The organism is Pseudomonas sp. BR20, from assembly GCF_050780135.1.
In the GTDB taxonomy this organism is placed as follows: Bacteria; Pseudomonadota; Gammaproteobacteria; order Pseudomonadales; family Pseudomonadaceae; genus Aquipseudomonas.
This window is the reverse complement of record NZ_CP172012.1, coordinates 6,026,572-6,251,798: the sequence shown is the minus strand read 5'-3', so window position 1 is coordinate 6,251,798 and position 225,227 is coordinate 6,026,572. Positions and strand designations below refer to the sequence as shown.

Below are 225,227 nucleotides of genomic sequence, written 5' to 3'. Positions count from 1 at the left end.
CATGGGCCTGTGGATAACCTGTAGAGACCCGGCGCCAGGCCACGCCGACCGGGCTTCTGCGCGGGCTGAGCAAAAAACGAGCAGTTTCAAGGGCTTGTGCACAAATGGCGGGGATCAGGTTGTGGATAACCTTGGGGTGGATCTCTGCAAGCCAAGCCGGCTGGGGCTTGCAGAGGTTTGTGCGTTATTTGATCAGCGTTTGCGCACGGTCAACCAGGCATCGACGCTGTAGACCACCAGCCCGGCCCAGATAAAGGCAAACGCGATCAGCGTGCTCGACGCCAGGTGCTCGCCGAACAGCAGCACCGCTTCCAGCAACACCAGCGTCGGTGCCACATACTGCAAAAAGCCCAAAGCGGTGTAAGGCAAATGCCGTGCGGCGGCGTTGAAGCACACCAGCGGGATCAACGTTACGGGGCCGGCCGCCACCAGCCACCAGGCTTCGGATGTGCTCCAGAACGCCAGTTGCGCACTGTGGGCCGACGGGTTGAACAACAACCAGGCCACCGCAATCGGCACCAGCATCCAGGTCTCCACCACCAGCCCCGGCAGCGCCTTGACCGGCGCCTGCTTGCGGATCAGGCCGTAGAAACCGAAGGTCAGCGCCAGCACCAAAGACACCCACGGCAAGCTGCCCACCTGCCACACCTGTTGCGCCACACCCACTGCGGCCAGCCCCACGGCCACCCATTGCAGGCGACGCAGGCGCTCGCCAAGCAGCAGCATGCCCAGCAGCACATTCACCAGCGGGTTGATGTAGTAACCCAGGCTCGCTTCGAGCATGCGCCCGCTGTTCACCGACCACACATAGGTCAGCCAGTTACCGGCAATCAACGAACCGCTGAGTGCCAGGATTGCCAGGCGCTTGGGGTTGTCGCGCAGTTCGCGGAACCAGCCCGGGTGCTTCCACACCATCAGCAGCAAACCACCGAACAGCGCCGACCAGAGCACCCGGTGCACGATGATTTCGGCGGCGGGCACACTGGCGATGGCTTTGAAGTAGAGCGGGAACAGACCCCAGATGACATAGGCACTCAGGCCCAGGATGTACCCCTTGCGGGGGTTGGCGGCTTGCATGCGTAATCCTTGCTTAGGCAGCTAACAAAGCGCGATTGTAAGGATATTTGTCAACCAATGGGACTGGCTTGGTAATGCGGTCTGCTTTGTGTGGGAGGGGGCTTGCCCCCGATGGCGGTGTATCAGCTAGCTTATTTGCAGCTGACACACTGCTATCGGGGGCAAGCCCCCCTCCCACACAAAGCAATCAGAAGAGTTTGAGGGGTTCTTCGTTGAGCGCTGAGAGCTGCTCACGCAACGCCAGCACCTGGTCGCCCCAGTACCGCTCGCTGCCGAACCACGGGAAGCTGTGGGGGAACGCCGGGTCATCCCAGCGCCGTGCCAGCCAGGCGCTGTAGTGCATCAGGCGCAACGCGCGCAGCGGTTCGATCAGCGCCAGTTCGCGCGGGTCGAAGTCGTGGAACTCCTGGTAGCCGTCCATCAGTTCCGACAGTTGGCCCAGGCATTCCTGGCGATCACCGGCAAGCATCATCCACAAGTCCTGCACCGCCGGGCCCATGCGGCAGTCGTCGAGGTCGACGATATGGAACATCTCATCGCGGCACATCATGTTGCCGGGGTGGCAATCGCCGTGCATGCGGATGTTCTTGTGCGGCGTGGCTTTGTAGACGTCTTCTACACGCTTGAGCAGGTCGCGGGCCACGGACTCGTAGGCCGGCAGCAGGCTCTTGGGAATGAAATTGCCTTCGAGCAACGTATTGAGAGAGTCATGACCGAAGTTCTTCACACCCAAGGCTTCGCGGTGTTCGAAGGGGCGGGTGGAACCCACGGCGTGCAAGCGGCCGAGCAGCTGCCCAAGGCGATAAAGCTGGTCAAGGTTGCCCGGCTCCGGTGCACGGCCGCCACGGCGCGGGAACAGGGTGAAGCGGAACCCCGCGTGTTCGAACAGGCTTTCGCCGTTATGAATCATCGGCGCGACCACCGGCACGTCGCACTCGGCCAACTCGAAGGTGAAACGGTGTTCTTCGAGGATCGCTTCGTTGGTCCAGCGCTGGGGGCGGTAGAACTTGGCGATCAGCGGTTCGGAGTCTTCGATGCCCACCTGATACACGCGGTTTTCGTAGCTGTTGAGCGCCAGAACGCGAGCATCGCTGAGGAAACCGATGCTTTCGACAGCGTCGAGTACCAGGTCGGGGGTGAGTGTTTCAAACGGATGGGCCATGCGAACTCCTGCGCGCAGCAGGTCGCCGCGTCCGGCCGGGTATGGTAACGCACCAGGCTGGAGATAGGGGGCGCCTGTGCCATTGGCATCGGGGGGCAAGCCCCCTCCCACAGGTGACCGCGTTTATCCTTTAGGAATGTGGTCCTGTGTGGGAGGGGGCTTGCCCCCGATAGCGGTCTATCAGGCGCCGACAATCCCGCCATCGTCCCGCCGAATCGCCATCACCGACGAACGTGGCTTGCCATTCGGCAGGTGTTCCGGCCACGTCGAACCACCGGTTTCGCCTGGGTGCTGAATCCCCACAAACAGGGTTTTCTGATCCGGCGAGAAGCTGATGCCCGTGACCTCACAGGCCACCGGCCCGACCATGAATCGGCGGATTTCCCCGGTGCTCGGGTCGGCGCAGAGCATCTGGTTATTGCCCATGCCAGCGAAGTCGCCGGCGTTGCTGTAGTCGCCATCGGTAAGGATCCACAGGCGCCCGGCCTTGTCGAACCCCAGGCCATCGGGGCTGTTGAACATGTTCTGCGGGTTGATGTTCGACGAGCCGCCTTTTGGCGTGCCGGCATGCGCGCCCGGGTTGCCGGCCACCACAAACAGGTCCCAGCTGAAGTCCGCTGCGCCATGGTCATCGGCGTTGGCCTTCCAGCGCAGGATCTGGCCGTAGACGTTTTTCTCGCGTGGGTTGGGCCCACCCACCGGCTGGCCGTCTTCGCCGCGCTTGGCGTTGTTGGTCAGGGTGCAATAGACCTGGCCGTCGGTAGGGCTGACCACGATCCATTCCGGGCGGTCCATGCGTGTGGCTTTCACCACACTGGCGGCCAGCCGTGCGTGGATCAGCACTTCGGCCTGGCTGGCGAAGCCGGTGCTGGCGTCGATACCGTTTTTGCCATGGGTCAGCTCGACCCATTGACCTTTGCCTTTCGGATGATCGGCGTTGCCATCGCCCGCGTCGAAGATGGCCACGTACAAGGTGCCGTGGTCGAGCAGGTCTTTGTTGGCCTTGGGATTCTTGTGGTTGATCTTGTCGCGGCTGACGAACTTGTAGATGAACTCGCCGCGTTCGTCGTCGCCCATGTACACCACGGCGCGGCCGTCACGAGTTTCCGCGAGGGCGGCGTTCTCGTGCTTGAAACGGCCCAGGGCGGTGCGTTTGGCCGGGGTGGATTGCGGGTCGAACGGGTCGATTTCCACTACCCAGCCGTGGCGGTTGAGTTCGTTGGGGTTCTTGGCCATGTCGAAGCGCGGGTCGTGCAGGTGCCAGTTGATCTCTTTGCTGGCGGCCACCACGCCGTAGCGTTTCTGCCCGGCGTCGAACACTTGCTGCGGGTTACTGCTGCCGAAGCAGTCGGTGAAGTTCTCTTCGCAGGTCAGGTAAGTGCCCCATGGGGTCTTGCCGTTGGCGCAGTTCTGGAAGGTGCCGAGGACTTTTTTGCCGGACGTGTCGGCGCTGGTTTTCAACCATTCGTGGCCGGCGGCGGGGCCGCTCAGGCGGATCGGTGAATTGCCGTGGATGCGGCGGTTGTAGCGCGAGTCCTGGACGAACTGCCAGGTGTCACCTTTGCGCCGCACTTCGATCACCGACACGCCTTCGCTGGCCTGAGCCTTGTGTACGTCTTCGGCCGATTGGGGTGCGCCGCCGTGGGCGTAGAGGTAGCGGTAGTTGGTGTATTCGTTGTTGATCGCCATCAGCGCGCGGTTGTCGTCGCCGGGGAAGGCGAACAGGCTCATGCCGTCGTTGTTGTCGCCAAACTGTTGTTCCTGGGCTTTGGCGGTGCCATTGCCGGATGGGTCGAAGGCCGGGGCGTTCTTGTGCAGCGGCTGGCCCCAGCTGATCAGCACCGAAGCGCTGTAGCCCGGCGGCAGGGTGATGGCGTCGCTGGTGGCTGCGGCGATGCTGGTAAAGCCCAGCAGCGGGCTGGCGGAGGCGGCGTTGACGGCCAGGGCGCTGCGGCTCAGCAGGTTGCCACCGAGGAACATCGCGGCACCGCACAGGGCACCGGCACCGATGAAGCGGCGGCGGGTGAGGCCGACCATGTGTTCGAGGTCGGTGGCTTGGTTTTCTTCTAATAGGCTCATCTCAGGCTCCCTGCGGTTTTTGCAGACACCATAAGGAGCGGGCGTGACGAAATTGTTGCAGTTTGAAGAGCCGCTCGGTTCAGACCGGCGTGCCGAGCAGCACATTGCTGGGGGCAAATTGCACTTGGAGTGTCCGGCCTGCGGCGGCGTCCAGTGTCTTGAGCTCGGCGGGCTGCGCCAAGGCGCATAAAACCTGGCCATTGGGCAGGGCGATGCGCACTTCGCTGGGGCCGTCCTCGGCGTCGAGAATCGCGTCGACGGTTCCACTCACGCAATTGTGTCCAGGTGTTGCAGGCTTGTCGAGCGCCAGCAATTCCAGCCAGCCGGCCTTGATCAACGCAACGACTTCCACGCCGACCTCCAGCTCCAGCCGTTGCGTACTGTCATGGGTGATTTGCGCCGCCAGGGTCAGCCCACCGGCGAGCTGCAAGTGAATCAGGTCGTTGCGGCCATGCTGTTCAATCGCAATGACCTGGCCATGCAACTGGTTACGGGCGCTGGTGCGCAGCATCAAGCGGCCGAGCAGGTTGAAGTCGCTGGCGGCTTCGTCCGAGCCGAGTACTTCGGCCTGTAACACTTGCAGGCGTTGATAGAGGCGCAACACCCGTTCACCTTCGGCCGTGAGTCGGGCCCCGCCGCCGCCCTTGCCGCCGACACTGCGTTCGACCAAGGGTTTTTGCGCCAGGTTGTTCAGCTCATCAATGGCGTCCCAGGCGGCCTTGTAGCTCAAACCCGCACTTTTGGCTGCGCGGGTGATGGAGCCCTGCTCGGCGATATGCCCCAGCAGGGCGATACGCTGGGGGCGGCGGACAATATGTTGGCTGAGCAGAGTCGGTAGAGACATGGGCGCACGCTGTGTTGGGATGAGCGGACGTTGCGGCCGCGAGGCATGAGAGTCAAGTACCAGGCTTTGGCGTGCGGGCCAGGCAGTACACGTCCACCTGTCGCGCTCCGGCGTTGATCAATAACCGCGCCAGGCTGTGGGCGGTGGCACCGGTGGTGAGCACGTCGTCCACCAGCGCGAGGTGGCGGCCGCGCACCTCGGCGCCAGGGGCCAGGGCGAAGGCGTTGAGCAGGTTGCGTTTGCGCGTCCTGGCGTCGAGGGCTTGCTGCGCGACGGTTTCATAAGGGCGTAGCAACAGATGTTCATCGTGGGGAAGGTTCAGGTCGGCACTGAGCCAGCGCGCCAGCATCAGCGCCTGGTTATAGCCCCGTTCACGCAGGCGCCTGCGGGCCATGGGCACTGGCAACAGAATGTCCGGGCGGGTGAGTGGGTGGTTGTCGAAGCGATGTTGCAAGTAGTGCCCCAACAAGCGCCCCAGCATATGCCCGAGGGGCCAGCGTGCCTGGTGCTTGAAGCGACTGATCAGGGTGTCCACGGGAAAGCTGTAGGTCCAGGGCGCGATCACCTGTTTAAAGGCGGGCGGTTGTCGCTGGCATTGGCCGCAGACCAGGCCGTCCATCGCCAAAGGCAAGGCGCAGACTTCACACTGCTCCATCAGCCAGGGCAGCTCGGTTTCGCAGGCGTTGCAGACACAGTCGGCTGTTTCAGTCGTCTCGTCGCAGATTAAGCATTTCTGTATGTTTTTTAACCAGATGTAAACTTCGTGTTTGCGTATTGGTTGACAGTGCATGAGTCTTCCTTAAATATGCCGAGCATCCGTGTCGTGCCTGTGGGTATTGCCCTTCCCGCAGCGCTTGCCAAAGCATAATCAAGGAATCGCCCATGAGCGCCAGCACCACCGCCACCTTGCGTCACGATTGGTCTTTAGCCGAAGTCAAAGCGTTGTTCGTGCAACCGTTCAATGACCTGCTGTTCCAGGCGCAGACCGTGCACCGCGCGCACTTCGATGCCAACCGTGTACAGGTGTCGACGCTGCTGTCGATCAAGACCGGCGCCTGCCCGGAAGATTGCAAATATTGTCCGCAGTCGGGCCACTACAACACTGGCCTGGAAAAAGAAAAGCTGATGGAGGTGCAGAAGGTCCTTGAAGAGGCTGCCCGCGCCAAGGCCATCGGTTCGACCCGTTTCTGCATGGGCGCCGCCTGGAAGCACCCGTCGGCCAAAGACATGCCCTACGTGCTGCAGATGGTCAAAGGCGTAAAGGCCATGGGCCTGGAAACCTGCATGACCCTCGGCCGTCTCGACCAGGACCAGACCGAAGCCCTGGCCCAGGCGGGCCTCGATTACTACAACCACAACCTCGACACGTCGCCGGAGTTCTACGGCAGCATCATCACCACCCGCACCTACAGCGAGCGCCTGCAAACCCTGGCCTACGTGCGTGAGTCGGGAATGAAGATCTGCTCGGGCGGTATCCTCGGCATGGGCGAGTCCCTCGACGACCGCGCCAACCTGCTGATCCAGTTGGCCAACCTGCCGGAGCATCCGGAGTCGGTGCCGATCAACATGCTGGTGAAAGTTGCCGGAACGCCGCTGGAAAACGCCGAGGACATCGACCCGTTCGACTTCATCCGCATGCTGGCCGTGGCGCGCATCCTGATGCCGCAATCCCATGTGCGCCTGTCCGCCGGCCGTGAAGCGATGAACGAGCAGATGCAGGCCCTGGCGTTCTTTGCCGGTGCCAACTCGATCTTCTACGGCGACAAACTGCTGACCACCGCCAACCCGCAGGCCGACAAGGACATGCAACTGTTCTCGCGCCTGGGCATCCTGCCGGAAGCCCGTGAAGAGCATGCGGATGAAGTGCACCAGGCGGCGATTGAACAGGCGTTGGTGGAGCAGAAGAGCAGCGAGCAGTTCTATAACGCCGTTGTTTGATTCCCACCTGTTTTGACCGAGTTGCACCTGCCACCCCGAGGCCTGCATGTCTTTTGATCTTTCCGCGCGCCTCGCTGCCCGCCGTGCCGAACACCTTTACCGTCAACGCCCGCTGCTCCAGAGCCCTCAAGGCCCGGAAGTGGTGGTTGACGGTCAACCCCTCCTGGCATTCTGTAATAACGATTACCTAGGCCTGGCCAATCACCCGCAAGTGATCGAGGCCTGGCGCGCCGGGGCGTCCCGCTGGGGCGTGGGCGGCGGTGCCTCGCACTTGGTGGTGGGCCACGCCACGCCGCACCATGAACTGGAAGAGGCGCTGGCCGACCTCACCGGCCGCCCGCGGGCGCTGTTGTTTACCACCGGCTATATGGCCAACCTCGGTGCGGTCACGGCGTTGGTGGGACAGGGCGATACGGTGCTGGAAGATCGTCTCAACCATGCCTCGCTGCTGGATGCCGGTTTGCTCTCCGGTGCGCGCTTCAATCGCTACCTGCACAACGACGCGACCAGCCTGGCCAAGCGCCTGGAGAAAGCCATCGGCAATACGCTGGTGGTCACCGATGGTGTGTTCAGCATGGACGGCGACTTGGCCGACCTGCCGGCATTGGCCCGTGCAGCCAAGGCCAAAGGCGCCTGGTTGATGGTGGATGATGCCCACGGCTTTGGCCCGCTCGGCGCTAATGGCGGCGGGATCGTCGAGCATTTCGGCTTGAGTCAGGACGACGTGCCGGTACTCGTGGGCACCCTGGGCAAAGCGTTCGGCACGGCCGGGGCGTTTGTCGCGGGCAGTGAGGATTTGATCGAAAGCCTGATCCAGTTTGCCCGGCCGTATATCTACACCACCAGCCAACCGCCGGCGCTGGCCTGCGCCACTCTGAAAAGCCTGGAGCTGCTACGCACCGAGCATTGGCGGCGCGAGCACCTCGACCGCTTGATTCGTCAGTTCCGCCAGGGCGCCGAGCAGCTTGGCCTGGACTTGATGGACAGCTTTACACCGATCCAGCCGATTCTGATCGGCGACAGTGCCAAAGCCATGCGCCTGTCGCAGCTGCTGCGTGAGCGCGGCCTGATGGTCACCGCGATCCGCCCGCCCACCGTACCTGCCGGCAGCGCGCGTTTGCGCGTGACACTGACGGCCGCCCACAGCGAAGCGCAGGTACAGCTATTGTTAAACGCATTGGAAGAGTGTTTCCGCTTGTCTGGTGCCACGGAGCCCGACCATGCGTGATCGACTGATCTTGCTGCCCGGCTGGGGCCTCGGCGTATCGCCGCTGGAGCCATTGGCCGCCGCCTTGCGTGGCCTGGACGAACACCTGCAGGTGCAGATCGAGCCGTTGCCGGCGCTCGATTCCAGCGACCTCGATGAATGGCTCGACGAACTCGACGCCACCCTGCCTGACAACGCCTGGCTCGGCGGTTGGTCCTTGGGCGGCATGCTCGCTGCCGAACTGGCGGCGCGGCGCGGCGAGCGTTGCTGCGGTTTGCTGACCCTGGCGAGCAACCCGTGTTTTGTCGCCCACGAAGGCTGGCCGAATGCGATGCCCGCCGAGACCTTCGATGCGTTCCTGGCCGGTTGTCATGCCGATTCCCAAGTCACCCTCAAGCGCTTCGGCCTGTTGTGCGCCAAAGGCGCCGAAGACCCGCGCGGGCTGTCGCGCCTGCTGGTCAGTGGCGCGCCGAATTCAGCGTCCAGTGTGTTGATGCCCGGACTGGAACTGCTGGCCCAGCTGGATACCCGCGACGCCTTGCTGGCCTATCGTGGCCCACAGTTGCATCTGTTCGCCGGCATGGACGGATTGGTGCCCGCCGAAGCCGCCAGCGACCTGCTGGCGCTGCTGCCTGATGTGGAAATCGGCCTGATTGAACAGGCTGGTCACGCTTTTCTTCTGGAAGACCCCCACGGTGTAGCGGGGGCCATCCAGGCTTTTTTGCATGAGTGCGTTGATGACTGATTTATCCCTTCCCCCACTGCCGGGCGCCTTGCCGGACAAGCGCCAGGTGGCGGCATCGTTTTCCCGTGCGGCGGCCAGTTACGACAGTGTCGCCGAGTTGCAGCGAGCGGTGGGGCATGAGCTGCTGTCCCGTCTGCCATCAGCGTGTGCGCCACGACGTTGGCTGGATATGGGCTGCGGTACGGGTTATTTCAGCCGCGTGCTGGGTGAGTTGTTGCCAGCGAGCCAAGGTGTGGCGCTGGATATTGCCGAAGGCATGCTCGATCACGCACGGCCTTTGGGCGGTGCTGAGTATTTCATCGCGGGCGATGCCGAGCGTCTGCCTTTGAAGGATGGCAGCTGCGGGCTGATCTTCTCCAGCCTGGCGGTGCAATGGTGTGCGAACTTCGAGGCGGTGCTCAGCGAGGTCTATCGCGTGCTGCAACCGGGTGGCGTGCTGGCGTTCGCCAGTTTGTGCGTCGGGACGCTGGATGAGCTGCGCGAAAGCTGGCGGGCGGCGGATGGCCTGGTGCACGTCAACCGATTTCGCACCTTCGAGGCGTACCAGCAGTTGTGCGCGGCAAGTGGTTTGCGCGTGCTCAGCCTGGAGCGGCGTCCCCATGTGCTGCATTACTCGGATGTGCGCAGCCTGACCCATGAACTCAAGGCGCTGGGGGCGCACAATCTCAATCCGGGCCGCCCGGGAGGGTTGACGGGCCGTGCGCGGATTGCTGCACTGGTAGACGCCTACGAGCAGTTCCGTCAGGCCGAGGGACTGCCGGCCACTTATCAAGTGGTGTACGCCGTCCTGGAGAAGCCCCTATGAGCGCCGCTTATTTCATCACCGGCACCGATACGGATGTCGGCAAGACCACCATCGCCGCAGGCCTGTTGCACGCCGCGCGGCTTGCCGGCAAAAGCACCGCGGCTGGAAAACCCGTGGCTTCCGGTTGCGCAGTTACGCCCAAGGGCTTGCGCAACGCCGATGCCCTGGCGTTGCTGGCCGAGTGTTCACTGCCGTTGAGTTATGCCGAGGTCAACCCGGTGGCGTTCGAACCCGCCATCGCCCCGCACCTGGCTGCGCGGGAGGCCGGCGTCGCGCTGACGGTGCAGTCGTTGTTGAAACCCATGCAGCAGATCCTGGCGCGACAAGCGGATTTCACCCTTATCGAAGGCGCAGGCGGCTGGCGCGTACCGCTGGCCGACCAGGACAACCTGTCGGACCTGGCCATAGCGCTGCAACTGCCGGTGATCCTGGTGGTGGGCGTGCGCCTGGGTTGCATCAGCCATGCCTTGCTCACCGCCGAAGCCATCGCACGGGACGGTTTGCCCTTGGTCGGTTGGGTGGCGAATATCATCGACCCCAAGACCTCTCGTCTGGAAGAAAACCTCGCGACCCTGGCCGAACGCTTGCCCGCGCCGTGCCTGGGCCGAGTGCCCAAGCTCAAGCAAGCCAGCGCCGAAGCGGTGGCTGAGCACCTGCAACTGGACCTGCTTGACTGATTCTGGCTATCGGCAAGGCATTATGCCATTAGTGTTTTTGACGGGCTTTTTGCCAGGATGTCTGCTTCAATTCAATTTCACGATTCTCTAAAGGCAGGTTAAAGCCATGGAAATCTCTGGCAGCAGCGCGTTTTACTCGGGGCTGAGCACTATTCAGGCCGGGCAGAGCCGTGTCGACCAGGCCGCCGGCAGAATTGCCAGCACCGCGACCACTCAGCCGTCGGACGCACAGAGCGACCGGCTGCAAGCCAATGACCGCGCCCAGCCGACGAATTCGGCGAGCAATATGGTCGAAATGGCCCAAGGCAAGTTTCAAGTGGAGTTGGGCGCCAAGGTCGCCAAGGCTTCGGACGAAATGCTTGGCACCTTGATCGACACCTTCGCTTAACCCCTCTTGCGTACGACCGGCTTCTTTCTGGGGCTGGTCACTCTTGCGCAATCCTCCATTTTCTTCTGAACACCTTGTGGCATCCCGCCGCAGGCCTCGCCGTGCCTGGCATTGACCCGCGTCATGACAAACGGTGTCTGGACGACGCTTGACATCCCTAGGTCGTAAACGTATGTTTCAAACACCTGTTTGACCGCCACAAGACATCCACGCGGTTGTTCATTCCAGATACATCAGCAGAGGTTTATCGCTATGCCTGACTACAAGGCCCCCTTGCGTGATATTCGCTTCGTTCGTGACGAACTGCTCGGCTATGAAGCGCACTATCAGAGCCTGCCGGCTTGCCAGGACGCTACCCCGGACATGGTTGACGCCATTCTCGAAGAAGGCGCCAAGTTTTGTGAGCAAGTGCTGGCACCGTTGAACCGCGTGGGTGACATCGAAGGGTGCACCTGGAGTGAGTCTGGCGTTAAAACCCCTGCTGGTTTCAAAGAAGCCTACAAACAATTCGTCGAAGGCGGCTGGCCAAGCCTGGCCCACGACGTGGAGCACGGCGGCCAAGGCCTGCCGGAATCCCTGGGCCTGGCCGTGAGCGAAATGGTCGGCGAAGCCAACTGGTCGTGGGGCATGTACCCGGGCCTGTCCCATGGCGCGATGAACACCATCTCCGAGCACGGCACCCCCGAGCAGCAAGAGGCTTACCTGACCAAGCTGGTGTCGGGCGAATGGACCGGCACCATGTGCCTGACCGAGCCACACTGCGGTACCGACCTGGGCATGCTGCGCACCAAGGCCGAGCCTCAGGCCGACGGTTCCTACAAAGTCTCCGGCACCAAGATCTTCATCTCGGCCGGTGAACACGACATGGCCGACAACATCGTCCACATCGTGCTGGCCCGCCTGCCGGACGCACCGGCCGGTACCAAAGGCATCTCGCTGTTTATCGTGCCGAAATTCCTGCCTGAAGCCGATGGTTCGATCGGTGCGCGCAACGCAGTGAGCTGTGGTTCCCTGGAACACAAGATGGGTATCCACGGAAACGCCACGTGCGTGATGAACTTCGACGCGGCCACCGGTTTCCTGATCGGCCCGGCGAACAAAGGCCTGAACTGCATGTTCACCTTTATGAATACCGCTCGCCTGGGCACCGCGCTGCAAGGCCTGGCCCACGCCGAGATCGGCTTCCAGGGTGGCCTGAAATACGCCCGCGATCGCCTGCAAATGCGCTCCCTGACTGGCCCGAAAGCGCCGGAAAAGGCCGCTGACCCGATCATCGTGCACCCCGACGTGCGCCGCATGCTGCTGACCATGAAAGCCTTCGCCGAAGGTAACCGTGCGATGGTGTACTTCACTGCCAAGCAAGTGGACATCGTCAAGTACGGCACCGACGACGAGGCCAAGAAACAGGCCGACGGCCTGCTGGCATTCATGACCCCGATTGCCAAGGCGTTCATGACCGAAGTCGGTTTTGAATCCGCCAACCACGGCGTGCAGATCTATGGCGGCCACGGCTTTATCGCCGAGTGGGGCATGGAGCAGAACGTTCGCGACAGCCGTATCTCCATGCTGTACGAAGGCACCACCGGCATCCAGGCGCTGGACCTGCTCGGCCGTAAAGTGCTGATGACCCAGGGCGAAGCGCTCAAGGGCTTCACCAAGATCGTGCACAAGTTCTGCCAGGCCAACGAAGGCAACGAAGCGGTCAAGGAATTCGTGACGCCGCTGGCTGCACTGAACAAAGAGTGGGGCGAGTTGACCATGAAGGTCGGCATGGCCGCGATGAAGGACCGTGAAGAAGTGGGTGCTGCCTCGGTGGACTACCTGATGTACTCCGGTTACGCGTGCCTGGCTTACTTCTGGGCCGACATGGCACGCCTGGCGGCCGAAAAACTGGCTGCCGGTACCAGCGAAGAAGCGTTCTACACCGCCAAGCTGCAAACCGCGCGCTTCTACTTCCAGCGCATCCTGCCGCGTACCCGTACCCACGTGGCCACCATGCTGTCGGGCGCCAATAACCTGATGGACATGAAAGAAGAAGACTTCGGCCTGGCTTACTAAGCCTTACCGGATTCATCTGAAACCGTCGCTTCCCTTGGGAGCGGCGGTTTTTTCATTGGGGGATAAAAAACACAGTACAGCGCTCAGGGATTGCTTCCGGCTGCCGTTACAGTGATGGCAATGTGATACACGACGGACAGGTTGTGCTTAACTGTTTGCATTAAGGCACAGTGCCACTACTTTTTGCGGGTCGGAGTTTTACCCTTGTCACGCGTGTCTGCTTTACGTTTCAGTCACTTTCTTCCTTCGTTACTGCTGCTGTTGGCCGGGCTCTCGGCTGCGTACGTCAAGGACCTCAGCGTCTTCTTCACTTCACTGTTCAATGTGTTGCCGACCCTGGTGCTGTTGCTGGGCGGTTCGTACTGCGCCGTGTATCGCCGTCAGCGTGAATTGTTCCTGATGATCACGGTGTACATCGCCTATTTCCTGCTCGATACCCAGACTGACTACTACCGCGACAATGGCCGCGTGCGCGAAGACGCGGCCGTGGTGTTTCACCTGTGTTGCCTGTTATTGCCGCTGCTGTTCAGCATCTACGCGCTGTGGCAGGAGAAGACCCATCTGTTCCGCGACTTCGTCGCCCGTTGTGCGGTGCTGCTGGCAATTGGCAGCGTGGCGCTGGCCCTGGAGCAAAGTTATCCCCAGGCACTGCTGAACTGGCTGGCGGAGATCCGCTGGCCCGTCCTGCATGGGACCTGGATGAGCCTGATCCAACTGTCATACCCGATGTTCCTGATCGGCTTCCTCACCCTGGCGGCGCAGTACTGGTACCAGCCGCGCCCGCTGCATGCAGCGCAACTGGTGGGCTTGCTGGGGATGTTCTGGATGTTGCCGCAGACCTTCATCCTGCCGTTCACGCTGAATATCATGTGCAGCCAGGTCATGCTGATGATCGCCGCCGGTGTGGCCCACGAGGCTTATCAAATGGCGTTCCGCGACGAACTGACCGGCCTGCCGGGGCGCCGTGCCCTGAACGAACGCATGCAGCGGCTGGGGCGCAACTATGTGCTGGCGATGACCGACGTCGATCACTTCAAGCGCTTCAATGACACCCATGGTCACGATGTGGGCGACCAGGTGCTGCGCCTGGTGGCGAGCAAGCTGTCCAAGGTCAATGGTGGTGGGCGTGCCTACCGCTACGGCGGTGAAGAATTCGCCGTGGTGTTTGCCGGCAAGACCCTGGATGAGTGCATGCCGCACCTGGAGGAAATCCGCGAGATCGTCGCCAACTACGACATCAAGCTGCGCAACTCGGACCGGCCCCAGGACGATCAACAAGGCCGTCAACGCCGGGCGGGCAGCGGCGCGTCGAGTGTGTCGGTGACGGTCAGCATCGGCGTGGCCGAACGCCAGATCGACCAGCGTACGGCGGAAGAAGTGCTCAAGTCCGCCGATCAGGCGCTGTACGCCGCCAAGGGCGCGGGGCGTAACTGTGTTGTTGCGGCCGGGCAGACCCGCCGTGGCGCGGTGCGCACGCAGAGCGCTGCCGGTTGAGTGATGGCGGTGTATTCAGCGGTTCTACAATGATTGTCCGGGGCGCCGGCCGGCAGTAGGTTGAAAGGATCTGCTGCCGGAGACATCGCCATGCCTGAGTACAAAGCTCCCCTGCGCGACATGCGCTTTCTGATCGACAACGTGTTTGATTTCCACGGCCACTACGCTGCCCTGGGCGCCACGGACGCCAGCCCGGACATGGTCAGTGCAATCCTGGAAGAAGGCGCGAAATTCTGCGAGAACGTGCTTTCGCCACTCAACCGCAGTGGTGATGAAGAGGGCTGCCATTTCGACAATGGCGTGGTGACCACGCCCAAGGGCTTCAAGGAAGCCTTCGCCCAGTACGTCGAGGGCGGCTGGCACGGTGTGGCGGCAGACCCGGCCTACGGTGGCCAGGGCCTGCCGCAATCGTTGGGCCTGGTGCTCAGCGAGATGATCGGCTCCAGCAACACCTCGTGGGGCATGTATCCGGGCCTGACCCACGGCGCCATGTCGGCGATCCACGCCCACGGCACCGAAGAGCAGAAGGCCACGTTCCTGAGCAAACTCACCGCAGGCGAATGGACCGGCACCATGTGCCTGACCGAAGCCCATTGCGGCACCGACCTGGGCCTGATCAAGACCCGCGCCGTGCCCCAGGCGGATGGCAGCTATGCGATCACCGGCAGCAAGATCTTCATCTCGGCCGGTGAGCACGACATGAGCGCCAATATCATCCACCTGGTGCTGGCCAAGCTGCCGGATGCGCCGGCGGGCACCAAAGGTATCTCGCTGTTTATCGTGCCCAAGTTCCATACGGATTCGGCAGAGCGCAACGCAGTGCACTGCGGCTCCATCGAGCACAAGATGGGCATCAAGGCCTCGGCCACCTGCGTGCTCAACTTCGACGGCGCCAAGGGCTTTTTGATTGGCGAGGCGAACAAAGGCCTCAACTGCATGTTCACCATGATGAACCACGCCCGCCTGGGTACCGGCATGCAGGGCCTGTGCAATGGCGAAGCGAGCTTCCAGGGCGCGATCAAGTACGCCAACGATCGCCTGCAGATGCGCGCGCTGACCGGTGCCAAGGCCCCGGAGAAAGCCGCCGACCCGATCATCGTGCACCCCGATGTGCGCCGTATGCTGCTGACCATGAAAGCCTTCAACGAGGGCAACCGCGCACTGACCTATTTCACGGCGCAGTTGCTCGACACCGCGCACCTGAGCAGCGACGCCGACCAGCGCCAGGAGGCCGAAGACCTGTTGGCCTTCCTTACCCCAATCTGCAAAGCCTTTATGACCGACACCGGGCTGGAGGTGACCAACCACGGCATGCAGATATTCGGCGGCCATGGCTACATTCGTGAGTGGGGCATGGAGCAACTGGCACGCGATGCGCGGATTGCGCCGATCTACGAAGGCACCAACGGCATCCAGGCCCTCGACCTGCTGGGGCGCAAGGTACTGGGCAGCCAGGGCAAGCTGCTGCGCGGCTTTACCAGGATTGTGCATAAGTTTTGCGCGGCGAATGCCGACCATGCGCAGCTCAAGGGTTATGTGGTGCAGCTCAATCAACTGAATCAGGAGTGGGGCGAGCTGACCACCCAGGTCGGTATGGCGGCGATGAAAAACCCTGATGAAGTGGGCGCGGCGGCTGTGGATTACTTGATGTACAGCGGTTACATCATCCTCGCCTACCTGTGGCTGCGGATGGCCATTGCAGCGCTGGCGCACGATGACACTGACTTCGCCAAGGCCAAGCTGGCCACCTGCGACTTCTACTTCAAGCGCCTGCTGCCACGTACCGCAACCCATCGCGCCGCCGTGGAAGCGGGCAGCGAATGCCTGATGAGTCTGCCTGCGGAGTCGTTTGCGCTGTGATGACTTAAAAATACCAGCCAGTCACAAGTGGACCCTATGTGTCTGAAAAGTTGTTCGGGTACACTCGGAGCCTGTAAAACCGATCCTATCGAATCACTTTTCACGTTCTCACGAGGTTTGCCATGGCTGATTACAAAGCGCCGCTGCGTGATATGCGCTTCGTCCTCAACGAAGTCTTTGAGGTCGCCACCACTTGGGCCCAATTGCCGGCATTGGCAGACAGCGTTGACGCCGAAACCGTAGAGGCCATCCTCGAAGAAGCCGGCAAGGTCACCGCCAAATCCATCGCCCCGCTCAGCCGCGGTGGCGATGAGCAGGGCTGCCGCTGGGATAATACGGCGGTGTTTACTCCGGATGGTTATCCACAGGCCTACAAAACCTACGCTGAAGGTGGCTGGGTCGGCGTAGGCGGTGACCCCGTGTTTGGCGGCATGGGTATGCCCAAGGCGGTGTCGGCCCAGGTTGAAGAGATGATCAACTCGTCGAGTCTTGCGTTTGGCCTGTACCCGATGCTGACCTCCGGCGCCTGCGTGTCGATCAACACTCACGCCAGTGAAGAGCTCAAGGCCACCTACCTGCCGAAAATGTATTCCGGTGAGTGGGCCGGCTCCATGTGCCTGACGGAAGCACACGCCGGTACCGACCTGGGGATTATCCGCACCAAGGCCGAGCCGCAGGCAGACGGTTCCTACACGATCAGCGGGACCAAGATCTTTATCACTGGCGGTGAACACGACCTCACCGAGAACATCATTCACCTTGTGCTGGCTAAACTGCCGGACGCACCGGCCGGTCCCAAGGGGATTTCGCTGTTCCTGGTGCCGAAGTTCATGGTCAACGCCGACGGCAGCCTGGGCGCGCGTAACCCGGTGAGCTGCGGCTCCATCGAACACAAGATGGGTATCCAGGCGTCCGCCACCTGCGTGATGAACTTCGACGAAGCCGTGGGTTACTTGGTGGGCGAGCCTAACCGTGGGTTGGCGGCGATGTTCACCATGATGAACTACGAGCGTCTTGGCGTGGGTATCCAGGGCCTGGCGTCCGGCGAGCGCTCCTACCAGAACGCGATTGAATATGCGCGCGACCGCCTGCAAAGCCGTTCGCCGACCGGTGCCCAGGCCAAAGACAAGGTGGCCGACCCGATCATCGTCCACCCCGATGTGCGCCGTATGCTGTTGACCATGAAAGCCGCGAACGAAGGCGGTCGCGCGTTCTCCACCTACGTGGCGACGCAGTTGGACATCGCCAAGTTCAGCGAAGATGCCGCTGCCCGCGAGCGGGCCGATAACCTGGTGGCTTTGTTGACGCCGGTGGCCAAGGCGTTCCTCAGCGATCTGGGCCTGGAAACCACCGTGCTCGGCCAGCAAGTGTTTGGTGGCCACGGTTACATTCGCGAATGGGGCCAGGAGCAACTGGTGCGTGATGTACGCATCACCCAGATCTATGAAGGCACCAACGGCATTCAGGCACTGGACTTGATGGGACGCAAGATCGTCGGCAGCGGCGGTGCGTTCTACACCTTGTTCGCCGACGAGGTTCGCCAGTTCATCGCCTCGGCGGGGCCTGAACTGGCTGAGTTCAGCCAACCGCTGAGCGCGGCGGTGGATAACCTGGACGAGTTGACCGCCTGGGTGCTGGATCGCGCCAAGACCAACCCGAACGAGATCGGCGCAGCCTCGGTGGAGTATTTGCATGCATTTGGTTACATGGCCTACGCCTATATGTGGGCGCGTATGGCCAAGGCCGCGTGGGGCAAGGAGACGGAGGAAGACTTCTACGCCAGCAAGCTGGGCACCGCGCGCTTCTACTTTGCGCGTCTGTTGCCACGTATTCACTCGCTGAGTGCGTCGGTAAAAGCTGGTAGCGAATCCCTGTTTTTGCTGGATGAGGCACTGTTCTAAGGGTTAGGAGGGCGTGTAAGCATTCTCTTACATGACGTACTGCTAATCGTCCTCTATCGCCAAATTGGATCCACAGATAATCTACTTCACATGGACGTCGCGCAGGAAGCGCAAAGCAACAACACGGACACGTAGGATTCTGCCAGGATGGCGGAGTGAAATGGATGTCAGGGAAACAGTCTGCAAAGCCCCGCTTCGGCGGGGTTTTCTTTTGCCTGCGAAAAAGTCAGGCGCCGAATTTCACGCCAGGGCTGGCGGCGCATTCATCACGTCTTCCAGCAACGTGCGTAACAGTGCCACCGTCGCCTGTTGGCGCTGCACATCGCGGCAGACCAGCCCGACTTTCAGCGGCACCCTCGGTTCGCTCAAGGGTTTCCACAGCAGCATTTGGCTGTTGTGCTCGTCCTGAGAGCGCCCCGGCAGCACCGTTGCCAATTGGGTGTTAGGCAAGCTGTCGAGAATCCCCACCATGGTATTGAGCTCCGCCTGAACCTGGGGCCGTCGCCCAAGGTTTGCGAGCTGGCCTTGCCAGATCTGCCTGACTTGAAACTCCTCCCCCAACAGCAACATCGGCAACTCGGCCGCCTGTTTCAGCGAGACTTTCTTGAATTCGCGCAGCGGATGATCTTCCGGGATGACCACCTTCAGCTCATCCTCATACAGCAACACGCCGTGCAGCCCCGGCTGGCGTGGCGGCAGGTAGCTGATGCCGATGTCCAGCGAGCCGTTAAGCAATCGCCGTTCAATCTCAAGCCCGGTCAATTCGTAGATCTGCACCACCAGGTGCGGCTGGGCCTTGCGCACGCGCTCGAGCATTTGCGGGACCAGGCTGGTGTGCACGGTTTGCAGCACACCGATGGCCAGGGTGCGCATGGCCTGGCCCTTGAAGTTACGCAAGGCTTCGACGGCTTGCTGCATGCCATCGATCAGCGGCAAGGCATGGTTGTACAGCGTATGGGCGGCCAGGGTGGGCAGCAGGCGTTTGCTGCTGCGTTCGAACAGGCTCACATCGAGGTTGCGCTCCAACTGGCGGATCTGTTGTGAGAGCGCCGGCTGAGAGATCGACAGGCGTTCAGCGGCACGGCCCACATGGCCTTCTTCATACACCGCGACGAAATAACGCAGTTGCTTGAAATCCATAAGACTTACTTATCGAAAAAGCTGGAAAATCGAAATGGCCGATGGCCCCCGAGGCGCCTAGTCTAGCGCCTATTCGCAGGGCTTACAGGGCCGGATCGGGCAATGAACAGTGTTTATGTTGATGACGTTTACATAGGCAAGGCAACACACCCGCAGACAGTGATTGCAGGAGAAACCGACCAAGGCCCGGTTGCCATCGGGGGAAAGCTGTGAATCTCTTCAATATACGTCGTCCCGTGCCCAGCCTGGACGACCTGGTTCTGGAGGCTTCACCCGATACGCTGTCCAGCGAGGCGCTGATGCCCACCGTGGCGAGGCCGCCTCAGGTTTTCGTACGTGGCCAGGGCTCCTGGCTGTGGGACAGCGACGACCGTGCCTACCTGGATTTCAGCCAGGGCAACGCCGCCAACAGCCTCGGCCACAGCCCGCAGGTCTTGATCAAAGCCCTCGCCGAGCAGACCCAGGCCCTGATCAATCCGGGCATGGGTCTGCATAACCGCGCTCAACTCAATCTTGTCGACCGCCTGTGCCATCGTACCGGCAGCGACCAGGCCTACCTGCTCAACAGTGGCGCCGAGGCCTGCGAAGCGGCGATCAAGCTGGCGCGCAAGTGGGGCCAACTGCATCGCGGCGGGGCCCACCGCATTATCAGCGCGAGCAATGGATGCCATGGGCGCAGTTTCGCCGCACTGGCGGCGTCGGCCGGCAATCTGGAAAATCGCTTTGAACCGCAATTGCCCGGCTTCAGCCATGTGCCGTTCAACGATCTGCCGGCCCTGCATGCGGCGGTCGATGCACAGACAGTCGCCATCCTGCTGGAGCCGGTCCAGAGCGAAGCCGGCGTGATCCCCGCGACGGAACATTACCTCAAGGGGGTTGAACGGCTGTGCCGCGAACTGGGGATCCTGCTGATCCTCGATGAGGTACAAACCGGCCTCGGTCGTTGCGGCACCTTGCTTGCCGAACAGCAGTACGGCGTGCGGGCCGACATCATCACCCTCGGCAAAGGCCTGGGCGGCGGCGTGCCGTTGGCAGCCCTGCTGGCGCGCGGCAACGCCTGTTGCTTCGAAGTGGGTGAGTTGGAAGGCACCCATCATGGCAACGCGCTGATGGCGTCGGCCGGGCTGGCGGTGCTCGATACGGTGCTGGAGCATGGCTTCCTGGAACACGTACGTGAATCCGGCCTTTACCTGGGCGAAGGCCTTGCCCGGCTGGGCTACCGCTACGATCAGGGCCCATTGCGCGGCCACGGCCTGATGTGGGGCCTGACGTTGTCGGATGATTCTGCAGATGCAGTGGTAAAAGCCGCCCTGCACGAAGGCCTGATCCTCAACGCCCCCCAACCTGACTGCCTGCGCTTCACCCCGGCGCTTACGGTGAGCAAAAGCAACATCGACGAAATGCTCCTGCGCCTGGCTCGCGCTTTTTCCCGGGTGCGCACCGCCCAGTTGCAGTGCCGCAAGGGCATCGCCGTTTAACCCACATTCCTGAACCGTCTCGCGGTATACGCGGCGCCTCCAGCCTGATTTTTTCGGCTGGGGGCGTTTTTTTGTCTGGCCATTAAAGGATGGCCCGGTGCCAGATCCCACTGAACCCTCACGAACGCCCAAGGTCGATTAGCTACACGGCTCACACGAGCCGATTTTCTGGAGCTGACCCATGGACATCATTCGTATCATCATCGCCATCCTGCTGCCGCCACTGGGTGTGTTCCTGCAAGTGGGTTTCGCCGGCGCGTTCTGGCTGAATATTCTGCTGACCTTGTGCGGTTACTTCCCGGGCATCATTCACGCCGTGTACATCATCGCCAAACGCTGATGGCCTCAGCCTTTTGCGATGAGCCGTGAATTGCGCTCATTGCGAAAGGCCAGTTGCTCGATGGTCTGGGTGGCATGTTCGGCCTCTTCCCGCGCCTTGAGGATGATGCCGTGCTGCTCGGACTTGCTGCACACCGGGTCGGCATTGCTCGCATCCCCCGTGAGCATGAAGGCCTGGCAACGGCAGCCGCCGAAGTCCTTTTCCTTTTCATCGCATGAACGGCACGGCTCGGGCATCCAGTCGTAGCCGCGAAAGCGATTGAAGCCGAAAGAGTCGTACCAGATGTGCTGCATGCTGTGGTCGCGCACATTGGGAAACTGCACCGGCATCTGTCGGGCGCCGTGGCAGGGCAGGGCGGTGCCGTCTGGCGTCACCGTCAGAAAGATACTGCCCCAGCCGTTCATACAGGCCTTCGGGCGCTCCTCGTAGTAATCCGGCGTGACGAATATCAGCTTGCACGGGTGGCCTTCGGCTTCGAGCTTGGCGCGGTATTCGTTGGTGATGCGTTCGGCGCGCACCAGCTGTTCCTTCGTCGGCAATAAACCCACGCGATTGAGTTGCGCCCAGCCATAGAACTGGCAGGTGGCGAGCTCGACAAAGTCCGCCTCCAGCGCGATGCACAGCTCGATGATGCGGTCGATCTTATCGATATTGTGCCGATGGGTGACGAAGTTCAGCACCATCGGGTAGCCGTGTGCCTTCACTGCGCGGGCCATTTCCAGCTTTTGCGCGAAGGCTTTTTTCGAGCCGGCCAGCAGGTTGTTCACCTGTTCGTCGCTGGCCTGAAAGCTGATCTGGATGTGGTCCAGGCCGGCTTTCTTGAAGTCGCTGATTTTCTGCTCGGTGAGGCCGATGCCCGAGGTGATCAGGTTGGTGTAGAACCCCAGCTTGCGCGCCTCGGCGATCAGTTCGGCAAGGTCCTGGCGTACCAGTGGCTCACCGCCGGAAAACCCCAATTGCGCGGCGCCCATCTCACGGGCCTCGCGAAACACCTTGATCCACTGTTCGGTGCTCAGCTCCTTGCCCTGCTCGGCAAAGTCCAGCGGGTTGGAGCAATACGGGCATTGCAACGGGCAGCGGTAGGTCAGCTCGGCGAGCAACCATAGCGGCAGGCCGATGGCTGGTTTTTCAGGCAAGGGTGATCCAGTGCTCAGCACGGGCGACCTCCATGAATTGCTCGATGTCGTCACCCAACTCAGGCACGCCGGGGAACTGTTCTTCGAGCGCGGCAATGATCGCCGCCACGTCGCGCTCACCGTCAATCAAGCCACCAATCAGCGCGGCGCTGTCGTTGAGCTTGATCATGCCTTCGGGGTAGAGCAACACGTGGCCTTTTTGCGCGGGTTCGTACTGGTAGCGGTAGCCCTGGCGCCAGGTCGGTTTTCTGCTGCGATCAAAACTCATAGGGTGATCCCTTTGTGCCAGACCCGCTGCTCGGTCACGCTGTGATACGGCGGGCGTTTCAGTTCGTAGGCCATGCTCATGGCATCCAGCATGCTCCACAGGATGTCGAGTTTGAACTGGAGAATTTCCAGCATGCGCTCCTGGCCTTCACGGGTGGTGTAGTGCTGCAAGGTGATTGCCAGCCCATGCTCCACATCGCGCCGAGCCTGGCCCAGGCGGGTGCGGAAATACTCGTAACCGGTGGGATCGATCCACGGGTAGTGCTGCGGCCAGCTGTCCAGGCGCGACTGGTGGATCTGCGGCGCGAACAGCTCGGTGAGCGAGCTGCTGGCGGCTTCCTGCCAGCTGGCGCGGCGCGCAAAGTTCACGTAGGCGTCTACCGCAAAGCGCACGCCGGGCAGCACCAGTTCCTGGGAGCGCAGCTGGTCGGGGTCGAGGCCGACCGCCTGGCCCAAGCGCAACCAGGCTTCGATGCCGCCGTCTTCACCGGGTGCGCCATCGTGGTCGAGCAGGCGCTGGATCCACTCGCGGCGGATCTCGCGGTCCGGGCAGTTGGCCAGGATCGCGGCGTCTTTCAGCGGGATATTCACTTGGTAATAAAAACGGTTGGCGACCCAGCCCTGGATCTGCTCGCGGGTGGCACGGCCTTCATACATCGCCACATGGTACGGGTGATGAATATGGTAGAAGGCGCCTTTGGCCCGGAGGGCTTTTTCAAATTCGTCGGTGTTCATGGGTCTATCAGTCATAAGAGGTCTCCTGTAGGAGCGAGCTTGCTCGCGAAGGTCGTTAACGATGACGTGGGCGTTCTGAATGAGCACGGTGCCCTTGGGTTTTTCGCGGGCAAGCCCGCTCCTACAATTCAATGCTCATGCCGTCGTAAGCGACTTCGACATTACGCCGCACCAGTTCCGCGCGCTCGGGGGAGTCTTCATCGAGGATCGGGTTGGTGTTGTTGATGTGGATAAGCACCTTGCGCTGCTCGGGCAACTGCTCCAGTACTTCGAGCATGCCGCCGGGGCCGTTCTGCGCAAGGTGGCCCATCTCGCGGCCGGTACGGGTACCGACGCCACGGCGCTGCATTTCGTCGTCGTCCCACATCGTGCCATCCACCAGCAGGCAATCGCTGCCGGCCATGATCTCCAGCAACGGCGCATCGACTTTGCCCAGGCCCGGCGCGTAGAACAGTTTGCCGCCGGTGCGCAGGTCTTCGACGATCAGGCCGATGTTATCGCCTGGGTGCGGGTCGAAGCGGTGCGGCGAGTAGGGCGGGGCGGCACTGCGCAGTGGCAGTGGGGTGAAGCGCAGGTTGGGACAGGCCGGGATGGTGAAGCTGGCGTCCAGCTCGATGCGGTTCCAGGCCAGGCCGTCGTTCCAGTGGGTGAGCATGGTGAACAGCGGGAAGCCGGTGCTCAGGTCTTCGTGGACCATATCGGTGCACCACACCTGGTGTGGGCAGCCTTCGCGCAGGCTCAATAAACCGGTGGTGTGGTCGATCTGGCTGTCCATCAGGATGATGGCACTGATGCCGGTGTCGCGCAGTGCGCGGCCGGGCTGCATCGGCGCAAAACCCTGGAGTTGCGCGCGGATATCCGGCGAGGCATTGCACAGTACCCAGTTCACGCCATCGTCGGAAATGGCGATGGATGACTGGGTCCGCGCCTGCGCCCGCAGGCTGCCGTCACGAAAACCTGCGCAATTCACGCAGTTGCAGTTCCACTGCGGGAAGCCGCCGCCAGCGGCGGAACCTAGAATCTGGACAAACATGGCCGCTCCATCAAGCAAAGCTCAAAACAAAAACGCCCCGGGCGAACCGAGGCGTTGTATTACCCAGCGGCTTAGCGGCTGGCGAAGTACATGGTGACTTCGAAGCCGATGCGCAGATCAGTGTAAGCAGGTTTGGACCAGGTCATATTCTTACTCCTACGAAGGGATGGGACGTTTACTACCAAGTAATACATATAGTCCACCTCCAGTCGGAGATGTTCAGATGTGTGCGTAGGAATGTTACGCAATTCTTTTCAAGTTAGCGCTGTCTTGGTGGAAAAAGCCTGTTGCAGGGTTGGCAATGATCAGCTCGCCGGTTGCCAGGTCTCGTCGACACGTGGGCCGTTGGCGATGCAGCGCCAGCCGCCAGTCGCGTCCTGTAGCTGTTGGGCTGCTCGTTGCAGGTCCTCCTGCGTTCGGGTCTGGATTAACGCTTGAAGCTGGCACAGATAATCCGACGGATGGCCCGCCAGGCACGCGTGCCAAAGCAGTTCGGCACTTTGGGTGATCGGTAGCGTTGCGGCGCAGAACTGCTGTGCCAAGGTGTGATTGCCCAAGTCATCGCTGCCGTCGATCAACAACGGTAGGTGTTCCAAGAAGGTGTGCACGTGATCGACGATACCTTCCAACGAAACGCTGGGTGACTGCACACCCAACAGCAGGCCGGTTTGCCCGTTGATCTGCCGAATGCCACTGAATACGGCGTAACCCAACTGCAACTCGACCCTCAGGCGCTGGTAAAACGGCCCCTGGAGCACGTGCCCAAGCAGTCGCCATGAGGCTTCATCGACCAGGGACTGGCTGGGCGCCGGGCAAAACAGCAGCACGGCGGCTTCGGTTGAGTCAGTTTTAACCGTATGCCACACACGTTGACCGCCGAGGTGTTGAAGAGCCGGTTCGAGGTGTGCAGGTTGCCCAGGCAGACGAGCGGCGGCGGCCTTTATCAACGTTTCACACGCGGCGGGCATATTCAGCCCCAGGCCGTGCCAGCGTGCAGTGGCCCAGGATGCGGGTTGTTCGCTGGAGTCGGCATTGCCGGTGGCGCAGCACGTGGGGAGCGCCTTGAGCAGTTCTCGGATTGCGATCATGGGTGTTGCTGGCGGGGCGGCATCTTGCGGCAGATGCAGGCTCTGCGCCAACGCCTCCAGGACGGCCGGCATGGGGTTGTGCAGCCCGGTCATCTTCACCAGCCAATCATGGCCGGTGGTTTCGAAAGATAATTCGACGCCCGCCTGGCGCGCGTTCTCACGCAATGGCTGCAAGGTGTTTTCCAGCCCCGCAGGCGCTGGCGCGTCGAAGCGCCACTGCAGGTACAGCGCGCCCTCATCGCTGTCATCCGCCAAGGCCTGGCTGAAGGTCAGCGCCGTTACGTCCCTTCGCCCCCGTGAACGATCCTGGGCAAACGTGCGCAAGCCTCGGTGAGCGCTGGTTTGGCCGCGAATCAGGCCGGCGCGTTCTTCTTTGACCGGTGGGCGCAGGAACGGGTTGTTCGGGGGCAACTGCCAACGATGTTCGGCGGGCGGCAAATGCAGTGAATCAAGCAGGGCCTTGAGCGCAGCGACGCCCTGTTCACTGAGGTCTTCGCGATCGTTGCGGGCCAATGCCAGGGCGCCCTGGGTCTGTTGTTGGCGAGCGTTCAGCAGGGCGAACTCTTCGCGCAGTGGCGTCCAGTCGCTGTGTGCGAAAAAACTCAGCCAGTCGTGCAGCAGCGCCTCAATGTGTGTGGTCGGTTCGTCTTCGCTATCGAGCGTAAAGTCGATGTCCAGCACGGCTTGTCCGGCGAAGTGATACAGCACTGACGCCTGCAGTGCGCTGGCCAGGTGTCGGGTTTTCAACTCGGCGAGCAGCCCGCCCGGCGCGGAGGTATTGAGCCAGGTGCAGAGGAAATCCAGGGCTTCACGGGGCGTGTCACAGGTGATGACGTGGTGCAGGTGGCCGCTGTCGATGTGTTGATAACGCCGAGCCTGGCCTTGCATCAAGGCCGGTGGCGAGGCCTGCGGATGCAAGGGGCCAGTGATCAGTTGCGCGCTGAAGCGTTGCGCCAGGGCTTCCAGCTCATCCAGCGTCTGTGGGCCGGCGAGGCTCAAGGTCATCTGCCCGCTTTGATAGCAATGTCCGTGGAATTCCCTGAGTGCTTTTTGAAATTCCTCGCGCTCCACCGGCAGGCTGTCACGGTTGCCCGCGTGAAAGCCGCGTAGCGGATGATCCGCTGCCAAACCTTCGAGCAGCGCCACCTGCTGTTGTGCCTTGGCATCCTGGGACCAGGCGACGTACTCGGCGTGCAGCACTTCGCGCTCGCGCAGTTGATCTTCCAGGTCCAGGCGCGGACGCGCCAGCATGTCAGCCAGTCGCTCCAATCCATTGGCAAAGGTCGACACCGGTAGTTCGAAGAAGAAGTCTGTGGTGCGTTCGCGAGTGCTGGCGTTGACCTGTCCACCGTGACACTGCACGTAGGCCATCAGCCCTTCGCCTGCAGGAAAGCGCTCGGTCCCCAGAAACAACAAATGCTCAAGAAAATGTGCCAGCCCCGGCCAGGCCAACGGCACGTCGTGGCTACCGGCAGCCACCCGCAGCGCCGCCGCGCAACGCTTTAAGCGCGGTGCATGGCGCAGGGAAACCCGCAGGCCATTGGCCAGGGTCAGATGAACGGGATAAAGGTGGGCCGGGGCGGGCATGGGCACTTCCAGAACGGGGCAAGTGCCTATGCTAACAAACCCGTTCAATCAGGGCTTGTGCAGCGGGCCGTAAAGCTCGGGACGCCGGTCTTGCAGGTAATGGTTGGCGGCGCGGGCGTCGAGGATCGATTGCCGATCCACTGTCCCGACGATCAAGGCTTCATCCAGGCCCGCCTGGGCGATTCGCCGGCCATCCGGTGCGGCAATGCTGCTTTGCCCGCAGTATTGAATCTCGCCTTCGTGCCCGCAGTAATTGGCGTAGGCCACGTAGCACTGGTTCTCGAAGGCCCGCGCCCGCACGGTGACGTCGGCGACAAAGTCGAACGGCACCATATTGGCGGTGGGCACCAGGATCAGCTCAGCACCGGCCAGGGCCAGGCGTCGAGTGTTCTCCGGGAATTCGAGGTCATAGCAGATCAGGAACCCCAGCTTCCATCCGTTGAGTTCCACCAGCGGGAAATCATCGTCGCCGGCACTGAACATCGAGTGGTCCAGATCGCCGAACAGATGGGTCTTGCGGTAGTTGCACCGGCGCTGGCCGTGGGCGTCGATCAACTGCACGGCGTTGTAGATCTGCCCATCATCGGCCCGCTCCGGGTAGCCGTACAGAATGGCCCGCCCGGCGTTTTGTGCGATTTCGGCAATAGCTTGCGCAGACTCCCCATCCTGCGCTTCGGCCAACGCACCCACGGCTTCAGCACCGATGTTGTAACCGGTGAGGAACATCTCCGGCAGCACCAGTACATCGGCGTCCGACGCTTCATGCGCCAGTTGGTGCAGACGCTTGAGATTGCCTGCGACATCCAACGGCAGCGGTGGGCATTGGTACAGGGCGACGCGCATGTTCAACTCCTTAGTCAGCCAGGGCAATCGGCCCGATCTCATCGAACACATCACCCGGCCCCGGGTTCTCGGGGTGAGTGCTGCCGCCAAAGTGGGTCATGACGCCCCATACCGCGTTCAGCGAGGTTTGTACCGCACCCTCCACCCACGCTGGGGTCCAGGAAACGTCGTCACCGGCGATAAAAATCCCACGTTGTTCGGCGGGCATGTCCTTCTGCATGAAGTGCGCATACATACGCTGGTTGTAGCGGTAGTGACCAGGCAGCGCGCCTTTGAAGGCCCCGAGGAAATGCGGGTCGGCTTCCCAGGACACGGTGATCGGGTCGCCGATGATGCGCGCCTTGATGTCGACTTTCGGGTAGATCTTGTTCAAGGCGTCCAGCGCCAGTTTCACGCGCTTGTCGATGGGCTGCGGGAGCATTTTCAGCGCGTCGCTCATCCACGAGTACGACAGGCAGATCACCCCTGGTTTGTCGTCGCCGTTGTCGAAAAGGTAAGTGCCGCGAGTGAGGCGATCGGTGAGGGTCATGCTCATCAGGTCGCGGCCGGTCTCCGGGTCTTTGTCTTTCCAGAACGGGCGGTCGACCATCACGAAGGTCTTTGACGATTGCATGTAGCGCGTACGGTCCAGGGCCATCCACATCTTTTGCGAGAACAGGGTTTCATCGCACTCGATCTGGGTGGTCAGCAGCCAGCTTTGGCAGGTGGTGAGCACGGCCGCGTATTCGCGAGTGTCGCCGTAATTGTCGGTCACCGCGAAACGGCCATCGGCAGCATGGGCAATGCGTTTGACCCCGGCCCTCGGTGCACCGCGGTGCAGCGAACTCAGGCTGGTACCGGCCGGCCAATGGGCGCAACGCTCCGGCACATGGCGCCAGATGCCCATCGGCACCTGGGCAACGCCGCCGACGATGAGATGTTGGTGATCGTCGCAGTTGGTCATGACCACGCGGAAGATTTCCAGCATCGAGTTGGGGAAATCCGAGTCCCAGCCGCCGGTGCCGAAACCTACCTGGCCAAACACCTCGCGGTGGTGGAACGATAACTTTGCGAAAGCCTTGGAGGTCGCCACGAAGTCGTAGAAGGTGCGGTCGTCCCACAAGGGCACCAGCTTGTTCCACAGCGCTTTGAGGCGCGGTACATCACGGTCGCGGATGGCTTGCTGGATATCGCCGAACTGCGAGCCGGCCTCCAGGGCGTCGGCCCAGGCGTCAGCCACTTCCTGGAACAGCGCAGGTAGATCGGACAGCTTTTGTGCGTAGTGGGTTTGGCCTTCCAGGTCGATCACCGTACTGCCGGACGCTGGCGTCAGCGGGTTAGGGAAGGGTTTGGTTTCCAGGCCCAGCTTGTCGACGTAGTGATAGAACGCAGTGGACGACACCGGAAAGCGCATGCCGCCCAGCTCGGCGATGATGCCTTCGGCGCCTTCGAAGGCCTGGGAGCGCAAGCGCCCGCCCATCTTCGAGGCCTCATACACCACGGGCTTAAGGCCCAGCTTCATCAGCTCGTAGGCAGCGACCAGCCCGGCGATACCGGCGCCGACGATGGCCACTTCAGCGCCATGGTTGGCGGCGGGGATACTGCCGAGTCCAGCCGGATGTTCGATCCAGTCATCGAAGGCGAACGGGAAATCCGGGCCAAAGATGGTGATGGGTTTTTTACCGTCTGCAGGGTGGCGATTGGTCTTGCTGATGGTGCTGGACGGAATGCTCATGGCGGGCCCTTGCTGACGACTCGGCGGGAAGTGACCCGCTGAGTATAGGAAAAGATGGCAGCCAGTTTAGGGAGCGTTGCGTTCGTTAATAAGACGCAAAGTGTCGTCGGAATGAATTGTTTTTAGTCATAGTGACGAATTTAGTGGTCAGATTGGTTGTCCGCGGTCCAATTTGTTACTGAGGATGATCGATGTGGTGGTTTTCTCCACGCCATCGACACTGCCAATCTGGTCCAGCAGTTGATCGAGCTGTTCCGGCGAATCGGTGCGCAACCAGGCCACGTAATCGAACTCGCCGCTGACCGCGCACAGTTGTTGAACCTGGGCCATGGCGCTCAGCCTGCGGAGCACTTCTTTGCCCGAACGCGGTTGCACGGTGATCCCCACATAGGCCTGCAAGCCGCCATCTGCCATGCGTTGGCCCAGGCGCACACCATAGCCGGTGATCACCTGGGTTTTTTCCAGGCGCGCAAGGCGCGACGTCACCGTGGTGCGCGCGATGCCTAACTGCCGGGCAAGCATGGCCACGCTTTCGCGGGCGTTGATCTGCAGGGCGGCGATCAATTGACGATCGATTTCATCGAGGACGGCCAAGGGTGGCTCCAGTATGGGCGGTGAGGGGAGCCATATTACAATCTTCCAGATACGCAAAAGCCGCGCAATGCGCGGCTTTCTTGTTTGGTGGGCCCACACGGACTTGAACCGTGGACCAAAGGATTATGAGTCCTCTGCTCTGACCAACTGAGCTATAGGCCCTGTAACAGGTCGCGGATTATAACGATGGTTTCTCCACTGTGCTATCCGAAAAATCCTCAATGCTCCTGCGAAGGAAGGTAGCGGCAAAAAGCTCGGGCGGTAGCGGCAGGCTGACGATGTAGCCCTGCATCTGTTCGCAGCCTTCAGCGGCCAGGAAGGCTTGCTGCGCGGGGTTCTCCACGCCTTCTGCGATGATGGTGAATTGCATGCTGTGGCCCAGGGCGATGATGGCGCGCACGATGGCGGCGTCGTGGGGGTCGTCGGGTAGGCCGCGGACGAAGGATTGGTCGATCTTCAGGAAATCCAGCGGCAGGCGCTTGAGATAGCTGAGGGACGAATAGCCGGTGCCGAAATCGTCGATCGCCAGTTGTACGCCCAGGCGCTTGAGTTGGTGCAGGACTGCCAGCGCTTCTTCGGCCTGGCTCATGATGAAGTTTTCAGTGATCTCCAGTTGCAGGCAGCCCGGTTCGAGACTGTAGTCGCGCAATAGCTGTTCGATGCGATCCAGTAAACCAGGGTGGCGCAATTGCGCGCCGGCGAGGTTGACCGATAGCGGGCCGAAGTCATCAAAGCGGGTCTGCCAGGCGTGCATTTGCAGGCAGGCCTGCTCCAGGACCCAGTCGCCAATCTGCAGGATCGTGCCGTTCTCTTCGGCCAGGGCGATAAAGTGTTCGGGCGGGACATCGCCAAAGGTGGGGTGGTGCCAGCGGATCAAGGCTTCGGCGCCGATCAATTCTTGTGTCACCAGGCTCAGTTTTGGTTGGTAATACAGGCTCAACTCATCACGTTCGATCGCACGCCGCAGTTCGTGCTCCAGTGCCACACGCTCGTTGGCCTGGGCCGTCAGGTCGCGGGTGTAGCTTTCGACCCGGTTACGGCCCTTGGCCTTGGAACGGTACATCGCGGCGTCGGCGTTCTTGACCAGGGTGGCAACGTCGGTACCGTCCTGGGGGTACAGGCTGGTGCCGATGCTGGCGCTGATGAAGAATTCGTGTTCGCCGGCCTGGAACGGTGGGGTGAAGCAGGCCAGCAGCTTGTTGGCCAGTTGCTCGGCATCGCTGGCGTGTTGCAGGCCGGGTAGCAGGATAATGAACTCATCGCCGCCCAGGCGCGCGACGGTGTCGATGTCGCGCAATTGCTCCTTGAGGCGTACGGCGATGTCTTTGAGCAGCAGGTCGCCGATCGGGTGGCCGAGGCTGTCGTTGATGTGTTTGAAGCGGTCCAGGTCGAGAAACAGCACCGCGCCTTGTTTACCGGTTTCCTGATGGCCGTTGAGGGCCGCCTGCAACCGACTTTCAAACAGCGTGCGGTTCGGCAGGCCGGTCAGTGGGTCGTGGTGCGCCTGATAGTCGAGGCGCGCCTGGGCCAGCTTGAGGCTGGAGATGTCGGCAAACACCGCGACAAAATGCGTGATCAACTGATCGCGGTTGCGCACGGCGCTGATGGTCAGCCAACTGGGGTACAACTCGCCGCTCTTGCGGCGGTTGGAGATCTCGCCCTGCCAATGACCTTGGGCCGTCAGTTGGTGCCACATTGCGGCGTAGAAGGCGCTGTCATGCAGGCCGGAGGCGAGCAGGCGCGGTGTCTGGCCAAGGGCTTCGGTTTCGCTGTAGCCGGTGATTTCGCTGAAGGCGCGGTTGACGGCGCTGATGTTCTGGCGGGTATCGGTGATCAATACGCCCTCGGCGGTACTCTCGAATACCGTCGCGGCCTGTTGCAGCTTTTCCTGCATCAACTGGCGCTCGGTGATGTCCCGGGCGATGGTGAGCATGCACTCTTCACCGGCGATTGGCAGTGGGCGGCTGGAGACTTCACACAGTCGAATCTGGCCGTCGCTGCGCCGTATATGGCAGATGAAATCACGCACAAACCCGTCTCGCTGCATCAATTCCAGCATGTGTTTGCGTTCGTTGAGGTCGACCCAGATGCCCAGGTCCAGGGTTGATTGGTCGATGGATGTCGCACTGGCGAAGCCGGTGATGCGACTGAAACCATCGTTCACTTCAATCAGCAGGCCATCACTCTGGCGGCTCAACAGCAAGCCGTCGGGAGAGGCATGGAAGGCCTTGGCGAATTTTTCTTCGGAGGTTTGCAGTTGCTGTTGGGTTTCCTTGAGCTGGGTGATGTCACGTACCACCACCACGATGGCTTCCGTGGTGTCGAGTTGAAACGGCTCGGCGGAAACCAGCCCGGTAAAGGCCTGGCCGTTGCTACGCAGAAAAGGCATTTCCAGGTTGCGAATGCTGGTGGTCTGCACCCGTTGCAACAGGTCCGGGCCAATGCCGGGGATGTCCCAGATATTCAGGGCGGTGGCGGTTTTTCCGATCACGTCTGCGGCCTTCAGGCCTACTTGATCCTCAAACGCTTTATTGACCTCCAGCAGGCAGCCATCGGACAGCCGTGCGATCACCAGGATGTCCGGGCATTGTTGAAACACGGAAGCAAACTTTTGCTCGGAAAGCTGCAGCGCCTCTTCAGTGCGTTTGGCTTCGCTGATGTCGATCATCAAGCCCCGCAGCACCGGCTCATGGCCGTGCTCGATCAGGCTGACAATGTCACGCACCCACAGGCAGCGGCCGTCGGCGGTGATCACGCGATAATCAACGCTGTGATCGCGGTTGGCACGGGTTTCGCGGTAGCAGTACGTTTCTGCACGGAGCAGGTCGGCGGGGTGAATGATGTTGCGCCAGAAGCCTGGAATCAGCCAGTGGGCGCGTGGATAGCCGAGTAGTTCCTCTGCATGAGGTGATACATAGCTGTAGGTGAAATCGGTAACGCTGGCTTCCCAGGCGATGGCGGACAGGCTCTCCACCAGGCCGCGATAGTGGTATTCGCTGCTGCGCAGTTCCTGTTCAAGGGCGACACGGCGGGAAATTTCCGAGCTGAGCCGGCGATTGATCCGAATGACGATGGCCAATACGGTGCTCAACAACAGCACAGCGGGCAAGCCGTACATCAGCAGGTCGGTCCAGAACGTACGGTGGTCGGTGAGGCTGCCCACCCAGCGTTGCTGGATGGCTTCGGTTTCGGCCGGGCTGAGGTCAGCAAGAACCTTGTCCAGGATGCCCACCAGTATTTTGTTGTCGCGTGGTACCCCCATCGCCAATTGATAGCGGTACGGCGTTTCGCCACTTACGTACAGGCCATCAAGCTTGAGCTGGCGCAGGCTCCACACGCTCGATGCGAGGTCGCCTACCACGGCGTCGACTTCGTCGGTGGCCAAGGCCTGCAGCGTCGAACTGACATTTGGCATGGCCACCAGGTTGAGATCTGGATGGTGGGTGCGTAGCAGTTCATGGGGCGCATAATTTTCCACCACGGCAATCTTCAACCCATAAAGGTCATTGAGGTTGCGTGGTCGGGCGCCGCCTTCATGGGCAAGGATAACAATGGGGAAGTCCAGGTAAGGCCGTGTGAATGCCATAAAGCCCTGGCGCTCGGGGGTAGACATGATGCCCGGCAGCAGGTCGAGTTGGTTGTGGCGTGCCTGCTCCAGCAAGGCACTCCAATTGACCGGCTCGATCAGTTTGATCCTGGCACCCAGGCGTTCCTGGATCAGGCGAACGTAATCCGCCGCCAAGCCTTGGTAGCGGCCATCTTCATCACGGTATTCGAAGGGTGGCCAGGAGGCGTCCACGCCCACGCGCAACTCCTGATGGTCCGCCAGCCAGCCGCGCTCATCATCGCTAAGAGTCAACGCGCCAGCCGTTGCGGTCCAGGTCAGCAGCGACAGGAGTAACACAGTCGGCAATCTGGGCATAACGGTCTCGTTATGGCACGGGGAATGTTTCGAGTGTAGACGGGCATTGCGGAGGAGGGGCGTAGCGGGGAATTTTATCGATACAAAGCAAAACCCCCGGCCTGGGCCGGGGGTTCTGGTGTCACTCGTCGAGGAAGGAGCGCAGATGCTCGCTTCGCGTCGGGTGGCGCAACTTGCGCAACGCCTTGGCTTCGATCTGACGGATCCGCTCGCGGGTCACGTCAAACTGCTTACCGACTTCCTCAAGGGTGTGGTCGGTATTCATGTCGATGCCGAAACGCATGCGCAGTACCTTGGCTTCACGGGCAGTGAGGCCGGACAGTACGTCGCGGGTCGCTTCTTTAAGGCTCTCAACAGTGGCGACATCGATTGGCGACTGCATGGTCGAGTCTTCGATGAAGTCACCCAGGTGGGAGTCTTCGTCATCACCGATCGGGGTTTCCATGGAGATCGGCTCTTTAGCGATCTTCAATACCTTGCGGATTTTATCCTCAGGCATTTCCATGCGTTCGCCCAGCTCTTCCGGGGTCGGTTCGCGACCCATTTCCTGCAACATCTGCCGGGAAATACGGTTGAGCTTGTTGATCGTCTCGATCATGTGCACCGGAATACGGATGGTGCGGGCCTGGTCGGCGATCGAGCGAGTGATCGCCTGACGGATCCACCAGGTGGCATAAGTCGAGAATTTGTAGCCGCGACGATATTCGAACTTGTCCACAGCCTTCATCAAGCCGATGTTGCCTTCCTGAATCAGATCGAGGAATTGCAGGCCACGGTTGGTGTACTTCTTGGCGATGGAGATCACCAGACGCAAGTTCGCTTCAACCATCTCTTTCTTCGCGCGGCGGGCCTTGGCCTCACCGATCGACATGCGACGGTTGATGTCCTTGATCTCGGCAATCGTCAGACCGGTTTCGGTCTCAAGTGCGGTCAGTTTCTGCTGGCAACGGATGATGTCCGGCTGCAGGCGACCAATGGCTTCAGCGTACTTCGCCTTGCCTTTGGCCAGAGCGTCGCTCCAGCTTTCGTCAACTTCGTGGCCCGGGAACTGGCGCAGGAAGTCGGTACGCGGCATGCGCGCATCACGGACACAGAGCTGCATGATCGCACGCTCTTGTGCACGCAGACGCTCAAGGGCGCTACGAACACGTTCCACCAGGCCTTCGAACTGCTTCGGTACCAGCTTGATCGGCATGAACAGCTCAGCCAGCGCCAACAGCTCGGCAATTGCCAGCTTGTTGGAGCGACCGTGCTTTTTCAGGGCCTTGCGGGTGATTTCCATTTGATCGGAAACCGCGCCGAAACGCTGGGCAGCAATGATCGGGTCTGGGCCGCTTTCGACTTCGTCTTCGTCGTCGGTGCTGGCTTCAGCCTCGTCGTCTTCGGTGTCATCGTCCGCTTTCGCGGCTTTGGCATCGACAGGCGGCGGTACTTCGGCAGCAGGCGGCGCGATGCCGTCGTCCGGGTCGATATAACCGCTCAGGACGTCGGACAGGCGGCCACCTTCGGTGGTGACGCGAGTGTACTCGGAGAGAATGTGGTCAACCGTGCCAGGGAAGTGCGCGATTGCGCCCATCACTTCACGGATACCCTCTTCGATACGCTTGGCGATTTCGATCTCGCCTTCGCGCGTCAGCAACTCGACGGTACCCATTTCACGCATGTACATGCGCACTGGGTCAGTCGTGCGACCGATGTCGGTCTCCACCGCGGCCAACGCGGCAGCGGCTTCTTCAGCGGCTGCCTCGTCGGTATCGGCGTCGGCCAACATAAGGGCGTCCGCATCCGGAGCACTCTCGTGTACGGGGATCCCCATGTCATTAATCATGCGGATGATGTCTTCCACCTGCTCTGGATCTGAAATATCCTCAGGCAGGTGATCGTTGACCTCTGCGTAAGTCAGATACTTCTGCTCACGACCAAGGGTGATCAACTCTTTGATACGAGACTGCTGTTGCGCTTTTCCGGACATAACACCCTATCCACTGAAGGTCTTGGCGGGCAAAAAACAAGCCGAGGATTATACCCGAGCTATGACCTCACACGCCAGCTGAGGTCGGGTTTGATGCGGAAACATTCTGTTTTAAGAGGTCGCGCATCTGTTTTGCTATCTGAATTTGCTCTTCAGCCGATAATCCCGGCTGTCTTGCTCTCTTGATGAGTTCATCGAGGGTCTGCGTGTGCTGACCCGCGGATAACCTAGTAATGGTGTCTAAAAACTGTTGTTCAAGGTTATCGCCGTCAATTAGCCACTCCTTTTCCGCGAGTGCCTTCAACAGACGACCCTGTTCTGTGCCATGCCAGCGAGCCATCAGCTGAATGGAGTTTAGCTTAGGATTTTTCTGCACGGCCTCGATCAGTGCGATGAGCACCTGAGCGTAGGTATTGCTCGCGTTGGCAAAATGGTCAGCGCTTTCGACCTTGCTCGCTAATTGCGGGTGGTGGATAAGCGTGCGCAGGGCAATCAATGTAGGCGCTTCTACAGCGACCGGCGTACGCGGGGCGTAAGCCTCATCGCGATCGCCGCGTTTGCCATTCTTGCTCCAGGGTTTCTTATCCCATTTCTTGCCGCCGGCACCGGGTTTCTTTGGCGTCCATTCCTGTTGGGGCGCGTACGCATCCTGGGGTTGATGGAAGTCGGCATAGTCCGGCATGGCGTCATAATCCATGCCTGGGTCGTAGGCTGGTGGCGCGTCCTGCGGTGCGCTGTGTACCAGCTGGCTGACGGCTTCGCCACTCAGCCCTGTAATTTCCAGCAGGCGTTGGCGCATCAGGGTGCGCAGGTTCGCGCCTGGAACCTTGTCGATCAATGGCGCCGCAAGGGTGGCCATATGCGCCTTGCCTTCGAGGGAGCGTGGGTCGGCTTCCTCGGTCAGTTGCTGGAAGAAATAATCCGCCAGCGGCTGCGCGTGTTGATTGATGCGTGCGCGGAATGCGTCGGTGCCTTCCGAGCGCACCAGGGTATCCGGGTCTTCACCTTCGGGCAGGAACAGGAAGCGCGCGCGGCGCCCGTCCTGCAGGCTCGGCAGCGTGGCTTCGAGTGCGCGCCAGGCGGCGTTGCGGCCGGCCTGGTCACCGTCGAAACAGAACAGCACGCTGGGCACGACGCGAAAAAGGCGCTTCAAGTGTTCTTCGCTGGTGGCGGTACCTAGGGTGGCCACAGCGTTGCGCAGACCTTGCTGGGCCAGGGCGATCACGTCCATATAGCCTTCAACCACGATGATTTCATCGAGGTTTCGATTGTTCTTGCGCGCTTCGAACAGGCCGTAGAGTTCCTGGCCCTTGTGGAATACCGGGGTTTCCGGGGAGTTCAGGTACTTGGGCTTGTCATCCCCCAGCACCCGGCCGCCGAAGGCGATGATGCGGCCACGGCTGTCGCGGATCGGGAACATAACGCGGTCGCGGAAGCGGTCGTAGCGCTTGCCGGTCTCGGCGTTCTCAACCAGGAGGCCGGCGTCGATCATGGCTTTTTGCTGCAGGGTGTCGCTGCTCAGGTGTTTGTACAGATTGTCCCACCCGGGTGGAGCGAAGCCGAGGCCGAAGTCGCGCGCGATTTCGCCGGTCAGGCCGCGCCCCTTCAGGTAGTCGACGGCGGCCTTGCGCTGCGGATGGCTTTTAAGTGCCTGACGGTAAAATTCGGCAGCGGCAGTCAGCAGCGGGTACAGCGGCGAGTCGGTGGGCTGCCGTGGTTTGTGTGGGCGGCCACTTTCTTCGCGGGGGACTTCCATGCCGGCGGCTTTCGCCAGGTCCTCGATCGCCTGGGGGAAGTCCAGGTTGTCGTGATCCATCAGGAAGCCGAGGGCGTTGCCGCCTGCGCCGCAGCCGAAGCAGTAATAGAACTGCTTGTCGGGGCTGACGCTGAATGACGGGGTCTTTTCCTTGTGGAACGGGCAGCAGGCTGTGTAGTTTTTGCCGGCTTTCTTCAATTGCACGCGTGAGCTGACAACATCGACGATGTCGGTGCGGTTCAGAAGGTCGTCAATAAAGCTCTGGGGAATCAGCCCGGCCATGGCGTTCTCGTCATCACTGCGTGTAAATGAGTGCCCGTGAAGTGCTCAAGTGCACGTATCGAATGGCTCGACCATCAATCGTCTGCTTGGGCTGTCAGGAAGTGTATCTGCCGAACATTCACTGACGTTAGTTTCAATCAGTTTTTCGGCGTAGAAATGTTGCCCTCGAGTCCGGCGCTGGCCAATGGTGGCCTCGGATGCTCGTCGGTGGGCACAGCCGATGCAGTTGATCGCCTGCTTATAAATGAGTGTGCTCGTCAGTAGCCTTGTTAGGCTCGTCAGAAGAGACGTGCACCGCTGGCAAAAGAGCCAGTCCTGACGTTTGAAGCAGGTGTATCAGTCGCGTGTGCGGCCTCAACGATGAAGCATCAAGCGATATCCGCAAATGCCAACAGCCCGGCTGAGGGCCGGGCTTGGCAGAAGCTTGCTACGAACGTCTGTGTATTAGTACAGACGAACGGCGCGGCGCTGTTCGCGCTGAACTTTCTTGGCGTGACGCTTAACAGCGGCTGCTGCTTTGCGCTTACGCTCAGAAGTTGGCTTCTCATAAAATTCGCGGCTACGAACTTCAGCCAGAACACCGGCTTTTTCGCAGGAGCGCTTGAAACGACGCAGAGCTACGTCGAAGGGTTCGTTCTCTTTTACTTTGACGGCTGGCATCCAGAGCTACCTTCTTTCATTACCGGGAATCAACGTTCTCGTCGCAAAAAATTCGCGGCTGAGGTCGTCGGTTTTTAAGGGTTGCGGATGTTAACCCCTCATTGGCAGGAATGCAAAGCCTCTGATCGAAAACCGCTAGTCGGGAGGGGGAGTGGCGACTATTATGCGCGCCTTCGAATTCAGCCTCTACAAGGCGCAAACCCATGCTAGTACTGGGACTTGAAACCTCCTGCGACGAAACCGGTGTCGCACTTTACGACAGTGAACGCGGGCTTTTGGCCGATGCACTGTTCAGTCAGATCGACTTGCATCGGGCCTATGGCGGCGTGGTGCCGGAGCTGGCCAGTCGTGATCACGTCAAACGTATGCTGCCGTTGATTCGCCAAGTGTTGGACGAGGCCGGTTGCGTGCCGACCGAGATCGATGCGATTGCCTATACGGCGGGCCCCGGATTGGTCGGAGCCCTTCTGGTTGGCGCCTCTTGCGCCCAGGCGCTGGCTTTTGCCTGGGGTATTCCGGCCCTCGGCGTGCACCATATGGAAGGCCATTTACTGGCGCCGATGCTGGAAGAAAACCCGCCGCAGTTCCCGTTCGTCGCTTTGTTGGTTTCGGGCGGGCATACGCAGCTGGTTCAGGTCGACGGAATCGGTCAATACACGCTTTTGGGCGAGTCCTTGGACGACGCCGCCGGCGAAGCTTTCGACAAGACCGCGAAGATGATGGGCCTCAATTACCCGGGTGGTCCGGAAATCGCCCGCCTCGCCGAAAAGGGCGTGGTCGGCCGCTACACTTTCCCGCGGCCGATGTGTGATCGCCCTGGCCTGATGTTCAGCTTCAGCGGTTTGAAAACCTCCGCGTTGAATACCTGGCAGCACAGCGTCAGCGCCGGGGACGACAGTGATCAAGCCCGTTGCGACATCGCGCTGGCGTTCCAGCAGGCCGTGGTGGAGACTTTGACCATCAAGTGCAAGCGCGCCCTGAAACAGGCAGGCATGAAGCGCCTGGTGATCGCTGGTGGCGTCAGCGCCAACAAGGCGTTGCGCAGCTCATTGGAAAAGATGCTCGGTGATATGAAGGGAGATGTGTTCTACGCCCGCCCTGAGTTCTGCACCGACAATGGCGCGATGATCGCCTATGCCGGGTGTCAGCGCCTGCAGGCCGGGCAGCACGAAAGCCTGGCGATCAGCGTGCAGGCGCGCTGGCCGATGGAGCAGTTGCCGCCCTTGTAAATACGCAACGTGAGCCGTGCTCATTGACGGTATTTAAAAATGCCGTTCGCGCCCGGCAAACAGGTCGCGTAAATTGCCCCGGTGTCGCCAGACGATCAGCAGTGTCAGCACGCTCATCGGCAGCAGCGCCGCCGGTTCCTGCCAGGCCAGCAACGGCAGGGTGAGCGGTGTGGCGATCAGCGCAGCCAGCGAGCTGGTGCGGGTCAGGTAGAACGTCAATAGCCAGGCGAGTACGGCGAGCAACGCCGCTGGCGGGTAGATCCCCAGCAGCATGCCGGCTGCCGTGGCGACACCTTTGCCGCCGCGAAAGCGGAAGTACAGGGGAAACAGATGGCCGAGGACGGCGCACACGCCCACCCAGGCCTGCTGTTGCAGGGTCAGGCCGGCGAGGTTGGCGATCAGTACGGGCAACAGGCCCTTGCACACGTCACCCAGCAGCGTCAGTACGGCGAGCTTCTTGCCGGCCAGGCGCAACATATTGGTGGCGCCGGCATTGCCAGAGCCACTCATTCGCGGGTCGGGATTTCCCGTCAGGCGGCTGAGCAAAATGGCGAAGGACAGCGAGCCGAGCAGGTAGGCGAGAATCGCCAGTGACCAAAACATGCTAACTATTCCGGGCGAGGACGCCCTGATTCTAACGGGGCATCGCGCCCTTGTCGTGCTGCGGAGAAGAGCTTGGACAGAGTGTTTATCGAAGGCCTGGAAGTCGACACCGTGATCGGGGCCTACGACTGGGAGCGCGGGATCCGCCAATGCCTGCGCCTGGACCTGAGCTTCGCGTGGGATAACCGCCCGGCTGCGGCCGGCGACGACCTGACCCTGGCGCTGGATTACGCCAGCGTGTCCGCGCGTATCCAGGCCTTTGCCGAGCAGTCCCAGTACCAACTGGTGGAGACCTTTGCCGAGCGCCTGGCCGAAGTGCTGATGAGCGAGTTCCAGATTCCCTGGCTGCACCTCAAACTGACCAAGCCCGGCGCAGTGCCGGCTGCCAAGGGTGTGGGCGTGGAGATTGAGCGCGGATGTCGCTGACTCAGGTTTACCTTGGCCTCGGTAGCAATATCGAGCGCGAGCTCCATCTGTGCGCCGGGCTCGACGCGTTGGCGAGTTTTCTGACGGATATGCGCTGCTCGGCGGTGTTCGAAAGCCAACCGGTGGGCATCAAAAGCGGGCCGTTCTTTAATCTGGTGGTGTCGGCCTATACCGACCTGCCATTGATGGAGTTGGATCGCCGGTTGAAATTCATCGAGGCCGAAAACGGTCGCTATGCGCCGGACCGCAAAGGCTTGCCGCTGGATATCGACGTGCTGCTGTACGGCGAGTTGGTGGGCAACTTCGATGGTTTGATCCTGCCGCGGGCAGAGATCCTGAAAAATGCCTTTGTGTTGTGGCCGTTGTCGATGATGGCACCGGATCGCTTGCACCCCGAAGCGGGCAAGACGATGGCTGCGCTGTGGCGTGATGCTCAGATTGATCAGGTGCTGGCGCCTGTCGGGTTTGAATGGCAGGGCCAGCAACTCACCCCGGACTCGCTCTTGTAGGGGCGCGCTTGCTCGCGAAAAACTGAGAGCGCTGCGTTATCGTTGACGCTCTTCGCGAGCAAGCTCGGCTCCTACAAGGGTTTGTGTTGTTCCTTGTAGGCTTTAAGTGCATTGAGCCGTTCGCGCTTGAGTGCCTCCCCCAACTCCGGGCCTTTGAAGCCTTTCTCGAGCAGTGGCGCAACAGCAACCTCGCGCGCGGCCTTCGCCGCGCCGCGCAAGTAATCCGCCTGTGGATAACTTCTTTGCTCCAGCCCCTTGCGGCCCCGGGCATCCATTTCGCAGGCGACCACAAACTCCTCAAAGCGCTGTGGCCTGCGGTATACGTCAAAACTTTGCAGCAACTCCAGCAGCGTCGAGGCTTTCAACTCCAGTGCACGATGACCGTGGGTGTGATACTGGCCCACCAACAGCGCCAATTCCTGGCAATCCCTCGGCACCTTGAAGCGTTCATTGACGGCCTTGATCAGCTTCAAGCCTCGATGCTCATGAGCGATGTGCTGCGGTAACTTATCCACAGGCGTCAGGCCCTTGCCCAGGTCGTGCAGCAGGCAGGCCCAGCGCACGGACAGTGGCTGTTTGTGCAAGGCAGCTTGTTCCAGCACGCTCAAGGTGTGCACGCCAGTATCTATCTCGGGGTGATGGGCCTCGGGTTGTGGCACACCAAAGAGTGCGTCCACTTCCGGCATCAAGATCTTCAGCGCATTACAGTCCCGAAGTACCTGGATAAACACCTGGGGCTGATCTTCCATCAGCGCCCGGGAGATTTCTTTCCAGCTGCGCTCCGGTGTCAGGGCTTCCAATTCGCCGGACTCGCCGAGTTGCCGCATCAGCTCCAGCGTTTCCGGTGCCACTGTAAAACCCAGGTGCGCATAGCGTGCAGAAAAGCGCGCAACACGAAGAACTCGCAGGGGATCTTCGGCGAACGCGGGGGAAACGTGACGAAGTATGCGTGCTTTGAGATCGCGCTGACCATTATAAGGATCGGTCAGATTGCCATCGTCGTCTTCGGCCATCGCGTTGATAGTCAGATCACGACGGATCAGGTCTTCTTCCAGCGTAACCTCGGGGCTGGCGTGAAACACAAACCCGCCATAACCCCGACCACTTTTGCGCTCGGTGCGGGCCAGGGCATATTCGTCGCCATTCTTCGGGTCCAGGAACACCGGGAAGTCAGCGCCGACCGGTTTGAAGCCCTTGGCAAGCATCTGCTCGGTAGTGGCGCCGACAACCACACGGTCGATATCAGTGACCTTGATGCCCAGCAAGCGGTCACGCACGGCGCCGCCGACTTTGTAGATTTTCATGAAAAAGCCTCCATTAGCGGCACAGGATACCGCCTGTACCTGACCAATGGAGGCTTTGCTGTTTCAGAGGTGAACGACAGCCAGGTCCAGGCGGCCGTAGTCGTTGTCGTTATGATCGTTGCGCGGTGGCACATGGTGGGTCTTCATCACTTGGTCGCCCTGCAGGGTTTCCAGATGGATGTCGAAACCCCATAGCCGGTGCAGGTGCTTGAGCACTTCCTCGGTGGATTCCCCCAGGGGTTTACGGTCGTGCTGCTGGTGGCGCAGGGTCAGCGAGCGGTCGCCGCGCACATCGATGCTGTAGATCTGCACATTGGGCTCACGGTTGCCCAGGTTGTACTGCGCGGCCAACGTCTCACGAATGATGCGGTAGCCGGGCTCATCATGGATGGCCGGTACAACCAGGTCGTCCTTGAGGTCATCGTCGAGAATACTGAACAGCTTGAGATCCCGAATAACCTGGGGTGAGAGGTACTGCAGGATAAAACTCTCATCCTTGAAACTGCTCATGGCGAACTTGATCGTCGACAGCCAATCGCTGCCGGCGATTTCCGGGAACCAACGGCGGTCCTCATCGGTGGGGTGTTCGCACATGCGCCGGATATCGCGGTACATGGCAAAACCCAGCGCGTAAGGGTTTATCCCGCTGTAATACGGGCTGTCGAAGCCGGGTTGGAACACCACGCTGGTGTGGGACGTCAGGAACTCCATCATGAAGCCGTCGGTGACCAGGCCTTCGTCGTACAGGTCGTTCATCAGCGTGTAGTGCCAGAACGTCGCCCAACCTTCGTTCATCACCTGGGTCTGGCGCTGTGGGTAAAAGTACTGGGCGATCTTGCGCACAATGCGCACGATTTCCCGTTGCCACGGCTCCAGCAGCGGTGCGTGCTTTTCCAGGAAGTACAGGATGTTTTCCTGGGGTTCGGAGGGGAAGCGCGCGTTGTCCTTGTCGCTGTTCTTGCCGGCGCGTTTGGGAATGGTGCGCCACAGGTCGTTGATCTGCTTTTGCAGGTGCTCTTCGCGCTCCTTCTGGCGCAGGCGCTCCTCCTCGGCAGAAATAGGGTACGGGCGCTTGTAGCGGTCGACGCCATAGTTCATCAGGGCGTGGCAGGAGTCGAGTAGGTCTTCCACGGCGTCGATACCGTGGCGCTCCTCGCACTGCATGATGTACTGCTTGGCGAACACCAGGTAATCGATGATCGAGCTGGCGTCTGTCCAGGTGCGGAACAGGTAGTTGCCTTTGAAGAAGCTGTTGTGCCCATAGCAGGCATGAGCCACCACCAATGCCTGCATGCAGATGGTGTTTTCTTCCATCAGGTAGGCGATGCACGGGTCGGAGTTGATCACGATCTCGTAGGCCAGGCCCATCTGGCCCCGGGTGTAGGACTTCTCGGTGCTGAGGAAATGTTTGCCGTAGGACCAATGGTGGTAACCCAATGGCATGCCGACGGAGGCGTAGGCATCCATCATTTGTTCGGCCGTGATCACTTCGATCTGGTTGGGGTAGGTGTCCAGGGCATAACCTGCCGCGATGCGGCTGATTTCCCGGTCATAAGCCTGGATCAGTTCAAAGGTCCACTCGGAGCCGGTGGAAATGGGTTGGCGCTTAGTCTCTTTTTTGGCGGTCATGTCACTAACCTGCGCTGGAAGAGTTCACGGAAGACCGGATAGATATCGCCGGCCGAGACCAGTTGCTGCTGTGCGAACGTGTCGGCAAAGGCTTCGCCGATGCGCTCGTATTCGAACCACAGGGCCTGGTGCTCACGGGGGGTGATTTCGACGTAAGTGTAGTACTGCACAAACGGCATGATCTGGTTGATCAGGATATCGCGGCAGATCGGCGAATCGTCGTTCCAGTTGTCGCCGTCAGAGGCCTGGGCTGCATAGATATTCCACTCGTTGGCCGGGTAGCGTTCGGCCATGATTTCCTGCATCAGCTTCAAGGCGCTGGAGACGATGGTGCCGCCGGTTTCCCGCGAGTAGAAGAACTCTTCTTCGTCGACTTCCCTGGCACTGGTGTGATGGCGGATGAATACCACGTCGATCTTGTCGTAGTTCCGCTTCAGGAACAGGTACAGCAGGATGAAGAATCGCTTGGCGATGTCCTTGGTGGCTTGGGTCATGGAACCGGACACGTCCATCAGGCAGAACATTACCGCCTTGGAGCTGGGATTAGGCTGCTTGACCAGCAGGTTGTACTTCAAGTCGAAAGTATCGAGGAACGGCACGCGGTGGATGCGCGCACTGAGTTTCTCTATTTCCGCCTCGATTTCCTGGATATCGCCGAAGTTATCCGGCTCCTCGCGCTTCAACCGCTCCAACTCTTCCTTCGCCGTCCTCAATTTGGCGCGGCTGCTGCCCGACAGGGCGATACGCCGCGCATGGGCCGAGCGCAGCGTGCGGATGATGTTGATTCGAGAGGGGTTGCCTTCGTTGCTGATCCCCGCCCGTACGGTCTTGAAAGTATCGGTGCCGGTCAGGTTCCGCTTGACCAGGTTGGGCAACTCCAGGTCCTCGAACATGAATTCGAGGAACTCTTCCTGGGTGATCTGGAACACGAATTCGTCCATGCCCTCGCCGGAGTTACCGGCCTTGCCCGGGCCTTTGCCACCGCCGCCGCCCTGCGGGCGCTGGATATGCTCGCCGGTGGTGAATTCCTTGTTGCCGGGGTGCACGACAGTCTGTTTGCCGCCCCGGCCGTGGTGCAGCACCGGTTCGTCGATGTCGCGTCCGGGAATGCTGATTTGTTCGCCATGCTCCATGTCTGTAATGGAGCGGCGGCTGACGGCCTCTTCAACGGCCTTTTTGATGTGGTCACGGTAACGCCGCAGGAAACGCTGGCGGTTTACCGTGCTCTTGTTCTTGCCATTGAGGCGTCGGTCGATCACATAGCTCATGAGGAGCCCTCCGGGCAGCTTCACGTTACAAGCTTCAAGCGGCGAGCTGGAAGCTTAGAGACAAGCGGTCAACTGCCAGGCCCATGACCTGGCAGTGCACGCCTATCGCTGCCTTACTGCGATTTGCGAACCCGCAGGTACCACTCGGAGAGCAGTCGTACCTGTTTGTCGGTGTAGCCGCGCTCGACCATTCGTGTGACGAAGTCGTTGTGTTTTTGCTGGTCCTCCTTGCTGGCCTTGGCGTTGAAGCTGATGACCGGCAGCAGATCCTCGGTGTTGGAGAACATTTTCTTCTCGATGACCACCCGCAGCTTCTCGTAGCTGAGCCAGGTGGGGTTCTTGCCGTTGTTGTTGGCGCGGGCGCGCAGTACGAAGTTGACGATTTCGTTGCGGAAATCCTTCGGATTGCTGATGCCGGCGGGTTTTTCGATCTTCTCCAATTCTTCGTTCAGGGCTACGCGGTTGAGGATTTCGCCGGTTTCCGGGTCGCGGTATTCCTGGTCCTGGATCCAGAAGTCCGCATACAGCACGTAGCGGTCGAAGATGTTCTGGCCGTACTCGCTGTAGGACTCCAGGTACGCGGTCTGGATTTCCTTGCCGATAAACTCGATGTAGCGCGGCGCGAGGTATTCCTTGAGGAAGCGCAGGTAGCGTTCGCGGGTTTCCGCCTGGAATTGTTCCTGTTCGATCTGCTGCTCCAGCACATACAGCAGGTGCACCGGGTTGGCGGCGATCTCGTGGGGGTCGAAGTTGAAGACCTTGGACAGGATCTTGAACGCAAAGCGCGTCGACAGGCCGTTCATGCCTTCATCCACGCCCGCTGTGTCGCGGTATTCCTGGATCGACTTGGCCTTGGGATCGGTGTCCTTGAGGTTTTCGCCGTCGTACACACGCATCTTCGAATAGATATTCGAGTTTTCCGGCTCCTTGAGACGCGACAGCACGGTGAACTGGGCGAGCATCTTCAGGGTGTCGGGTGCGCAGTGGGCCTTGGCCAGTGAGCTATTGAACAGCAGCTTGTCATAGATCTTGATTTCATCGCTGACCCGCAGGCAGTACGGCACCTTGACGATATAGATCCGGTCGATGAAGGCTTCGTTGTTCTTGTTGTTGCGGAAAGTGTGCCATTCCGATTCGTTGGAGTGAGCCAGCAGGATCCCTGTGAACGGAATCGCGCCCAGGCCTTCAGTACTGTTGTAGTTGCCTTCCTGGGTGGCGGTGAGCAGTGGGTGCAGCACCTTGATCGGCGCCTTGAACATTTCCACGAACTCCATCAGGCCCTGGTTGGCCCGGCACAGTGCGCCCGAGTAGCTGTAGGCGTCGGCGTCGTTCTGCGGGAATTCCTCCAGTTTACGGATATCGACCTTGCCCACCAGCGCCGAAATGTCCTGGTTGTTCTCATCGCCAGGTTCGGTCTTGGCCACGCCGATCTGGTTGAGGATCGACGGGTAGAGTTTCACCACGCGGAACTGGCTGATGTCGCCGCCGAACTCGGCCAGGCGCTTGGTGGCCCAGGGCGACATGATGGTGTTGAGGTAACGTCGTGGGATGCCGAAGTCTTCTTCGAGGATCGCGCCATCTTCCGTGGCGTTGAACAGGCCCAAGGGCGACTCGAAGACCGGTGAGCCCTTGATGGCGTAGAAGGGCACCTTCTCGATCAGTTGCTTGAGTTTTTCGGCCAGGGACGATTTACCACCGCCAACGGGGCCGAGCAGATAGAGGATCTGTTTCTTCTCTTCCAGGCCCTGAGCGGCGTGGCGGAAGTAGGAGACGATCTGGTCGATGCATTCTTCCATCCCGTGGAAGTCTTCAAAGGCCGGATAGCGGCGGATCACCTTGTTGGAAAATATTCGCGACAGGCGCGAATTATTGGCGGTTTCCACCAGCTCCGGCTCGCCAATCGCCAATAGCAGGCGTTCGGCGGCAGACGCGTAGGTGCTGCGATCCTGTTTGCACAGCTCGAGATACTCCTGAAGCGTGAGTTCTTCCTGCTGTGTGGATGCGAAGCGTTGTTGGAAGTGGCTAAAAATACTCATGACGTCGTCACCTCGCTCGATACGTGGAGCCGACGCCGGATCTATCAGTCGATGCTGGCAGTCATTGACGAACGCCAATGGCCGTTTTCCCCCCAGAACACCCTAAACGCTACCGATGACCCGCACGCCGGTGTACCGGCTCTCCCCTGATTCGGATGGCCTGCGCTTAAGGATAGTCGGAATCGGAGAGGGCAAGGGACGATGAGCAATTAGTTTGCCTGCGCCGTTCGTCAGAAACGGCGCGAGCCCAAGCGTCACGCGGGGTAGCGGTGTGTGAAAAAAATTATTGCGAATCGCCGGATGAAATTTCTGCAGGATAGGTCGTACGCCATAGCTCAAAGCCGCCGTCCAGGCTATAGACATCGGAGAAGCCCTGGCTGATCAGGTAGGCGGCGGCGCTTTGGCTGGAATTGCCGTGGTAGCAGGCCACGATCACCGGCGCGTCAAGGTCGGCAGCGCGGATGAAATCGGCGATGTTGACGTTGTCCAGGTGCTGGGCGCCGGCGATGTGAGCGGCGGCGTAAGTCGGCTGGTCGCGGATATCGACCACCACCGCGCCTTGCTCGCGCAGGGCTTGGGCTTGTTCGGGAGGGATACGTTTGAATTCGCTCATGGTGGGCTCCTTGTGCATGGCTGCGGGGACTAGCGTTTGGCGGCAGCTGGCAGTGTAACGGGAAGGGGAGATTCGCACTGGCAGCTCAGGCGCTCGCCGGTGTCGATGTTCATCAAGGTCATGGCGCCGCCCCACACGCAGCCGGTGTCGAGGGCAAACACGCCAGGTTCGTCGCACTTGCCTTCAAGGGCTGCCCAGTGACCAAAGATGATCCTGGTGTCGCGGGTCTTGCGTTCCTTGTGGGCAAACCACGGTTTGTAGCCGGGCAGCGCCGTGTCGGCGCCTTCCTTGCTCTTGAGGTCCAGCTTGCCCTCGGCAGTGCAGAAGCGCATGCGTGTGAAATAGTTGGTAATCACCCGTAGGCGGGCCGCGCCAGTGAGGTCGTTGTCCCACTTCACTGGCTCGTTGCCATACATGCCGTCGAGGTAGGCGGTGTACAGGCTGTCATCGGCCAGGGCGTTTTCGACTTCGGCGGCGCACTTGAGGGCTTTTTTCAGCGTCCACTGCGGCGGAATACCGGCATGGACCAAGGCCATATTGCGGCTTTCGTCGTAATGCATGATCTTTTGCCGACGCAGCCAGTCAAGCAGTTGCGCGCGATCTGGCGCTTCGAGGATTTCGCGCAAGGTATCGCCCTTTTTCAGGCGCTCGATGTTACTGCCGGCCGCCAGCAGGTGCAGGTCATGGTTGCCCAGTACGCACACCAGGGAATCGCGCACGCTATACAGGTAACGTAGCGTTTCCAGGGACTCGGGGCCGCGATTGACCAGGTCGCCTACCAGCCACAGGCGATCATTCGCCGGATCGAAGGCCACCCGTTCAAGCAGGCACTTGAGGGGCTCCAGGCAGCCTTGCAGGTCGCCGACCGCGTACGTTGCCATCAGTGCAGGGCCCCTGGTACGGCGAGGCGAAAAGGCTTGATGATGGCGTCGAACAGTTTGCCGTCAGTGGCTTTCATCTGATACGAGCCTTGCATGGTGCCGACCTTGGAGGTCATTACCGTGCCGCTGCTGTAGGTGTGGCTGGCGCCGATGTCGATCAACGGTTGTTGGCCGACAACGCCTGCGCCGCGAACTTCCTCGACCTGACCGTCACCGTCGGTGATCACCCAGTGGCGTGACAGCAGCTTGGCCGGCACCTGGCCGTTGTTTTTCACCGTGATGGTGTAGGCAAAGGCGAAGCGGTTCTGTTCAGGTTGCGATTGGTCCGCCAGGAAGCGGGTGACGACGCTGACGTCGATCTGGTAGCGAGGATCGGACATGCAAGAGGCCTTAAAAGCAAAAGCGGAGGACAGCAGATGCGGATCAGTCTAGGCCAAGAGGTGGGCACTAGGCCAGACATGTGTCTGGCCATGCCTGGGTGCTTCAGTCGGCGGACGGCGCAGGCTGGATGGCAAGCTGGTCGGCCAGACGCACGAACGCGGCCAGGTCCAGTTGCTCGGGGCGCAGGCTGCCGTCGACGCCGGCGGCTTCGATCTCGGCGTTGCTCAGCAGCGCCTTGAGCGTGTTGCGCAGGGTCTTGCGGCGTTGGTTGAACGCTTCACGTACCACGCGTTCCAGCAATTTGTGATCCTTGGCCGGGTGTGGCAATACGGCGTGAGGCACCAGGCGCACGATGGCCGAATCGACCTTCGGCGGTGGGTTGAACGCACCCGGGCCGACATTGAACAGGTGTTCGACGCGGCAGTGGTACTGAACCATGATCGACAGGCGACCCCAATCACCACCACCAGGGCCGGCGGCCAGGCGTTCCACCACTTCTTTCTGCAGCATGAAGTGCATGTCGCGGATGATCCCGGCGTTGTTCAGCAGGTGGAAAATCAGCGGTGTGGAGATGTTGTACGGCAGGTTACCCACCACGCGCAGGCTGTTGGGCGCGGCGTTGAGGGTATTGAAGTCGAACTTCAGTGCATCGCCCTGATGCAGGTTGAAATTGGGCTTGTTGGCGAACTGCTGGTTGAGGATGGGGATCAGGTCCTTGTCCAGTTCAACCACGTCCAGTTGGCCGCCGCTGGCGAGCAAGCCTTGGGTCAGCGCGCCCTGGCCCGGGCCGATTTCCAGCAAACGGTCTTCTGGCTTGGCATGGATGGAGCGCAGGATACGGTCGATCACGCCAGCGTCGTGCAGGAAGTTTTGCCCGAAGCGCTTACGCGCCCGGTGTTGGTAATGCTCGGTCATATACGGGTCTCGGCCATCTGATAGGCGGTTTCCAGGGCCACATGCAGGCTGCCGGTATCGATCTTGCCGCTGCCCGCCAGGTCCAGGGCGGTGCCATGGTCGACGGAGGTGCGGATGATCGGCAGGCCCAGTGTCACGTTGACCGCGGCGCCGAAGCCTTTGTACTTCAGCACCGGCAGCCCCTGGTCATGGTACATCGCCAACACTGCGTCGCAGTGCTCCAGATATTTTGGGGTAAACAGAGTGTCTGCTGGCAGTGGACCGCGTAGGTCCATGCCTTCTTGGCGCAGACGCTCCAGGGTTGGTTCAATGATGTCTATTTCTTCATGGCCCAAGTGTCCGCCTTCGCCGGCGTGGGGGTTGAGCCCGCAGACCAGAATGCGCGGTTGGGCGATGCCGAATTTTTGCTGCAGGTCGGCATGCAGGATGCGCGTAACGCGCTCCACACGCTCGGCGGTGATGGCGTCGGCAATGTCGCGCAATGGCAGGTGCGTGGTCACCAGGGCGACCCGCAGGCCGCGTGTGGCCAGCATCATGACGACTTGAGCGGTGTTGGTCAGCTCGGCCAGGAATTCGGTATGGCCGGAAAACGCAATGCCCGATTCGTTGATCACGCCCTTGTGGACTGGCGCGGTGATCATGCCGGCGAAGTCGCCGTCGATGCAGCCTTGCCCCGCGCGGGTCAAGGTTTCCAGGACAAACGCCGCGTTGGCCTTGTCGAGTTTTCCGGCAACGACCTTGGCGTGCAGCGGGGTGTTCCACACATACAAGCTGCCAGCGGCTGCCGGCAGGTCGGGCCAGTTGCCGGGTGCCACGTCCAGCAGATTGACGACCACACCCAGCTGCGCGGCCCGCTCAAGGAGGAGGTCGCGGCTGGTAATGGCAATCAGGGGGTGAGGCTGGGGCTGCGAGGCGAGCAGCAGGCACAGGTCTGGACCAATGCCGGCCGGCTCGCCGGGTGTCACGGCGAAACGCTGGGGTTTCACGGAGCTGCCTGGTCGGTGCCTGTTTGCTCGGCGCCTGGCAGCTTGTTTTCCACGTAGGCTTCGTCACGGATCTGACGCAGCCAGGTTTGCAGCTCTTCGTCGTATTTGCGGTTACGCAGTACGTTCAGAGCCTGCTGCTCGCGGGCTTGGCTGGTGTTGTCGGTGGCGCGACGGCCAAGGACTTCCAGCACATGCCAGCCATATTGGGTTTTGAACGGCTTGGACAGTACGCCTTGCGGAGTATCGGCCATCACCTGCTGGAACTCGGGCACCAAGGCTTTCGGGTCGATCCAGTTCAGGTCGCCGCCGTTGAGGGCGGAACCCGGGTCTTCCGAGAAGCTCTTGGCCAGGGTGGCAAAGTCTTCACCGCTTTCGATGCGGTCATAGATCTTCTGGGCCAGTTCCTTGGTTTGTGCTTCGGTGCGAATTTCGCTTGGTTTGACCAGAATATGACGAACATGCACTTCGTCTTTCAGCGAGGTCTCGCCACCGCGACGTTCCAGCAACTTCAGGATGATGAAGCCGCCTGGGGTACGGGCTGGCTGGGTGATGCCACCCACTTCCATGGCACTCAGTTCACGGTCGAACGGAGGTGGCAGTTGAGCAGCTTTACGCCAGCCCATATCGCCACCTTCAAGGGCGTTGTCGCTGCCGGACTGGGCAATGGCCATCTGGGCAAAGTCAGCACCAGCTTTCAGGCGATCATAGATAGCCTGGGTTTTCGCCGCTGCCGCATTCAGTTGCTCGGAGTTGGCGCTGTCCGGGGTCGGGATCAGGATATTGGCCAGGTGCAGTTCTTCGGAAAGCTGCATCTTGCCCAAGTCGGAGGCCAGGAAGTTCTTCACTTCCTGCTCGGACACCTGAACTCGCTCGGCAACGCGACGCTGACGCACACGGCTGATGATCATTTCGCGGCGGATCTGGTCACGGGCGTCTTCATATGAAAGACCGTCGTGGGCCAGGGCTGCGCGGAATTGATCAATGCTCATGTTGTTGCGTTGAGCGATGGTGCCGACCGCCTGGTTCAGTTCTTCGTCCGAAATACGGATGCCGGAACGCTCGCCGATCTGCAGTTGCAGGTTTTCGACGATCAGGCGCTCCAGTACCTGTTGGTCCAGCACGCTGGTAGGTGGCACGCCACCGCCACGCTTGGCGATGGTTTGCTGCACTTCCTTGACGCGCTGGTCCAGTTGGCTTTGCATGATCACGTCGTTATCGACGATGGCCACTACTTTATCCAGTTGCTGAACCGCGGCGTGAGCCGATACGGTGCCCAGGAACAGCGCGCCCAGCACTAGCGGGCGCAGACAATCAGAAAGCTTGGTCTTCACGTTCACGATAACCTTCAATGCCTTTGTCGAGGAAGCTCTCTACCTTGGCGCCGGTCAGGCCGCCGAGTCCTTTGAGGACGATCTGCAGGAAGAGCCCGTGGTCACCCTTTTCGTTAAGCGGGGCGATCTGGCTGTATTCGTCGTTGGAAACCCAGTAACGGTTGATGACGCGCAGTTTCCAGCAGCAGTTGTCGTACTCGAAACCACCGAAGGCTTCCAGGGTACGGTTGCGAGCGTAGTCATACTGCCAGCGGGTGATCAGGTTCCACTGGGGAATGATCGGCCACATCATCGAGAAATCGTGTTGTTGGATTTTGTAGTAATCCTTCACGAAGTTCGGATCGCCTGGCTGTCCGTAGTCACCGCCGAACTGCCATTTGCCGGTCAGCTGGTTGTAGACGACCTGGTCGTTACGATAGCGATAACCGACGTTGATGATCTTGTTCGGGTTGTCTTCCGGCTGGTAGTGAAGCATCGCGCTACCGGAACGAGGGCTGTGCTCCTCGGTGTCCCAGTTGTAGTCGGCAGTGGCGCGCCAGTCGCGGTTGAAGCGGAACTCGTAGTCCAAGGCAACGGGCGATACGTCGGACTGTGCATCGGCACGGTCGGCTGCCAGCACGCCCGGCAGTTGAACTTCGCGGTCCTTGAAATACACAGCCTGGCCGACGCTGACGCGTTGACGTTCGAAGCCGTTTTCTTCGATCCAGCGGTTGGTCAGGCCGAGCGACAGTTTGTTCTCATCGCCGATGCGGTCGGAACCACTGAAGCGGTTGTCACGGAAAAGCGAGGCGTAGCTGAACGAGTACTCGCTGGTATCAAAGACAGGAATATCGCTCTGGTCTTTGTTTGGAACGTAAAGGTAGAAAGCACGCGGCTCCAGGGTCTGGCGATATTCCTTGCCGAACCAGTTGGTGTTGCGGTCGAAGTACAGGCCGCTGTCGACGCTGGCAATTGGGACGGCGCGGCTTTGAGAACTTTTGAATTCGTCCCCAGCAGCCAGCGAGTTCTTGCCGATGGTATCGAGATCGAGGTCGTACTTGGTGTAAACGTATTTCAGCTTCGGCGTGATGAAACCGTACGTCGTATTAAGCGGAAGCGAAATGCTCGGTGCCAGGTTCAGGCGCGTGCCGTTTGCGCGGGTCAGGCCCCTCACGTTGGTATCCAGTCGAGCGCTGGTGACACCGTCTTTATCGGTGAAGTTGCCGTTCTCAAGATCCCGATCAAATCTTACAGCTTCGGTTTCATAAGCGAACTGCAAGCCCCCCGGGCTGTAAGGTAGGGCACCATTGAAGGTGATCTGTGGCAGCCGGTCATACGGTGTGATCTGGGAAATCGTCGCCAGCTGATAAGCCTGGACATTCAAGCGCGCCTGGAAGGAGTCGCCGCGATAGGCCACGGAGCCCTGTTGGTTGACGAAGGTCCGGCTCTCAACACCCTCCTGATAGGACTTGAGGTCCTGGAAGTAGTAAGGGTCACTGATCTTGGTGTAGTCGACCTGGGTCAGTACACGCGAATCCAAGCCACCTTTGTGCTGCCAATTGAGCATGTAGCGGGTTTTGTCGTAATCGGTCTGCAGCTTGCGTTCGTCGCTGTCGTCGTTCAGGTACGCGCCGCCGAACTGACCTTCGCTGGACTTGGTGAGGTAGCGGAATTCGCCTTCCATCATCATGCCGCGCTTGGTCATGTATTGCGGGTACAACGTGGCATCGTAGTTTGGCGCCAGGTTGAAGTAGTACGGCGTGACCAGGGTGAAGCCGGTTTCGCTGCCGGTACTGAAGCTCGGTGGCAGGAAGCCGGACTGACGACGGTCGTCGATCGGGAAATAGATGTAAGGGGTGTACAGGATCGGGATGTTCTTGATCCGCAACGTCGCGTTGGTGGCCGTACCGAAACCGGTGGCCGGGTTCAACGTGATGTTGTTGCCCTTGAGCTGCCAGGCGTTGCTGTCCGGCTCGCAGGTGGTGTACGTACCGTCCTTGAGACGGATGATCGCGTTTTCGGCGCGCTTGGCGTACAGCGCGTTACCGCGGATACGCGACTTGTGCAGCACGTATTCGGCGTTGTCGATCTGCGCCGCGCCGGTGTCCAGTTGAACCTGGGCGTGGTCGCCGACGATCAAGGCACCGTTGTCGCGCAGTCGCACGTTACCGTTCAGCTCACCACGGTTCTCGGCCTGATACAGGCTGGCTTCTTCCGACTCCAGCTGCATGCTGCCCTGGCGCATGACGACGTCACCGGCCAGGGTTGCGACTTGTTGTTCCTGCTCGTAACGAGAGGCCTTGGCACCGATGAAGGTGGGCGCATCGCTTTTGTTCGTCTTGTCGTTCATGCCAGGACGAGTTGGCTCGATGTACGCACCGCCGCAGTAAGGACCGGTTTCTGCCAGTTGGGCTGCGGTCAACTTTTCGCGAGGCACCCAGTCCAAGTGGCTGTAGTCGGCGCTGCGCGAACGCAGGCCACGGCCCTTGGACTCGGTGACCAGTGCGGTCTTCGGCTCGGCTTCGGCACTGCCGCCAGCGTCGGCCTGCGCCGTGCTGTTGGCCGAGCTGACGGCTGCGCCGTCATGCACCGGGCGCGGTGGCAATGGGGCTGCGGCTGTCTTTGGCGCGCAGTCCCAGGCACCCGAAGCAGAGACTGAGCAGTCATACTGTTCCGCGGCGACCACGAATGAGGTGGCGAAGGGTTGCATGACCAGCAGACTGCCGGTTACCAGCAACGGAAATTTTCTACGAAACGCGGGGGATTTCAATGCCATCTTATTAGTCCGGGCTTCCTGCGTGCCATCTGCCCGCGGTTTGGGCCGCACGCCTCTCGATGGTCTGAAAGTTGGGTAGGAACAGACCATTTCTGGTCTGCTCCCCCCTAAAAACCGTACGTGCGCCTTTCAGCGCATACGGCTCAAGTCTTTACGAAGCCCCCCTTGGGGGAGCCGGTTTGTACACTGTTAGTCCACGAGCGTGAAGCTGCTGGTGGCAAATGGGATGCAATAGTACCCGGTTGTCCAGCGAGTCACCACCGCCTTGTGAGCGATAAATGATGTGGTGGTCGTGCCACCCAGTCTCCCTAGATATTGGGCTTTTGCATAGTACGCACAGTCCTTTTTGGGATTGAAACAGATGAAGAATTTGTTTGCGGTATTTCAATTTCCCGAGCATCCGGGACATCCGCAATGCCTCTCCCATTTCTTCCATAGAGGGATCAAACGGATTGAAATCCCCGCTGATCTTCCTGTGCCTCTCAATCGGCGTGGCCTCTAGGGCGTATAACCGAATTGCTTCTTTGCCTCCTGACTCCGTTATGACCGTGGTGGAAAACACCCAGCTTCGATTTTCGTAGGTTTGAAAATACTTCTCCCTTACCCAATCGAGACTTTTGTTTGGGTGTCGCCTTTTCGCCCAACGCCAAAGCGCCTGGAATATTTGGTGGTCCATGCGGCTGTACGCCTTCTTGGCGACTACTGGCTGGTGATACAGCGCCCAGCCTCGCAGTATCGGATTAAGCAGGCGGATCAACTCCTCCTGTTTCACCGCTTTGTTAGTGCTGATGACCTCCTTTACCTTCCGGTAGAACGCTTTCACGTTCTTTTTGGCAGGTTTGATCAGGAGTTTCCCGCCGTATTTGCGGAAATTCCAACCAAGGAAGTCGAAACCTTCATCTATGTGGACGACATGGGTTTTCTCGAGCGACAACTGCAATCCTCGAACCGCGAGAAACTGCTCAACCCAAGGCTTGATTTCATTTTCGAGCATTTCTTTCGAGCTGCCTGTAATCACAAAATCATCCGCATATCGCACCACGTTGATTTTTAGCTTCTTCGCCTTCGTCACGCCCAGATGTTGCTTGAGCTGTGATTCCAGTCCATCCAGCGCCAAATTTGCCAAGGTGGGCGAGATAATCCCGCCCTGTGGTGTACCGGCATTCGTTGCCTGTAGCTGGCCTTTATGAATCACTCCAGCCTTCAACCATTTCCGGAGGATTTCTTTGTCCGTTAGGACATTTTCGATCAGCCAGTTATGGTTGATGTGGTCAAAGCAGCCTTTGATGTCCGCTTCCAATACCCATTGGGCCGAGGCCTTCTTGGATAGACAAACGAACAGCTGTCCCATCGCATCAGCCGTGGAGCGCTCGATCCGAAAGCCGTAGCTGTTTGGATCGCCGGTGGTTTCAGCGATAGGCGCCAGGGCTAGCAGGTATAGCGCCTGCATGGCTCTGTCCGTCATGGTTGGAATGCCCAGGGGGCGTTCCTTTCCATTCGACTTAGGGATAAACACACGCCGTAGTGGCCGTGGTTTATACCCGTGGCGCTTCAACCCATTTGCCGCTTTCCATTTGGCATCAGGTGTATCCCAAAGCACGCGGTCGACTCCCGCCGTGCGCTTGCCCTGGTTTTCAGTGACTCGCCGTATGGCCAAGTATCTGGCCGAACGAGAGCGGGTTAGCATCCGTTGCAGGGCTTTCACCCTGCGCCAGTTGCCTTCCCTACAAGCCTTCGCAATCCGAATCTGCATCGCCCGTACGTTCCGCTGCACACGACACCAATCGATGTCATGCCAATGCTGCGGAACGCCGGAAGGTGCAGACTCGGCCAGTTGGCTAGGTACTAACATGCTGCCTTCCTCTCAAGTTTCCCCAAGCAGAAGACGTACGCATCCCCTGACGGGAATGGACGCTCCCGTCAGGAGTGGATGAAAAAGAAGCCCATTACTGCCGGACTTCGAAGATGATTGAGACAGGTCTACTCAGCGTTCATGCGATAAAAGACCACGCAGAAGTCTGCCCGGTTTCCCGTGGGGGAATGTTCCACCCCCTATCCGTGCCATTACAGCCCGGCGTTCGCTTTTTCTGCGATCCCATACCCGCACAGCCAACAGATCCCCTTGCGGTTCACCTGCCCGAAGGCAGCCATACGGGCTTACCACGTTCCCTGCCTGTCACACGATTGGTTTAGGGTCTGCCTTTTCACCGGAGGCCTTGTAGCGACGTATTCCCACATCCCACAGGAATAACTGGCCCCATACCTTTTGGTCCATGCCTGACAGCAGTTTTGGCATGTTTATCATTACGGCGTTTATCAGCAGTTCACTTACGTTACCCATGCCAACCAGCCTAGCGTCTCGACCCGGTACTGCTCCGAGCGTCTGTACCTTGCCTCACGGCAAAAGCACACCCTGATGGGGACTACATTGTCGGAAAAGCTTCACACCCCACCGTTACCAGTGACGCATGTTTTCCTAGGCTATCGTTGGTCGCACAACGAGTCCGCTGCTATCTCAGAGCAAGATAGTTGGACAATGACAGACAGAGTTTTCGCTCGTGTCTCCGGTTTGATGTGAGCGGAGGACTGCAAGGCAGCACGCTCAAAGAGTATTTCCTCCTGTTTTAAGGCAGGAGGAATCCCTGCGGGGATTCATCCCGCAAGGGTAGGCCTAGGGCCTGAGTGGATTCGCTATCTGATGTAGAAGACGGCGCAAATAATGACGACCGTAAAGGCCGATATCATTCCCGCAAATTTCCAAGTCAGTCGATACAAGACGTCATCGAGAGCTTTGGAGATATCTGTCTGACTTGCCGATACATCAGCTTTAAGGGCTAGACGTTTCCGCATAGAGACCTCATCAGTAGTGAAGTGGGCACTCCCAGTCCGAAATTCGGACCATAGCCGCGCTTCTGAGTGCTAAGCGGCTTTGGGGTTCGCTATCGTCGCCGCAGCGACAACGAGTCCTTCTAAGCAGTGGGACTCCTGGGCTGTTTTGTTTCCCGGATTGGCTACCGGGCTATCGGTTTTCTTGCGGAAAACCCTTGACGATGACGTCTCACCGCCAACCTGGAGACACGCTACGCGTGTCGCACAAGATGCGTGATAATAAAGCATGCCCCGCTTGACGGCTAGCGCCGTCGGAGACCCTTGTAATGCCCGAGCAAGATCTACGTTTACAACAGCTGGAAGTCTGGCTGGATGAGCAGTTGCCGATCCTTTTCAACGCTCAAGGCTGGGGTGTCGTACCCCCGGCCACATTGACTGCGGCCAGCAGCGACGCGAGTTTCAGGCGCTATTTCCGTTGGGACGGCGGCGGTCGAACTTTCGTGGTAATGGACGCGCCCCCCCCCCAGGAAAACTGCAAACCTTTCGTCGATATCGCGTATTTGCTATCCACTTCGGGAATAAATGTTCCGAAAATTTATGCGCAAGACTTGCCCCGAGGCTTTCTTTTGCTCAATGACCTGGGCAGAAAAACCTATCTGGACGTGATAAACGACGAAAACGCCCATCAGTTGTTTGCTGATGCCATCGACGCCTTGCTGGCTTATCAGCAGTTGCCGATGGACGCGCCACTGCCCAGCTATGACGTCGCCTTGCTGCGACGCGAGCTCGAATTGTTTCCTGAATGGTACGTGCGCCGACACTTGGGTATCGAGCTGGATACTCAGCAGCGGGCACTTTGGCAGCGTGTCAGCGATCACTTGATCGACAGCGCCCTGGCGCAACCCAAAGTGCTGGTGCACCGCGACTATATGCCACGCAACCTGATGATCAGCGAGCCGAACCCTGGCGTGCTGGATTTCCAGGACGCAGTGTATGGTCCGGTCACCTACGACATCACCTGCCTGTTCAAGGACGCCTTCCTCAGTTGGCCCCAGGCCCGCGTACGGGAATGGCAACGCGGCTATTGGGAGCGTGCGGCCCAGGTCGGCATTCCGGTACAGCCGGATTTCGAAGACTTCCTGCGCGCCAGCGATCTCATGGGCGTGCAGCGCCATCTCAAGGTCATCGGCATCTTTGCGCGCATTTGCCATCGTGACGGCAAGCCACGCTATCTGGCCGATGTACCGCGCTTCTTTGCTTATATAGAAGCGGTGCTGGCTGATCGTCCGGAGTTGAGCGAGCTGGCTGAGTTACTGACCAGCCTGCGCCAACCTGCAGAGGCTAGCGTATGAAGGCCATGATCCTGGCCGCGGGCAAAGGCGAGCGGATGCGTCCGCTCACGTTGCACACCCCCAAGCCGTTGGTGCAGGCCGGCGGCAAGCGCCTGATCGAGTACCACCTGGAGGCGCTGGCCAAGGCCGGTTTCACCGATGTTGTGATCAACCATGCCTGGCTCGGCCAGCAGATCGAGAGCTACCTGGGGGATGGTGCGCAGTTCGGCCTGCGCATTCGCTACTCCCCGGAGGGCGAACCGCTGGAAACCGGTGGCGGGATTTTCCAGGCGCTGCCGTTGCTGGGGGATGAGCCGTTCCTGGTGGTCAACGGCGATATCTGGACCGACTACGACTTCACCCGGCTCAAGCAACCGCTCCAGGGCCTGGCCCATCTGGTGATGGTCGACAACCCGGCACATCATCCCTCGGGTGGTGATTTCTACCTTGATCAGGGCTTGCTTCATGATGCGGTGCCCGGTGCCGATAACCTGACCTTCAGTGGCATTTCAGTGCTAGACCCCCGGCTGTTCGAGGGTTGCAGCGCCGGTGCCTTCAAGCTGGCGCCGCTGCTGCGTGCGGCCATGGCGAAAGGTTTGGTAACGGGGGAACACATGGCGGGACACTGGATTGATGTCGGCACGCTGGAGCGCCTGGCGCACGTCGAAACCCTGCTGACAGCGGGGCAGTAGCATGTTGTGGCCAGGGACGCTGATCGGCGCCGGGGCTGGCTTTGCCATTGCCAGTATTCCGGGGGCCTTGTTGGGTGCGCTGTTGGGGCAGGCGCTGGATCGCCGAATGCAACTGCACAGTTGGGCACAGTTGCGCGAGCGCTTGGGCGGGCGTCCGGCGTTACGCAATGACGAGTTATTGTTTGTGTTGCTCGGGCGCCTGGCTAAAAGCAATGGGCGTGTGGTGGATGGGCATATCCAGCAGGCGCGGCAAGAAATGCGCTCGCTGGACATGACCGACTCGGCCCAGCGCCGTGCGATTGCAGCGTTCAACCGTGGCAAGTCCGGTTCCGACCGGGTGCGCCGCTACCTTCGTGTGCTCAAGTCCCAACCCCATGCGGCGGAAGGTGTGTTGCGTGCGTGTTGGCGGATGGTCTGGGCGGACGGCAAGGCGGATGACGCCGAGCGTGATTTGATCGACCTGTGGGGTAAGTGGTTGGGCTGGACACCGCAACAGCTCCAGGCATTGGCGGCCGACTACACTCCTGAGCGCAAGCCGCTGGTCAATCGCGGTACGACCTATCAGGAAGCGTTGCGCTTGCTCGGTGTGACAGCTACCACAGAGCCCTCGGCCATCAAGCGTGCCTATCGCCGTCTGCTGAGCCGTCACCATCCGGACAAGGTGGCCGGCAGTGGTGCCAGCCCTGCGCAAGTGCGTGAGGCGACCGAGCGCACCCGTGAACTGCACAACGCCTATGCGTTGATTCGCGAGCGCCGGGATTTCCGTTAGAGGCCACTCTTTCACGGATAACCACATTGGTTTTGCGCTGATCCTCAGTCGGCGCTGGCCTGCGGGCTCAACCAGCCGCGAATCCGGCGATACAACTGTTCCTGCTCGGCGGCGCTGTTGCCGGGCAGGGTCTTCAATGACACCTGCTTATAGCCGTCATTCTTCAGACGCTTCGCGGCCTGGGCGCGCGCCAGGGCGTTTTTGCGTGCTTGAGCGTTGTCTTGATAGAAGACGTCGGCCGTCGGCAGCTTCAGCGCCGGCGCCAGTTGCTGCACATCCGGATGACGCCCGGTAGGCGTCTGGGCGGCAACCATCACGAGCTTCTGCACCTGGGACGGTTGTTTTTCACTCAGGTAACGCGCCGCCCACCAGGCGCCGGTGCCATGGCCCACCAGCACCACAGTGCGTGCGCTCTGGGTCTGGGCAAAGGCCACGGCGGCATCGATGCGCGCAAAGATGCGCGAGGCGTCGGTCTTGTCCTGCTCGTCGGCGCCCGTCACCACCGCCGGGTCGGTGCCTTCCGCCTCGGCGCTGGCGGCTTGCTCGATCGGTTTGTCGGCGGTGCTCGCTTCTTTACTGCTGGTGTCGACGGTGGCGTTGGACGCTTCCATGACGCGCGGCGGCAGGGTGTCCATGCTCACATCCGGTAATGACAGGCTGAGGCTGCCCCAATTGGCATCCGGCAATTTCTGTCGCAACGGACCGATTGCTTGCGGCCAGTCAGCATTTTCGCCGGCGCCCGGTACGATAATCACCACACCTTCGGGCTCGGCGCTGTTGGCCGGTTTCCACAGGGCGAGGAATGAATCACTGCCGGCCTGCAACTGTTGTTGTTCCTGCTGCGGAATTTTGCGTTCCAGCGCGCTGGCCTCTTCCTGGCTACGCTCGGGCAGGGGCTGGCGTTCGACAGGTTTTTCGGCGGCCGGCGCGGGGGCCTCAGCCGCCTGCGCAGAAAAGGCACTGGTAAACAGCAGTGACAGGCACAATGCTGGCAGTGCCGAACGGTTTCGATAGGACATCGTTAATTCCCGGCCAGAAGTGATTCCAGCAGCCTAATGGGTTGGTCAGTATTTGTCAGTGATGTGAGACGTGGATCATGGGTTTTCGCTGTCTGCTGGTTATCGGCTGTTTGTGTTTTGCCTTGATGGCAAACGCCGCGCCTGCGCCCATTGGGCCACAGGCGCAGCTCACTGCGCAGCAGCGCGAATGGCTGGGCCAGCACCCGGAGCTGCGGGTGGGCCTGGTGTTGCAGGCGCCTTACGCGCAATACGACCGGCGTCTGCAGCGCTTGTCCGGGGCGAATGTCGAGCTGATGCAATGGCTGGCCAAGGCGCTGAACATCGAGCTGACCTGGCGCAACTTCCCTGATCAGGAACAACTGGAAGCGGCGGTACGCGACGACGAGGTGGACATTGCCCCCGGCCTGCAGCAAACCCCGGCCGGTTTGCGCCTGTGGCAGTTCACCGACCCGTATATGCGTGTGCCTCAACATATTGTCGGCATCCGCGAGGGCGGTGGTGCCGTGGAGCTGGAGAAGCTCGACGATCAATCCCGTGTTGCCGTGCGCATGCCCAGCGCCGTGGCCGATTACCTGCGCAGTACCTACCCCGGCCTCAACCTGCAAGGCGTGCCCATGGAGCGCCAGGCCTTGCAATTGTTGGTCAGCCAGCAGGCGCGTTATGCCGTTGTGGATGAAGCGCAATTAAGCCGCTTGTCCGCAGAGGCGGAGTTCAGCGGGCTGGCGGTGGTGGGGGATATCGGCCTGCCGCAATTGCTGCGGGTGGCTACTCGCCGGGATTGGCCTGAACTGGCCAGCATCATGGAAAGTGCTCTGAACGCCATCCCGGCCCGCGACCTGGATCAACTGCACAGTCGCTGGCTGCAACCCAAATATCCACGTTTATCCGAATCCAAGGGCCTTTGGCAGAACCTCAGCCTGCTGCTCGGCCTGTTGCTGCTCGCCAGCCTGGCCGTGGTGTTCTGGCTGCGCCGCCAGCAACGCGTGCTGGAGCACGACCTGCTGGCTGCCCGCGAAGAAAGCGCGGCCCGTGCCGCCGGTGCCGAAGCGCTGCGCTTGACGCAGTTTTCCATCGACCAAAGCACCGTCGGCATCCTGTGGGTCAATTGGGATAGCCATGTGCGCTACGCCAATCGTGCGGCCGAGAGTATGCTCGGTTACGAGCCCGGCGCACTGATCGAACGACCGCTGGTCGACCTCGACCCGACCCTGGATATGGACCGCTGGCTCAACCTGTGGAAGCGCGCACGGGCCAGCGAAGAGGGGCCGCAGAATTTCGCCACCGATTGTTTGCGCGCCGATGGCAGCATCCTGCCGGCCAACGTGTCCTTGAGCTTTCTGCGATTTGCCGAGGCCGAGTACCTGGTGGTCTACCTGAACGATGTCACCGAACTGCGCCGCACCCTGGCCGCCTTGATGCAAAGTGAAGCGCAACTGCGCGAGTTGTCCGCCCACCTGGAAACCGTGCGCGAAGAAGAAAAGGCTCGCATCGCCCGGGAAGTGCACGACGAACTCGGGCAAATGCTCACGGTGCTCAAGCTGGAAACCTCCATGTGCGAGCTGTCCTATGCGCAACTGGATCCTGGCCTGCACGAGCGCTTGAACAGCATGAAGCGCCTGATCGCCCAACTGTTCCAGTTGGTGCGGGACGTGGCGACGGCGCTGCGCCCACCGATTCTCGATGCCGGTATTGCCTCGGCGATTGAATGGCAAGCACGGCGTTTCGAAGCGCGTACGCAAATCCCCTGCCTGGTGCAGGTACCGGATAACCTGCCGACCTTGAGCGATGCCAAGGCCATCGGCCTGTTCCGTATCCTGCAAGAGGCGCTGACCAATGTGATGCGCCATGCCCAGGCGCATACTGTCGAGCTGACCCTGGCGGTGGAAGGCAACGACCTGCGGCTGACCATCAGCGACGACGGCGTCGGTTTCGTCCAGGCCCAGGGGCGCCCGGTGTCGTTTGGTCTGGTGGGGATGCGCGAGCGTGTGCTGATCATGGGTGGGCAGCTGAGCCTGGACAGTCAATTGGGCGAGGGCACCACCCTGAGTGTCACGGTGCCGTTGGATGCATAACGATAAGAGGAAGCCCTTGTGATCCGTGTACTGGTAGCCGAAGACCACACCATTGTGCGTGAAGGCATCAAGCAATTGATCGGCCTGGCCAAAGACCTGCTGGTGGTGGGCGAGGCGAGTAATGGCGAGCAGTTGCTGGAGACCTTGCGCCATGTGCCTTGCGAGGTGGTGTTGCTGGACATCTCGATGCCCGGCGTCAATGGCCTGGAAGCCATTGCGCGCATTCGCGCCTTGAACAATCCGCCGGCAATCCTGGTGCTGTCGATGCACGATGAGGCGCAAATGGCCGCCCGCGCCCTGAAGGTGGGTGCTGCGGGTTACGCCACCAAGGACAGCGACCCGGCGCTGCTGCTGATGGCGATTCGCAAGGTCGCGGCCGGCGGGCGTTACATCGACCCGGACCTGGCGGACCGCATGGTCTTCGAGGTCGGCCTGACTGACTCGAGGCCCTTGCATTCGCTGCTGTCCGAGCGTGAATTCTCAGTGTTCGAGCGCCTGGCCCAGGGCGCCAACGTCAATGACATCGCCCAGCAACTGGCGTTGAGCAGCAAGACCATCAGCACCCACAAGGCGCGGCTGATGCAAAAGCTCAATATCACGTCCCTGGCGGAGCTGGTGAAGTACGCGATGGAACACAAGCTGTTGTGACGCCATGCCTGTTTGCGACAGGCCTTGAGCCCCGGTAAAGCCATTCTCGGCGTATGCCGCCGTGGCACTGTTCAATCCCCGCCATCCGTGTAGGGCGATCCCTACCCCAAACCTTCCATCCGGCTGATGCGATTCTCTCCTGGCCCCCGATTTCCGGGGGCTCGCGCCTGGACTACGCTTGTGCCACAGCAGTCCAAAACACAAAGGTGCGGGTATGAGCGAGGCGGATTCAAATGATGTGCTGGTCAGCTTTCGTGGCGTGCAGAAGAGCTACGACGGTGAGAACCTGATCGTCAAAGACCTCAACCTGGAGATTCGCAAGGGCGAGTTCCTCACCTTGCTCGGGCCTTCCGGTTCGGGCAAGACCACCAGCCTGATGATGCTGGCTGGCTTCGAAACGCCGACCGCCGGCGAAATCCAACTGGCCGGGCGCTCGATCAACAACGTGCCGCCGCACAAGCGCGACATCGGCATGGTGTTCCAGAACTACGCACTGTTCCCGCACATGACGGTTGCCGAGAACCTCGCGTTCCCGCTCTCGGTGCGGGGCTTGAGCAAGACCGATATCAGCGAGCGGGTCAAACGCGTGCTGAGCATGGTCCAGCTCGACGCCTTCGCCCAGCGCTATCCGGCGCAACTGTCCGGCGGCCAGCAACAGCGCGTGGCCTTGGCCCGGGCGTTGGTGTTTGAACCGCAGCTGGTACTGATGGACGAACCCCTCGGCGCCCTCGACAAGCAATTGCGCGAACACATGCAGATGGAGATCAAGCACCTGCACCAGCGCCTCGGCGTGACCGTGGTGTACGTGACCCACGACCAGGGCGAAGCCTTGACCATGTCCGACCGCGTGGCGGTGTTCCACCAGGGCGAGATCCAGCAGATCGCCGCGCCGCGCACCTTGTATGAAGAGCCGAAAAACACCTTCGTCGCCAACTTCATCGGTGAAAACAACCGCCTCAATGGCCGCCTGCACAGCCATACCGGCGAGCGCTGCGTGGTAGAGCTGGCGCGCGGCGAGAAGGTCGAGGCGCTGGCGGTGAACGTCGGCCAGATTGGCGGCCCGGTGACCCTGTCGGTGCGCCCCGAGCGTGTCAGCCTCAATGGCTCCAGCGAAAGCTGCGTCAACCGTTTCTCCGGGCGTGTGGCGGAATTTATCTACCTGGGCGACCACGTGCGTGTGCGCCTGGAAGTCTGCGGTAAGGCCGATTTTTTTGTGAAACAACCGATCGCCGAGCTGGACCCGGCCCTGGCGGTCGGCGACGTGGTACCGATTGGCTGGCAAGTCGAGCACGTTCGCGCACTCGACCCACTTCTAGAGGCGAATTGATCGCCCCATGGCTTCACCAACCCTGCACGTGGAGAGAACAACAATGTTGAGATCCCTGAAATATTCCGTCCTGGCCCTGAGCTTGATGGGCGCGACACAGGCCATGGCCGGTCCGGACCTGACCGTCGTGTCCTTTGGTGGCGCGAACAAGGCTGCACAGGTCAAGGCTTTCTATGCACCGTGGGAAAGCGCGGGCAACGGCAAGATTGTCGCCGGTGAGTACAACGGTGAGATGGCCAAGGTCAAAGCCATGGTCGACACCAAGAGCGTGTCCTGGGACTTGGTGGAAGTGGAATCGCCGGAATTGTCCCGCGGCTGTGACGAAGACATGTTCGAGCCGCTGGACCCGAAACTGTTCGGTAACAGCGCCGACTATGTGAAGGGTGCGATCCAGCCGTGCGGCGTGGGCTTCTTCGTATGGTCGACCGTTCTGGCCTACAACGCGGACAAACTGGCTTCTGCGCCAACCAGTTGGGCGGATTTCTGGGACACCAAGAAATTCCCGGGCAAGCGCGGCCTGCGCAAGGGCGCCAAGTACACCCTGGAATTCGCGTTGATGGCCGACGGCGTGGCGCCGAAGGACGTGTACAAAGTGCTGGCCGGCAAAGATGGCCAGGACCGTGCGTTCAAGAAGCTCGACGAACTCAAGCCGTCGATCCAATGGTGGGAAGCCGGCGCACAACCGCCGCAATACCTTGCCTCGGGTGACGTGGTGATGAGCTCGGCCTACAACGGCCGCATCGCCGCCGTGCAAAAAGAAAGCAACCTGAAAGTGGTGTGGAACGGCGGCATCTACGACTTCGACGCCTGGGCCATCCCTAAAGGCCTGGCCAAGGACCGTGCCGAAGCGGCGAAGAAATTCATCGCCTTCTCGGTGCAGCCGCAGCAGCAGAAGACCTACTCGGAAAACATCGCCTACGGCCCGGCCAACACCCAAGCCGTGCCGCTGCTGGCCAAGGACATCCTCAAGGATATGCCGACTACGCCAGAGAACATCGCCAATCAGGTGCAGATCGATGTGAGCTTCTGGGCCGATAACGGCGAGCAGCTGGAGCAGCGCTTCAACTCCTGGGCTGCCAAGTAACACCGCATAACCCTGTGGGGGGGCTTGCCCTCTCCCACAAGGGATTTCTTGCGTGTGAAAGATCGCATTCATTTTCAAGTTTCGGAGTCAGCCATGGCCATCGCCGTTCCCTCGAACGAGGTCAACAGCCCCACCCTCAAGCAGCGCCTGGCGCGTGCCGAGCGGCTCAATCGCTGGAAGGCCCAGGCCTTGATTGCGCCGCTGGTGCTGTTTTTGCTGCTGGTGTTCCTGGTGCCGATTGTTGCGCTGCTGTTTAAAAGCGTCGGCAACCCGGAAGTGGTGGGCGGTCTGCCGCGCACCGTGGTGGCGGTGACGGCCTGGGACGGTCGTGGTCTGCCGGGTGAACCGGTGTATCAGGCTCTGAGTGAGGACCTGGGCGAGGCGCGCAAAAACCAGACCCTGGGCGATCTCTCCAAACGCTTGAACATGGAACTGGCCGGCTATCGCAGCCTGCTGACCAAAACCGCGCGGGCGCTGCCGTTTACCGAAGCGCCTGCCTCTTATAAAGCAGCGCTGGAAAACCTCGATGAACGCTGGGGCGACCCGGCGTACTGGCAGGCGATCCGGCGCAATACCAGCAGCCTGACACCGTTCTACCTGCTGGCGGCCGTCGATCACCGCATCGACGACCTTGGCGAAGTGGCCCCGGCCACCCCGGACCAGGCGATCTACCTGGACATCTTCGCCCGCACCTTCTGGATGGGCCTGGTGATCACCGCCATCTGCCTGTTGCTGGCTTATCCGCTGGCGTATTTGCTGGCTAACCTGCCGGCGCGCAAAAGTAACCTGCTGATGATTCTGGTGTTGCTGCCGTTCTGGACCTCGATCCTGGTGCGGGTGGCGGCGTGGATCGTGCTGCTGCAATCCGGCGGGCTGATCAACAGTGCGCTGATGGGCATGGGCCTGATCGACAAACCCCTGGAGCTGGTGTTCAACCGCACCGGCGTCTACATCTCCATGGTGCATATCCTGCTGCCGTTCATGATTTTGCCGATCTACAGCGTGATGAAAGGCATCTCGCCCACCTACATGCGTGCGGCGATCTCCCTGGGCTGTCACCCGTTCGCCAGCTTCTGGCGCGTGTACTTCCCACAGACGTATGCCGGTGTCGGCGCCGGCTGCCTGTTGGTGTTCATCCTGGCCATTGGTTACTACATCACCCCGGCGCTGCTGGGCAGCCCGAACGACCAGATGGTCAGCTACTTCGTGGCCTTCTACACCAACACCAGCATCAACTGGGGCATGGCGACGGCGTTGGGCGGCTTGCTGCTGCTGGCGACCGTGGTGCTGTACCTGATCTACAACCGGCTGGTGGGCGCCAGCCGCCTGCGCCTGAGCTGAGGAGACCTTGCGATGCTGAGCCCTTATATGTCACCAGTGGAACGGGTGTGGTTCTACAGCTTGCGGATCCTCTGCGGCTTGATCCTGTTGTTCCTGATATTGCCTGTGCTGGTCATCATCCCGCTGTCGTTCAACAGCGGCAGTTTCCTGGTGTATCCGCTGCAAGGTTTCTCGCTGCACTGGTACGAGGATTTCTTCGCCTCGGCGGAATGGATGCGCGCGTTGAAGAACAGCATCATCGTCGCCCCGGCGGCCACGGTGCTGGCCATGGTGTTCGGCACCCTGGCGGCGATCGGCCTGACCCGCGGCAATTTCCCCGGCAAGGCGCTGGTGATGGCCCTGGTGATTTCGCCGATGGTGGTGCCGGTGGTGATTATCGGTGTGGCCAGCTACCTGTTTTTTGCGCCGCTGGGCCTGGGCAACAGTTTCTTCTCGCTGATCGTGGTGCACGCCGTGCTCGGGGTGCCGTTTGTGATCATCACCGTGTCGGCGACCTTGCAGGGTTTCAACCATAACCTGGTACGGGCCGCCGCCAGCCTGGGCGCCTCGCCATTGACGGCGTTTCGTCGAGTGACCCTGCCGCTGATTGCACCGGGGGTCATCTCCGGCGCGCTGTTTGCCTTCGCCACCTCGTTCGATGAGGTAGTAGTGACGCTGTTCCTCGCCGGCCCCGAGCAAGCGACCCTGCCGCGCCAGATGTTCAGCGGCATCCGCGAAAACCTCAGCCCGACGATTGCGGCGGCGGCGACCTTGCTGATTGCCTTCTCGGTGTTGCTGTTGCTGACCCTGGAGTGGCTGCGTGGGCGTAGCGAGAAACTGCGCACGGCCCAAGTCTAAAGCCCAGCACGGCCCCCTCCCACAGGGGGGCTGTGACCATTCAGCGCCTGAATGGAAGACAACCCGATCCAGTCAGCTACTCTTGTGCCAGCCCATCACCGATAAGAGGCCGCGCACATGAGTACTTCCTCATTCAAGATCGCCCACAAATTGCTGACTGGCGCTGGCGCCATTGAGCAACTCGCTGCTGAACTGACGCGCCTGGATGTGGATAACCCGTTGATTGTCACCGACGCGGCGCTGGTCAAGTCCGGCACGGTGGCGCTGGCGCTCGAACACCTGGGTGAACGCCCTTACGAGATTTTCGACCGCGTGCTGCCCGACCCGGAAATCTCCATCGTCGAAGACTGCATGCAGGCGTACCGCGACGGTGGCCACGACGGCCTGATCGGCCTGGGTGGCGGCAGTGCCATCGATATTGCCAAAAGCGTCGCCGCCTATGCCGGTTACCACGGCGCCCTGGCGGACTTATTCGGCGTCGACCAGGTGCCGCGCAAAGGCCCGCCGCTGATCGCCATCCCGACCACGGCCGGTACCGGCTCGGAAGTGACCAATGTGGCGATCCTCTCCGACAAGATCGCGCAGTTGAAGAAAGGCATCGTCAGCGACTACCTGCTGCCGGACGTCGCGCTGATCAGCCCGCAAATGACCCTGACCTGCCCGCGCGGTGTCACCGCCGCCAGTGGCGTGGATGCGCTGGTGCATGCCATTGAGTCCTACCTTTCCCTGAACGCCTCGCCGATCACGGATGCCTTGGCCATCGGTGCGATCAAGCTGATCGCCAAGGCGCTGCCCAAGGCCTACGCCAACCCGGCCAACCTGCAGGCCCGCGATGATATGGCCACCGCCAGCCTGATGGCCGGAATGGCCTTCGGCAATGCCGGGGTGGGCGCAGTGCATGCGTTGGCCTACCCACTGGGCGGGCGGTTCAATATCGCCCATGGCGTCAGCAATGCGCTGTTGCTGCCGTACGTGATGCACTGGAACAAACTGGCCTGTGTCGAGCGCATGCAGGACATCGCCCTGGCCATGGGCGTGAATGTCAGCGGCCTGAGTGTCAACGATGCCGCCGATCAGGCCGTCGAGGCGATGACGCGATTGTGTGCCGCCGTGGAGATTCCTTCCGGCCTGCGCAGTTTCGGGGTTCCCGAGGACGCCATCCCGGCCATGGCCACGGAAGCGGCGGGTATCGAGCGCTTGATGCGCAACAACCCGCGCAAGCTCAGCGCGGCCGATATCGAGAAAATCTATCGGGCGGCGTACTAGCCGTTGAGTTAGGTCACGGTGCGCAGGGCAAAGCATGAGGTATACAATGCGCGCCATCGTGATTTAGCTCAAAAAAGGTGCGTCATGCAGCCCTTCGTTATTGCTCCATCGATTCTCTCCGCCGATTTCGCCCGCCTGGGTGAGGAAGTGGACAAGGTGTTGGCCGCCGGTGCCGACTTCGTGCACTTCGATGTCATGGACAACCACTACGTGCCCAACCTGACGATCGGCCCGATGGTCTGCGCGGCGCTGCGCAAGTACGGCGTCACCGCGCCCATCGACGCGCACCTGATGGTCAGCCCGGTGGATCGCATCATCGGTGACTTCGTTGAAGCCGGTGCTACCTACATCACCTTCCACCCGGAAGCCTCGCTGCACGTCGACCGCACCTTGCAACTGATCCGTGAAGGCGGTTGCAAGGCCGGCCTGGTGTTCAACCCGGCCACACCGCTGGACGTGCTGAAGTACGTGATGGACAAGGTCGACATGGTGCTGCTGATGAGCGTCAACCCAGGCTTCGGCGGGCAGAAGTTCATCCCCGGCACTCTCGACAAGCTGCGCGAAGCCCGTGCGCTGATCGATGCGTCGGGCCGCGACATCCGCCTGGAAATCGACGGTGGGGTCAACGTCAACAATATCCGTGAAATCGCTGCTGCCGGCGCCGACACCTTCGTGGCCGGTTCGGCGATCTTCAACGCCCCGGACTATCAGGAAGTCATCGCCAAGATGCGCGCCGAATTGGCGCTGGCGCGTCCATGAGCGGCTTTGAGCAGTTGTTCCCCGGCAAATTGCCACGGCTGGTGATGTTCGATCTGGACGGTACCTTGATCGACTCGGTGCCAGACCTGGCGGCGGCGGTGGACCAGATGCTGCTCAAGCTGGGGCGCAAGCCGGCGGGGCTTGCGTCAGTACGCGAATGGGTCGGCAATGGTGCGCCGATGCTGGTGCGCCGGGCCCTGGCCAATCACATCGATGCCGAAGGTGTCGATGAGGTTGAGGCCGAGCACGCCCTGGAGCTGTTCAACGCAGCCTATGAGCGCAGCCACGAACTGACCGTGGTTTACCCTGGCGTGCGCGACACCCTCAAATGGCTGAGCAAGCAGGGCGTGGAAATGGCCCTGATCACCAACAAGCCGGAGCGCTTCGTCGCGCCGCTGTTGGACCAGATGAAAATTGGCCGTTATTTCCGCTGGATCATCGGGGGCGATACCTTGCCGCAGAAGAAACCCGACCCGGCGGCGCTGTTTTTCGTGATGAAAATGGCCAATATTCCGGCGTCCCAGTCGTTGTTTGTCGGCGATTCGCGCAGTGACGTGCTGGCGGCGAAAGCGGCCGGCGTGCAGTGCGTGGCCCTGAGTTACGGCTACAACCATGGCCGTCCGATCGCCGAAGAGTCGCCGTCGCTGGTGATTGATGACCTGAGACTGCTAATCCCCGGTTGCTTGGGAGCTGGCGCTGAGATAACGTTGCCCGACATCGATCCGTCCCCTTCTGGAAATTCCATCGTGGTGGTCACTCGCAAACTCTGGATGAAAGTCATCAAGGCCCTGGCCCGCTGGCGTTGGCGCGCCTGACTGATCCTGGCCGCACCCTGCGGCACGTTTGCATACCTGACTGTTAGACCCTCACGCCACGAGGCACCTCATGATCCGCGAAGAATTCCTGCGTTTGGCCGCTGCCGGCTATAACCGTATCCCCCTGGCCTGCGAAACCCTGGCCGACTTCGACACGCCGCTGTCGATCTACCTGAAGCTGGCTGACGAGCCCAACTCCTACCTGCTGGAATCGGTACAGGGCGGTGAGAAGTGGGGCCGTTACTCGATCATCGGCCTGCCATGCCGCACTGTGCTGCGGGTGCACGACCATCATGTGAGCATCACCCATGATGGCGTCGAGATCGAAAGTCATGACGTCGAAGACCCGCTTGCCTTCGTCGAAGCCTTCAAGGCGCGCTACAACGTGCCGACCATCCCAGGCCTGCCGCGCTTCAACGGCGGCCTGGTGGGGTACTTCGGCTACGACTGCGTGCGCTATGTGGAAAAACGCCTGGGCAAATGCCCGAACCCGGACCCGCTGGGTGTGCCGGACATTCTGCTGATGGTCTCCGACGCGGTGGTGGTGTTCGACAACCTCGCCGGCAAGATGCACGCGATCGTGCTCGCCGACCCGTCCCAGGCCGACGCCTTCGAGCAAGGCCAGGCCAGCCTCGAAGCGCTGTTGGAAAAACTGCGCCAGCCGATCACCCCGCGTCGCGGCCTGGACCTTACCCGTCCGCCGGCAGCCGACCCGGTGTTCCGCTCCAGCTTTACCCAGGATGACTATGAGCGTGCGGTCGACACCATCAAGGAATACATCCTCGCCGGTGACTGCATGCAGGTGGTGCCGTCGCAACGCATGTCCATCGACTTCAAGGCTGCGCCCATTGACTTGTACCGGGCGCTGCGCTGCTTCAACCCGACGCCGTACATGTACTTCTTCAACTTTGGCGACTTCCATGTAGTGGGCAGCTCGCCGGAAGTGCTGGTGCGTGTCGAGGACAACCTGATCACCGTGCGCCCGATTGCCGGCACACGCCCGCGTGGCGCGACCGAAGAAGCGGATCTGGCGCTCGAAGAAGACCTGCTCAGCGACGACAAGGAAATTGCCGAACACCTGATGCTGATCGACCTGGGCCGTAATGACACCGGGCGTGTCTCGGAAATCGGTTCGGTGAAGTTGACCGAGAAGATGGTGATTGAGCGCTACTCCAACGTGATGCACATCGTGTCCAACGTCACCGGCGAGTTAAAAGCCGGGCTGACTGCGATGGACGCATTGCGGGCGATTCTGCCGGCGGGCACCTTATCGGGCGCGCCGAAGATCCGTGCGATGGAAATCATCGACGAACTGGAACCGGTCAAGCGAGGTGTCTATGGCGGCGCCGTGGGGTATTTCGCCTGGAACGGCAATATGGACACCGCTATTGCGATTCGCACGGCGGTGATCAAGGACGGGGAGCTGCATGTGCAGGCCGGTGGCGGGATTGTCGCTGACTCGGTGCCGGCCCTCGAATGGGAAGAAACCCTGAACAAGCGCCGCGCGATGTTCCGCGCCGTAGCGCTGGCTGAACAGACCCCCAATTCTTGAGGTTTCCCCATGTTGCTGATGATTGATAACTACGATTCCTTTACCTACAACGTTGTGCAGTACCTGGGGGAGCTGGGCGCCGAGGTCAAGGTGGTTCGCAATGACGAACTGACCGTGGCCGAAATCGCTGCCCTGAACCCGGAGCGCATCGTGGTTTCGCCGGGCCCCTGCACGCCGACCGAGGCGGGTATTTCCCTTGAAGCCATCAAGTACTTCGCCGGCAAGCTGCCGATCCTGGGCGTCTGCCTGGGCCACCAATCCATCGGCCAGGCCTTTGGTGGTGACGTGGTACGCGCGCGCCAGGTGATGCACGGCAAGACCAGCCCGGTATTCCATAAGGACCTGGGCGTATTCCATGCGCTCAACAACCCGGTGACCGTGACCCGCTACCACTCGCTGGTGGTCAAGCGCGAAACCTTGCCGGAATGCCTGGAGCTGACCGCCTGGACCCAACTGGAAGACGGCTCCGTCGACGAGATCATGGGCCTGCGTCACAAGACACTGAACATCGAAGGGGTGCAATTTCACCCCGAATCGATCCTGACCGAGCAGGGCTACGAGCTGTTCGCCAACTTTCTCAAGCAGAGCGGCGGCACGCGCTAAGGACTTTCCATGGATATCAAGACTGCCCTGAGCCGTATCGTCGGCCATCTGGACCTGAGCACCGCTGAAATGAGCGATGTGATGCGCGAAATCATGACCGGTCAATGCACCGACGCGCAGATCGGCGCGTTCATGATGGCGATGCGCATGAAGAGCGAAAGCATCGACGAGATCGTCGGCGCCGTCTCGGTGATGCGTGAGCTGGCGGACAAGGTCGAGCTCAAGACCCTCGACGGCGTGGTCGACGTGGTCGGCACCGGCGGTGACGGTGCGAACATCTTCAACGTCTCGACGGCTTCTTCCTTTGTGGTCGCGGCGGCGGGCTGCACCGTGGCCAAGCACGGTAACCGTGCGGTATCCGGCAAGAGCGGCAGTGCCGACCTGCTGGAAGCGGCCGGCATCTACCTGAACCTGACACCGGTACAAGTGGCGCGCTGCATCGACAACGTCGGCATCGGCTTTATGTTTGCCCAGTCCCATCATGGTGCGATGAAGCACGCCGCCGGCCCGCGCAAAGACCTTGGCCTGCGTACCCTGTTCAACATGCTCGGCCCGCTTACGAATCCGGCCGGTGTGAAGCACCAGGTGGTGGGCGTGTTCAGCCAGGCGCTGTGCCGGCCATTGGCTGAAGTGCTGCAACGCATGGGCAGCAAGCATGTGCTGGTGGTGCATTCCAAAGACGGCCTGGACGAGTTCAGCCTGGCGGCGCCAACGTTTGTGGCTGAGCTGAAGAATGACCAGATCACCGAATACTGGGTCGAGCCGGAAGACCTCGGCATGAAGAGCCAGAGCCTGCACGGCCTGGCGGTGGAAAGCCCGGCGGCGTCGCTGGAACTGATTCGCGATGCCCTGGGGCGTCGCAAGACTGAGAACGGTCAAAAAGCTGCAGAAATGATTGTTCTGAATGCTGGCGCGGCACTTTACGCAGCCGATCATGCCTATAGTCTTAAGGAAGGTGTCGAATTGGCCCACGATGCACTGCACACCGGTCTGGCTCGTGAAAAGCTCGAAGAGCTGGGAGCATTCACCGCTGTATTCAAGATGGAGAATGAAGGATGAGTGTGCCGACCGTTCTGGAAAAAATCCTGGCCCGCAAGGCTGAAGAGGTTGCCGAGCGCCGTGCCCGTGTGAGCCTGGCCGAATTGGAAGCCCAGGCGAAAGCCGCTGACGCACCGCGTGGATTTGCCAAGGCACTGATTGCACAGGCTAAGCTCAAGCAGCCGGCCGTGATTGCCGAGATCAAGAAAGCTTCGCCGAGCAAGGGCGTGATTCGCGAAAACTTTGTACCGGCGGAAATCGCTGTCAGTTACGAGAAGGGTGGGGCGACTTGCCTGTCGGTACTCACCGATATCGATTTTTTCCAGGGTTCCGACCTGTTCCTGCAGCAGGCCCGTGCGGCGTGCAAGTTGCCGGTGATCCGCAAGGATTTCATGGTCGATCCGTACCAGATCGTTGAAGCCCGTGCTTTGGGCGCCGATTGTGTGTTGTTGATCGTCTCCGCACTGGATGATGTGAAGATGGCTGAGCTGGCGGCCGTTGCCAAAAGTGTTGGCCTGGATGTGCTGGTGGAGGTGCACGACGGCGATGAACTGGAGCGCGCACTGAAAACCCTCGACACACCGTTGGTGGGGGTCAATAACCGTAACCTGCACACCTTCGAAGTCAGCCTGGAAAACACCCTCGACCTGCTGCCGCGTATTCCGCGTGACCGCCTGGTGATTACCGAAAGTGGCATCGTCAACCGTGCCGATGTGGAACTGATGGAAATCAGTGACGTTTATTCGTTCCTGGTGGGGGAGACCTTCATGCGCGCCGAGAACCCAGGGGCGGAACTGCAGCGTCTGTTCTTCCCGGAGCGTGGCGTGGCGGTCAGCGGTTCGACGCTCGATTGATTTGAAATGCGATCAAAATGTGGGAGGGGGCTTACCCCCGATGGCGGCGGTTCAGTTGGAGCATCCTTGACTGACACACCGCTATCGGGGGCAAGCCCCCTTCCACATTTGGGTTTGTGTTTATTCAGATAGGTAGGTGCCGATTGATCCAGCCAGTGTCGATGCGTGTTGAAGCAGGCCTTGCCGCCGAGCAAGCCTTGTTGGCCGCCGTTTGCGCGGGTGAGCAGGTGTTTGGGTTGTTGTTCTGGCAGCCCAGCGATCAGGCATTGGTGATGCCACGCCGCTTGAGCCGATTGCCTGCTTTCGATGTCGCCAGCCGTGTGTCTGCGGATGCCGGCTGGCCGGTGCTCTTACGCGAAACTGGCGGCGAACCGGTGCCGCAGTCCAGCGCTACGGTCAATATCGCCTTGGTCTACGCACCGCCGCGCAGTGAAGGTGATCACAATCGTATCGAAACTGGCTACTTGCGCTTGTGCCAACCCATCTGCGACTTACTGATCGAGTTGGGCGGCGATGCCTCTGTCGGGGAAATCGAAGGCGCATTCTGCGACGGTCGTTACAACGTCAACCTCAACGGGCGCAAAATGGTCGGCACTGCCCAGCGCTGGCGGCAAAGCGGGGGGCGCCCGGTGGGGTTGGTGCACGGTGCGTTGTTGCTGGATAACGATCGCGAAGAACTGATCGCGGCGGTCAATCGGTTCAACGAAGCCTGCGGCCTGGAGCAGCGGGTTCGTGCCGACAGCCATATCGCGCTGCACGAAGCTTTCCCCGCGCCGGAAGCAATCAGCCGGCTGGACACCTTGTACCGTCAGATGCTGGCCAGCTTCCTGCCGGGTTAACGGGTACCGAACACCACCATCGTCTTGCCTTTGACGTGCACCAGGTTGCGCTCTTCCAGATCCTTGAGCACGCGGCCGACCATCTCCCGTGAACAGCCGACAATGCGCCCGATTTCCTGGCGGGTGATCTTGATCTGCATGCCGTCGGGGTGGGTCATTGCATCGGGCTGCTTGCACAGTTCCAGCAGGCAACGGGCCACACGCCCGGTGACGTCGAAGAACGCCAGGTCGCCGACTTTGCGGGTGGTATCCCGCAGGCGCTGGGCGATTTGACCGCTGAGGGCGTAGAGGATGTCGGGGTCCTGCTGGGCGAGTTCGCGAAATTTTGCGTAACTGATCTCGGCCACTTCGCACTCGACCTTGGTCCGCACCCAGGCGCTGCGCTCCTGCTCCTTCCCTGCTTGTTCAAACAGTCCCAGCTCGCCGAAAAAATCCCCTGTGTTCAGGTAGGCGATGATCATTTCGCGACCGTCTTCATCCTCGATCAGGATGGTGACTGAACCCTTGATAATGAAAAACAGGGTTTCGGAGCGCTCACCGGCACAGATGATGTTGTGCTTGGCGGGATGACGCCGGCGCTGGCAGTGCATCAGCAACTTGTCGAGATTCTTGATCTTGGGTATGGGCGTAAGAGCAACCATGGTTGTATCCCGAAAGGCAGCGCGAGGTGGTTGGATTTGTTGTACTCAGCGGTATCGGCATTGATACACGCTGTATAAAGGGTGGCAATACGCCACTCATTTGGCGCCAGCTTAACAGACACATTCTGACTCGATTAGCGAATTTACCGAGTCAGCCCGGTTATTGATCGCTTTGATGAGAAGCGCGGTTGCGCCCGGGCCCTGTGCTAAGCTGGCGACCCTTTTTTAGCAGTGGAGTCTGGGCGATGAAGGCACGCATCCAATGGGCGGGCGAAGCCATGTTCCTCGGTGAATCGGGCAGCGGCCATGTGGTGGTCATGGATGGCCCGCCGGAAGCCGGTGGCCGTAACCTGGGCGTACGCCCGATGGAAATGCTCCTGCTTGGCGTGGGCGGTTGCAGCAATTTCGACGTGGTCAGCATCCTGAAAAAATCTCGCCAGGCCGTGGAAAGCTGCGAGGCCTTCCTGGAAGCCGAGCGCGCCACTGAAGATCCCAAGGTGTTTACCAAGATCCACATGCATTTCGTGGTGAAGGGCCGGGCGTTGAAAGAAGCTCAGGTCAAGCGGGCTATCGAGTTGTCGGCCGAGAAATACTGCTCGGCGTCCATCATGCTCGGCGCGGCGGGTGTGGCCATCACCCATGACTACGAGATCATCGAGTTGGGTTGACCGCCAATCGGCAAAAGAAAAGGGCGCTTCGATAGCGCCCTTTTTTGCAGTCGCAGGTTTCGTCAGATGCGGTAGGTGCTTTTGGTCATGACCTTGGCCAGCAGGCTCATGCCGAATCGCACTGGCGCCGGGAAGCGGAAACCGCCGGCATCCAATGCACTTTCGGCGTGGTGCGCTTCATCGATACGCATCTGCTCAAGAATTGCCCGGGACTTTTCGTCGTCGGCCGGCAATTGTTCCAGGTGTTCATCCAGGTGCTTGCACACTTGATGTTCAGTCGCGGCGACAAAACCTAGGCTGACCTTGTCGCTGATCAGGCCGGCAGCCGCGCCGATGCCGAATGACAATCCGTAAAATAGAGGATTGAGCACACTGGGATGGCTACCCAGCTGACGGATACGTTGTTCACACCAGGCAAGATGGTCGATTTCTTCTTCGGCCGCGTGCTCCATGGCTGCACGTACCTGTGGCAGCTTGGCGGTCAGGGCCTGGCCCTGGTACAGCGCCTGGGCGCAGACTTCGCCGGTATGGTTGATGCGCATCAGGCCGGCCACATGACGGGTTTCGGTCTCGCTCATCTGCGCATCAGGCTGCACGATGGCGGGTGATGGACGGTAAGGTTGGCCGCTGAAGGGCAGCAACGTGCGCATGGCCGTGTCGGCTTGCAGCAACAGACGGTCTATCGGCGAGTAGTGACGTTGGGTAGTCATGCTGACCTCCGGGAGGAATCTCGGCGGCCAGTTTACCGCAAGAGAGAGGAACGCGTTTGCCCTGAGTCAAGGGCATGGGGTCGCAGCCTCGGACTGCGCCCCTTGTTGCGGGCTGGTTCAGCCCGGTGGCCAATTCATCTGGCGCTGACCCAGTACATGCATATGGATGTGGTAAACAGTCTGCCCGCCGTCTTCATTGCAGTTCATCACCACACGGAAACCTTTCTCACAGCCTTGCTCCACCGCCAAACGCTGGGCGGTGAACAGAATATGGCCGGCCAGGGCCTTATCGTCCTCGGTCAAGTCATTCAATGTGCGGATAGGCTTCTTCGGGATAACCAGAAAATGTACCGGCGCCTGTGGGGCAATATCGTGGAAGGCGAGGACTTGATCATCTTCGTAGATAATCTTCGCGGGTATTTCTCTGTTGATGATCTTGGTGAACAGAGTATCCACAGCTGTTTCTCCATTATGAAAGTGCAAGGTGAGTGTACTCAGGCGATCAGCGTGGGCAATAGGCCTTGTTGATGGCGCCGGCGATCTTGCGGGTCAGCCAGCGCGGGCTGAAACGCGGGCTGAAGGCCAGCCAGCGATTACGTCGTCCAGGAATGATGATGGCTTTGTTTTTTTCCAATGCGCGCACGGTATAGAGCGCCACTTCTTCCGGGCTCATCAATTGCTCGCTGCGGTCGAGTCTGGCGGTGTCCATTTGCGCTGTACCGAAGAATGCGGTGCGCGTAGGGCCGGGACAAAGCACTGAGACCTTGATGCCACAGGTCTTCAGCTCCTCGCGCAAGCCTTCGGAGAAATGCAGCACATAGGCCTTGCTGGCGTAGTAACTGCTCATCCAGGGACCGGGTTGGAACGCGGCGACCGAGGCGACGTTGAGAATCTGCCCGCCGCCGTGCAGCGCCATGCTATTGCCTAGGGCGTGACACATGCGGGTGAGGGCGAGGATGTTGACTTCGATGAGGTCCTGCTCGGTCATCCAGTCCTGGGCCAGGAATGGCCCGCTGGTGCCAATGCCGGCGCAGTTCACCAGTAAATCTATCTGCCGTTCGCCTTCTTCAAGCTCCAGCAGGAACCCGGACAAGCGCAATGGCTCGCCCAGGTCGCACGCTCGAAACAGCACTTCGACGCCGAAGCGCTGGGTCAATTCGATTGCAATGCTTTCCAACTGATCACGCTGGCGGGCCACCAGAATCAAGCTGCGGCCGCGACGTGCCAGGGCTTCGGCCAAAGCCAGGCCGATGCCGCTGGAGGCGCCGGTGATCAGAGCGTAACGGGTCATGCCTTTCTCCATCACTACGCCGCCGGGCCTGTGAAGTAGGCATCACAGGCGGCGGGCGTTTTTTACTGTTCTGGAGAGTCTACAGGTTCGGCCGCTTCGTCAGCACTTTGCGCTTCGTCTTCCTCGACGGTGGCGCCTTGATCCGCGTCTTCGTCAGAGGTGATGGAGCTGCTTTCGTAGCTGCTATCCACATTGGCCTCGAGCTGATCCAGATAGCCGTTCATCCCCAGCGACACCACGATGATGAGCATCAGCGGAATGAATGCCAGCCACAGTGAGGCCAGGACCTTCACCGCGGTGGAGTTGCGCGGTGGCGGTGCGCCGTACTGGTTGGCACCGGTGTTACCTGGCACCACCAACAGCAGCAGCGGGAAAATACTGTTCACCAGCGGGACCAGGTTCAGCAGGTACAACCAGCCGGACCAGCCTAGATCGTGCAGACGCTGCACGCCGATCTGCACGCTCACGACCACAACCGCGACGAACAGCGCGAAGCCCAGCAGCGAGCCGAGGATGATGGCTATCGTCGGCGACGCGGTCGCGATGGCAAAGCCCACAGTACTGAGGATACCTGCTGCGACTAGCATGGCGACGGTCAGTACCAGCGTCCATGCCAGGTACCGCAGACGACCAATACGGCCATTGATGGTGAAGACCTTGAGGGTGGCGTATTCCGGCAGGCTTTCACCTACGGCAGCACGCGGTGGTGCGTACGGTGAAGCGACAGGGCGGGAGAGGTCCGCAGCGTCGGAATCTGTCTCGTGGGTTTCGGCGAGGCTGAAGGCCACGGGTTGTTCTGCTTCGATGCGGGCATCGACCCCGGCGTTTTTCAGCGCGGTGAGGTAGGTTTCGGCGTCGGGGCGCGACAGGTCGCGCTTCAGTGCAACCGGGCGGCCAGTGAAGAGTTTCTCGATGTCCTCGACTGTGCTCTTGAACAGTTCAGCCAGGTTCAGCTTGGCCGTGGTGCTTTCGACACCCGGGAGCAAGGCCCCATCAAACACAATCTTGAAACGGTTGTCGCTCATGCGGGCATCCTTGTCACTGAATCAGTGGGGTTAATGCAGGACTGCTCGATCGGCAGGCCTTGCGGTTGGGTCAACGTGGCCAGCGCAACTGTGTCGCCCGCTCGCGCGCCTTGCGGTATTCGGCATCCAGGCGGGCAACGAGTTCATCGACGCTGGGTAAATCATTAATCTCACCGACACCTTGGCCGGCGGACCATACGGTCTTCCAGGCCTTGGCTTCGTCGCTCAGCGGCTTGAGCTTGGAACCGAAGTTTACTTCGCCTTTGCCTTGCAGGGCAGCGAGGTCGAAACCGGCATTTTCCAGGCTCTGGCGCATAAAGCTTGCTGGTACGCCGGAGACAGCGGGAGTGTGCACGATGTCGGCGGCGCGCGATGTGAGCAGCATCTCTTTATACGCATCCGGGGCGTGGCTTTCAGTGGTACCGATAAAACGTGTGCCGAAATAGGCCAGGTCTGCCCCCAGCAACTGGGCGGCGAGTATCTCATGGCCGTGGTTAAGGCAGCCGGCCAGCAGCAGGGTCTTGTCGAAGAATTGGCGAATCTCTGCGATCAGCGAGAATGGGCTCCAGGTACCGGCATGGCCGCCAGCGCCTGCGGCCACGGCGATCAGGCCATCCACGCCGGCTTCGGCGGCTTTTTCGGCATGGCGCCGGGTAGTGACGTCATGAAATACCAGGCCGCCGTAGCTGTGCACGGCATCCACCAGTTCTTTCACCGCGCCCAGGCTGGTGATCACGATTGGCACCTTGTGCTCGACGCAGATCGCCAGGTCCGCCTGCAGACGAGGGTTGCTGTTGTGCACGATCAGGTTGACGGCGTAGGGCGCGGGATTGTCCAACTGCGCCAGGCCCGCTTCGATTTCCTCCAGCCAGGCCTTGAAGCCACTGCTCTCGCGCTGGTTGAGCGCCGGGAAACTCCCGACTACCCCATTGCGGCAGCAGGCCAGCACCAATTGCGGATTGGAAATCAGGAACATCGGCGCAGCCACCACGGGCAGGCGCAGACGTTGTTCAAGCAGAGCGGGCAGCGACATTGGAGGTACCCCGAGTAATTGAAGTTAGAACGGTTTGACCACGACCAAAATTACGATAGCCAGCAATATCAGAACCGGGACTTCATTGAACCAGCGATAAAAGACATGGCTGCGGGTGTTTTCGCCACGGGCGAAACGTTTTACCTGCGCGCCGCACATGTGGTGGTAACCAATCAGGAACACTACCAGGGTCAACTTGGCGTGGATCCAGGCGCCCGATTGAAAGATGCCGGGGTTTAGGGCGATCAGCCAGATACCGAACACCAGGCTGGCCAGCATTGCCGGGCCCATGATGCCGCGGTACAGCTTGCGCTCCATGACGCTGAAGCGTTCCTTGCTGATGGTGTCCTCGCTTTGAGCGTGGTAGACGAACAGGCGCGGCAGGTAGAACAGCCCGGCAAACCAGCAGACGATGCTGACGATATGGAAGGCTTTGACCCATAGATAAAGCATTTTTAGTTATTCCCAGGTTCACGGTAGCGAAGATAGTAGTGGCTCATGCAGCCATACGTCACGCTGACGGTTGTCGCAGGACGATACGGCCCCTATTATCGACGGCTTTCCAGTGGGTTCGTTGAGGGCAGGTTTATGGTCAAGGTCGGTATCGTCGGCGGCACGGGTTACACCGGTGTCGAATTGCTGCGTCTGTTGGCTCAGCATCCGCAAGCTGAGGTGGTGGTCATTACCTCTCGATCCGAGGCCGGCCTGGCCGTGGCCGATATGTACCCGAACCTGCGAGGCCACTACGACGGCCTCGCGTTCAGCGTTCCGGACATCAACACCCTTGGCGCCTGCGATGTGGTGTTTTTTGCCACCCCGCATGGCGTTGCCCATGCGTTGGCTGGCGAACTGCTGGCGGCTGGCACCAAGGTCATCGACCTGTCGGCTGACTTCCGCCTGCAAGACGCCGACGAATGGGCCAAGTGGTACGGCCAGCCTCACGGTGCACCGGACCTGTTGGAAGAGGCGGTGTACGGCCTGCCGGAAGTCAATCGTGAGCAGATCAAGCAGGCGCGCCTGATCGCGGTGCCGGGTTGCTATCCGACGGCGACGCAGCTGGGCTTTCTGCCGTTGCTCGAAGCCGGGCTGGCGGATGCTTCGCGCCTTATCGCAGACTGCAAGTCGGGTGTCAGCGGCGCGGGCCGTGGTGCAGCGGTAGGTTCGCTGTACTCCGAGACGTCGGAAAGCATGAAGGCCTACGCAGTAAAAGGGCATCGCCACCTGCCGGAAATCCGCCAGGGGCTGCGTCGCGCCGCGGGCAAAGACGTGGGCCTGACCTTCGTGCCACACCTGACGCCGATGATTCGTGGCATTCATTCCACGTTGTATGCCACCGTGGTCGATCGTTCGGTAGATCTGCAGGCGTTGTTTGAAAAACGTTATGCCAACGAGCCGTTCGTCGATGTAATGCCTGCGGGCAGCCATCCGGAAACCCGTAGCGTGCGTGGCGCTAATGTGTGCAGGATTGCTGTGCACCGCCCGCAGGATGGTGATCTGGTGGTGGTGTTGTCGGTGATCGATAACCTCGTCAAGGGCGCGTCGGGCCAGGCTTTGCAGAATATGAACATCCTGTTTGGCCTGGACGAAAAACTCGGCCTGTCCCACGCCGGCATGTTGCCTTAAGAAGATTGGTAGCGTGTGCAAAAGGCCCGTTGATCGGGCCTTTTGTGTTTCTAATGGCGGCGATGCAGATTGATATACCGTAACAATAGTTGACCGCTTTTCTAGGAGAAGCGGATAATGCCCGTCATTACGCATATGGCGGCGCTACGCCGGGAGATTATCAGCATGAGCGTTGAATCCTTCACCCCCACGGCTTTGCAATTCACCCACGGTGCTGCGCACAAGGTGAAGAGCCTGGTCGATGAAGAGGGTAATGATCGTTTGAAGCTGCGCGTATTCGTTACGGGCGGCGGTTGTTCAGGGTTTCAGTACGGTTTCACCTTTGATGAAGATGTGGCCGACGATGACACCATCGTTGAGCGCGAGGGCGTAAGCCTGGTCGTGGACCCGATGAGCTTCCAATACTTGGCAGGCGCCGAGGTGGATTACCAGGAAGGTCTGGAGGGTTCGCGTTTTGTGATCAAGAACCCTAACGCTACCACCACCTGTGGTTGCGGCTCTTCGTTCTCGATCTGATCGACAGCCTGATCCACAACGAATAAAAAACGCCGCTTGGCTTTGATCGGCCAAGCGGCGTTTTGCTGTCTGCGATTCTGGCGAGGTGGTCGTCAGGCGGGGTAGATCGCGCCAAGTACCCTCGGCCCGCGTGCGCCGGTGACACTGGGCCTGTTGGCGGTAATGCCTTCGAGGCAGCAGTGAGCCAGCCAGGCGAAGGCCATGGCTTCGACCCAGTCCGGGTCTACGCCGTGGGTGGCGGTGCTGCTGACTTGAGTGGACGGCAACAACGCTGCCAGACGGTTCATCATTGTGGTGTTATGGGCGCCGCCGCCACAGACGAGTAGCGTTTCTGTCTGGGGTTGTGCGGTTTGCAGGGCCTCGACGATGGTCAGTGCGGTCAGTTCCAGCAGGCTGGCCTGTACGTCCTGGGGGGCAAAGGCGGGCAGGCGGCTAAGGTGCTGGTGCAGCCACCCGAGGTTGAACACCTCACGGCCGGTGCTTTTCGGGCCTTTGGTCAGGAAGAATGGATCGCTGAGTAGTGCCGCGAGTAGTTGAGGCTCGACCTTGCCACTACCCGCCCACTGCCCGTCACGGTCAAAGTGTTCGCCGCGCTGCTGTTGAATCCAGGCGTCCAGCAGCACATTGCCTGGGCCGCAGTCAAAGCCAGCTACGGGCTTGCCGGTTTCGATCAGGCTAAGATTGCTGAAGCCCCCAATATTCAACACCGCACGGTTGCCGGTGCTTTCGCCAAACAACGCTTCATGAAATGCGGGCACCAGAGGCGCGCCCTGGCCGCCAGCGGCAACATCGCGGCTGCGGAAGTCGCTGACTACGGTGATGCTCGTCAGCTCTGCAAGCAATGCCGGGTTGCCGATCTGCACGGTAAACCCGCGGGCGGGTTCATGACGGATGGTCTGGCCATGGCTGCCGATCGCACGTATGTCTCGAGGCTTGAGGTTTTGCTGGTCGAGCAACGTGTGGATGCCGTGGGCGGCGAGGGTGACCCAGTGCTGCTGGGCAATCGCTGAGCGGGCAATCTCATCCGGGCCGCTGGCGCACAGGCTTAACAGCTCTGCACGCAGGGTGTCCGGCATGGGTGTGTAGTGGGTGGCGATCAGATTGACCGCCGAGTCCTGTTCGATCAGGGCGATATCCAGGCCATCGAGACTGGTCCCGGACATCACGCCTATATAGAGCGGCATACCTTAACGCTTCGCGGAAGCAAGCAGGGTGGAGCGCTCCTGGTCCATGCGCGCCATCAGCGGCTGGCTCTGTTGCATAAAGCGCGCGCGCTCGGCCTTGGCGATCGGGTCGGCCATCGGCAGCTTCTGGCCCAATGGGTCAACGTGCACGCCATTGACCTGGAATTCATAGTGCAGATGCGGGCCGGTGGACAGGCCAGTGGTGCCGATATAGCCGATCACCTGGCCCTGCTTCACGTTGCCGCCAGTTTTCACGCCCTTGGCGAAACCTTGCATATGGCCGTATAGGGTGCGATAGGTGTTGCCGTGCTGGATGATCACCGTGTTGCCGTAGCCACCACGGCGCCCTGCGAGCAGGACCTTGCCGTCGCCGGCCGCCTTGATAGGCGTGCCGCGTGGGGCGGCATAGTCGACGCCTTTATGGGCGCGGATTTTGTTCAGAATTGGATGCTTGCGACCCATGGAGAAACGCGAGCTAATACGAGCGAAATCCACCGGGGTGCGGATGAAGGCCTTGCGCATGCTGTTGCCGTCGGCGGTGTAGTAGCTGCTGTTGCCTTGCTTGTTGGTGTAGCGGACGGCAGTGTAGGTCTTGCCGCGGTTGGTAAAGCGTGCGGAGAGAATGTTACCGGTGCCGACCACTTTACCGTTGGCGACTTTCTGCTCGTAGATCACGTCGAATTCATCGCCCTGGCGGATGTCCTGGGCGAAGTCGATGTCGTAACCAAACACACTGGCCATGTCCATGGTCATGCTGTGGGACAAGCCGGCGCGCGCGGCAGATTGTGACAGTGAGCTGTTGATCACGCCGTGAACGTAGGCGGAACGCATGACTGGCTTGGTGGTGATGCGGTTGAAGGCAAAGCCTTTGGCGCCCTTGGTCAGGGAGATGCTTTCGAGATCGCTGAGGTTAGTGTGCAGGTTGTTCAACTGACCGTCTGGTGTCAGTTCGAACTCAAGTTTCTGGCCGTGTTTGAGTTGGGTGAATTGCTTGGCCTGTTTATCGCTGGCCAGCACGTCGTTAACGGTGGCTGCGGGAAGGCCTACCTTCTCGAACAGGGTAGAAAGGGTATCGCCTTTCGCTACGATCACTTCGCGGTGTTGAGGGTTCTTGGCGGTTTCTGCTACGAGCTTTTGCTGCTCTTGAGCGGCTTGCTGGGTATCTTCCGGCGTGTTTTCGATCTGGGCAAACGGCGATTCAGTTGGAGCATTTGTGGCTTGTTGTGCGTCGGAAGCGTCTTGATCTTGTGTCAGTTGTTCAGCCGGACTCTCCAAGTCAAGGCTCAGGGATGTTCGTTTGGCTTCTACGTCACTGGAAGGGAATACCAGGAGTGCCAGGCTGAGAAGGGCGGCGATACCACTTGCAGCGAGCAGGTGGGTCTTCGGGTAAAGCGGCGGCGCTTTAGACGGTTCAGTGGTCATAGGTAATTTTGACTTTGAAGATGAAATGGAAAAGATGAATGACATGATGAAGATGAAATAACTGTATAAAATATAACCAAATCATCTGTGACGCAAGCTCGCGAACGCTGGGCTTGCTGAACGGTGTCCGTGCGCAGGGCAAAACTTGTAATTAGTCCCTGATCTTGTATGGTTGGTTCCCTTTTGAATCTGAGCCTTGCGGGTCTGTTATGAAGTCGGTTGAAGAGCAGCTAGCGCTGATAAAACGTGGTGCGGAAGAACTGTTGGTCGAGGCCGAGCTGATCGAAAAGCTCAAGCGTGGCCAACCCCTGCGTATTAAGGCTGGTTTCGATCCGACCGCGCCGGACCTGCACCTGGGTCATACCGTGCTTATTAATAAGCTGCGTCAGTTCCAGGAGCTGGGGCATCAGGTGATCTTCCTTATCGGTGATTTCACCGGGATGATCGGCGATCCGAGCGGTAAGAGTGCTACGCGCCCGCCGCTGACCCGTGAGCAGGTTCTCGATAATGCCGAGACCTATAAGACCCAGGTATTCAAGATTCTTGATCCGGCCAAGACCGAGGTGGCGTTTAACTCCACCTGGATGGATCAGATGGGGCCGGCGGACTTCATTCGCCTCACTTCCCAGTACACCGTGGCGCGCATGCTTGAGCGTGATGACTTCGACAAGCGCTATTCAACCAATCAACCGATCGCGATTCATGAATTCCTGTATCCGCTGGTTCAGGGTTATGACTCGGTAGCGCTGCGCGCGGATGTTGAGTTGGGTGGTACCGACCAGAAATTCAACCTGCTGATGGGGCGTGAGTTGCAGCGTGCTTATGGTCAGGAAGCTCAGTGCATCCTGACCATGCCGTTGTTGGAAGGATTGGATGGTGTCAAGAAGATGTCCAAGTCCCTCGGCAACTATGTCGGCATTCAGGAAGCTCCGGGGGTGATGTACGGCAAGCTGGTCTCTATCCCGGATGCCCTGATGTGGCGCTACTTCGAGCTGTTGAGCTTTCGCTCGATGGATGAGATCAACGCGCTGCGTGCGGATGTAGAGGCGGGCGCCAATCCGCGGGACGTGAAGATCAAACTGGCGGAAGAGATCGTGGCGCGTTTCCATGGTGAAGAGGCTGCGGCCAGTGCTCACCGTGCGGCGGGTAACCGCATGAAGGATGGCGAGCTACCGGATGATCTTCCCGAGATTGAATTGACTGCTGCTGAAGCCATGCCGATTGCTGCTGTCCTTAATAAGGCGGGCCTAGTGAAGAACTCGGCGGTTGCGCGTGACCTTCTGGGGTCTGGCGGTGTGCGTATAGATGGTGAAGTGGTGGATCGCACCTTTATGTACGAGCTGGGTGCTACCCACGTTTGTCAGGCGGGGAAGAAGGCATTTGCGCGTATTACGCTCAAATCCGAATAAACCTGAAATTAAGTGTTGACGGCGAATTGTATCTGTCTATAATTCGCCCCACTTCCGGCGCAGTCGAAACGTAAAACTCCTTGGTAAACAAAGAGTTATGCAGGATTAGACGGCGAGTTGCTTCAGTTCATCGAAGCCCAGAAGGAGTTGATAGAGTCGTGCTGTTTGGCGCTATTAACGATTCGATCTTCTCGGTCGAAAGCGGAGAAAAAGAGGTGTTGACAGCAGCGTGTAACGCTGTAGAATTCGCCTCCCGCTAACGAGAGATCGCAAGCGCAAGTGGTTGAAGTTGTTGAAGAAATCTTCGAAAGCTTCTGAAAATAATCACTTGACAGCAAATGAGGCTGCTGTAGAATGCGCGCCTCGGTTGAGACGAAAGCTCTTAACCAACCGCTCTTTAACAACTGAATCAAGCAATTCGTGTGGGTGCTTGTGGGGTCAGACTGATAGTCAACAAGATTATCAGCATCACAAGTTACTCCGCGAGAAATCAAAGAATAACCAACGATTGCTGAGCCAAGTTTAGGGTTTCTTAAAAACCCAAAGATGTTTGAACTGAAGAGTTTGATCATGGCTCAGATTGAACGCTGGCGGCAGGCCTAACACATGCAAGTCGAGCGGTAGAGAGAAGCTTGCTTCTCTTGAGAGCGGCGGACGGGTGAGTAATGCCTAGGAATCTGCCTGGTAGTGGGGGATAACGTTCGGAAACGGACGCTAATACCGCATACGTCCTACGGGAGAAAGCAGGGGACCTTCGGGCCTTGCGCTATCAGATGAGCCTAGGTCGGATTAGCTAGTTGGTGGGGTAATGGCTCACCAAGGCGACGATCCGTAACTGGTCTGAGAGGATGATCAGTCACACTGGAACTGAGACACGGTCCAGACTCCTACGGGAGGCAGCAGTGGGGAATATTGGACAATGGGCGAAAGCCTGATCCAGCCATGCCGCGTGTGTGAAGAAGGTCTTCGGATTGTAAAGCACTTTAAGTTGGGAGGAAGGGCCATTACCTAATACGTGATGGTTTTGACGTTACCGACAGAATAAGCACCGGCTAACTCTGTGCCAGCAGCCGCGGTAATACAGAGGGTGCAAGCGTTAATCGGAATTACTGGGCGTAAAGCGCGCGTAGGTGGTTTGTTAAGTTGGATGTGAAATCCCCGGGCTCAACCTGGGAACTGCATTCAAAACTGACTGACTAGAGTATGGTAGAGGGTGGTGGAATTTCCTGTGTAGCGGTGAAATGCGTAGATATAGGAAGGAACACCAGTGGCGAAGGCGACCACCTGGACTGATACTGACACTGAGGTGCGAAAGCGTGGGGAGCAAACAGGATTAGATACCCTGGTAGTCCACGCCGTAAACGATGTCAACTAGCCGTTGGGAGCCTTGAGCTCTTAGTGGCGCAGCTAACGCATTAAGTTGACCGCCTGGGGAGTACGGCCGCAAGGTTAAAACTCAAATGAATTGACGGGGGCCCGCACAAGCGGTGGAGCATGTGGTTTAATTCGAAGCAACGCGAAGAACCTTACCAGGCCTTGACATCCAATGAACTTTCTAGAGATAGATTGGTGCCTTCGGGAACATTGAGACAGGTGCTGCATGGCTGTCGTCAGCTCGTGTCGTGAGATGTTGGGTTAAGTCCCGTAACGAGCGCAACCCTTGTCCTTAGTTACCAGCACGTTATGGTGGGCACTCTAAGGAGACTGCCGGTGACAAACCGGAGGAAGGTGGGGATGACGTCAAGTCATCATGGCCCTTACGGCCTGGGCTACACACGTGCTACAATGGTCGGTACAGAGGGTTGCCAAGCCGCGAGGTGGAGCTAATCCCAGAAAACCGATCGTAGTCCGGATCGCAGTCTGCAACTCGACTGCGTGAAGTCGGAATCGCTAGTAATCGCGAATCAGAATGTCGCGGTGAATACGTTCCCGGGCCTTGTACACACCGCCCGTCACACCATGGGAGTGGGTTGCACCAGAAGTAGCTAGTCTAACCTTCGGGAGGACGGTTACCACGGTGTGATTCATGACTGGGGTGAAGTCGTAACAAGGTAGCCGTAGGGGAACCTGCGGCTGGATCACCTCCTTAATCGACGACATCAGCTGCTCCATAAGTTCCCACACGAATTGCTTGATTCATTGAAGAAGACGATAAAGAAGCAGCCCGAAATTGGGTCTGTAGCTCAGTTGGTTAGAGCGCACCCCTGATAAGGGTGAGGTCGGCAGTTCGAATCTGCCCAGACCCACCAATTTTGTGTGGGAAACGCCTGTAGAAATACGGGGCCATAGCTCAGCTGGGAGAGCGCCTGCCTTGCACGCAGGAGGTCAACGGTTCGATCCCGTTTGGCTCCACCACTACTGCTTCTACGTTATGAAAGCTTAGAAATGAGCATTCCATCCGTGTGATGGTGAATGTTGATTTCTAGTCTTTGATTAGATCGTTCTTTAAAAATTTGGGTATGTGATAGAAAGATAGACTGAACGTTACTTTCACTGGTAACGGATCAGGCTAAGGTAAAATTTGTGAGTTGCTCTTAATTGAGTATTATCGAATTTTCGGCGAATGTCGTCTTCACAGTATAACCAGATTGCTTGGGGTTATATGGTCAAGTGAAGAAGCGCATACGGTGGATGCCTTGGCAGTCAGAGGCGATGAAAGACGTGGTAGCCTGCGAAAAGCTTCGGGGAGTCGGCAAACAGACTTTGATCCGGAGATGTCTGAATGGGGGAACCCAGCCATCATAAGATGGTTATCTTGTACTGAATACATAGGTGCAAGAGGCGAACCAGGGGAACTGAAACATCTAAGTACCCTGAGGAAAAGAAATCAACCGAGATTCCCTTAGTAGTGGCGAGCGAACGGGGACTAGCCCTTAAGTGGCTTTGAGATTAGCGGAACGCTCTGGAAAGTGCGGCCATAGTGGGTGATAGCCCTGTACGCGAAAATCTCTTAGTCATGAAATCGAGTAGGACGGAGCACGAGAAACTTTGTCTGAATATGGGGGGACCATCCTCCAAGGCTAAATACTACTGACTGACCGATAGTGAACTAGTACCGTGAGGGAAAGGCGAAAAGAACCCCGGAGAGGGGAGTGAAATAGATCCTGAAACCGTATGCGTACAAGCAGTGGGAGCCCACTTTGTTGGGTGACTGCGTACCTTTTGTATAATGGGTCAGCGACTTATTTTCAGTGGCGAGCTTAACCGAATAGGGGAGGCGTAGCGAAAGCGAGTCTTAATAGGGCGTCTAGTCGCTGGGAATAGACCCGAAACCGGGCGATCTATCCATGGGCAGGTTGAAGGTTGGGTAACACTAACTGGAGGACCGAACCGACTACCGTTGAAAAGTTAGCGGATGACCTGTGGATCGGAGTGAAAGGCTAATCAAGCTCGGAGATAGCTGGTTCTCCTCGAAAGCTATTTAGGTAGCGCCTCATGTATCACTGTAGGGGGTAGAGCACTGTTTCGGCTAGGGGGTCATCCCGACTTACCAAACCGATGCAAACTCCGAATACCTACAAGTGCCGAGCATGGGAGACACACGGCGGGTGCTAACGTCCGTCGTGAAAAGGGAAACAACCCAGACCGTCAGCTAAGGTCCCAAAGTTATGGTTAAGTGGGAAACGATGTGGGAAGGCTTAGACAGCTAGGAGGTTGGCTTAGAAGCAGCCACCCTTTAAAGAAAGCGTAATAGCTCACTAGTCGAGTCGGCCTGCGCGGAAGATGTAACGGGGCTCAAACCATACACCGAAGCTACGGGTATCACGTAAGTGATGCGGTAGAGGAGCGTTCTGTAAGCCTGTGAAGGTGAGTTGAGAAGCTTGCTGGAGGTATCAGAAGTGCGAATGCTGACATGAGTAACGATAATGGGTGTGAAAAACACCCACGCCGAAAGACCAAGGTTTCCTGCGCAACGTTAATCGACGCAGGGTTAGTCGGTCCCTAAGGCGAGGCTGAAAAGCGTAGTCGATGGAAAACAGGTTAATATTCCTGTACTTCTGGTTATTGCGATGGAGGGACGGAGAAGGCTAGGCCAGCTTGGCGTTGGTTGTCCAAGTTTAAGGTGGTAGGCTGGAATCTTAGGTAAATCCGGGATTCTAAGGCCGAGAGCTGATGACGAGTTAACTTTTAGTTAACGAAGTGGTTGATGCCATGCTTCCAAGAAAAGCTTCTAAGCTTCAGGTAACCAGGAACCGTACCCCAAACCGACACAGGTGGTTGGGTAGAGAATACCAAGGCGCTTGAGAGAACTCGGGTGAAGGAACTAGGCAAAATGGCACCGTAACTTCGGGAGAAGGTGCGCCGGTGAGGGTGAAGGACTTGCTCCGTAAGCTCATGCCGGTCGAAGATACCAGGCCGCTGCGACTGTTTATTAAAAACACAGCACTCTGCAAACACGAAAGTGGACGTATAGGGTGTGACGCCTGCCCGGTGCCGGAAGGTTAATTGATGGGGTTAGCTAACGCGAAGCTCTTGATCGAAGCCCCGGTAAACGGCGGCCGTAACTATAACGGTCCTAAGGTAGCGAAATTCCTTGTCGGGTAAGTTCCGACCTGCACGAATGGCGTAACGATGGCGGCGCTGTCTCCACCCGAGACTCAGTGAAATTGAAATCGCTGTGAAGATGCAGTGTATCCGCGGCTAGACGGAAAGACCCCGTGAACCTTTACTATAGCTTTGCACTGGACTTTGAATTTGCTTGTGTAGGATAGGTGGGAGGCTTTGAAGCGTGGACGCCAGTCTGCGTGGAGCCAACCTTGAAATACCACCCTGGCAACTTTGAGGTTCTAACTCAGGTCCGTTATCCGGATCGAGGACAGTGTATGGTGGGTAGTTTGACTGGGGCGGTCTCCTCCTAAAGAGTAACGGAGGAGTACGAAGGTGCGCTCAGACCGGTCGGAAATCGGTCGTAGAGTATAAAGGCAAAAGCGCGCTTGACTGCGAGACAGACACGTCGAGCAGGTACGAAAGTAGGTCTTAGTGATCCGGTGGTTCTGTATGGAAGGGCCATCGCTCAACGGATAAAAGGTACTCCGGGGATAACAGGCTGATACCGCCCAAGAGTTCATATCGACGGCGGTGTTTGGCACCTCGATGTCGGCTCATCACATCCTGGGGCTGAAGCCGGTCCCAAGGGTATGGCTGTTCGCCATTTAAAGTGGTACGCGAGCTGGGTTTAGAACGTCGTGAGACAGTTCGGTCCCTATCTGCCGTGGACGTTTGAGATTTGAGAGGGGCTGCTCCTAGTACGAGAGGACCGGAGTGGACGAACCTCTGGTGTTCCGGTTGTCACGCCAGTGGCATTGCCGGGTAGCTATGTTCGGAATAGATAACCGCTGAAAGCATCTAAGCGGGAAACTAGCCTCAAGATGAGATCTCACTGGGACCTTGAGTCCCCTGAAGGGCCGTCGAAGACTACGACGTTGATAGGTTGGGTGTGTAAGCGCTGTGAGGCGTTGAGCTAACCAATACTAATTGCCCGTGAGGCTTGACCATATAACACCCAAGCAATTTGAATACTCGAAAGAGCATCAGATTGCGGTGTGTGAAGACGCAATGAACCGAAAGTTCGATGCTCACAAAACACCGATAGCTGTCACATACCCAATTTGCTGAAGCGAGGCCAACTGGTCACGACTCAGTACCCGAATTTCTTGACGACCATAGAGCATTGGAACCACCTGATCCCATCCCGAACTCAGCAGTGAAACGATGCATCGCCGATGGTAGTGTGGGGTTTCCCCATGTGAGAGTAGGTCATCGTCAAGATTAAATTCCGAAACCCCATTTGCGAAAGCAGATGGGGTTTTGTTTTGCGCGGTCGAAAAGTGCGAAGAGGCGCCTCGGGGTGGCCTTCAGTGCTAAAGTCCGGCCTTTCTATGCAATGACCCTGCGCATGGCTATCATGCGTGCCTCATTGTGAGGCGATACTTGCATGCTGACGTTGTTAAAACTTCTAAAAGATGGTCGATTCCATTCCGGAGAGGCACTTGGCGCTGCCCTGGGCGTTAGCCGCAGTGCTGTCTGGAAGCAACTCCAGCATCTTGAGGCTGAATTGAATCTACCTGTCCATAAGGTTCGGGGGAGGGGGTATCAATTAGCTTCGCCACTGGTTTTCTTGAGTTCCGAGCAGATTGCACTGCATGCGTCTTCCCTGGCATGGCCTATCCATATCTACGACTCCGTTGACTCGACAAATGCCGAGGCTCTGCGCCTTGTTGAGGTTGAGTGTACGACGCCGTACATGGTGCTTGCGGAGCAGCAAACGGCTGGAAGGGGGCGGCGTGGTCGAAAGTGGGTCAGTCCATTCGCTCAGAATGTGTATTACAGCCTCTTATTGCGTATTGAGGATGGTCCGCGACAGCTGGAAGGCCTGAGCCTTGTGGTTGGCTTGGCGGTCATGCAGGCGCTGCGTGAGTCTGGGGTCCACGGGGCGGCCTTGAAGTGGCCAAATGACGTCTTGGTGGGGCAGAAGAAGATTGCCGGGATCTTGCTGGAGCTCGTAGGGGATCCCGCGGATATCTGCCACGTTGTCCTCGGCATCGGTATTAACGTGAATATGCAGAAGGCTGATGAGGTTGATCAGCAATGGACATCAGTGCAGTTGGAGACGGGGTCTCCTGCTGATCGCAACTCTTTGGTGGCGTGCCTGTGCTTGCAGTTGCAAAGCTACTTGGGTCGGCACAGGGCACTAGGTTTTGCGTCACTTCAGGATGAGTGGGAGAAAGGTCACGCCTGGCAGGGAAAGGCGGTATCACTCATCGCTGGGGCCAACCGTGTCGATGGGGTGGTGCTGGGTATCGACGGTCAGGGTGCATTGCGTTTAAGTGTCGGTGGTGTTGAGAAAATATACAGTGGTGGTGAGTTAAGCCTGAGGTTGCGTGATGATTCTTGAGCTCGACTGTGGGAATAGCTTTATCAAGTGGCGTGTACTTGATTCGGATCGGGCGATCGCATCTGCAGAGGGTGTCGCTAGTTCGGATGTTGCATTGATTGAAAGTCTGTCAGTGCTACCTGGTGTGTCATTGACGCGTTGCCGGTTGGTGAGTGTTCGTGCTCTGGACGAAACAAACAATCTGGTTGAGGCGCTGGTGGCGGCTTTTGGTGTTGCTGTTTCCTGCGCTGTTTCTGCGCGAGAAATGGCCGGGGTGCGCAACGGCTACGAAGATTTCGAGCGTCTCGGCCTTGATCGCTGGTTGGCAATGCTGGGCGGTTTCAAGTTGGCGTCGGGGGCATGCCTGGTGCTCGATTTTGGTACGGCTGCGACTGCAGATTTTATCGCTGGAGACGGTGAGCATTTAGGTGGTTTCATCTGTCCTGGTATGCCTCTCATGCGTAATCAGTTGCGTACACATACACGCAAGATACGTTACGACGATGCTGCTGCCGAAAGAGCCTTGGGGTGCCTGTCACCAGGGCGTACGACCGTAGAGGCTGTAGAGCGTGGCTGTACGTTGATGCTCAGAGGGTTTGTACTGACGCAGCTTGAGCTGGCCCGAAGTTATTGGGGTGATAACTTTACTGTATTCCTGACAGGTGGCGATGCTGATTTGGTGAGGGATGCCGTGCCTCAGGCTCGACTCGTGCCTGATTTGATTTTCGTAGGTCTGGCGATGGCGTGCCCTTTATCTTGAGGTGTTTATGCGTTGGCTGTTTTTGCTTTTAGTGGTCCTCAACGCCTTCTACTACATATGGCATCAGCAAGAAGCGCCGTTGCGCGCTAAAGATGTTACCCCTTTGAGTCTCTATCGGAATACTCAGCAGGATATTCGTCTGCTGAGTGAGTCCTCCGATGCTGTGGTCCGCAGGGATCGAGCTAAGGCATCTGATGCGCAAAGTACTTGCCTGTACATTGGTGGCTTTGCCGACCAGCGACAGGCGCAATTCGTTGAGCAGCGTCTCACTAGCCTGGATATAAAGGTTAAGGTTCAGTTGCTGAGCACTCCTGATGCGCAGGGTTACTGGCTCCGGGTTGCCCCAGAAAGCCGACGTCTGGCTGACGATCTGCCCTTTGAAAACCTTGCTAAGGAATTCAATGAGTTAAAACATAAAATAATGCTGTGCGAAGGCATTGCAACTCTCGAATAGTTTGCATAGAATGGCGCCCGCTTCGCAGTGAAGACCTTTAAAGTGTACGGTGCGAAGCTAAGGTCAATGCAGCTAACCTCATATTTTTAATGAGAAAATGCTTGACAGAAGGCTGGCATGATGTAGAATGCCGGCTCGCTTAGGAGGGGTTCCCGAGCGGCCAAAGGGATCAGACTGTAAATCTGACGTCTACGACTTCGAAGGTTCGAATCCTTCCCCCTCCACCATTTTAGCGTGAGCTGCAAGCTCCGCGGGTATAGTTTAGTGGTAGAACCTCAGCCTTCCAAGCTGATGATGCGGGTTCGATTCCCGCTACCCGCTCCAAGTTTGCAGGTTGTGCATAGTGTTTCGCTCTTGTAGCTCAGTTGGTAGAGCACACCCTTGGTAAGGGTGAGGTCAGCGGTTCAAATCCGCTCAAGAGCTCCATATAACAAGGCAGATATGAAAATATCTGCCTTTGTTTTAACGGCTGACTCGGCTTGATGGTGTTTCAGATCGCTTGTGGTTGAGTGATTTCAAGTCTCTGGGGGTTGGCTGTTGTAAAGTCTTTTTCAGGTCTGCATAATGGTCGGCCTGATTTTGTTTTAGGTCAGTAGCTCAATTGGCAGAGCGACGGTCTCCAAAACCGTAGGTTGGGGGTTCGATTCCCTCCTGACCTGCCAGATTCACGTGGTGTATCTGGCTTTCTTTTCACAGGATCTTCATAGATGACTCCTAAGGCTGAAGCTCAAAGCTCTCGTTTCGATCTGGTCAAGTGGCTCGCTGTAGTCGCTTTGGTGGTCGTAGGCGTTGTTGGCAATCAGTACTACTCTGCTTCGCCGATCCTGTACCGGGTGCTCGTTTTGCTGGCCCTTGCTGCTGTAGCTGCCTTTGTAGGCCTGCAGACTGCCAAAGGCAAGTCTTTCGCGGTCCTGGTGAAGGAAGCTCGCACCGAAATTCGTAAAGTCGTTTGGCCGACTCGCCAAGAAACCACGCAGACCACATTGATTGTCGTGGCTGTTGTTCTGGTTATGGCGTTGCTGTTGTGGGGGCTCGATTCCCTGCTCGGCTGGCTTGTTTCCTTGATTGTTGGCTAAGGGTGTCCCGTGGCTAAGCGTTGGTACGTTGTGCATGCTTACTCGGGTTACGAGAAGCATGTTATGCGCTCTTTGCTGGAGCGCGTAAAGCTGGCAGGCATGGAAGATGGCTTCGGCGAAATTCTGGTTCCCACTGAAGAAGTGGTTGAAATGCGGAATGGTCAGAAGCGCAAGAGTGAACGCAAGTTCTTCCCTGGCTATGTGCTGGTGCAGATGGACATGAACGAAGGTACTTGGCACTTGGTCAAGGATACTCCTCGTGTTATGGGTTTTATCGGTGGTACTGCTGATAAGCCTGCTCCGATCACTGACAAAGAGGCAGAAGCAATTCTGCGCCGCGTCGCCGACGGTAGCGACAAGCCTAAGCCGAAGACGTTGTTTGAGCCGGGTGAGGTTGTTCGTGTCACTGATGGTCCGTTTGCTGATTTCAACGGTACCGTCGAAGAGGTTAACTACGAAAAGAGCCGGATCCAGGTCGCGGTGCTCATTTTCGGTCGCTCTACTCCGGTGGAGTTGGAATTCAGCCAGGTCGAGAAGGTCTAGCTGAGTAAGCATCCCAACCCCGCAGCCTTAGGCTGTGGGGTTTTGTCGTCACTGGGATAAACGCGCAAGTAACCGGGGAGCCTTTCGAGGCGTTTGAACCCGTAATTGGAGTGCCTCATGGCCAAGAAGATTACCGCTTACATCAAGCTGCAAGTGAAGGCCGCTCAGGCCAATCCAAGCCCACCTGTTGGTCCAGCTCTGGGTCAGCACGGCGTGAACATTATGGAGTTCTGCAAGGCCTTCAACGCCCGTACTCAGGGTCTTGAGCCAGGTCTGCCGACTCCAGTGATCATCACTGTATACAGCGACCGTAGCTTCACTTTCGAAACCAAGTCGACCCCGGCTTCGGTTTTGCTGAAGAAAGCTGCTGGTCTGACTAGCGGTTCCGCTCGTCCTAACACCGTTAAGGTTGGCACCGTAACTCGTGCTCAGCTGGAAGAAATCGCGAAAACCAAAAACGCGGATCTGACTGCAGCTGATATGGATGCAGCCGTGCGTACCATCGCCGGTTCTGCTCGTAGCATGGGCCTTAACGTGGAGGGTGTGTAATGGCTAAGCTGACCAAGCGCCAAAAGGCTATCGCCGGCAAAATCGAAGCGGGCAAGTCCTACAGCTTTGTAGACGCTGCTGCTCTGCTGACCGAGCTGTCGACTGTCAAGTTCAGCGAGTCCGTTGACGTTGCTGTAAACCTGGGTGTTGACCCACGTAAATCTGACCAGGTCGTTCGTAGCGCTACTGTGCTGCCACACGGTACTGGTAAGACTGTTCGTGTAGCTGTCTTCACTCAAGGCCCGGCAGCTGAAGCTGCTCTGGCCGCCGGCGCCGACCGCGTTGGTATGGACGACCTGGCTGCCGAAATGAAAGGCGGCGACCTGAACTACGACGTAGTTATTGCTTCCCCGGATGCAATGCGTGTTGTAGGTCAATTGGGTCAGATCCTGGGCCCGCGTGGCCTGATGCCTAACCCTAAAGTCGGCACCGTAACACCAGACGTAGCTACCGCGGTTAAAAACGCCAAGGCTGGTCAGGTTCGTTATCGCACCGACAAAAATGGCATCATTCACACCTCCGTTGGCAAAGTCGGCTTCGACGCCGTCAAGCTGAAGGAAAACGTTGAAGCCCTGATCGCTGATCTGAAGCGTATCAAGCCAGCTTCCTCGAAAGGTATCTACGTCAAGCGCGTTACCCTGAGCACCACTATGGGCCCAGGTCTGGTCATCGACCAAGGCTCGCTGGACGTATAAGACACAGATTGGCGCAAGCAATTGCGCCAATTGGAAAAATTGGGGTCCCTGCCTGGCGGGGGCTATCCAAGACCGTAGGCGGCGCAAGTCTTAAACCACAAGCCTACGCAGATGGTGCTCCCGGTTCCTTACCGAATCAGACACCAAAACGACATCCGGCCTCGGCCAGATGAAACGGTAACAAGCAGGAGTTAAACCCGTGGCAATTAATCTCGAAGACAAGAAGGCCATCGTCGCTGAAGTCAACGAGGCTGCCAAAGCTGCTCTGTCCGCTGTCGTGGCTGATGCCCGTGGTGTGACAGTAGGCGCTATGACCGGACTCCGTAAAGAGGCTCGTGAAGCTGGCGTGTACGTACGTGTTGTACGTAACACCCTGCTCAAGCGCGCTGTTGCTGACACTGAATACAGTGTCCTCAACGACGTGTTCACTGGCCCGACTCTGATTGCTTTCTCCAAGGATCATCCAGGCGCTGCTGCCCGTTTGTTCAAAGAGTTCGCTAAGAGTCAGGATAAGTTCGAGATCAAGGCAGCTGCGTTCGAGGGCAAGTTCCTCGCAGCTAACCAAATCGACGTACTGGCAACACTGCCGACCCGTAACGAAGCCATTTCGCAGCTGATGAGCGTGATTCAAGGCGCTACCAGCAAGCTGGCTCGTACTCTGGCTGCAGTTCGCGAGCAAAAAGAAGCTGCCGCAGCCTAAGGCTGAGCAACTTCTCTCGCGTATTTTTGTTTATTTCGATGGCCGCGTAGGCCGTCCCCCAATTCAGGAAATACAGCAATGTCTATCTCCCAAGACGATATCCTCAACGCCGTAGCTGAAATGTCGGTTCTGCAGGTTGTTGAGCTGATCAAAGCTTTCGAAGAAAAATTCGGCGTTTCCGCTGCCGCTGCTTCCGCTGGCCCAGCTGCTGCTGCTGCCGTTGTTGAAGAGCAAACCGAATTCAACGTCATGCTGCTGGAAGCTGGCGAGAAGAAAGTTAACGTGATCAAGGCAGTACGTGAACTGACCGGTCTGGGCCTGAAAGAAGCCAAGGCTGTAGTTGACGGCGCTCCTGCTATGGTTCTGGAAGCAGTGACCAAAGATGCAGGCGACAAAGCCAAAGCAACTCTGGAAGAAGCAGGCGCTAAAGTCGAGCTGAAGTAAGCATCGACCTTGCGTCTCCAGCCCAAGCGTTAAGCTGAAGGCTGATGGCTGGTGGCTCTTGCCACCGGCCTTTTTCCGTTCTTGGCTGTCGACTCGGTCGCCGCCATTAACGCGCTGTAGCCACCCGATGCGGTGGTGCAAACCATGGGGTTTGCAAGATTTTCTGGCTGCTCCCGTCGGGAGGGCCAAACAAGCAGGTGACCAAGCTGGGGAACGCTGATGGCTTACTCATATACTGAGAAAAAACGTATCCGCAAGGACTTTAGCAAGTTGCCGGACGTCATGGATGTCCCGTACCTTCTGGCTATCCAGCTGGATTCGTATCGTGAATTCTTGCAGGCGGGAGCGACCAAAGATCAGTTCCGCGACGTGGGCCTGCATGCGGCCTTCAAATCCGTTTTCCCGATCATCAGCTACTCCGGCAATGCTGCGCTGGAGTACGTCGGTTATCGCCTGGGCGAACCGGCATTTGATGTCAAAGAATGCGTGTTGCGCGGTGTTACGTACGCCGTACCTTTGCGGGTAAAAGTCCGTCTGATCATTTTCGACAAAGAGTCGTCGAACAAAGCGATCAAGGACATCAAAGAGCAAGAAGTCTACATGGGCGAAATCCCATTGATGACTGAGAACGGTACCTTCGTTATCAACGGTACCGAGCGTGTTATCGTTTCCCAGCTGCACCGTTCTCCGGGCGTGTTCTTCGACCACGACCGCGGTAAGACGCACAGCTCCGGCAAGCTCCTGTACTCCGCGCGGATCATTCCGTACCGCGGTTCGTGGTTGGACTTTGAGTTCGATCCGAAAGACTGCGTGTTCGTGCGTATCGACCGTCGTCGTAAGCTGCCGGCCTCGGTATTGCTGCGCGCGCTTGGCTACACCACTGAGCAAGTCCTGGATGCGTTCTACACCACCAACGTATTCAGCCTGAAGGATGAAACCCTCAGCCTGGAACTGATTGCATCTCGCCTGCGTGGTGAAATTGCCGTCTTGGACATCCAGGATGAAAAGGGCAAGGTCATTGTTGAGGCGGGTCGTCGTATTACTGCGCGCCACATCAACCAGATCGAAAAAGCAGGTATCAAGTCGCTGGACGTGCCTTTGGACTACGTCCTGGGTCGCACGACCGCCAAGGTCATTGTTCACCCGGCTACAGGCGAAATCCTGGCTGAGTGCAACACCGAGCTGAACACCGAGATCCTGGCGAAAATCGCCAAGGCTCAAGTTGTTCGTATCGAGACCCTGTACACCAACGATATCGACTGTGGTCCATTCGTCTCCGACACACTGAAGATCGACTCCACCAGCAACCAATTGGAAGCGCTGGTAGAAATCTATCGCATGATGCGTCCTGGCGAGCCACCAACCAAAGACGCTGCAGAAACCCTGTTCAACAACCTGTTCTTCAGCCCTGAGCGCTACGACCTGTCTGCGGTCGGCCGGATGAAGTTCAACCGTCGTATCGGTCGCACCGAGATCGAAGGTTCGGGCGTGCTGTGCAAGGAAGACATCGTTGCGGTCCTGAAGACTCTGGTCGACATCCGTAACGGCAAAGGCATCGTCGATGACATCGACCACCTGGGTAACCGTCGTGTTCGCTGCGTAGGCGAGATGGCCGAGAACCAGTTCCGCGTTGGCCTGGTGCGTGTTGAGCGTGCGGTCAAAGAGCGTCTGTCGATGGCTGAAAGCGAAGGCCTGATGCCGCAGGACCTAATCAACGCCAAGCCAGTGGCTGCAGCGGTGAAAGAGTTCTTCGGTTCCAGCCAGCTCTCGCAGTTCATGGACCAGAACAACCCGCTCTCAGAGATCACCCACAAGCGCCGTGTTTCCGCACTGGGCCCGGGCGGTCTGACCCGTGAGCGTGCTGGCTTTGAAGTGCGTGACGTACACCCGACGCACTACGGTCGTGTATGCCCGATCGAAACGCCGGAAGGCCCGAACATCGGTCTGATCAACTCCCTGGCCGCCTATGCGCGCACCAACCAGTACGGCTTCCTCGAGAGCCCGTACCGTGTGGTGAAAGACGCTCTGGTCACCGATGAGATCGTGTTCCTGTCCGCCATCGAAGAAGCTGATCACGTGATCGCTCAGGCTTCGGCCACGATGAACGACAAGAAAGTCCTGATCGACGAGCTGGTAGCTGTTCGTCACCTGAACGAGTTCACCGTCAAGGCGCCGGAAGACGTCACCTTGATGGACGTGTCGCCGAAGCAGGTAGTTTCGGTTGCTGCGTCGCTGATCCCGTTCCTGGAACACGATGACGCCAACCGTGCGTTGATGGGTTCCAACATGCAGCGTCAGGCTGTACCGACCCTGCGTGCTGACAAGCCGCTGGTAGGTACCGGCATGGAGCGTAACGTAGCTCGTGACTCCGGCGTTTGCGTCGTGGCTCGTCGTGGCGGCGTGATCGACTCCGTTGATGCCAGCCGTATCGTGGTTCGTGTTGCTGATGATGAAGTTGAAACGGGTGAAGCCGGTGTCGACATCTACAACCTGACCAAATACACCCGCTCGAACCAGAATACTTGCATCAACCAGCGTCCGCTGGTGCGTAAGGGTGATCGCGTTCAGCGCAGCGACATCATGGCTGACGGTCCGTCCACCGATATGGGTGAACTGGCTTTGGGTCAGAACATGCGCATCGCGTTCATGGCATGGAACGGCTTCAACTTCGAAGACTCCATCTGCCTGTCCGAGCGTGTGGTTCAAGAAGATCGCTTCACCACGATCCACATTCAGGAACTGACCTGTGTGGCACGTGACACCAAGCTTGGGCCAGAGGAAATCACTGCAGACATCCCGAACGTGGGTGAAGCTGCACTGAACAAGCTGGACGAAGCCGGTATCGTTTATGTAGGTGCTGAAGTTGGTGCAGGCGACATTCTGGTTGGTAAGGTCACTCCGAAAGGCGAGACCCAACTGACTCCAGAAGAGAAGCTGTTGCGTGCCATCTTCGGTGAAAAAGCCAGCGACGTTAAAGATACTTCCCTGCGTGTACCTACCGGTACCAAGGGTACTGTCATCGACGTACAGGTCTTCACCCGTGACGGCGTAGAGCGTGATGCTCGTGCACTGTCCATCGAGAAGACCCAGCTCGACGAGATCCGCAAGGACCTGAACGAAGAGTTCCGTATCGTTGAAGGCGCGACCTTCGAACGTCTGCGCTCCGCTCTGGTAGGCCACAAGGCTGAAGGCGGCGCAGGCCTGAAGAAAGGTCAGGACATCACCGATGAAGTCCTCGATGGTCTTGAACATGGTCAGTGGTTCAAGCTGCGCATGGCTGAAGATGCTCTGAACGAGCAACTTGAGAAGGCCCAGGCCTACATCGTTGATCGCCGCCGTCTGCTGGACGACAAGTTCGAAGACAAGAAGCGCAAACTGCAGCAGGGCGATGACCTTGCTCCAGGCGTGCTGAAAATCGTCAAGGTTTACCTGGCAATCCGTCGTCGCATCCAACCGGGCGACAAGATGGCCGGTCGTCACGGTAACAAAGGTGTGGTCTCCGTGATCATGCCGGTTGAAGACATGCCGCACGATGCCAATGGCACCCCGGTCGACGTCGTCCTCAACCCGTTGGGCGTACCTTCGCGTATGAACGTTGGTCAGATCCTTGAAACCCACCTGGGCCTCGCGGCTAAAGGTCTGGGCGAGAAGATCAATCGTATGATCGAAGAGCAGCGCAAGGTTGCTGACCTGCGCAAGTTCCTGCACGAGATCTACAACGAGATCGGCGGTCGTAAGGAAGAGCTGGATACCTTCTCCGACCAGGAAATCCTGGATCTGGCGAAGAACCTGCGCGGCGGCGTTCCAATGGCTACCCCGGTGTTCGACGGTGCCAAGGAAAGCGAAATCAAGGCCATGCTGAAACTGGCAGACCTGCCAGAAAGCGGCCAGATGCAGCTGTTCGATGGCCGTACCGGTAACAAGTTCGAGCGCCCGGTTACTGTTGGCTACATGTACATGCTGAAGCTGAACCACTTGGTAGACGACAAGATGCACGCTCGTTCTACCGGTTCGTACAGCCTGGTTACCCAGCAGCCGCTGGGTGGTAAGGCTCAGTTCGGTGGTCAGCGTTTCGGGGAGATGGAGGTCTGGGCACTGGAAGCATACGGTGCTGCTTACACTCTGCAAGAAATGCTCACAGTGAAGTCGGACGATGTGAACGGTCGGACCAAGATGTACAAAAATATCGTGGACGGCGATCACCGTATGGAGCCGGGCATGCCCGAGTCCTTCAACGTGTTGATCAAAGAAATTCGTTCCCTCGGCATCGATATCGATCTGGAAACCGAATAACACGTGACGCGAATCGAGAGCGGGGCCGTTTGGCCCGCTCTCTGCTCCGCCAGGAGGAAAGGCCTTGAAAGACCTACTGAATTTGCTGAAAAACCAGGGTCAAGTCGAAGAGTTCGACGCCATCCGTATTGGATTGGCATCGCCTGAGATGATCCGTTCGTGGTCGTTCGGTGAAGTTAAAAAGCCGGAAACCATCAACTACCGTACGTTCAAACCTGAACGTGACGGCCTGTTCTGCGCCAAAATTTTTGGCCCGGTAAAGGATTACGAGTGCCTGTGCGGTAAGTACAAGCGCTTGAAGCACCGTGGTGTGATCTGCGAGAAGTGTGGCGTTGAAGTTGCACTCGCCAAGGTTCGTCGTGAGCGCATGGCGCACATCGAGCTGGCTTCGCCGGTTGCCCACATCTGGTTCCTGAAATCGTTGCCGTCCCGTATCGGCTTGCTGATGGACATGACCCTGCGTGATATCGAGCGCGTTCTCTACTTCGAGAGCTATGTCGTTATCGATCCAGGCATGACCACCCTTGAAAAGGGGCAGCTGCTGAATGACGAGCAGTATTTCGAAGCGCTGGAAGAGTTCGGTGATGATTTCGATGCCCGCATGGGTGCCGAAGCTGTCCGCGAACTGCTGCACGCTATCGACCTGGAACACGAGATTGGCCGTCTGCGCGAAGAAATTCCGCAAACCAACTCCGAAACCAAGATCAAGAAGCTGTCCAAGCGTCTGAAGTTGATGGAAGCCTTCCAGGGTTCCGGCAACCTGCCAGAGTGGATGGTGCTGACCGTTCTGCCGGTTCTGCCGCCAGATCTGCGTCCGCTGGTACCGTTGGATGGTGGTCGTTTCGCGACTTCCGACCTCAACGACCTGTACCGCCGTGTGATCAACCGTAACAATCGCTTGAAGCGCCTGCTCGATCTGTCCGCTCCGGACATCATCGTGCGCAACGAAAAGCGTATGTTGCAGGAAGCTGTCGATGCCTTGCTCGACAACGGTCGTCGTGGCCGCGCTATCACCGGTTCCAACAAGCGTCCTCTGAAATCCTTGGCTGACATGATCAAGGGTAAGCAAGGTCGTTTCCGTCAGAACTTGCTCGGTAAGCGTGTTGACTACTCTGGTCGTTCGGTAATTACCGTAGGCCCGACCCTGCGTCTGCACCAGTGCGGTCTGCCTAAGAAGATGGCACTTGAGTTGTTCAAGCCATTCATCTTCGGCAAGCTGGAAATGCGCGGTCTCGCGACCACCATCAAAGCGGCCAAGAAAATGGTCGAGCGCGAGCTGCCAGAGGTTTGGGACGTTCTCGCTGAAGTGATTCGCGAACACCCGGTTCTCCTCAACCGTGCACCGACCCTTCACCGTCTGGGTATCCAGGCGTTTGAACCGGTACTGATCGAAGGTAAGGCTATCCAGCTGCACCCTCTGGTCTGTGCTGCGTACAACGCCGACTTCGACGGCGACCAAATGGCCGTGCACGTACCGCTGACACTGGAAGCCCAGTTGGAAGCGCGTGCGTTGATGATGTCGACCAACAACATTCTGTCGCCAGCCAACGGTGAGCCAATCATCGTTCCGTCGCAGGACGTTGTATTGGGTCTGTACTACATGACCCGTGAGGCGATCAACGCCAAAGGCGAAGGTCGTGTGTTCGCTGACCTGCAGGAAGTTGACCGTGTGTTCCGTGCCGGCGAAGCCGCACTGCACGCCAAGGTCAAGGTGCGCATCAACGAAACGGTCAACGACCGTGACGGCGGCAGCGTGAGCGGCACTCGTATTGTAGACACCACCGTTGGCCGTGCGCTGTTGTACCAGGTTGTGCCAAAAGGCCTGTCGTACGACGTCGTCAACCTGCCGATGAAGAAAAAGGCGATCTCCAAGCTGATCAACCAATGCTATCGCGTGGTTGGTCTGAAAGAGACCGTGATCTTCGCTGACCAATTGATGTACACCGGTTTTGCCTATTCGACTATTTCCGGCGTTTCCATTGGCGTTAACGACTTCGTTATCCCTGATGAAAAAGCCCGCATCATCAGTGCTGCTACTGATGAAGTGAAAGAGATCGAAAGCCAGTACGCCTCGGGCCTGGTAACACAGGGCGAGAAGTACAACAAAGTGATCGACCTTTGGTCCAAGGCCAACGACGAAGTATCCAAGGCAATGATGGCCAACCTCTCGAAAGAGAAAGTCATCGACCGTCATGGCGTCGAAGTCGACCAGGAGTCTTTCAACTCGATGTACATGATGGCCGACTCGGGCGCCCGGGGTTCTGCTGCGCAGATCCGTCAGCTCGCCGGTATGCGTGGCCTGATGGCCAAGCCGGACGGTTCCATCATTGAAACGCCGATTACTGCGAACTTCCGTGAAGGGTTGAGCGTACTCCAGTACTTCATCTCCACTCACGGTGCTCGTAAAGGTCTGGCGGATACCGCGTTGAAAACCGCTAACTCCGGTTACCTGACTCGTCGTCTGGTAGACGTTGCGCAAGATCTGGTTGTAACCGAGATCGATTGCGGCACCGAGCACGGCTTGCTGATGACTCCGCACATTGAAGGCGGTGACGTTGTAGAGCCACTGGGTGAGCGCGTATTGGGTCGTGTTATTGCCCGTGACGTATTCAAGCCAGGTACCGAGGAAATTATCGTTCCTGCCGGCACACTGGTTGATGAGAAGTGGGTCGAGTTCATCGAGCTCAACAGCATCGACGAAGTGATCGTTCGCTCGCCGATCAGCTGCGAAACCCGCTACGGCATTTGCGCCAAGTGCTACGGCCGTGACTTGGCTCGTGGTCACCAGGTGAACATCGGTGAAGCGGTCGGCGTTATTGCTGCCCAGTCCATCGGTGAGCCGGGTACCCAGCTGACCATGCGTACGTTCCACATTGGTGGTGCGGCAAGCCGGACCTCCGCAGCCGACAGCGTTCAGGTGAAGAATGGCGGTACTGTCCGCCTGCACAACCTGAAGCACGTTGAGCGAGTGGATGGTCACCTGGTGGCTGTGTCCCGTTCCGGTGAGCTGGCAATCGCTGATGACTACGGTCGTGAGCGTGAGCGCTACAAGCTGCCGTACGGTGCTGTGATTTCGGTTAAAGAGGGTGACAAGGTCGACGCTGGCGCAATCGTGGCCAAGTGGGATCCGCACACTCACCCAATCGTTACCGAAATGAAAGGTACCGTGACCTACGTGGGCATGGAAGAAGGCATCACGATCAAGCGTCAGACTGACGAATTGACCGGTATGACCAACATTGAAGTACTCGACGCGAAAGATCGTCCAGCTGCCGGTAAAGACATCCGTCCTGCCGTGAAGATGGTCGATGACAACGGCAAGGATCTGTTGCTGCCAGGCACTGACGTAATTGCTCAGTACTTCCTGCCAGCCAACGCATTGGTCGGTGTAGCGGATGGTGCGAAGATCGCGATCGGTGATGTTATCGCGCGTATCCCGCAAGAAACTTCGAAGACCCGTGACATCACCGGTGGTTTGCCGCGTGTTGCCGACTTGTTCGAAGCTCGTCGTCCGAAAGAAGCGTCGATTCTGGCAGAAGTCAGCGGCACCATCGCGTTCGGTAAAGAAACCAAGGGCAAGCGCCGTCTGGTCATTACCCCGAACGACGGTACCGATCCGTACGAAGAGCTGATTCCAAAGTGGCGTCACCTGAACGTGTTCGAAGGCGAACAGGTAAACCGCGGCGAAGTTATCTCCGACGGCCCGAGCGATCCACACGATATCCTGCGTCTGCTGGGTGTGAGTGCGCTGGCCAAGTACATCGTTAACGAGATCCAGGACGTTTACCGCCTGCAAGGCGTGAAGATCAACGATAAGCACATCGAGACCATCCTGCGTCAGATGCTGCGTAAAGTTGAGATCGCTGAATCCGGCGATTCCAGTTTCATCAAGGGCGACCAGATGGAACTGACTCACGTGCTGGTGGAAAACGAGCGTCTGGCTGGCGACGAGAAATTCGTTTCCAAGTTCACTCGCGTATTGCTGGGTATTACCAAGGCGTCGTTGTCCACTGAGTCGTTCATCTCGGCGGCCTCCTTCCAGGAGACCACTCGCGTACTGACCGAAGCAGCGGTAACCGGCAAGCGCGATTACCTGCGCGGCCTGAAAGAGAACGTGGTCGTGGGTCGTCTGATCCCGGCTGGTACCGGTTTGGCTTACCACAGCGAGCGTAAGCGTCGCCGTGATGCTGACAAGCCGTTGCGCGTAAGCGCCAGTGAAGTGGAAGCTGCACTGACCGAAGCGCTGAACTCAAGCGGTAACTGAGTTCTGCGATAAATAAGTCTGGGCCCTGGCAGCCCCATTCGTCGGATCAAGGCAATTTTGCCTGGGTTCGACGAGAGGGGAGGTCGGGGCCTTGCCTTGACTGGGGGCAAGATCCTCTTTAGACTCTTGTACCCCTAAATTTGGCGGGAATTCGTTCCTGCCATTTTGCTTTTCTTGCAAGACAATAGCGTCGCAAGACAACAGTGGAGCTAGTAGATGGCAACTATCAACCAGCTGGTACGTCAGCCGCGTAAGCGTATCGTCGAGAAATCCGACGTGCCTGCGCTGCAGAACTGCCCGCAACGTCGTGGCGTATGCACTCGTGTGTATACCACCACGCCGAAAAAACCTAACTCGGCACTGCGTAAAGTATGCCGTGTGCGCCTGACCAACGGTTTCGAGGTTTCCTCGTACATCGGCGGTGAAGGCCACAACCTGCAAGAGCACAGCGTGGTACTGATCCGCGGCGGTCGTGTAAAAGACTTGCCAGGTGTTCGTTATCACACCGTACGCGGCTCCTTGGATACTTCCGGCGTTAAAGGTCGTAACCAGGGTCGTTCGAAGTACGGTACCAAGAAGCCTAAGTAGTAGCGGCTTTTTGTAAAACTGAATCATCTTATTTTCTGAGTCGATAAGAGTAAGGTCGGAGGCGTCCCGAAAGGGCACCGATTCCGAGCGAACCTGAAGACCGTTTGAGGGCTTATCCATGCCAAGAAGACGCGTAGCAGCCAAGCGCGAAGTGCTTGACGATCCAAAATACGGAAGCCAAATTCTGGCCAAGTTCATGAACCACGTGATGGAAAGCGGCAAGAAAGCCGTTGCCGAGCGTATCGTTTATGGCGCGCTGGAAAAGGTTAAAGAACGCAAGAACAGCGACCCCCTGGAAATCTTCGAGAAAGCTCTCGACGCCATCGCTCCGCTGGTCGAAGTGAAGTCGCGCCGTGTAGGCGGTGCTACTTACCAGGTTCCGGTCGAAGTTCGTCCGTCCCGTCGTAACGCTCTGGCAATGCGCTGGTTGGTAGACTTCGCCCGTAAGCGCGGCGAGAAGTCTATGGCTCTGCGTTTGGCCGGCGAACTGTTGGACGCTGCTGAAGGTAAAGGTGCTGCTGTTAAGAAGCGTGAAGACGTGCACCGTATGGCTGAAGCTAACAAAGCTTTCTCGCACTACCGCTTCTAATCTTAGCTTCACTAATTTTGCGAGGGCTTTATGGCTCGTACTACTCCGATTAGCCGCTACCGTAACATCGGTATCGTTGCTCACGTGGATGCTGGTAAAACCACCACCACTGAGCGCGTACTGTTTTACACCGGCAAAAGTCACAAAATGGGCGAGGTGCATGACGGCGCCGCGACCACAGACTGGATGGTTCAGGAGCAGGAGCGTGGTATTACCATTACTTCTGCTGCTATTACCGCCTTCTGGAAAGGTTCCGAGAAGCAGTACAAAGACGAGCACCGCTTCAACGTTATCGATACCCCAGGCCACGTAGACTTCACTATTGAAGTTGAGCGTTCCCTGCGCGTACTCGACGGCGCTGTCGTTGTGTTCTGCGGTACCTCGGGCGTCGAGCCTCAGTCGGAAACCGTATGGCGTCAAGCCAACAAGTACGGCGTTCCACGTCTTGTTTACGTAAACAAGATGGACCGTGCTGGTGCCAACTTCCTGCGCGTGATCGGTCAGATCAAGCAGCGTCTGGGTCATACACCGGTGCCAATCCAATTGGCTATCGGTTCCGAAGACAACTTCCAGGGTCAGATCGATCTGCTCAACATGGAAGCGGTCTACTGGAATGACGCTGACAAAGGTATGGTTCCTGTTCGCAAGCCTATCCCTGCAGAGTTGCAGGAACTGGCTGACGAGTGGCGCAACAACATGGTTGAGGCTGCTGCCGAAGCCAGCGAAGAGCTGATGAACAAGTACCTCGAAGGTGAAGAACTCACCAACGCGGAAATCAAGGCCGCTCTGCGTCAGCGTACTATCGCTGGTGAGATCGTCTTGGCTGTTTGCGGTTCTTCCTTCAAGAACAAGGGTGTTCCCCTGGTTCTCGACGCCGTGATCGACTACTTGCCTGCCCCAACCGACATTCCTGCTATCAAGGGTACCAACCCTGATAACGAGGAAGAAGAGATGGAGCGTCATGCTGACGACAGCGAGCCGTTCTCGGCTCTGGCGTTCAAGATCGCTACCGACCCATTCGTGGGTACTCTGACCTTCGTCCGCGTTTACTCGGGCGTGTTGGCCTCCGGCGACGGCGTGATCAACTCGGTCAAAGGCAAGAAAGAGCGTGTGGGTCGTATGGTGCAAATGCACGCAAACGCCCGTGAAGAGATCAAGGAAGTGCGCGCTGGTGACATCGCGGCCTTGATCGGCATGAAGGACGTCACCACTGGTGAGACTTTGTGCGACGCTGCCAAGCCAATCATCCTGGTTCGCATGGACTTCCCGGAGCCGGTTATTTCGGTTGCCGTAGAGCCTAAGACTAAGGATGACCAGGAAAAAATGGGTATCGCTCTGGGCAAGCTTGCTCAGGAAGATCCATCTTTCCGCGTCAAAACTGATGAAGAGACTGGTCAAACGATCATCTCTGGCATGGGCGAGTTGCACCTGGACATCCTGGTTGACCGGATGCGCCGTGAGTTCAACGTCGAAGCCAACATCGGTAAGCCTCAGGTTTCCTATCGTGAGCGCATCACGAAGAACTGTGAAATCGAAGGCAAGTTCGTTCGTCAGTCCGGCGGTCGTGGTCAGTTCGGTCACTGCTGGATCCGTTTTGCCCCTGCTGACGAAGGTCAGGAAGGTCTGCAATTCGTGAACGAAGTAGTAGGTGGTGTTGTTCCTAAGGAATACATCCCTGCTATCCAGAAGGGTATCGAAGAGCAGATGAAGAACGGTGTTGTTGCCGGCTATCCGCTGATCGGCCTGAAAGCAACCGTTTTTGACGGTTCTTACCACGACGTCGACTCCAACGAGATGGCGTTTAAGGTGGCTGCTTCCATGGCAACCAAGCAACTGGCCCAGAAGGGCGGTGGTGAGTTGCTTGAGCCAATCATGGCGGTAGAAGTTGTTACACCTGAAGACTATATGGGTGATGTCATGGGCGACCTTAACCGTCGTCGCGGCATGATCTTGGGTATGGAAGACACGGTTTCCGGCAAAGTGATTCGCGCCGAGGTTCCGTTGGGTGAGATGTTCGGTTATGCGACCGACGTTCGCTCCATGTCCCAGGGTCGCGCAAGCTACTCTATGGAATTCAAAAAATACAACACAGCTCCGGCGCACATCGCTGAAACTGTATCCAAAAAACAAGGCTGATTCAGTCCTTTAGGCAAGGAGTTAATTGTCGTGGCTAAAGAAAAATTTGATCGTTCCCTACCGCACGTCAACGTTGGCACTATCGGTCACGTTGACCACGGTAAAACCACTCTGACCGCAGCTCTGACTCGCGTCTGCTCCGAGGTTTTCGGTTCTGCAGTCGTTGATTTCGATAAGATCGACAGCGCTCCAGAAGAAAAAGCTCGTGGTATCACCATCAACACCGCGCACGTCGAGTACAACTCGAAGATCCGTCACTACGCTCACGTTGACTGCCCAGGTCACGCTGACTATGTGAAGAACATGATCACCGGTGCTGCCCAGATGGACGGCGCGATCCTGGTTTGCTCGGCCGCTGATGGTCCGATGCCACAAACCCGTGAGCACATCCTGCTGTCCCGTCAGGTAGGCGTTCCGTACATCGTGGTTTTCCTGAACAAGGCTGACCTGGTAGACGACGCTGAGCTGCTGGAACTGGTTGAGATGGAAGTGCGCGATCTGCTGAGCACTTACGACTTCCCAGGTGACGACACTCCGATCATCATCGGTTCTGCTCGTATGGCGCTGGAAGGCAAAGACGATAACGAAATGGGCACCACTGCCGTTCGTAAACTGGTTGAAACTCTGGACAGCTACATCCCAGAACCAGTTCGTCTGACCGACAAGCCGTTCCTGATGCCAATCGAAGACGTATTCTCGATCTCCGGTCGTGGTACTGTTGTTACTGGTCGTATCGAGCGCGGTATCGTTCGCGTTCAAGATGCACTGGAAATCGTTGGTCTGCGTGATACCACCAACACCGTCTGCACTGGTGTTGAAATGTTCCGCAAGCTGCTCGACGAAGGTCGTGCTGGCGAGAACTGCGGCGTTCTGCTGCGTGGTACCAAGCGTGACGACGTTGAGCGTGGCCAGGTTCTGGTTAAGCCGGGTTCGGTTAAGCCGCACACCAAGTTCACCGCAGAAGTTTACGTTCTGAGCAAGGAAGAAGGCGGTCGTCACACTCCGTTCTTCAAAGGCTACCGTCCACAGTTCTACTTCCGTACTACTGACGTGACTGGTAACTGCCAGCTGCCAGAAGGCGTTGAAATGGTAATGCCAGGCGATAACATCCAAATGGAAGTTACCCTGATCAAGACCATCGCAATGGAAGACGGTCTGCGCTTCGCTATCCGTGAAGGCGGCCGTACCGTTGGTGCTGGTGTTGTAGCTAAAATCATCGAGTAAGCGTCTCTTTTGAGATAGCTTCGATGCTTTGAAAAGCCCCCGCTCAGCGGGGGCTTTTTTATTGGGTTGACACCTATCTAGGGCGTCTATAGAATTGCGCCTCCTTTTAACGGGCGTATTGCGCTCGCTGGGAATAGCAGCCGGAGTCTGAAATCCAATGCAAAATCAGCAAATCCGTATCAGGTTGAAGGCTTTTGACCATCGCCTGATCGACCAATCCACCCAGGAAATCGTGGAAACCGCGAAACGTACTGGTGCTCAAGTGCGTGGTCCAATTCCACTGCCTACCCGTAAAGAGCGGTTCACCGTTCTGGTCTCCCCGCACGTCAACAAAGACGCGCGTGACCAGTACGAGATCCGTACTCATAAGCGCGTACTGGACATCGTCCAGCCAACGGATAAAACCGTTGATGCACTTATGAAGCTCGATCTGGCGGCCGGTGTGGAAGTACAGATCAGCCTCGGCTAAGACTTGGGTCTTAGTCGTGTAACGCTCTGAAATGGGCGGCCATAGCGGGTGAAAGCCCCGTACACTCATGAGGTTTACAACATGACTATTGGTGTAGTCGGTCGTAAATGCGGTATGACCCGTATTTTCACCGAAGAAGGTGTCTCCATTCCGGTTACGGTCATTGAGATCGAGCCGAATCGCGTCACCCAGTTCAAAACTGAAGAAACCGATGGCTATCGTGCAGTGCAAGTCACTGTCGGCGAGCGTCGTGCTTCGCGTGTGACTGCTGCTCAAGCAGGCCACTTCGCTAAAGCAAACGTTGCAGCTGGTCGTACTGTCATGGAGTTCCGTCTTGAAGAAGGCGACTACCAGGCTGGCGATCTGATCAACGCTGAAATCTTCGCCGCTGGTCAACTGGTTGATGTAACCGGTCAGTCCAAGGGTAAAGGCTTCCAGGGTACGATCAAGCGTTGGAATTTCCGTGGTCAAGACAACACTCACGGTAACTCCGTCTCCCACCGCGTCCCGGGCTCTATTGGCCAGTGCCAGACTCCTGGTCGTGTATTCAAGGGCAAAAAAATGTCCGGTCATATGGGCGCTGAGCGCGTGACCGTGCAGTCCCTCGAAGTAGTGCGCGTCGACGCTGAACGCAATCTGTTGTTGGTCAAGGGTGCTGTTCCTGGCGCTACTGGCGGCAACCTGGTTGTACGTCCAGCGGCCAAGGCTCGCGGTTAAGGGGAAGCTGACATGCAATTAAATGTAAATGACGCTCAAGCGATCGAAGTTTCCGAACTGACATTTGGCGGCGAATTCAACGAGACGCTGGTTCACCAAGCAGTCGTGGCCTACATGGCCGGCGGCCGTCAAGGTAGCAAGCAGCAAAAGACCCGTTCCGACGTTCGTGGTGGCGGTAAGCGCCCGTGGCGTCAGAAAGGTACTGGCCGTGCTCGTGCCGGTACTATCCGTAGCCCAATCTGGCGCGGCGGCGGTACCACTTTCGCAGCTCGTCCGCAGGATCACTCTCAGAAGCTCAACAAGAAGATGTATCGCGCAGCACTGCGCTCCATCCTTGCTGAACTCGTGCGTACTGATCGCCTGGTCGTGGTTCAGGACTTCGCTGTTGAAAGTCCAAAAACCAAAGATCTGCTGGGCAAACTGAACAACATGAGCCTGACCGACGTTTTGATCGTGTCTGAAGCTGTTGATCAGAACCTGTACCTGGCTGCTCGTAACCTGCCACACGTTGATGTACGTGACGTGCAAGGTTCCGATCCAGTTAGTCTGATCGCATACGACAAGGTGTTGATCACCGTGTCGGCCGTGAAGAAATTCGAGGAGCTGCTGGGATGAACCAGGAACGCGTATTTAAAGTTCTGCTTGGCCCGCACGTTTCCGAAAAGGCTACGGTTCTGGCTGACAAGAAAGGCCAGTTCGTTTTCAAGGTTGCAACTGACGCAACCAAGCTGGAAATCAAGAAGGCCGTCGAAAGCCTGTTCAGCGTGAAAGTTGAGCGTGTTACTACCCTGAATGTTCTGGGTAAGAGCAAGCGCACTGCTCGCGGTCTGGGCAAGCGTAATGACTGGAAGAAGGCAGTTATCTCCCTTCAGCCAGGCCAAGATCTCGATTTCAGCAGCAGTGCTGAGTAAGGAAGGGGTGCATCATGGCAATCGTTAAATGCAAACCGACTTCCCCTGGCCGCCGTTTTGTGGTCAAGGTGGTCAACCAGGAGCTGCATAAAGGCGCTCCTCACGCACCGCTGCTCGAGAAGAAATCGAAGACTGGTGGTCGTAACAACAATGGTCGTATTACCACTCGTCACATTGGTGGTGGCCATAAGCAGCATTATCGTCTGGTCGATTTCCGTCGCAACGACAAAGATGGCATCGCTGCCACTGTCGAGCGTATCGAATACGATCCAAACCGTACTGCTCACATCGCTCTGCTGCTGTACGCAGATGGCGAGCGTCGCTACATCATCGCGCCTAAGGGCGTGAGTGCTGGCGACCAGCTGATCGCAGGTGCCTTGGCGCCGATCAAGCCGGGCAACGCTCTGCAACTGCGTAACATTCCAGTTGGTAGCACCGTACACGGCATCGAATTGAAGCCAGGTAAAGGCGCGCAAATCGCTCGTTCCGCTGGTGCTTCGGCTCAGCTGATCGCTCGTGAAGGTGTCTACGTGACCCTGCGTCTGCGTTCTGGTGAGATGCGTAAAGTGCTGGCTGAATGCCGCGCGACCCTGGGTGAAGTCTCGAACTCCGAGCACAGCCTGCGTTCGCTGGGTAAAGCTGGTGCCAAACGCTGGCGTGGCGTTCGCCCAACCGTTCGTGGTGTTGCCATGAACCCGGTTGACCACCCACACGGTGGTGGTGAAGGTCGTACCTCTGGTGGTCGTCATCCGGTATCGCCATGGGGCTTCCCGACTAAGGGCGCGAAGACTCGTGGTAATAAGCGTACCGACAAAATGATCGTCCGTCGTCGCAAGTAAATAGAGGGATACGACAGTGCCACGTTCTCTGAAAAAAGGTCCTTTTATTGATCTTCACCTACTGAAGAAGATCGAAGTGGCGGCGGAAAAGAACGATCGCAAACCAGTTAAGACCTGGTCGCGTCGTTCGATGATCCTGCCACAAATGGTCGGTCTGACCATCGCTGTACACAACGGTCGTCTGCACGTCCCAGTTCTCGTTAACGAAGACATGGTCGGCCACAAACTAGGCGAGTTTGCCGGTACCCGCACTTATCGTGGGCACGTGGCAGACAAGAAAGCCAAGCGTTAAGGGGTAAGGAAATGGAAGTAGCCGCTAAGTTGTCGGGCGCTCGAATCTCCGCCCAGAAAGCCCGCTTGGTCGCCGACCAGATCCGCGGGAAGAAGGTGGGCGAAGCGCTCAACCTGTTGGCTTTCAGCAGTAAGAAAGCCGCCGAGATCATGAAGAAAGTGCTGGAGTCGGCCGTAGCCAACGCCGAGCATAACGAAGGCGCAGACGTTGATGACCTGAAGGTCAGCACCGTTTTCGTCAACGAAGGGCGTTCGCTGAAGCGCATCATGCCACGTGCCAAAGGCCGTGCTGATCGCATCGTCAAGCGGTCTTGCCATATCACTGTCAAGGTTGCTGACAAGTAACGGAGTCGAAGAGATGGGTCAGAAAGTACATCCCATTGGCATTCGCCTGGGAATCGTCAAGGAGCACACCTCCGTCTGGTACGCAGACGGTCGGACTTATGCGGACTATTTGTTCGCTGATCTGAAGGTGCGTGAGTATCTCCAAGACAAACTAAAAAGCGCGTCCGTAAGCCGTATCGATATCCATCGTCCGGCGCAAACTGCACGTATCACCATCCACACCGCTCGTCCAGGTATCGTTATCGGGAAGAAAGGTGAAGATGTTGAGAAACTGCGTCAGGACCTGACCAAGCAAATGGGTGTGCCTGTGCACATCAATATCGAAGAGATCCGCAAGCCGGAGCTCGACGGTATGCTGGTTGCGCAGAGCGTAGCTCAGCAGCTGGAGCGTCGCGTAATGTTCCGTCGCGCTATGAAGCGCGCCGTACAGAACGCCATGCGCATTGGTGCCAAAGGCATCAAAATCCAAGTGAGCGGTCGTCTCGGCGGTGCTGAAATCGCACGTACTGAATGGTATCGCGAAGGTCGTGTGCCACTGCACACCCTGCGTGCCGACATCGACTATGCCAACTACGAAGCTCACACCACTTACGGTGTGATCGGTGTAAAGGTTTGGATCTTCAAAGGCGAAGTAATTGGTGGTCGCCAAGAAGAACTGAAACCACAAGCACCAGCGCCTCGTAAAAAAGCTGCTAAGTAAGGGGTACGCCAAATGTTGCAACCAAAGCGTACGAAGTTCCGCAAGCAGATGACAGGCCACAACCGTGGTCTGGCTCAGCGCGGTAGCAAAGTCAGCTTCGGCGAGTTCGCGCTGAAGTCTGTAGCTCGTGGTCGTCTCACCGCTCGTCAGATCGAGTCAGCGCGTCGTGCACTGACCCGTCACGTAAAACGTGGCGGCAAGATCTGGATCCGTGTATTCCCGGACAAGCCGATCTCCAAAAAGCCTCTCGAGGTTCGGATGGGTAAAGGTAAGGGTAACGTGGAATACTGGGTAGCCCAGATTCAGCCAGGCAAAGTCCTGTATGAAATCGAGGGTGTAACTGAAGAGCTGGCGCGTGAGGCTTTTGCCCTGGCTGCTGCAAAGCTGCCGCTCGCCACCGCCTTTGTTAAACGGACGGTGATGTGATGAAAGCGAATGAACTTCGTGAAAAATCCGCACAGCAGCTGAACGAGCAACTGCTCGGCCTGCTGCGCGACCAGTTCAATCTGCGCATGCAGAAAGCAACTGGCCAGTTGGGGCAGTCTCATCTGCTCTCGCAAGTTAAGCGTGACATTGCTCGCGTGAAGACTGTGCTCAACCAGCAGGCAGGTAAGTGATCATGGCTGAAGCCGAAAAGACTGTCCGTACGCTGACTGGCCGTGTTGTCAGCGACAAGATGGACAAAACCATCACCGTTTTGATCGAGCGTCGCGTTAAGCACCCGATCTACGGTAAATATGTTAAGCGTTCGACTAAGCTGCACGCGCACGACGAAACCAACCAGTGCCACATCGGCGACAAAGTCACTATTCGTGAAACTCGTCCGCTGGCCAAGACTAAGTCTTGGGCATTGGTTGATGTTCTCGAACGCGCTGTGGAAGTCTAAGGACTAGGGGTCGGAGAAATTATATGATTCAGACTCAATCCATGCTCGATGTGGCCGATAACAGCGGCGCTCGCCGTGTTATGTGCATCAAGGTGCTGGGTGGCTCCCATCGTCGTTACGCTGGTATCGGTGACATCATCAAAGTTACCGTGAAGGAAGCAATTCCTCGCGGTAAGGTGAAAAAAGGCCAAGTGATGACTGCTGTTGTAGTCCGCACTCGTCACGGCGTACGCCGTGCAGATGGCTCCATTATCCGCTTTGATGGCAACGCTGCTGTTCTTCTGAACAACAAGCAAGAGCCGATCGGCACCCGTATCTTTGGGCCAGTGACCCGTGAACTTCGTACTGAGAAGTTCATGAAGATCGTCTCGCTCGCCCCAGAAGTGCTGTAAGGAGATCCGACATGCAAAAGATTCGTCGTGACGACGAGATCATCGTGATCGCCGGCAAAGACAAAGGTAAGCGCGGTAAGGTGCTGAAGGTTCTCGCTGACGACCGTCTGGTTGTTGGTGGTCTGAACCTGGTCAAGCGTCATACCAAGCCTAACCCGATGTCGGGCGTACAAGGCGGTATCGTCGAGAAAGAAGCGCCACTGCACGCTTCTAACGTCGCCATCTTCAATGGCGAAACCAACAAGGCTGACCGCGTTGGTTTCAAAGTAGAAGACGGTAAGAAAATTCGTGTCTTCAAGTCGACCCAAAAAGCGGTTGATGCTTGAACACTGCTAGGTAGATAAGACCATGGCACGACTACAAGAGATTTACCGGAAGGAAATCGCCCCCAAGCTTAAGGAAGAACTTAAGCTCGGGAACGTGATGGAAGTTCCGCGCGTTACCAAAATCACCCTGAACATGGGTCTGGGCGAAGCGATCGGCGACAAAAAAGTCATCGAGCACGCTGTTGCTGACCTGGAAAAGATCACCGGTCAAAAAGTCGTTGTGACTTACGCTCGGAAATCCATCGCTGGCTTTAAAGTCCGTGAAGGTTGGCCGATCGGCGTCAAAGTGACTCTGCGCCGTGAGCGTATGTACGAATTCCTGGATCGTCTGCTGTCGATCTCCCTGCCTCGGGTTCGCGACTTCCGCGGCCTGAATGCCAAGTCCTTCGATGGTCGTGGTAACTACAGCATGGGCGTGAAAGAGCAGATCATCTTCCCGGAAATCGACTACGACAAGATCGATGCTCTCCGCGGTCTGGACATCACCCTGACCACCACTGCCAAGAACGATGATGAAGGTCGCGCCCTGTTGCGTGCTTTCAAATTCCCGTTCCGCAACTGATTGGAGTAGGACCATGGCCAAGATGAGCATGAAAAACCGCGAGCTGAAGCGTCAGCTCACGGTTGCCAAGTACGCCAAGAAGCGTGCAGCACTGAAAGCAATCATCGTTGATCTGAACGCAAGTCCAGAAGCGCGTTGGGAAGCTACAGTTGCCCTGCAGAAGCAGCCACGTGACGCAAGCGCTTCGCGCATGCGTAACCGCTGCCGCCTGACCGGTCGTCCACACGGCGTTTACCGCAAGTTCGGCCTCGGCCGTAACAAATTGCGTGAAGCGGCAATGCGTGGTGACGTACCAGGTTTGGTTAAAGCCAGCTGGTAAGTACTTTCAGCGCCTAGGTGGTCTGAATCGAAAGATACTGACCGCCGGTGGCCCTGAATCTGGAACAAGCCCCTTTTGGGGCTTGTTTCATTTCCGGAGTGTGTCTAAAATACGCGGCTCGCCTGAGCCCGTGTTTTTTACCCGGAGATTCTCAGCGACATATGTAGCCGCAAGGCTAATTTTTTTGTATTAGGAGCGTCTAGCCCATGAGTATGCAGGACCCGTTAGCGGACATGCTAACTCGTATCCGTAATGCCCAGATGGCTGAAAAGTCCGTCGTAAGCATGCCATCTTCCAAGTTGAAGGTTGCTGTTGCCAAAGTCCTGAAAGACGAAGGCTACATTGCGGGTTATCAGATCAGCAGCGAAATCAAACCACTGCTGTCCATCGAGCTGAAGTACTTCGAAGGCCGTTCGGTCATCGAGGAAGTGAAGCGCGTTAGCCGTCCAGGCCTGCGTCAGTACAAGTCCGCTGAAGATCTGCCGAAAGTTCGTGGCGGTCTGGGCGTGTCTATCGTCTCCACCAACAAAGGTGTGATGACGGATCGTGCTGCGCGCGCTGCCGGTGTCGGCGGCGAAGTTCTTTGCACTGTGTTCTAAGGGGGGATAAGCATGTCTCGCGTCGCTAAGAACCCCGTTAAGCTGCCAGCCGGTGTCGAAGTCAAATTCGCAGGCCAACAGCTTTCGGTGAAGGGTGCCAAGGGCACTCTTGAACTGAATATCCATTCGTCCGTTGAGATCGTTGAAGAAGCTGGTGAGCTGCGTTTCGCTGCTCGCAATGGCGATCAACAAACTCGCGCAATGGCTGGTACCACGCGTGCGTTGGTAAACAACATGGTCCAAGGCGTAAGCCAAGGCTTCGAGCGTAAGCTCCAGCTGGTCGGTGTTGGTTACAAAGCGCAAGCAAAAGGCACGGTTTTGAACCTGGCCCTTGGCTTCTCGCACCCAGTGGATTACGAACTGCCGGAAGGCATCACCGCTGAGACTCCTAGCCAGACCGATATCCTGATCAAGGGCATCGATAAGCAACTGGTAGGTCAAGTGGCTGCTGAGATCCGCGACTTCCGTCCACCAGAGCCGTACAAAGGCAAAGGTGTGCGCTACGCGGACGAAGTCGTCCGTCGTAAAGAAGCCAAGAAGAAGTAGGGCATAGCAAATGACCGACAAAAAAGTTACTCGACTGCGTCGCGCTCGCAAAGCACGCCTGAAAATGCACGAACTCGAAGTCGTGCGTCTCTGCGTGTTCCGCTCGTCGCAGCACATCTACGCCCAGGTCATCTCGGCCGACGGCAACAAAGTCTTGGCCAGCGCCTCGACTTTGGATAAAGAACTGCGTGATGGTGCCACTGGCAACATCGACGCGGCCACAAAGGTTGGCCAGCTGGTCGCTACGCGTGCTAAGGCCGCTGGCGTCTCGCAAGTGGCTTTCGACCGCTCTGGCTTCAAGTACCACGGCCGCGTTAAAGCGCTGGCTGATGCTGCTCGTGAAGCTGGGCTGGAGTTCTAAGTTATGTCAAATAACGACCAAAAGCGCGACGAAGGCTACATTGAGAAGCTGGTTCAAGTTAACCGCGTAGCCAAAACCGTTAAAGGCGGCCGTATCTTCACTTTCACCGCGTTGACCGTGGTTGGTGATGGTAAAGGGCGCGTTGGCTTCGGCCGTGGTAAGTCACGTGAAGTGCCTGCTGCGATCCAGAAGGCAATGGAAGCTGCTCGTCGCAACATGATCCAAGTTGATCTGAACGGCACCACGCTGCAGTACGCAATGAAGTCCGCTCACGGCGCTTCGAAGGTGTACATGCAGCCTGCTTCTGAAGGTACCGGTATCATCGCTGGCGGCGCTATGCGTGCTGTCCTCGAGGTTGCTGGCGTTCAGAACGTTCTGGCCAAGTGCTATGGCTCGACTAACCCGGTAAACGTGGTTCACGCCACTTTCAAAGGTTTGAAAGCTATGCAATCTCCTGAATCCATTGCCGCCAAGCGTGGCAAAAGCGTCAAGGAGATCTTCTGATCATGGCTACCGTTAAAGTAACGCTGATCAAAAGCATGACCGGCCGCATCCCTAACCACAAATTGTGCGTTAAGGGTTTGGGTCTGCGTCGCATCGGTCACACTGTAGAAGTCCAGGATACTCCCGAGAATCGCGGGATGATCAACAAGGCTTACTACATGCTGCGTGTCGAGGGTTAATCGATGAAACTCAATGATCTGAGTCCAGCGCCGGGTTCCCGTCGCGAAAAGCATCGTCCGGGCCGTGGTATCGGTAGCGGTTTGGGTAAGACTGGTGGCCGTGGCCACAAAGGTCAAACCTCCCGCTCCGGTGGCACCATTGCTCCAGGCTTTGAAGGCGGTCAACAGCCGCTGCATCGTCGCCTGCCTAAGTTCGGTTTCGTTTCCCTGAAGGCCATGGACCGCGCAGAAGTGCGTCTGTCCGAGCTGGCTAAAGTGGAAGGCGACATCGTTACTGTGCAGACCCTGAAAGATGCCAACGTGATCAACGTCAACGTACAGCGTGTGAAAATCATGCTGTCCGGTGAAGTGACTCGCGCTGTCACTATCGGCAAGGGAATCGGCGCCACCAAAGGTGCGCGTTCGGCTATCGAAGCAGCTGGCGGCAAGTTCGAGGAATAAATGGCTAAGCAAGGTGCTCTCTCAGCGCTCGGCAAAGGCGGTATGTCTGAACTTTGGGCTCGTCTGCGTTTTCTGTTCCTGGCGATTATCGTCTACCGAATAGGCGCACACATCCCGGTTCCAGGTATCAACCCGGACCGACTCGCAGACCTGTTTCGACAGAATGAGGGGACCATTCTTAGCTTGTTCAACATGTTTTCTGGCGGCGCGCTGGAACGGATGAGCATTTTTGCACTGGGGATCATGCCGTACATCTCGGCATCGATCATCATGCAACTGATGACCGCCGTCAGCCCGCAGCTGGAGCAGTTGAAGAAGGAAGGTGAAGCTGGCCGTCGCAAGATTAGCCAGTACACCCGCTACGGCACTGTCATCCTCGCCCTGGTTCAAGCTATCGGCATGTCCGTTGGCTTGGCGGGGCAGGGTGTTGCGTTCACTGGTGACTTTGGCTTCCATTTCGTCGCGGTATCCACTTTTGTGGCTGGTGCGATGTTCATGATGTGGCTGGGTGAGCAGATTACTGAGCGTGGTGTTGGTAACGGTATCTCGATGTTGATTTTCGCAGGTATCGTCGCCGGTCTTCCGAGAGCAATCGGGCAGTCTTTCGAGTCTGCGCGTCAGGGTGATATCAATATCTTTGCCCTGGTTGCCATCGGTTTGCTGGCAGTAGCGATTATCGGTTTTGTGGTGTTCATTGAGCGTGGCCAGCGTCGTATTGCTGTTCACTACGCCAAGCGTCAGCAGGGCCGTAAGGTTTTTGCTGCGCAGACCAGCCACTTGCCGCTGAAAGTGAATATGGCCGGTGTTATTCCGGCAATTTTCGCGAGCAGCATTTTGCTGTTTCCGGCTTCGTTGGGTACCTGGTTTGGTCAGTCTGAAAATATGGGCTGGCTGCAGGACCTCTCTCAGTCGATCGCTCCTGGTCAGCCGTTGAATATTCTGCTGTTTAGTGCAGGGATTATTTTCTTCTGCTTCTTCTATACGGCGTTGATGTTCAATCCGAAAGACGTAGCGGAAAACCTGAAGAAGTCCGGTGCCTTTATTCCGGGTATTCGTCCAGGTGAGCAGTCTGCACGCTACATTGATGGCGTTCTGACTCGTTTGACCCTGTTCGGTGCTCTATATATGACGGCCGTGTGCTTGTTGCCCCAGTTCCTGGTGGTTGCAGCAAACGTTCCGTTCTACCTTGGCGGGACCTCGTTGCTGATCGTGGTCGTGGTTGTGATGGACTTCATGTCCCAAGTACAATCGCACCTCGTTTCGCACCAGTACGAATCCCTGATGAAGAAAGCCAACCTGAAGGGTTACGGCAGCGGCATGTTGCGCTGAGTACCCATAAGGTTCGAGGAGTTGGTGATGAAAGTTCGTGCATCGGTGAAAAAGCTGTGCCGTAACTGCAAGATTATTCGCCGCGAAGGTGTTGTTCGAGTAATTTGCAGCGCGGAACCGCGTCACAAACAGCGCCAAGGCTGAGTGTGATCCGCTTGAAGCCCGGCAGCTAGTGCGCTGCCGGGTTGATTATTTGTTATTACAGCGATATTATCTCGCGCCCTATTTCTTGGCTTCCGGGGCGTAGGTAGCTGTCAATTGGAGTCCCACTGAATGGCCCGTATTGCAGGCGTTAACATTCCAGATAACAAGCACACTGTTATCTCGCTGACCTACATCTATGGTGTTGGTCGCACTACTGCGCAGAAAATTTGCGCGGTTGCTGGGGTAAACCCAGCCGCTAAGATCAAGGATCTGAGCGACGAGCAGATTGAATTGCTGCGTGGCGAAGTGGCGAAGTTCACCACTGAAGGTGACCTGCGTCGCGAAATCAACATGAAAATCAAGCGTTTGATGGACCTCGGTTGCTATCGCGGTCTGCGTCATCGTCGTGGTCTTCCAGTACGCGGTCAGCGTACCAAGACTAACGCGCGTACCCGTAAAGGTCCGCGTAAGCCGATCCGCAAGTAATCGCCCCAGCGAATCGACAGGAAAATTATCATGGCAAAACCTGCTGCTCGTCCTCGTAAAAAAGTTAAAAAGACAGTGGTTGATGGCATCGCCCACATCCATGCATCTTTTAACAACACCATCGTGACCATCACCGACCGTCAAGGTAACGCGCTTTCTTGGGCTACCTCCGGTGGTTCGGGTTTCCGCGGTTCCCGCAAGTCCACCCCGTTTGCTGCTCAAGTAGCTGCTGAACGTGCTGGTCAAGCTGCGCTGGAATATGGCCTGAAAAACCTCGACGTTAACGTCAAAGGTCCAGGTCCAGGTCGTGAGTCTGCTGTCCGTGCTTTGAACGGCTGTGGCTATAAGATCGCCAGCATCACCGACGTGACGCCAATCCCGCACAACGGGTGCCGTCCGCCGAAGAAGCGCCGCGTGTAATCCAGGAGATTGTAAAGAATGGCTCGTTACATTGGTCCAAAATGCAAACTCGCTCGTCGCGAAGGCACCGATCTCTTCCTGAAGAGCGGCGTGCGCGCGATCGAATCGAAGTGCAACATTGAAGCAGCACCTGGTATCCACGGCCAACGCCGCGGTCGCCAGTCCGATTACGGCACCCAGCTGCGTGAAAAGCAGAAGGTCCGTCGTATCTACGGCGTTCTCGAGCGTCAGTTCAGCGGCTACTACAAAGAAGCTGCTGGCAAGAAAGGTGCAACCGGTGAAAACCTGCTGCAACTGCTCGAATGCCGTCTGGACAACGTTGTATACCGTATGGGCTTTGGTTCGACTCGTGCCGAATCCCGTCAGCTGGTATCGCACAAGTCGATCAGCGTTAACGGTCAGACCGTAAACGTTCCGTCCTACCAGGTTCGTGCTGGTGACGTGGTCGCAGTTCGCGAGAAAGCAAAAAACCAACTTCGCATTGTCCAAGCTCTCGATCTGTGTGCCCAACGTGGCCGCGTAGAATGGGTAGAAGTAGACACTGAGAAGAAGTCGGGCGTTTTCAAGAACGTTCCTGCTCGCAGTGATCTGTCCGCCGACATCAACGAAAGCCTGATTGTCGAGCTCTACTCCAAGTAAGGGCTAGAAAATAGGTGCATCCATGCAGATTTCGGTAAATGAGTTCCTGACACCCCGCCACATTGATGTGCAGGTTGTCAGTCCAACCCGCGCCAAGATCACTCTCGAGCCTCTCGAGCGTGGTTTTGGCCACACCCTGGGCAACGCGCTGCGCCGCATCCTGTTGTCCTCAATGCCCGGCTGTGCAGTAGTCGAGGCCGAGATTGACGGTGTGCTCCACGAGTACAGCGCCATCGAAGGTGTACAGGAAGACGTAATTGAAATCCTGTTGAACCTTAAAGGTCTGGCTATCAAGCTGCACGGCCGTGACGAAGTTACGCTGACCTTGTCGAAGAAGGGTTCGGGGGTGGTTACCGCTGCCGATATTCAGCTGGATCATGATGTCGAGATCGTTAACCCCGATCACGTAATCGCTAACCTGGCGTCTAACGGCGCCCTGAACATGAAGCTCACCGTAGCTCGTGGTCGTGGTTATGAACCGGCCGACTCGCGTCAGAGCGATGAAGACGAAAGCCGCAGCATTGGTCGCTTGCAGCTTGACTCTTCGTTCAGCCCGGTTCGCCGTATCGCATACGTGGTGGAAAACGCCCGTGTCGAGCAGCGTACTAACCTGGACAAGCTGGTTATTGATCTGGAAACCAACGGTACTCTGGATCCTGAAGAGGCTATTCGCCGCGCTGCAACCATTCTGCAACAGCAGTTGGCTGCGTTCGTCGACCTCAAAGGTGACAGCGAACCAGTGGTAATCGAGCAGGAAGACGAGATCGATCCGATCCTGCTTCGCCCGGTTGACGATCTGGAACTGACTGTACGTTCGGCTAACTGCCTTAAGGCGGAAAACATTTACTACATCGGCGACCTGATTCAGCGTACCGAAGTAGAACTGTTGAAGACTCCGAACCTGGGCAAGAAATCCTTGACTGAAATCAAGGACGTTCTGGCCTCCCGCGGTCTGTCCCTCGGCATGCGCCTCGACAACTGGCCGCCTGCAAGTCTTAAGAAGGACGACAAGGCGACTGCCTGATCGTCGTAATCACCGAACGTGAGTTTGGTAAGGAATGAACCATGCGTCATCGTAAAAGTGGTCGTCACCTGAGCCGTACCAGCTCGCACCGCAAGGCCATGTTTCAAAACATGGCGGTGTCGCTGTTCGAGCACGAGCTGATCAAAACTACACTGCCGAAAGCTAAAGAACTGCGTCGCGTTGCTGAGCCGCTGATCACTTTGGCTAAGACAGACAGCCTGGCTAACCGCCGTCTGGCATTCGACCGTACTCGTTCGAAAGCTATCGTTGGTAAGCTCTTCAACGACCTGGGCAAGCGTTACGCTACCCGTGAGGGTGGCTACCTGCGCATCCTCAAGTGCGGTTTCCGCGCTGGCGACAACGCGCCTATGGCGTACGTCGAGTTGGTTGATCGTGCTACTGCCGGCGAAGCTGTAAGCGCCGAGTAAGACGACAAGCTGTAACGAAGAACCGGGCCGAGTGCCCGGTTTTTTGTGCGCGTAACAAAAGCGCGATTTGTACAAGCTTCCACAGGCAGCGCTCGGCAACTATGAGCTTGGGGTGTTGTTAGTTATTCTCTATTGATGCTTACGATTTAATGAATTTGTAGGTGTCATGTTGATAGTCAATACTCCCTCCAAGCCGATTAGCCGGCAGTTCCAAGTCCGACCTGAGGAAAATTGAGCATGAGCCAGAATAAAGTCCTTACCACCGCCAGCGGCGCTCCCGTTGCGGACAACCAGAATTCCCGTTCAGCCGGCCCGCGCGGCCCGCTGCTTCTCGACGATTTTCACCTGATCGAGAAGCTTGCCCATTTCAACCGTGAAAATATCCCTGAGCGTCGCGTGCACGCCAAGGGATCGGGTGCCTACGGTACCTTCACGGTCACCCGAGACATTACCCAGTACACCAGCGCCAAATTGTTCGAGTCCGTTGGTAAGCAAACTCCAACGTTCCTGCGCTTCTCCACTGTGGGTGGTGAGCGTGGTTCGGCAGACACTGAGCGCGATCCCCGTGGTTTTGCCTTGAAGTTCTACACCGAAGAAGGCAATTGGGACATCGTGGGTAACAACACGCCGGTGTTCTTCATACGCGATCCGCTGAAATTCCCAGATTTCATCCATACTCAGAAGCGCTTGCCGCAAAGCAACCTGAAAAGCGCCCAAATGATGTGGGACTTCTGGTCGCACTCTCCAGAGGCGCTGCACCAGGTCACCATTCTGTTTTCGGACCGTGGTATTCCCGATGGCTACCGTCATATGCACGGCTTTGGTAGCCACACCTACAGCTTGATTAACGCCAACGGCGAGCGACACTGGGTGAAGTGGCACTACAAGACCAAGCAAGGCATCAAGAACCTGGCGCCGGCTGAGGCTGCACGCTTGGCCGGTACCGATCCTGATTATGCCCAGCGTGATCTGTTTGGTGCGATTGAGCGTGGTGACTTCCCGAAATGGCGGGTTTGCATCCAGATCATGACCGAGGCCCAGGCGAACGCTCATTACGAGAATCCGTTTGATGTGACCAAAACCTGGTCGCAGAAAGAGTTTCCGTTGATTGAAGTGGGCGAGTTGGAGCTTAACCGTAACCCGCAGAACTACTTCGCTGAAGTGGAGCAGGCAGCATTCGGTCCAAGCAACATGGTTCCAGGTGTTGGCTTGTCGCCAGACCGCATGCTGCAGGGTCGCGTTTTCGCTTATGCGGATGCTCACCGCTACCGCGTGGGCACCAACCATCAGCAGTTGCCGGTGAATGCTCCACGCAGCCCGGTGAATAGCTACCAGCGTGATGGTTCGATGGCATTTGGCAGCAATGGTGGTGCAACTCCGAACTACGAGCCGAACAGCTACGCCGAAGCACCCAAGCAAGCGCCTCAATACGCCGAGCCAGCATTAGCTTTGAGCGGTGCAGCTGATCGTTACGATCACCGTGAAGACACCGACTACTACAGCCACGCCGGTGCGCTGTTCCGCCTGATGAGCGATGAGCAGAAGACATTGCTCACCAGCAACATCGCGGGGGCAATGGGCGGAGTTTCCAGTGATGTGGTCCAGCGTCAATTGCAGCACTTCTACAAGGCAGATCCTGCTTATGGAGAAGCAATCGCAAAGGCACTGGGTGTATCGCTTAACTGACTCTAAACGATAAGCAGAACCGCCCTCATTTGGGCGGTTTTTGCGTTATTTCAGCTACTTTTCTCCGGAAATCTTCACTTTTCTGCCGTTAGTCCCGTGACCTCCGCGTCATCATGGTTCAAACTACAGACTTTCAAGCAGGGAGATGTAGGGCGATGCAAGGTCACCCCGACGTAATCGATTACCTCAACACGTTGCTGACGGGCGAACTGGCAGCTCGTGACCAATATTTCATCCACTCGCGCATGTACGAAGACTGGGGTTTTACCGAACTCTACGAACGTATCAACCACGAAATGGAAGAAGAGGCGCAGCACGCCGACGCACTCATGCGCCGTATCCTGATGCTCGAAGGTACGCCACGTATGCGTCCCGACGACCTGGACGTGGGCACCAGCGTACCTGATATGCTCGCAGCCGATCTTCGCCTTGAATACAAAGTGCGTGCCGCGCTCTGCAAGGGCATCGAGCTCTGCGAGCAGCACAGCGACTTCGTCACGCGGGAAATCCTGCGCGTGCAGTTGAACGATACCGAAGAAGATCACACTTACTGGCTGGAAAAGCAGTTGGGCCTGATCAAGTTGGTGGGGCTGGAGAATTACCTGCAATCGCAGTTCTGATTTCCGGCTACAAAAAAGCCCCTGTCACCTCAGCAGTGACAGGGGCTTTTTATTGAGCCTTGATATCAGGCCCGGTCGCGCTCCAGCAATGGTTTCAAGTAGTAACCAGTATGCGATTGCGGCATCTCGGAGACCTGCTCCGGAGTACCTACGGCAATGATCTGGCCACCCTTGGATCCGCCTTCCGGCCCTAGATCAACCAGCCAGTCGGCGGTCTTGATCACATCGAGGTTATGCTCGATCACCACCACGGTGTTGCCGTGGTCTCGCAAGCGGTGCAACACGTCCAGCAGCTGCTGAATATCCGCGAAGTGCAGGCCGGTTGTTGGTTCATCCAGGATATAAAGGGTCTTGCCCGTATCGCGTTTGGACAGCTCGCGAGACAGCTTCACCCGCTGCGCCTCACCACCGGACAACGTAGTCGCCGACTGTCCCAGCTTGATATACGACAGACCCACATCCATCAATGTCTGCAGCTTGCGCGCCAACGCCGGGACTGCGTCGAAGAACACTCGAGCTTCCTCGATGGTCATCTCAAGGGTTTCATGGATGCTCTTGCCCTTGTACTTGATCTCCAGGGTTTCGCGGTTATAACGCTTGCTCTTGCACACATCGCACGGTACGTAGATGTCCGGCAGGAAGTGCATCTCCACCTTGATCAAGCCATCGCCTTGGCATGCTTCGCAACGCCCGCCCTTGACGTTGAACGAGAACCGGCCAGGACCGTAGCCCCGAGAACGGGATTCCGGCACGCCAGCGAACAGTTCCCTAATTGGTGTGAACAGCCCGGTATAGGTAGCCGGGTTGGAGCGCGGTGTGCGGCCAATCGGGCTCTGGTCAATATCGACCACCTTGTCCAGGTGTTCCAGGCCCTTAATGCTGTCGTGCGCGGCTGCTTCCAGGGTGGTCGCGCCGTTCAAGGCGGTGGCACTCAGGGGGAACAAGGTGTTGTTGATCAGCGTCGACTTGCCTGAGCCGGAAACACCGGTCACGCAGGTCAGCAGGCCCAGGGGAATTTCCAGGTCTACATTGCGCAAATTGTTGCCGCGCGCGCCCTTGAGGTGCAATGCCATCTTCTTGTTGCGCGGTGTGCGCTTGGCTGGCACTGCGATTTTCACGCGGCCAGACAGGTACTTGCCGGTCAACGAGTCGGGGTGTGCCATTACCTCGGCAGGCGTGCCCTCGGCGACAATATGTCCACCATGCACGCCGGCGCCTGGGCCAATGTCAACCACGTAGTCCGCCAGGCGAATCGCGTCTTCATCGTGCTCGACCACGATCACTGTGTTGCCGATGTCCCGCAGGTGTTTCAACGTGCCCAACAGGCGATCGTTATCGCGCTGGTGCAAACCAATCGATGGTTCATCGAGGATGTACAACACCCCCACCAGGCCGGCACCAATCTGGCTGGCCAGGCGAATCCGCTGCGCTTCACCGCCGGACAAGGTATCGGCGCTGCGGTCCAGGGATAGATAGTCCAAGCCGACGTTAACCAGGAACTGCAAGCGCTCGCGAATTTCCTTGAGGATCTTGTCGGCAATTTCCCCACGGCGTCCGGTCAGCTTCAGTACACCAAAGTATTCGCAGGCATCGCCGATCGGCAGGTTGGTCACCGCGGGCAAGGTTTTTTCGCCGACCCACACATGCCGCGCTTCACGACGCAGGCGAGTGCCCCGGCAATCCGGGCAAGGTTGAGTGCTGAGGAATTTCGCCAGCTCTTCGCGCACGCTCGCCGATTCAGTCTCACGGTAGCGCCGCTCCAGGTTCGGCACGATACCTTCGAACGGGTGGGAGCGCTTGACGATGTCGCCACGGTCGTTCAGGTACTTGAAGTCGACGTTCTGCGAACCGCTGCCATTGAGGATGACCTTCTGCTGGTCTGCCGGCAGTTGGTTGAATGGCACTTCAAGGCTGAACTTGTAGTGAGACGCCAACGATCCCAGCATCTGGAAATAGTAGACGTTACGCCTGTCCCAGCCGCGTATCGCTCCCTCCGCCAACGTCAGGTCGCCGTTGACCAGACGCTTGATGTCGAAGAATTGCTTCACGCCCAGGCCATCGCAGGTCGGACAGGCGCCGGCCGGGTTGTTGAAGGAGAACAGCTTGGGTTCCAGCTCGCTGATCGCGTGGCCACAGATCGGGCAGGCAAAGCGTGCGGAGAAGATGATCTCCTCGCCCGGCTCGTCATCCATCGGCGCCACCAGGGCTATACCGTCTGCCAGCTTCAACGCGGTCTCGAACGATTCCGCCAGACGCTGCTGCAGGTCGGCTCGTACCTTGAAGCGATCGACCACTACATCAATCGAGTGCTTCTTCTGCTTGTCGAGTTTCGGCGCTTCGTCCAGCTCATACAGCTTGCCGTTGATGCGCGCACGTACAAAGCCCTGTGCACGCAGCTCTTCGAATACAGAGAGATGTTCGCCCTTACGCTCGCGAATCACCGGCGCCAGCAGCATCAGCTTGGCGCCTTCCGGCTGGGCCAGCACCAGGTCGACCATCTGGCTGACGGTCTGGGCCTCCAGCGGAATGTCGTGGTCCGGGCAGCGAGGGATGCCTACCCGCGCGTACAGCAGGCGCAGGTAGTCGTAGATTTCGGTGATGGTGCCCACGGTAGAACGCGGGTTATGGGAGGTCGACTTCTGTTCGATGGAAATCGCCGGCGACAGGCCTTCAATGGTGTCGACGTCTGGCTTTTCCATCATCGACAGGAACTGACGGGCATAGGCCGACAGCGATTCCACATAACGACGCTGACCTTCGGCATACAGCGTATCGAACGCCAGGGACGATTTGCCGGAGCCGGACAAGCCGGTGATGACGATCAGTTTGTCCCGGGGCAGGGTCAGGTCGATGTTCTTCAGGTTGTGGGTTCTAGCCCCACGAATCAGGATCTTGTCCAAGATGGCCTCGCACGGCGGGCGTAAATAATGCCGGAGTATACGGCTAAAGACTGGATGAATATACACTGTCAAAAGGCCGCTTGCAGCCTTACATGAAAGCTGCGCGGCAAACCGCCGCATATACCCTCTCAATCGATGGGACTGGTAGAATCGCCGCCGGTTCACACGAGGTTTTTCCATGCACGATCCCCACAGCGAACGCATGAGTAGCGGCGAGACCCGAGCAGCAAGCGGTCTGGCCCTGGTGTTCGCGTTCCGTATGCTTGGCATGTTCATGGTGTTGCCGGTACTGGCGACCTATGGAATGGATCTGGCAGGCGCGACTCCCGCACTCATCGGCCTGGCGATTGGCGCCTATGGCCTGACCCAGGCGATTTTTCAGATCCCGTTCGGAATCATTTCCGACCGTATTGGCCGGCGTCCGGTGATTTACCTCGGGCTGATCGTCTTCGCCCTCGGCAGCGTGCTGGCGGCACAATCCGATTCGATCTGGGGCGTGATCGCCGGACGCATCCTGCAAGGTGCAGGGGCGATTTCCGCTGCCGTCATGGCGCTGCTGTCCGACCTGACCCGCGAGCAACACCGCACCAAGGCCATGGCCATGATCGGCATGACCATCGGCCTGTCGTTCGCCGTGGCCATGGTCGTCGGCCCGTTGCTGACACGTGCCTTTGGCTTGCACGGCTTGTTTCTTGCCACCGGCGGCATGGCATTGTTCGGGATCGTGATCGTGGCCTTCATGGTGCCGCGCTCCACTGGCACGTTGCAGCACCGTGAGTCGGGCGTTGCACGCAAGGCACTATTGCCGACGCTCAAGCACCCGGACCTGTTGCGCCTGGACTTAGGTATCTTCGTATTACACGCAATGCTGATGTGCAGCTTCGTCGCCTTGCCCCTGGCGCTGGTGGAAAAAGCCGGGCTGCCCAAGGAACAGCACTGGTGGGTCTACCTCACCGCACTGCTGATTTCGTTCTTCGCCATGATCCCGTTCATCATCTATGGCGAGAAGAAACGCAAAATGAAACGAGTTCTGCTCGGCGCCGTCGCGACATTGATGCTCACTGAACTATTCTTCTGGCAGTTCGGCGACAGCCTACGGGCGCTGGTTATCGGCACGGTGGTGTTCTTCACCGCGTTCAACCTGCTGGAGGCTTCATTGCCTTCGCTGATCAGTAAAGTTTCACCGGCGGGTGGCAAGGGCACGGCGATGGGGGTGTATTCCACCAGCCAGTTCCTTGGCTCGGCGTTGGGCGGCATCATGGGCGGCTGGATGTTCCAGCATGGCGGTTTGTCGGTTGTGTTCCTCGGATGCGCCGGGCTGGCTGCACTTTGGTTGGCCTTTGCTGTTACCATGCGCGAACCTCCCTACGTCACAAGTCTGCGTTTGCCGCTATCGCCCGAGGCGATCCGTGAAAGCGGTCTGGTAGAGCGCCTGAAGGCTGTCGTAGGGGTAACAGATGCAGTCGTGGTCGCTGAAGAGGCGGCCATTTACATCAAATTGGACACCGAATTATTGGATCGCGCGACGCTCGAGCAACTGGTCAACCCAGTGCCGACAGCGCGCCCAGCATAGGAGAACGTTATGGCCCGTGGGGTTAACAAAGTCATATTGGTCGGTACATGCGGCCAGGATCCCGAAGTTCGCTACTTGCCTAACGGTAACGCCGTGACCAACCTGAGTCTGGCGACCAGCGAACAGTGGACCGACAAGCAAACCGGCCAGAAGGTCGAGAAGACCGAGTGGCACCGTGTGTCGATGTTCGGCAAGGTGGCAGAGATCGCCGGTGAGTACCTGCGCAAAGGTTCGCAGGTCTACATCGAAGGCAAGCTGCAAACCCGCGAGTGGGAAAAAGACGGCATCAAGCGTTACACCACTGAAATCGTGGTCGACATGCAGGGCACCATGCAACTGCTGGGCGGCCGTCCGCAGGGCGACCAACAGGGCCAGGGCGGCATGTCCAACTCGGCACCGCGTCCACAACAGTCGCGCCCGCAGCCAAGCCAGCAGCCACAGCGTGAGTCGCGTCCAGCACCGCAACAGGCCGCTCCGCAACCGGCTCCGGATTTCGACAGCTTTGATGACGATATTCCGTTCTAGGATATATCTCGGAGCAATCCGTATAGCTTTCCCGAAAAGCCCCGTGAGCCCTGCTCTCGGGGCTTTTTTGCAGGTTTGCATTCAGAACCGCTGATCAACACACTCATGGATGAACACCGTGTCGAACAAACTGCTCCGCTGCCTGCTGGCCCTTGTTTTCGCGTCCGGCTGCACCTCGCTACACGCTGATTCAAACACTTACGCGACGCTCGCCAGCGACAAACGCCTGATTGTCGGGATCTGGGCCATGCAGGCATTGAACGAAGGTCAAACGACGGTGGCTGAGTTCAGGCCCGATGGTCAATTGTTGATGCACGCGTTCGATTGCGTGAAATCAACCCGGGCGCCGACGAATGTGGTCGCGTATTCGGTGGCCGACGATGGCCAGGTGATCAACATGATATTGCCGACAAAAACCATTGAGCTGAAGGTGCTGACATTCTCGCCCGAGGCGATGCAGTTCACCTCCCGAACGGATGGCATGGAGATCAGGTATGACTTGGAAAAGGTCGACAAGGTCGACTCCGTGTGCGAACGGTACCCTCAGCTCAAGGCCGAACAGGCTCGAATCACGCCCTATAATCCCAGTGATTTCGTCGCAGCCCCAGCCATTCCCGAACATCCGAATATGGACCGCTACGTCGGTAAATGGAGCTCCAGTAATTTTGTGATGTATGAAATTGCCCGAGATGTGAACGGAGTTTTTTACCTGAGTACGCCCAGTGACAAAAACTGGCATTACCTCTACAACAACGTTCACTGGATAGGCAATGCACTGCATTTCCAACGGTATACCTACTCGGACCATGAAGAGGCGTTTCGTTTCCCCAAGCACAAATTACTCACCCCCACCAGTCTTGAGCCCATGCTTGACGGCCGGATGCGCGAAGACTTCATCATGAATGACGATCCGTACATGAGTTTTCTGCAACGGATGAAATGACGGCGTGGAAGATCGCCAGCCCTGGCATTTGTCCTCATGGAGCACACGATTTAGGCTGTAGCCCACTTCAACAGAACAAGGAGAGCCGCGATGACCTGGTCAGCCAAGCAGTACAGGATGTTTGAACAACAACGCACTCGTCCGGTCCGTGACCTGGTCGCGGCCATCCCGAATACCGATGTGCGCACAGCGGTCGACCTGGGTTGCGGCCCTGGCAACTCCACTGAAGTGCTGGCTGAGCGTTTCCCTCAAGCACACGTCATCGGCATGGACAGCTCCGACGATATGTTGATCGACGCCCGCAAACGCCTGCCGGAATTGAGCTTTGAACTGGCCGATATCGGCGTCTGGAGTCCCGCGCAAAAATTCGACGTGATCCTCGCCAACGCCTCGCTGCAATGGCTGCCCAGCCACGGCACGCTTTACCCTCATCTGGTCAACCAGCTGACGCCCGGCGGCACGCTGGCGGTGCAAACCCCGGACAACCTCGATGAGCCTGCACACCGGCTTGCGCGTGAAGTCGCGGCCGAGGGCTCGTGGTCTGCAAAGCTTGGTGCGGTCAAACACAATGAACGGCACGCCGCGAGTTACTACTACGAACTGCTGAGCAAACACTGCAGTACCGTCGATGTTTGGCGTACCACCTATCTGCACCCTTTGGCGGATCATGCGGCCGTGGTGGAGTGGTTTAAGGCCTCGGCTTTGCGACCCTTTCTCGCGCCGCTGACCGATAGCGAAAAAGCCGCCTTCCTACAGGAATACCAGACGCGGATTGCCCAGGCTTATCCAGCTCTAGGCGATGGCACCGTATTACTGCCCTTCCCGCGCCTGTTTATCATCGCGACCCGCTGACGGCACAGAAGCAAGCAGCGCTTAAGCCGCTGCTGCTTGTGCCTTCAAATACTCATCCGCCGACACTACGCCCGCGTAGCCAAACGCCAACGATGCCATATACGCGCCATGCACCTGCGCCGCCGGAATCACCTGACCATTGAATTCCAGGTCGCGGGTGGCACACGCGTCATGAATCACCGTGACCTTGTAGCCAAGGTCCGCTGCCGCCCGCACCACAGCATCGACGCACATATGGCTCATGCTGCCGACTATCACCAGTTCGGTGATGCTGCGCTGCTCCAGCAGGGCGCGTAGATGGGTTTCGCGGAACGCATTCACGAAGTGTTTAAGCACCACCGGCTCGCTGCCCTCGTTCAGCACCTTGGGGTGCAAATAAGCGCCTTCGGAGCCAGGCGTGAAGAACGGCGCATCCTCGGACGTGAATTCATGGCGCACATGAATCACCGCATCGCCCGCTTGGCGAAAGGCCTTGAGTACCTGCGCCGCCTTGTCCGCTGCAGCTTCGACACCATCGAGTGGCCACTTGCCTTGGGGGAAGTAGTCGTTCTGGATATCGATTAGGATGAGCGCTTGCTTGGCCATGGGTATTGCCTCGTGATGGGTTGATAGGGCCAGTATGTTAGCTGGCGACGGGGCGCGGGATTGGCTGCACCGACAATAACAGGGGGAAAACTGACAATGGCGGTTGTTGAGCTGGGCGTATTGATCTACCAGGGGGCGCAGTTGGCAGCGGTGCACGGTTTGACCGACCTGTTCGGCGTCGCCAACCGGATCGCCGCCGAGCATCACTCTGCGCAGTTGCCTCTATTGCGGGTCAGCCATTGGCAGGTGGACGCGAGTGGCAGACCCACAAGGGGATTCGCCAGCCACCCCGGCCCTGACCAACCGATGATGGCCGTGCTGGTGCCACCGTCGATTGGCGAATTCACCGAAGAACAGGCGCCCTCTGCGTTGCTGGAGTGGATTCGCCAGCAACACGCGGCGGGCACCGTACTCGGGGGCGTGTGCATTGGCTCGATCCTGCTGGCGCGCAGTGGGTTGCTGGATGGGCGCAGCGCCACCACCCATTGGTCTTCCGCAAAGTCCTTTGCCGCGCGTTACCCGGCCGTGCGCCTGGAAGCGGATAAACCCATCGTCGATGACGGCGATCTGATCACGACGGCCGGGCTGATGGCCTGGTCCGAGCTGGGCCTGCGCCTGGTCGACCGCCTGATGGGCCCGAGCATTGCCGCCGACACCGCGCGTTTCCTGGTGATCGAACACAGCGACAGCGCCAGCCAATGCGGCAGTAACTTCGCGCCGATCCTCAGCCATGGCGACGCGGCCATCCTCAAGGTTCAGCATGGGTTGCAAGCCAGTGGCGCGGTGGACGTGTCTGTCGCCAGCATGGCGCAAGAGGCTGGGCTGGAGGAGCGCACCTTCCTGCGACGCTTCCGCAATGCTACCGGCTTGAAACCCACTGAATACTGCCAGCACCTGCGCGTGGGCAAGGCGCGGCAGATGCTGGAGTTTACCAACGGCACCATCGACCATATTGCCTGGACCGTGGGCTATCAGGACCCCAGCGCTTTTCGCGCCATTTTCAAAAAAATTACCGGGTTGGCCCCCAGTGACTACCGCAGCCGTTTTGGCGTGTGAATCGTGCAGAACACCGTACGTTCAAGGTGTCGTCGTGCAGAATCAGGCAGGCCAACTGCCATCGCTTTTTCGACAACGGCTTGATTTTAAAAGCATCCTCTTTGAAACAACCTTGGCGTGATACCTGCAGCCTTCCCCCCACACACATGGCAGGATGGCCAAGGGGGATGCATGACCCCGATTCAACGCAAAAAATGGATCGTCGCTCACTCCACGCGAGCGGGCGCGCCCCAGCATGAAGTCGAAACCAACCGCGCGTTGGCCCGATGGCTGGCGCAGATACTGGGGCTCAAATTCGGCGGCAGTTATGACCCACAAAAGCATGCCGGCTGTGAACTTTACCTGCTGCCCACGCAGACTCTGGTAGGTCCTGCCCAGGCACGCGAACTTCACGTCAGCGGTCCGGCGGACCTGTGGGGCGGTTATGTCGATCACGACTTTATCTGCACCAAGGCCATCAGCCATGGGCTGCTATGCCCCCAAGCGAAAGCCCCCGAAGGCTGGTCGCCGTTATTCTGCGAGCGTGTACGCGATGTTGTGCTGGCGGGTCTCAGCGTATTTGCCTTGGAGGATGCACGACCTGCCGCCGAACGCCTGCTGTACAACGGGCCGATCCGCCTGAAACCGGTGCATGCCTGCGCCGGGCGCGGCCAGGAAGTTATCCACAGCCTGGATGAGTTCGAGGCTGTGCTGGCGCGCCCCGAAGCGGTCCGAATGTTCAGCGAAGGCGTCGTGCTGGAACAAGACCTGCACGATGTGGTCACCCATAGTGTGGGCCAGAGTTTTATCGGCGATCACGTCATCAGCTACTGCGGCGAGCAATACCTGACCCAGGACGGACAGGGCGAGGAGGTCTACGGTGGCTCCAACCTGCTGGTGGTGCCTGGCGGTTATGACGATTTGCTCGAGCTCGAGCTGCCCGACGACGTGCGCCAAGCCATCGAGCAAGCCCAGGTCTTCGACGCGGCCGCCGATGAGGCCTACCCGGGTTTCTACGCGTCTCGGCGCAACTACGACATCGCCCAGGGCCTGGACAGCGACGGCCAGCGCCGCAGCGGCGTGCTCGAGCAATCCTGGCGCATGGGCGGCGCCAGCAGCGCGGAAGTCGCGGCGTTGCAGAGTTTTATCAACCACCCGGGCCTGAAGGCGATTCATGTGTCCTCGGTAGAAACCTACGTGGACCAGGCGTTGCCCGCGGATGCCATCGAGGTGTACCGAGGCCCGGCCGAAAACAGCGACTTTCTTCTCAAGTATGTGACGGTTGAATCTTATGACGGCTAGAAGCGAAAGCATTGCAATCGACATCGACGACGAACAGATGAGCGGCACGTTCCTGAGTCCCAAATCCAAAGTGCCGGGTGTGTTGTTTGTGCACGGCTGGGGCGGTAGCCAGGAGCGTGACCTGGAACGCGCCAAAGGTATCGCCGGCCTGGGATGTGTGTGCCTGACGTTCGATCTGCGTGGCCACGCCGGCACGGGTATCCCGCTGTCCCGCGTCACCCGTGAAGACAACCTGCGCGATCTGCTGGCGGCCTACGACCGACTGCTCTCGCACCCGGCCATCGACACCTCGGCGGTGGCGGTGGTGGGCACCAGCTACGGGGGTTACCTGGCGGCGATCCTGACATCGTTGCGCCCTGTGCGCTGGCTGGCACTGCGTGTGCCGGCGCTGTACCGCGACGATGAATGGCTCAAGCCCAAGCGTGACTTGGACAAAATGGACTTGATGGACTATCGCAGCACGCTGGTGCGCGCCGAGACCAATCGCGCCTTGCACGCCTGCTCGGCATTCACTGGCGATGTGCTGATCGTCGAATCGGAAACCGACGACCATGTGCCCCACGCCACCATCATGAGCTACCGCGCGGCCTGCCAGCAGACCCATTCCCTGACTCACCGCATCATCGACGGTGCCGACCATTCCCTTAGCGACCCCGTGTCCCAGCAGGCTTACACCTCGATCCTGGTGGACTGGATCACCGAGATGGTGGTGGGCGAGCGGTTGAGCATCATCCAATCTCAGTAACGCGATCATGCCGGTGTTTTCTTCACCCGTAATGCCTTGGCTTTGGCCTCGACACCCAGGTACATCACCAACGCGATCAGCAGCGGCAGGATAAAGTAGATGGCCCTATAGGCGATCAGCCCGGCCAGCAAACTGCCGCGCGACGCTTCATGTTGCAGCAGGGCGATAAACACCGCTTCCAGTACCCCGAGCCCGGCCGGGATATGGGTGATAACACCGGCGATCGCGCTGATCAGCAGCACGCCCAGCACCAGCGGGTAGTCCAGTTTGGCGGGCAACAATGTAAAAATCACCGCAGCCATCAGCGACCAGTTCAACGCACCCAATGCTAACTGCAGGCACGCCATGCGCAGTGATGGCAGGTTGATCTCGATCCCCCGAATCGACCACGCACGCTTTTTCGAAAACTGGCACGCCGCCAGGTAACCCAGGCTGGCCAGTACCAACAACACGCCAACCCCCTGCAGGGCGCCGCTGCTCAGTTTCCAGCCTGGCGGCATGGTCACCAGGCCGCTGCTGAACACCACCCCGGCCAAGGCCATATAGCCAAACCAATTGGTGGCCAGGCTCAGGCCGAGGATCTTGGCGATATTGCCGGTGCTCACCCCCAGCCGCGAATACAGCCGGTAACGCATGGCGATCCCGCCGACCCAGGCGCTGAGGTTGAGATTGAACGCATAGCTGATGATCCCGACCGGCAGAATCTGCTTCCAGCGCAGCGGTTGGCGAATGTAGGTGCGGCCGATCAAGTCGAAGCAGGCGTAGACGATAAAGCTGCACAACGTCAGCGTGCCCGCGATCAGCAGGGTGCGCAGCTTGAAATCGCCCAGGGTCTGGAATACTTCGCTCCAGTCGATACGCCTTGCAAGCAGGGTGAACAGCACGATCAGCAGCAGGAAGAACGCCACGGTCAGCGGTTTCTTCCAACGCTTGAAGCGTGAACCGTTGGCTTCAGATGTCATGGGCTCGAGCCTCAAAGGGTTTCAACCGTGGCTTGTGCGCCGGCAACCAGCCCGTCAGCGCGGGGAAGTGGCGCATCACATGGAACACCAGGAAACCGACGGTCAATCGCCATAGCCACAGGCGCGGCTTGCGGTTTTCCGGCATGGTCTGGCAATGCTCCTTGGCGAGTACCTCCAGGCGTTCGTACAGCTGCTGATTGAACGCCCGGTCACGAATCAGCACGTTGGCCTCCAGGTTCAGCGACAGGCTCAACGGGTCGAGGTTGCTCGAACCCACCGTGCTCCACTCGTCATCCACCAGCGCGACCTTGCCGTGCAGCGGGCGCTGGCAATACTCATGAATCACCACGCCATCCTTAAGCAGATAGTCGTAGAGCATGCGCGCGGCCAGCTTGGCCAGCAGCACATCGGGCTGGCCCTGCATGATCAACTGCACTTTCACGCCACGGCGCGCCGCATTGCGGATCTCGCGCAGCAGGCGGTAACCGGGGAAAAAGTAGGCGTTGGCAATCACCGCGCGTTGTTGGGCTTTGCTCAAGGCATGGATATACGCCTCTTCAATGTCGTCGCGGTGTTGCAGATTGTCGCGGTAAATCAGGCGCACCAGGCCGTCGCCTGTATCGGTCGGCCAAGGCGATGGCCGTTGCTGGCGCCGTCGCCACCCGCGTCGCGTGCGCACCTGGCGCCCGCTTTGGGCGAGGGCAAAATGATGCAGGTCGCCCACCGCCGGGCCTATCACCTGCACCGCGTAATCCTGTTTGGCTTCTGGGCCAAAATCCCCCAAGTGGTCGGCAGAAAAATTGATCCCGCCGATAAACGCCACCTTGGCGTCCACCACCACGATCTTGCGGTGCAGTCGCCGAAACCAGTTGGTACGAACCCCCAGGGTCTTTGACGCGGGATCAAACATTTGCACCATGACGCCGGCGTCAGCCAGTTCGCTCAGGAACAACGGGCTCAGCTCGCCGCAACCAAAACCGTCGAGGCTGACCACTACCTTCACGCCACGTTGCGCAGCCTCGATCAGGATGCCTTGCAGCTCATGGCCGACCTTGTCCTCGAAAAGGATAAAGGTCTCCAACAGGATCTCGCGCTGGGCCTGGCGCATGGCGTCGAACACTTGGGGGAAATAGGCTTCGCCGTTCTCCAGCAATTCGATCTGGTTGCCGCTCTGCCAGCCGTAATCGAGGTCACGAGCCTTGGCATCATCCGGCGGCTGGTCGGTGGAAATATGCTCGACCGCAACGTTCATAGCTCAATCTCCACCGACAGGGGTACGTGGTCGGACAAATGGGACCAGGGCCGGGTGGTCAGCACCTTGGGGTTATGAATCTTTAGATTGCGTACGTAGATGCGGTCCAGCGGCAGCAGCGGCAGGCGGGCCGGGAAAGTGCGCGCGGGTTTGCCCAAGGCGTGCACGAACACTTCCGTGAGGCCGCTTTGGCTCAAGTCGGCGCGCTGGCGCCAGTCATTGAAATCCCCGGCAACCACCAACGGCGCATCGGCAGGAATTTCGCTGATGCGCTGCTCCAGCAAACGTAATTGCTGCTGGCGATGCACCTCGCGCAAGCCCAGATGAATACAGATCGCATGCACGTCCTGCCCGGTGCCTGGCAGGCGCAGCACGCAATGCAACAGGCCACGGTTTTCATGGCCGCTTTGGGAAATGTCGAGGTTGTCATAGCGCACGATCTGGAATTTCGACAGCAACGCATTGCCGTGGTCGCCATGGGGGTAGACCGCGTTGCGCCCGTAGGCGAACTGCGGCCAGATGCTGTCGGCGAGGAATTCGTACTGCGGCATGTTCGGCCAGTCGCTGTAGCGCTGGGGATGGCGTTCGTGGGTGCCGTGGATTTCCTGCAGGAACACGATGTCGGCTCCCACACTGCGCACCGCTTCGCGCAACTCGGGCAGGATGAAACGTCGGTTCAGGGCGGTGAAACCCTTGTGGATATTGACCGTCAGCACCGTGAACTGTGTGATGGCGACGGTGGGCGTAATGGAGACCCATTCCGGATGCGTCATGGCAACACCCCCGGTTCAGGCAACTTGCCGGGCTCGGTGGAAAGCTGCCTGTCCAGCCCGAAACGCTGCAGCAAGTGGCGTGCATCGAAGGGCGCACGCACTTTGATGTCATTGTCGAAAAAGCAAAACACATCCCGCTGTTTGCGGGCGCGAGGTTTGTGCTGCGGGGCGGCCAGGTGCGCATCGGCCGGTTGCTTGCCGTGGGCCCAACGTTCGATGCGATCGCCCCAGCGCTTGAGGGCTTCATCGGTATAACCGCTGGCGTACAGCTGCTTGTCGCCGTGCAAACGCAAGTACATGAAGTTAGCGGTAACATCTTCGAGATACGGCCACTTGCCGGCGGTGTCTGCCACCACCAGCGCCACGCCGTGCTTATCCAGCATCTGCACAAACTCCGGCACCGCAAAACTGTTATGACGAACCTCCACCGCGTGGCGCAGGGCGCGCTTGCCGTGGGCCTGCAGGCTGGCCTTGCCGTTCAGGCGCGGCTCATGCTGGTGGGCGAGGGTGGCGGCCTGCCGGGTGTCGGTGGGCAATTCGGCGAGGAAGGCTTCGAACAGCGGCGGATCGAATTTAAAGCTGGGCGGAAACTGCCACAGGATCGGGCCGAGTTTGTCTTTTAGCTCCAGCACTCCGGAGGCGAAGAAATTCGCCATCGGCTTGTGCACATCCTGCAGGCGCAGGATATGCGTGATGTAGCGAGGTGCCTTGACACTGAACATGAAGTCTTCAGGCGTTTGGGCATACCACTCGGCGTAACGCTTGGGAGTTTGCAGCGCGTAGAACGAACCGTTGATCTCGATGCTGTTGACGGCGCGTGACGCAAACTGCAGCTCGCGTTTCTGGGTCAGCCCCTCGGGGTAGAAATCCCCCCGCCAAGGCGTGTAGCGCCAGCCGGAAATGCCGATATGAATCGCCGCCATGGTTACTCCCGTCGATGTGGGTCGATTGACCTCCGTTTTGGGATGACCGTGCAATTTGCGCGAAAGTTTCCACCGTCCTACAGACGGTGCAGGTTCAAAACTGTGCCGAAGGCCATTACGCCTCACCTCGGCATTCAGGCCGCATGTGATATTTGCCCCAGCGGCAAAGATGCCGAAACCGGGGAACGATCAAGGCTCAAACCCGTCAGTTCCTTACAGACCCTTCTGAAGGAGCCCGGTGTTTTGCTGAATTTCAAGACTGCATTACTGCTCGGCGCGCTGCTTTTCTGCGGCAGCGACGCACTGCAAGCCGCGGCCACCGCGCCGGAAGCCGAAGCGCCGGCCAAACCCGAGTTGCTGGTGGAGGGCGGACTGCTCGGTGCCATCAGTTCCAGCATCGATGATGTGCAGAACAAGCTCGACCTCAATCAGAACCTCGTTGATGCCTGGCGCCTGCGCGCGGACCGCGCGGCAGATGAGGTCGGCCGGTTGGTTGACCAGACGTCGGAGCGTTCGCCGTGGAGCGTGGCCGGCGACTTTCTGCTGCTGTCCGGGGTGTGGGTCGGTGCCTTCGCGGGGTTGACGCTGCTGGGGCGGTTTATCGTGCTGCGCCTGAGTCGCCGTCCTTTCATCGAACGACGGGGGCGCCTGCAAGGCGTGCTGGGTTATGTGGTGCCCTACACGATCCCGGCGCTGATCTGCCTGCCGTTGACACTCTACGTCAGCCACTTTTTACCCACCTCGATAGGCCGTGCGCTGGCGCTGTGTTTTGCCTACGCCACCAGCAGCGGCATCTTTTCCACCTCCATGCTGCTGTGCGTCATCGTCATGTTCAATGTCGGCCACAAGCGGCCGGCGGTGCAGATCATTCGCGACTACTGCCCCAAGCCGCTGTTCCTGATCGGCTTCCTCGCGGCCCTCAGCGACGCCCTGACCAGCCCGCAGATTGCGCGTCAGCTCGGCGGTAATATCACCAGCAGTATCGCGGTGTTTACCGGCCTGTTCGCCGCGGTGATCTTTGGCGTGCTGGTGGTGCGCCTGCGCCGTCCGGTGGCTCACCTGATCCGCAATCGACCGCTGGCCCAGCGCCTGAAACATCCGGCGTTACAGCAGTCGCTGCGGGTATTCTCCGGGCTGTGGTACTGGCCGATCTTATTGATGGTCCTGGTCTCGGCGATCAACCTGATCGGCGCCGGCGACGACAACCAGAAGGCCCTGCGCTGCGCGTTGTTTACGACGATCCTGTTGATCGGTACGGTGTTTCTCAGCACGGTGCTGCAACACTTGTTCAAGTCCCGCAGCCAGGTGGCGATCCAACGCAGCAGTGCCTACAAGGAGCGCTTTCTCAGCCTGTTGCACGCGATCTTGCGCATCGTCATGGCCATCGCCTTTATCGAAATTCTCGGGCGGATCTGGGGCGTGTCGCTGTTCGAATTTGCCCAGCGCAACTCGGTGGGCCGTGCGATCAGCGACTCCCTCAGCAGCATCGGCCTGATCCTGCTGATGACCTGGTTGTTCTGGGTGGTGCTCGACACGGCGATCCAGGAAGCGCTGAAACCGCCGGTGAACAAACGCTCCAGCCGCCAGCCCAGCACCCGGGTGAAAACCATCCTGCCGCTGCTGCGCAATGCGATCAAAATCATCCTGGTGGTGATTTGCGCAATCACCACCATGGCCAACCTCGGCATCAACGTCGCGCCGCTGCTGGCGGGTGCCGGTGTGGTCGGGCTGGCGATTGGTTTCGGTTCCCAGCAACTGGTGCAGGACGTGATCACCGGCCTGTTCATCATCATCGAAGACACGCTGTCCATCGGCGACTGGGTGGTGCTCGACTCCGGCCACGCCGGCACCGTCGAAGGCCTGACCATCCGCACCCTGCGCCTGCGTGACGGCAAAGGCTTTGTGCATTCGGTGCCGTTCGGGCAGATCAAGGCGGTCACCAACCAGTCGCGGCAATTTGCCTATGCGTTCTTCTCGGTGCAGTTCACCTACGACACCGATGTGGACAAGGCCGTGGAGCTGATCCGCGAGGCCGGGCAGTCGATTCGCGACGATGTGTTCCTCAAGTACAACCTGCAAGGGCCGCTGGAGGTGTTTGGTGTCGACAAGATGGACCTGAATGGCGTGGTGCTCACGGCGCAGTTCCGTACCGTGTCCGGCGGGCAATATGCGGTGAGCCGTGCGTTTAACCAGCGTTTGAAAAAGCTTGTGGATAACTGTGATGAAGTGCACTTCGCGCAGACTTATCCACAGCAGGTTTTGCTGCCAAAGCGCACAACCCAGGTGGATGAGCCGGCTGAAGAGATGCCGGCGTCGGTGGTGTTGACGGATCAGCCCAGGCCTCAATGAGGCCTTCAAACTCAGTGCCTGATCAACTTCTCCTGCACCGCCTGCTGATCCACATCCAGCAGTATCTGCTGCTTGCCGGCGACCCTCACCGCCGCCGGCAACCCATCCCGATACACAATTCGATTCCCACTCACCGCCGGCACCTTGCTGCCCGGCAACAGTGTGCCCACCAGGTTCAGCGGGTCAGCCCCGCACACCGCAATCAAACTCCCGTCATGGGGCCTGCGCCGCACTTCGCGCAGCAACGGGATCGCTTCGGGCAAGGCAAACTGCTCACCCGCCAACCCGCTGACAAACCGCCCGCCACGAATCTCACCCCGCGCCTCCAGCCGATGGAACGTACGCAGCAATTCGCGCCAACTCGGCAACCAATCCGCCTCGCGCTCCAGCAAGCGCCAGAACACCACGCCATAACGGCGCAGCAAAGTCATCGCCACATGTTCCAGGGTTTCGGCCGAGTGCGGGCCGGCGGCGGCCGATGGGCGGCGAATCAGCGCCCAGCGCCCGGCATCGTCCATGCCGCCGATAAACGCCCCACGCCCGCGCCGACTGCTGCGCGCCTGGCGCTTGCTGGCCGGGGTGGTCAGTGCACGCAACCCGGCAAAGCTGTCGGCATTCACCAGGCCGGCGCCGACCAGTTCCTGCAAGGCGGTTTCCAGTTCGCTGCGCAGCAGATGGGCTTCGTGCACCAGCTCATCGAAAAACAGCGCGCCGTGTTCACGCAGGGCCAGGTGGACCTTTTGCGCCTTGAGCGACAGGGTCGTGCTGTCGGTGGGGTCGGTCAGCCCGCTCCACAATGCCACCTGGCTGCGCGGTAACAGCACCACCGGCGTGCTGCGCAGGGCGATGGCGCCGGACTTGTTGCTCAAGCGCGTCCATACCAGCTTGCCGCTGCGGCACAGGTCGTCGAGCCAGGTTGATGAGTAATCCTTGAGCCGTGCACTGAGCAGGTCACTGTCCCAGGCCGACGTGGCGGCGGCATACCCTTCGAACTGGCCGACAATCTGCGGCAACACGGCGCTGCCCTGGCCGCGCGTGCTCTCGGACAGGTGCTGCCAATCGAACAGGAAGCGCATGAAATCCTGCAGCGCCACCGGCTCGATTTCCCGGCGCAGGCGCTTGACCGTGTAGCGATGAATGCGCGCGAGCAGATGCCGTTCGCACCATTGTTCCTCAAGTGCGCCGGGGCTGAAGCGACCGCGCAGCACGTAGCCTTCCTGCTCCAGGCGGGCCAGCGCCTGGGTGACATCGCCCAGCGGCAAGGTCAGCGGCGCAGTGATCTCGATCAGGCGCTGCGGGCCGAAGCCACCAAGGCGCGCGCGCAGCAGTTCCACCAGTGCGTCGTCAAAGGTCCAGGACTCATCGAAGCCGGGGAGCAGTGGCAAATTGTGGGGATAGATCGCCTGCAAACACCCCAGGCGTTCCACTGCGACCCACAGGCCGTTGGGCAATTGATAGGCGCGGCCACCTTTAGCCAGGGCCTGCAACCACTCGGCCCATTGCGGGGTGACCTCGTTGCTGGCGATGCACGCCAGGCTCATCAATGCCTCATGCATTTCATCCACGCCATGGGGCGCCGGCCAGGCCTCTTCGCACACGCCGGCGATGGCGTCCGCGTCCAGTGCGCCGAGGTCGTCGGTGCTCTGCGGGTCGCTCCAACGGCGGTTGAGCACGGCCTGGGTGCGGCGTTCTTCCAGCGGTGCATCGTCGAGAAAGGTGTAGGGGCGCGCGCTGAGGATTTCGGCAGCCATGGGCGAGGGCGCCGGCAGGTCGCGGCTGATCAACCGCACTTCGCCGCGCTCCATGCGCCGCAGCAAGGCAAGCCACGCGTCGCTGTCCATGGCTTCGTGCAGGCAGTCGTCGAGGGTTTGCTCCACCAGCGGGTGCTCGGGCACTTCGCGTTCGCCGGCGAGGTTTTCCAGGCAGGCGATCTGGTCGGGGAACACGCTGGCGATCAGGTCTTCGCTCTTCATGCGCTGGATCTGCGGCGCCACTTTGCGCCCGGCGGTAAAGCGCGGCAGCGCCAGGGCCACGCCGGCGTTCCAGCGCCAGCGCACACCGAACAGCGGTGCATCCAGTACGGCCTGGATCAGCAGGTGTTCGGCACTGTTGCTGTTGAGGTAACGCCATACCTCATCGAGCTCGAAACTGTGGCTGGTGGACAGCGACAGCACGATCGCATTTTCACTGGCTGCCGCTTGCAGTTCAAAGTTGAAGGTGCGGCAAAAACGCTTGCGCAAGGCCAGGCCCCAGGCCCGGTTGACGCGGCTGCCGAACGGCGTGTGGATGATCAGTTGGGTACCGCCGGACTCGTCGAAAAACCGCTCCATGATCAACGTGTCCTGGGACGGCAACGCGCCGAGGGCCAGGCGCGCGCGGGCCAGGTAATCGAGGATCTGTTCGGCGCTGGCGCGGTTCAGGCCGAGGGTGCCGGTGAGCCAGTCATGCGCCGGTTGCAGGTCGCCGGGGCTGGCGCTGAGCAGGCTGTCGAGTTGCCCCTGCAAACGTGCGACCGCGGCGGATAACTCATTGCTGCGCCCCGGCGCTTCACCGAGCCAGAACGGAATGGTCGGCGGTTGGCCGTGAGCGTCTTCGACCCGCACTTTGCCGGCTTCGACCCGCAAGATCCTGTAGGACGTATTACCGAGCTGGAAGATGTCCCCGGCGATACTTTCCACCGCGAAGTCTTCGTTGACGCTGCCGATATTCAGGCCCTGGGGCTCCAGCAACACGCTGTAGTCGGCGTTGTCGGGGATGGTGCCGCCGCTGGTCACGGCGGTCAGCTTGGCGCCACGGCGACCGCGCAGGGTGCGGGTCAGGGCGTCGCGGTGCAGGTACGCGCTGCGGATGCCCTGGCGGCCGTTGTAACCGTCGGCGAGCATCTGCAGCAGCGCCTGGTAGTGGCGTTCATCCAGGGTGGCATAGGGCGCGGCGCGGTGGATCAGGTCGAGCAGGGCCTGTTCCGGCCACACCTGGGCACTGACCTCGGCGATGATCTGCTGGGCCAGCACGTCCAGCGGCGCCACCGGGACCTGCAAGGTGTCCAACTCGCCCCGGCGTACACAATCGAGCAGGGCGGCGCATTCGATCAAATCGTCGCGGGTCGTGGCAAACAGGCGTCCCTTGGGCGTGCCGCCGACCTGGTGCCCGGAGCGGCCCACCCGCTGCAGAAAACCGTTGATGGAGCCTGGCGAAGCGATCTGGCACACCAGGTCGACATCGCCGATATCAATCCCCAGTTCCAGGGACGCGGTGGCGATCAGCACTTGCAGCTCGCCGGCCTTGAGGCGTTGCTCGGCGTCCAGGCGCATTTCCTTGGCCAGGCTGCCGTGGTGGGCAGCGACGGCGCTCTTGCCCAGGCGCTCGCTCAAATGCCGGGCCAGGCGTTCGGCCAGGCGCCGGGTGTTGACGAAGATCAGCGTGGTGCGATGCTCACGGGCAAGGGCGGCGAGACGGTCGTAGACCAACTCCCAGACATCGTTGGCCATCACCGCCGACAGCGGCACCGGCGGCACTTCGATATCCAGGTCGCGGGCACGGGCATGGCCGATGTCGACGATGTCGCACCCCCGGTCGGTACCCACCAGAAAACGCGACACCGCCTCGACAGGTTTTTGCGTGGCCGACAAACCGATGCGGGTCAACGGCTCGGCACACAAGCCTTGCAGGCGTTCCAGGCTCAGGGCCAGGTGGCTGCCGCGTTTGCTGGCGGCGATGGCGTGGATTTCATCGACGATGACCGTGCGCGTGCTGCCCAGCATTTGCCGGCCGGAGTCCGAGCCCAGCAGCACGTAGAGCGATTCCGGCGTGGTCACCAGGATATGCGGCGGGCGCTTGCGCATCTGTGCGCGGTCTTTCTGCGGGGTGTCGCCAGTGCGTACGGCGGTGCGAATCACCAGCGGCGGCAGGCCCAGGCGCTGCAAATGCTCGGTGATCCCGGCCAGCGGGGTTTGCAGGTTGATCTGGATGTCGTTGGACAGCGCCTTGAGCGGCGACACATACACCACCAGCGTCTCGTCCGGCAGTTGCCCGCCATTGGCCAAGCCCTGGTGAACCAAGTCATCCAGCACCGCGAGGAACGCCGTCAGCGTCTTGCCGGAGCCGGTCGGCGCCGCGATCAGCGTTGAACGGCGCGCGCGGATCAGCGGCCACGCCTGGGCCTGGGCTCTGGTCACCGAGGGGAAGGTGTGGCGGAACCAGGTGCTGACGGCGGGGTGAAAGCCGTTCAATACCGGGTCGGTTGAATCAGGAAGGTTCATGCCTAAGTTATGCAGCCCACTCCAACAAGTTGCAACCCCGCACTTTATCCGTGACGGTTGCGCTACAAACCCGCAAAATGCAACGATTCTGGAATAACCCTACGGCATGCCTCACCCGCCTGCCGACAATAACCATCGTTCCAAACAGACCGGGCCTGCTCAATCTATGCGAATGCGCCTTATGTTACTGGGCGGCGGGAATGCCCTCGGGCAGGCGCTGATTCGCCTCGGTGCAGAGGAAGACATCGGTTTCCTCGCCCCCAAACCGCCCAAAGACGGCTGGGATGCCGCGAGCCTCACCCAATTGCTCGACGACACCCGTCCCGATGCGTTGATCAACCTCGCCTACTACTTCGACTGGTTCCAGGCCGAAGCCGTCAGCGAAACCCGCCTGGCCGCCCAGGAGTTCGCCATCGAACGCCTGGCCGAACTGTGCCAGCACCACAATATTACCTTGCTACAACCGTCCAGCTACCGCGTGTTCGATGGCTCCCGCGCCACCGCCTACAGCGAAAAGGACGAGCCGGTACCCCTGGGCCTGCGTGGCCAGGCGTTGTGGCGTATCGAGCAAAGCGTGCGCGCCACTTGCCCGCAGCATGTGCTGTTACGTTTTGGCTGGCTGCTGGATGACAGCGTCGACGGCACCCTTGGGCGCTTCCTGGCCCGGGCGGAAAAACCGGATGAATTGTTGATGGCGGACGATCGTCGCGGCAACCCGACGCCGGTGGACGATGCGGCGCGGGTGATCATCTCGGTGCTCAAGCAACTTGATTGCGCGGCGCCGCTGTGGGGCACTTACCACTATGCCGGGCATGAGGCGACCACGCCGCTGGCGCTGGGCCAGGCGATCCTCACCGAGGCGCGCACCTTTCACCCGCTGGCCATTGAAGCCCCTACCGCCCAGGCCCACGCGGCACGGCCGGATGCGGCAGACGAACCGCAGCATGCGGTGCTGGCCTGCAAGAAAATCCTCCACACCTTCGGCATCAAGCCTCGGGCGTGGCGCGCAGGGCTACCGGCGTTGCTCGATCGGTTCTATCGCCACAGCTGATACAACACAAAGTAAATGTGGGAGGGGGCTTGCTCCCGATAGCAGCGTGTCAGTCAACAGGTTCATGACTGATCCACCGCTATCGGGAGCAAGCCCCCTCCCACATTGGTTATGCAGTGTTGCTTAGAACTTGTAACCGATACCCACCATGTAAACCATCGGGTCCACGTCCACATTGACCTTGGCACGGGTGCCCGGCGCCACGGCATTGTTTTCCACGGTAGCCTTGGTGCTGATGTCGATGTAGCGCGCCTGGGCGTTGATCATCCACTTGTCGTTGATCATGTAGTCCGCGCCGATCTGCGCAGCCCAGCCCCAGGAGTTCTCGGCCTTGAAGTTGCTGAAACCGGCTTCGGAGGCGCGGCTGCCGACGTGTTCGTCGTAGATCCAGGTGTAGTTGATACCGGCGCCTACGTAGGGTTGGAACGGGGATTTGTTGTCCAGTGGGTAGTACACGACGCTCAGGGTTGGCGGCAGGTGTTTCAGCGTACCGAGCTTGCCGTTGGCGGCGCCGAGGGCGGTGCCCTTGATCTTCACGTCGTGCTCGAACGGCGTGGCGGCCAGCAGTTCGATACCGACGTGGCTGGTCAGCATGTAGGCGAAGTTCAAGCCCAATTGGGTGTCGCTGCTCATGGTCGCCTTGCCGCCCAGGTTGGCACCGGCCAATGGGCCCTGGTCAACTTTGACGGTGCCGCTGTCTGCCTTCGGGTTAACGGTGATTGCACCGGCACGAATCAGAATGTCGCCCGCTTCGTGAGCGTGGACGGCAGGGGCGGCGAGGGCGAGCGCGAAGAGCGATGCGCCGAGCAGAGACTTGTTCATAGGAGCTCCAGAGGACGTTTAGAAGTTGTACGTCCAATGGTAAAGATCGTTCCGTTCGGTCTGTTGACTCAGCTCAATGAAAGGACGATCAGCGTTATTCCGGCAGTTCGTAGATATAAATTTTCTCGGCATCCATCTGGTAGCCGGCGTCGGCCAGTTCACTGGTGGACGGTTTGACCTGCATCGCACCCTCGATCCAGTACGGCTGGTAGAGCTCATCGAGCTTCACGCCGAGTTCGCTTTTCACGTGCACGATCTGGTTCGATGGCGGTGGCGGTACGTGGATGCACGCGCCGAAATACGGCACCAGCAAGAACTCGGTGGTGCGGCCTTCTTCGCTGACTTCCAGCGGCACGATATACCCCGGCAGGCGAATATGCTGGCCATCAAGGCTCTGCACTACCGGCGCGTTGGGCAGATCCTGCTTGGCCGCTGGCGCCGCTTCGACGGACAAGGCATCGGCCATGTTCGACAGGTTGTGCAGCGGTTTCATGTTGGGGATTTCCGGCGGCGCGTCCGGCGGGATCATCTCCTGCCAGGACAGGTCCTTGGGCTGGTCCTCCGCCCAGGCGGGCACGGTCACCAGCAGCAATAACGCAAACAGAGCGCGACGCATCGAAGCCTTCCTCATAAACGTATGGACAGGCCATCGGCCAGGGATTGTCGGTAGGCGCGCCAGGCGGGCACGCTGCCCATTAACAGCGCTGCCGCCAGGATACCGGCGAGCAAGGTCCATTCATATTCGCTGGGCCACGACATCGGCAGGTCCAGGCCGTAATTGGCCTGCAAATACCCGCGCGATGCGGCGATGCACACATACAGCAAACCCACGCCTGCGATCACGCCGGACAGGGCCAGGGCGAAGGCTTCGAAGATCAGCAGCGTCGCGATATGCCACGGTCGTGCACCCACCGAACGCAGGATCGCCATTTCGCGGCGGCGTTCGTTGAGGCTGGTGAGGATTGCGGTGAGCATGCCGATCAAGCCGGTCAGCACCACGAACAGCGAGATCACGAACAGGGCCTTTTCGGCGGTGCCCATCATGCTCCATAGCTCTTGCAGCGCCACGCCGGGCAGGATCGCCAGCATTGGCTCGCCACGGAACTCGTTGATCTCCCGCTGCAGGGCGAAGGTGGAGATCTTGTTGTTCAGGCCGAGCATAAAGGCCGTGATGGCTTGCGGGGTGAGGTCCATGTTGCGCGCCTGGTCGGCACTGATGCGGCCTTTGCCCTGGGCCGGTACGCCGTTGTGCCAGTCGATATGGATCGCCTCCATGCCGCCGAGGCTGATATGCAGCGTACGGTCCACCGGCGTGCCGGTGCGCTTGAGGATGCCGACCACGGTGAATGGTTTGTCATCGTGCTTGACCAGGCTGACCACCGCCACACCGTGGGCCAGCACCAGCTTGTCGCCGAGCTTGTAGTGCAGGGCATCGGCGACTTCGGCGCCGAGTACCACTTCGAACGGGTCGGTGGCGAAGGCGCGGCCGCTGGCCAGTTCCAGGTTCTGTTTGCGCCCGTACTGGTAGTGCTCGAAGTACGATTCGTTGGTGCCCATTACGCGGTAGCCGCGATGGGAGTCGCCGAGGGAAATCGGGATCGCCCATTTCACCTGGGGGCTGGCGGCGAAGTGCTCGTAGCTGTCCCAACGAATGTTGTTGGTGGCGTTGCCGATGCGGAACACCGAGTACAGCAGCAGGTTGACCGAACCTGAGCGCGCGCCGACGATCAGGTCGGTGCCGCTGATGGTGCTGGCGAAACTGTTGCGCGCCTCAACGCGCACGCGCTCCACCGCCAGCAGCAGGCACACCGACAGGGCGATGGCGAAGGCGGTGAGGATCGCGGTAAAGCGGCGGTTAGCCAGGCTGGCCATGGCTAGACGAAACAGATACATCTCAAACCTCTGCGGGCGTGGCGGCGCGATTGAGTTCGGCCAGCGACAGGTTGCGGTCGAACAGCGGCGCCAGGCTCTGGTCATGGCTGACAAACAACAGGCTGGCGCCGGCTTCGCGGCATTCGGCGAACAGCAGCCGAATGAAGGCTTCGCGGGCGTCGTAGTCCAGGGCCGAGGTGGGCTCGTCGGCGATCACCAACTCCGGTTGGCCGATCAGCGCACGGGCGGCGGCCACCCGTTGCTGTTGGCCGATGGACAACGAGTCGGCACGGCGCTCCAGCAGGTCTTTGTCCTTCAAGCCCAAGTGCGCCAGCAAGGTCGCGGCGGCCTGGTCGACGCTGCCGTGGCGTTGGATCGCCCGTTGCGCGCGCAGCTTGGAAAAGTGACAGGGCAGCTCGACGTTCTCGCGCACCGACAGGAACGGCAGCAGGTTGAACTGCTGGAAGATATAGCCGGTGTGGTCAACGCGAAAGCGGTCCCGCGCACCGGCCGAGAGTTCGGTCAGCTCCTGGCCGAGCAGGCTGATGCTGCCGCGGCTGGGTTTCTGTACGCCGCCGAGCAGGCCGAGCAAGGTGGTTTTGCCACTGCCGCTCGGCCCCTTGAGAAACAGGGTTTCCCCCGCTTCCAGGCGGAACGCGGGGATGTCCAGTAACTGTGGGTGACCGGGCCAGTTAAAGCCCAGGTCAGACAGTTCGATCAATGCGTGGGTCATGGGGGCTCAGAACTTCAGGGTGGCTGCTGTGGCCGTCGCTTCAACGCCCTGCTGGCCGCTCGGACCGATCAGTTGTACCTGAATTTTCTGGGTCGCGGGGAAGGTCTTGAACACCTGGGTCAGGTCCAGGCTGCCCAGGGCGGCCGGCGTAGCACAGGTGAATTGGTAGTGGGCGTGGATCTCACTGTGATCGTGATGATGCTCGTGGGCGCCGTCTTTGGCGTCGTCATCATGATCATCGTCGTCGTGGTCGGCTTCCGGTTTGTCGCCGAACAGCGGGCTGTTGAGTTCCTGGGTGCTGATCACGCAACCGGCGGCCTTGGGCAGGTTGAACAGGGCCAGAGGGTTCTCCAGCTGTTTGCGTGCGGCGGCGACCTTGGCTTTGTCGGCAGCGCTGGTGGCGACGTGTTCGAAGCCCACCAGGTTCATCGCCGGGCTGTCCAGTTCAAGCTCCAGGGCCTGGCCGTCGAGCACCGCGTTGAGGCGACCGACGCCGTGTTCGTGTGCGCCGAGGCTGCCGTGTTCGTGATCGTGGTCATGCTCGTCGGCGGCGTGAGCGATGGCGAGTGGCAACAGGGCAAACGGCAAAGCAAGCAGCAGACGGCGCATGAGAAGGCTCCAGAAAATGAAATTTATGTTATGTGATCTTATAACAATAGTGCTGAGAGTTTGACCGCCCGCTTGGCGTTGCGCAAGCCACATGGGAGCATGCTTGTCAGAAAAATGCAGGAGTAAGGACGATGTTGCGAATTCGTGGAACCGTTGGCGACCTGCCGGTGGACTTGACCCTGGAACTGGATGACGGCGATTGGACGCGACTCGGCGCACAGTTGCAGGCAACGGCAACGGCAGACGCGGCCGCCGCGCCGGCGGCGCCGGTCAAGCACAATGATGATCTGTGGCAAAGCGCCCAGGACCTGTTGCGCAACGCCGGGCAGCTCAGCGGCCTGGAATTGCTTGATCGGCTGGAAGGTTTGGCGGGGGATGCCGCGGCGGGCAAGCGCCTGTTGGTGCGCCTGCGCCATAGTGCCAAGGTGAAAGTGGCCAGCGGCGGAGATACGCCGCTGTACAGTTGGATCGGCGATTAGTACAACGCGGCGAACAACTTGCGGCGGTACACGGTCACCAGCGGGTGATCATTGCCCAGCAGTTCGAACACCTGCAGCAAGGTCTTGTGCGGCAGGCCTTCGCTGTAGCTGCGGTTGCGAATAAACAGCTTGAGCAAGCCTTCCAGCGCCGCGTCGTATTGCTGGCGCGCCAGTTGCTGGATGGCCAGTTGATAGGCGGCTTCGTCGTCCTGCGGGTTTTGTGCCAGGCGGCTTTTTAACTCGGCGGCGTCCGGCAGGTCGGCGGCCTGGCGCAGGAAGGTGATTTGCGCCTTGGCGCCGGCGAGGGCGGCTTTGTGGTCATCGCTCTTCACCGCATCGAGCACGGTTTGGGCTTCACCCAGCTCACCGCGTTCGGCCAGGCAACGCGCGTACAGAATCAATGCGGCGGCGTTGGTGTTGTCTTCACCCAGCAGCGCCACCAGCACGGCCTCGGCATCGCTGATGCGGCCATCGGCAAACAGCGCCTGGGCCTGCTCCAGCGGGTCAGCTGCAGCCGGTGGCGGCATCTGCACATGCGGCTCCAGCATCGCCCGCACCGCCGACTCCGGCTGCGCCCCGGCAAATCCATCCACCGGCTGGCCATCCTTGAACAGCACCACCGTCGGCAGGCTTTGAATGCCAAAGCGCGCGACGATGTCCTGCTCGGCCTCGCAATCGACCTTGGCCAGCAGCAGCTCGCCCTGATAACTCTGGGCAATCTGCGCCAGCATGGGCATCAACGCCTTGCACGGCGCGCACCACTCGGCCCAGAAATCCACGAGTACGGGTTTTTCGAAGGAGTTTTGGATCACGGCCTGGTCGAAATTGGCGCTGGTGACGTCGAAGATGTACGGCGTGGGCTCACTCATGGGGCGTCTCGAATAAAGCGGGAATGGGGCAACTATAAGGGCTGGCGCCGCGAATGGTACAGGCTCACCTTGCGAAACTCCCAAGGCTCGGCCAAGTCCGGCAATGTCAGCGCATCGAGTATCTCCAGCCGCCGATAAGCCGGGTGCTGGAAGTCCCGCACGCGCGAGTCCGCCACCAGCGCTTCGCGGCCTCGGCTGAGGAAGTGGTCGAGCAACGGCAGGTTGGCGCGGTCGTAGAGCACATCGGCGACCAGGATCAGGTCGAAGCGGTCGGCTTCGGCGAAAAAGTCCGCTGAATAGCTCAGCGCCACACCGTTGAGTTCGGCATTCGCCCGGCAGGACGCTAACGCCAGCGGGTCGAGGTCGCAGGCAACCACTTCCAACGCGCCGGCTTTAACCGCCGCAATCCCGGCCACACCGGAGCCGGCGCCGAAATCCAGCACGCGCTTGCCTTTCACCCATTGCGGGTTCGCCGCCAGATACCGCGCCAGCGCCAAACCACTGGCCCAGCAAAAACTCCAGTAGGGCGGTTCATGCAGGATGCGTCGGGTTTCCTCGGGACTGAAGGCGCGGTCCATGTTGTCCGCATCCAGCAGCCACAATGAAAGCTCGGTGCCCGGCAGCGGGCAGGGCACCAGTTGGGCGTCGCCGATCAGCGCGCTCAGGGCGTGCTGCAAGTCCCACGGTGGCGTCATGGTGCCTTGACGAGTTCCAGGGGGCCGGTGGTCTGGGTGATGGCCTGGGTGATGCGTACGGCGGGCAGGTGCAGGATCAACTGGCCGGATTGGCTGGCACGGCCACGCAATTCAACCCGCGCACCGGCTGGGAACGCCTCGGGGTTGTAGCGCAGGCGGAAGGCCAGGGGCTTGCCGTTGCCGGTCAGTACACTGCTCGCCAGCAGTTGTTGCGGCCGCGAACGGTCATCGATCACCAGCAGCGCCATCTCGACTTCGGCACCGGCCGGCACGTTGGTGAGGCTGCCGCTGATTTCGCGTTGATAGGCGGGCAGGGGGCCGAGGTCTTCAATGCCGGGGACTTTTTTCTCTTGTGCGGGCGTCGGTTGAGGTGCGGCCGGCTTGGGGGCTTCGCTGCTGCAGGCGACCAGGACACTGAACACGGTGAGCAAAACAAGTGGTCGTAACTGCATGTACGGCTCCAGAAAAGGACAAAATCCGTGGCTTGAAATATAAGAAACATATAGGCCTGCCTATATACCGTAAAGGCTATGGCTTGTCTTGCCACAGGGATGCGCTACCATGGCCCTCCCTTTTTTTGTTGCCTGCCACCATGCACTGTCCCTTCTGCGGTGCCAACGACACCAAGGTCATTGACTCGCGTCTGGTCGCCGAGGGCGATCAAGTGCGTCGCCGGCGCGAATGCCTGGCCTCTGGCTGCGGTGAACGTTTCACCACCTTCGAAACCGCCGAACTGGTATTGCCGCGTCTGATCAAGTCCGACGGCAGCCGCCAGCCTTTCGACGAAGAAAAACTGCGCGCCGGTATGCAGCGCGCCCTGGAAAAACGCCCGGTGAGTGTCGAGCGGCTGGAGGCGGCGCTGGCGCATATCAAGCACAAGCTGCGCGCCACCGGCGAGCGCGAGGTCAAGAGCCTGGTGGTTGGAGAGCTGGTGATGGGCGAGCTGCAAAAGCTCGACGAAGTCGCCTATATCCGTTTCGCTTCGGTGTATCGACGCTTCCAGGACCTCAACGAGTTCCGCGAAGAGATCGACCGCCTGGCCCGTGAGCCTGCCAAAGAATGACCCCGCCTTCTGCTGAACAGACTGTCCTCGACGCCCATTACATGGCCCGCGCCCTCGAACTGGCGCGCAACGGCCTGTACACCACCCACCCCAACCCGCGCGTGGGCTGCGTGATTGTCCGCGATGGTCAGGTTGTCGGCGAAGGCTGGCACGTGCGCACCGGCGAACCCCATGCCGAAGTGCATGCCTTGCGGGCTGCCGGTGACAAGGCCCGAGGTGCCACGGCGTACGTAACCCTCGAGCCCTGCAGCCATTACGGCCACACCCCGCCGTGCGCCGATGCGCTGGTGAGTGCCGGGCTGGCGCGGGTGGTCGCGGCGATGCAGGACCCCAACCCGGAAGTCGCCGGGCGCGGCATGCAGCGCCTGGCCCAGGTTGGGATCGAGGTGCGCAGCGGCGTGCTCGAAGGTGAAGCGCGGGCCCTGAATAAGGGCTTCCTCAAGCGTATGGAGCATGGCCTGCCGTTTGTGCGGGTCAAGCTGGCGATGAGCCTGGACGGCCGCACCGCCATGGCCAGCGGCGAAAGCCAATGGATCACCGGCCCCGCCGCCCGCGCCGCCGTGCAGCGCCTGCGCGCCGAGGCCAGCGTGGTGCTGACCGGCGCCGACACCGTATTGGCCGACGGCGCACGCCTGACCGTTCGCGCCGCCGAGCTGGGCCTGGATGCCGAAACCACGGCACTGGCCATGTCGCGTCCGCCGCTGCGCGTGCTGATCGACGGCCGTTTGCGCGTGCCGCTCAACGCACCGTTCTTCAAGGCCGGCCCGGCGCTGGTCATCACCTGCGTCACCGCGGAAAAGCAGTTCCCCCGTGGCCCTGAATGCCTGGTGGTACCGGGCGTGGACGGCCAGGTCGACCTGCGCTCGGCGCTGGTGGCGCTGGCCGCCCGTGGCGTCAACGACGTATTGGTGGAAGCCGGCCCAAGCCTGGCAGGTGCATTTGCCCAGCAAGGCCTGGTGGACGAATACGTGATTTTCGTCGCCGGCAAGTTCCTCGGCTCCGCCGCCCGGCCTTTACTCGACTGGCCGCTTGAGAAACTGGCAGACGCCCCCCAACTCAAGATCACTGAAATGCGCGCTGTAGGCGACGACTGGCGAGTCACTGCCATCCCTGTGCCAGCAGCGAGCGTATAATTCTGACCGGGCGCTCAAGTGCCCGCCCCGTTTTCCAGGAGAAGGCCATGTTCACCGGCATTATCGAATCCATCGGCAGCATTCGCGCCATGACCCCCAAGGGTGGCGACGTGCGCCTGCTGGTTGAAACCGGCAAGCTCGACCTCGGCGACGTCAAGCTGGGCGACAGCATCGCCGTCAGCGGCGTGTGCCTGACCGTCATCGAACTGCCGGGCAACGGCTTTGCCGCCGACGTCAGCCGGGAAACCCTGGACTGCACCGCGATGAACGACCTCAAGGCCGGCAGCCCGGTCAACCTGGAAAAAGCCCTCACCCCGACCACCCGTCTGGGCGGCCACCTGGTCAGCGGCCACGTCGACGGTGTCGGCGAAGTGGTTGCCCGCAGCGAAAATGCGCGTGCCGTGGAGTTCCGCATCCGCGCGCCTAAAGAGCTGGCCAAGTACATCGCCCACAAAGGCTCGATCACCGTCGATGGCACCAGCCTGACCGTGAACGCCGTGAACGGCGCCGAATTTGAACTGACCATTATTCCCCACACCCTGAGCGAAACCATCATGGCGTCCTACCAGCCAGGTCGCCGGGTGAACCTGGAAGTCGACTTGCTTGCCCGTTACCTGGAGCGCCTGCTGCTGGGCGATAAGGCCGCAGAGCCTGCCGCCGGTAACATCACCGAAAGTTTTTTGGCCGCTAACGGCTACCTGAAATCCTGACCAAGGGGGTGCCCTGTGGCGCTCAATAGCATCGAAGAACTGGTTGAAGACATCCGCCAAGGCAAGATGGTCATCCTGATGGATGACGAAGACCGTGAAAACGAAGGCGACATCATCATGGCCGCCGAGGCCTGCAAGCCTGAGCACATCAACTTCATGGCCAAGCACGCCCGTGGGCTGATCTGCATGCCCATGAGCCGAGAGCGCTGCGAGTTGCTCAAGCTGCCGTTGATGGCGCCGCGCAACGGTTCGGGTTTCGGCACCAAGTTCACCGTATCGATTGAAGCGACCACCGGTGTCACCACCGGCATTTCCGCCGCCGACCGTGCCCGCACCGTGCAAGCCGCCGCCGCCAAGGACGCCAAGGCCGAAGACATCGTCAGCCCCGGCCACATCTTCCCGTTGATGGCTCAACCGGGCGGCACCCTCGCTCGCGCCGGCCACACCGAAGCCGCCTGCGACCTGGCGCGCATGGCCGGTTTCGAGCCGAGCGGCGTGATCTGCGAAGTGATGAACGACGACGGCACCATGGCCCGTCGCGCCGAACTCGAAGCCTTTGCCGCCGAACACAACATCAAGGTCGGCACCATTGCCGACCTGATTCACTACCGGATGATCCACGAACGTACCGTTCAGCGGATTGCCGAGCAGCCACTGGACAGCGAACTGGGCCAATTCAATTTGGTGACCTACCGTGATTCGGTGGAAGGTGACGTGCACATGGCCCTCACCCTGGGCACCATCTGCGCCGACGAGCCGACTCTGGTGCGCGTACACAACATGGACCCGCTGCGCGACCTGCTGATGGTCAAGCAACCGGGCCGCTGGAGCCTGCGCGCCGCCATGGCTGCGGTGTCCGAGGCGGGCAGCGGTGTGGTGCTGCTGCTGGGTAACCCGGTGGATGGCGACGTGCTACTCGCGCATATTCGCGAAACCGCCGAGCAGACCCAGGTGAAAACGCCGACCACCTACAGCATCGTCGGTGCCGGTTCGCAGATCCTGCGTGACCTCGGTGTGCGCAAAATGCGCTTGATGAGCGCACCGATGAAATTTAATGCGATATCCGGATTCGATCTGGAAGTTGTAGAATACGTGCCCTCCGAATAAAGGCCGGCGCTTTTTGCCCCTTGTTCGCGGTTAAATCATCACTGAGGGACGCACTTTTCGCGTCCCGGCTCTTTAAGAGATTTGTCGAATGACCCTGAAGACCATCGAAGGTACCTTCATCGCCCCCAAAGGCCGCTATGCCCTGGTGGTTGGCCGCTTCAACAGCTTCGTGGTTGAAAGCCTGGTAAGCGGTGCCGTGGATGCCCTGGTTCGCCACGGTGTGAGCGAGAGCGACATCACTATCATCCGCGCCCCTGGCGCCTTCGAAATTCCACTGGTTGCGCAAAAAGTTGCTCAACAGGGTGAATACGCGGCGATCATCGCCCTGGGCGCGGTCATTCGTGGCGGCACGCCGCACTTCGAATACGTGGCCGGCGAATGCACCAAGGGCCTGGCCCAGGTGTCCATGGAGTTCGGCGTGCCAGTCGCTTTCGGCGTACTGACCGTGGATTCCATCGAGCAAGCCATCGAGCGTTCCGGCACCAAGGCCGGTAACAAAGGCGCTGAAGCTGCCCTGTCCGCGCTGGAAATGGTCAGCCTGCTGTCGCAGTTGGAGGCCAAGTGATTTCCGACGAGAGCGATCGTTTCAACCCACGTGACGAGCGTCCAGCGGACGCCGGCAAACCGTCGAAAAGCGAAAAGCGCCGTGCTGCCCGTCAGCTCGCGACCCAGGCGCTGTACCAGCGTCATATGGCCGGCACTTCGCTGAACGAGATCGAAGCGCAATTTCGCGTCGATAACGACTTCACGTTTGCCGACCAGAGCTACTTCCACGACATCCTGCACGGTGTGCCGGCCAACCTGGACGAGATCGATGCTGCGTTGTCGCCGTGCCTGGACCTGACCCTCGAAGAGCTGGACCCGGTTGAACTGGCTGTACTGCGCCTGTCTACCTGGGAGCTGCTCAAGCGCGTCGACGTGCCGTACCGCGTGGTGATCAACGAAGGCATCGAACTGGCGAAAGTCTACGGTTCGACCGACGGTCACAAGTTCGTCAATGGCGTGCTCGACAAGCTGGCCCCGCGCCTGCGTGAAGCCGAAGTGAAGGCGTACAAGCGCTAACCTGCGCTTGAGTCCTGAATGGGCGAGTTCGAGCTGATCCACAAGTATTTCGCCGCTGCAACGTGTGCGCAGGGCGGCGAGGGCATTGCCTTGGGGATCGGCGACGACTGCGCCTTGCTGGCGCTCCCCGCCGGGGAGCAGTTGGCAATTTCCACCGATACCTTGGTGGCCGGCGTGCACTTTGCCGACCCCTGTGACCCGTTCCTGCTCGGTCAGCGCTCGCTGGCCGTGGCGGTCAGCGACCTGGCCGCCATGGGCGCCCACCCCCTCGCGTTTACCCTCGCACTCACCACGCCGACCGTGGATGCCGATTGGCTGCAACGCTATGCCCAGGGGTTGAACGCCATGGCGCAAAGTTGCGGTGTGGGCCTGGTGGGCGGCGATACCACACGCGGCCCGCTGAGCCTGACCCTGACCGTGTTCGGGCGGGTACCGGCCGGCCAGGCGCTGACGCGCAGCGGTGCGCAGCCGGGTGACCTGCTGTGTGTGGGCGGCGAGTTGGGCAACGCCGCCGGTGCCTTGCCGCTGGTATTGGGGCAGCGCAGCGCCGACGCAACGATTGCCGAACCACTGCTGGCCCATTACTGGTCGCCCCAGCCCCAGTTGGCCTTGGGGCTGGCGCTGCGGGGCAGGGCGACGTCTGCGATGGATATCTCCGACGGGCTTCTGGCTGATTGCGGGCATATCGCCAAGGCCTCGGCTGTCAGCCTGTTGATCGAGCGCCAGGCGCTGCCGTTGTCCAAGGCCTTGCTGGCGTTTGTCGGGGATGACGCGGCGCGGGTGGCCGCACTCAGCGGTGGCGACGACTACGTACTGGCGTTCACCCTGCCGCCCCTGGAACTTGCGCCATTGCTGGCCGGCGGCTGGCCGATCCACGTGATCGGCCGGGTCGAGGCGGGGCAGGGTGTCACGTTGCTCGACACCAACGGGCAGGACATCACCCCGGTCGTACGTGGCTATCAGCACTTTCGCGAGACGCCCTGAATAGGCTGCCGCGCTCCTACATAGAATCAACACAAAGGCCAATCAAACCGATTGATCTTTATCAGCGATAATTCAGCTTAAGCGTCTGTAGGAACGTGCTGTTACAATGGCCGCCTTTGTAAAAACTGAAATCAGGAGCACACGGTGCCCGTCGTTTTCGTCGCTGCTTCCAAGCTGCCTACCCCTTTTGCCACGTTCACCATGAGCGGCTTTCTCGAAGAAGCCACCGGGCGCGAACACGTTGTGCTCAGCCTGGGCGACATCGCCGATGGCGCACCGGTTCTCGGTCGTGTGCATTCCGAGTGCCTGACCGGCGACGCGCTGTTCAGCCAGCGCTGTGACTGCGGCTCGCAACTGGAAGCCGCGATGCGCGCCATCGCCCGTGAAGGCCGTGGTGTGCTGCTGTATTTGCGTCAGGAAGGCCGTGGTATTGGCCTGCTGAACAAGATCCGTGCCTACGAGCTGCAAGACGGCGGTGCCGATACCGTCGAGGCCAATGAGCGCCTGGGTTTCGCTGCCGACCAGCGTGACTACGCGATCTGCCTGCCGATGCTGGAGCACCTGGGTGTGAAATCCCTGCGCCTGATGACCAATAACCCGCGCAAGGTCAAAGCCTTGACCGAGATGGGCATCACCGTGGCCGAGCGTGTGCCGCTGCACACCGGGCACAACCCGCACAACAAACTCTACCTGGCGACCAAGGCCAGCAAGCTCGACCACATGATGGGCAACGAGCATCAGGGCGAGGTCGACCGCGCGTGACCCGGGGCCAGGTGAAGCGGCGACTGTCCTTCAGTTGGTGGCAGTACCTGGCCCTGGCGCTGCTCCCGCTGTTCGTGATCAACCTGGTGTTTGGCCAGGCCGAGCCCATGCTGCCGGTGCTGGCCATGCCGTTCTTTATCGCCGGCGTGGCGTCGATGTTCCTCAGCCTGCGCTACTTCCATGGCTATAAACACGCCCTGATCGCCACCTCCAAAGCCCTTGATACTGCGGAAGAACCGGCTGCCTGGATCACCCTGGCGGCCCGTCGGCGTACGGCCTTGATGGTGGCTGCCGTACCGGCGTGGGTGGGTGCCCTGGCGGTGTTCGTTGGCCTGGAAGCGGTGCCGCTTTTCCTGCTGGCGCTGTCGACGATGGTGTTGTTTTACCTCTACCGCATTCCTCGTCAGTTGGGATGATGCGCTGCTGGCTGGCGATTCTGCTGCTGGCATTCAGTGCCCAGGGCCTGGCGGTCGAACGTGTCGTCAGTCTGGCGCCTTCACTTTCTGAAATCGTGGCTGAGCTGGGTGCTGCCGACCTGCTGGTGGGCGTGCTCGATAGCGGTGAGCGGCCAGCGGCGCTGGCGAACGTGCCGTCGGTTGGGCGTTATGGGCAACTGGACATGGAGCGCCTGTTCAGCCTCAGGCCCGACCTGATCCTGCTCTGGCCCGGCAGCGTCGGCCCCGCCCAGCGCGAGCAGCTGCAGCGCCTGAATATCCCGGTGTACGTCGCCGAACCCCATAGCCTTGAACAAATGACCACCCAGGTCCAGGCCATCGCCGAGCAACTGGGCCGTGCCGACGCCGGCCGGCAATTGGCTGCGCAACTGCGCCAGCGCCTGGCGCAGTTGCGTCAGCGTTATCAACGTGCCGAACCGTTGCGGGTGTTCTATCAGGTGTGGAATCAGCCGCTGTACACCGTGGGCGGTGGCCAGATCATCAGCGACGCGCTGAGCGTGTGCGGTGCGCGCAACGTGTTTGACGACCTGAAGCTACCCGCGCCACAGGTCAGCATCGAGTCGGTATTGCAACGTAATCCCGAGATGATTCTGGTAGGCGATCAGGCGCAGAAGGAGGCCTGGAAGGCCTGGCCAACCATGGCGGAGCGGGTGCGGCTGGTTCCGGACAAAGGCCTGGAACGGCCCAGCGGGCAGATGCTGGAAGCGCTGGCGCGGCTATGTCAGGTGATTGCTCCCAGCCGTTGAGAGCGCTATCGGGAGCATAGATATCTACACAACGTTGGTTCAACGTTGAGCGCCCGGCAGATAGGGCTGTTGTGGCGAGCGGGCTTGTCCCGCGTTGGGCTGCGTAGCGGCCCCAGTAAAGAAGAGCGCAGTGTATCAGGCACTCTGTAGAGGCTGGTTTTGGGGCTGCTTCGCAGCCCAACGCGGGACAAGCCCGCTCGCCACAGGGGGATTTGTCAGGGGCTGAAAAGTTGTATAGATACCCATGCCCCGATGAGACATTCCAGGCGACAATCAGATTTCAGGTGTCCACGTCACGCCAAACATCCACACCCGGCCTTCTTCACGGTAATCGTGATTGTTGACGAATGCCGGATCGTCGTAGCTGTAGCGCGCCCGCGCATAGGACTTGTCCAGCAGGTTATCGACCTTCAGCGACAACGCTACTTCCCGCGTCACCGCCCAACTGCCACGCAGCCCGAGCAACCCATAGCCGCCCAGGCGGTGGGTGTTGTCTTCATCGTCATAGCTGTGGCTGATCGCCTGCCAACTGGCGCCCACGCCCACCTGATCGAATTGCCGGTCCAGGTCCAGGCTCAACGTGCGCCGCGCCCGGCGGGCCAGGGTGTGACCACTGTCGCGGTCGCGCGGGTCGATGAGCGACAGCCCGAGGTTTCCTTGCCAGCCGAACAGGTCCTGCTTGAGCGCCGTCTCAAAACCGTTGATGCGTGCCGAGGCCACATTCTGTGGCTTGCCGGTTTGGTCGAGAATGATCGCATCGCTCAAATCGGTGCGGTACAGCGAGGCCTCCAGGCGCGTGCTGTCACTCAACTGGCTGCGCCACTGCAGTTCGTAGCTCTTTGAGGTTTCGGGCTGCAGGTTGGGGTTGCTGTACTTCGTGTCCGGGTAATAGAGGTCGTTGAAGGTCGGCGCGCGGAAGCCTTCGCTGTAGCTCAGCAGCAGGTCATTGTCGGGGTTGACCGGCAAGGTCAGGGTGCCGCTCCAGCTGTTCTGGCTGCCGAACTGCTGGTTCTGGTCGTGACGCAGGCCCAGTTCGGTGGAAAACCACTCGCTGTGAAAACGATGCTGCACAAAGGCGGCGCGGTTCCAGCGGCTGTTTTCGGTAAACGTGGTGGAACCGTGAAAGCGGTCTTCGTACCAGTCGCCGCCCAGGATCAGGCTGTTCTGGTCATCCAGGGTCAGATCGTTCTGCCAGTTGACCGAGTCACGGTAGGTGTTGAATACGCTGAAATCATCGCTGAGGGTGTCGCGCTTGGTATCGCGATTCTCGCTGTGGCCCAGCTCCAGGCGCGATTGCCAGTGCTCATTGAGCGTGGCGTCGACATAGCCGCTGGCGCTACTCACGGCGTAGTCGGTGTAGGGTTTCTGGCCGACGGTTTGCCTGGTGACGGGGTCGTAGCGGCCGAAGCTGTTGTCATACTCCGACTTGCCGCGGTTATCCAACAGATGGAAGCCCACCTCCAGCTCATCGCTGAGGGAATGGCTGAGGTTCAGGCTCACGGACTGGTTGCGATAAGCATCATGGTCGCCGTCGCTGGGGAACGACTGGTGGGTTGAGTTGATGCCGGCGGTTTCATCCAGGCTCGCGCCCAGGTTGAAGCGTGTCTGTTCGTCACCACCCGAAAGGCCGAGGCTGCGCTGCCAGGTGTTATGGCTGCCGAAGCCCAGTTTCACCCGCGGTTGCACGCCCTGCTCGGCATTGCGCCGGGTGAATACCTGGATCACCCCGCCGATCGCGTCACTGCCGTAGATCACCGAGCGCGAGCCGCGCAGTACTTCCACGCGCTCAATCTGGTCGACGTTGAGGTATTGCAGGCCGCTGTCGCCGGATGTGGTGTTGGCGATACGTTGGCCGTCTACCAGCACCAAGCTTTGGGCGGACTTGGTGCCCCGCAGGTAGATGCCCGGCAAACTGCCACGGCCACCGGAGGGTGCGACTTGTACACCGGGCACACGGCTGAGCAGGTCGGTGAGGCTGGTGGGTTGCAGGCGGTCGATGTCGTCGCGGGTGAACACGGTGTTGGCGGCGCTGCTGTCGTTGCGTGCCTGGACCTGGCGGTTGGCGCTGATGACCACGTCGGGGAGTTTCAGGGCGTTGTCGCGGGTGTCGGCGAGCAATTCAGGGGAGGGCAGAAGCAGCAGGGCAAGGTACAGGTGTTTCATGGGCTGTCCACAGCGCTTGAGGATGGCGCAAATCAAATGTGGGAGGGGGCAAGTCGAACCGCCCCTCCCACCTGTTGGTCCCGCTTTCTACAGGCCCAGCAGCGCTAGGCGCTCGCGCACCGAAGCCTCGATCCCCGCTTCATCCAACCCGCACTCAGCCAGCATCTGCGCCGGCTTGGCGTGTTCGACGTACGCATCCGGCAAGCCCAGGTGCAGCACCGACTTGAGGATATTCTCCCGCGCCAGGAACTCACTGACTGCCGCACCGGCACCGCCCATGATGGCGTTTTCTTCAACGGTCACCAGCAGCTCATGACTGGCAGCGATTTCGCGTACCAGGGCTTCATCCAGCGGCTTGACGAAGCGCATGTCGACCACGGTGGCGTCGATCTTCTCGGCCACCTTGAGCGCTTCGGCCAATTGCACGCCAAACACCAGGAATGCAGCCTTGCTGCCCTGGCGACGCACAATGCCCTTGCCGATTTCGATAGGCTCCAGGTCCTTCTCGATCATCGCATTCGGGCCGTTGCCCCGTGGATAACGCACGGCGGCCGGGCCGTTATACAGGTGGCCGGTGCTGAGCATTTTGCGCAGTTCGTTTTCGTCGCTCGGCGTCATCACCAGCATGCCGGGGATGCAACGCAAGTAGGACAAGTCGAAGCTGCCCGCGTGAGTCGGGCCGTCTTCGCCGACTAAGCCGGCGCGGTCGATGGCAAACAGCACGTCGAGGTTCTGCACCGCGACGTCATGCACCAACTGGTCATAACCGCGCTGCAGGAACGTGGAGTAGATCGCCACGACCGGCTTGGCGCCTTCGCAGGCCATACCGGCCGCGAACGTGACAGCGTGCTGCTCGGCAATGGCCACGTCGAAATAGCGCAGCGGGAAACGCTCGCTGAACGCCACCAGGTCGGAGCCTTCCTTCATCGCCGGGGTAATGCCCACCAGGCGCGGGTCGGCGGTGGCCATGTCGCACAGCCATTCGCCGAACACGCCGGAGTACTTCGGCCCGCTGGCTTTTTTCGGCGCAGCGGCGGGAGCGTCCACCGGTTCGAGCTTGGTGATCGCGTGGTAGCCGATCGGGTCGACTTCCGCCGGCGCGAAGCCTTTGCCTTTCTTGGTGACGATATGCAGGAACTGCGGGCCCTTGAGGTCGCGCATGTTACGCAGCGTGGCAATCAGGGTCGGCAGGTCATGGCCGTCGATGGGGCCGATGTAGTTCCAGCCCAGTTCTTCGAACAGCGTGCCGGGGACCAGCATGCCCTTGGCATATTCTTCGGTACGCCGGGCAATTTCCCACGCGCCGGGCAGACGCGAGAGCACCTTCTTGCTGCCTTCGCGCATGCTGGCATAGGTGCGGCTGGAGAGAATCTTGGCCAGGTAATTGGATAGGCCACCGACATTGCGCGAGATCGACATGTCGTTGTCGTTGAGGATCACCAACATGTTGGCGTCCACTTCCGGCGCATGGTTCAGTGCTTCGAAGGCCATGCCGGCGGTCAGCGCGCCATCACCGATCACGGCAATCGCCTTGCGGTCGCTGCCTTGCAGGCGGGCGGCAATTGCCATGCCCAGCGCTGCGCTGATCGAGGTGCTGGAGTGGCCGACGCCAAAGGTGTCGTACTCGCTTTCGGAGCGGCGCGGGAAGGCGGCAACACCGTCCTTCTGACGGAGAGTCGCCATGCGCTCGCGGCGGCCCGTGAGGATCTTGTGCGGATACGCCTGATGGCCCACGTCCCACACCAGCCGGTCATCCGGGGTGTCGAACACGTAGTGCAACGCGATGGTCAGCTCGATGACGCCCAGGCCGGCACCGAAATGCCCACCGGTCTGGCCGACCGTGTAGAGCAATTCCAGGCGCAACTCATCGGCCAGGGTTTCCAGCTCGGCTTCACCCAGACGACGCAGGCCGTCCGGCGTGACAGCACGGTCGAGCAGGGGCGTGGACGGGCGCTTGCGGGGAATCTCTTGAAACGTCGTGGGCATCAGGCGAATCGTTATAGGTATAGAAGAGGCGGCAGTTTACCTCAAGCATCGCAAACTGCCCACGCAGAGCGCCGAACTTGGCCGATATGCGGCTGCAATGGCCGCCGTAATCAGTGGCGGCGTTCGACGATATACCGCGCCAGGTCACGCAGCGGCTCGGCCGCCGCGTCGAAAGGTCGCAGGGCGTCCAGCGCCTGGTCGCGTAGTTCCAGGGCGTAGGCCTTGGCGGTTTGCAGCCCGAGCAGCGCAGGATAAGTCGGTTTGTCTCGTGCGATATCGGCGCCTTGGCGTTTGCCCAGGGTGGCGGTATCGCTTTCCACGTCGAGAATGTCGTCCTGCACCTGGAACGCCAGGCCAATGGCCCGGGAATAGGTCTGCAGCGCCGCCAATTGCGCGGCTTCGGCATGTCCGCTGGCCAGGGCGCCCAAGTGAACGGCGGCTTCGATCAGCGCGCCGGTCTTGTGGCGGTGCATGTGCTCAAGGGCTTTTTGATCCAGCTTGACGCTGACCGAACCCATGTCGATCGCCTGCCCGCCAACCATGCCCGCAGGGCCGGCAGCCAGGGCCAGGGCCGTGACCATGCGCAAGCGGATCTCGGCGTTGACGCTGCTCAAGCGTGGGTCCAGCAACGCGCTGAACGCCAGGCTCTGCAAACCATCACCGGCGAGGATCGCATAGGCTTCATCAAAGGCTTTATGGGTGGTGGGCTGGCCGCGACGCAGATCGTCGTCGTCCATCGCCGGCAAATCGTCGTGTACCAGGGAATACGCGTGAATCAGCTCGACTGCACAGGCTGCACCGTTGGCCTGCTCGGCCGGCGCGCCCAGCGCTTCACAGGCCGCATACGCCAGCAACGGGCGCACACGCTTGCCGCCATTCATCACGCTGTAGCGCATGGCTTCATAGAGGCGCTTCATTTCCGGGCTTGGCGCAACAAACAAGGGCTCCAGCGCCGTATTTACCCGGGCTTGGCTACTGGCCTGATACGCGTCGATCATTCCGGCTGTTCCGCATCGAAAGGTTCTTCGGCCAACTCCCCGTCACGCTCCAGCAACACCTGCACCTTCTGCTCCGCCTGCGCCAGCGCGCTCTGGCAGTCACGGGTCAGGCCGATGCCTTGCTCAAACGCCGTCAGCGAGTCCTCCAGCGACAACTCGCCGTTCTCCAGACGCTCGACCAATGTTTGCAGGTCGGCGAGGGATTGTTCGAAATCGAGTGCAACTTTTTTGCGGGCCATGGCGGCTATTCCGGTAGACGGTAAACCGGCGCGACACTAGCAGACATGGGGGATGGGGGCAAATGAGTGGGGCATTACTCGCCTGCTGTATTGACCTGATAACGCGTGCTGCGGCCGCCTCCGGGGAGACGAACCAAGCAGTTTTTTTCCAGCAGGTCAGCCAGGTGTCGCGTCGCTGTCGCCTTGGATACCTTTGCCTCCGCTTGGTACTGCGCTGCGCTGATGCCGTGTTCGATGCCCTTCTCACCACCGTCGAGCAGGCGATTGAGGACCTTGATCTGTTCAGCAGACAAAGGGAGGTCGCGGTGTTGCTGCCAGAACCGACTCTTTCCCAGCACTCGGTCAATCCGCGCCATGGCCTGCTGCACGCTGCGTAACAGGGTTTTAAGGAACCACTCCAGCCAGTCAGTGATATCCATTGAGGCCTTCTGGCTGGATTCCAGTGCGTTGTAGTAGCCGGTGCGGTCTTCGAGGATGCTGGCTGACATGGCATAGAAACGGATGGCCTGGTGTTCACCCTGGGCCAGTGCCAAATCGGTGATAGCGCGTGTCAGGCGACCATTGCCGTCATCGAAGGGATGCAGTGTGACAAACCAGAAGTGCGCGACGCCGGCGCGTACCAGCGGGTCCAGTTCCGGCTGATCGCGGCTGGTTTCGAACCACTCCAGAAAATCCGCCAGTGCCTGCTCCAGTCCCAGACGTGGCGGGGCCTCGAAATGCACGGTCGGCCGATCAAGCCGGCCCGACACCACCTGCATCGGCTCATCCCCCCTCAATGACCCGATATTGAGCGCTCTGGCGGCATAGCCTGCTTCCGGGGCCGGGAACAATAAGTGATGCCAGTTCAATAAGCGGGCGAGGGTAAACGTCCGGGTGAATTGTTGAGTGGCATCCATCATCAACTCGGCGAGGCCTTCGCTGCGGCGGCTTACCTGACCGTCTGTCATCGCTTCCAGGCCCATCCGCCTTGCCAGGGACGAGCGCACCGAACCGACATTCAACTGCTCGCCCTCAATCGCCGAGGACGTCAGGATATTTTGCAGCAGCGCATCCAGTTCATTCTGTGCGCTGACTGCCTGGCTGACGGAGCCGAGCATGCCCAACAGCTTGCCCTGGGCGTGCCCGCACTCGCGCAGCAACGCCGCGAGGCGACCGGGTTGCCAGTGGAAGTGCGGCCAGTCGGCGTGTTGCCAGATCCAGTGCGGATGAGCCATGGTGGAATGCTTGGGGTGCGTGAGCCGAATAAAGGGGTTATTCGGCTCATTTGGTGAGCCGATCGTGCTGTGGATTTGGCTCAGGGTCTAGTGTGGTGGTGGGTGTTTTCGTAAGTGCGCCATGGAATCCATTTTTTTCAAAGCCGAAATCCATCGACCGCCTGACCGTTCTGCTTGAGTTGGATATCAGAAGTCACGGTGGTCGCACCGGTGCTTTTCGTTTTTCTCAACAAGAACAGTAATCAGGTCAAAGCGCTGTAGTGGCAGCGCAACGGCTTTTGTCTTTAGCTCAAGCGCCTGGAGGCTGAGCGTTCAAACCCTCGCCCGATACGATCGAGGTTCAAGTTTGAATTATTGGTCTGGAAAGGCTGTCGCGTTTTCAGTCATAATTTTTCAACCCTGTATTTGTCTGAAATTACTGTAAAAATAATCTCCTCACCGTTGATTGCCTTGAAGCAGTAATTTTTCTCATTTTGCAGAGGGATAATGCATTTTGCGTCTTGGGAAAGGTTAAGGTTTTCTTCTTTATAAAGGCCACATGTTTCGGATCCAACCGCCCTAACGCATTTTGAATGCGATGGGGTTGGGAAAGGTGATTAGTGAAAATTCATCTTGCTGATTGGTAAAAACCACCAGTAATTCGTTGCGCTTGCAAGTTGTTTGTTGATGGTTCCCTTCGAGATTTCAAGTACTTCTGTTTCAGGTTGTTTTTTATTCAGAGGTTGGTCGGGTTTGCAAAATTTCAAGTCGGAAAAATGTCTTTCTATATCATCCAGCTCATCATCGCCGAGAGAGTCATCAAAGTGTTGGGAGATTATCGTGCGAACCTTTGACAAACGCTGAGTAACGGCACAGTCATCAATGAAGTCAGTGGTTGCTTTGCGGTATTCTTCCAGAGTGCCAGGTTTTTCAGTATAAAAGCTGCCAATTTTGTGTGGGGGTATTAGTGTGAATTCGATTTCTTTAAGAGCGTCAAGTGCTTATTTTCCAGGAGTTAAAATATTTTTGTTTTGCTCTCGAATATATTTCTCTAATAAATCAATGCATTGATTAATACTGTTTTTGGTTGTTTTTCGATGGGATACCAGGTGCTCTTTTGTTTGTGCTGAGATTACGCAATCGTGGTCGTCAAAATGGACCAAAGCGTTAGGTCGCGATCCGTCAACCAAGACGGTTAGCCAGTCGTTTCACCTATAAGAAGCGCAAGATTCTGCGAGTTATTGATTTTCCATGCTCTGTAGGCAGTGTCTAAAACTAATAGTATTAAATGTGTCTTTTTATACTGCTTGTTATTTTTTAGTCAAAAATTCGGGTTGTGTTGCTACTTTTGCTGTTGATGTTTTTACTTGGGCCAGGTAGCTGGTGGTCACGCTTTCTAAAGGTTGTGCTTTTATGATGTTAAATATTTTAAGTGCTTCTAATGAAGTTGTATTGTCTGAAATGAATAAGCCCTTGGGTTTTGGTGTTATGTAGGCTTCCAGAATTTCAAGCTTTGCATGTGGCGCTCTAAGTCATCCATATCGTCGTCGCCCAAAGTTGTGTCGAATCCTGCGGTGATTAGTCCTCTCACCTTGGCGAGTCTCGATGTAATTCGAGCGCTGTCAATAAAGTCGGTAGTCGCTCGCTGATAGTCTTCGCAGGGTTTATCAATATAGTAGGTCCCCATTTTACGCAGTGAAACTAACATGAATTCGATCTCTGCCAGTGCCTCCAAAGCGTCTTCGCCGGAAATTGTTATTTTTTTGTTTGCATCCAACATTTTACTTTCTCCTAACGAAAGTAGGGTTTATTAATTTTAGATTTCCCCAAATTGTAAGCTCTAGCGAGCCGTACCTTGGGTTTTTCTTCTCTTTTAGCATGTGTTTCGGAACGTCAGTTTCTACATAGTCTCGCCCCCGGCTCACATCTACCTGATAGCGTTTTTGTACATCAGCAGCGCTTAGAACCTTACTTTTTGCTCGTTCCACGTAAACTCTGTTGTTGTCAAGCGCTAAAATTTCTCCATCTTGCTCTATTCCATTCAATCCCTTCCTATTGGTGTAGTGTCTAACCCTTACCATCTCTCCTGATACGGATGGCAGGGGAGGCATGTCCAGATTAGAGTTAGCATTTATCTTCGGATTTTTAGCATCGACAGATGGCTTGCATCTGTCTCCACCAGGACAAGTATTCAATCCCAGTGGATCTACCCACCCCGTTGGATTTGGCACGTACTGGTAGGTATTAATCCCACCCGCCAGCTTCACCGGATCAGGCGTCAGATAACGACCGACATCCGGATTGTAGTAGCGATGACGGTTGTAGTGCAGCCCGCTTTCCTGATCAAAGTACTGGCCCTGAAAACGTAGCGGGTTGTCGATTGTGCCTTTGTCGAGACGGCTGATCTGGCCGTAGGCGCGGTAGTGCGCGGACCACACGATGTCGCCGTCTGGAGAGGTGAGTTCCTGCGGCGTGCCGAGGTGGTCGAGTTGGTAGTGGTAGGGCTTGGTATCTTTTGGGCCGAAGCCTTCCAACAGGACCAGCGGCCTGAAACTGTTCGGTTCGTAGAGATAGCTGCGATGGCGGTCCGCGTGGTGCTCAGCAATCAGCTTGTCGCCTTGCCAGAAAAACTCCGTCGTTAGGCCGTCCACGGTTTTGCTGATGCGCCGCCCAAACGGGTCATAGCGATAGCTGGCGGTTTGGCCGTTGGGTTGGGTGAGGCCTATCAGCCGATGCTGGCAGTCGTAGCGGTATTCGGTAATCAACGTGTGCCCACGGCCCCGTCGTTCACGGATGAGGTTGCCGAAGGCGTCATAGTCGTAGTGGCGGTCGCCTTGGATCATCAGGCGGTTGCCGGCGACGATGTCGGGACCGGGGCGGTCTTGCATGAGCAGGTTGCCGGCCGGGGTGTGGCCGAAACGTTCCTGCAGGTCTTGGGAGTGGTCGGCGCAGGTGAGGCGGCCTACGGGGTCATAGTGGTAGTGGTGTTCGCCTTTGCGGGTGTCGAGCAGGCGGGTGAGGTTGCCGGATTTGTCGTAGTCGTATTGACGTTGGTAGAGATGGTCTTGTTGCTGGGTGATTGCGTGGGCATGCAGGCGGTGCTGGTCGTCGTAGTGGTAGTGGCTGAGGAGTTGGCCTTGTTGCCGTTGGTGTTCTTGACCGGCTTTGAACAGGTGAGAGGTCATCAGCGCGCCATTTAATTCGACGGTGGCGAGGTGGCCGCCTTTGGCGTGGTTGAAGGTGAGGCGGTTGTTGTCGGGCAGTCGCAGGTGTTGAAGCTGGCCGCAGGTGTCGTAGCCATAGCGCAAGGTGCCCCAGCCCTGGTGTTCGGCGGTGAGGCGGTTTTGGCTGTCGTATTCGTAGGTCAGCGCCCAGTGGCCGTCGTCGACGCTGAGGAGGTTGCCTTGGCGGTCGTAGGCATATTCAACAAGGCTGCCATCGGGCAGGGTTTTTCGTACGAGGCGGCCGGTGTGATCGCGCTCGTAGCGAGTAATGAGCTGACTGCCGTCGTCACCGTGTTCGGTTTTTTCCTGCAGATTGCCGTTGAGGTCGTAAGCGTAGGCGGTGCGCTGCCCATCAAACCCGACTTCCTGTTGGATCAGCCCGTTGGGGTGGTAAGCCAGTCGGTAGCTCTCGCCGACCTCGTTTTCGATTTCGGTCAGCAACAACCGGGCATTGTCATAGCGGTACTTGACCTGAGTGCCATCAGCGTTGATGCGCCGACTGATCAGGTGCAGGCCGTCTGCGTATTCGTAGCGAGTAACGTGGCCCCGTTCATCGCGTTCGGCGGTGATTTTGCCGTAGGGGTTGTAGCTGTATTCCCGACACGCCCCACCGGGCAGCACCACGCGAACCAACCGACCCACGCTGTCCCACTGATACTGGGTCAGCGCGCCATGCTCATCCTCGCGGGCAACCTGCCGGCCAAGATCGTCATAGCGATAACGCTTGATCCCGCCATTGGGTAGCTGCTCCTCAACCAGTTGCCCCCGCTCATTCCACACCAGCCGCTGACAACTGTGATCCGGATACCAAACCCCAACCAGTTGCCCATATTTGTCGTAGCTGTAATCCGTAACATGACCATCGGGATCGGTCTTGCGGATGACATCGCCCTGGTCATTGCGCTCGTACTTCCAGACCGCCTCACCACGGCGCACCACCCGTACGAACCCGTTGTCATGCTCGTAGGTTGTCGGCTCATCATCCCCAGGAAACAACGCCACCAAGCGTCCGGCTTCGTCGTACTGATACGCCGTCACCGCCCCCAGCGGGTCCTGCTCAACCGTCAGCCGGCCTTTGGCGTCGTAGGATTTGAAGTGCTGCGCACCGTCCGGATCAATCCGCTGCACCAGCCGTGCCCGGTCGTCATGGACATACACTTCCTGACTGCCATCGGCGTTATGCACCGTGACACGGCCGTCGTCCCCCCAGGCATAGCGCGTATCCATCTGGGAAAAACTGGCCCAATGCCGGACACATCGCGCGGCCTTGCCAGCCCGTTCCCATTCCCAGAAGAAACTCGCCCCACCGGCCAAGCTCCGCTCAAGAATCACGTGCTGATCGTCGTAGCGATAAACCTCGCTTTCGCCTACCGCATTGGTCGCCGAAACCAACCGGCCAGCGTCGTCATAGACGTAGGAAACGATGTTCTGTTCGGTCACCCACTCGAAGGGTTCATACCCCTTGGCGCGCTGAACCTGATAATCCACCGCCACGATGCGGCCCGACGTATAGCGCAAGAACAGCGCACAACCCGCACCGTTATCCAGCCGCTCAATCCGCCCCAAATAATCCCGAGAAATCCGCAGCCGGTTGTCGTACGCATCGCTGATCGAGACCAACACACCGTCGCGAAAGTGATAAAGCCGCGACGCCTGAGCCAACACCAACTCATCCGGCGAAGCGCCCAAATAAATCGCCGCTTCGGCCAAGCTATTGGTGATCGCCGGGCGAGCAACGGTCGGCATCGGAAACGAAGTCATGCGATTCTCATGGTCCGTCCACACCACTGAATCGCCGTCGACCACCAGCCGCTGCGCCAGCGAATGACTCCAGCCAAACCCCAGCCCGCAATCCACTTCCACCGCACTGGTGCGGTACACCCTTGTCCACTCAAACGGCAAAATTCCATCCAACGTGCCATCGGTGAGAGTGAGCAATTCCTCCCCGGTAACCATCGACACGGGGCAGCCGTTGGTGACCGTCTTATCCGAAGAAGCCGCCGCATCGCCGTTCAGGTTCTTCCCCGAAACAGGCACATCATCCACAGGCTCTTTTTGCTTCAGCACCGTGTTCTGCCGCGCCCGCCAGCGCATCTGCAGCGTGCCTTGCTTCAGCCCTCCGACCACACCGCGAACCGCCACCGCCTTGTAGCGATCCACCGCCTGCATGAACTTCGTCAGAATCGCCAGCACGCTATGAACAAAACCAACAGCCGCCTTAACAATCTGCGCGCCATACCTGGCCAGCCGCAGGCTCAAATACGCCACAGCCGCCGCCGGCAATGCGATGGTCAGCACCGCGCCAATCACCAGGTCAATCAGCAGCGACACCACAAACCCAGCGGCCACTTGCGCAATCTCACTGGGCGGCAATGCGTCCAACCAGATCATCGCCGTGCGCACCAGCAGGAATAGCGCCGCTTCGTCACTGGCGAGCAACATCGCCTGTTCCATGACCTTGGGCGCATCGGTGGCGATTTTTGCCAGCTTGGCCGCTTCGGCTCCCAGCTGTTCGACGTACTTCAACGGGTTTTCAAGAATCGCCTGCACCAGCTTGATGCTGTCCCACACGTCCCGGATCGCGGCCCAACTGCCCGCCAGCACGCCGCTGCCAATCGCACTGGCCGTGGACTGCTGCCAATGCGGTTTGAAGCCTTGCCACTGTTCGCGAAGCCACCGCTCCAGGTCCGCCATCAGCCCGGCGTAGGAGGTGAACAATGCGTCAACCTGCTCCTGGGAAACACAGCCCTGTACCCGCACCTGATAGCGCCCGCCAGCGGCGCAGTGGTGTGAGCCCTTGCCGTGCTCATCCAGCATGAGCCGCGTGGAACTGCCGTCATCCAGCCCGATCACCTCGACCGGAATGCCGCCGATCGGCACGTCATACACCGAGTCGAATTTGCTCTCTATCTTCAGCTCGCCGCCCAACTGGCACACGGCGACACTGCCGATAAAGTTCGGGTCGCTCATGCTCACGGTTGTCTGCGAGTCACCGACGCGCAACACCCGATCCATCCCCAGCAACGACGGCATATCCGCCGCATGGCTCACCGAATCCAGCGCCCGCGAATACCAGGCGTCCATCTGCTGGCGATAAATCACCAGGCTCTGATGAAAGCCATCCAGCTCATGTTCGATAGAGGCAATGTGGGAGGCGTGGGTCATCCGTGACGTCTCGGCAGAGGGCAAGGCGTCGGAGTCTGCCGCAGTAAAAAGCGGCTGGATGAACGGCGGGGAAAATCAGAAAGGGCTTACGAAGGTCGCGTAATAGTCAGCCCCAAATCACAGTTGGGGGCTACTTTAGATGGCGATCATGCTGATTGAAGAGCAGTGCGCTGTGGTTCTTTAAGTTGGAAGCTCGGTTGAATAACGAAAGCCTGCTTTTCAGGGCAGGCTTATCGCGAATCTCGGCTGGCTTACTTCTGATGAGCCGTCAGCGCCGCATAACCATTCATCAAGTTGCGATAGTTAGGAATGCGCTGGGACAACAGATTGCCCAGGCCTTCGATATCGTTGCGCCAGTCGCGGTGCAGCTCACACGCCACCGAGAACCAGTTCATCAACTGCGCACCGGCCTGGGTCATCCGGCTCCACGCCGCCTGCTGCACGGTGGTGTTGAACGTGCCGGAGGCATCGGTCACCACAAACACCTCAAACCCTTCCGCCAGCGCCGACAGGGTCGGGAACGCTACGCACACATCCGTGACCACGCCGGCAATGATGATCTGCTTGCGGCCGGTGGCCTTGATCGCCTTGACGAAGTCTTCGTTGTCCCAGGCATTGATCTGGCCTGGGCGGGCGATGTAGGGCGCGTCCGGGAACATCTCTTTCAACTCAGGTACCAGCGGGCCGTTGGGGCCTTGTTCGAAGCTGGTGGTGAGGATGGTCGGCAGGTTGAAGAACTTCGCCAGATCGGCCAGGGCCAGCACGTTGTTCTTGAACTCGTTGGGCGAGAAGTCCTGGACCAGGGAGATGAGGCCGGTCTGGTGGTCGACCAGCAGAACTACGGCGTCGTCTTTGTTCAAGCGGTTGTAGGTTGGAGTGCTCATGGTTGAATCCTTTTTTGTTTAGGTTGGTTGGGCGTTGCGTTCAACATGGGCACAGATTAATGGGTGGGTGCTGGGGGATAAATCGGCTGGAATGGGTAATACCGTCAACTCAAAGGCGACAATTCATGAATTGTCAGTAGGACTGATCCTTTTAGCGGTCGGGAAAGTAAGTCAAAAAATCTCACGCGTGAGCTATTGAGTGTGGCAAAAAATGCCTGTAGATTTTCTCACGCGTGAGTTTTTCACAGCGAGGTCAGTACCATGGAAAGCAGCTCTCCATCGAGTCCGCCTAAAGGGCCCGATACCGATTCAGCAAGCCTCAAGGGAGAGCGCTTGAAGCCGTCCGCCAAAAAGCCATCGAGCTTTTACATGAAGCAGATGCGTGCAGGTCTGGCGGCCGCCGGCTACGTGAAACACGAGACTTGGGTGCTTCCCGAAAACCGAAGCCTGCTCAAGCAGATGGAGAAACAGCTTCGCCAGCCGATTCTGGCTGGCTCATTCATGTCGGAGAATTTCATGAGCGCAGGTACCAACTGGAATATCGATCGCCTCTTCACCGCTCTTCAGGCCCTGGACGACGTGGTGTCCAAGGACATTACGCTTTCTCTCGTTCAAGGCTCCGAGTCCAGCATCAAGCTGGAAATGAACGACTTCGGTGGCTTGCCGATTTACATCGCGGTGGTGGGCGAGCAGATCATCGTTGACACCGTCCTGGTCGATGTCGAGTCCATCAACGATGTCGCTAAATTCAATGACGCGGTGTTGCGCAGCCGGGAAATGTTCCCGCTGTCCTCCATCGGTATCGAGTCCATGCCTAACGGGCAAGTTGTCTACAACATGTTCGGTGCGTTGAGCTCCGACTCCAGCCTGACCAATATCGTCACCGAGGTGAAAACCCTGGTCGACAACGTGCAGCGCGCCAGCGAAGCCTTCGAACGTTTCTTCAATTAAGTATTCGGGAGTATCCAATGACTCAGTCCATCTGGAGCAAATTGTTCACCGCGCTGCGTGGCGGTGCCAACGAAGTCGGCGAATCGATCGTCGACCAACAGGCCCTGCGCATCCTCGATCAGGAAATTCGCGATGCCGACACCGCGCTGGCCAACGCCAAGCGTGAACTGGTCAGCATCATGGCCAAGCACAAATTGGCGACTGATCGCGTCAACGAGTACGACGCCAAGATCAAGGACCTGGAGTCCAAGGCAGTGGCTGCCCTGCAGGCCAATCGTGAAGACCTCGCCCTGGAAGTGGCCGAAGCCATTTCGAGCCTGACCAACGAGCGGGATGTCGAGCATAAGCAAGCCACCGAGTTCGGTGGCTATGCGGAAAGCATGCGCAAGGACATCACCAAGGCCGAAAGCCGGATCAAAAGCCTGCGCCAGCAAGTGGATATGGCCAAGGCGCGCGACAGCGTACAGAAGGCCCAGGTCAGCGCCTCCATCGCCAGCGGCGGTGCCAACGGCAAGCTGGAAACCGCCGTCGGTACGCTGAATCGTTTGCAGGCCAAGCAGCAGCAACGCGCTGCTGAACTGCAAGCCCAGGATGAGCTGGTTGAGGCGTCCACGGGGACCGACCTGGAACGCAAGCTGCGCGACGCCGGCATCACGCCGAACGAAGGCAGCGCCAATGCGATTTTGGAGCGTCTGAAGCAAAAGTCGGCGGAGTAAGCAACGTCGCCGCAGGAAGGGCAGTGTCTGCCCTTCTTTTTTTACGTCGAGGTCAGGATGGATGCCCTGAAGGGTTTCAAGACAATCGCAGGTTTGGCCTTCTTCATGGTCGTGCTGCAACTGCTCAATGTGGCGACCGGTTACAGCCTCATGGCGTTCGGCCTGATCCCGAGAACGCTGCAGGGGCTGCCGGGCATCCTCACCTCACCGTTTTTGCACGGCTCGTTCGCCCACCTGAGCGCGAACCTGGTTGCCTTTTTGATCCTGGGCACCCTGGTGATTATCGAAGGGCTCAATCGGTTCGTTACCGTCAGCGCGATCATTATCCTGCTGGGCGGTTCGCTGGTCTGGCTGTTCGGTTTTGCGGGCATACACGTGGGGGCCAGCGGCTGGGTATTCGGGTTATGGGCCTATTTGTTGTCTCGCGCCTGGTTCCACAGGAGCTGGAGCAACCTGATAACGGCCGGTGTCGTGGCGGTACTGTATGGCGGCCTGATCCTTGGCTTCCTGCCTCGTCAGGGTGTTTCCTTCGAGGGGCATCTGTTCGGTGCATTCGCCGGATTTATTGCAGCCAAGGTACTTCTCTCCAAGCCACGCAGCAGGTTTAATGCCGGCTGAACGCACTTGAGCAGCCGGACGTCGATGCGGTGGCGTCATCGGGAATCAAGCACCCAGGGAGTCAGGGACGGAATGTCGATTTTTCTTTTGCTGCGCATGTACGCCTCCTCCCTCTTTCACCGTTTCGGCTGGGCAGGCCTGGTCGTTGCCTTGGGTGTACACCTGAGCACGGCTTATCTGGGCCTGGTGGTTCTGGGCGAACAACACCTCACCGCGCCCGCCACGTTCGTTTACTTCTATCTCACCACCACGTTGACCGTCGGCTATGGCGACCTTGCGCCACAGACCTCGGCGGGGCGCGTGTTCGTGGCAACCTGGGTCATGCTCGGGGGCATTGCGCTGCTCACGGCAGCCATCGGCAAAACCACCAGCACTGTCATCGATGCATGGAGAAAAGGCATGAAGGGCAAAGGCGATTTCACCGGCAAAATCGGCCATACCGTGCTCATTGGCTGGGAGGGCGCGTCCAGTGAACGGGTCATCGAGTTGTTGCTGCAGGACGAAACCTCGAACGACAACCTGATCGTCATCTGCGATTGCACCCTCGAAGAAAACCCGATGCCGGGCAAAGCGGCGTTCATCCGTGGTGAAAGCCTGTCTTCCACAGCGTTATTGCTGCGTGCCGGTGTGCCCGGCGCCGAGCGTGTGCTGGTGCGAACCCCGTCCGACGATCTGACGTTGGCCACCGTGCTGGCGGTGAATCAATTGAGTCCGGTCGGGCATGTGGTCGCCCACTTCAATGAAAGTGAAATTGCCGCACTGGCCAGCTCCTACGCGCCCAGCCTGGAGTGCACGTCAAGCATGGCCATCGAGATGTTGGTGCGCGCCTCTCAGGATCCGGGCTCGTCGGTGGTCATTAATGAGCTGCTGTGCGTGGGGCAGGGTGCCACCCAATACCTGATGAAATTGCCCGAGGCCTTTGAGGCCTCGTTCGGCGATCTGTACACCCAAATGAAAGAGCGCCACAACGCCACCCTCATCGGCTATCGCGCCAAGGGTGCGTCGCAACCGTCGATCAACCCGCCCAGCGCCACGCGCGTTGAAGGCGGCGAACTCTTCTACATCGCCTCCACCCGCCTCAAGGAAATCTCCAATGGGATGGTTTAAACAGTTGATGGGGCTTGAGGCCCCGCAAGCGAATACACACTCGAAAGGCGCCGCCGCCGAATCATTGCCGACCACCGGGCCGCTGGGCCTGGCACCGGGCAAAGGCGTGATATTCGACGCGACCCTGAAGTTGTTGCTCGACGGGAAAACCACGGTGGTTATCCCCGGCTCCCAGGAAATCTGGAGTAACGGCACCGTTGACCTCGGGCAGTCGACCTGGCTGTCGCGCTATTACATGAACGACGAAGATTACTGGCTGCAGGTGCACACCACGGGCGATATCGCCGGGCAGGTCGAGTCTGTGATCCTGTTCAACTACCTCAGTTACGTCACCCTCAGCAGCGAAGCTGAACTGCGTCGGCTGGCGGGGCCGCAGAGTCCGATCGGTTTGCCGACTTATACCCACAATGGCGTTGAATACGCGCGCGTGTGGGGCAGCGAGGAAGGCCAGACAGAATTGGTGGCCATGAGCGAGCACGTGATAAACCCCGAGGATTCCTACAACGTCGAGCACCGTTCGATGCTATATGCCCGTGACACAGGTTTGACCGATCGACGCGAGTTTCTGCTGTTCTCTGTCGAAGAAGACGCTGAAGGCACCGTCAGCCTGAGCACGTCGCTGGGCATTTCGCTGTACACAACCGACTTGAATGCGCTCTAAAAAAGGAAGAAGTCCATGCTAGAAGCTCTCTCCATCTCCCTGAACAAAGCCGCCGTAGTCGGGTTTGTCGCCTACATTCTGGGGGCGGCGGTGCTGTTCGCGCTGTTCCAGTTCATCTACACCCGCGTCACCCCGCACAAGGAGTTCGAACTGATCCGGGCGGGCAACGTTTCCGCGGCAGTCGCCCTGGGCGGCGCCATCGTCGGTTTCGCCATTCCGGCCAGCAACGTGATTGCCTACTCGATCAGCATCCTCGACTTCGTCGTCTGGGCGGTGATCGCAGCCGTCGTCCAACTGTTGGCGTTTCTGCTGACCAGCCTTGTGCTCAAAGGCACTTCCGAGCGCATCAAGAGAGGCGAGCTCGCAGCGGGCATCTACGTGGCCGCCGTGGCCATCAGCGTCGGCATGTTGAATGCCGCCTGCATGACGCCTACCCAGAACTGATTGCGCACGGAGCTCCCGATGAAACGAAGCAAGTACGTCCAGCTTTCGCTGGCAGCGTCGGTCGCCATGGCGATATCCGGCTGCGGGCCGACGGAAAAAACCTACGATTTGCAGAAGAAGTACAACTTCCAGTCGGTGCAGCAATGTGCCGATGAAAAGCTTCCGGTGGACGTCTGTTCGGACGCCTACATGACTGCCATGGCCGAGCATCGCCGCATCGCCCCGGTATACGCCAGCCAGGCCGATTGCGATGCCGACTTTGTCGCCGGCTGGTGCCAGCTGGACTCCAACGGCCAGTTCATTCCCAAGCTGGGCGGTTTCGAACTGACCGCCGAAGGCCAGGTGACGCAATCCCAGGTCGACGCTGCCAACGCTCAGGCGGGTAACGCTCAGGCAAGCGGCGGCTCCGGCTTCTCCACCAGCAGCCTCCTGACCGGTCTGCTGATCGGCAACATGCTGAGCAGCAATCGCAACAGCTACCGCTCTGAGCCGGTGTACCGCTATCGCGATGATCGCGGTGATTACGGCAACTCGACGCTCAATCAGCGTGTCTCCAATGGCGCGACATTTGGCCGCTCGAATCAGGCCCGTTACGGCAGCAGCAATTACACCAACACGCTGCGCTCCTCCAGCCAGTCGAGCTCCGTGGCGTCGGCCACCTCCCGTGGCGGCTTCGGCAGCAAGGCCAGCGCACGCAGCGGCTGGGGCGGCGGCGGGTCGAGCAGTTAAGGAATCCGGGCCATGAAGAAAATCCATTGCGCAGAGCGTGATGACTGGAAACAGACGGCTGAAAACCTCGGCTTTCTGTTCCATACCATCGACGACGAACCCTACTGGGACGAGAGCGCGTATTACCAGTTCACGCTCAAGCAAATCGAGCACGACCTCGAAGACCCGACCACCGAGATCCACGACATGTGCATGGACCTCGTCGCCCGCGTGGTCCAGAGCGAAGAGCTGCTCGAACGCCTGAGCATTCCCGCGCCCTTCTTCGACATGATCAAAACCTCATGGCTCGAAGGCCACCCGCACTTGTACGGGCGCATGGACTTCTCCTACAACGGCACCGGCCCCGCCAAACTGCTGGAACTCAACTACGACACACCGACCAGCCTCTACGAGGCAGCTGCGTTTCAGTGGGGCTGGCTGGAGCAATGCATCGAACGCGGCTTGCTGCCCAAGCATGCCGACCAGTTCAACAGCATCGACACCAAACTGCACCAGGCTTTCGCTCAACTGCAGGTCAACCAGCCCTTCTACTTCGCCTCGATGAAAGACTCGGTCGAAGACAAAGGCACCACCGACTACCTGCGCCTCGTCGCGGAAAAAGTCGGCATCGAATCACGCCACATCGACATCGAAGACATCGGCCTGACCAGCGAAGGCCGCTTCGTCGACCTCCAGGACCGCTGGATTCCCCACCTGTTCAAACTGCACGCCTGGGAATTCATCTTCCACGAACCCTTCGGCGCCGCCATCGCCCAGAGCGACACGCAGTTTTTCGAGCCTGCGTGGAAATCCATCATTTCCAATAAAGGCATCCTGCCGCTGCTGTGGGAATTCAACAAAGGCCACCCGAATTTGCTCGCGGCCCATCTGGATACCGAACCGGGTAAAACTGTGCCGAAGGGCTGGGTGCGCAAGCCGTTTTTCTCGCGGGAAGGGGCGAACATTGAGCTGCAAACGGCTGATGGGCTGATAGTGAAGGAGGACGGTCCCTACACCGATGCGCCGTTTATTCTTCAGGAGTTCGCACCGTTGCCGCGGTTTGGGGACAGTTACACGTTGATTGGGTCCTGGGTGATTGGGGACCAGGCGGCGGGGATTGGGGTGCGGGAGGATAATAGTTTGATTACCAAGGATTCGAGCCGGTTTTTGCCGCATTTGATATTGGATTGAAACAGCCTGCTGGGCTTCTCAGTCAGTACTGGCACGACACGGCTCAACCGATTGGCTAAATGCCCGCGTCAGCGGGCAAATTTCTGATTCTCAGCAGGTAGCCATCTGAGCATTTGAGTGGTTATGCGTAAGTCGTTTGAGTGCGATCTCAAGCGCTTGGTCGTCGAACAGTTTGTTCTTGCGAGCCCCAGCACCGGCTCCGCCCTCCCATTGCTTCAATGCCTCGCGCATAGCAGGGACGCTAGGGGAGATATTTTTCTGGCTCAGCAACCAATCGACTGTCGCCAGCAACTCCATACCAAACGGTGACTCAAAGCCGTCAATCAATTCGGCAGTGCACTCCAGGGCTTCGGAATATTCCTTGGCTTCTGTTTTAAGATAGGTTTGTAGAAAGGCTTTGCGGTCTTGGTCGAACCAGATTACATCACTGTTTTCCGCATCACCGATGCGCTTATCGCAGTGCAGATAACTACCGTCCAGGTTGTTAAGCAGATGTTCCAACCGATTGGCGTACGGCCCGTACTTATGAGCAACGAACTTAAGGTCCAGCGGGTTCTTGAGGTCTGGCCGCTTCTCAATAGCACGCTCCAGGAACCAGGCCAGCTTTTGAATCTCAAGCAGGCTGCATTCCATTCCTAACACCCAGTATCGCCGAACCAGTTCCGCAATAAGTGCGCGGGCTGGTGTGAGCTTCTCCACGCCGCTCCGTTTGGCGACATTCAGGTACTGATTGGAAGGCTCAAACACAAGTACATCAACATCCAGATCACTCAAGACATCAACGATCTGTTCGCGAACGTCTGGCCATTTCAGGCCGCCGTTACCTGCACCTAAGGGGGGGACCGCCACAGACTTCACATGGTTTTCGATCAAAAAACGACGTAGATCGTGTAGACCCTCTGTTATCCATGCCATCTGTGATGGTGATCGCCAGTGACGTTTGGTCGGGAAGTTAACGATCCAGCGAGGACCGTCCAATTCGTTGACCGCAGTCACGTGAACTTTTCCGGTCTCTACCTCGCCAGCCTTACAGGCTGCCGCGTACAAGCGATAGTTTTCTGCAAAGCGCTCTTTGAACATCAGCGCGATGCCCTTGCCCATCACGCCCACAGTATTCACCGTGTTGACGAGGGCTTCGGTGTTGGCTTCCAGAAGGTTGCCTTGGGTGAATCTGATCATTGGAAATACCATCCCGGACGCGCATGTACAGACAACGTCAGGCCTCTGGCGGCAACGTCCTGCTCTATGCGTTCTTTCATCGCATCGGTGTAACACATGATGCCAAGGAGTCCTGTAATCGGTAGGTGGTGGTAAATCAGCGCTTCAGCCTGATAACGCTCCATTTTGCGAGGGTCATCGGGGTCACGTTTGAAGTCACGCCGTTGAAGGATAGACCAATCGATCTCGTGGAGATTCGTCAGATCGCTGTAATAGTCTGTCCAATCCGGGTACGCATGTGCGTTTGTGAAGACGAACGGTAGGCCAAGCTCGGCGACGCGTGGCAGGCTGGAGACCAGAATCACAATCTCGTCATTGCTGCGCTGCTGAACGCTCCATCCCGACTGGATGTTTTTCATCATTACAGAGAAAGGCGTGAAGTAGAAGGGCACGTAGTCGGCCAACACGCCTGCAGGTGCGATAGGAACGCAGCGAGTGCGGCGTTTGTCGATTAAGTCAGCATTGCCGATGTTCACGTACTGCGGTGCCTGCACCTCGGAGCTGGCGCAGTGCAGGCCGTTGTCCAGAATCCAGGGCAGATTGTCGCGATGAACGATCCGCCAGATCAGAGCCTTTTCTGGATTCAGGTTGCTATAAATCATCTAAGAAACATGCCTCGATTCACTCCGATTTGTACATTAACGCCTGCCTCGCGCATTTTAGACTCGCAGAGGGCTTCTACTTCTGCATTAGAAACAAAAACCCTGAAGAAATCGTTAGGGGAAACTACATCGGGCGATAGGCATTCAGCCATGCAGATGCTCTTGCATTGTGGGTCATGGTAGTCCCTGGCATTCATGAGCTCCCAATTGATCGCCTCGAAGCCCTCAGCATAATCGAGCAACTGAATGGCATCGTTAGCCAATGGATGGTGGGGAATGACTTTCCATTGCTTTCTAATTGCCAGGTTTCGATGAACCGTAATCACGACAAATTGAGCGTCAGGCCTTCTGCGTTGAACGCTTCCATCGAACGGGTTTGCGGCAAACCAGTGGAAAGGTACGTACTGCTCTAGTGCGAGACCTTGTCGTTTTTTCAGAATCTCGGCATCAGCCACATCTTCGAACGCCTTGAGCTGCGCTCGCGGTTTAAGTCCGCTCTGAAAAATACTGCTCAGGTTTTCCAGTGAAGTGAGGTGATAGAGGAGTTTTTGTTCCTTGATATCCGGCATATCGGTCTCCTTGACCTGTGTATGAGCTGAAGTCGTTTCATTCCTGCTCGCTCATCAGTTGGCAGGATGAGATAAGCGATTCTATTGTGGCATCACTTTGACATGTAATGGCCGTACGTATCATGGAGGACTGCTGAAAAATCATAGGAGTCAGCAGTCCCACAGCGTTCTCGAATTCGTTGTGCCAGCAGGTTAGATCCCTTTCATTTGCGGGACATTTCCTAGAAAATCCCAGCCGCTTGCGCTAGCGAAAATGCACGACTAGGCTGCGAATCGTCGCTGCACATTCAGCGATCGGGTTTAGTCGCCCGGATTCGATTGGCGCATAAGCAACTCATGAGTCAGGCCCCTTCGCCTGCATCTTATGGTGGCTGTGCGCAGGGCACCTCCGGGTGCGCCGGGTTTCCAATCGACCGGTCGACTAACCTGCGTACAGCTGCCACCTTTCGTTTAGTCGCGGTTAGTGGCAGCTCCAAATTATCGATTGGAGGTTTGCTATGGATAACGTTGTTGCGGATTCGCCGTCATCGGGTGCGACCTACCCTTTTGTTGTCAATGAAGAATTGAGCTTTGAGGATGCCTGGGTGCGTGTGGCTGAGTTGCTGCAGTGTGCGGTGGCTACATCGCAAGTGCTCGGTGAGCCATTGGGTGCGCCGCAGAGAGCGGTGATGCATTTGGTGGAGATGGCAAAGATGGTAGCGGAACGGGCTGTGGAGTGTATGCAGCCCGCGTAAGGCGACTGAGAGAAGGGCAGGGTATAGCAACCCGCTTTTGATTACTCAATTGTCCAATAGCTGTTGGACAATTGAGTAACGATACTTATCAGGCATTAAAAAGCCGGCTTGTGGCCGGCTTCTCTGTGACCGCCTCAGCTTGTTTTTGACAAACCTCAGCAGCCTTCAAATCGCTCAGCCCACATTGCGTCGGGCTGAATAGTAGGGGCATCCGCGGGAAATCCTCCGCATCGCCGAGCAGGGTGGATAGCGCAACGCAACCCCCTGCCAAATGTGCGGCGCATGATACCCACATTCACCTCAGTTGCCCACCTCCGGTTCCGATTTAGAGCCTTCCCAGCCCAAAAGATGCTCATCCAGCGGCACGGGTGGGCGGCGGTTGTTGAGGGTGGACCACCAGAACACCCAGCCCACGATCTGGAAGTTCTGCTCAAACCGTTGCTCGTGTGTCAGGTATTCATCCGGGTGTTCGCCGGCGTTGTGGCTGCGCATGCGCAAACCACCCCCTGGGCGGTTGTAGAGGTATTTGATGCGTAGCATTCCATCGTGTTCGACGGCGTAGATTTCGCCGTCGATGATTTGGGTGCGGCCTTTGTCGATGGCGAGGGTGGCGCCTTGTTGGATGATGTCGATCATGCTGTTGTCGACCATGTACGCGCCCAGCGCGCGGTCGGGGTTGACGTTGAGGGTTTCGAGGGTGTGCAGGGAGACGCGGATGCGTTCGGTTGAGGTGAAGGTGGGGTGGAGGGGGATCTCCACGTCGATTTTTTCCGGGCTGCAGGCGGGGCCTGTGAGGTATTTGCCACTTTCTTCGCGGGTGGGGAGTCCTTTCCTGATGCTCGGGCCTTCCAGCAGGAAGTTGGCCGGTGGGTGTTTGGGGCCTTCGCCGGTGCGTAGCCAACGGCTGGAGATACACAGCAGTTCTGCGATCTCGTTGAGTCGGCCCATGGGTACACCGCGTTTGAACCAGTTGTTCACGTGTTGAGGCGTGACACCACGGTTCTTGGCGAAGTCGGAGGCGGAAAGATGAACTTCCCTTAATAGCGCTTTTAAGCGATCACCTGATGTATTCATAAACGCAGAGTTTACTGGCCGAGAAAACACATCAAATAAACCATGCGTTGAGTTAGGCCTGTAGGTTTTTGCTTAGTTGTAGCTTGTTACTTCGGATTTTAGCGGTGGTTAAACTAAGCTTATAAAGCATTGAACTTGTCGTTTAATTTTTCCCACAAAAAAAGCCCCGAATAATCGGGGCTTTTTCAATTGCCGAGGCAATGAGTAGCGGGTATCAGCCTTTGTAGGCTGCGACCGACTTCATGATTTCGGCGCGGGCGGCGTCTGCGTTGCCCCAACCGTCGATCTTCACCCATTTGCCTTTTTCGAGGTCTTTGTAGTTCTCGAAGAAGTGCTTGATCTGTTCCAGCAGCAGTGGCGGCAGGTCGGTGTATTCCTTCACGTCCACGTACAGCTGGGACAGCTTGTCGTGTGGCACTGCGATCACTTTGGCGTCGCCGCCGCCGTCGTCGGTCATGTTCAGGATGCCGACTGGGCGAGCGCGGATGACCGAGCCTGGGGTAACCGGGTAAGGGGTTACGACCAGCACGTCGAGGGGGTCACCGTCGTCGGCCAGGGTGTTAGGGATAAAACCGTAGTTGGCCGGGTAGAACATCGGGGTGGCCATGAAACGGTCAACGAACAGGCAGTCGCTGTCTTTGTCGATTTCGTATTTGATCGGCGCGTGGTTGGCCGGAATCTCGATGGCGACGTAGATGTCGTTCGGCAGGTCTTTGCCAGCCGGAATCTTGCTGTAGCTCATTGGGCGTTGCCCCCGTAGTTGGCCATATGACATGGCCGGATTGGCCTAAAAGTGGCGGCGATTATAGGCATATTCTGACGGCGATGCCATGCGCCAGACGTCGTACGGTCATTCGCCTTGTGGCTGATAACGCGGGTCGTGCGCTTGCAGTTGGGTCAGGCGGGCCAAGGGATCCTGGCGGTAAAAGCGGCTGAGTTGGGCGTACACCTGTGGATAACGGTTGACGAGTAAATCCGGGGCGCTGAAAAAATATTCGCTGGTGACCGCAAAGAACTCCGCCGGGTTTTCCGCCGCGTAGGGGTCTATCTCCGTCTCGGCGTCGGGGTTGGCGTCCAGTTGGCGATTGAGATCGTCATAAGCGCTCTGCATCACGCTGGCCCATTCCTGCACGCGCATGTCGTGGTGCAGCGGCGGCAGGCCGTTGGCGTCGCCGTTGAGCATGTCGAGCTTGTGGGCCAGTTCGTGGATCACCAGGTTGTAGCCTTCCCACTGACCGCTGGCCAGTACGCCCGGCCAGGCGAGGATCACCGGGCCTTGCTGCCAGGCTTCGCCGCTGTGTTCGCCGTCCCACTCGTGTTCGATGCCGCTGCTGTCGCGATGGCGCTGGGGGCTGAGGAAGTCGTCGGGGTACAGCACGATTTCATGGAAACCCTGGTACCAGTCGAGGTCACCCAGGTTCATCAGCGGCAATTGCGCCTGGGCGGCGAGCAGCAGGCGTTGTTCCTGGTGCAGCTCGACGCCGGGCAGGGCGGTGAGGTGTTTTTCGGCGAGGAACACCACGCAGGCTTCGCGCAGCCACTGGTCCTGCTCGGCGCTGATGCCGTCGAGGAAGGTCAGGTGGTGGCGCACCCGCTGCCAGGTGTCATCGGCAATCGGGTGCTTGGCCAGCAGGCGCCGGCGACGCCAGGCGCTGAGGGACCACATGCCGGGTTACTGCGACTTGGCTTCTGAAGACGTGCGGCCAAAGCGGCTGCGGAACACGCCGATGATCATCGGCACCAGCGACAGCAGGATGATGAACACCACCAGCAGCGAGAGGTTTTTCTTGATAAATGGCACATTGCCGAAGAAGTAGCCCAGGGTCACCAGGCCGCCGACCCAGAGGATGGTGCCCAGCACACTGAAGCCGAAGAAGCGTGGGTAAGGCATTTTTGCGATACCGGCAACGAACGGCGCAAAGGTCCGCAGGATCGGCAGGAAGCGCGCCAGGGTCACGGTTTTGCCGCCGTGCTTGTCGTAGAAATCGTGGGTCTTTTGCAGGTAGTCGCGGCGGAAGATTTTCGAGTTCGGGTTGCTGAACAGGCGTTCTCCCGCCGTTCGCCCGATCACATAATTGGTACTGTCGCCGAGAATCGCCGCCAACATCAACAGCCCGCCCAACAAGACCGGGTCCATGCCGCCGCCCGCAGCGACGGCGCCGGCGATAAACAGCAGCGAATCACCTGGCAGGAACGGCATGACCACCAGGCCGGTTTCGCAAAAGATGACCAGGAACAGAATGGCGTATATCCACGGACCATAGTTGGTTACCAGCATGTCGAGGTACACGTCGAGATGCAGGATAAGGTCGAGCGGGTTGAAATCCATGGATGGCACCTGTGTGAACGGCCCGACTCGGCAGGCCTGTGCGGAAGCTCGGGTAATAAGGCTACACGTGTATGTAGTGTTTCTTACAACCCTGAAAGGTCCGCATTATACGGATTGAGAGGTGAAAAGCGTGTTGGTTTTGTAGCGGGGGATGTCGCAGTACACGGTGCGCTGGGCGCCACATAACCCGCTGTGCGAGGGGCTTGCTACCGATGAGGCCGTGTCAGTTATAAATAGTCTGACTGAAAAGCCGCTATCGGGGGCAGCCCCCTCCCACAGGGTGTCTACGTGTAAGGGAATCAGTCTTCGCTGATCGGCAACGTGTAGTTCTTGAACTCGGTGTCTTCCCGAAACCCGATTGACTCGTACGTCTTTTGCGCCACTTGGTTATTACTGCTGGTCGACACCCGCAGCCGGACCGCATGGGTCTCCTTGGCCATCTTCTTTGCTGTGCGTATCAAATTGTCCGCCACCAGTTGTCGGCGCGCGTCTTCGGCCACATAGATGTCGTTGAGGATCCACACACGTTTAAGCGACAGCGAGGAAAAGCTCGGGTAAAGCTGGCAAAACCCGAGCACGCGTTTGTCATCGTCATCGGCCAGGGCCAGGTAGATCACCGACTCCTTGCGGCGCAGGCGCTTTTCCAGGAAGGCCCGTGACGAATCCGGAAAGGGCAGGGCCCCATAGAACTCGCGGTACTTGACGAACAATGGGGTCAACAGGTCCAGGTGTTCCAGGGTCGCTTGAGTAATCCGCATGCCAGGCCTCAACTTCCAAATGGGGTATGACCACACGAGCGGCCGTGACTTGATGCTGCCTAAAGACGCGAAAAAGCGCAATCGTGCCGGGATCAGTCGGTGGGTGGGCTGAGCAGGAAATTGCCCTTCATCAGGTCCGGGTCGTCGGATTCGATCGTCTGAACCTGGGCCTCGTCCTTCAGGTTGACCCCCGACAGCTGCCGGCGACACGCCTCTCGCATCAAGTACAGCAGGCGATGGGCCGCCATGCCATAGCTCAAGCCTTCCAGGCGTACATTAGAGATGCAGTTGCGATAGGCATCGGTGAGGCCGACCTTGGGGTTGTAGGTGAAATACAGCCCCAAACTGTCCGGCGAACTGAGCCCCGGCCGTTCACCGATGAGGATCACCACCATCCTGGCGCCGAGCAGTTGCCCGATTTCGTCGGCCACCGCCACGCGGCCCTGTTCCACCAGGATCACCGGCGACAAGGACCACCCTTCGGCGTGGGTCTGTTCTTCCATGCGCGTAAGAAACGGCAACGTATGTTTATGCACCGCCAGCGCCGACAAACCATCAGCCACCACGACCGCCAGGTCCATGCCGCCCGGATGCGCAGCCGCGTAATCCCGCAGGCTCTGGGCCGATTCATCACTCAAGCGCCGCCCCAAATCCGGACGTTGCAGGTAGCTATGCCGGTCGGTTGCGGCACTGTGCAGCAACAGGCTGTCACGCCCACGTTCGGCTAACTGACTGCTCAGGCCGGCATGGTCGAAGGGCAGGTGCACCGCGTCCCGCGCCTGGGCGTGGGCGAACTGAAAATCAAGCTGTGCGTTGGTGGGAATGCTGGTGCCGGTGCGGCCCAGCGCAATCCGCGCCGGGGTCAGGCGGCGCAGTTCCAGCCACGGGTTTTCAGGCAGGTCGAGTTGCACAGGCGGCTCCTTCATCCCAATTGCGCCAGGGCGTGGCGAAACGCCGGTGGCAGGCTGTTGCCGAAGCGCACCTTGCCGTCGGCTTGCGTAAAGATGCCCATTTTGGCCAGCCACTGTTCAAACTCCGGCGCCGGCTTTAAACCCAATGTTTGGCGAGCGTACAAGGCGTCGTGGAATGAGGTGGTCTGGTAGTTGAGCATGATGTCGTCGGAGCCGGGGATACCCATGATGAAGTTGATCCCGGCGACACCCAGCAGGGTCAGCAGGGTGTCCATGTCGTCCTGGTCGGCTTCGGCATGGTTGGTGTAGCAGATGTCGCACCCCATGGGCACGCCGAGCAGCTTGCCGCAGAAGTGGTCTTCAAGGCCCGCGCGAATGATCTGCTTGCCGTTGTACAGGTACTCGGGGCCGATAAAACCGACCACGGTATTCACCAGGAACGGCTTGAAATGCCGGGCCACCGCATAGGCGCGGGTTTCGCACGTTTGCTGGTCGACGCCAAAATGCGCGTTGGCCGACAAGGCGCTGCCCTGGCCGGTTTCGAAATACATCAGGTTCTGGCCCAAGGTGCCCCGGTTCAGGCTCAAGCCCGCCTCGTAACCTTCCTGCAGCACGCTCAGACTGATGCCGAAACTGGCATTGGCCGCTTCGGTGCCGGCAATCGACTGGAACACCAGGTCCAGCGGCACGCCGCGGTTGATGGCTTCGATGGAGGTGGTGACGTGGGTCAGCACGCAGGCCTGGGTGGGGATTTCGTAGCGTTGGATGATGGCGTCGAGCATCTCCAGCATGGCGCAGATCGAGGCGATGCTGTCGGTGGCCGGATTGATGCCAATCATGGCGTCGCCGTTACCGTAGAGCAGGCCGTCGAGGATGCTCGCGGCGATGCCCGCCGGCTCGTCGGTCGGGTGGTTGGGTTGCAGGCGGGTCGACAGGCGCCCGCGCAGGCCCATGGTGCCGCGAAACTGAGTGACCACCCGAATCTTCTGCGCTACCAGCACCAGGTCCTGCACGCGCATGATCTTCGACACAGCCGCTGCCATTTCCGGTGTCAGCCCCGGCGCCAATGCGCGTAGGGATTGTTCATCGGCGGCGTCGCTCAGCAGCCAGTCGCGCAGGCCACCGACGGTCAGGTGGCTGACCACGGCGAAAGCCTGCTTGTCATGGGTGTCGATGATCAGCCGGGTGACTTCATCGCTTTCATAGGGGATCAGCGCTTCTTCGAGGAAGTGTTTCAACGGGATATTGGCCAGCGCCATTTGCGCCGCCACCCGCTCACCATCGTTCTGCGCGGCGACGCCGGCGAGAAAGTCCCCGGAACGCGCGGGGCTGGCCTTGGCCATCACGTCCTTGAGGCTGTCGAAGCGGTAGGTCTGTGCACCCACCGCGTGGGAAAAGCTTGCCATACAGTGTCTCCTTGACGACGCGGGCAGGGGAGGAACCCGCGTCGAGGTTTACGGCAGTTAGTGCAAGGCGGCCTCTGCGGCCTGGATCGCGGCGAATTCTTCTTCGGGCGTGCCTGCTACCAAGTGATGCCGGCTGTAGAAAGCAAAGTAAGCAATTAATACTCCATAGATGATTGCGGCGCCAATCACCACCCGTGGATCCACCAAAAAGCCCGCAACGACGGCCACGCAGGCCAGTACCAGGGCGACACCGGACGTGAAGATGCCGCCCGGCGTGCGATAAGGACGGTCCATTTTGGGGCGACGGATGCGTAGCGTGATGTGCGCGGCCATCATCAGCACGTAGGAAATGGTCGCGCCAAACACCGCCACCAGAATCAGCAAATCCCCCTGGCCGGTCAGCGACAGGCCGAAACCGATAATCCCGGGAATCACCAGGGCCAGTACCGGTGCCTTGCTCTTGTTGGTCTGGGACAGTTTGCGCGGCAGGTAGCCGGCACGGGACAAGGCAAAGATCTGCCGTGAATAGGCGTAGATAATCGAGAAAAAGCTGGCGATCAAGCCGGCCAGGCCGACTAGGTTGACGAAGCTGCCCATCCAGGTCGAACCGCCATATGACAGCGCCAGCGCTTCCACCAGCGGGTTACCGGATTTGATCAGCGCGTAGGTGCCCGCGCCGCCCGGTGCGATCACCAGGATCAACAGGGCAAAACTGGTCAGCACTACAATGGCGCCGATCAAGCCCCGGGGCAGGTCGCGCTTGGGATTCTTGGTTTCTTCGGCGGCGAGCGGCACGCCTTCTACGGCAAGGAAAAACCAGATCGCATAGGGGATCGCCGCCCACACGCCGACGTAGCCGAATGGCAGGAAGGTGCTGGCGCCCTTGGCTTCGCTTACCGGGATATCCAGCAAGTTGGCGACATTGAAGTGCGGCACCATCGACACCAGAAACACGCCCAGTGCAATCGCGGCGATGGCGGTGATCACGAACATCAGCTTCAAGGCTTCACCGACGCCGAAGATATGGATGCCGATAAAGATGATGTAGAACGCCAGGTAGATCATCCAGCCGCCGATACCGAATAGCGACTCGCAATAGGCGCCGATAAACACCGCGATGGCGGCGGGGGCGATGGCGTATTCGATCAGGATGGCGGTGCCGGTGAGGAACCCGCCCCAGGGCCCGAAGGCACTGCGGGCAAAACCGTAGCCACCGCCGGCGGTGGGGATCATGGAAGACAGTTCGGCCAGGGAAAAGCACATGCACAGGTACATGGTGGCCATCAGCAATGTGGCGAGGAACATACCGCCCCAGCCACCCTGGGCCAGGCCGAAGTTCCAGCCGGCGTAGTCGCCGGAGATGACGTAGGCAACGCCAAGGCCGACCAGCAGCACCCAGCCGGCGGCACCTTTTTTAAGTTCGCGTTGTTGGAAGTATTGGGAGTCGACTTTTTCGAAGTCGACAGAAGATCCAGTCGGTTCGCTAGGCATGAAGAAGTACCTTTCATTGTTATTGTTTTTAACTCGGCCTCTGTGTGCCGAATGCAATTCGCAAGTACTTGTGGAGAGCAAAGTGTGGGAGAGGGCAAACCCCTCCCACATTTGAGTGCATTTCAACTGTGGGAGGGGAGGGGTTAGTTAGAAGAAGCCCAGCGGATTAATGTCGTAGCTCACCAGCAGGTTCTTGGTCTGCTGGTAGTGATCCAGCATCATCTTGTGTGTCTCACGGCCCACGCCGGACTTCTTGTAACCGCCAAACGCGGCATGCGCCGGGTACAGGTGGTAGCAGTTGGTCCACACGCGGCCAGCTTTGATCGCACGGCCCATGCGGTAGGCGCGGTTGATGTCGCGGGTCCACACGCCGGCGCCCAGGCCGAACTCGGTGTCGTTGGCAATCGCCAGGGCTTCGGCTTCGTCCTTGAAGGTGGTGATGCTCACCACCGGGCCGAAGATTTCCTCCTGGAACACGCGCATTTCATTGGTGCCCTTGAGCAGGGTCGGTTGGATGTAATAGCCGCCGGCCATGTCGCCAGTGAGCTGCTCGACCTTGCCGCCGGTCAGCAGTTGCGCGCCTTCGCCCTTGGCAATTTCCAGGTAGGACAGGATCTTGTCGAACTGCTGCTCGGACGCCTGGGCGCCGACCATGGTGTCGGTGTCCAGCGGGTCGCCGCGTTTGATCTGCTCGACTTTCTTCATCACTACTTTCATGAACTCGTCGTAGATCGACTCTTCCACCAGCGCACGGGATGGGCAGGTGCACACTTCGCCCTGGTTAAAGAACGCCAGCACCAAGCCTTCAGCGGCTTTCTCGATGAACGACGGTTCGGCTTTCATGATGTCGGCGAAGAAGATGTTCGGCGACTTGCCGCCCAGCTCAACAGTGGACGGGATAATGTTCTCGGCCGCCGCGTGCATGATGTGCGAGCCCACCGGCGTGGAGCCGGTGAAGGCGATCTTGGCGATACGCTTGCTGGTGGCCAGGGCTTCGCCGGCTTCGCGGCCGAAACCGTGCACCACGTTCAGCACGCCCGGTGGCAGCAGGTCGCCGATCACTTCCATCAGCACGTTGATGCCCAGCGGCGTTTGCTCGGCGGGCTTGAGTACCACGCAGTTGCCGGCGGCCAGGGCCGGGGCGAGTTTCCAGGCGGCCATCAGCAGCGGGAAGTTCCACGGGATGATCTGGCCGACCACGCCCAGAGGCTCGTGGAAGTGGTAGGACGCGGTGTGTTCGTTGATCTCGGCGCTGGTGCCTTCCTGGGCGCGGATGCAGCCTGCGAAGTAGCGGAAGTGGTCAGCCGCCAGCGGCATGTCGGCGTTGAGGGTTTCACGCACGGCCTTGCCGTTGTCCCAGGTTTCGGTGATGGCCAGCAGTTCGAGGTTCTGTTCGATGCGGTCGGCGATTTTCAGCAGCACCAGCGAGCGGTCCTGGGCCGAGGTCTTGCCCCAGGCGTCAGCGGCAGCGTGGGCGGCGTCCAGCGCCTTGTCGATGTCTTTGGCAGTGGAGCGCGGGAATTCGGCGATAGGCTTGCCGTTGACCGGCGAGGTGTTGGTGAAATAGTTGCCATCGACCGGGGCAACGAATTCGCCACCAATGTAGTTGCCGTACTTGGCCTTGAACGAAACGATCGCGCCTTCAGTACCGGGGTGTGCGTAACGCATGGTGGGTATCTCCTGGCTTTTATGTTTATTGGAGTGCAGCGCGCAAGCGCTTGGTAAAGCGTAGAGCAAAGGTTGGGCCACTGCTTTGCAGGCCAGGGAAATCAAGGGGTTGGGGTTTGTTGCAAAGCGTTGCTGTGACACAGGTGGTACAGGCGCTGTGACAGTTTGTGCCATAAACGGTACACGCCGTGACCGGCGGGTCGGTCCGGGATTGCATTGGCTGGGTGCCTGGGGGATGCTGGTTGCTCTCACGCAGGGAGAATAATAAGAACATGCATAACGATCATTTCAGTCGCCATGCCCAGCAAGTCCTCACCGTGGCGCGCGGGCGCGATCCGTCCAGCGACCCGTCCATCGCCCGTTCCTGGCTGCGCTGTCTGGAGGACTACCATCTCGACCCTGCGCAAACCATCGCCCCTACGGTGCTTGAGCATGGCCGCCTGCTGGAAAGCCGTGAGCGCCTGCAACAGGTGCTGCATATCGCCGGCAGCGAGATGAACAGCCTGCACCAGCAGCTGTCGGGCGCTGGCCATGCGGTGCTGCTGACCGATGCGCGTGGGGTGATCCTCAACTGTGTCACGGCGCCGTCCGAGCGCAAGATTTTCGAACGCGCCGGGTTGTGGCTCGGTGCGGATTGGAGCGAAGCGTGCGAGGGCACCAACGGCATCGGCACCTGCCTGGTGGAACGCCAGTCGTTGACCATTCATCGCGATGAACATTTTCGTGGGCGCCACACTGGACTGACCTGTTCGGCGAGCCCGGTATTCGACCCCCATGGCGACCTGCTGGCGGTGCTGGACGTGTCGTCGGCCCGGGAGGAGGTGTCGCGCCAGAGCCAATTCCACACCATGGCGCTGGTCAACCTGTCGGCGAAGATGATCGAGAGTTGCTACTTCCTGCGTCACTTTGAAAACCATTGGCTGCTGCGCTTTCATCTGCAGGCCGAGTCGGTGGGCCTGTTCAGTGAAGGGCTGCTGGCGTTTGACGGCGAGGGCCGGATTTGTGCCGTCAACCAGAGCGCACTCAACCTGCTGGGTCAGGTTCGGGGCGGCTTGATGGGGCAACCGGTGGAGGCGTTTTTCGAGTGTTCCCTGGACCAACTGCTCGGTCGCGCCAGTGCCAATGCCACCGCCAGTTGGCCATTGCGCACGCGGGATGGCCGGCACTTGTTCGCGGCTTTGCGCGGTCAATCGCGCAGTGTGCCTGTGCCCATCGTCAAGCCTGAGCCCGTGCGCCTGGCCGGTATCTGCCTGGGCGACCCGACACTGCAGAGTGACTTCCGGAAAGCGCTGCGGGTATTCGAGCGTGATGTGCCCTTGCTGATCAACGGCGAAACCGGCTCCGGCAAAGAGGCCTTCGCCAAGGCGGTGCATCACGCCAGCCAGCGCGCCGACAAGGCTTTCGTTGCCCTCAACTGTGCCGCCATCCCGGAAAGTCTGATCGAAAGCGAACTGTTCGGCTATCGCGGCGGCAGCTTTACCGGCGCGCGCAAGGACGGCATGCAGGGCAAGTTGCAACAGGCCGACGGCGGCACGCTGTTCCTCGATGAAATCGGCGATATGCCGTTGGCGCTGCAGACGCGCCTGTTAAGGGTGCTGGAGGACCGCATGGTGGTGCCCATCGGCGGTGAGCCCCAGGCGGTTGATGTCAGAATTATCAGCGCGACTCACCGGAATTTGCTGGAGCGCGTGCAGGACGGAAGTTTTCGGGAAGACTTGTACTACCGGCTCAACGGCCTGGAAGTCGGTTTGCCAGCGTTGCGTGAACGCAGCGATAAGCCTCAGTTGCTGGATTTCCTGCTGGCGCAGGAGGCGAGTGGGCAGAGCGTACAACTCGACCCGGCAGCGCGCTCGGCGCTGCTGACCTACCCCTGGCCGGGCAACGTCCGGCAACTGCGCACGGTGTTGCGTACGCTGGCAGCGCTGTGTGACGACGGGCGGGTCGGTCTTGAGGATTTGCCAGCGTTGATCCGCCAGGCTCGGCCACAGCCGGTCGCCGAGGCCAGGCTTGCAGAGTCGCCCCTGGGGGACGCCGAACGACTCGCCCTGCTCACTGCCCTGGAGCAACAACGCTGGCACATGACCCACACGGCGGAGCAGTTGGGTGTCAGCCGTAACACGCTGTATAGAAAGCTGCGCCGGCACGGCATTGCACGGGCTGCTCCATAGATCGGTCCTACAGCTAAAGAGTGCGATTTTCGCCCCCCTGCGCTAACCTGCCTCGATGTTTACGAGGTCGACTATGCACATTCATATTCTTGGTATCTGCGGCACTTTCATGGGTTCGATGGCGGTTCTGGCCAAAGAGCTGGGCCATCATGTAACGGGCTCCGATGCCAATGTTTACCCGCCCATGAGCACGCAACTGGAGGCTCAGGGCATTGAGTTGACCCAGGGTTACGACCCGGCGCAATTCGACCCGGTGCCGGACCTGGTGGTGATCGGCAATGCCATGTCCCGGGGCAATCCGGCCGTCGAGTACGTACTCAACAAAGGCTTGCCTTACGTGTCCGGCCCGCAATGGCTGGCCGACCATGTGCTCCAAGGTCGCTGGGTCTTGGCCGTTGCCGGCACCCATGGCAAGACCACCACCAGCAGCATGCTGGCCTGGGTGCTGGAGCACGCGGGCATGAGCCCGGGCTTCCTGATCGGCGGCGTGCCACAGAACTTCTCGGTCTCTGCGCGTCTGGGCGATACGCCTTTTTTCGTGATTGAAGCCGACGAATACGACAGCGCCTTTTTCGACAAGCGCTCCAAGTTCGTCCACTACCGTCCGCGCACGGCGATCCTCAACAACCTCGAGTTCGATCACGCCGACATCTTTCCAGACTTGGCGGCTATCGAGCGACAGTTCCACCATTTGGTGCGCACCATTCCCAGCGAAGGTCTGGTCATCCACCCGACCACCGAGCCAGCCTTGCAGCGCGTGATCGAGATGGGCTGCTGGACCCCGGTGCAAACCACCGGGGCGGGCGGGCAATGGCAGGTCAAGTTGCTCAGTGAAGACGGTTCCAGGTTTGAAGTGCTGTTCGAGGGGCAAGCCCAAGGCATTGTCGATTGGGACATGACCGGCCAGCACAACGTTGCCAACGCTCTGGTCACCCTGGCCGCCGCGCGCCATGTGGGCGTGGTGCCGTCCATGGGCATCGCGGCGCTGAGTGCATTCAAGAGTGTGAAGCGGCGCATGGAGAAAGTCGCCGAGGTGAATGGGATTACCATCTACGACGACTTTGCCCACCACCCGACTGCGATTGCTACCACGCTGGACGGCCTGCGCAAGCGTGTCGGTGATGCCCAGGTAATCGCGATTGTCGAGCCGCGCTCCAACTCCATGAAGCTCGGCGCCCACCGCGACGGCCTGCCGGAAAGCGTTAACGATGCCGACCAGGCGGTGTGGTACGCACCGGCCAATCTTGGCTGGGACCTGCCGGCGATTGCGGCGCAGTGCACGGTGCCGTCGAAAGTCTGTGATTCCATCGAGGGCATCATTGAGTTCGTCAAGCACCAGGCCAAGCCTGGCGCCCATGTGGTGGTCATGAGCAACGGCGGCTTCGGCGGCTTGCACGGCAAACTGGCCGAGGCGCTGAAATGAGTGGCCCGGAACGCGTCACCCTGGCGATGACCGGCGCATCCGGCGCGCCGTATGGCTTGCGCCTGCTGGATTGCCTGGTGCGTGAGGATCGTGAGGTGCACTTCCTGATCTCCAAGGCCGCGCAGTTGGTGATGGCCACCGAGACTGATGTCGCGCTGCCACCCAAGGTGCAGATGATGCAAGCCTTTCTCACCGAGTACACCGGTGCGGCGGCGGGGCAGATCAAGGTCTATGGCAAGGAAGACTGGATGTCTCCGGTGGCATCGGGTTCTGGCGCGCCGGCGGCAATGGTGGTGGTGCCGTGCTCCACCGGTACGTTGTCGGCGATTGCCACGGGCGCTTGCAACAACCTGATTGAACGCGCCGCCGACGTGACGCTGAAGGAGCGCCGCCAGTTGATCCTGGTGCCGCGTGAGGCGCCGTACTCGAGCATTCATCTGGAACACATGCTCAAGCTGTCGAACCTGGGGGTGACTATCTTGCCAGCGTCGCCCGGCTTCTATCACCAGCCGCAGACCATCGATGACCTGGTGGATTTCGTGGTGGCACGCATTCTCAACCTGTTGAATATCCCCCAGGACATGCTGCCGCGTTGGGGCGAACACCATTTGAGCAGCGATGAATAAGGCACTGTTGGTGATACTGGCGCTGCAACTGGCCGGCTGCGCCACCGCACGTACCCTGGACGCCGCGCAGCCCGGCGCGCCGGTGGTGTATGCCGGCACGCGGTTGGATTTGTATGCAATGAACGGAGGTTGCTGCGCCAAGGACCGGTTCGGTGCCGAGGCGCCCAGCTATCCCGGCGTCGACCTGCCAGCCAGCGCGTTGCTCGACACGCTGTTATTGCCGCTGTCAGTGTTGACGGTGCTGGGGGTAGGGTTTAACGCGACTGGCGGGCTCTAGCCCGGATTTTAAACGCATCACAAAACCAATGTGGGAGGGGCTTGCCCCCTCCCACATTTTTGCTTTGTGTTCGGCCTTATTTACCGAGCTTGCGCAGTTCGTCCGACTCCACCACCCGCACCCCGTCCTGCTCTTCCAGCGCCAGGCGCCACATGGCCCGGGCCAGTTCGCAGACTTCAATGCCGTGGTATTTCCCCGGAATCAACCGTGACAGCGGCCCGGCCAATTGCTCGGCCAAGCGCGGTTCCAGCCGCTCCCCCAGCAGCAACGAAGGCCGCACGATGGTCAGCTGTGGCCAGTCTTGCGCCTTCAACGCCTGTTCCATTTCGCCTTTGACCCGGTTGTAGAACACCGAGGATTTCGGGTCGGCGCCAATTGCACTGATCACGATCAGGTGCCGCGCGCCCATCTCCCGCGCGCGCTTGGCAAAGGCTACGACCATATCCAGGTCGACGGCACGAAAAGCTTCTTCCGAACCGGCTTTCTTGATGGTGGTGCCCAGGCAGCAGAAAGCAATATCCACCTGGCCGCTCAGTTGCGGCAGAAACACCGCCGGGTCGCCCACCGGGTTTTCCAGGTGCGGGTGCTCGGCCAGCGGTTTGCGGCTGGGTGCAAGTACACGGGTCACGGTGGGTTCGTTGAGCAGGCGATCGAGCAGGTGTTCGCCGGTGAGGCCAGAGGCGCCGGCGAGCAGGATATGCTGAGGTGTCAGGTACATGGTGTTTCCCCCTTGTTACACGTTACAGCTTAGTTGCCTTTGGCTTCCTTGCTATTCATTGAGACGCTTTCCAGCGCCTTTCGTGCCTGCTGCTTGCGTAATAATTGCCAATGGGCGATCACGCCTTTGGGGGCCCAGATCTGCGGTTCGGACGCTTCGAAGTTGTCTGCCTGCTCGCGTTCGCTCACATGCAACTGCGCCAGCTTGAAGGCTTGCTGCAAATCGTCGGTCTGGTTGAAGGCTTGGGCGAAGAGGGCGTCGCCGAAGTAGGTGAAGTCGGCCTCTTCGGAACAACCGAAGGACACGCGGTCGGCGCGCGAGGCGGTCATGATCAGGGTGCGTTCGTCTTTGAGCACGGGGATGAAGCCGCCGGAGTAGCAAGCCGAAATCACGACGATCTTGTCGCGGTTTTTCAGCGGCGCGAGCACGGCGGCCAGCTCGTCGGCGGGCAGATCGGCCAGTTCCATGCGTGGTTGGTCCAGCACCAGCTCGTGTTCGTGGGTGCCGTGGCTGGTCATGTAGATAAACACCAGGTCTTCCGGGCCGGTGCGCTCGGCCAGGGTTTGCACGGCACGGCGCAGGCTTTCGCGGGTGGCCAGCGGCCGGTCGGCGATATGGTCGCGATGGTTGACCAGGCGGATCTGCCCACGTGCGCCGAAGCGGGTGGCGAGCATATTGCTGACGTAATCGGCTTCGCGCAGGAACACGCTCTGTTTGCCGTCGCCGGCCACGGCCAAGGTGTACAGCTCCACGGCCGGGGTAGAGACGGGCACGGCGGCGAGGGCGGCGTCCAACAGGCGACCCTGGGCCAGTACGCCGATTTCCAGCGGATCGGGCAACAGCTTGCCGTCGGCATCACGCACGCGCATGCCGTTGACCCACGTGCCGGCCTGTACGGTGCCGTCGGTGAGTACCAGGGTGCCGCGGCCTTGATAGTTGTCGCTGTCGAAGCCACCAATGTAGAAGCTGCCGTCGGTCAGGTTCAGGCGGCCTTCGCCGGTAAAGCGCCAATCGCTGAACTGGCCGACGTAATGGCTGCCGTCGACGCCGATCAACTCGCCCTTGCCGCTGAGTGCGCCTTCCTTGAACTGGCCGATCCACACGTCGCCATCGGCGTTTTCGTAACGGCCCTTGCCGTTGAGTTGGTTCTGTTTGAACTGGCCGACATAGATGTCGCCGTCCGCGCTGTTGAAGGTACCGTTGCCCTCCAGCTGGCCGTCGACGAAGTGGCCACTGAACTGGTTGCCGCTGTCGTCATTGCGCTGGCCTTCGCCGTTCGGCTTGCCGTGGGCGAACTGGCCCTGATACTGGCTGCCGTCGGCCAGTTCCAGGCGGCCGAGGCCGGAATACTGGTCGTCCTTGAATTCGCCGCGATAGGTCATCTGCCCTTCTTTGAGGGTGCCTTCGCCGTTGCGCCGACCGTTCTTGAAGCCGCCGACATAGTGGCTGCCGGCTGTGGTCAGGCTGCCCTGGCCGTCGAACAGGCCTTGCTGGAACTGGCCTTTATAGATTTCGCCGTTGCTGCCATGCCATTCGCCCTGGCCGTGCCACTGGCCTTTGTCGAACTGCCCGGCGTACCAGCTGCCGTTGGGGTAATCCACGCGCCCCTGGCCTTGCAGCAAGCCATTGACCACATCGCCCCGGTAACGGCCGCCATCGGGCAGGCGCGCATCGGGCGGCAACAGCGATTCGCCGTTTCCGCAAGCGGTGAGCAACAGGGCAAGGGCAAGGGGGGCGAGTGGGCGCATAGCGGGATCCGGATATTTGAGCGCCGAGTATGCCGCAGCTGCGAGTTTCATACATAAATTTACATACCCTGTGGCGAGTTTCAGTGGCTCGCCACAGGGATGGGCTTACACGAAGTAGAGCGACAACGACTCGGCAACGTAAGCGGGTTTTTCCTGGCCATCGATTTCCAGGGTAGCGGTGGCCTTGAGCAACCACTGGCCGGGCTTTTTCTCGGTGACATCGGTGAGGGTCACGTTCAGGCGCACCTTGGAGTTGACCTTCACCGGCTGGATGAAACGCACGCTGTCCAGGCCGTAGTTGACCGCCATCTTCAGGCCTTCGGGCACGATCAGGATGTCTTCCATCAGCTTGGGCATCAGCGACAGCGACAGGAAACCGTGGGCGATGGTGCTGCCGAACGGGGTTTGCGCGGCCTTGACCGGGTCGACGTGGATGAACTGATGATCGCCGGTGGCTTCGGCGAACAGGTTGATACGTGCCTGGTCGATGGTGAGCCATTCGGAACGTCCCAGTTCCTTGCCGACATAATCTTTGAGCTGCGCTACGGGTACATAGGGCATTGCGTCTCTCCTTGGTTCATCGGTTCTGTTTTTTGGGGTTACAGAGAACCAATGTAGATCATCATGGGCATCCAGCCCGGTCAACCCACCATGCTTTTGGCGAATGCCGGGGCATAGGGCGGGCATGCTTATAATGCGGGCGGGTCTTGAGGGGGAGAGAACGGATGCTGTTACGCGGTCTGACATGGCTGGTGCTGTTTCAATTGATCGGCACGGCGATCAATCATTTGCTGGTGCCGGTACTACCGGGGCCGATCATCGGTCTGCTGTTGATGCTCGGTTTCCTGATCTGGCGTGGCGAAGTCGGCGAGCCCCTGAGCCTTGCGGCCAGTAGCTTGTTGCGTTACTTGCCGTTGCTGCTGGTACCGCCGGCGGTGGGGGTGATGGTGTATGCCAAGGATATTGCCGCTGATTTCTGGGCCATCGTCGGTGCACTGGTGTTGTCGCTGGTGATCGCCATGGGCTTTGTCGGGTTGTTGATGGAACGCATGGTCAAGCGCAAGGAGAAGGATCAATGATCTTCGACTGGCACGGCGCGTGGACGGCTGTGATTCATCACCCGCTGTTCGGTATCGGTATCACCCTGGGCGCCTATCAGTTGGTGCTGGCGGGTTTTGAGAAAACCCGCTGGATTTTCCTGCAACCGGTGCTGGTCTCCATGCTGCTGGTGATCGGCGTGTTGCTCACGTGCGGCCTGAGCTACGCCGAGTACCGCAAGAGCACGGAGATCATGGGGATTTTGCTGGGCCCGGCCACCGTCGCGCTGGCCGTGCCGCTTTATCTCAATCTGCGCCGCATTCGCCAATTGTTCTGGCCGATTTTTACTACGCTGGTGATAGGCGGCGTGCTGGCCACCGGCCTGTGCGTACTGCTGGGTTGGTGGTTTGGCGCCGAACACAGGATGTTGATGACCATGGCACCGAAGTCGGTGACATCGCCGATTGCCATGCTGGTGGCCGAGCAGATCGGCGGTGTGGCAGCCTTGGCGGCAGTGTTTGTGCTGATCACCGGGGTGGTGGGCGCGATGGTTGGCCCGGCGTTACTCTCGCGTCTTGGGGTGTACAGTCCCGAGGCGCGCGGCATGGCGCTGGGCATGACTGCCCACGCCGTCGGCACCTCGGTGGCCCTGCAGGAAAGCGAAGAGTGTGGCGCCTTTGCGGCGCTGGCCATGAGTCTGATGGGCGTAGCCACAGCGGTATTCCTGCCGCTGGCCGTGTCAGTGATTGTTTAAACCGGGTTTAAGGATGCCTTTATGAGTCTGGCGCTGTTCCCCCTCAATACCGTGCTGTTCCCTGGCTGCACCCTCGACCTGCAACTGTTCGAGGCGCGCTACCTGGACATGATCAGCCGCTGCATGAAAAAGGGCGAAAGCTTCGGCGTGGTGTGCATCCTCGATGGCAAGGAGGTGGGCATGGCCCCGGATGGCTATGCGCTGATCGGCTGCGAAGCGTTGATTCGCGACTTCAAGCAGCAGGACAACGGCCTGCTGGGGATTCGCGTCGAAGGCGGGCGACGCTTCCGCGTGCGTGACGCCGGTGTGCAGAAGGACCAGTTGCTGATAGCCGAGGTGCAATGGCTGGAAGAACTGCCGGACCAGGCGCTGGAAGAAGAGGATGCCGACCTGCTGGCTTTGCTCCAGGCCCTGGCCGAACATCCGATGGTCGCGTCGCTGGACATGGGCACCCATGCCGATGGCCAGCAAGCCTTGGGCAATCAACTGGCTTATCTGTTGCCGTTCACCGAGGCCGACAAGATCGACCTGCTGCAACTCGACGACCCGCAGCAGCGGCTGGATGCGATCCAGATGCTGCTCGATGAACTTCAGGGTGAGTTGTTCACCTGAGTTTCGGATCAGCCCTGCACCATTTTCAGATGTTTCTTCGTTGCTCCCGGTGCGTGGGCTGAAATAGTCGCCGATCACTCAACAATGATCGGGGATGAACATGATTCGGCTAGTGCAATCGGAGCAGGCAGCCTGGGACGCTTTTTTTGGCAGTATTGCCGCGCAATTGCTGCGGTTGGACGCCAAGCGCGGTCCGGAATACATCGCTGAACGCGCCGCGGAAATAGCTGATGAGATGTTGCTGGAGCGACGCGAGCGGTGTATTGAACGCCGCGCCGCGCCAGTTGATTGGCTCGGCCCGGCCCAGGATCAGTAGGCGTACCTGAGCAGCGCGTGGGGGGTGCCGGTAAAGGCAATGAAACCGAGCACCGCCACCACGGCGGGTAATACCAGCCACCAGGCCTTCTGCGGCATCGGCGGCAATGGGCTGCGGTACTGGCAGACGGTGAGGCTGAATGCACAGACGGTCATTGCCAGCAGCGTGCCGGCCAGGATGTCGGTGGGCCAATGGGCGCCGAGGTAGACCCGTGACAGCGCGATGAAGGCCGCAGGAATACAGCCCAGCAGCATCCAGGTCAGGCGCAGGCGCGTGGGTTGTCCGCGACCGGCCAGCACCGCCAACGCCAGAAAAAACGCAAACGCACCAGAGGCGTGGCCGCTGGGCATGCTGAAGCTGGTCAATGGGTCGGTGAGGATTTCCGGGCGGCCGCGGGCGAAAAACAGTTTGGTCCCGGTATTGATCACCGCCGCCCCGGCCAGGGTTGCACCGACAAACACGGCATGGCGCCATTGCCGCGCCAGTAGCAGCAGACCCGTGAATACGGCGCTGGCGAAGAACATTTTCTTGAACTCGCCCAACTGGGTCACCATCACCATGGTCTGGTCCAGCCAGGGGCTGCGATGCTCCTGCACCAGCGCACTCAGGCCGTGGTCGAAGTCGTCCAGGTGGGTATAGCCGATAAACAGGGCGATCAACAACGTCAGGCTGGCGCAACCTATCCATAAGGTCGCGCGACGATGGCCGCGCACGCTGGTGTTCAGGCTCAGCCCCAGCATGATCGCCAGGCAGGCTGTAACAACCCCCGCCTCAGGCCAGAACCCTTCCGGCAATGGCAAACGGAATGCAGCGCCGGTCGCCCAGCCCGGCAGCAGGTAGGCGACCGACCAACCCGCTGCTGCCAGCAGGCTGACCAGGGCGAAACGCGGGAACGGCATGTCGCACATCCCGGCGACCATCGGCAGCATCGGCCGCAATGGCCCGATGAAGCGGCCCACCAGCAGGCTGGCGATGCCGTATTTGTGGAAGTAGGTTTCCGCGCCGTTCATCCATTCCGGGTGGTGGCGCAGGCCTGGCAGGCGGCGGATGTTCTGATGGAAGTGTCGCCCCAGGAAGTAGGAAACCCCGTCGCCCAACAAGCCTCCCAGGAACCCCATCAGCAGGGTTTCACTCAGGGACAAGGCGCCGCTGCCAGCCAGTGCCGCAATGGCAAACAGCAACACCGTGCCCGGCACGATCAGCCCGGCAATGGCCAGGCATTCCACGCACGCGACGATAAACACCGCCGCCGCCAGCCATTGCGGGTTGAGGGTCAGCCAGCCGGTAATGCTATCGAGCCACTGGCCCATAAATCTTCACTCCATCGCCACAGATTCAAATCAAAAAGTAGTCGCGGCCTTCGACCTGGCCCCGGCGCAGTGGGTTCCGCGTGCAATAGGGCGCATAGCCAGCATCGACGAAGCGGTACATCAAGTGCTCGTCACGGCCGCTGGGGATGCCCAATCGGGTGGTCTGGATGATGTGCGTCGGTGTCTGGCCGACGTCTTCCACATAGAGCAATTCTTGATCAAAGCGCTTGGCATCCCACATCGGCACCTTCAGGCCCAGCGCCTTGCACAGCAACGTCTGGCCGGCACACAGCTTTTGCGACGCGCGCGGGCTGCCATCGGCATTCGGGTTGTTCAGCAGCATCTGCGCCAGGCTGGCGGGCCCGGAGGTTTCATCGACCCATGGATAGGCCGATTTGATCAGCACGGCATTGCCCGGCCCCTGCGCGCTGAAGTTCAGCGAATCCCCGCCACGGGCGTAGTACATATAGATATGCCCACCATCCAGAAACAAAGCCTTACGCTTTTCTGTGTAGCCAAGCGAGGCGTGGCTGCCTTTTTCGGCCACGTAATAGGCTTCGGTTTCAATAATTCGCGCCGAAAGCCAGATATCGCCGACACGATGGCGTATGACTTTTCCGAGCAAGTCTCGCGCGAGTATTTGCGCATCACGGTCGAAGAAGCTGTCGGGCAGGGCGCTGGCGGGGAGTTGGGGCGAAGAACTGGGCATGGTGGTCTGGGGTTAATACGGCTAAATGTGACGGAATAATAACAACTCCCACCTTAATTACGGCTGAACCCCAGGTTTTTACAGTTCATTTCGACCTTCCGCCCCTCACCGCTGTCAGTCGGGCGGCGTCACAGCTATAATCTGCCGCTTTCCTCTTTGCCAAGACTCCCTGACCATGACTGAGTCCGTTCTTGACTACATGACCCGCCTGGGTCGCGCTGCCCGTCAGGCCTCGCGGTTGATCGCCCGTGCGAGCACCGCGCAGAAGAACCGTGCCCTGCTGGCCGCCGCCGATGCTCTGGACGCTTCGCGCTCCGAGCTGACTGCCGCCAACGAACTGGACCTGGCCAACGGCCGCGCCAATGGCCTGGAGCCGGCCCTGCTGGATCGCCTGGCGCTGACCCCGGCCCGTATCGACGACATGATCGAAGGTTTGCGTCAGGTGGCCAAGCTGCCTGACCCCATCGGTGAAATCCGCGATATGCGTTACCTGCCGTCCGGTATCCAGGTCGGCAAGATGCGCGTGCCCCTGGGCGTGATCGGCATCATCTATGAGTCGCGCCCGAACGTGACCATCGACGCCGCGAGCCTGTGCCTCAAGTCGGGTAACGCCACCATCCTGCGTGGCGGTTCCGAGGCGATCAATTCCAACCGCGCCATTGCCGCCTGCATCCAGCAGGGCCTGGCCGTGGCCGAGTTGCCGGCCGACGTGGTGCAAGTGGTCGAAACCACCGACCGTGCCGCTGTCGGCGCGCTGATCACCCTGCCGGAATTCGTCGACGTGATCGTACCGCGCGGTGGCAAGAGCCTGATCGAGCGCGTCAGCCGCGATGCCAAGGTGCCCGTAATCAAGCACCTGGACGGCGTCTGCCACGTGTACATCGACATCGCCGCCGACATCGACAAGGCGATCCGCATCGCCGACAACGCCAAGACCCACCGCTACGCGCCGTGCAACACCATGGAAACCCTGCTGGTGCACGTCGGCATTGCCGAGCGCGTGCTGCCGCCGTTGGCTGCCATCTACCGTGACAAGGGTGTGGAACTGCGCGGTTGCGAACGCACCCGTGCCCTGTTGGGCGCGGACGTGATCGAAGCCACCGAAGAGGATTGGTACACCGAGTACACGGCGCCGATCCTGTCGATCCGCATCGTCGACGACCTGGACCAGGCTATCGAACACATCAACAAGTACGGTTCCAAGCACACCGACGCCATTGTTTCCGAGCATTTCAGCGACGCCCGGCGTTTCCTCACCGAAGTGGATTCCGCTTCGGTGATGATCAACGCCTCGACGCGCTTTGCCGACGGCTTCGAGTATGGCCTGGGGGCGGAGATCGGCATCTCCACCGACAAGCTCCACGCACGCGGCCCGGTTGGCCTGGAAGGCCTGACCAGCGAGAAGTACGTGGTGTTCGGCGACGGTCATGTGCGCACTTGATGGCTAAACGCATCGGGCTGCTCGGCGGTACCTTCGACCCCGTGCACATCGGCCATTTGCGCAGTGCCCTGGAAGTCGCGGATGCCTTGGCGTTGGATGAGCTGCGCCTGATCCCTAATTTCCGGCCGCCCCATCGCGATACCCCGCAGGTGTCGCCGCAGCAGCGCCTGGAAATGGTACGCCTGGCCGTAGAGGGCATACCGCCGCTGGTGGTGGACGATCGTGAGCTCAAACGCGATAAACCGTCCTACACTGTCGACACCCTGGAGCTGATGCGCGCCGAGTTGGCCGCGGATGACCAGTTGTTTCTGCTTTTGGGCTGGGACGCATTTTGCGGCCTGCCCTCTTGGCATCGCTGGGAGGAACTCCTCCAGCACTGCCACATCCTGGTTTTGCAACGCCCGGATGCCGACAGCGAACCGCCGGATGCCTTGCGCAACCTGCTGGCCGCGCGGTCGGTAAGTGACCCCTTGGCCCTGACCGGGCCAAACGGGAATATTGCATTCGTCTGGCAGACCCCGCTTGCGGTGTCCGCCACCCAGATCCGTCAACTGCTGGCCAGCGGGAAGTCGGTACGTTTCCTGGTGCCTGACGCGGTCCTGGCCTACATCGATGCGCACGGGCTTTACCGTGCGTCGAACTGAAAAGGCGCGCTTGAACGCACGAACAGTCGTGCAGCGAGCGCCCGAACATACGAGCAAAACGAGTTTTTTATGACGAACAAAGACGTAAGCAAAGTAAAACGCAAAGGCACGTTCAAAAGCGCCCCGCTGCCGGTTGAAGCCCACGTTGGGCCTGAACTGGCTGGCGAAGAGCTGGTAAAAGTCGCCGTTGCCGCCCTGGAAGACGTGAAGGCCCAGGACATCCAGGTCCTGGACGTGCGCGACAAGCAGAGCATCACCGACTTCATGATCATCGCCACCGGTACCTCCAATCGCCAGATCGGCGCGATGCTGGACAAGGTTCGCGAAGCCGTCAAAGCCCAAGGCGTGAAGCCGCTGGGTGAAGAAGGCAAGGGCGACAGCGACTGGGTGCTGCTGGACATGGACGACGTAATCGTTCACATGATGACTTCCAACGCCCGTCAGTTCTACGACCTGGAGCGTCTGTGGAAAGGCGCCGAGCAGAGCCGTGCCGCCGATGGCAAGCACCACAGCCCGGAAGTGGGGCACGCGCACTTCGACAAGCTCAACAAAGACCAGGAATAAGGAACGGCTGTGCGCCTGCGTCTGATTGCTGTCGGTTCACGCATGCCCAAGTGGGTGGAAGAAGGCTGGCACGAGTATGCCAAGCGTCTGCCCGCCGAGCTGTCGCTGGAACTGGTAGAGATACCGCTCAACACCCGGGGCAAGAATGCCGACGTGGCGCGCTTTATCCGTCAGGAAGGCGAAGCCATGCTGGCCAAGGTCGGTCCCAACGAGCGCATCGTCACCCTCGAAGTGCACGGCAAGCCCTGGAGCACCGAGCAGCTGGCGGTGGAACTGGATCGCTGGCGCCTGGACTCGCGCACCGTCAACTTCATGGTCGGCGGCCCCGAAGGGCTGGCGCCGGAAGTCTGCGCGCGGGCGGACCAGCGCTGGTCGCTGTCGGCGCTGACGCTGCCGCACCCGTTGGTAAGGATCCTGATTGGTGAACAGCTGTATCGCGCCTGGACAGTTCTGTCCGGGCACCCTTACCACAAATAATCTGCGCCCCTCCCGATGACCCAGCCGATCCGCATCAAGGACCACGAGAAAGACGCACGTCTAGTACGCGCGCGTGTGGTGTTTGGCGCTTTTATGGTGGTGGGTTTGATCGGGGTGCTGATTGCGCGCCTGTATTTCCTGCAGGTGATCCAGTACGACTATCACTCCACGCTGTCGGAGAACAACCGGGTGCATGTGCAGCCGATTCCGCCGACCCGTGGGCTGATCTTCGACCGCAATGGCGTGGTGGTGGCGGATAACCGGCCCAGCTTCAGCCTGAGCATGACCCGCGAACGTTCCGGTGATTGGCAGCAGGTCCTCGATGTGATCGTCGAGGTGTTGCAACTGACCCCGGAAGACCGGGTGATCTTCGAGAAACGCATGAAGCAGGGGCGTCGGCCATTCGAGCCGGTGCCGATCCTGTTCGAGCTGACCGAAGAGCAGATCGCGCGGATCGCGGTGAACCAGTTCCGCCTGCCGGGAGTGGAAGTAGTGGCACAGTTGGTGCGCCACTATCCCCAAGGGCCGCACTTTGCCCACTCCGTCGGCTACATGGGACGGATCAACGAGAAAGAGCTGAAAAGCCTCGATCCCGTCAATTACAGTGGCACCCACCATATCGGCAAGACCGGCATCGAGCGTTTCTACGAGCCCGAGCTGCACGGCCAGGTGGGTTACGAAGAAGTCGAGACCAATGCTCGCGGCCGCGTGCTGCGGGTGCTCAAGCGTACCGACCCGGTGCCGGGCAAGGACATTGTGCTGAGCCTGGACATCAAGCTGCAGGAAGCGGCCGAGATGGCGCTGGGCGGCCGGCGTGGCGCGGTGGTGGCGCTGGACCCGAAGACCGGCGAAGTGCTGGCGATGGTCAGCCAGCCGAGTTTCGACCCCAACCTGTTCGTCACCGGGATCAGCTTCAAGGCCTACGCCGAGCTGCGCGATTCCATCGACCGGCCGCTGTTCAACCGCGTACTGCGCGGCCTGTACCCGCCGGGTTCGACCATCAAGCCGGCGGTGGCGATTGCCGGCCTGGACGCCGGTGTGGTGACTGCATCGAGCCGGGTCTACGACCCTGGTTACTACATGCTGCCCAACTACGATCACAAATACCGTAACTGGAACCGCACCGGTGACGGCTATGTCGACCTGGATACGGCGATCATGCGTTCCAACGACACCTATTTTTACGACCTGGCCCACAAGCTGGGGATCGACCGCTTGTCCGCCTACATGGGCAAGTTCGGCCTCGGTCAGAAAGTCTCCCTGGATATGTTCGAAGAATCCCCTGGCCTGATGCCATCGCGGGAGTGGAAGCGTGCGACCCGCCGCCAGGCGTGGTTCCCGGGCGAAACCCTGATCCTCGGCATCGGCCAGGGCTATATGCAGGCCACGCCTTTGCAGCTGGCCCAGGCCACGGCGCTGGTGGCCAACAAAGGCATCTGGAACCGCCCGCACCTGGCCCGGACCATCGAAGGCGAAAAGCCTTTGGATGAAAACCCCATCCCTGACATCGTGCTGCGCGACCCGTCCGACTGGACCAAGGTCAACCACGGCATGCAGCAGGTTATGCATGGCGCACGCGGTACCGCGCGCAAGGCGGCGATCGGTGCGCAATACCGTATCGCCGGCAAAAGTGGTACCGCCCAGGTGGTCGCGATCAAGCAGGGCGAGAAATACGACCGCTCCAAGGTCCAGGAACGCCACCGCGACCACGCCTTGTTTGTGGGTTTTGCCCCGGCCGACGACCCGAAAATCGTGGTGGCGGTGATGGTCGAGAACGGCGAGTCCGGCTCCGGTGTGGCGGCGCCTGTGGTGCGCCAGGTGATGGACGCCTGGTTGCTGGCCGACGACGGCAGGCTCAAGCCCGAATATGGCGGTCCCCCTTCAACCCCAGAGGTTACGGCCAGTGAAGAGTAATTTTGACCGCATCCTCTCCAGCGAGGATGTGATGCGTCGCCGCGCGACGCTGCTGCAGCGCATGCACATTGATGGTCCGTTGCTGATCCTGCTGCTGACCCTGGCGGCGGGCAGCCTGTTCGTGCTGTATTCGGCCAGCGGCAAGAACTGGGACTTGCTGATCAAGCAGGCGTCGTCGTTCGGCCTGGGCCTGCTGTCGATGGTGGTGATCGCCCAACTGGAGCCGCGTTTCATGGCGCGCTGGGTGCCGCTCGGCTATGTCGCCGGCGTATTGCTGCTGGTGGTGGTGGACGTCATGGGCCACAACGCCATGGGCGCGACCCGCTGGATCAACATTCCGGGGGTGATTCGCTTCCAGCCGTCGGAATTCATGAAGATCCTGATGCCGGCGACTATCGCCTGGTACCTGTCCAAGCGCACCTTACCGCCGCAGCTCAAGCACGTGGGTATCAGCCTGATCCTGATCGGGGTTCCGTTTGTGCTGATCGTGCGTCAGCCTGACCTCGGCACCTCGCTGCTGATCCTGGCCGGCGGTGCGTTCGTGCTGTTCATGGGCGGCTTGCGCTGGCGCTGGATCCTCAGCGTGCTGGCGGCGGCAGTACCGGTGGCCGTGGCCATGTGGTTCTTCTTTATGCACGACTACCAGAAGCAGCGAATCCTGACTTTCCTCGATCCCGAAAGCGACCCGCTCGGCACCGGTTGGAACATTATCCAGTCGAAGGCGGCCATCGGTTCCGGCGGGGTCTTTGGCAAGGGCTGGCTGCTGGGCACCCAGTCGCATTTGGACTTTTTGCCCGAGAGCCACACCGACTTCATTATTGCGGTGATGGGCGAAGAGTTCGGCCTGGTAGGCATTTGCGCGTTGTTGCTGATCTATTTGTTATTGATTGGTCGTGGCCTGGTGATTACCGCACAGGCGCAGACGCTGTTCGGCAAATTGCTCGCCGGCAGCCTGACCATGACTTTTTTTGTTTACGTTTTCGTCAACATCGGTATGGTCAGTGGCCTGCTGCCGGTGGTTGGGGTGCCGTTGCCGTTCATTAGCTACGGCGGAACTTCGCTGGTGACATTGCTGTCAGCGTTTGGGGTTTTGATGTCGATTCATACGCATCGCAAGTGGATCGCACAGGTTTGAATAAGGTGAAGATGTCAATGCAAGTAATGCGCGGCTGGGCGACTCGGCATGCGTCCTGGATGGGCCTGATTGGGCTGCTGGGCGCAACGCAGGAGGCGCAGGCCGGTGACTACGATGGCTCACCCCAGGTCGCCGAGTTCGTCGGTGAAATGACCCGCGACTACGGTTTCGCCGGTGAACAGCTGATGGGCGTGTTTCGCGAAGCGCAGCGCAAGCAGGCGATCCTCGATGCTATCTCTCGCCCCGCCGAGCGCGTGAAACAGTGGAGCGAATATCGCCCTATGTTCCTCACCGACGCCCGCGTGGCCCGGGGTGTGGACTTCTGGCGCCAGCACGAGGCCGTGCTGGCCCGCGCCGAGCAGGAATACGGCGTGCCGGCCCAGGTCATCGTTGCGATCATTGGCATTGAAACCTTCTACGGGCGCAATACTGGCAGTTACCGGGTGATCGACGCCCTGTCGACCCTGGGCTTCGATTACCCGCCGCGCGCCGACTTTTTCCGCAAGGAACTGCGTGAATTCCTGCTGTTGGCCCGTGAAGAGCAGGTCGACCCGCTGACCCTCAAAGGCTCCTACGCCGGTGCGATGGGCTTGCCGCAGTTCATGCCGAGCAGCTTTCGCGCCTACGCGGTGGATTTCGACGGCGACGGGCATATCAATATCTGGAGCAACCCGGACGATGCCATCGGCAGTGTGGCCAGCTACTTCAAGCGCCATGGTTGGGTCGGTGGCGAGCCGGTGGTGATCCGCGCCGATGTCACCGGGGAGCACGCCGATGAAGGCCTGACCCAGGGCATTGAGCCGGCCAAGACGGTCGGGGAGTTGCGGGCGCTGGGCTGGTCGAGTCAGAATGCGCCACGCGACGATATGCCGGTGACGGCGTTCCGCCTCGAAGGTGAAAACGGCCCTGAATACTGGATGGGCCTGAAGAATTTCTACGCAATCACGCGTTATAACCGCAGTGTGATGTACGCCATGGCCGTGCATCAGCTGTCAGACATGCTGGTCCAAGCACGGGGCAACAAGTAATGCGGGCATCGCCGTTCAATCAACCGCTCAAGCTGGTGGCGTTCGCCGCGTTGTCCCTGCTCGTCGTCAGTTGTTCCACCAGCCGTGGCCCGGTACAGAAGTCCGGCGGCACGGCTGTGCGTTCCCAGCCAGGACTGGACATCAACCGCGCGCACAAAGACGGCGCGCCGTGGTGGGATGTCGACGTGTCGAAGATCCCGGATGCCACGCCGACCCTGCACACCGGCCCATACAAGGCCAACCCCTACACGGTGCTGGGCAAGTCCTACTTCCCGTTGCAGGACTCCAAGACCTACGTGCAATCGGGCACGGCGTCCTGGTATGGCACCAAGTTCCACGGTCAGAACACCGCTAACGGCGAGGTATACGACCTGTACGGCATGAGCGCGGCCCACAAGACCCTGCCGCTGCCCAGCTATGTCCGCGTGACCAACCTGGACAACAACCGCACGGTGATCCTGCGGGTCAACGACCGTGGACCGTTCTATTCGGATCGCATCATCGACTTGTCCTACGCCGCCGCGAAAAAACTCGGCTATGCCGAAACCGGTACCGCGCGGGTCAAGGTCGAAGGCATCGATCCGGCGCAGTACTGGGCCCAGCGTGGCAAACCCGCGCCGTTGATGCTCAACGAGCCGCAGAGTGCGCAGCCGCAAGTGACGGCATCAACCGGCAAGATCGAACAGTGGACACCGCCACCGCAGCAGCACGCACCCGATACCGTGGTCGTGCCCCATGCGGCGCCAGGCGCCGCGGTCGCGGGCGGGCAATACCTGCAAGTGGGCGCTTTCGCCAACCCGGATGCGGCAGAACTGTTAAGGTCCAAGCTCAGCAGCATGGTCAGCGCGCCAGTGTTTATCAGCTCCATCGTGCGTAACCAGCAAACGTTGCACCGTGTGCGTATGGGCCCGATCGGTTCGCCGAGCGAGGTCGCACAAGTGCAGAACAGCGTGCGTCTGGCCAACCTGGGGCAACCCAGCGTGGTCACCGCTGAATAAAAAAGGATTGATGGCTCAGGTCCGTGCGCGGGTGTGAGCCGTGGTTGTTGGCTCGTTGAACAATAAAAACCCAGGGGCAAGGGGTGAGCGTGCAACCGAACACGTGACAGTCTGGTAGCGGGCTGTCTGAATAAGTTTTGCCCGCGAGGGCAAGTTTCCATAAGCAATTTCGAGAGACGGATGAACATCACCACCTTAGCCAAACGCACGTGCCTGCTTCTTTCGCTGATCATCACCCCGGCCGCCTGGGCGGTTGAAATGGTGCCGGCTTCACCGCAACTGGCTGCCAAGTCCTGGGTCCTCATGGATGCCGCCAGTGGCAACGTGCTGGTCGAGAGCAACGGTGACCAGCGCCTGCCACCGGCCAGCCTGACCAAGCTGATGACCGCCTACATCGCGACCCTGGAAATCCGTCGCGGCCAGATCGGCGAAAACGACCCGGTGACCGTCAGCGAAAACGCCTGGCGTACCGGCGGTTCGCGGATGTTCATCAAGGTGGGCTCGCAAGTCACCGTGAGCGACCTGCTGCACGGCATCATCATCCAGTCCGGTAACGACGCCAGCGTCGCCCTGGCCGAGCACATCGCCGGCAGCGAAGACGCATTCGCTGACATGATGAACAAAACTGTGGCCGACCTGGGCATGACCAACAGCCACTTCATGAACCCCACCGGCCTGCCAAACCCTGAGCACTATTCGTCGGCTCACGACATGGCGATCCTGGCGCGCGCGATCATTCGTGTCGACCCGGTGCACTACGCGATCTACTCCCAGAAGGAGTTCTTCTGGAACAACATCAAGCAGCCTAACCGCAACCTGTTGCTGTGGCGCGACAAGACTGTCGATGGCCTGAAGACCGGCCACACCGACGAAGCCGGCTACTGCATGGTGTCGTCTGCGGTACGTGATGGCCAGCGCCTGATCGCCGTGGTCTTCGGCACCAACAGCGAGCAGGCCCGTGCGGCCGAGACGCAAAAACTGCTGACCTACGGTTTCCGCTTCTTCGAAACCCAGACCTTCTACCAGAAGGGTGCTGAACTGGCGACCGCGCCGGTGTGGAAAGGCGCGACCTCGCAGGTCAAGGCCGGCCTGGCTGAAGACCTGACCCTGACCATGCCTAAAGGCCAGCTGAAAAAGCTCGCTGCCAGCATGACCATGAACCCGCAATTGGTTGCTCCCATCGCCAAGGGTGACGTGATCGGTAAAGTCGAAGTGAAACTGGACGACAAGGTGGTGCACAGCGCCGACCTGATCGCGCTGGACGCCGTCGACGAAGGTGGTATCTTCCGCCGCGTGTGGGATAGCATCCGTCTATTCTTCTACGGCTTGTTCAACTGATTGTGTGCACCTGCAAAGCCCCGCGTTGATCCGACGCGGGGCTTTGCCGTCGCCACGGCTTACCGCTTACGAGGCCGTTCTGCCATGACCGATAAAGAAGTAAAGGCGCCAAAGATCGAATTCCCGGTGACGGATTATCCCGTCAAGGTGATCAGCGATACCGGTGTAGGCAACAAAGACAAGATTCTGGATATCGTGCGTAAACACGCGACGATCAATGACAACCGGGTGGACGAGCGTTCGAGCACCAACGGTAAGTACACCACGATCCAGTTGCACATCGTTGCGACCGGTCAAGACCAGCTCTACGACATCAATAGCGAACTGCGGGCCACCGGCTTCGTGCACATGGTGCTGTGATGTCACAGGTCCTGGGCTTTCGCGAGCTCGGTCGGATGGACTACGAGCCCGTCTGGCATGCCATGCAGCGGTTCACGAATGAACGCGGCACTTCGGCACCCGATGAAATCTGGCTGGTGGAGCACCCGCCGGTGTTCACCCAGGGCCAGGCCGGCAAAGCCGAACATCTGCTGCTGCCGGGGGATATTCCGGTGGTGCAGGTCGACCGAGGTGGCCAAGTGACTTACCATGGGCCCGGTCAACTGGTGGCGTACCTGCTGCTGGACGTGCGCAAGCTGGGTTTTGGCGTGCGCGACCTGGTGAGCCGTATGGAGGCTTGCCTGATCGAGCTGTTGGCCAGTTACGGCGTGAGCGCCGCGGCCAAGCCCGATGCACCCGGTGTGTATGTGGATGGCGCGAAAATCGCGTCCCTCGGTTTGCGCATTCGCCACGGTTGTTCCTTTCATGGCCTGGCCCTGAACGTGGACATGGACCTGGCACCGTTCCGGCGGATCAACCCGTGCGGTTATGCCGGGCTGGCGATGACCCAACTGAGCGACCACGCCACACCGATTAAATTTGCCGAGGTAAGTGCCCGGCTGCGTGCGCAGCTCGTCAAACACCTCGACTATGCTGAGCAGACGACCCTCACGGGCGGAATCGACTGATTATGACTACTGATGCAGTGCAAACCATGATCCCGACGCTGGACATCACCGAGCGTCCGGCCCCGGCCCCGCGTGCCAAGGTGGAAGCCGGCGTCAAGCTGCGCGGCGCCGAGAAGGTTGCACGCATCCCGGTCAAGATCATCCCGACCACCGAATTGCCGAAAAAACCCGACTGGATCCGCGTGCGCATCCCGGTTTCGCCGGAAGTCGACCGTATCAAGGCCTTGCTGCGCAAACACAAGCTGCACAGCGTGTGCGAAGAGGCGTCCTGCCCGAACCTGGGCGAATGCTTCTCCGGCGGCACCGCCACCTTCATGATCATGGGTGACATCTGCACCCGTCGTTGCCCGTTCTGCGACGTTGGCCATGGCCGGCCGAAGCCACTGGACGTCAACGAACCGGAAAGCCTGGCCATCGCCATCGCCGACCTGAAACTCAAATACGTGGTGATCACCTCGGTTGACCGTGACGACCTGCGCGACGGCGGTGCCCAGCACTTTGCCGACTGCATCCGCGAAATCCGCAAACTGTCGCCGAACGTGATGCTCGAGACCCTGGTGCCGGACTACCGTGGCCGTATGGACGTCGCGCTGGAAATCACCGCCGCCGAGCCGCCGGATGTGTTCAACCACAATCTGGAAACCGTGCCACGCCTGTACAAGGCCGCGCGTCCAGGTTCGGACTACCAGTGGTCGCTGACCCTGCTGCAGAAATTCAAGCAGATGATGCCGCACATCCCGACCAAATCCGGCTTGATGCTGGGCCTGGGCGAGACCGATGAAGAAGTGATCGAAGTCATGAAGCGCATGCGCGAACACGATATCGACATGCTGACCCTGGGCCAGTACCTGCAACCGTCGCGCAGCCACTTGCCGGTGCAGCGTTTTGTGCACCCGGACACCTTCGCCTGGTTCGCCGAAGAAGGTTACAAGATGGGCTTCAAGAACGTCGCCTCGGGCCCGTTGGTACGCTCTTCGTACCACGCCGACGAGCAGGCCAAGCTGGTCAAGGCTAGCCTGGTTTCCTGAGAGGGGTTTAGATCCAGTGTGGGAGGGGGCTTGCCCCCGATTGCGGTATGTCAGTCGCTACATGTGCTGGCTGATCCACCGCTATCGGGGGCAAGCTCCCTCCCACATTTCGTTCTGCGTTAGTTAGGGAGAGTTGTGTATGACTGCAGCCGTTCCAGCCCTTCGTTCTGAAGGCACTATCGCCCTGATCGCCCCCGCCGGCCCCGCCGTGCTGGACGTTGAAAAGGCCGGCCAATGGATGCGTACGCGCGGCTACGATCTGCGAATTTCCCCCGGTGTCTATGAACGCGACGGCTACCTCGCCGGCAGCGATGCAGTGCGCCTGCGTGACCTGCACGCGGCTTTTGCCGATCCGCACATCGACGCTATCTTCTGTCTGCGCGGTGGTTACGGCACACCACGGCTGCTCGACGCGCTGGATTTCGACCTGCTGCGGGCCAATCCCAAGCCGTTCGTCGGCTATAGCGACATCACCGCCCTGCACCTGGCAATCAACCGTTACGCCGGTTTCGTGACCTTCCACGGGCCGATGCTCAATGCCGACCTGCTCGGCGGCAAACAACAACCTACCGAGTCATCATTGTTCGGCCTTCTGCGCGGCCAGCTGGGCGCCGGCAGTGTGCTGGCGCACCCGGTGGCGTACCCGCTGACCACGATTGAGCCTGGCATTGCCTGTGGGCGCTTGCTGGGGGGTAACCTGTCGATGATTGCGGCGGTCATGGGGACGCCTTACGAAATAGATGCTGAAGGCATCATCCTGTTTATCGAAGACGTCAATGAGCCGATCTACCGCATTGACCGTCTGCTGACCCACCTGCGTCTGGCGGGCAAGTTGGCGCAGGTCGCGGGTGTGCTGGCAGGGGATGTGGCGGGTGTGGATAACGTTGCGCTGGAGCGCCTGCTGAAGCAGACGTTCGAGCCGTTGCGCATACCGGTACTGGCCGGCTGGCGCAGCGGGCATTGCGATCCGAACCTGACGCTGCCGATGGGCGCATTGGTACGGCTGGATGCGGGGGAGCAGCGGGTGGTGTTGGAGCAGGATGTGGTGGTCAGGTCCTGAATCTGTTGGCGTTTGAGACACCGCAATCGGGGGCAAGCACCCGATTGCGGTAGTCGCCATACGCGGATCTATCGGTTTTGCAGCGACTCCAGCAATTTCACCGTCGGATACCCATCCGCCGGCCAGCCCAGCGCCTGCTGCGCCGCCCGAATCGCCTTGCGCGTGTTGGCGCCGATAATCCCATCCGGGTTGCCGGCGTCGTAGCCATTGGCGCTCAGCGCCGTCTGCAGGTCAATGCGTTGGGAACGGCTCAGCGGCAGTTCATCCTTCGGCCAATCGCCACGAATCACACCGCCGCCGCCAAAGCGCTCCGACAACAGACCCACTGCCAGTGCATAGGACGACGAGTTGTTGTACTTGAGGATCGCGCGGAAGTTATCCAGCACCAGGAACGCCGGGCCACGGTAGCCTGCCGGTAGCAGCAGGGCGGCGGACAGTTGGTCGACGTTCGGCGGCATGCTCGCGCCCGGTGGCAGCTGAATGCCCAGTTTCATCCAATCGGCAATGCTCTTGCGCACGCCGCCGTCAGCCAGGGCGTAGTCGAAGTTCGCCGGCAATTGCTTGACTTCAAAGCCCCACGGCTGGCCTTTCTGCCAACCGGAGCTTTGCAGGTAGTGCGCGGTGGACGCGAGGGCGTCGGCCGGGCTGTTCCAGATGTCGCGGCGACCGTCGCCATCGAAGTCCACCGCGTGGGTGTTGTAAGTGGTCGGAATGAACTGGGTCTGGCCCATGGCCCCGGCCCAGGAGCCCTTCATCTGGTCGGCGGCGATGTCGCCGTGCTGGATGATCTGCAGCGCCGCGAGCAATTGCGCCTGGGCAAAGGCCGGGCGGCGGCCTTCATAGGCCAGGGTCGCCAGGGAACGGATCACCGAGTTGTTGCCCTGGAACTGGCCGAAATTACTCTCCATGCCCCACACCGAGACCAGCGCCTGGCGGTCGACGCCATAACGCTGCTCGATGCTTTGCAGGATGTCGGCGTACTTGACCAGCAACGCCTGGCCATTGCGTACGCGCACGGGCGACAGGGCACCGTCGAGGTATTCCCACACCGGTCGGGAAAACTCCGGCTGGCTGCGGTCGGCGCGAATCACCGCCATATCGGGGGTGACATTGGCGAATGCAGTGTCGAAAACGTCGGCCGTGATGCCGGCCTGCAGGGCTTGCGCGCGAAAGCCAGCCTGCCATTCAGCAAAGGTCTGGGTCGGTTGGATGTCGAGATTGTCCACGGCCAGGGGGGCCACGACGGCAGGTGCTACCACGGGTGCGGTCTGGAGCTTCGGCAAGGGTTGGGCATCGGCGGCGGTGGGTTTTTCCGCGCAGGCGACAAGCAGAATGAGGCTGGAGGCAGCGATCAATTGGCGAAGGTGCCAACGACGGGAAAGACAAGAGGGCATGCACAGGTCCAGGAATTACAAATCAGGCACAGACCTTATCATGCCAGAGGGGCGCTTGCCTTCAGGCAGCCAGAAAGTAAGAAGCCTCCCAGCTATTAGACTGGAAGGCTTCGCGGCGGTAGCTGCCTTTGCCTTTGCCGGCGCGTTCCTGACGGCTGCGGAACA

The 225,227-nt window shown here is 59.4% G+C and carries 215 protein-coding genes, 7 tRNA genes and 3 rRNA genes (1 of these 225 running past the window's edge); 140 read left to right on the top strand and 85 right to left on the bottom strand.

The genetic code is table 11. From position 1 onward, the window contains the following. Positions 1-192: 192 nt before the first annotated feature. The 5 genes from rarD to ACHPFG_RS28845 form a co-directional block, all read right to left on the bottom strand. Positions 193-1,077 (bottom strand): EamA family transporter RarD, encoded by an 885-nt coding sequence (gene rarD, locus ACHPFG_RS28865; RefSeq protein WP_145336851.1) that lies wholly within the window; start codon positions 1,075-1,077, stop codon positions 193-195. A 187-nt stretch (positions 1,078-1,264) separates the two neighbouring features. Then, positions 1,265-2,239 (bottom strand): serine/threonine protein kinase, encoded by a 975-nt coding sequence (locus ACHPFG_RS28860; RefSeq protein WP_431701088.1) that lies wholly within the window; start codon positions 2,237-2,239, stop codon positions 1,265-1,267. A gap of 180 nt (positions 2,240-2,419) precedes the next feature. Further along, positions 2,420-4,318 (bottom strand): alkaline phosphatase PhoX, encoded by a 1,899-nt coding sequence (locus tag ACHPFG_RS28855; RefSeq protein WP_131699097.1) that lies wholly within the window; start codon positions 4,316-4,318, stop codon positions 2,420-2,422. A gap of 79 nt (positions 4,319-4,397) precedes the next feature. Beyond that, complete coding sequence (locus ACHPFG_RS28850) at positions 4,398-5,162, bottom strand: TOBE domain-containing protein (RefSeq protein ID WP_131699098.1); 765 nt, start codon at positions 5,160-5,162, stop codon at positions 4,398-4,400. Between the two features lie 52 nt (positions 5,163-5,214). Next, a complete protein-coding gene (locus ACHPFG_RS28845) occupies positions 5,215-5,952 on the bottom strand; it encodes a ComF family protein (protein WP_431701087.1) in 738 nt (245 codons plus the stop codon). Positions 5,953-6,044: 92 nt separating this feature from the next. Between ACHPFG_RS28845 and bioB the strand changes: the two genes are divergently transcribed. From bioB to ACHPFG_RS28795, 10 genes are all read left to right on the top strand, one after another. Further along, positions 6,045-7,100, top strand: coding sequence for a biotin synthase BioB (gene bioB / locus ACHPFG_RS28840; protein WP_010207025.1), 1,056 nt, complete (start codon positions 6,045-6,047; stop codon positions 7,098-7,100). Positions 7,101-7,146: 46 nt separating this feature from the next. Further along, positions 7,147-8,328: an 8-amino-7-oxononanoate synthase gene (gene bioF, locus ACHPFG_RS28835; RefSeq protein WP_131699100.1), complete on the top strand. Its 1,182-nt coding sequence runs from the start codon at positions 7,147-7,149 to the stop codon at positions 8,326-8,328. Further along, positions 8,321-9,052, top strand: coding sequence for an alpha/beta fold hydrolase (locus tag ACHPFG_RS28830; protein ID WP_431701086.1), 732 nt, complete (start codon positions 8,321-8,323; stop codon positions 9,050-9,052). Before bioF ends, ACHPFG_RS28830 begins: the two co-directional genes overlap by 8 nt. After that, on the top strand, positions 9,045-9,857 hold the full coding sequence (bioC, locus tag ACHPFG_RS28825) for a malonyl-ACP O-methyltransferase BioC (RefSeq protein WP_431701085.1): 813 nt from the start codon (positions 9,045-9,047) through the stop codon (positions 9,855-9,857). Before ACHPFG_RS28830 ends, bioC begins: the two co-directional genes overlap by 8 nt. Next, on the top strand, positions 9,854-10,534 hold the full coding sequence (gene bioD, locus ACHPFG_RS28820; RefSeq protein ID WP_431701084.1) for a dethiobiotin synthase: 681 nt from the start codon (positions 9,854-9,856) through the stop codon (positions 10,532-10,534). Before bioC ends, bioD begins: the two co-directional genes overlap by 4 nt. Before the next feature lie 106 nt (positions 10,535-10,640). Continuing rightward, positions 10,641-10,922, top strand: a complete 282-nt coding sequence (locus tag ACHPFG_RS28815) for a hypothetical protein (RefSeq protein WP_053131056.1) — start codon at positions 10,641-10,643, stop codon at positions 10,920-10,922. 252 nt (positions 10,923-11,174) lie between these two features. Beyond that, the gene (locus tag ACHPFG_RS28810; RefSeq protein WP_131699104.1) at positions 11,175-12,980 is read left to right on the top strand and encodes a phenylacyl-CoA dehydrogenase; all 1,806 of its coding nucleotides are present in this window, start codon (positions 11,175-11,177) and stop codon (positions 12,978-12,980) included. A 204-nt stretch (positions 12,981-13,184) separates the two neighbouring features. Beyond that, the gene (locus tag ACHPFG_RS28805) at positions 13,185-14,474 is read left to right on the top strand and encodes a diguanylate cyclase (RefSeq protein WP_431701083.1); all 1,290 of its coding nucleotides are present in this window, start codon (positions 13,185-13,187) and stop codon (positions 14,472-14,474) included. Positions 14,475-14,564: 90 nt separating this feature from the next. Beyond that, positions 14,565-16,334, top strand: a complete 1,770-nt coding sequence (locus tag ACHPFG_RS28800; RefSeq protein WP_145336846.1) for an acyl-CoA dehydrogenase C-terminal domain-containing protein — start codon at positions 14,565-14,567, stop codon at positions 16,332-16,334. Positions 16,335-16,456: 122 nt separating this feature from the next. Further along, positions 16,457-18,235 carry an acyl-CoA dehydrogenase C-terminal domain-containing protein gene (locus tag ACHPFG_RS28795; protein ID WP_431701082.1) on the top strand — a complete coding sequence of 593 codons (1,779 nt, stop codon included), beginning with the start codon at positions 16,457-16,459 and terminating at the stop codon, positions 18,233-18,235. A 240-nt stretch (positions 18,236-18,475) separates the two neighbouring features. Here ACHPFG_RS28795 and ACHPFG_RS28790 read toward each other — a convergent pair whose 3' ends face one another. Further along, positions 18,476-19,375 (bottom strand): LysR family transcriptional regulator, encoded by a 900-nt coding sequence (locus tag ACHPFG_RS28790; RefSeq protein WP_431701081.1) that lies wholly within the window; start codon positions 19,373-19,375, stop codon positions 18,476-18,478. A 209-nt stretch (positions 19,376-19,584) separates the two neighbouring features. Between ACHPFG_RS28790 and ACHPFG_RS28785 the strand changes: the two genes are divergently transcribed. Together ACHPFG_RS28785 and ACHPFG_RS28780 are read left to right on the top strand one after the other, a co-directional pair. After that, positions 19,585-20,853, top strand: a complete 1,269-nt coding sequence (locus ACHPFG_RS28785) for an aspartate aminotransferase family protein (RefSeq protein WP_431701080.1) — start codon at positions 19,585-19,587, stop codon at positions 20,851-20,853. 181 nt (positions 20,854-21,034) lie between these two features. Beyond that, positions 21,035-21,193, top strand: coding sequence for a YqaE/Pmp3 family membrane protein (locus ACHPFG_RS28780; RefSeq protein WP_010207008.1), 159 nt, complete (start codon positions 21,035-21,037; stop codon positions 21,191-21,193). Between the two features lie 5 nt (positions 21,194-21,198). Here the strand turns inward: ACHPFG_RS28780 and pqqE are convergent, their stop codons facing one another. The 14 genes from pqqE to rpsU form a co-directional block, all read right to left on the bottom strand. Further along, positions 21,199-22,329: a pyrroloquinoline quinone biosynthesis protein PqqE gene (gene pqqE / locus ACHPFG_RS28775; RefSeq protein ID WP_065938222.1), complete on the bottom strand. Its 1,131-nt coding sequence runs from the start codon at positions 22,327-22,329 to the stop codon at positions 21,199-21,201. After that, positions 22,322-22,597: a pyrroloquinoline quinone biosynthesis peptide chaperone PqqD gene (pqqD, locus tag ACHPFG_RS28770; protein WP_027605935.1), complete on the bottom strand. Its 276-nt coding sequence runs from the start codon at positions 22,595-22,597 to the stop codon at positions 22,322-22,324. The genes pqqE and pqqD overlap by 8 nt, the downstream gene beginning before the upstream one ends. Beyond that, positions 22,594-23,346, bottom strand: coding sequence for a pyrroloquinoline-quinone synthase PqqC (gene pqqC, locus ACHPFG_RS28765; protein WP_131699111.1), 753 nt, complete (start codon positions 23,344-23,346; stop codon positions 22,594-22,596). The genes pqqD and pqqC overlap by 4 nt, the downstream gene beginning before the upstream one ends. A gap of 106 nt (positions 23,347-23,452) precedes the next feature. Further along, entirely contained in the window at positions 23,453-24,364 is a 912-nt protein-coding gene (pqqB, locus tag ACHPFG_RS28760; protein WP_431701079.1) for a pyrroloquinoline quinone biosynthesis protein PqqB, read from the bottom strand. Positions 24,365-24,435: 71 nt separating this feature from the next. After that, positions 24,436-24,510 carry a pyrroloquinoline quinone precursor peptide PqqA gene (gene pqqA / locus ACHPFG_RS28755; RefSeq protein ID WP_003194766.1) on the bottom strand — a complete coding sequence of 25 codons (75 nt, stop codon included), beginning with the start codon at positions 24,508-24,510 and terminating at the stop codon, positions 24,436-24,438. Positions 24,511-24,669: 159 nt separating this feature from the next. Continuing rightward, complete coding sequence (gene pqqF / locus ACHPFG_RS28750; RefSeq protein WP_431701078.1) at positions 24,670-27,039, bottom strand: pyrroloquinoline quinone biosynthesis protein PqqF; 2,370 nt, start codon at positions 27,037-27,039, stop codon at positions 24,670-24,672. Positions 27,040-27,087: 48 nt separating this feature from the next. Beyond that, positions 27,088-27,882: a carbon-nitrogen hydrolase family protein gene (locus ACHPFG_RS28745; RefSeq protein WP_167656248.1), complete on the bottom strand. Its 795-nt coding sequence runs from the start codon at positions 27,880-27,882 to the stop codon at positions 27,088-27,090. Between the two features lie 10 nt (positions 27,883-27,892). Further along, complete coding sequence (locus tag ACHPFG_RS28740; protein WP_145336948.1) at positions 27,893-29,575, bottom strand: flavin monoamine oxidase family protein; 1,683 nt, start codon at positions 29,573-29,575, stop codon at positions 27,893-27,895. A 168-nt stretch (positions 29,576-29,743) separates the two neighbouring features. Beyond that, the gene (locus ACHPFG_RS28735) at positions 29,744-30,190 is read right to left on the bottom strand and encodes an Lrp/AsnC family transcriptional regulator (protein ID WP_131699115.1); all 447 of its coding nucleotides are present in this window, start codon (positions 30,188-30,190) and stop codon (positions 29,744-29,746) included. 85 nt (positions 30,191-30,275) lie between these two features. Continuing rightward, positions 30,276-30,352 (bottom strand) — tRNA-Ile (locus ACHPFG_RS28730). A 16-nt stretch (positions 30,353-30,368) separates the two neighbouring features. Further along, positions 30,369-34,112, bottom strand: coding sequence for an EAL domain-containing protein (locus tag ACHPFG_RS28725; protein WP_431701077.1), 3,744 nt, complete (start codon positions 34,110-34,112; stop codon positions 30,369-30,371). Positions 34,113-34,233: 121 nt separating this feature from the next. Further along, entirely contained in the window at positions 34,234-36,084 is a 1,851-nt protein-coding gene (gene rpoD, locus ACHPFG_RS28720; protein ID WP_065925398.1) for an RNA polymerase sigma factor RpoD, read from the bottom strand. Between the two features lie 67 nt (positions 36,085-36,151). Continuing rightward, positions 36,152-38,122, bottom strand: coding sequence for a DNA primase (gene dnaG / locus ACHPFG_RS28715; protein WP_431701076.1), 1,971 nt, complete (start codon positions 38,120-38,122; stop codon positions 36,152-36,154). A gap of 444 nt (positions 38,123-38,566) precedes the next feature. Next, positions 38,567-38,782: a 30S ribosomal protein S21 gene (gene rpsU / locus ACHPFG_RS28710; protein WP_002551877.1), complete on the bottom strand. Its 216-nt coding sequence runs from the start codon at positions 38,780-38,782 to the stop codon at positions 38,567-38,569. Positions 38,783-38,985: 203 nt separating this feature from the next. Between rpsU and tsaD the strand changes: the two genes are divergently transcribed. After that, positions 38,986-40,011 carry a tRNA (adenosine(37)-N6)-threonylcarbamoyltransferase complex transferase subunit TsaD gene (gene tsaD, locus ACHPFG_RS28705; RefSeq protein ID WP_431701075.1) on the top strand — a complete coding sequence of 342 codons (1,026 nt, stop codon included), beginning with the start codon at positions 38,986-38,988 and terminating at the stop codon, positions 40,009-40,011. A 33-nt stretch (positions 40,012-40,044) separates the two neighbouring features. Here the strand turns inward: tsaD and plsY are convergent, their stop codons facing one another. Next, entirely contained in the window at positions 40,045-40,614 is a 570-nt protein-coding gene (plsY, locus tag ACHPFG_RS28700; RefSeq protein WP_053131126.1) for a glycerol-3-phosphate 1-O-acyltransferase PlsY, read from the bottom strand. A 72-nt stretch (positions 40,615-40,686) separates the two neighbouring features. Between plsY and folB the strand changes: the two genes are divergently transcribed. Together folB and folK are read left to right on the top strand one after the other, a co-directional pair. Further along, positions 40,687-41,040 carry a dihydroneopterin aldolase gene (gene folB, locus ACHPFG_RS28695; RefSeq protein WP_015886183.1) on the top strand — a complete coding sequence of 118 codons (354 nt, stop codon included), beginning with the start codon at positions 40,687-40,689 and terminating at the stop codon, positions 41,038-41,040. Next, complete coding sequence (folK, locus tag ACHPFG_RS28690; RefSeq protein ID WP_145336839.1) at positions 41,031-41,549, top strand: 2-amino-4-hydroxy-6-hydroxymethyldihydropteridine diphosphokinase; 519 nt, start codon at positions 41,031-41,033, stop codon at positions 41,547-41,549. The genes folB and folK overlap by 10 nt, the downstream gene beginning before the upstream one ends. Before the next feature lie 71 nt (positions 41,550-41,620). Here folK and ACHPFG_RS28685 read toward each other — a convergent pair whose 3' ends face one another. The 12 genes from ACHPFG_RS28685 to ltrA form a co-directional block, all read right to left on the bottom strand. Beyond that, positions 41,621-42,853, bottom strand: a complete 1,233-nt coding sequence (locus ACHPFG_RS28685; protein WP_431701074.1) for a multifunctional CCA addition/repair protein — start codon at positions 42,851-42,853, stop codon at positions 41,621-41,623. Between the two features lie 63 nt (positions 42,854-42,916). Next, positions 42,917-44,482, bottom strand: coding sequence for a SpoVR family protein (locus ACHPFG_RS28680; protein WP_145336837.1), 1,566 nt, complete (start codon positions 44,480-44,482; stop codon positions 42,917-42,919). Beyond that, positions 44,479-45,750, bottom strand: a complete 1,272-nt coding sequence (locus ACHPFG_RS28675) for a YeaH/YhbH family protein (protein ID WP_145336836.1) — start codon at positions 45,748-45,750, stop codon at positions 44,479-44,481. The genes ACHPFG_RS28680 and ACHPFG_RS28675 overlap by 4 nt, the downstream gene beginning before the upstream one ends. A gap of 113 nt (positions 45,751-45,863) precedes the next feature. Further along, on the bottom strand, positions 45,864-47,786 hold the full coding sequence (locus ACHPFG_RS28670; protein ID WP_003194732.1) for a PrkA family serine protein kinase: 1,923 nt from the start codon (positions 47,784-47,786) through the stop codon (positions 45,864-45,866). Positions 47,787-48,069: 283 nt separating this feature from the next. Beyond that, positions 48,070-48,399, bottom strand: a complete 330-nt coding sequence (glpE, locus tag ACHPFG_RS28665) for a thiosulfate sulfurtransferase GlpE (protein ID WP_131699122.1) — start codon at positions 48,397-48,399, stop codon at positions 48,070-48,072. Positions 48,400-48,428: 29 nt separating this feature from the next. After that, positions 48,429-49,280 carry a symmetrical bis(5'-nucleosyl)-tetraphosphatase gene (locus ACHPFG_RS28660; protein WP_131699123.1) on the bottom strand — a complete coding sequence of 284 codons (852 nt, stop codon included), beginning with the start codon at positions 49,278-49,280 and terminating at the stop codon, positions 48,429-48,431. Then, the gene (apaG, locus tag ACHPFG_RS28655; RefSeq protein ID WP_027605913.1) at positions 49,280-49,660 is read right to left on the bottom strand and encodes a Co2+/Mg2+ efflux protein ApaG; all 381 of its coding nucleotides are present in this window, start codon (positions 49,658-49,660) and stop codon (positions 49,280-49,282) included. Before apaG ends, ACHPFG_RS28660 begins: the two co-directional genes overlap by 1 nt. Positions 49,661-49,763: 103 nt before the next feature. After that, a complete protein-coding gene (gene rsmA, locus ACHPFG_RS28650; protein WP_184744971.1) occupies positions 49,764-50,576 on the bottom strand; it encodes a 16S rRNA (adenine(1518)-N(6)/adenine(1519)-N(6))-dimethyltransferase RsmA in 813 nt (270 codons plus the stop codon). Beyond that, entirely contained in the window at positions 50,573-51,562 is a 990-nt protein-coding gene (pdxA, locus tag ACHPFG_RS28645; protein WP_131699125.1) for a 4-hydroxythreonine-4-phosphate dehydrogenase PdxA, read from the bottom strand. Before pdxA ends, rsmA begins: the two co-directional genes overlap by 4 nt. Further along, positions 51,559-52,899: a peptidylprolyl isomerase gene (locus ACHPFG_RS28640; RefSeq protein WP_027605910.1), complete on the bottom strand. Its 1,341-nt coding sequence runs from the start codon at positions 52,897-52,899 to the stop codon at positions 51,559-51,561. Before ACHPFG_RS28640 ends, pdxA begins: the two co-directional genes overlap by 4 nt. Beyond that, positions 52,874-55,648, bottom strand: coding sequence for an LPS-assembly protein LptD (locus ACHPFG_RS28635; protein WP_431701073.1), 2,775 nt, complete (start codon positions 55,646-55,648; stop codon positions 52,874-52,876). The genes ACHPFG_RS28640 and ACHPFG_RS28635 overlap by 26 nt, the downstream gene beginning before the upstream one ends. A 151-nt stretch (positions 55,649-55,799) precedes the next feature. Next, positions 55,800-57,500, bottom strand: a complete 1,701-nt coding sequence (gene ltrA, locus ACHPFG_RS28630) for a group II intron reverse transcriptase/maturase (protein ID WP_431701072.1) — start codon at positions 57,498-57,500, stop codon at positions 55,800-55,802. Positions 57,501-58,803: 1,303 nt separating this feature from the next. Here ltrA and ACHPFG_RS28625 point away from each other — a divergent pair. Genes ACHPFG_RS28625 through ACHPFG_RS28615 form a run of 3 tightly spaced genes read left to right on the top strand, consistent with a single transcriptional unit; the run spans position 58,804 to position 61,269 of the window. After that, a complete protein-coding gene (locus ACHPFG_RS28625; RefSeq protein ID WP_431701071.1) occupies positions 58,804-59,829 on the top strand; it encodes an aminoglycoside phosphotransferase family protein in 1,026 nt (341 codons plus the stop codon). Then, entirely contained in the window at positions 59,826-60,500 is a 675-nt protein-coding gene (gene murU / locus ACHPFG_RS28620) for an N-acetylmuramate alpha-1-phosphate uridylyltransferase MurU (protein ID WP_431701070.1), read from the top strand. Before ACHPFG_RS28625 ends, murU begins: the two co-directional genes overlap by 4 nt. A 1-nt stretch (position 60,501) precedes the next feature. Beyond that, positions 60,502-61,269: a TerB family tellurite resistance protein gene (locus ACHPFG_RS28615; protein ID WP_431701069.1), complete on the top strand. Its 768-nt coding sequence runs from the start codon at positions 60,502-60,504 to the stop codon at positions 61,267-61,269. Positions 61,270-61,313: 44 nt separating this feature from the next. Here ACHPFG_RS28615 and ACHPFG_RS28610 read toward each other — a convergent pair whose 3' ends face one another. After that, complete coding sequence (locus ACHPFG_RS28610) at positions 61,314-62,288, bottom strand: alpha/beta hydrolase family protein (RefSeq protein WP_431701068.1); 975 nt, start codon at positions 62,286-62,288, stop codon at positions 61,314-61,316. Between the two features lie 77 nt (positions 62,289-62,365). On the opposite strand from ACHPFG_RS28610, the gene ACHPFG_RS28605 reads away from it, so the two are divergent. The 14 genes from ACHPFG_RS28605 to ACHPFG_RS28540 all read left to right on the top strand — a co-directional run bounded on the left by ACHPFG_RS28605 (position 62,366) and on the right by ACHPFG_RS28540 (position 77,323). Further along, positions 62,366-64,360, top strand: coding sequence for a histidine kinase (locus tag ACHPFG_RS28605; protein WP_431701067.1), 1,995 nt, complete (start codon positions 62,366-62,368; stop codon positions 64,358-64,360). Between the two features lie 18 nt (positions 64,361-64,378). After that, positions 64,379-65,008, top strand: coding sequence for a response regulator (locus ACHPFG_RS28600; RefSeq protein WP_024077709.1), 630 nt, complete (start codon positions 64,379-64,381; stop codon positions 65,006-65,008). 214 nt (positions 65,009-65,222) lie between these two features. Then, positions 65,223-66,335, top strand: a complete 1,113-nt coding sequence (locus ACHPFG_RS28595) for an ABC transporter ATP-binding protein (protein WP_053131173.1) — start codon at positions 65,223-65,225, stop codon at positions 66,333-66,335. A gap of 43 nt (positions 66,336-66,378) precedes the next feature. Beyond that, positions 66,379-67,419: an ABC transporter substrate-binding protein gene (locus ACHPFG_RS28590; protein ID WP_053131175.1), complete on the top strand. Its 1,041-nt coding sequence runs from the start codon at positions 66,379-66,381 to the stop codon at positions 67,417-67,419. Positions 67,420-67,512: 93 nt separating this feature from the next. Next, positions 67,513-68,760, top strand: a complete 1,248-nt coding sequence (locus ACHPFG_RS28585) for an ABC transporter permease (RefSeq protein WP_431701066.1) — start codon at positions 67,513-67,515, stop codon at positions 68,758-68,760. A gap of 12 nt (positions 68,761-68,772) precedes the next feature. Further along, a complete protein-coding gene (locus tag ACHPFG_RS28580; RefSeq protein ID WP_431701065.1) occupies positions 68,773-69,597 on the top strand; it encodes an ABC transporter permease in 825 nt (274 codons plus the stop codon). Between the two features lie 117 nt (positions 69,598-69,714). Then, positions 69,715-70,863 carry an iron-containing alcohol dehydrogenase gene (locus ACHPFG_RS28575; protein WP_431701064.1) on the top strand — a complete coding sequence of 383 codons (1,149 nt, stop codon included), beginning with the start codon at positions 69,715-69,717 and terminating at the stop codon, positions 70,861-70,863. 84 nt (positions 70,864-70,947) lie between these two features. Further along, a complete protein-coding gene (gene rpe, locus ACHPFG_RS28570; RefSeq protein WP_131699136.1) occupies positions 70,948-71,622 on the top strand; it encodes a ribulose-phosphate 3-epimerase in 675 nt (224 codons plus the stop codon). Beyond that, on the top strand, positions 71,619-72,437 hold the full coding sequence (locus ACHPFG_RS28565; RefSeq protein WP_090401823.1) for a phosphoglycolate phosphatase: 819 nt from the start codon (positions 71,619-71,621) through the stop codon (positions 72,435-72,437). The genes rpe and ACHPFG_RS28565 overlap by 4 nt, the downstream gene beginning before the upstream one ends. A 70-nt stretch (positions 72,438-72,507) precedes the next feature. Next, complete coding sequence (gene trpE, locus ACHPFG_RS28560; RefSeq protein ID WP_131699138.1) at positions 72,508-73,989, top strand: anthranilate synthase component I; 1,482 nt, start codon at positions 72,508-72,510, stop codon at positions 73,987-73,989. A 9-nt stretch (positions 73,990-73,998) separates the two neighbouring features. Next, a complete protein-coding gene (locus tag ACHPFG_RS28555; protein WP_431701063.1) occupies positions 73,999-74,592 on the top strand; it encodes an aminodeoxychorismate/anthranilate synthase component II in 594 nt (197 codons plus the stop codon). 9 nt (positions 74,593-74,601) lie between these two features. Beyond that, complete coding sequence (trpD, locus tag ACHPFG_RS28550; protein ID WP_065938244.1) at positions 74,602-75,651, top strand: anthranilate phosphoribosyltransferase; 1,050 nt, start codon at positions 74,602-74,604, stop codon at positions 75,649-75,651. Next, positions 75,648-76,484, top strand: coding sequence for an indole-3-glycerol phosphate synthase TrpC (gene trpC, locus ACHPFG_RS28545; RefSeq protein WP_131699139.1), 837 nt, complete (start codon positions 75,648-75,650; stop codon positions 76,482-76,484). Before trpD ends, trpC begins: the two co-directional genes overlap by 4 nt. A 143-nt stretch (positions 76,485-76,627) precedes the next feature. Then, positions 76,628-77,323, top strand: a complete 696-nt coding sequence (locus ACHPFG_RS28540) for a lipoate--protein ligase family protein (RefSeq protein WP_431701062.1) — start codon at positions 76,628-76,630, stop codon at positions 77,321-77,323. Here the strand turns inward: ACHPFG_RS28540 and crp are convergent. Next, positions 77,320-77,964, bottom strand: coding sequence for a cAMP-activated global transcriptional regulator CRP (gene crp, locus ACHPFG_RS28535; protein WP_027605892.1), 645 nt, complete (start codon positions 77,962-77,964; stop codon positions 77,320-77,322). The two genes, ACHPFG_RS28540 and crp, sit on opposite strands and share 4 nt — an antisense overlap. Positions 77,965-78,209: 245 nt before the next feature. Here crp and ACHPFG_RS28530 point away from each other — a divergent pair, with 245 nt between their 5' ends. After that, entirely contained in the window at positions 78,210-78,632 is a 423-nt protein-coding gene (locus tag ACHPFG_RS28530; protein WP_005792019.1) for an OsmC family protein, read from the top strand. 62 nt (positions 78,633-78,694) lie between these two features. Here ACHPFG_RS28530 and coq7 read toward each other — a convergent pair whose 3' ends face one another. The 6 genes from coq7 to hemJ all read right to left on the bottom strand — a co-directional run bounded on the left by coq7 (position 78,695) and on the right by hemJ (position 83,144). After that, positions 78,695-79,342: a 2-polyprenyl-3-methyl-6-methoxy-1,4-benzoquinone monooxygenase gene (gene coq7, locus ACHPFG_RS28525; RefSeq protein ID WP_065925371.1), complete on the bottom strand. Its 648-nt coding sequence runs from the start codon at positions 79,340-79,342 to the stop codon at positions 78,695-78,697. A 117-nt stretch (positions 79,343-79,459) separates the two neighbouring features. After that, positions 79,460-79,798 (bottom strand): histidine triad nucleotide-binding protein, encoded by a 339-nt coding sequence (locus ACHPFG_RS28520; protein WP_003194682.1) that lies wholly within the window; start codon positions 79,796-79,798, stop codon positions 79,460-79,462. Positions 79,799-79,844: 46 nt separating this feature from the next. Then, a complete protein-coding gene (locus tag ACHPFG_RS28515; RefSeq protein WP_315872674.1) occupies positions 79,845-80,633 on the bottom strand; it encodes an SDR family NAD(P)-dependent oxidoreductase in 789 nt (262 codons plus the stop codon). 62 nt (positions 80,634-80,695) lie between these two features. Next, complete coding sequence (locus ACHPFG_RS28510) at positions 80,696-81,658, bottom strand: DUF805 domain-containing protein (protein ID WP_431701061.1); 963 nt, start codon at positions 81,656-81,658, stop codon at positions 80,696-80,698. Positions 81,659-81,728: 70 nt separating this feature from the next. Further along, on the bottom strand, positions 81,729-82,691 hold the full coding sequence (locus ACHPFG_RS28505; protein WP_431701060.1) for an NAD(P)H-dependent flavin oxidoreductase: 963 nt from the start codon (positions 82,689-82,691) through the stop codon (positions 81,729-81,731). Between the two features lie 24 nt (positions 82,692-82,715). Beyond that, complete coding sequence (gene hemJ, locus ACHPFG_RS28500; protein ID WP_431701059.1) at positions 82,716-83,144, bottom strand: protoporphyrinogen oxidase HemJ; 429 nt, start codon at positions 83,142-83,144, stop codon at positions 82,716-82,718. A 135-nt stretch (positions 83,145-83,279) separates the two neighbouring features. On the opposite strand from hemJ, the gene argC reads away from it, so the two are divergent. Together argC and erpA are read left to right on the top strand one after the other, a co-directional pair. Further along, entirely contained in the window at positions 83,280-84,314 is a 1,035-nt protein-coding gene (argC, locus tag ACHPFG_RS28495) for an N-acetyl-gamma-glutamyl-phosphate reductase (RefSeq protein WP_431701058.1), read from the top strand. A gap of 165 nt (positions 84,315-84,479) precedes the next feature. Next, the gene (gene erpA / locus ACHPFG_RS28490; protein ID WP_003176443.1) at positions 84,480-84,830 is read left to right on the top strand and encodes an iron-sulfur cluster insertion protein ErpA; all 351 of its coding nucleotides are present in this window, start codon (positions 84,480-84,482) and stop codon (positions 84,828-84,830) included. Positions 84,831-84,922: 92 nt separating this feature from the next. Here the strand turns inward: erpA and ACHPFG_RS28485 are convergent, their stop codons facing one another. Beyond that, positions 84,923-86,014 carry an anhydro-N-acetylmuramic acid kinase gene (locus ACHPFG_RS28485; RefSeq protein WP_431701057.1) on the bottom strand — a complete coding sequence of 364 codons (1,092 nt, stop codon included), beginning with the start codon at positions 86,012-86,014 and terminating at the stop codon, positions 84,923-84,925. A gap of 3 nt (positions 86,015-86,017) precedes the next feature. Then, positions 86,018-87,436, bottom strand: a complete 1,419-nt coding sequence (locus tag ACHPFG_RS28480; protein ID WP_431701056.1) for a peptidoglycan DD-metalloendopeptidase family protein — start codon at positions 87,434-87,436, stop codon at positions 86,018-86,020. A gap of 209 nt (positions 87,437-87,645) precedes the next feature. On the opposite strand from ACHPFG_RS28480, the gene tyrS reads away from it, so the two are divergent. From tyrS to bfr, 55 genes are all read left to right on the top strand, one after another. Beyond that, the gene (tyrS, locus tag ACHPFG_RS28475; protein WP_431701055.1) at positions 87,646-88,845 is read left to right on the top strand and encodes a tyrosine--tRNA ligase; all 1,200 of its coding nucleotides are present in this window, start codon (positions 87,646-87,648) and stop codon (positions 88,843-88,845) included. Between the two features lie 552 nt (positions 88,846-89,397). After that, positions 89,398-90,934: ribosomal RNA gene (locus tag ACHPFG_RS28470) — 16S ribosomal RNA — on the top strand. A gap of 83 nt (positions 90,935-91,017) precedes the next feature. Beyond that, positions 91,018-91,094: transfer RNA gene (locus ACHPFG_RS28465), tRNA-Ile, on the top strand. A gap of 30 nt (positions 91,095-91,124) precedes the next feature. Then, positions 91,125-91,200 (top strand) — tRNA-Ala (locus ACHPFG_RS28460). Positions 91,201-91,449: 249 nt separating this feature from the next. Continuing rightward, positions 91,450-94,341: ribosomal RNA gene (locus ACHPFG_RS28455) — 23S ribosomal RNA — on the top strand. A gap of 157 nt (positions 94,342-94,498) precedes the next feature. After that, a 5S ribosomal RNA gene (rrf, locus tag ACHPFG_RS28450) occupies positions 94,499-94,614 on the top strand. The 16S, 23S and 5S rRNA genes sit together here with 2 tRNA genes alongside, the layout of an rRNA operon. A 166-nt stretch (positions 94,615-94,780) precedes the next feature. After that, positions 94,781-95,740: a bifunctional biotin--[acetyl-CoA-carboxylase] ligase/biotin operon repressor BirA gene (birA, locus tag ACHPFG_RS28445; RefSeq protein ID WP_431701054.1), complete on the top strand. Its 960-nt coding sequence runs from the start codon at positions 94,781-94,783 to the stop codon at positions 95,738-95,740. After that, positions 95,730-96,479 (top strand): pantothenate kinase, encoded by a 750-nt coding sequence (locus ACHPFG_RS28440; RefSeq protein WP_431701053.1) that lies wholly within the window; start codon positions 95,730-95,732, stop codon positions 96,477-96,479. Before birA ends, ACHPFG_RS28440 begins: the two co-directional genes overlap by 11 nt. 7 nt (positions 96,480-96,486) lie before the next feature. Continuing rightward, on the top strand, positions 96,487-96,933 hold the full coding sequence (locus ACHPFG_RS28435) for a hypothetical protein (RefSeq protein WP_431701052.1): 447 nt from the start codon (positions 96,487-96,489) through the stop codon (positions 96,931-96,933). Positions 96,934-97,075: 142 nt separating this feature from the next. Then, a tRNA-Tyr gene (locus tag ACHPFG_RS28430) sits at positions 97,076-97,160 on the top strand. A gap of 23 nt (positions 97,161-97,183) precedes the next feature. Beyond that, positions 97,184-97,257 (top strand) — tRNA-Gly (locus tag ACHPFG_RS28425). 26 nt (positions 97,258-97,283) lie between these two features. Continuing rightward, positions 97,284-97,359: transfer RNA gene (locus ACHPFG_RS28420), tRNA-Thr, on the top strand. A gap of 160 nt (positions 97,360-97,519) precedes the next feature. Beyond that, positions 97,520-97,595, top strand: a tRNA-Trp gene (locus ACHPFG_RS28415). 45 nt (positions 97,596-97,640) lie between these two features. Then, on the top strand, positions 97,641-98,009 hold the full coding sequence (gene secE / locus ACHPFG_RS28410) for a preprotein translocase subunit SecE (RefSeq protein WP_027605162.1): 369 nt from the start codon (positions 97,641-97,643) through the stop codon (positions 98,007-98,009). A gap of 9 nt (positions 98,010-98,018) precedes the next feature. Then, positions 98,019-98,552, top strand: coding sequence for a transcription termination/antitermination protein NusG (nusG, locus tag ACHPFG_RS28405; protein WP_003176436.1), 534 nt, complete (start codon positions 98,019-98,021; stop codon positions 98,550-98,552). 117 nt (positions 98,553-98,669) lie between these two features. Beyond that, complete coding sequence (gene rplK, locus ACHPFG_RS28400; protein WP_003176435.1) at positions 98,670-99,101, top strand: 50S ribosomal protein L11; 432 nt, start codon at positions 98,670-98,672, stop codon at positions 99,099-99,101. Then, the gene (rplA, locus tag ACHPFG_RS28395) at positions 99,101-99,796 is read left to right on the top strand and encodes a 50S ribosomal protein L1 (RefSeq protein ID WP_028618134.1); all 696 of its coding nucleotides are present in this window, start codon (positions 99,101-99,103) and stop codon (positions 99,794-99,796) included. The genes rplK and rplA overlap by 1 nt, the downstream gene beginning before the upstream one ends. A 199-nt stretch (positions 99,797-99,995) precedes the next feature. Then, a complete protein-coding gene (rplJ, locus tag ACHPFG_RS28390; protein ID WP_003176433.1) occupies positions 99,996-100,496 on the top strand; it encodes a 50S ribosomal protein L10 in 501 nt (166 codons plus the stop codon). A gap of 78 nt (positions 100,497-100,574) precedes the next feature. Continuing rightward, on the top strand, positions 100,575-100,940 hold the full coding sequence (gene rplL / locus ACHPFG_RS28385; RefSeq protein ID WP_053138313.1) for a 50S ribosomal protein L7/L12: 366 nt from the start codon (positions 100,575-100,577) through the stop codon (positions 100,938-100,940). A 219-nt stretch (positions 100,941-101,159) separates the two neighbouring features. Then, entirely contained in the window at positions 101,160-105,233 is a 4,074-nt protein-coding gene (rpoB, locus tag ACHPFG_RS28380; protein ID WP_024077680.1) for a DNA-directed RNA polymerase subunit beta, read from the top strand. 64 nt (positions 105,234-105,297) lie between these two features. Beyond that, entirely contained in the window at positions 105,298-109,497 is a 4,200-nt protein-coding gene (gene rpoC / locus ACHPFG_RS28375; RefSeq protein ID WP_053138307.1) for a DNA-directed RNA polymerase subunit beta', read from the top strand. Positions 109,498-109,713: 216 nt separating this feature from the next. Then, entirely contained in the window at positions 109,714-110,085 is a 372-nt protein-coding gene (rpsL, locus tag ACHPFG_RS28370) for a 30S ribosomal protein S12 (protein WP_002555494.1), read from the top strand. 118 nt (positions 110,086-110,203) lie between these two features. Continuing rightward, positions 110,204-110,674 (top strand): 30S ribosomal protein S7, encoded by a 471-nt coding sequence (gene rpsG, locus ACHPFG_RS28365; protein ID WP_002555493.1) that lies wholly within the window; start codon positions 110,204-110,206, stop codon positions 110,672-110,674. 30 nt (positions 110,675-110,704) lie between these two features. After that, complete coding sequence (gene fusA, locus ACHPFG_RS28360; protein WP_431701051.1) at positions 110,705-112,810, top strand: elongation factor G; 2,106 nt, start codon at positions 110,705-110,707, stop codon at positions 112,808-112,810. Between the two features lie 30 nt (positions 112,811-112,840). Continuing rightward, the gene (gene tuf / locus ACHPFG_RS28355; RefSeq protein WP_027605166.1) at positions 112,841-114,034 is read left to right on the top strand and encodes an elongation factor Tu; all 1,194 of its coding nucleotides are present in this window, start codon (positions 112,841-112,843) and stop codon (positions 114,032-114,034) included. Between the two features lie 157 nt (positions 114,035-114,191). Continuing rightward, a complete protein-coding gene (rpsJ, locus tag ACHPFG_RS28350) occupies positions 114,192-114,503 on the top strand; it encodes a 30S ribosomal protein S10 (protein WP_003186070.1) in 312 nt (103 codons plus the stop codon). A gap of 81 nt (positions 114,504-114,584) precedes the next feature. Next, complete coding sequence (gene rplC / locus ACHPFG_RS28345; protein ID WP_007253310.1) at positions 114,585-115,220, top strand: 50S ribosomal protein L3; 636 nt, start codon at positions 114,585-114,587, stop codon at positions 115,218-115,220. A 12-nt stretch (positions 115,221-115,232) separates the two neighbouring features. Continuing rightward, the gene (rplD, locus tag ACHPFG_RS28340; RefSeq protein WP_003176424.1) at positions 115,233-115,835 is read left to right on the top strand and encodes a 50S ribosomal protein L4; all 603 of its coding nucleotides are present in this window, start codon (positions 115,233-115,235) and stop codon (positions 115,833-115,835) included. Beyond that, entirely contained in the window at positions 115,832-116,131 is a 300-nt protein-coding gene (gene rplW, locus ACHPFG_RS28335) for a 50S ribosomal protein L23 (RefSeq protein WP_002555488.1), read from the top strand. The genes rplD and rplW overlap by 4 nt, the downstream gene beginning before the upstream one ends. Positions 116,132-116,145: 14 nt before the next feature. Then, complete coding sequence (gene rplB, locus ACHPFG_RS28330) at positions 116,146-116,970, top strand: 50S ribosomal protein L2 (RefSeq protein WP_003210080.1); 825 nt, start codon at positions 116,146-116,148, stop codon at positions 116,968-116,970. A gap of 16 nt (positions 116,971-116,986) precedes the next feature. Then, positions 116,987-117,262, top strand: coding sequence for a 30S ribosomal protein S19 (rpsS, locus tag ACHPFG_RS28325; protein ID WP_003232420.1), 276 nt, complete (start codon positions 116,987-116,989; stop codon positions 117,260-117,262). An 11-nt stretch (positions 117,263-117,273) separates the two neighbouring features. Continuing rightward, a complete protein-coding gene (gene rplV, locus ACHPFG_RS28320) occupies positions 117,274-117,606 on the top strand; it encodes a 50S ribosomal protein L22 (RefSeq protein WP_003103908.1) in 333 nt (110 codons plus the stop codon). A gap of 13 nt (positions 117,607-117,619) precedes the next feature. Further along, positions 117,620-118,306 (top strand): 30S ribosomal protein S3, encoded by a 687-nt coding sequence (gene rpsC / locus ACHPFG_RS28315; protein WP_003176422.1) that lies wholly within the window; start codon positions 117,620-117,622, stop codon positions 118,304-118,306. A 12-nt stretch (positions 118,307-118,318) separates the two neighbouring features. Continuing rightward, on the top strand, positions 118,319-118,732 hold the full coding sequence (gene rplP, locus ACHPFG_RS28310) for a 50S ribosomal protein L16 (RefSeq protein WP_003232424.1): 414 nt from the start codon (positions 118,319-118,321) through the stop codon (positions 118,730-118,732). Further along, positions 118,732-118,923, top strand: a complete 192-nt coding sequence (gene rpmC / locus ACHPFG_RS28305) for a 50S ribosomal protein L29 (RefSeq protein WP_002555481.1) — start codon at positions 118,732-118,734, stop codon at positions 118,921-118,923. Before rplP ends, rpmC begins: the two co-directional genes overlap by 1 nt. Positions 118,924-118,925: 2 nt before the next feature. Then, positions 118,926-119,192: a 30S ribosomal protein S17 gene (gene rpsQ, locus ACHPFG_RS28300; RefSeq protein ID WP_003176419.1), complete on the top strand. Its 267-nt coding sequence runs from the start codon at positions 118,926-118,928 to the stop codon at positions 119,190-119,192. Positions 119,193-119,215: 23 nt separating this feature from the next. After that, positions 119,216-119,584 (top strand): 50S ribosomal protein L14, encoded by a 369-nt coding sequence (gene rplN / locus ACHPFG_RS28295; protein ID WP_002555479.1) that lies wholly within the window; start codon positions 119,216-119,218, stop codon positions 119,582-119,584. A gap of 11 nt (positions 119,585-119,595) precedes the next feature. Beyond that, complete coding sequence (gene rplX / locus ACHPFG_RS28290; RefSeq protein ID WP_007896770.1) at positions 119,596-119,910, top strand: 50S ribosomal protein L24; 315 nt, start codon at positions 119,596-119,598, stop codon at positions 119,908-119,910. A gap of 22 nt (positions 119,911-119,932) precedes the next feature. Beyond that, a complete protein-coding gene (gene rplE, locus ACHPFG_RS28285; RefSeq protein ID WP_003194642.1) occupies positions 119,933-120,472 on the top strand; it encodes a 50S ribosomal protein L5 in 540 nt (179 codons plus the stop codon). A 13-nt stretch (positions 120,473-120,485) separates the two neighbouring features. After that, the gene (gene rpsN, locus ACHPFG_RS28280; protein ID WP_003176414.1) at positions 120,486-120,791 is read left to right on the top strand and encodes a 30S ribosomal protein S14; all 306 of its coding nucleotides are present in this window, start codon (positions 120,486-120,488) and stop codon (positions 120,789-120,791) included. A 206-nt stretch (positions 120,792-120,997) separates the two neighbouring features. Next, on the top strand, positions 120,998-121,390 hold the full coding sequence (gene rpsH, locus ACHPFG_RS28275; protein ID WP_003176413.1) for a 30S ribosomal protein S8: 393 nt from the start codon (positions 120,998-121,000) through the stop codon (positions 121,388-121,390). Between the two features lie 12 nt (positions 121,391-121,402). After that, complete coding sequence (gene rplF / locus ACHPFG_RS28270) at positions 121,403-121,936, top strand: 50S ribosomal protein L6 (protein ID WP_003176412.1); 534 nt, start codon at positions 121,403-121,405, stop codon at positions 121,934-121,936. Between the two features lie 10 nt (positions 121,937-121,946). Further along, a complete protein-coding gene (gene rplR / locus ACHPFG_RS28265) occupies positions 121,947-122,297 on the top strand; it encodes a 50S ribosomal protein L18 (RefSeq protein ID WP_003186037.1) in 351 nt (116 codons plus the stop codon). A gap of 3 nt (positions 122,298-122,300) precedes the next feature. Further along, positions 122,301-122,801: a 30S ribosomal protein S5 gene (gene rpsE / locus ACHPFG_RS28260; protein ID WP_003186035.1), complete on the top strand. Its 501-nt coding sequence runs from the start codon at positions 122,301-122,303 to the stop codon at positions 122,799-122,801. Positions 122,802-122,803: 2 nt separating this feature from the next. Continuing rightward, positions 122,804-122,980 (top strand): 50S ribosomal protein L30, encoded by a 177-nt coding sequence (rpmD, locus tag ACHPFG_RS28255; RefSeq protein WP_003176408.1) that lies wholly within the window; start codon positions 122,804-122,806, stop codon positions 122,978-122,980. Between the two features lie 3 nt (positions 122,981-122,983). Then, a complete protein-coding gene (rplO, locus tag ACHPFG_RS28250; protein WP_003176407.1) occupies positions 122,984-123,421 on the top strand; it encodes a 50S ribosomal protein L15 in 438 nt (145 codons plus the stop codon). After that, positions 123,422-124,750 (top strand): preprotein translocase subunit SecY, encoded by a 1,329-nt coding sequence (gene secY, locus ACHPFG_RS28245; protein WP_003176406.1) that lies wholly within the window; start codon positions 123,422-123,424, stop codon positions 124,748-124,750. A 27-nt stretch (positions 124,751-124,777) separates the two neighbouring features. Further along, complete coding sequence (rpmJ, locus tag ACHPFG_RS28240; protein ID WP_002555468.1) at positions 124,778-124,894, top strand: 50S ribosomal protein L36; 117 nt, start codon at positions 124,778-124,780, stop codon at positions 124,892-124,894. A 129-nt stretch (positions 124,895-125,023) separates the two neighbouring features. Continuing rightward, positions 125,024-125,380: a 30S ribosomal protein S13 gene (rpsM, locus tag ACHPFG_RS28235; protein ID WP_024077676.1), complete on the top strand. Its 357-nt coding sequence runs from the start codon at positions 125,024-125,026 to the stop codon at positions 125,378-125,380. A gap of 30 nt (positions 125,381-125,410) precedes the next feature. After that, positions 125,411-125,800, top strand: coding sequence for a 30S ribosomal protein S11 (gene rpsK, locus ACHPFG_RS28230; protein ID WP_002555466.1), 390 nt, complete (start codon positions 125,411-125,413; stop codon positions 125,798-125,800). An 18-nt stretch (positions 125,801-125,818) separates the two neighbouring features. Then, a complete protein-coding gene (gene rpsD, locus ACHPFG_RS28225) occupies positions 125,819-126,439 on the top strand; it encodes a 30S ribosomal protein S4 (RefSeq protein ID WP_003176404.1) in 621 nt (206 codons plus the stop codon). Positions 126,440-126,461: 22 nt separating this feature from the next. After that, a complete protein-coding gene (locus ACHPFG_RS28220) occupies positions 126,462-127,463 on the top strand; it encodes a DNA-directed RNA polymerase subunit alpha (RefSeq protein ID WP_003176403.1) in 1,002 nt (333 codons plus the stop codon). A 41-nt stretch (positions 127,464-127,504) separates the two neighbouring features. After that, positions 127,505-127,891 carry a 50S ribosomal protein L17 gene (rplQ, locus tag ACHPFG_RS28215; protein WP_003176402.1) on the top strand — a complete coding sequence of 129 codons (387 nt, stop codon included), beginning with the start codon at positions 127,505-127,507 and terminating at the stop codon, positions 127,889-127,891. Between the two features lie 237 nt (positions 127,892-128,128). Continuing rightward, a complete protein-coding gene (locus ACHPFG_RS28210) occupies positions 128,129-129,577 on the top strand; it encodes a catalase (protein WP_431701050.1) in 1,449 nt (482 codons plus the stop codon). A gap of 155 nt (positions 129,578-129,732) precedes the next feature. Beyond that, positions 129,733-130,197, top strand: a complete 465-nt coding sequence (bfr, locus tag ACHPFG_RS28205; protein ID WP_032884537.1) for a bacterioferritin — start codon at positions 129,733-129,735, stop codon at positions 130,195-130,197. Positions 130,198-130,262: 65 nt separating this feature from the next. Here bfr and uvrA read toward each other — a convergent pair whose 3' ends face one another. Beyond that, positions 130,263-133,097, bottom strand: a complete 2,835-nt coding sequence (gene uvrA, locus ACHPFG_RS28200) for an excinuclease ABC subunit UvrA (RefSeq protein ID WP_431701049.1) — start codon at positions 133,095-133,097, stop codon at positions 130,263-130,265. Between the two features lie 178 nt (positions 133,098-133,275). Here uvrA and ACHPFG_RS28195 point away from each other — a divergent pair, with 178 nt between their 5' ends. From ACHPFG_RS28195 to tam, 4 genes are all read left to right on the top strand, one after another. After that, the gene (locus tag ACHPFG_RS28195) at positions 133,276-134,670 is read left to right on the top strand and encodes an MFS transporter (RefSeq protein WP_015886131.1); all 1,395 of its coding nucleotides are present in this window, start codon (positions 133,276-133,278) and stop codon (positions 134,668-134,670) included. 9 nt (positions 134,671-134,679) lie between these two features. Further along, positions 134,680-135,195, top strand: a complete 516-nt coding sequence (locus ACHPFG_RS28190; protein ID WP_003232445.1) for a single-stranded DNA-binding protein — start codon at positions 134,680-134,682, stop codon at positions 135,193-135,195. Positions 135,196-135,313: 118 nt separating this feature from the next. Beyond that, positions 135,314-136,138 carry a hypothetical protein gene (locus ACHPFG_RS28185; protein WP_431701048.1) on the top strand — a complete coding sequence of 275 codons (825 nt, stop codon included), beginning with the start codon at positions 135,314-135,316 and terminating at the stop codon, positions 136,136-136,138. A gap of 90 nt (positions 136,139-136,228) precedes the next feature. Then, positions 136,229-136,990 carry a trans-aconitate 2-methyltransferase gene (tam, locus tag ACHPFG_RS28180; RefSeq protein ID WP_431701047.1) on the top strand — a complete coding sequence of 254 codons (762 nt, stop codon included), beginning with the start codon at positions 136,229-136,231 and terminating at the stop codon, positions 136,988-136,990. Positions 136,991-137,011: 21 nt separating this feature from the next. On the opposite strand, the gene ACHPFG_RS28175 is transcribed toward tam, so the two are convergent. After that, positions 137,012-137,575: a cysteine hydrolase family protein gene (locus ACHPFG_RS28175; RefSeq protein WP_431701046.1), complete on the bottom strand. Its 564-nt coding sequence runs from the start codon at positions 137,573-137,575 to the stop codon at positions 137,012-137,014. A 96-nt stretch (positions 137,576-137,671) separates the two neighbouring features. Here ACHPFG_RS28175 and ACHPFG_RS28170 point away from each other — a divergent pair, with 96 nt between their 5' ends. The 3 genes from ACHPFG_RS28170 (at position 137,672) to ACHPFG_RS28160 (ending at position 140,657) form a co-directional block, all read left to right on the top strand. After that, on the top strand, positions 137,672-138,631 hold the full coding sequence (locus ACHPFG_RS28170; protein WP_431701045.1) for a GlxA family transcriptional regulator: 960 nt from the start codon (positions 137,672-137,674) through the stop codon (positions 138,629-138,631). Positions 138,632-138,802: 171 nt separating this feature from the next. Continuing rightward, a complete protein-coding gene (locus tag ACHPFG_RS28165; RefSeq protein WP_431701044.1) occupies positions 138,803-139,912 on the top strand; it encodes a DUF3182 family protein in 1,110 nt (369 codons plus the stop codon). Continuing rightward, positions 139,902-140,657, top strand: coding sequence for an alpha/beta hydrolase family protein (locus ACHPFG_RS28160; protein ID WP_131700334.1), 756 nt, complete (start codon positions 139,902-139,904; stop codon positions 140,655-140,657). The genes ACHPFG_RS28165 and ACHPFG_RS28160 overlap by 11 nt, the downstream gene beginning before the upstream one ends. Before the next feature lie 5 nt (positions 140,658-140,662). On the opposite strand, the gene ACHPFG_RS28155 is transcribed toward ACHPFG_RS28160, so the two are convergent. Genes ACHPFG_RS28155 through ACHPFG_RS28140 form a run of 4 tightly spaced genes read right to left on the bottom strand, consistent with a single transcriptional unit; the run spans position 140,663 to position 144,567 of the window. Beyond that, a complete protein-coding gene (locus ACHPFG_RS28155) occupies positions 140,663-141,619 on the bottom strand; it encodes a lysylphosphatidylglycerol synthase domain-containing protein (protein WP_131700333.1) in 957 nt (318 codons plus the stop codon). Next, on the bottom strand, positions 141,609-142,871 hold the full coding sequence (gene clsB, locus ACHPFG_RS28150) for a cardiolipin synthase ClsB (RefSeq protein ID WP_431701043.1): 1,263 nt from the start codon (positions 142,869-142,871) through the stop codon (positions 141,609-141,611). Before clsB ends, ACHPFG_RS28155 begins: the two co-directional genes overlap by 11 nt. Beyond that, complete coding sequence (locus tag ACHPFG_RS28145; protein WP_431701042.1) at positions 142,868-143,644, bottom strand: endonuclease/exonuclease/phosphatase family protein; 777 nt, start codon at positions 143,642-143,644, stop codon at positions 142,868-142,870. Before ACHPFG_RS28145 ends, clsB begins: the two co-directional genes overlap by 4 nt. Continuing rightward, positions 143,641-144,567, bottom strand: coding sequence for a DUF72 domain-containing protein (locus tag ACHPFG_RS28140; protein ID WP_431701041.1), 927 nt, complete (start codon positions 144,565-144,567; stop codon positions 143,641-143,643). Before ACHPFG_RS28140 ends, ACHPFG_RS28145 begins: the two co-directional genes overlap by 4 nt. A 243-nt stretch (positions 144,568-144,810) precedes the next feature. Between ACHPFG_RS28140 and ACHPFG_RS28135 the strand changes: the two genes are divergently transcribed. Then, on the top strand, positions 144,811-146,916 hold the full coding sequence (locus ACHPFG_RS28135; protein ID WP_431701040.1) for a mechanosensitive ion channel family protein: 2,106 nt from the start codon (positions 144,811-144,813) through the stop codon (positions 146,914-146,916). Positions 146,917-146,927: 11 nt separating this feature from the next. On the opposite strand, the gene ACHPFG_RS28130 is transcribed toward ACHPFG_RS28135, so the two are convergent. Continuing rightward, positions 146,928-151,175: a DEAD/DEAH box helicase gene (locus ACHPFG_RS28130; protein WP_431701039.1), complete on the bottom strand. Its 4,248-nt coding sequence runs from the start codon at positions 151,173-151,175 to the stop codon at positions 146,928-146,930. A 166-nt stretch (positions 151,176-151,341) separates the two neighbouring features. Here ACHPFG_RS28130 and ACHPFG_RS28125 point away from each other — a divergent pair, with 166 nt between their 5' ends. Next, positions 151,342-152,226, top strand: a complete 885-nt coding sequence (locus ACHPFG_RS28125) for a sugar nucleotide-binding protein (RefSeq protein WP_431701038.1) — start codon at positions 151,342-151,344, stop codon at positions 152,224-152,226. A gap of 123 nt (positions 152,227-152,349) precedes the next feature. Here ACHPFG_RS28125 and ACHPFG_RS28120 read toward each other — a convergent pair whose 3' ends face one another. From ACHPFG_RS28120 to ACHPFG_RS28100, 5 genes are all read right to left on the bottom strand, one after another. Beyond that, positions 152,350-153,048: an OmpW/AlkL family protein gene (locus tag ACHPFG_RS28120; protein ID WP_431701037.1), complete on the bottom strand. Its 699-nt coding sequence runs from the start codon at positions 153,046-153,048 to the stop codon at positions 152,350-152,352. 94 nt (positions 153,049-153,142) lie between these two features. Then, positions 153,143-153,664 carry a DUF3299 domain-containing protein gene (locus ACHPFG_RS28115; RefSeq protein WP_431701036.1) on the bottom strand — a complete coding sequence of 174 codons (522 nt, stop codon included), beginning with the start codon at positions 153,662-153,664 and terminating at the stop codon, positions 153,143-153,145. 11 nt (positions 153,665-153,675) lie between these two features. After that, positions 153,676-154,941, bottom strand: coding sequence for an ABC transporter permease (locus ACHPFG_RS28110; protein WP_027605183.1), 1,266 nt, complete (start codon positions 154,939-154,941; stop codon positions 153,676-153,678). A 1-nt stretch (position 154,942) separates the two neighbouring features. Next, positions 154,943-155,653 (bottom strand): ABC transporter ATP-binding protein, encoded by a 711-nt coding sequence (locus ACHPFG_RS28105; RefSeq protein ID WP_431701035.1) that lies wholly within the window; start codon positions 155,651-155,653, stop codon positions 154,943-154,945. 6 nt (positions 155,654-155,659) lie between these two features. Then, a complete protein-coding gene (locus tag ACHPFG_RS28100; protein WP_431701034.1) occupies positions 155,660-156,262 on the bottom strand; it encodes a DUF2796 domain-containing protein in 603 nt (200 codons plus the stop codon). Between the two features lie 131 nt (positions 156,263-156,393). Here ACHPFG_RS28100 and ACHPFG_RS28095 point away from each other — a divergent pair, with 131 nt between their 5' ends. Next, entirely contained in the window at positions 156,394-156,741 is a 348-nt protein-coding gene (locus tag ACHPFG_RS28095; protein WP_431701033.1) for a hypothetical protein, read from the top strand. Here ACHPFG_RS28095 and trxA read toward each other — a convergent pair. From trxA to ACHPFG_RS28080, 3 genes are read right to left on the bottom strand one after another with little or no spacing between them, the layout of a single operon-like run. Continuing rightward, positions 156,738-157,610: a thioredoxin gene (trxA, locus tag ACHPFG_RS28090; RefSeq protein WP_431701032.1), complete on the bottom strand. Its 873-nt coding sequence runs from the start codon at positions 157,608-157,610 to the stop codon at positions 156,738-156,740. The genes ACHPFG_RS28095 and trxA overlap by 4 nt on opposite strands. Positions 157,611-157,642: 32 nt before the next feature. Further along, the gene (locus ACHPFG_RS28085) at positions 157,643-158,305 is read right to left on the bottom strand and encodes a class I SAM-dependent methyltransferase (RefSeq protein WP_259244899.1); all 663 of its coding nucleotides are present in this window, start codon (positions 158,303-158,305) and stop codon (positions 157,643-157,645) included. After that, the gene (locus ACHPFG_RS28080) at positions 158,302-158,757 is read right to left on the bottom strand and encodes a YbaY family lipoprotein (protein WP_027605189.1); all 456 of its coding nucleotides are present in this window, start codon (positions 158,755-158,757) and stop codon (positions 158,302-158,304) included. The genes ACHPFG_RS28085 and ACHPFG_RS28080 overlap by 4 nt, the downstream gene beginning before the upstream one ends. A 140-nt stretch (positions 158,758-158,897) precedes the next feature. Between ACHPFG_RS28080 and nrdR the strand changes: the two genes are divergently transcribed. From nrdR to ACHPFG_RS28030, 10 genes are all read left to right on the top strand, one after another. Next, complete coding sequence (gene nrdR / locus ACHPFG_RS28075; protein WP_167656713.1) at positions 158,898-159,368, top strand: transcriptional regulator NrdR; 471 nt, start codon at positions 158,898-158,900, stop codon at positions 159,366-159,368. Next, the gene (gene ribD / locus ACHPFG_RS28070) at positions 159,365-160,501 is read left to right on the top strand and encodes a bifunctional diaminohydroxyphosphoribosylaminopyrimidine deaminase/5-amino-6-(5-phosphoribosylamino)uracil reductase RibD (RefSeq protein ID WP_431701031.1); all 1,137 of its coding nucleotides are present in this window, start codon (positions 159,365-159,367) and stop codon (positions 160,499-160,501) included. The genes nrdR and ribD overlap by 4 nt, the downstream gene beginning before the upstream one ends. Positions 160,502-160,548: 47 nt before the next feature. Continuing rightward, positions 160,549-161,211, top strand: a complete 663-nt coding sequence (locus ACHPFG_RS28065; RefSeq protein WP_029299435.1) for a riboflavin synthase — start codon at positions 160,549-160,551, stop codon at positions 161,209-161,211. 15 nt (positions 161,212-161,226) lie between these two features. Continuing rightward, positions 161,227-162,318 (top strand): bifunctional 3,4-dihydroxy-2-butanone-4-phosphate synthase/GTP cyclohydrolase II, encoded by a 1,092-nt coding sequence (ribBA, locus tag ACHPFG_RS28060; protein ID WP_003176357.1) that lies wholly within the window; start codon positions 161,227-161,229, stop codon positions 162,316-162,318. Positions 162,319-162,406: 88 nt separating this feature from the next. Then, the gene (ribH, locus tag ACHPFG_RS28055; protein WP_003176356.1) at positions 162,407-162,883 is read left to right on the top strand and encodes a 6,7-dimethyl-8-ribityllumazine synthase; all 477 of its coding nucleotides are present in this window, start codon (positions 162,407-162,409) and stop codon (positions 162,881-162,883) included. Next, on the top strand, positions 162,880-163,380 hold the full coding sequence (gene nusB / locus ACHPFG_RS28050; protein ID WP_053138236.1) for a transcription antitermination factor NusB: 501 nt from the start codon (positions 162,880-162,882) through the stop codon (positions 163,378-163,380). The genes ribH and nusB overlap by 4 nt, the downstream gene beginning before the upstream one ends. An 18-nt stretch (positions 163,381-163,398) precedes the next feature. Next, on the top strand, positions 163,399-164,364 hold the full coding sequence (gene thiL, locus ACHPFG_RS28045; RefSeq protein ID WP_431701030.1) for a thiamine-phosphate kinase: 966 nt from the start codon (positions 163,399-163,401) through the stop codon (positions 164,362-164,364). A 144-nt stretch (positions 164,365-164,508) separates the two neighbouring features. Next, positions 164,509-165,126: a GTP cyclohydrolase II gene (gene ribA, locus ACHPFG_RS28040; protein ID WP_065924905.1), complete on the top strand. Its 618-nt coding sequence runs from the start codon at positions 164,509-164,511 to the stop codon at positions 165,124-165,126. Continuing rightward, positions 165,123-165,542: a nuclear fragile X mental retardation-interacting protein 1 gene (locus tag ACHPFG_RS28035; RefSeq protein ID WP_131700315.1), complete on the top strand. Its 420-nt coding sequence runs from the start codon at positions 165,123-165,125 to the stop codon at positions 165,540-165,542. Before ribA ends, ACHPFG_RS28035 begins: the two co-directional genes overlap by 4 nt. Next, the gene (locus tag ACHPFG_RS28030) at positions 165,539-166,327 is read left to right on the top strand and encodes a cobalamin-binding protein (protein ID WP_431701029.1); all 789 of its coding nucleotides are present in this window, start codon (positions 165,539-165,541) and stop codon (positions 166,325-166,327) included. Before ACHPFG_RS28035 ends, ACHPFG_RS28030 begins: the two co-directional genes overlap by 4 nt. A 273-nt stretch (positions 166,328-166,600) precedes the next feature. Here ACHPFG_RS28030 and ACHPFG_RS28025 read toward each other — a convergent pair whose 3' ends face one another. The 8 genes from ACHPFG_RS28025 to ycaC form a co-directional block, all read right to left on the bottom strand. Beyond that, positions 166,601-168,490, bottom strand: coding sequence for a TonB-dependent receptor domain-containing protein (locus ACHPFG_RS28025; protein WP_431701028.1), 1,890 nt, complete (start codon positions 168,488-168,490; stop codon positions 166,601-166,603). An 87-nt stretch (positions 168,491-168,577) separates the two neighbouring features. Then, entirely contained in the window at positions 168,578-170,476 is a 1,899-nt protein-coding gene (gene dxs, locus ACHPFG_RS28020; RefSeq protein WP_431701027.1) for a 1-deoxy-D-xylulose-5-phosphate synthase, read from the bottom strand. Between the two features lie 110 nt (positions 170,477-170,586). Beyond that, positions 170,587-171,474 carry a (2E,6E)-farnesyl diphosphate synthase gene (gene ispA / locus ACHPFG_RS28015; protein WP_131700311.1) on the bottom strand — a complete coding sequence of 296 codons (888 nt, stop codon included), beginning with the start codon at positions 171,472-171,474 and terminating at the stop codon, positions 170,587-170,589. Beyond that, positions 171,471-171,713 carry an exodeoxyribonuclease VII small subunit gene (locus ACHPFG_RS28010; protein WP_003176346.1) on the bottom strand — a complete coding sequence of 81 codons (243 nt, stop codon included), beginning with the start codon at positions 171,711-171,713 and terminating at the stop codon, positions 171,471-171,473. The genes ispA and ACHPFG_RS28010 overlap by 4 nt, the downstream gene beginning before the upstream one ends. A gap of 74 nt (positions 171,714-171,787) precedes the next feature. Beyond that, complete coding sequence (locus ACHPFG_RS28005; RefSeq protein WP_431701026.1) at positions 171,788-172,927, bottom strand: Fic family protein; 1,140 nt, start codon at positions 172,925-172,927, stop codon at positions 171,788-171,790. A gap of 1,465 nt (positions 172,928-174,392) precedes the next feature. Next, positions 174,393-174,686: a hypothetical protein gene (locus tag ACHPFG_RS28000; protein WP_431701025.1), complete on the bottom strand. Its 294-nt coding sequence runs from the start codon at positions 174,684-174,686 to the stop codon at positions 174,393-174,395. A 1-nt stretch (position 174,687) separates the two neighbouring features. Beyond that, positions 174,688-179,295: an RHS repeat-associated core domain-containing protein gene (locus ACHPFG_RS27995; RefSeq protein ID WP_431701024.1), complete on the bottom strand. Its 4,608-nt coding sequence runs from the start codon at positions 179,293-179,295 to the stop codon at positions 174,688-174,690. Between the two features lie 251 nt (positions 179,296-179,546). Then, a complete protein-coding gene (gene ycaC, locus ACHPFG_RS27990) occupies positions 179,547-180,179 on the bottom strand; it encodes an isochorismate family cysteine hydrolase YcaC (protein WP_027605204.1) in 633 nt (210 codons plus the stop codon). Positions 180,180-180,548: 369 nt separating this feature from the next. Here ycaC and ACHPFG_RS27985 point away from each other — a divergent pair, with 369 nt between their 5' ends. From ACHPFG_RS27985 to ACHPFG_RS27950, 8 genes are all read left to right on the top strand, one after another. Continuing rightward, complete coding sequence (locus ACHPFG_RS27985; RefSeq protein ID WP_027605205.1) at positions 180,549-181,130, top strand: YjfI family protein; 582 nt, start codon at positions 180,549-180,551, stop codon at positions 181,128-181,130. Between the two features lie 17 nt (positions 181,131-181,147). Then, positions 181,148-181,846 carry a PspA/IM30 family protein gene (locus ACHPFG_RS27980; RefSeq protein WP_131700306.1) on the top strand — a complete coding sequence of 233 codons (699 nt, stop codon included), beginning with the start codon at positions 181,148-181,150 and terminating at the stop codon, positions 181,844-181,846. A 57-nt stretch (positions 181,847-181,903) separates the two neighbouring features. After that, the gene (locus ACHPFG_RS27975) at positions 181,904-182,464 is read left to right on the top strand and encodes a rhomboid family intramembrane serine protease (RefSeq protein WP_431701023.1); all 561 of its coding nucleotides are present in this window, start codon (positions 181,904-181,906) and stop codon (positions 182,462-182,464) included. A gap of 72 nt (positions 182,465-182,536) precedes the next feature. After that, the gene (locus tag ACHPFG_RS27970) at positions 182,537-183,571 is read left to right on the top strand and encodes an ion channel (protein WP_431701022.1); all 1,035 of its coding nucleotides are present in this window, start codon (positions 182,537-182,539) and stop codon (positions 183,569-183,571) included. Next, entirely contained in the window at positions 183,558-184,232 is a 675-nt protein-coding gene (locus ACHPFG_RS27965) for a DUF2491 family protein (protein ID WP_431701021.1), read from the top strand. Before ACHPFG_RS27970 ends, ACHPFG_RS27965 begins: the two co-directional genes overlap by 14 nt. A 15-nt stretch (positions 184,233-184,247) precedes the next feature. Further along, positions 184,248-184,676 (top strand): DUF350 domain-containing protein, encoded by a 429-nt coding sequence (locus tag ACHPFG_RS27960; RefSeq protein ID WP_431701020.1) that lies wholly within the window; start codon positions 184,248-184,250, stop codon positions 184,674-184,676. Positions 184,677-184,694: 18 nt separating this feature from the next. Continuing rightward, complete coding sequence (locus ACHPFG_RS27955; RefSeq protein ID WP_431701019.1) at positions 184,695-185,405, top strand: DUF1190 domain-containing protein; 711 nt, start codon at positions 184,695-184,697, stop codon at positions 185,403-185,405. A gap of 12 nt (positions 185,406-185,417) precedes the next feature. Continuing rightward, complete coding sequence (locus ACHPFG_RS27950; protein WP_431701018.1) at positions 185,418-186,575, top strand: glutathionylspermidine synthase family protein; 1,158 nt, start codon at positions 185,418-185,420, stop codon at positions 186,573-186,575. A 90-nt stretch (positions 186,576-186,665) separates the two neighbouring features. Here the strand turns inward: ACHPFG_RS27950 and darG are convergent, their stop codons facing one another. From darG to ACHPFG_RS27935, 3 genes are read right to left on the bottom strand one after another with little or no spacing between them, the layout of a single operon-like run. Next, a complete protein-coding gene (gene darG, locus ACHPFG_RS27945; protein ID WP_184746281.1) occupies positions 186,666-187,754 on the bottom strand; it encodes a type II toxin-antitoxin system antitoxin DNA ADP-ribosyl glycohydrolase DarG in 1,089 nt (362 codons plus the stop codon). Beyond that, entirely contained in the window at positions 187,751-188,395 is a 645-nt protein-coding gene (gene darT / locus ACHPFG_RS27940) for a type II toxin-antitoxin system toxin DNA ADP-ribosyl transferase DarT (RefSeq protein WP_184746283.1), read from the bottom strand. The genes darG and darT overlap by 4 nt, the downstream gene beginning before the upstream one ends. Then, the gene (locus ACHPFG_RS27935) at positions 188,392-188,964 is read right to left on the bottom strand and encodes a DarT ssDNA thymidine ADP-ribosyltransferase family protein (RefSeq protein WP_339542670.1); all 573 of its coding nucleotides are present in this window, start codon (positions 188,962-188,964) and stop codon (positions 188,392-188,394) included. Before ACHPFG_RS27935 ends, darT begins: the two co-directional genes overlap by 4 nt. A gap of 497 nt (positions 188,965-189,461) precedes the next feature. On the opposite strand from ACHPFG_RS27935, the gene ACHPFG_RS27930 reads away from it, so the two are divergent. Beyond that, entirely contained in the window at positions 189,462-189,698 is a 237-nt protein-coding gene (locus tag ACHPFG_RS27930) for a hypothetical protein (RefSeq protein ID WP_184746285.1), read from the top strand. A 300-nt stretch (positions 189,699-189,998) separates the two neighbouring features. On the opposite strand, the gene ACHPFG_RS27925 is transcribed toward ACHPFG_RS27930, so the two are convergent. From ACHPFG_RS27925 to exaC, 9 genes are all read right to left on the bottom strand, one after another. Beyond that, complete coding sequence (locus ACHPFG_RS27925) at positions 189,999-190,772, bottom strand: LexA family transcriptional regulator (RefSeq protein ID WP_131700077.1); 774 nt, start codon at positions 190,770-190,772, stop codon at positions 189,999-190,001. Positions 190,773-190,986: 214 nt separating this feature from the next. After that, positions 190,987-191,514 carry an inorganic diphosphatase gene (ppa, locus tag ACHPFG_RS27920; protein ID WP_003176323.1) on the bottom strand — a complete coding sequence of 176 codons (528 nt, stop codon included), beginning with the start codon at positions 191,512-191,514 and terminating at the stop codon, positions 190,987-190,989. Positions 191,515-191,622: 108 nt separating this feature from the next. Further along, positions 191,623-192,438: a zinc-dependent peptidase gene (locus tag ACHPFG_RS27915; RefSeq protein ID WP_131700078.1), complete on the bottom strand. Its 816-nt coding sequence runs from the start codon at positions 192,436-192,438 to the stop codon at positions 191,623-191,625. Between the two features lie 6 nt (positions 192,439-192,444). Beyond that, positions 192,445-193,101 (bottom strand): DedA family protein, encoded by a 657-nt coding sequence (locus ACHPFG_RS27910; protein WP_131700079.1) that lies wholly within the window; start codon positions 193,099-193,101, stop codon positions 192,445-192,447. Between the two features lie 299 nt (positions 193,102-193,400). Next, entirely contained in the window at positions 193,401-193,859 is a 459-nt protein-coding gene (locus ACHPFG_RS27905; protein ID WP_131700080.1) for a GNAT family N-acetyltransferase, read from the bottom strand. A 92-nt stretch (positions 193,860-193,951) separates the two neighbouring features. Beyond that, positions 193,952-194,785: an ethanolamine ammonia-lyase subunit EutC gene (gene eutC / locus ACHPFG_RS27900; RefSeq protein WP_339451674.1), complete on the bottom strand. Its 834-nt coding sequence runs from the start codon at positions 194,783-194,785 to the stop codon at positions 193,952-193,954. Next, positions 194,782-196,176, bottom strand: coding sequence for an ethanolamine ammonia-lyase subunit EutB (locus ACHPFG_RS27895; protein ID WP_131700081.1), 1,395 nt, complete (start codon positions 196,174-196,176; stop codon positions 194,782-194,784). The genes eutC and ACHPFG_RS27895 overlap by 4 nt, the downstream gene beginning before the upstream one ends. A 57-nt stretch (positions 196,177-196,233) precedes the next feature. Continuing rightward, positions 196,234-197,667, bottom strand: a complete 1,434-nt coding sequence (gene eat / locus ACHPFG_RS27890) for an ethanolamine permease (RefSeq protein WP_053138146.1) — start codon at positions 197,665-197,667, stop codon at positions 196,234-196,236. A gap of 147 nt (positions 197,668-197,814) precedes the next feature. Continuing rightward, positions 197,815-199,335, bottom strand: a complete 1,521-nt coding sequence (gene exaC / locus ACHPFG_RS27885) for an acetaldehyde dehydrogenase ExaC (RefSeq protein WP_431701017.1) — start codon at positions 199,333-199,335, stop codon at positions 197,815-197,817. A 272-nt stretch (positions 199,336-199,607) separates the two neighbouring features. Here exaC and ACHPFG_RS27880 point away from each other — a divergent pair, with 272 nt between their 5' ends. From ACHPFG_RS27880 to ACHPFG_RS27865, 4 genes are all read left to right on the top strand, one after another. Continuing rightward, positions 199,608-201,503 carry a sigma-54-dependent Fis family transcriptional regulator gene (locus tag ACHPFG_RS27880; protein ID WP_431701016.1) on the top strand — a complete coding sequence of 632 codons (1,896 nt, stop codon included), beginning with the start codon at positions 199,608-199,610 and terminating at the stop codon, positions 201,501-201,503. 73 nt (positions 201,504-201,576) lie between these two features. Next, positions 201,577-202,926, top strand: coding sequence for a UDP-N-acetylmuramate:L-alanyl-gamma-D-glutamyl-meso-diaminopimelate ligase (gene mpl, locus ACHPFG_RS27875; RefSeq protein WP_339451672.1), 1,350 nt, complete (start codon positions 201,577-201,579; stop codon positions 202,924-202,926). Next, on the top strand, positions 202,923-203,552 hold the full coding sequence (gene ubiX / locus ACHPFG_RS27870; protein WP_131700085.1) for a flavin prenyltransferase UbiX: 630 nt from the start codon (positions 202,923-202,925) through the stop codon (positions 203,550-203,552). Before mpl ends, ubiX begins: the two co-directional genes overlap by 4 nt. Further along, complete coding sequence (locus ACHPFG_RS27865; protein ID WP_027605223.1) at positions 203,545-203,829, top strand: YceK/YidQ family lipoprotein; 285 nt, start codon at positions 203,545-203,547, stop codon at positions 203,827-203,829. Before ubiX ends, ACHPFG_RS27865 begins: the two co-directional genes overlap by 8 nt. A 76-nt stretch (positions 203,830-203,905) precedes the next feature. On the opposite strand, the gene ACHPFG_RS27860 is transcribed toward ACHPFG_RS27865, so the two are convergent. The 3 genes from ACHPFG_RS27860 to ACHPFG_RS27850 all read right to left on the bottom strand — a co-directional run bounded on the left by ACHPFG_RS27860 (position 203,906) and on the right by ACHPFG_RS27850 (position 206,856). Continuing rightward, positions 203,906-204,547, bottom strand: a complete 642-nt coding sequence (locus tag ACHPFG_RS27860) for an oxidoreductase (RefSeq protein WP_027605224.1) — start codon at positions 204,545-204,547, stop codon at positions 203,906-203,908. Positions 204,548-204,576: 29 nt separating this feature from the next. Beyond that, the gene (locus ACHPFG_RS27855) at positions 204,577-206,295 is read right to left on the bottom strand and encodes a C13 family peptidase (RefSeq protein WP_431701015.1); all 1,719 of its coding nucleotides are present in this window, start codon (positions 206,293-206,295) and stop codon (positions 204,577-204,579) included. A 105-nt stretch (positions 206,296-206,400) separates the two neighbouring features. Beyond that, the gene (locus ACHPFG_RS27850) at positions 206,401-206,856 is read right to left on the bottom strand and encodes a MaoC family dehydratase (RefSeq protein WP_027605226.1); all 456 of its coding nucleotides are present in this window, start codon (positions 206,854-206,856) and stop codon (positions 206,401-206,403) included. A 164-nt stretch (positions 206,857-207,020) separates the two neighbouring features. On the opposite strand from ACHPFG_RS27850, the gene ACHPFG_RS27845 reads away from it, so the two are divergent. The 4 genes from ACHPFG_RS27845 to ACHPFG_RS27830 all read left to right on the top strand — a co-directional run bounded on the left by ACHPFG_RS27845 (position 207,021) and on the right by ACHPFG_RS27830 (position 209,015). After that, entirely contained in the window at positions 207,021-207,374 is a 354-nt protein-coding gene (locus tag ACHPFG_RS27845) for a CidA/LrgA family protein (protein WP_131700088.1), read from the top strand. Next, entirely contained in the window at positions 207,371-208,087 is a 717-nt protein-coding gene (locus ACHPFG_RS27840) for an LrgB family protein (protein WP_184746293.1), read from the top strand. The genes ACHPFG_RS27845 and ACHPFG_RS27840 overlap by 4 nt, the downstream gene beginning before the upstream one ends. A 21-nt stretch (positions 208,088-208,108) precedes the next feature. After that, entirely contained in the window at positions 208,109-208,699 is a 591-nt protein-coding gene (locus tag ACHPFG_RS27835; protein WP_431701014.1) for an LON peptidase substrate-binding domain-containing protein, read from the top strand. 100 nt (positions 208,700-208,799) lie between these two features. Beyond that, positions 208,800-209,015, top strand: a complete 216-nt coding sequence (locus ACHPFG_RS27830; RefSeq protein ID WP_131700091.1) for a hypothetical protein — start codon at positions 208,800-208,802, stop codon at positions 209,013-209,015. On the opposite strand, the gene ACHPFG_RS27825 is transcribed toward ACHPFG_RS27830, so the two are convergent. Beyond that, positions 209,009-210,325, bottom strand: a complete 1,317-nt coding sequence (locus tag ACHPFG_RS27825; RefSeq protein ID WP_431701013.1) for a bifunctional DedA family/phosphatase PAP2 family protein — start codon at positions 210,323-210,325, stop codon at positions 209,009-209,011. The genes ACHPFG_RS27830 and ACHPFG_RS27825 overlap by 7 nt on opposite strands. Before the next feature lie 25 nt (positions 210,326-210,350). After that, positions 210,351-211,034 (bottom strand): DNA-3-methyladenine glycosylase, encoded by a 684-nt coding sequence (locus tag ACHPFG_RS27820; RefSeq protein WP_131700093.1) that lies wholly within the window; start codon positions 211,032-211,034, stop codon positions 210,351-210,353. Positions 211,035-211,209: 175 nt separating this feature from the next. On the opposite strand from ACHPFG_RS27820, the gene ACHPFG_RS27815 reads away from it, so the two are divergent. The 13 genes from ACHPFG_RS27815 to ACHPFG_RS27755 all read left to right on the top strand — a co-directional run bounded on the left by ACHPFG_RS27815 (position 211,210) and on the right by ACHPFG_RS27755 (position 223,668). Then, positions 211,210-212,475, top strand: coding sequence for a glutamate-5-semialdehyde dehydrogenase (locus tag ACHPFG_RS27815; RefSeq protein ID WP_131700094.1), 1,266 nt, complete (start codon positions 211,210-211,212; stop codon positions 212,473-212,475). Then, entirely contained in the window at positions 212,475-213,119 is a 645-nt protein-coding gene (gene nadD / locus ACHPFG_RS27810) for a nicotinate-nucleotide adenylyltransferase (RefSeq protein ID WP_065910068.1), read from the top strand. Before ACHPFG_RS27815 ends, nadD begins: the two co-directional genes overlap by 1 nt. Before the next feature lie 69 nt (positions 213,120-213,188). Further along, on the top strand, positions 213,189-213,683 hold the full coding sequence (gene rsfS / locus ACHPFG_RS27805; RefSeq protein ID WP_003176298.1) for a ribosome silencing factor: 495 nt from the start codon (positions 213,189-213,191) through the stop codon (positions 213,681-213,683). A 9-nt stretch (positions 213,684-213,692) separates the two neighbouring features. Then, positions 213,693-214,160 (top strand): 23S rRNA (pseudouridine(1915)-N(3))-methyltransferase RlmH, encoded by a 468-nt coding sequence (gene rlmH / locus ACHPFG_RS27800; protein ID WP_003176297.1) that lies wholly within the window; start codon positions 213,693-213,695, stop codon positions 214,158-214,160. A 15-nt stretch (positions 214,161-214,175) separates the two neighbouring features. Then, on the top strand, positions 214,176-216,074 hold the full coding sequence (gene mrdA / locus ACHPFG_RS27795) for a penicillin-binding protein 2 (protein ID WP_145336738.1): 1,899 nt from the start codon (positions 214,176-214,178) through the stop codon (positions 216,072-216,074). Positions 216,075-216,105: 31 nt separating this feature from the next. Further along, positions 216,106-217,209, top strand: a complete 1,104-nt coding sequence (gene rodA / locus ACHPFG_RS27790; RefSeq protein ID WP_431703530.1) for a rod shape-determining protein RodA — start codon at positions 216,106-216,108, stop codon at positions 217,207-217,209. 17 nt (positions 217,210-217,226) lie between these two features. Then, the gene (mltB, locus tag ACHPFG_RS27785; RefSeq protein WP_131700096.1) at positions 217,227-218,237 is read left to right on the top strand and encodes a lytic murein transglycosylase B; all 1,011 of its coding nucleotides are present in this window, start codon (positions 217,227-217,229) and stop codon (positions 218,235-218,237) included. Further along, positions 218,237-219,235 (top strand): septal ring lytic transglycosylase RlpA family protein, encoded by a 999-nt coding sequence (locus ACHPFG_RS27780; protein WP_141156097.1) that lies wholly within the window; start codon positions 218,237-218,239, stop codon positions 219,233-219,235. The genes mltB and ACHPFG_RS27780 overlap by 1 nt, the downstream gene beginning before the upstream one ends. A gap of 180 nt (positions 219,236-219,415) precedes the next feature. Beyond that, positions 219,416-220,573: a D-alanyl-D-alanine carboxypeptidase family protein gene (locus ACHPFG_RS27775; RefSeq protein WP_027605239.1), complete on the top strand. Its 1,158-nt coding sequence runs from the start codon at positions 219,416-219,418 to the stop codon at positions 220,571-220,573. Between the two features lie 84 nt (positions 220,574-220,657). After that, positions 220,658-220,933, top strand: coding sequence for a DUF493 domain-containing protein (locus ACHPFG_RS27770; protein ID WP_017848340.1), 276 nt, complete (start codon positions 220,658-220,660; stop codon positions 220,931-220,933). Then, positions 220,933-221,580: a lipoyl(octanoyl) transferase LipB gene (gene lipB / locus ACHPFG_RS27765; RefSeq protein WP_027605241.1), complete on the top strand. Its 648-nt coding sequence runs from the start codon at positions 220,933-220,935 to the stop codon at positions 221,578-221,580. Before ACHPFG_RS27770 ends, lipB begins: the two co-directional genes overlap by 1 nt. Before the next feature lie 26 nt (positions 221,581-221,606). Continuing rightward, entirely contained in the window at positions 221,607-222,608 is a 1,002-nt protein-coding gene (gene lipA / locus ACHPFG_RS27760) for a lipoyl synthase (protein ID WP_057444888.1), read from the top strand. A 139-nt stretch (positions 222,609-222,747) separates the two neighbouring features. Continuing rightward, positions 222,748-223,668, top strand: coding sequence for a S66 peptidase family protein (locus tag ACHPFG_RS27755; protein ID WP_431701012.1), 921 nt, complete (start codon positions 222,748-222,750; stop codon positions 223,666-223,668). Between the two features lie 68 nt (positions 223,669-223,736). Here ACHPFG_RS27755 and ACHPFG_RS27750 read toward each other — a convergent pair whose 3' ends face one another. Both ACHPFG_RS27750 and arfA read right to left on the bottom strand, forming a co-directional pair. After that, complete coding sequence (locus ACHPFG_RS27750) at positions 223,737-225,062, bottom strand: lytic murein transglycosylase (RefSeq protein WP_431701011.1); 1,326 nt, start codon at positions 225,060-225,062, stop codon at positions 223,737-223,739. Positions 225,063-225,123: 61 nt separating this feature from the next. Then, positions 225,124-225,227: the 3' portion of an alternative ribosome rescue factor ArfA gene (arfA, locus tag ACHPFG_RS27745; protein ID WP_003176285.1), read on the bottom strand. 61 nt of this gene lie beyond the right edge of the window; only the last 104 of its 165 coding nucleotides appear in the window; its start codon lies beyond the right edge, outside the window; it ends in the stop codon at positions 225,124-225,126.

What these genes read in the sequence shown, in the direction of transcription:
- rarD (WP_145336851.1), bottom strand. Translation starts at nt 1,077, where the DNA reads ATGCAAGCCGCCAACCCCCGCAAGGGGTACATCCTGGGCCTGAGTGCC.
- ACHPFG_RS28860 (WP_431701088.1), bottom strand. Translation starts at nt 2,239, where the DNA reads ATGGCCCATCCGTTTGAAACACTCACCCCCGACCTGGTACTCGACGCT.
- ACHPFG_RS28855 (WP_131699097.1), bottom strand. Translation starts at nt 4,318, where the DNA reads ATGAGCCTATTAGAAGAAAACCAAGCCACCGACCTCGAACACATGGTC.
- ACHPFG_RS28850 (WP_131699098.1), bottom strand. Translation starts at nt 5,162, where the DNA reads ATGTCTCTACCGACTCTGCTCAGCCAACATATTGTCCGCCGCCCCCAG.
- ACHPFG_RS28845 (WP_431701087.1), bottom strand. Translation starts at nt 5,952, where the DNA reads ATGCACTGTCAACCAATACGCAAACACGAAGTTTACATCTGGTTAAAA.
- bioB (WP_010207025.1), top strand. Translation starts at nt 6,045, where the DNA reads ATGAGCGCCAGCACCACCGCCACCTTGCGTCACGATTGGTCTTTAGCC.
- bioF (WP_131699100.1), top strand. Translation starts at nt 7,147, where the DNA reads ATGTCTTTTGATCTTTCCGCGCGCCTCGCTGCCCGCCGTGCCGAACAC.
- ACHPFG_RS28830 (WP_431701086.1), top strand. Translation starts at nt 8,321, where the DNA reads ATGCGTGATCGACTGATCTTGCTGCCCGGCTGGGGCCTCGGCGTATCG.
- bioC (WP_431701085.1), top strand. Translation starts at nt 9,045, where the DNA reads ATGACTGATTTATCCCTTCCCCCACTGCCGGGCGCCTTGCCGGACAAG.
- bioD (WP_431701084.1), top strand. Translation starts at nt 9,854, where the DNA reads ATGAGCGCCGCTTATTTCATCACCGGCACCGATACGGATGTCGGCAAG.
- ACHPFG_RS28815 (WP_053131056.1), top strand. Translation starts at nt 10,641, where the DNA reads ATGGAAATCTCTGGCAGCAGCGCGTTTTACTCGGGGCTGAGCACTATT.
- ACHPFG_RS28810 (WP_131699104.1), top strand. Translation starts at nt 11,175, where the DNA reads ATGCCTGACTACAAGGCCCCCTTGCGTGATATTCGCTTCGTTCGTGAC.
- ACHPFG_RS28800 (WP_145336846.1), top strand. Translation starts at nt 14,565, where the DNA reads ATGCCTGAGTACAAAGCTCCCCTGCGCGACATGCGCTTTCTGATCGAC.
- ACHPFG_RS28795 (WP_431701082.1), top strand. Translation starts at nt 16,457, where the DNA reads ATGGCTGATTACAAAGCGCCGCTGCGTGATATGCGCTTCGTCCTCAAC.
- ACHPFG_RS28790 (WP_431701081.1), bottom strand. Translation starts at nt 19,375, where the DNA reads ATGGATTTCAAGCAACTGCGTTATTTCGTCGCGGTGTATGAAGAAGGC.
- ACHPFG_RS28780 (WP_010207008.1), top strand. Translation starts at nt 21,035, where the DNA reads ATGGACATCATTCGTATCATCATCGCCATCCTGCTGCCGCCACTGGGT.
- pqqD (WP_027605935.1), bottom strand. Translation starts at nt 22,597, where the DNA reads ATGAGTTTTGATCGCAGCAGAAAACCGACCTGGCGCCAGGGCTACCGC.
- pqqC (WP_131699111.1), bottom strand. Translation starts at nt 23,346, where the DNA reads ATGACTGATAGACCCATGAACACCGACGAATTTGAAAAAGCCCTCCGG.
- pqqB (WP_431701079.1), bottom strand. Translation starts at nt 24,364, where the DNA reads ATGTTTGTCCAGATTCTAGGTTCCGCCGCTGGCGGCGGCTTCCCGCAG.
- pqqF (WP_431701078.1), bottom strand. Translation starts at nt 27,039, where the DNA reads ATGCCCGCCCCGGCCCACCTTTATCCCGTTCATCTGACCCTGGCCAAT.
- ACHPFG_RS28745 (WP_167656248.1), bottom strand. Translation starts at nt 27,882, where the DNA reads ATGCGCGTCGCCCTGTACCAATGCCCACCGCTGCCGTTGGATGTCGCA.
- ACHPFG_RS28725 (WP_431701077.1), bottom strand. Translation starts at nt 34,112, where the DNA reads ATGCCCAGATTGCCGACTGTGTTACTCCTGTCGCTGCTGACCTGGACC.
- rpoD (WP_065925398.1), bottom strand. Translation starts at nt 36,084, where the DNA reads ATGTCCGGAAAAGCGCAACAGCAGTCTCGTATCAAAGAGTTGATCACC.
- dnaG (WP_431701076.1), bottom strand. Translation starts at nt 38,122, where the DNA reads ATGGCCGGGCTGATTCCCCAGAGCTTTATTGACGACCTTCTGAACCGC.
- rpsU (WP_002551877.1), bottom strand. Translation starts at nt 38,782, where the DNA reads ATGCCAGCCGTCAAAGTAAAAGAGAACGAACCCTTCGACGTAGCTCTG.
- tsaD (WP_431701075.1), top strand. Translation starts at nt 38,986, where the DNA reads ATGCTAGTACTGGGACTTGAAACCTCCTGCGACGAAACCGGTGTCGCA.
- plsY (WP_053131126.1), bottom strand. Translation starts at nt 40,614, where the DNA reads ATGTTTTGGTCACTGGCGATTCTCGCCTACCTGCTCGGCTCGCTGTCC.
- folK (WP_145336839.1), top strand. Translation starts at nt 41,031, where the DNA reads ATGTCGCTGACTCAGGTTTACCTTGGCCTCGGTAGCAATATCGAGCGC.
- ACHPFG_RS28685 (WP_431701074.1), bottom strand. Translation starts at nt 42,853, where the DNA reads ATGAAAATCTACAAAGTCGGCGGCGCCGTGCGTGACCGCTTGCTGGGC.
- ACHPFG_RS28680 (WP_145336837.1), bottom strand. Translation starts at nt 44,482, where the DNA reads ATGACCGCCAAAAAAGAGACTAAGCGCCAACCCATTTCCACCGGCTCC.
- ACHPFG_RS28675 (WP_145336836.1), bottom strand. Translation starts at nt 45,750, where the DNA reads ATGAGCTATGTGATCGACCGACGCCTCAATGGCAAGAACAAGAGCACG.
- ACHPFG_RS28670 (WP_003194732.1), bottom strand. Translation starts at nt 47,786, where the DNA reads ATGAGTATTTTTAGCCACTTCCAACAACGCTTCGCATCCACACAGCAG.
- glpE (WP_131699122.1), bottom strand. Translation starts at nt 48,399, where the DNA reads ATGAGCGAATTCAAACGTATCCCTCCCGAACAAGCCCAAGCCCTGCGC.
- ACHPFG_RS28660 (WP_131699123.1), bottom strand. Translation starts at nt 49,280, where the DNA reads ATGGCAACGTACGCGGTCGGCGACCTGCAAGGCTGCCTGGAGCCCCTC.
- apaG (WP_027605913.1), bottom strand. Translation starts at nt 49,660, where the DNA reads ATGTCCGATCCTCGCTACCAGATCGACGTCAGCGTCGTCACCCGCTTC.
- rsmA (WP_184744971.1), bottom strand. Translation starts at nt 50,576, where the DNA reads ATGACCGAGCATTACCAACACCGGGCGCGTAAGCGCTTCGGGCAAAAC.
- ACHPFG_RS28635 (WP_431701073.1), bottom strand. Translation starts at nt 55,648, where the DNA reads ATGGCATTGAAATCCCCCGCGTTTCGTAGAAAATTTCCGTTGCTGGTA.
- ltrA (WP_431701072.1), bottom strand. Translation starts at nt 57,500, where the DNA reads ATGTTAGTACCTAGCCAACTGGCCGAGTCTGCACCTTCCGGCGTTCCG.
- ACHPFG_RS28625 (WP_431701071.1), top strand. Translation starts at nt 58,804, where the DNA reads ATGCCCGAGCAAGATCTACGTTTACAACAGCTGGAAGTCTGGCTGGAT.
- murU (WP_431701070.1), top strand. Translation starts at nt 59,826, where the DNA reads ATGAAGGCCATGATCCTGGCCGCGGGCAAAGGCGAGCGGATGCGTCCG.
- ACHPFG_RS28615 (WP_431701069.1), top strand. Translation starts at nt 60,502, where the DNA reads ATGTTGTGGCCAGGGACGCTGATCGGCGCCGGGGCTGGCTTTGCCATT.
- ACHPFG_RS28610 (WP_431701068.1), bottom strand. Translation starts at nt 62,288, where the DNA reads ATGTCCTATCGAAACCGTTCGGCACTGCCAGCATTGTGCCTGTCACTG.
- ACHPFG_RS28605 (WP_431701067.1), top strand. Translation starts at nt 62,366, where the DNA reads ATGGGTTTTCGCTGTCTGCTGGTTATCGGCTGTTTGTGTTTTGCCTTG.
- ACHPFG_RS28595 (WP_053131173.1), top strand. Translation starts at nt 65,223, where the DNA reads ATGAGCGAGGCGGATTCAAATGATGTGCTGGTCAGCTTTCGTGGCGTG.
- ACHPFG_RS28590 (WP_053131175.1), top strand. Translation starts at nt 66,379, where the DNA reads ATGTTGAGATCCCTGAAATATTCCGTCCTGGCCCTGAGCTTGATGGGC.
- ACHPFG_RS28585 (WP_431701066.1), top strand. Translation starts at nt 67,513, where the DNA reads ATGGCCATCGCCGTTCCCTCGAACGAGGTCAACAGCCCCACCCTCAAG.
- ACHPFG_RS28580 (WP_431701065.1), top strand. Translation starts at nt 68,773, where the DNA reads ATGCTGAGCCCTTATATGTCACCAGTGGAACGGGTGTGGTTCTACAGC.
- ACHPFG_RS28575 (WP_431701064.1), top strand. Translation starts at nt 69,715, where the DNA reads ATGAGTACTTCCTCATTCAAGATCGCCCACAAATTGCTGACTGGCGCT.
- rpe (WP_131699136.1), top strand. Translation starts at nt 70,948, where the DNA reads ATGCAGCCCTTCGTTATTGCTCCATCGATTCTCTCCGCCGATTTCGCC.
- ACHPFG_RS28565 (WP_090401823.1), top strand. Translation starts at nt 71,619, where the DNA reads ATGAGCGGCTTTGAGCAGTTGTTCCCCGGCAAATTGCCACGGCTGGTG.
- trpE (WP_131699138.1), top strand. Translation starts at nt 72,508, where the DNA reads ATGATCCGCGAAGAATTCCTGCGTTTGGCCGCTGCCGGCTATAACCGT.
- ACHPFG_RS28555 (WP_431701063.1), top strand. Translation starts at nt 73,999, where the DNA reads ATGTTGCTGATGATTGATAACTACGATTCCTTTACCTACAACGTTGTG.
- trpD (WP_065938244.1), top strand. Translation starts at nt 74,602, where the DNA reads ATGGATATCAAGACTGCCCTGAGCCGTATCGTCGGCCATCTGGACCTG.
- trpC (WP_131699139.1), top strand. Translation starts at nt 75,648, where the DNA reads ATGAGTGTGCCGACCGTTCTGGAAAAAATCCTGGCCCGCAAGGCTGAA.
- crp (WP_027605892.1), bottom strand. Translation starts at nt 77,964, where the DNA reads ATGGTTGCTCTTACGCCCATACCCAAGATCAAGAATCTCGACAAGTTG.
- ACHPFG_RS28530 (WP_005792019.1), top strand. Translation starts at nt 78,210, where the DNA reads ATGAAGGCACGCATCCAATGGGCGGGCGAAGCCATGTTCCTCGGTGAA.
- coq7 (WP_065925371.1), bottom strand. Translation starts at nt 79,342, where the DNA reads ATGACTACCCAACGTCACTACTCGCCGATAGACCGTCTGTTGCTGCAA.
- ACHPFG_RS28515 (WP_315872674.1), bottom strand. Translation starts at nt 80,633, where the DNA reads ATGACCCGTTACGCTCTGATCACCGGCGCCTCCAGCGGCATCGGCCTG.
- ACHPFG_RS28510 (WP_431701061.1), bottom strand. Translation starts at nt 81,658, where the DNA reads ATGAGCGACAACCGTTTCAAGATTGTGTTTGATGGGGCCTTGCTCCCG.
- ACHPFG_RS28505 (WP_431701060.1), bottom strand. Translation starts at nt 82,691, where the DNA reads ATGTCGCTGCCCGCTCTGCTTGAACAACGTCTGCGCCTGCCCGTGGTG.
- hemJ (WP_431701059.1), bottom strand. Translation starts at nt 83,144, where the DNA reads ATGCTTTATCTATGGGTCAAAGCCTTCCATATCGTCAGCATCGTCTGC.
- argC (WP_431701058.1), top strand. Translation starts at nt 83,280, where the DNA reads ATGGTCAAGGTCGGTATCGTCGGCGGCACGGGTTACACCGGTGTCGAA.
- erpA (WP_003176443.1), top strand. Translation starts at nt 84,480, where the DNA reads ATGAGCGTTGAATCCTTCACCCCCACGGCTTTGCAATTCACCCACGGT.
- ACHPFG_RS28485 (WP_431701057.1), bottom strand. Translation starts at nt 86,014, where the DNA reads ATGCCGCTCTATATAGGCGTGATGTCCGGGACCAGTCTCGATGGCCTG.
- ACHPFG_RS28480 (WP_431701056.1), bottom strand. Translation starts at nt 87,436, where the DNA reads ATGACCACTGAACCGTCTAAAGCGCCGCCGCTTTACCCGAAGACCCAC.
- tyrS (WP_431701055.1), top strand. Translation starts at nt 87,646, where the DNA reads ATGAAGTCGGTTGAAGAGCAGCTAGCGCTGATAAAACGTGGTGCGGAA.
- birA (WP_431701054.1), top strand. Translation starts at nt 94,781, where the DNA reads ATGCTGACGTTGTTAAAACTTCTAAAAGATGGTCGATTCCATTCCGGA.
- ACHPFG_RS28440 (WP_431701053.1), top strand. Translation starts at nt 95,730, where the DNA reads ATGATTCTTGAGCTCGACTGTGGGAATAGCTTTATCAAGTGGCGTGTA.
- ACHPFG_RS28435 (WP_431701052.1), top strand. Translation starts at nt 96,487, where the DNA reads ATGCGTTGGCTGTTTTTGCTTTTAGTGGTCCTCAACGCCTTCTACTAC.
- secE (WP_027605162.1), top strand. Translation starts at nt 97,641, where the DNA reads ATGACTCCTAAGGCTGAAGCTCAAAGCTCTCGTTTCGATCTGGTCAAG.
- rplK (WP_003176435.1), top strand. Translation starts at nt 98,670, where the DNA reads ATGGCCAAGAAGATTACCGCTTACATCAAGCTGCAAGTGAAGGCCGCT.
- rplA (WP_028618134.1), top strand. Translation starts at nt 99,101, where the DNA reads ATGGCTAAGCTGACCAAGCGCCAAAAGGCTATCGCCGGCAAAATCGAA.
- rplL (WP_053138313.1), top strand. Translation starts at nt 100,575, where the DNA reads ATGTCTATCTCCCAAGACGATATCCTCAACGCCGTAGCTGAAATGTCG.
- rpoB (WP_024077680.1), top strand. Translation starts at nt 101,160, where the DNA reads ATGGCTTACTCATATACTGAGAAAAAACGTATCCGCAAGGACTTTAGC.
- rpsL (WP_002555494.1), top strand. Translation starts at nt 109,714, where the DNA reads ATGGCAACTATCAACCAGCTGGTACGTCAGCCGCGTAAGCGTATCGTC.
- rpsG (WP_002555493.1), top strand. Translation starts at nt 110,204, where the DNA reads ATGCCAAGAAGACGCGTAGCAGCCAAGCGCGAAGTGCTTGACGATCCA.
- fusA (WP_431701051.1), top strand. Translation starts at nt 110,705, where the DNA reads ATGGCTCGTACTACTCCGATTAGCCGCTACCGTAACATCGGTATCGTT.
- rpsJ (WP_003186070.1), top strand. Translation starts at nt 114,192, where the DNA reads ATGCAAAATCAGCAAATCCGTATCAGGTTGAAGGCTTTTGACCATCGC.
- rplC (WP_007253310.1), top strand. Translation starts at nt 114,585, where the DNA reads ATGACTATTGGTGTAGTCGGTCGTAAATGCGGTATGACCCGTATTTTC.
- rplD (WP_003176424.1), top strand. Translation starts at nt 115,233, where the DNA reads ATGCAATTAAATGTAAATGACGCTCAAGCGATCGAAGTTTCCGAACTG.
- rplW (WP_002555488.1), top strand. Translation starts at nt 115,832, where the DNA reads ATGAACCAGGAACGCGTATTTAAAGTTCTGCTTGGCCCGCACGTTTCC.
- rplB (WP_003210080.1), top strand. Translation starts at nt 116,146, where the DNA reads ATGGCAATCGTTAAATGCAAACCGACTTCCCCTGGCCGCCGTTTTGTG.
- rplV (WP_003103908.1), top strand. Translation starts at nt 117,274, where the DNA reads ATGGAAGTAGCCGCTAAGTTGTCGGGCGCTCGAATCTCCGCCCAGAAA.
- rpsC (WP_003176422.1), top strand. Translation starts at nt 117,620, where the DNA reads ATGGGTCAGAAAGTACATCCCATTGGCATTCGCCTGGGAATCGTCAAG.
- rplP (WP_003232424.1), top strand. Translation starts at nt 118,319, where the DNA reads ATGTTGCAACCAAAGCGTACGAAGTTCCGCAAGCAGATGACAGGCCAC.
- rpmC (WP_002555481.1), top strand. Translation starts at nt 118,732, where the DNA reads ATGAAAGCGAATGAACTTCGTGAAAAATCCGCACAGCAGCTGAACGAG.
- rpsQ (WP_003176419.1), top strand. Translation starts at nt 118,926, where the DNA reads ATGGCTGAAGCCGAAAAGACTGTCCGTACGCTGACTGGCCGTGTTGTC.
- rplN (WP_002555479.1), top strand. Translation starts at nt 119,216, where the DNA reads ATGATTCAGACTCAATCCATGCTCGATGTGGCCGATAACAGCGGCGCT.
- rplX (WP_007896770.1), top strand. Translation starts at nt 119,596, where the DNA reads ATGCAAAAGATTCGTCGTGACGACGAGATCATCGTGATCGCCGGCAAA.
- rplE (WP_003194642.1), top strand. Translation starts at nt 119,933, where the DNA reads ATGGCACGACTACAAGAGATTTACCGGAAGGAAATCGCCCCCAAGCTT.
- rpsN (WP_003176414.1), top strand. Translation starts at nt 120,486, where the DNA reads ATGGCCAAGATGAGCATGAAAAACCGCGAGCTGAAGCGTCAGCTCACG.
- rpsH (WP_003176413.1), top strand. Translation starts at nt 120,998, where the DNA reads ATGAGTATGCAGGACCCGTTAGCGGACATGCTAACTCGTATCCGTAAT.
- rplF (WP_003176412.1), top strand. Translation starts at nt 121,403, where the DNA reads ATGTCTCGCGTCGCTAAGAACCCCGTTAAGCTGCCAGCCGGTGTCGAA.
- rplR (WP_003186037.1), top strand. Translation starts at nt 121,947, where the DNA reads ATGACCGACAAAAAAGTTACTCGACTGCGTCGCGCTCGCAAAGCACGC.
- rpsE (WP_003186035.1), top strand. Translation starts at nt 122,301, where the DNA reads ATGTCAAATAACGACCAAAAGCGCGACGAAGGCTACATTGAGAAGCTG.
- rpmD (WP_003176408.1), top strand. Translation starts at nt 122,804, where the DNA reads ATGGCTACCGTTAAAGTAACGCTGATCAAAAGCATGACCGGCCGCATC.
- rplO (WP_003176407.1), top strand. Translation starts at nt 122,984, where the DNA reads ATGAAACTCAATGATCTGAGTCCAGCGCCGGGTTCCCGTCGCGAAAAG.
- secY (WP_003176406.1), top strand. Translation starts at nt 123,422, where the DNA reads ATGGCTAAGCAAGGTGCTCTCTCAGCGCTCGGCAAAGGCGGTATGTCT.
- rpmJ (WP_002555468.1), top strand. Translation starts at nt 124,778, where the DNA reads ATGAAAGTTCGTGCATCGGTGAAAAAGCTGTGCCGTAACTGCAAGATT.
- rpsM (WP_024077676.1), top strand. Translation starts at nt 125,024, where the DNA reads ATGGCCCGTATTGCAGGCGTTAACATTCCAGATAACAAGCACACTGTT.
- rpsK (WP_002555466.1), top strand. Translation starts at nt 125,411, where the DNA reads ATGGCAAAACCTGCTGCTCGTCCTCGTAAAAAAGTTAAAAAGACAGTG.
- rpsD (WP_003176404.1), top strand. Translation starts at nt 125,819, where the DNA reads ATGGCTCGTTACATTGGTCCAAAATGCAAACTCGCTCGTCGCGAAGGC.
- ACHPFG_RS28220 (WP_003176403.1), top strand. Translation starts at nt 126,462, where the DNA reads ATGCAGATTTCGGTAAATGAGTTCCTGACACCCCGCCACATTGATGTG.
- rplQ (WP_003176402.1), top strand. Translation starts at nt 127,505, where the DNA reads ATGCGTCATCGTAAAAGTGGTCGTCACCTGAGCCGTACCAGCTCGCAC.
- ACHPFG_RS28210 (WP_431701050.1), top strand. Translation starts at nt 128,129, where the DNA reads ATGAGCCAGAATAAAGTCCTTACCACCGCCAGCGGCGCTCCCGTTGCG.
- bfr (WP_032884537.1), top strand. Translation starts at nt 129,733, where the DNA reads ATGCAAGGTCACCCCGACGTAATCGATTACCTCAACACGTTGCTGACG.
- ACHPFG_RS28195 (WP_015886131.1), top strand. Translation starts at nt 133,276, where the DNA reads ATGCACGATCCCCACAGCGAACGCATGAGTAGCGGCGAGACCCGAGCA.
- ACHPFG_RS28190 (WP_003232445.1), top strand. Translation starts at nt 134,680, where the DNA reads ATGGCCCGTGGGGTTAACAAAGTCATATTGGTCGGTACATGCGGCCAG.
- tam (WP_431701047.1), top strand. Translation starts at nt 136,229, where the DNA reads ATGACCTGGTCAGCCAAGCAGTACAGGATGTTTGAACAACAACGCACT.
- ACHPFG_RS28175 (WP_431701046.1), bottom strand. Translation starts at nt 137,575, where the DNA reads ATGGCCAAGCAAGCGCTCATCCTAATCGATATCCAGAACGACTACTTC.
- ACHPFG_RS28170 (WP_431701045.1), top strand. Translation starts at nt 137,672, where the DNA reads ATGGCGGTTGTTGAGCTGGGCGTATTGATCTACCAGGGGGCGCAGTTG.
- ACHPFG_RS28165 (WP_431701044.1), top strand. Translation starts at nt 138,803, where the DNA reads ATGACCCCGATTCAACGCAAAAAATGGATCGTCGCTCACTCCACGCGA.
- ACHPFG_RS28160 (WP_131700334.1), top strand. Translation starts at nt 139,902, where the DNA reads ATGACGGCTAGAAGCGAAAGCATTGCAATCGACATCGACGACGAACAG.
- ACHPFG_RS28155 (WP_131700333.1), bottom strand. Translation starts at nt 141,619, where the DNA reads ATGACATCTGAAGCCAACGGTTCACGCTTCAAGCGTTGGAAGAAACCG.
- clsB (WP_431701043.1), bottom strand. Translation starts at nt 142,871, where the DNA reads ATGAACGTTGCGGTCGAGCATATTTCCACCGACCAGCCGCCGGATGAT.
- ACHPFG_RS28145 (WP_431701042.1), bottom strand. Translation starts at nt 143,644, where the DNA reads ATGACGCATCCGGAATGGGTCTCCATTACGCCCACCGTCGCCATCACA.
- ACHPFG_RS28140 (WP_431701041.1), bottom strand. Translation starts at nt 144,567, where the DNA reads ATGGCGGCGATTCATATCGGCATTTCCGGCTGGCGCTACACGCCTTGG.
- ACHPFG_RS28130 (WP_431701039.1), bottom strand. Translation starts at nt 151,175, where the DNA reads ATGAACCTTCCTGATTCAACCGACCCGGTATTGAACGGCTTTCACCCC.
- ACHPFG_RS28125 (WP_431701038.1), top strand. Translation starts at nt 151,342, where the DNA reads ATGCGAATGCGCCTTATGTTACTGGGCGGCGGGAATGCCCTCGGGCAG.
- ACHPFG_RS28120 (WP_431701037.1), bottom strand. Translation starts at nt 153,048, where the DNA reads ATGAACAAGTCTCTGCTCGGCGCATCGCTCTTCGCGCTCGCCCTCGCC.
- ACHPFG_RS28115 (WP_431701036.1), bottom strand. Translation starts at nt 153,664, where the DNA reads ATGCGTCGCGCTCTGTTTGCGTTATTGCTGCTGGTGACCGTGCCCGCC.
- ACHPFG_RS28110 (WP_027605183.1), bottom strand. Translation starts at nt 154,941, where the DNA reads ATGTATCTGTTTCGTCTAGCCATGGCCAGCCTGGCTAACCGCCGCTTT.
- ACHPFG_RS28105 (WP_431701035.1), bottom strand. Translation starts at nt 155,653, where the DNA reads ATGACCCACGCATTGATCGAACTGTCTGACCTGGGCTTTAACTGGCCC.
- ACHPFG_RS28100 (WP_431701034.1), bottom strand. Translation starts at nt 156,262, where the DNA reads ATGCGCCGTCTGCTGCTTGCTTTGCCGTTTGCCCTGTTGCCACTCGCC.
- ACHPFG_RS28095 (WP_431701033.1), top strand. Translation starts at nt 156,394, where the DNA reads ATGTTGCGAATTCGTGGAACCGTTGGCGACCTGCCGGTGGACTTGACC.
- trxA (WP_431701032.1), bottom strand. Translation starts at nt 157,610, where the DNA reads ATGAGTGAGCCCACGCCGTACATCTTCGACGTCACCAGCGCCAATTTC.
- ACHPFG_RS28085 (WP_259244899.1), bottom strand. Translation starts at nt 158,305, where the DNA reads ATGACGCCACCGTGGGACTTGCAGCACGCCCTGAGCGCGCTGATCGGC.
- ACHPFG_RS28080 (WP_027605189.1), bottom strand. Translation starts at nt 158,757, where the DNA reads ATGCAGTTACGACCACTTGTTTTGCTCACCGTGTTCAGTGTCCTGGTC.
- nrdR (WP_167656713.1), top strand. Translation starts at nt 158,898, where the DNA reads ATGCACTGTCCCTTCTGCGGTGCCAACGACACCAAGGTCATTGACTCG.
- ribD (WP_431701031.1), top strand. Translation starts at nt 159,365, where the DNA reads ATGACCCCGCCTTCTGCTGAACAGACTGTCCTCGACGCCCATTACATG.
- ACHPFG_RS28065 (WP_029299435.1), top strand. Translation starts at nt 160,549, where the DNA reads ATGTTCACCGGCATTATCGAATCCATCGGCAGCATTCGCGCCATGACC.
- ribH (WP_003176356.1), top strand. Translation starts at nt 162,407, where the DNA reads ATGACCCTGAAGACCATCGAAGGTACCTTCATCGCCCCCAAAGGCCGC.
- thiL (WP_431701030.1), top strand. Translation starts at nt 163,399, where the DNA reads ATGGGCGAGTTCGAGCTGATCCACAAGTATTTCGCCGCTGCAACGTGT.
- ACHPFG_RS28030 (WP_431701029.1), top strand. Translation starts at nt 165,539, where the DNA reads ATGATGCGCTGCTGGCTGGCGATTCTGCTGCTGGCATTCAGTGCCCAG.
- ACHPFG_RS28025 (WP_431701028.1), bottom strand. Translation starts at nt 168,490, where the DNA reads ATGAAACACCTGTACCTTGCCCTGCTGCTTCTGCCCTCCCCTGAATTG.
- dxs (WP_431701027.1), bottom strand. Translation starts at nt 170,476, where the DNA reads ATGCCCACGACGTTTCAAGAGATTCCCCGCAAGCGCCCGTCCACGCCC.
- ispA (WP_131700311.1), bottom strand. Translation starts at nt 171,474, where the DNA reads ATGATCGACGCGTATCAGGCCAGTAGCCAAGCCCGGGTAAATACGGCG.
- ACHPFG_RS28010 (WP_003176346.1), bottom strand. Translation starts at nt 171,713, where the DNA reads ATGGCCCGCAAAAAAGTTGCACTCGATTTCGAACAATCCCTCGCCGAC.
- ACHPFG_RS28005 (WP_431701026.1), bottom strand. Translation starts at nt 172,927, where the DNA reads ATGGCTCATCCGCACTGGATCTGGCAACACGCCGACTGGCCGCACTTC.
- ACHPFG_RS28000 (WP_431701025.1), bottom strand. Translation starts at nt 174,686, where the DNA reads ATGTTGGATGCAAACAAAAAAATAACAATTTCCGGCGAAGACGCTTTG.
- ACHPFG_RS27995 (WP_431701024.1), bottom strand. Translation starts at nt 179,295, where the DNA reads ATGACCCACGCCTCCCACATTGCCTCTATCGAACATGAGCTGGATGGC.
- ycaC (WP_027605204.1), bottom strand. Translation starts at nt 180,179, where the DNA reads ATGAGCACTCCAACCTACAACCGCTTGAACAAAGACGACGCCGTAGTT.
- ACHPFG_RS27985 (WP_027605205.1), top strand. Translation starts at nt 180,549, where the DNA reads ATGAAGCAGATGCGTGCAGGTCTGGCGGCCGCCGGCTACGTGAAACAC.
- ACHPFG_RS27980 (WP_131700306.1), top strand. Translation starts at nt 181,148, where the DNA reads ATGACTCAGTCCATCTGGAGCAAATTGTTCACCGCGCTGCGTGGCGGT.
- ACHPFG_RS27975 (WP_431701023.1), top strand. Translation starts at nt 181,904, where the DNA reads ATGGATGCCCTGAAGGGTTTCAAGACAATCGCAGGTTTGGCCTTCTTC.
- ACHPFG_RS27970 (WP_431701022.1), top strand. Translation starts at nt 182,537, where the DNA reads ATGTCGATTTTTCTTTTGCTGCGCATGTACGCCTCCTCCCTCTTTCAC.
- ACHPFG_RS27965 (WP_431701021.1), top strand. Translation starts at nt 183,558, where the DNA reads ATGGGATGGTTTAAACAGTTGATGGGGCTTGAGGCCCCGCAAGCGAAT.
- ACHPFG_RS27960 (WP_431701020.1), top strand. Translation starts at nt 184,248, where the DNA reads ATGCTAGAAGCTCTCTCCATCTCCCTGAACAAAGCCGCCGTAGTCGGG.
- ACHPFG_RS27955 (WP_431701019.1), top strand. Translation starts at nt 184,695, where the DNA reads ATGAAACGAAGCAAGTACGTCCAGCTTTCGCTGGCAGCGTCGGTCGCC.
- ACHPFG_RS27950 (WP_431701018.1), top strand. Translation starts at nt 185,418, where the DNA reads ATGAAGAAAATCCATTGCGCAGAGCGTGATGACTGGAAACAGACGGCT.
- darG (WP_184746281.1), bottom strand. Translation starts at nt 187,754, where the DNA reads ATGATCAGATTCACCCAAGGCAACCTTCTGGAAGCCAACACCGAAGCC.
- darT (WP_184746283.1), bottom strand. Translation starts at nt 188,395, where the DNA reads ATGATTTATAGCAACCTGAATCCAGAAAAGGCTCTGATCTGGCGGATC.
- ACHPFG_RS27935 (WP_339542670.1), bottom strand. Translation starts at nt 188,964, where the DNA reads ATGCCGGATATCAAGGAACAAAAACTCCTCTATCACCTCACTTCACTG.
- ACHPFG_RS27930 (WP_184746285.1), top strand. Translation starts at nt 189,462, where the DNA reads ATGGATAACGTTGTTGCGGATTCGCCGTCATCGGGTGCGACCTACCCT.
- ACHPFG_RS27925 (WP_131700077.1), bottom strand. Translation starts at nt 190,772, where the DNA reads ATGAATACATCAGGTGATCGCTTAAAAGCGCTATTAAGGGAAGTTCAT.
- ppa (WP_003176323.1), bottom strand. Translation starts at nt 191,514, where the DNA reads ATGAGCTACAGCAAGATTCCGGCTGGCAAAGACCTGCCGAACGACATC.
- ACHPFG_RS27915 (WP_131700078.1), bottom strand. Translation starts at nt 192,438, where the DNA reads ATGTGGTCCCTCAGCGCCTGGCGTCGCCGGCGCCTGCTGGCCAAGCAC.
- ACHPFG_RS27910 (WP_131700079.1), bottom strand. Translation starts at nt 193,101, where the DNA reads ATGGATTTCAACCCGCTCGACCTTATCCTGCATCTCGACGTGTACCTC.
- ACHPFG_RS27905 (WP_131700080.1), bottom strand. Translation starts at nt 193,859, where the DNA reads ATGCGGATTACTCAAGCGACCCTGGAACACCTGGACCTGTTGACCCCA.
- eutC (WP_339451674.1), bottom strand. Translation starts at nt 194,785, where the DNA reads ATGAAGGAGCCGCCTGTGCAACTCGACCTGCCTGAAAACCCGTGGCTG.
- ACHPFG_RS27895 (WP_131700081.1), bottom strand. Translation starts at nt 196,176, where the DNA reads ATGGCAAGCTTTTCCCACGCGGTGGGTGCACAGACCTACCGCTTCGAC.
- eat (WP_053138146.1), bottom strand. Translation starts at nt 197,667, where the DNA reads ATGCCTAGCGAACCGACTGGATCTTCTGTCGACTTCGAAAAAGTCGAC.
- exaC (WP_431701017.1), bottom strand. Translation starts at nt 199,335, where the DNA reads ATGCGTTACGCACACCCCGGTACTGAAGGCGCGATCGTTTCGTTCAAG.
- ACHPFG_RS27880 (WP_431701016.1), top strand. Translation starts at nt 199,608, where the DNA reads ATGCATAACGATCATTTCAGTCGCCATGCCCAGCAAGTCCTCACCGTG.
- mpl (WP_339451672.1), top strand. Translation starts at nt 201,577, where the DNA reads ATGCACATTCATATTCTTGGTATCTGCGGCACTTTCATGGGTTCGATG.
- ubiX (WP_131700085.1), top strand. Translation starts at nt 202,923, where the DNA reads ATGAGTGGCCCGGAACGCGTCACCCTGGCGATGACCGGCGCATCCGGC.
- ACHPFG_RS27865 (WP_027605223.1), top strand. Translation starts at nt 203,545, where the DNA reads ATGAATAAGGCACTGTTGGTGATACTGGCGCTGCAACTGGCCGGCTGC.
- ACHPFG_RS27860 (WP_027605224.1), bottom strand. Translation starts at nt 204,547, where the DNA reads ATGTACCTGACACCTCAGCATATCCTGCTCGCCGGCGCCTCTGGCCTC.
- ACHPFG_RS27855 (WP_431701015.1), bottom strand. Translation starts at nt 206,295, where the DNA reads ATGCGCCCACTCGCCCCCCTTGCCCTTGCCCTGTTGCTCACCGCTTGC.
- ACHPFG_RS27850 (WP_027605226.1), bottom strand. Translation starts at nt 206,856, where the DNA reads ATGCCCTATGTACCCGTAGCGCAGCTCAAAGATTATGTCGGCAAGGAA.
- ACHPFG_RS27845 (WP_131700088.1), top strand. Translation starts at nt 207,021, where the DNA reads ATGCTGTTACGCGGTCTGACATGGCTGGTGCTGTTTCAATTGATCGGC.
- ACHPFG_RS27840 (WP_184746293.1), top strand. Translation starts at nt 207,371, where the DNA reads ATGATCTTCGACTGGCACGGCGCGTGGACGGCTGTGATTCATCACCCG.
- ACHPFG_RS27835 (WP_431701014.1), top strand. Translation starts at nt 208,109, where the DNA reads ATGAGTCTGGCGCTGTTCCCCCTCAATACCGTGCTGTTCCCTGGCTGC.
- ACHPFG_RS27830 (WP_131700091.1), top strand. Translation starts at nt 208,800, where the DNA reads ATGATTCGGCTAGTGCAATCGGAGCAGGCAGCCTGGGACGCTTTTTTT.
- ACHPFG_RS27825 (WP_431701013.1), bottom strand. Translation starts at nt 210,325, where the DNA reads ATGGGCCAGTGGCTCGATAGCATTACCGGCTGGCTGACCCTCAACCCG.
- ACHPFG_RS27820 (WP_131700093.1), bottom strand. Translation starts at nt 211,034, where the DNA reads ATGCCCAGTTCTTCGCCCCAACTCCCCGCCAGCGCCCTGCCCGACAGC.
- ACHPFG_RS27815 (WP_131700094.1), top strand. Translation starts at nt 211,210, where the DNA reads ATGACTGAGTCCGTTCTTGACTACATGACCCGCCTGGGTCGCGCTGCC.
- nadD (WP_065910068.1), top strand. Translation starts at nt 212,475, where the DNA reads ATGGCTAAACGCATCGGGCTGCTCGGCGGTACCTTCGACCCCGTGCAC.
- rsfS (WP_003176298.1), top strand. Translation starts at nt 213,189, where the DNA reads ATGACGAACAAAGACGTAAGCAAAGTAAAACGCAAAGGCACGTTCAAA.
- mrdA (WP_145336738.1), top strand. Translation starts at nt 214,176, where the DNA reads ATGACCCAGCCGATCCGCATCAAGGACCACGAGAAAGACGCACGTCTA.
- rodA (WP_431703530.1), top strand. Translation starts at nt 216,106, where the DNA reads ATGCGTCGCCGCGCGACGCTGCTGCAGCGCATGCACATTGATGGTCCG.
- mltB (WP_131700096.1), top strand. Translation starts at nt 217,227, where the DNA reads ATGCAAGTAATGCGCGGCTGGGCGACTCGGCATGCGTCCTGGATGGGC.
- ACHPFG_RS27780 (WP_141156097.1), top strand. Translation starts at nt 218,237, where the DNA reads ATGCGGGCATCGCCGTTCAATCAACCGCTCAAGCTGGTGGCGTTCGCC.
- ACHPFG_RS27775 (WP_027605239.1), top strand. Translation starts at nt 219,416, where the DNA reads ATGAACATCACCACCTTAGCCAAACGCACGTGCCTGCTTCTTTCGCTG.
- ACHPFG_RS27770 (WP_017848340.1), top strand. Translation starts at nt 220,658, where the DNA reads ATGACCGATAAAGAAGTAAAGGCGCCAAAGATCGAATTCCCGGTGACG.
- lipB (WP_027605241.1), top strand. Translation starts at nt 220,933, where the DNA reads ATGTCACAGGTCCTGGGCTTTCGCGAGCTCGGTCGGATGGACTACGAG.
- lipA (WP_057444888.1), top strand. Translation starts at nt 221,607, where the DNA reads ATGATCCCGACGCTGGACATCACCGAGCGTCCGGCCCCGGCCCCGCGT.
- ACHPFG_RS27755 (WP_431701012.1), top strand. Translation starts at nt 222,748, where the DNA reads ATGACTGCAGCCGTTCCAGCCCTTCGTTCTGAAGGCACTATCGCCCTG.
- ACHPFG_RS27750 (WP_431701011.1), bottom strand. Translation starts at nt 225,062, where the DNA reads ATGCCCTCTTGTCTTTCCCGTCGTTGGCACCTTCGCCAATTGATCGCT.